This window comes from Clostridium sp. CS001 (assembly GCF_020443565.1).
In the GTDB taxonomy this organism is placed as follows: domain Bacteria; phylum Bacillota; class Clostridia; order Clostridiales; family Clostridiaceae; genus Clostridium_AD.
This window is the reverse complement of sequence record NZ_JAIZZN010000007.1, coordinates 1-171,807: the sequence shown is the minus strand read 5'-3', so window position 1 is coordinate 171,807 and position 171,807 is coordinate 1. Positions and strand designations below refer to the sequence as shown.

Here is a 171,807-nt window from a genome sequence, read left to right as displayed (position 1 = left end):
AGTAATATTTGCATGGAAGAAGTGCCTATGAAATATCACTGGTACAACCAAGGCTTAAAACTATCATAAGATAGAATAAGTGCGAATTATCTAATTGAGTACATTTGTACACATTTTTAGAACCAGATATAGTTTCAAAAGAACAGGCAGTTACGTTAGCGAAGCAAGGAAGTATCGGTGGAGTTTCTATTTCAACTTCAAAAAAAGGCGAAGAATTCTTAAGAAGTCTACCTGATGGAGATAAAAGGAATAACCTAGACAATCTACCCGTTATAGATGATGATGAAATCTATTAATAAAAGCACTAATGGTTAAATAAATACTAAACTTTCTCTAAATTTAGAACAAGGGCATTTTGTTGTCCTTGTTTTTTGTGTTAAAATTAAATAATAAATTAAATCCACAGGGGGAAAACAAATGGAACTTTTTATAAATACCGTAAAGTGCATTCAGCCAATAAATACAGAAGCTATGAAAAAGGCTTGGAATAGAATTGATAGTTTAACAAAACCCATAGGAAGTCTTGGTGAAATAGAAAACATAATAGCAAAGGTAGCAGGAATTACTGGAAAGACTCATAATAAGATTAACAAAAAAAATGTGGTTATAATGTGTGGAGATAATGGAGTTGTAGAAGAGGGCGTATCTAACTGTCCTAAAAGCGTAACGGCTACAGTTACTAATAATTTCACTAGAGAGATTACAGGGGTATATGTTTTATCAAAGTTTGCTTGTAGTGACATTACAATTGTAGATGTTGGAGTTGATGCGGAATTTAATAATCCCAAAATTATAAATAGAAAAATTGCATATGGCACTAAAAACATGATGAAAGGGCCAGCAATGACTAGGGAGGAAGCAATTAAAGCTATAGAAATTGGAATAGAAACTATTGATGATTTAGTAACTAAGGGTTATGATTTATTTGGTACAGGAGAAATGGGTGTAGGGAATACTGCTACTAGTGCAGCGATTCTAAGTGTTTTTTCAGGGCTTGAGGTAGACATGTCAGTAGGTAGGGGGTCAGGAATTACCCAGGAGCAATTTAGTATTAAAAAGGCAGTAGTTAAAAAAGCCATTGAAGTAAATAATCCAGATAAAGAAGATGTTATTGATGTGCTTTCAAAGGTTGGCGGATTTGACATTGCTGCACTATGTGGTTGCTTTCTATCTGCAGCGAAAAATAGAGTGCCAATTGTTATTGATGGATTTATATCAGGAGTAGCCGCACTGTGTGCTTATAAGCTAAATCCATTAGTTAAGGGATATATATTTGCATCGCATTTATCCGCAGAACCAGGAGCAGCTTTTGCCATGAAGGAAATAGGATTAGAGCCTATGCTGAATTTGAACATGAGACTAGGAGAAGGATCAGGATGCCCGCTTGCCTTTAATATAATTGAAGCGGCCCTATTTACAATGGATAACATGGGAACATTTGAAGAAGCAGCCCTTGATAGACGAGAGTACATAGACATAAGGGGAAACTAATGAATATTTACTTATTAAGACATGGACAAACTGAGGAAAATAGAAAAGGCACTTACTATGGCAATTTGGATGTGGGTCTAAATGAAATTGGGATAAGCCAAGGCAATAAAGCTAAGAAGTTCTTTAATAATATAAAATTAGACAAGGTATATATTAGCGATAAAAAAAGAACTTTAGAAATGGCAACCTTAGTTTTAGGTCAAGAGAAAATAGAAGGGGAAATAAAAATTATACAAGACAATAGAATAAGCGAAACAAACTTTGGAGATTTTGAAGGTAAAACCTACGAGGAAATTCAAAAACACTATCCAAAAGAATGTATGTGTTGGCAAAATAATTGGAAAGAGTTTGTACCTCCAAATGGGGAAAGTTATATTAATCTATATGAAAGAGTTAAGAGTTTTATGGAAGATATTAAAAAGATTCAATATGACAATGTTTTAATATGCACTCACTCAGGAGTCATAAGAGCCATGTATTGTTACATTATGAATGAAAACATAGATTTATTTTGGAAGTTTGGCAGTAAAAATGGTGATATCAGCCTTATAAAATATGAATATGGTAATTTATATATAGATTCGATTACACATGTTTAAAAATAAGCGGGGACGGTTCACAACTATTTTCCCTAAATTCGATGAAAAGGAGCGCACACATGAGTAAGATAACCTTAGTAACAGGTGGAAGTCGAAGTGGTAAGAGTACTTTTGCTGAAAATCTACTTAAAGATAATGATGATGTTTTGTATATTGCCACGGCAATAATTACAGATAAGGAAATGGAACATAGGATAAAAAAACATGTAGATAGTAGAAATTCAAAATGGACAACCTATGAAGGGTTCTTTGATTTAGATAAGGCAATAGAACAATATGATATGGATAATATAATGCTAGATTGTGTTACTATTATGACGACTAACCTAATGTTTAAGCATGAATTAGATTTTGATAATATGTCTATGGAAGAAGTTGATAATTTATTAAGTAATATAAAAGTTGAGTTTCAAAAACTTATATTAAAAGCTAAAGCTAGTGACAAGAATTTAATTATGGTAACTAATGAAGTGGGACTTGGACTTGTTCCAGAGAGCAAGCTTAGTAGAATATTTCGTGATATAGCAGGATTTGTAAATCAATACATAGCAAGCTTAAGTGATGAGGTATATTTAGTTTGTTGTGGATTACCTTTAAAGCTCAAATAATTATTATAATTTAAGAAAGAGGTGAGGTTTGCAAAGATGAGTCTTTGCAAGCAAATAAGATGAGAGAATATTTAAATGACTTTTTACTGTTTTTTCAGTTTTTCACGCGAATACCTATAAATAAAAGTTTGAATTGTGACAAAGAAAACTTTAGACGTGGATCAGTTTTCTTTCCCATAGTAGGATTATTTGTAGGATTCATGCAGTGGTTAATTTACTATATATTGATAAAGGTACTGCCAGTAAATATTACGGCGCTGTTTGTAGTTATTATACCAGTGATTGTCACTGGAGGCTTACATGTGGATGGACTGGGAGATACCTGTGATGGGTTCTTCTCCTTTAAAGGTAATAAAGATAAAATAATAGAAATAATGAAGGATAGTACAGTGGGGACTTATGCCAGCATTGCTATAGTCTTTGATATGTTAGCAAGGTATGCAGCAGTGAGTACTATAATAGAAATGAATACACCACTTATATTAATCGCAACGCCAATAATTGCAAGGTTTACTGTGGTATTCATAAGTTATATTGGAAAGAATGCTAAAGCAACAGGATCAGGTAATATATTTATAGGTAATATTCATAATAAACAAGTAGTGATAGTAGCAGTAATAACAGTTATTCTTTCAAGCTTATTAATTGGAGTAAATAAAAGCAGTATACTTATAGTTGCAGCCTTAGCCTTTACTTTCTTATTCAATAAGTTTTGTGAAAGCAAAATCACAGGACTTACAGGGGACACATTAGGGGCTAATAATGAATTAGTAGAAATTTTGACTATGATTTTATTTATTGCATTAAAGTAGTGAGAAGTTTGATATAATACTATTATTAGAATTGATTTGCATTAAAGGGAGAGGAATGATTTTATGTTACCGGAAGCAAAACATATAACCTATGACGAGTTTGTAAGTATAGATAAAAATACGAATGAATTATTAGAGTATATTGATGGAATAGTATATAATCAAGCGTCACCATCTAAAACACACCAAATGGTAGCACTTAATATAGCTACTGAATTTAATGTTTTTTTTAGAAATAAATCGTGTAAGCCTTTTATAGCGCCATTTGATATTATACTAAAGAATGAAAATCATAAGTATCCTAAAAAAGTTATTCCGGATATAAGTATTATTTGTGATAAAACGGGTCTAAGTGATGCAAACTATACTGGGGTACCTACTTTAATTGTAGAAATATTAAGTCCATCAAATGAGTCTCATGATTTAGTTACAAAGATGAATTTATATCAACACTTTGGAGTAAATGAATACTGGATAGTAAATCCTAAAATTAAATCAGTATCAATATATAAAATTAATGAAGAGGGTTTCTATGAGCAATTTGGAGTTTATAAAAATGGAGAGGAGTTTGAATCTGCTACATTTAAAGAACTTAAGATAAATTTGAGTGAAGTTTTTGAGCTTTAGATATAGGCAACTACTAGAACTGAGAATAGTGAATTTACTGCGAAACTCTTAGGATGTCATTCTAAACATTGACACCATGATATAATTATAATAAACTAATGTTAAAATAGAATAGAATTTTAGGTGCCTTTTAATAGGTGAAAAGGGAATGCGGTTTGAGTCCGCAGCAGCCCCCGCTACTGTAATTGAGAAATCAAGAGCCAGGAGACCTGCCTAAATGTTGTTAACAAGCTTTCGGAGGGAAAGAACTTTTTAATAAAGTTAATTTAATTATGAATTAATTAAAAAGTAGTCACTTTCTCAGGTGAACTACTTTTTTTATATTTAACAACATTTTGGAAGCTTTAAGTCTACCATCGTCTATAAGTGGCAGTGGCTCAGCCTAGAAAGGTTGCTTTGGTGGCAGTCCAAATCTGCTTCCAAAGTTGTTAATATTGCAGCATCGCAGATGATGATTAAAAGGTGGCACACAAATAAATGGTGTAGAATTTTACAAAAAAATTAGTAAGGCGGATGAAAATGATGAAGAAAGCAATTTTAGTTGTAAGTTTTGGGACGACACATGAGGATACAAGGAAAGTAACCATTGATGCAATAGAGGAAAAGATAAAAAATACCTTTGAGGATTATGAAATAAGAAAAGCATTCACCTCGCATATTATTCTTAAAGTTCTTAAGAATAGGGATAATCTTCATGTAGATACACCAGAGGAAGCACTTCAAAAGTTGAAAAATGAAGGGTATGAGGAAGTAATTGTTCAACCTTTACATGTTATTCCAGGGGTAGAATTTGATTATATAAATAATGTGGTTGATTCGTATAAAGATAGTAATACATTTAAGAAAATTGTAGTGGGACGACCTCTAATATGTTTTAAGGGAGAAGAGGATCATGTTCCAGATGACTATACAATTATGGTTGATGCTCTCTCAACACAGCTTACACAAATGTCTAAAGAGGGAACAGTAATTTTAATGGGGCATGGTACAAACCATATTGCAAATGCTGTATATTGCTGCTTTGAAAGTGTTCTAAGAGATAGAGGGTTTAAAAATGTACATGTTGCAACGGTGGAGGGATATCCAACTTTGGATAGAGTAATTCCGAACATTATGGAGGACATAGAAGAAGATATTATATTAATGCCTTTAATGCTAGTGGCAGGAGATCATGCCAAAAATGATATGGCAGGTGATGATGAAGATTCCTGGAAGAGCATATTAGAAGATAAAGGATTTAGAGTAAAAACCCATCTACACGGACTCGGAGAAATTAGTGATATTCAAGATATTTATATACAGCATATAAAGGACGTAATCAATGGAAACTTTAAAAATGTAGGGAAAACGCATAAGGGTAATTAATATTTTTAGAATTTACCTGTAGAAAGGATGGTTTTCAGTGATACATGGTGGTGATGTTTATACTGATGGAATACTAAAAGGACAAGAATTAATAGATTATAGTTCAAATATAAACCCATTAGGGGTTCCTAGTAGCTTTATTGATAATATAAGTGAAGCAGTAGATGCATTAACAAGATATCCGGATATTCAATATAGAAGCTTATTAAAAGCCTTAAAAGATTACACTGATTGTCCAGAGGAATATTTTGTTTTAGGAAATGGAGCTGCGGAGATAATTGACTTAGTTATAGCTTGTCATAAAAGTTTGTTAATCGCAGTGCCTTCTTTTGTAGAATACGAGATAGATGCTAAAAGGTGGAGCTGCGATATAGAGTATTCATACTTGAAAAAACAGTCACATTTAAATGAATGCCAAAGCCTAAAAGTGTGTTTAAATTTAAAATATAAAAATAATAATAATAACTTATTGAACCAGGAATACGCTGAATTCTCCTACGATTATGAAGATATACTAAATAAATTGCAGAATGTTCAAGGAGTGATTTTAGGGAACCCTAATAATCCTAATGGAAATATCATTGATAAAGCAAAGTTTAAAAAGATCCTTGAATACTGTGAAAGTAATAATAAAATCATAATAATAGATGAGGCATTTATTGAGTTTACGGGAGAAGAGCAACATAGTTTTGTGGAAGAGGTTAAAATCTACAAATGCTTGTTTATAATAAGAGCTTTAACTAAGTTTTTTGCAGTGCCAGGCATAAGATTTGGATATGGAATAAGTAGTAATAATTATTTACTAAAGAAAATCAGAGAACGTCAGAACCCATGGAACATAAACTGTTTTGCAGAAGCTGCTGCTAAATATGTGTTAAAGGATAATCTATACATTGAAAAAAGTAAAGCGTGGATAACAGAAGAAAGGCCAAGATTTCTAAAGGCTTTGAAGAATATTTCCTTTATAGATGAAGTCTTTTTAACTTACGGGAATTACGTATTATGCAAATTGAATAAATTAGAAGTTGAAAAACCAATAACTGGTGCAAAAGGTACAACATCAGAATCAGAGGAACTTTATAAGTTATGCATAGCTAAAGGATATGTTATAAGAAAATGTGATAACTATAGGGGACTTGACGGACAATATATAAGGCTAGCAATTAAGGACAAATTCAGTAATGAAAAGATAATAGCTATGTTTGAAAAGCTTAACTTTAACCAGTAGAAATAGCGAAATAGTGGGGACGGTTCTCAACTAATAGTACTTTGTCAAAAACAAAAGTTGGGGACGGTTCATAACTAATTGAAACTTTGGCTATAAGATTACCAGTAAAAGGATGTGAAATTGGCAAATGAAGAGTATGGTTATATCTTCAAATTCCAGTGGTGGTGGGAAAACCACAGTAACCCTAGGGATTATGAAAGCATTAAAAAGTAGAGGATTTAAAGTACAGGGATATAAAGTAGGACCGGATTACATAGATCCTGCTTTTCATACGAAGATAACCGGAAGTGATTCAAGAAACTTGGATTTATATCTTATGGGTGAGGCGGGAGTAAAGGCTAGTTTTTCTAGAGGATGTGGAGACCTAGGAGTAGTTGAAGGCGTAATGGGATTATACGACGGAAAAGGCACTGATACAGACTATTCTACTTATCACGTGTCAAAGGTTTTAGATTTGCCAATTATACTTGTGTTGTCACCAAAAGCTCAGGTAGCAACTTTATGTGCAGAAATTAATGGAATTGTAAATTTTGAAAATGCAAATATAAAGGGAATAATACTAAACAATGTAACAGAAAGCTACTATAATCTACTTAAAGCTACTATTAATAAAAACTGCAAAGTGAAGGTTCTAGGGTATCTCCCCAAAGATGAAAGATTGCAACTCAAAAGCAGGCATTTAGGGCTAATTCAAAGTAGTGAAATAGAGGATTTACAAGAGAAGATAGGAATTTGTGCAGAACTTTTAGAAAAGCATGTAGATATGGATTCACTGCTAGAAATCTTTAAGGAAAACCAAAAGTATGAAGATAACTTTCATGTGGAGAACAGAAACAAAAAAATAGCAGTAGCTTATGACAAAGCCTTTAGTTTTTATTACAAAGAAAATTTAGAGCTTCTACAGGAAATGGGGGAAGTTATTTATTTTAGCCCAATTAGTGATAAGGAGCTACCACCTAACATAGATTTTCTTTATATAGGGGGAGGCTACCCAGAAGTATTTAAAAAGGAGCTATCTGAGAATACATCAATGCTAAGTAGTATAAAAAAAGCTCTTGATGGTGGACTTCGTTGCTATGCCGAATGCGGAGGGTTAATGTATCTTACATTAGGAGAAAGTCTTTTAGAGGGAGAACCTCAAGATGAAAAAGTCAAAAATGTGGAAGATACATCATGCAAGACTGTAGGATTTTTCAATGGTTACTATACCTTATCCAAAAGACTTCAGAATTTTGGATATGCGCAAATTAATGTAGATGTAGAAAATGATATTTTGCCTGAAAACATGAGCATAAATTGTCATGAGTTTCACAAATCTTTTGTAAGTTTAGATGATGAAAGGATATTTAAGCTTTCTAAAAATGTTTATGATGGCAGCGTGAAGAATTGGCAATGCGGATATGTTAAGAAAAATACTCTAGCGGCTTATGGACATGTTCATTTTTTTGGAAACTTACAATGGCTTAAGAAAATTATCGAATAATTGACTAAGACAAGCATTTGTTGAGAACCGTCCCCAACTATTAGTAGAATTCAGTTTTAGAAAAAACGGTAAAATTAAAAACAACGAAAATAAAAAACTTCAAAAATAAAAACAAGGGTAAGGGGGAAAATGTCAATTAGTTGAGAACCGTCCCCGCCTTTTATAAGGAGACTAAAACATGGATTATATAAAAGTACCTATGGATATCGAGAAAAGAAGCTTTGAGATTATTGGGGAAGAAATGGGAGACCATAATTTTTCAGACAGGGAGCTTACAATAATTAAAAGGGTGATACATACTACTGCGGATTTTGATTATAAGAATATAGTGTATATAAGAGATGGAGCAATTGATGCGGCTAATGAATTACTTAAAAAGGGAATCACTATATATACTGATACAAAGATGGCGTTAGCAGGTATAAATAAAAAAGCTCTTAAAGATTTAAATTGTGAAGTAGTTTGTTATGTAAGTGATGAGAAAGTGGCAGAAATAGCAAAAGCGAGGAAAATAACTAGGTCTATGGCTGCAGTAGAGAAAGCAGTGGAGGACGGAGTTGAATTCTTTATATTTGGTAATGCGCCTACAGCATTATTTAGATTAAAGGAATTAATTGAGGCGGGAAAATGTAATGCAAAATTTGTATTAGCGGCGCCAATAGGTTTTGTTGGAGCAGCAGAATCTAAGGAAGAGATTGAAAAACTGGACCTTCCCATGATTACAGTAAGAGGACGAAAAGGTGGTAGCACCGTTGCTGCATCTATTTTAAATGCTCTAATGTATATGAATGTAAATAGGGACTAGAAAAATCAAAAACTCTAAGTAAGTAAGTAAGTAAGTAAGTAAGTAAGTAAGTAAGTAAGTAAGTAAAAAATAAGGTGTTGAGAGTATGCTGAATTTATATGTTAATAGTAATGGTAAAAGACTAAGATGTGGCTATACTACAGGCTCTTGCGCAGCAGGGGCAGCAAAGGCAGCTACTCAAATGTTGTTTTATGGCACTGAAAGCAAGGAAATAGATGAAATTAGAATTGATACTCCAAGAGGAATAGAGTTATTGCTACCTATAGCAAAGGTGAACAGGGGAGAAGATTTTGTGGAGTGCTGCATTATAAAAGATGCAGGAGATGATCCTGATGCAACTAATGGTATGGAAATCTGGGCAAGAGCGCAAAAGAAAGATCATGGATATACCTTAAAAGGTGGCATTGGCGTTGGAATAGTTATGGGTGAAGGCCTTTATGTACCCAAAGGGGAATGGGCAATAAACCCTGTACCTAGAAAAATGATAGAAAAAGAAGTAAAAGAAGTTCTCCCTAAAGATGTAGGAGTTGAAATAACTATATTTGTGCCTAAAGGTGAAGAAGTTGCAAAGAAAACCTTTAATCCAAGACTTAATATCTTGGGCGGAATATCCATCCTTGGAACTACAGGAATTGTAACACCAATGTCTGAGGAAGCTCTCACAGAATCCATTCATATAGAGATATGTCAAAAGGTAGCTGCAGGACATAAAGATCTTACCTTAGTTTTTGGAAATATGGGCGAGGATATGGCAGCAAAGCTAGAACTTAGATCGGACAATATAGTCATGGTTTCTAATTTTATAGGATTTGCTTTGAATAGTTGTATGGAAAAGAAGATAGAAAGTATAGTTTTAGTGGGACATATAGGAAAGGCAAGTAAAATTGCAGCAGGATGCTTTCAAACTCACAGCAGGGTATGTGATGTAAGGCTGGAGGTACTAGCTTTAGAGCTAGCATTAGTTGGGGCACCTACAGAAACTATAAGGCAGGTATATGCTGAAAGAACCACTGAAGGAGCAATAAAGCTATTAGGCAAGGACTACAACATAATATATAGAAATATTGGTGAGAAGATAAAACAAAGATTGTTCCAGTATACATATGAAACTATCCCAGCGGAGGTTATTATGTTTTCTATGGATAAAGGAATTTTGTGTGACACAAGAAATAAGGGAGAAAACATATGATTTATATAGTGGGCATTGGTCCGGGAAATCCTAAGTATATAATTCCCTTGGCAGTTGAGGTTATGGAAAAGGTAGATATAATTATAGGATTTGAGAGAGCCATAGAGAGTGCACCTAATATTAATGTAGAAAAAGTAGTGGTTAAAACATTAAAAGAAATTATGGATTATATTTCGAAAAATATGGACAAGAATATTGCTATAATAGCATCAGGAGATCCTTGTTTTTATGGAATATCAAATTATATAAAGAATAATTTTTCAGGTGAAATAGAAATAGTACCTGGGATAAGCTCTTTTCAATATTTGATGTGCAAACTTCAAAAACCATGGCAAAATGCTTATTTAGGAAGTATGCATGGTAGGCAGGAAGAATTTATAGAAATAGTAGGTCAAAACAAAACATCAGTATGGCTTACGGATAAAAGTAATTCGCCACAAGCGCTATGTAAAAGGCTTTATGAAAATAACATTAAAGTTAGCGTATATGTAGGAGAAGAGCTATCATATCCACAGGAGAGAATAGTAAAAGGAACTGTGGAGCAAATTATGAATGAGAATTTTAATGATCTTAGCGTGGTTGTTATAGAAAATACATCAGATTTATAAAATGTATAAATGCTAAAAACATAAATATGGAGGCAAAAGATATGGCAAAACTATATGGAGTCGGGGTAGGACCCGGAGACCCGGAACTACTAACAATAAAAGCAATAAAAACTATTCAAAAATGTGATGTTATAGTAGTTCCAAGTGCTATGAATGGCGGAAAAAGCATAGCTTATGAGGTGGCAGAAGAATATATTAGCAAGGATTCAGAGGTCTTAGTGCAGCATTTTCCTATGGGAACTGAGGAGCAGGAAGAAAAAATATACGAGGCATTTATTGCTATTGAAGAGAAACTAAAAGCTGGAAAAGATGTGGCTTTCTTAACTATAGGAGATCCTTTTGTTTACAGCACATATATCTATCTTTTAAATCACATAAGAGATAAAGGCTACGAAATTGAGACGGTTCCTGGCATAACATCATTTTGCGCTTGTGCCAGCATTGCTAATGAACATTTAGTAATTGGAAATGAACCACTTTTAATACTTCCAGCAACTAGGCTTGATAGTATAAAGGATGAAAAATTCATAGTAATTATGAAAGTTTATAAAATTGAAGAAAAAGTTTTAAATCATTTAGAAGCACTAGGCTTTAGCTATGTATATGTTAAAAAGGCAGGCAGAGAAGGACAAGAAGTTCTAAGAAACCGTGAAGATATATTAAAAAACAAAGAATACATGAGTCTAATAATTGCAAGAAGGGAATAGGTGAAACATATGGTTTATTTTATAGGAGCAGGTCCAGGGGATGTGGATTTAATAACAGTTAAAGGTAGAAATATATTATCTAATGCAGATGTGGTTATATATGCAGGATCACTTGTAAGCCCAGAACATATGAGCTTTTGTAAAGAAGGAGTAGTGATTCACAACTCGGCATCAATGACACTAGAAGATGTTATTGAAGTTATGAGAAAAGCTCATAGCGAAAATAAAGATGTAGTAAGACTACACACAGGTGACCCAGCTATATATGGAGCTATAAAAGAGCAAATGGATGAACTAGACAAGCTTAATATAAACTATTCAGTAGTGCCAGGAGTAAGCTCTTTTTCAGCAGCAGCTTCTGTTATAAAAAAAGAATTCACACTGCCAAGCATAACTCAAACTGTAATTTTAACAAGAGTAGAGGGAAGAACTCCTGTACCTGAAACAGAGGATTTGGAAAGGCTAGCATCAATCGGAGCATCTATGGCTATTTTCTTATCCATAAGCATGATAGACAAGGTAGTTGCAAAACTTCGTGCAGGTTACGGAAGGAACGTTCCGATAGCTGTTATTGAAAGAGCAACTTGGGCAGATGAAAGAGCTATAATTGGGACTCTAGATGATATAGCAGATAAGGTAAAAGAAGCTAAAATAACAAAATGTGCTCAAATTCTTGTAGGTGATTTTATAGATTGCGAATATGAAAAGAGCCTTTTGTATGACAAGACTTTTACTCACATGTTTAGAGATGCAAAAGAATCTAGCAGCAAAGGAGATAATTAAGTGGGAAAATTATATGTAATTGGAATTGGCCCTGGTGGACTTAAGCATATGACAATAAGAGCTAAGGAAGCCATTGAAGAAAGTAACATAGTTGTAGGTTATAACAAATATATAGATATGATAAAACCATTATTAGACGGAAAAGAATTATTTTCAACAGGTATGATGGGAGAAGAGGAAAGATGTAAAAAGGCCCTTGAGCTATGCGGTGATAATATAGTAAGCGTTGTAAGTACAGGAGATTCAGGGATTTATGGCATGGCAGGCTTAATTCTTCAATTACGCGAAGATGAAGAAGTTGAGGTTATTCCAGGCGTTACAGCATCATCGGCTGCAGCATCAGTGCTTGGAGCACCACTAATGCATGATAATTGTAACATAAGTCTAAGCGACTTAATGACGCCTTATGAATTAATTAAAAAAAGAGTGGATCTCGCAGCCCAAGGGGATTTTATAATTTCATTATACAATCCTAAAAGCAAAGGCAGACCGAATTATTTAAGAGAAAATATAGATATAATAAGAAAGCATAGAGCGGGAACTGTTCCCATAGCTGTAGTTAAAAATGCACTTAGAGATGGACAAGAAGTAAACATATCTACACTAGACACTTTTGATGAAAACATAGTGGACATGATGTCAATTGTTATAATAGGGAACAGTCAAAGCTATATCGCGGACGGTAAATTCATAACACCACGGGGATACAAAGTATGATAGGATTAATTCTAGGTACCTCAGAAGGAAAGAATATTCTTTCTAAATTGAATGAATTTACAGAGGATATCTTCGTATCAACAGCCACTGCTTATGGTGCGGAGCTTTTAAAGGATTATAAATACAAAGTTTTAAATGAGAAACCATTAGATTTGAATGGACTTATGGAAGTTATTAAAGAAAATAATATAAAAATACTAATTGACGCCTCACACCCTTATGCACTTGAGATTACCAAAAATGCAATGGAGAGTTGTAAAGCTAAAGGCATACAATATATTAGATATGATCGTCCAAAGGTTACAGAGGAATTTAAAGAAAATAAGAATGTTGTTATGGTTGAGGATTATGATAGCCTACAAAGGCACCTTGAAAATATAGAAGGAACCATTCTAAACACAACAGGCAGCAGAAATATTGATAAAATAATAGGTTTTAATTTAAAAAATAGAATAATACATAGAGTACTGCCTTCTGTTAAAGTTTTAGAACAGATTTTAAATCAAGGGATAAAAACTGAAGATATCGTTGCAATGAAGGGACCAGTAGGTTATGAATTAAATTGTGGATTTATTAAGGAATATCAGGCTAAAGCTATAATAATGAAGGATAGCGGGGTTCAAGGTGGAACTGATCATAAAATAAAAGCGGCGATAGATAACAATATACCAGCCTTTATAATAGGAAGAAAAGAAGTTGAGTACTCAGAAGTTTTCGGCAGTGAGCTAGAACTTGTAGAATATATTAAAACTATAATTTGAACTATTATTAAAAAAATATAGATTTCTCTATTTCTTTTATAAGGATTATTTGATAGAATGAATTTGAAAAAAATATATTTTATATGCAGCAACAGATGAAGGAAGAGGAGATTATAAAATGAAAATTAGTTTTTGTCAGCACAATGAAGGAATAGAAGAAACCGTTGAGGCGGTTAGAACTGAGTACCCAGAATGTACAGTTACCTTAAATAAATGTATAGGTGCCTGCGATAAGTGTGGAACTACTTTAATTGCAAGAATAAATGGAGAATTAGTTGAGGCAGAAGTATGTGAAGATCTATTAGATATCATAGGAGAGTACATGGAGCGAGAATAGAAATAGCTAATAATAACCCTTTTAGCAGAAATATTGCTAAAAGGGTTTATTTTTATGTATCATTTATAGCTACTCGGATAAAATAATTATAAATGAATATGTATCACTATTGATACATACATATTAAGATGATACAATGGTAATATAATGTAATATAGGAGGAATTAATTTGAATAAGATAGCGCTAATAACAGACACTACAAGCGATTTAAATAAGGAATTCATAGAGAAATACAACATACATGTATTACCCTTTAGAATTATCTATTCTGATAGAGAATACTCAGACAATGTAGACATTACATCACAAGAGGTTTATGATAACATGACTAAAGAAGTGCCTACATCCTCATTGCCATCAATGAAGGATATGGAGGATCTCTTTTTAAAATTAGAAGAGGAAGGATACACTCATGCTATAGCAGTAACATTATCCACCGGATTATCGGGTATATTTAATGCTATAAAGCTTACAAGTGAAAATCATCCAAGCATCATTACTCATGTATGTGATTCACAATCTATAGCACTAGGTGAAGGATTAATAGTAACTGAATGTGGCAAGCTAATAGAAGAAGGTAAGAGTTTTGAAGAAATTGTTGCTGCTATTCCATCTATTAAAAAGAGAATCCATCTTTATTTTGTAGTAGGTACGCTAGAGTACTTAAAAAGAGGTGGAAGAATAGGAAAAGTTGCAGGCACAATAGCAGAAATGCTAAACATAAAGCCTATAATTACAGTAGATACTGACGGTAAGTACGTTACAAGTGAGAAGGTAAGAGGTAGAAAACAATCTCTTAATAAACTTGTAGAACTTACAAACGATATTTTAGATAAAAAGAAATGTAGAGTATATATAGTGCATGGTGATGCCTTAGAGGAATCTAAAAAAGTAATGGAAATTATACGCCCTCATCCAAATGTTATTTCCATAGAGTTTGGAGGATGTATAAGTCCTGTATCGGGAGTTCATAGTGGACCGGGCCTTGTAGGAATGGTTTGTATAGAGGAAGCTTAAATAGAAATGGATGATATTACAAGTAAAGAAAGTGAGATAAACATTAGGGACGAAGAAAAAAAGCTATACATTGAATATAAGAAAAAACTTTCTGAGCTTCGAAAAGTTCAAAAGGAAAAAGAGGCAGTGGGTCAAGTATTTACAAAAGGGTTACTGCCTTTGTACGTACTATATATTCTAAGTTTAGGTGAAACTAATGGAAATGATATATCTCATAAAATTGGTGATAGAACAAATGGTCTTTGGATTCCTAGTACAGGCGGAATATATCCTCTTTTAAAAAAGTTAGAAAAAGAAAAATTGGTTATTGGTGAGTGGAGCAGCGGGAAGAAGGCACAGAAGATTTACAAACTTACAGTAGAAGGTAAAGTTCAATTAGAAAATAAAAAGTATCTATTACAAGATAAAATTGAAGAAGCTTTAGAAGTTTTTAAAATAATCTATAAAGATTTATATAAGTAAGACGGGTAACAAAAGTAGCTGCAGGTGAGAATTCACTTGTAGCTATTTTTGTTACTTAGCTTAAGAAAATTTTCATAAATAAAAAGGAATTTTAATATAAATATAGAAGATACTACATGGAAAATTAATTAGGGGGTCTAAACATAAATGATAGCAGTGCCACCCACGTGGAAAGTGCAAGTGTAAACTTGCCACTTGCCACGTGGGTGGCACTAAAGGGGGATAAGATGAAAAAGTTAAAGGCATTATTCAAGTACACTTATGATTACAGGAAAAGGTATTTATTTGGAATTATTTTTCTGATAATAGTTGATATTTGTCAGCTAGTACCACCAAAACTAATAGGGTTTATAACAGATAATATTTCTAAGGGGACAGCAACAAAAGCTTTGTTATTAAAATATATAGTTCTTATAATTATGTTTGCTGCATTAATGGCAATAGGGAGGTATGTGTGGAGAATATTTATTGTAGGTAGCTCTAGATATGTGGAATACGATATAAGGAACAAGTTTTTCACTCATTTGCAAAGCTTATCTACAAATTTTTATGATGAAAACAAAACAGGAGATCTTATGGCCCTTGCCACTAATGATCTTAATGCAGTGAGAATGGCACTAGGACAAGGGGTAATTATGATAATAGATGCAGTGTTTTTATCACTCCTAACTATTACAATTATGCTTAGCATAAATGTTAGATTGACGTTATTATCACTACTGCCTCTTCCATTTGTAAGTTTAGTATCCTTGAAGTTTGGCAAAATGATGCATAAAAAGTTTACCAAAGTTCAAGAAGCCTTCTCAAAACTTACGGATCTTGTACAAGAAAATTTCTCAGGCATAAGAATTATTAAATCCTTTGTACAAGAAGAAAAGGAGTTTCAAAAGTTCCATGTAGAGAATACCAATAATCTTAAAGCAAACATGTCCTTTATTAGAATATGGGGAATGTTTTCGCCACTAGTTGAATTTATTGCATCCTTAGGTCTTGTAATGCTTGTAGGCTATGGCGGAGTTTATGTAATTTACGGATATATATCTTTGGGAGACTTTATAGCTTTTAACATGTATCTTGGAAATTTAATTTGGCCAATGATGGCTATAGGTTGGGTAATTAATCTTATTCAAAGAGGGTTTGCTTCCCTTGAAAGGATTGAAGAAATCTTAAAACAAAAACCTGAAATTTTTGATATGAACGTAAGCGGAACTGCAACCCTAAAAGGAGATATTGTAATTAAAGATTTGACCTTTAGTTATAAGACAATGGAAAGACCTGCCTTAGCCAATATTAATTTAACTGTAAAAGAGGGTCAAACTCTGGGTATTGTTGGACGTACAGGCAGCAGCAAAAGTACTTTAGTGAATCTGCTTTTAAGACTTTACAACGTAGAGGAAGGTAAAATTTTTATAAATAATGAGGATATAAATAGGATTCCTCTAAATACACTTAGAGAAAATATAGGCTTTGTATCTCAAGATTCTTTCCTATTCTCAAACATCCTATCAGAGAATATAAATTTAGCCTTTGAAAAGCTGGATATGGATAAAATAATTCAAAGCACAAAGGATGCAGATGTTTATGACAATATAATGGAATTCCCTATGGGATTTGAAACTATGGTAGGAGAAAGAGGAGTTACCCTATCAGGTGGACAAAAGCAAAGGACCTCTATAGCAAGAGCTCTTATTAAAAATCCAGATATATTAATATTAGATGACTGCTTATCTGCAGTAGATGCTAAGACGGAGGTTAAGATTCTTGCAAATTTAAAAAGAATAATGCAGGAAAAGACCTCTATTATAATATCACATAGAATTTCTGCGGTAAAAGAAGCAGATACCATAATTGTACTAGAAGAAGGGGAAATAATTCAAAGAGGAACTCACGAGGAACTTATACGTGAAGTTGGCATATACAAGGATATATATGAAAAACAACTTATAGAAGCACAAATTCAATCAGAAGAGCAAATTAAGTCAGAGGAGGAGACAGCAAGCAATGGAGAACTATAATAACGAAGAAGAAAGCATAAGTAAAGAATATGACTCAAAGATCATGAAAAGGCTATTAACCTTTGCCAAACCTTATGGCTGGTATATACTTTTAGTCATAGTTATTATGCTATTGGTAACGGCCATGGATTTAGCTCGTCCTTTATTAATAAAAAATGCTATAGACAATAATCTAATGGGCTATAATAAAGCCTACACTATTGTCGGTGAACCTTTGGAGAACAGCATTAGCTTAGGTGATAAATATTTAGTTCAAGGAGACATTAAAAATGGTGAAGATTGTTCTATGGTTTATCTTAATAATAGCTACTATATAATTCATGGAAAAGTGCAAGAAAACAAAGAATTCAATATAAACGTTAACAGATTTGTGCAAGAAGGTAAAAACTACAAGGCAGATAAATTGAAAAGTGAGGACTTGAAAATACTCAGAAAAACCGATGCTCAGCAAGTAATAAAAACAGCCTTTTATATTGTAATAATAGCTGTACTTATGTTTCTTCTTAATTATATTCAGATATACATTTTGCAATATACAGGGCAAAAGATTGTATTTAATATTAGGGAAGCGGTATTTAAGAAGGTAGAAGGACTATCTTTATCCTTTTTTGATAAAAACCCTGTGGGAAGACTTGTAACTAGGGTAACAAATGATGTGGAAACCTTAAATGAGATGTACACAGCTGTAATAGTTAATTTATTTAAGGACTTTTTCCTGCTAGTGGGAATAGTTATCGCCATGTTCATTCTAGATGTTAAATTAGCACTAATTGCTGTAGGGTCATTACCATTTGTAATGCTAACTGCATATATCTTTAAAAAATATGACAGAGAAGCTTACAGAAAAGTAAGGGCAAGGCTTGCAAGAATAAATTCATCAATGTCAGAGAATATATCTGGAATGAAAACTGTTCAAGTATTTGGAAAACAAAAGAAAAAGTATGATGAGTTTGAAAAGGTAAATAACGATTATAAGAAAGCTAGCATGGAACAAATAAAAGTATTTGCAATTTTTAGACCTACCATGGACCTTCTATCTTCTTTAACCTTAGCAGTACTTTTATGGTTTGGTGGAGTTGGGGCAATAGATGGAGGTATAAAACTAGGAGTATTATTTGCTTTTATAAGTTACTTAATGCAATTCTTCCAGCCTATATTTGACCTAACAGAGAAATATGACATACTTCAATCTTCCATGGCATCTGCAGAAAGAATTTTCATGCTTATGGATAATGAGGAAAAAATCAATAACATTAAAGAACCAATAGAAGCGGGAAGGCTTCATGGGGATATTGAGTTTAAAAATGTTTGGTTTGCCTATAATGACGAAGATTGGATTTTAAAAGATGTAAGCTTTAATATAAAAAAAGGTGAAAAGATAGCCTTTGTTGGAGCTACAGGTGCTGGTAAAACCTCTATTATAAACCTTATAACAAGGTTATATGATATTCAAAAGGGTGAAATACTGGTGGATGGACACAACATTAAGCATATGAAGAAAGAAGAACTTAGGGAAAATATAGCTACAGTGCTGCAAGATGTATTTCTCTTTGCTGGGGATATAAAAGGCAATGTACGCTTAAGCAATGAAACTATATCTGATGAGGACATAATAAAAGCATGTAGATATGTTAACGCTGATAAGTTCATTGAAAAGTTACCACTAAAGTACAGCGCACCAGTTAATGAAAGAGGATCAACTTTTTCACAAGGTCAAAGGCAGTTAATAGCATTTGCTAGAGCAATAGCTTTTGATCCACCAATTCTTGTGCTTGACGAAGCTACTTCAAATATAGATACAGAAACGGAGAGCTTAATCCAAGATGCATTAAATAAGCTTACAATAAATAGAACTACAATTATCGTGGCGCATAGACTATCCACTATAAGAAATGCAGATAAGATAATAGTGCTACATAAGGGTAAGGTACGAGAAATAGGAAACCATGGGGAACTTTTAGAAAAACAAGGGTTGTATAGTAATTTATACAAACTTCAATATATGGAGGGGAAGAGTTAAGGATTCAAAGGGTATAAGAGTATTAACTTTCTCCTGGGTTCCTTGCAATAAGAGCTTGAAACGTGAAATTCCATTAAGAAATTCTAATCTTTTGCGAATATAAAATTCTCTAACGTTCACATTCGCCTTCCTGGCTCAGGTTCACTAGCCTGTCGTCCTGACAGGCTTACGAGAATTTTATATTAGCAAAAGAAGAATTTCTAAATGGAATTTCAATGTTTCTGCACTTCTTATTGCAAGGAACTACGGAGAAAGTTAATACTAATTTTATACTTATGTAAATTTTGGGGTTGAGTGAGGGGGTGATGTGGCATTTTAGTAATGATTATATTTGAGGGAGGGGTAGAAAAGAGTAGGAAAGAATAAGAAAGAATAGGAAATAACAGGAAAGAGTTGGAAAGAAGGGAGACACTGAGGTGTCTTTTTTAGTGGGAATTAGGAGGTGTAGGGGGAAAATATGAGGTGGTTGGAAGTTAGAGGCTGGCGCCTAAGGGAGTTTGGATGGAGAGGTTAAGTTGGGAGGCTACCGCCTAAGGGAGTTTGGGGCAGGTAGGGCAGAAGAAATACAAATAAAAGCATCCCTAAAAACAAATTTAGGGATGCTGAAGCATATTTGTGGAGTATAACTTATGAAATAATATTATTTGTTTTTTATAGCTTTGTCTAATATAGTTTCAAAATCCTCTATGGTTGAAACTCTAATGGATTTCCTGAATAATTCAGTTAATATAACTATATCATTTATTTGTGCAATATTTTCTCTAGTTTTCTTTGGAACTATATCAAATCTTTCTGCTAAAGATTCAATTATAAATTTTTGTGAAGTAGCAGTAGCAGTTTCTTTTCTTTCTTCTTCCATCCATTCGTTATAAAGTGGAGATCCCATAAGTATTTCCATAGGTAGTATCATTTGTTTTTCACCTCATAATTACATTTTATTAGTAACTTCATCATCTAACACAGATAATCGCTCTATAATTTCTTCTGGTGTTGGCAATAAATTTTTCATATCATCAGGTAAAGTATTTCTAAGATTATAAGTTGAAATCCCTATAGGGTTACTTACACTTTTCAATGCATATTCTACAACGGTTCTATTTTTATCTTTGCAAATAATAATACCAACAGATGGATTTTCTTCTGGTAACTTAACTTTATCATCAAGAACTGTTAAATAAAATTGCATTTTTCCTGCATATTCAGGCTTAAAATCCCCTATTTTAAGTTCGATTGCGATTAAGCTTTTAAGCTTTCTATGAAATAGCAAAAGATCAATATAAAAATCATCTCCACCCACATTAAGGTGATATTGATTGCCTACAAATGTAAAAGTTCCGCCCATTTCTGATAAAAAGGCTTTAACATTATTGATTAATCCTCTCTCTAATTCCTGCTCTGAATGATCGATGCCCATTTCTAGAAAATCAAAGGTATACTCATCTTTTACTGCAAGCTTAGCTTGAAGTCTATATTTTTCAGGCACGGTTTCATCAAAATTTGTTTGATTGAGTAAATATTTTTCATACGCTTTATTTCCTAAATTATTGATAAGTACATTTTTTGTCCAGCCATACCGTTTTGTCATTTTTATATAAAATTCCCGTTCTAAATTATCTTTGCACTTTTCCATAATTACAATGTTCTTACTCCAACTAATTTCTCGCACCAATGGTGCGAGATTTGTTTTATCAAAATAAGATAGGTAAAAGTTCCTCATCCTCCATAAGTTTGCTGTTGAAAAACCCTTTACTTTTGGAAATTCCTTTTGCAATTCCTTTGAAAGCACCTCAACAATAGATTTTCCCCAGCCTTTTTCATTTTGTTGATTAAAAATTTCTTCACCAATCTCCCAATAAAGAGTTATGAGCGCTTTATTGAGTGTCTTTAAAGCTTCATATTGCGTACTATATATTTTTTCTTTTATTTCTTTAATAAAAAAATTATATTCTTTTAGCGTTAAGTCGTCCATTACGATTCACTCCTTATGCATTTTTAACTAAAAGATCTGAAAATTTGTAACTTGCTAGTACAAACATAGATGACATAAGACCCATTTTTAAGGTTATATCTTCAACAGTATCTATAGATATATATATATTATCATATTTAGTTTTAAATAAAACACTCAAATGAAAGAATTAATTTCTAAGAAATTGAATTATATAATTATATTATTTATTATACCTATATTAAGTTATTTCTAATCTCACAGGATTCTTCCTATAACCTATATGCAAATAAATATCGCATATAGGTTATAGGGAATAAAACTTTACCTTAGAAAAAATAAAAGCCCTACAATACATTTATGTATTATAGAAGCCTATTTTAACTTAAATATGGCACTTGCACGCGGGTGGAGAGAATATTAGGAAAGCGTAGAAACACTGAGGTGTCATTTTTTTAGTGGGAATTAATAGGTATAGGGTTTAAATATTATGTGGTTGGAAGTTAGAGGCTGGCGCCTAAGGGATTTTGGATGAGGGAGGAATTTGGAATGTTGCCGCTAGAAAGATAATTATTGTGCAAAATTAAAAGATTTAACGTTGAGAAAAACTTTCAACAAAATCAAACAGTATAGTGGTTAAATTCGAAAATATCTAAAAATAATATAAAATAATCATTAAATATCAATAAATTACAGTTAATCAATTAATAATCTTAGAAAAAAACGAAATAAGGTTGTAACAAAGTGGTAATACTTATATAATATAAAGTATTATATAATAATAATAATAATAATAATAAAGAGGAGGATGTAAAATGCTAATTATGTTTAGAGCTAAGAACTTTAATTCTTTTAAGAATGATGTAATCTTAGATTTAAGGAAAACAAGATATAGAGAGCATCTTGGCCATACATTTAAATCCGATGAATTTGAACTGTTAAAAACAGTTGCAATTTATGGAGCAAATGCAAGTGGTAAATCAAACTTAATAAGTGCATTATCGAGTTTTGAATTGTTTTTAAGTAAGCAATTTTTTGATAGTGAAAATACTAAAGATGATAATAACTTAGAAAATGACTCTGAAAGTAAAATAAGCAAAGTAAGTATAAGACCATTTTTGCTGTCAGATTCTGTGGACCAAGAGATAGAATTTGAAATTATTTTTAAGCATAAAGATCTTTTATTTCAATATGGATACTCATTTGAAGATTCTAAGATATGTTCTGAATGGCTATTAATCAATAATGAACAAGTTTTTGAAAGAAAAAAAGACAGTTTGGAAATTGAGTTTGGAAATAAATATAAGGATATTCTTAAAGATTATACCAAGTTAAGAGAAGATAGATTATATATATCTATTCTTGATTATTTTGCAACCAATGATGAAATAAGAGAAAAGATAGATATCTTCAAAGAATATTTTAACACTAAATTCAATATTTATTTTGAATTAATATTTGAATCAACTATAAAGGGTAGAGTAGGTTTTTTATCATTAACAAATGAATTTATAAAAAATGATGAATTAAGAAAAAAAGTTTCTGAATATGTTAGAAGAATTGATATTGGCATTAAAGAATTCATTATTGACAAAGAAATTGCAATTAGCAATCGAACAGGAGAACAAAAAGAAAAGCTTGTTCCAAAAGCAGTGCACAATGTGTACGACTTAGAAGGAAGTATCATTAGTGAGAAGACTTTCGAGTTAGAATATGAGTCCGCAGGCACATTGAGGTTTTTATCAGTTATTCAGCAAGTTCTAAAAATGCTTGATAACGGTGGCGTTTTTATAGTGGATGAATTATCAGCAAGGTTGCACCCACTGGTGTCAAAATTTATAGTAGATATTTTTCAGTCGAAATTAAATGTTAATAACGCTCAGTTAATATTTACTACTCACGATATATCGTTGATGAATAAGGAACAATTCAGAAGAGATGAGGTAGTATTGGTAGATAAGAATATAAAGGGTGAATCTTCCATTTATACTCTTGCAGATTTAGGAGTAAGATCAGATGCTACTTTTGATAAAGATTATTTTAAAGGTAAGTTTGGCGCAATTCCAATTGTAAAAGATGTATTAGATCCAAAAGAGGAGCATTAACATGGCAAGAGTGCGATTGAATCCTTATTTACAAAGAAGTGTAGAAACAAAAAAATTATACTTAGGAAAAACAATACTGTTTTGTGAAGGTAAAACTGAATATAATTATTTTGATTATTTTGCTGATATTATAAAAGCAAGCGGTGATAAATACTCACATATTGAGTTGAAGCTGATCACTGCAGATGGCAATGCACAAACAGTAATGAACCATGCTAATGATTTTCTGGGAAATGAAGATAATAGTTTGAAATATATTAACTATGATAATTATGTGAAGCACAAATCATCACCAGGAATGATTAGGCAAATAATAGGGAATTGTGATAGTGTAAGAAATGCCATTAAAAATGCTAAAGAATTAGAGAAGACATATGGTGACCGAAATTACAATTACGAGGAGTGTATTGATAGTATGAACCCATATACCACAGTTCATCAATTGGTAGAAAAATTAATTGAATAAGTGTTAAGATTACTATTGTAATATTAGTAACTTATGTGAAATAGTGAGGTGATATAATTGGATAACGAAGTTAAAGATATGCTGGTTAAAATATTAGAAGGTCAATCAAGGCTTGAAGATAAAGTTAATGCATTAATTGAGGGGAAAATGGACTTATTAGAAACTAATTTAAAAAGTGTTTGTAAAAATGGTAGAGAGCTTAATGAAAGTGTTGATGTTATGAAAGATATACTAGGTAGACATGAAATGGATATTGAAATTTTGAAACGTAGAACAGTTTAAAAAAATTAATGTTTTGTTGATAGAGGGCAGCCATTCGTAGTGGTTACCTTTTAGTGGCATTAATAGGTAGAATGGTTTAAATGTGGTGTGAGTGAATGTTAGAGGCTTACGCCAAATGGATTTTGCATGATGAGGATAAGTAGGAAGGCTACCGCCTTAGAGAATTTGGGTCAGGTAGGGTAGAAGAAATGCAAATAAAAACATCCCTAAAAATAAATTTAGGGATGTGAAATAGATTTTTAGAGTATAACTTGCCACTTGCCACGTGGGTGGCACTAAAGGGGGGTGACTAAAGCTCTAGCTTTAGGTCTCCTTCGCTTATCCATCCTTTTTTTCTCATAATCTCTGAGAAAACTAAGGTTAAAACTGCAGGGGCTACAAAGTGTAGGAATATTATTTTTAATACTATTACAGAAGTAGGCTCACTGCCTTGCATGGATGCAAGGGTACCGAATTGACCTACAAGGCCGCTTGTACCCATACCTGCACCTAGTGAGTTGTTTTTCATGGAGAAAACGGTGGTGGCAAAAGGTCCTAGGATTGCACCTGCTAGTGTAGGTGGTATCCAAACTTGAGGACGTTTTAGGATGTTGGGTACTTGTAGCATGGAGGTACCTAGTCCTTGGGATACTAAGCCACTTAGTTTGTTTTCGCTGTAACTAGAAACGGCAAAGCCAATCATTTGGGCACTGCAACCCACTGTTGCAGCACCTGCTGCAAGGCCGGACATGTTTAGTGAAATTGCAATGGCGGCACTACTAATTGGAGCGGTAAGAGCAAGTCCCATTAAAGTAGATACTGCAATACCCATAGGGATAGGCATAAGAGTTGTAGCTGAGTTTATTACTGCGCCTAAGTCAGTCATAAAAACTGAGATGTAAGGACCTACAAATTTACCAGCTATACTTCCAGTAATAATAGTAACAATAGGAACTATAACAATATCAAGTTTTGTTTTTCCAGATACTAAGTTTCCAAGTTCTGCACCAATTACTGCAGCAATAAATGCTCCTACAGGACCACCACCCATATACATATATCCAAAGGCACCAGTGGCAGCAGATGAGAACATTGTAAGTGGGGTAACCTTTAAACCCCAAGCTACGGCAACACCAATAGCTGATCCAACTACGGGAGATTTAGATGAGATTATGGCTGTGAATTCCTTTAAGAATGCTAGCCCAGGAACTTTTGATAATTGACTTAGTATTAGTCCGATTATTAGTGATGCAAATAGACCTAAGGCCATGGCGCTTAAAGCATCTAAAAAATATCTTTTGAAACCTTTCTTTAAAACGGTTTTAAATTTTTCCATGAGTTATCCTCCTAATATAAATGTAATAGTAGATATTAATGTATAAGTTCAACCGTGTGCATACTAGTACGCCATAGTGTATACTAATGTATATACATACAGATGACAATATTATAACATCTTATTATGAACACATCAATAAGAGTATAAAAAACATAATGCACTTATGAGTATAAAAAAAGATAAAGCACTAGGAAATACTCCAAGTACTTTATCTTTTTTTATATTAAGTTAAGGCACGTGACGATATTTAAAAGTTTAAGTTATAGTGGTATAAAATGATAACTAGTCTTCGCGCAAATCTAAATAAGAACTTCCATCAAGAGGAATTAAAGCTTGGAGACCTGGATGATCGTTAGTTAGGCCAATTACATAAACTGTGTAAAAACGCTCTGACTTAAGATTTATATTAGGAATATATAAAACTGTGGTTTCGGTTCCAGTAGGTCTGGCCTCTAGGGTATAGGTTCCCGCAGGAACTTCTATATAATCTGTAAATTCTTTGTAACTAATATTTTTAAATAGAATTTTGCCATTTGGCAATGCAACATCTACAGCTCCGGTGTTAGGAGATAGATGAGCAAATTTTATATAAGCCTTATCAAGGGGCTGAATGATTTTAGGTTCTGGAATAGCTAGTATATCAATATTAGGTAATAAACCAATAGCTGCAACAGTATAAATCTTTTCAGGTGGAACAAAAATATTTTTACTAAGTACAGGAGATGTTTTAGTACCAGTAGCATAGATCTTAATATTGTAATTACCAGGTATAACCTCTATATAGTCTGTAAAGGAACTATAAGCAAGGTTTCTAAACTTTAACATATCATTAATGTACACATCAACAGCTGGGGATTTAGGTGAGGCGTGAAGAACTCTCAAATAAGAAGTCATAGGGGCTACTCTATAGATAGGCGTTTCTCTATATAAAGAGTAAGGGTAATTAATATTTTTTGGACAATAGAACATAAAAGGCTCCCTTCAAATATCTCTACTAAGTTAATATATGAATAAAGTTCTTAAAAGGTTAATAAAATTAGTTGTAATAAATTATTGATTTCACAGTAAATATATTAAGAAATAAAAATATATTGAAGTTTATTTTAATTTTTAATACTTTAAATAAAAACTTTAATAAAAAAACTTTAAAAAAAGTGAAACTATATTGTAGGGATGAACGTTATATAAGTGTTGTGTGAAAATATATCTAATGCAGGTTAACATTATATGTTAATGAATATTAAACCAACTAGATAAAAAAGTTTTTAAAGATTGCAACTAAAATATAATGATAAACGTTATATTAATGTATGTTGTGAAAATAAATGAAATACAGGAAAGATTTAAAAATATATTGAATCTTAATCATCAATGGTATATAATAGTTAAATGACATGAATATTATGGTATATTGAAACCTTTAATTACTAGGTTACTATTAAAACAGGTTTGAAATGTTTTGTAGTAACAAAAAAATAGCTCCTTAGGGGGTGTAGTTAAAGGAAAAATTGTATTCCTTCAAAAGGAGTGCAATCATAAATAAGTTTTTATTTTTAACAAAATAAAAAATATATATTAATGGGAGGGACAAACCATATGAGACAAATCAAAAAAACACTAAGTATATTCATGGCAGCATTATTTGTAATGGCTGGAGTTTTAGGCAATATTACAGTAAAAGCTGCAACGGTAGTAGTTCCAGAGATAACATATGTTGGAATAAGCCATTCACCACTAGTAGTAGGAGATACTGAAACATTTACAGTAGCTTCAAAATTTGAAGGTAAAGTACAATACAGAGCGTTCCTTTATAACGGTACAGAGTGGAACGAACTTACAAAAGGATATGGAGAAGCAGTAGATGCTAAAACACCATATGTATTACCAGAAACAGCAGCATTTAAATTAGGAGCAGCAAAATTATCAGTTTGGGTAAAAAGAGCTGGTGAAACAGGAATTCAATCAAACGCAAATGGAGACTTCGATAAGTACTATGTAGCAAACCTTAACTGCGTAAGTAAAGATGATGCAAACAGAGTATATGCAAATGGAGACGCTAAAGTTGAAACTAACGGTTTAACAGTTAAATTCAACGGAATTGAAAACATAGGTGGAATCGCAGGACCTTACCTATACAGAATGCACATATACAATCCAACAACTGGAGTATGGACAAACAGAGTAACAGATTACACTGCAACTCCATCATATACATTTGAAAAAGCAGGTACTTACATGGTAGTTGTACATGCTAACACAGCAAATTCAACAACTTGGAAGAAATACCAAGCAGAAACAGACAAAACTGTTAAAAACCAAAGCAACGTTTATGGAACATATGAAGCTTGGAAAACAGTAATGGTAACTGTTAGTGATTCAACAGTTAAAGTATTTGACACTACTGTTAAAGCAGCTACATTTGGAGCAACAGTAAATGTAACTATGACAGCGGAAGGCGTTAAAAACTTCACTACAGCAGCAAAATATCAAATACTTGATGGAACTAAAGCTGTATCAGCTATAACTAACTTAGCTACACCAACAACAGTTTTCCCAGCTAAAGTAGAAGGCGATAAAGTTAATGTTAAATTATTTGATATAACTGATAAAGAAATTACTACTATAGCAGTAGCTTTAGGACAATCAGGAACAATTACAGTTACAGCACCAGTAGATCCTTCTAAAGTAGATGTTAAAGCAACAGTAAAAGCTGCTACATTCGGAGCAACAGTAACTGTTACTTCAACTGAAAAAACTATGGTTAAATACCAAGTACTTGATGGTACAAAAGCTATATCAGCTATAACTGAAATAGGAGCACCTACAACAGTTTTCCCAGGAAAATCAGTTGGAGATAAAGTTAATGTTAAATTAATGGATGCTGCTGGAAAAGAAACAATAAAAGAAGTAGCTTTAGTAGCTGCACAATAATTTTTAAAAGAAGCTTAATTTATAATCAATACTTGATTATAAATAGTTAATAAAAAAATTCAACCAAAAAAATGGAGGTAGAAATATATGAACAAGAAAATTACAAGTTCAGCTCTTGCTGCATTAATGATAGCAGGATCAACATCTTTCTCAGCTTTAGCTGCAATGGCTAACGGTACAGTTGTAATAGGAACTAAAGCATATGATATGGCTTATGCTAATGATCCCAAAAATGCTGGTGAAATCGGAGATGCAATAGTTGCAGGTGGAAACCAAGTTTACATTAAAGATTTCGAAGGAAATTGGATAGATAATGCTACAACTAAAAAAGTAGAAGCTAGTGTTATACCAGCTGTAGTTTATAAAGATGCTGCTGGAAAAGAAAGTAACTTTAATGCTGGAGATGATGCAGTAAATGCAACATTAAAAGTAAAAACAATAACTGCTATTAGCAATACAAAAGTGCTTGTAACATTAGAAAACGATACAAACCTTTCAGCATCAGACCTTACAATAGTTAAAAAAGGTTCAACAACAGCAGTAGCAATTAAATCTGTTACTAAAGAATCTGCTAAGATGTTCGTAGTGGAAACAGAAGCTTTAGTAGGAGGACAATCATATACTGTTACAGCAAACAAAGTAGAAACTAACTTTACTGGAATAGCTGCAGATACTACAGCTCCTACAGTTGTAAAAGTATCTTCAACAGATACTAATACTATTACTATGGAATTCTCTGATAGAATGGACTTCGCTTCTTTAACAAATATAGCAAATTACAAATTAAATAAAGATGCTAAGGTTGTAAAAGCTGAAATTGATTCTACTAGAACAAAAGTAATACTTACAACAGAAAATCTTAATAGAAATATAGTTTATACACTTGAAACTCAAAATGTGTTAAATGCTGATGGAAAAGTTATGACTAAGACAACTAGAACTATAACAGGTGTTGAAGATAGAATTGCTCCAAAAGTAACTACACTTCAAGTACAAAATAATCATATGATAGTTGTTAAATTCAATGATGCTAATGGTATGAACAAAGAATCTCTTGAGAATATTGGTAACTATGCAATAAATGATCTTGCAGTTTCTAAGGTAGTAGCATATGATCTTGATAAAGATGGTTTATACGAAACAGTGGTTGTTACCACTGCAACTCAAGTTACAAATAAAGCTTATAATTTAACAATGAGTAACATTACTGATAATTCAACACTTAAGAATGCTCTTGGGACAACAATTAGACCATTTAGAGGTTCTTCAGAAGATAAAACTGGTCCAACTGTTGTTGTAGGAAGTGTTACTTCAAATAATAATAACACAGTAGATATCGAATTTGCAGATACAAATGCACTTGATAAAGCTAGCGTTGAGGATCTTTCAAACTATGAAATCACATTCGACAATGGGCAAGTATTACCAATAACGGCTGCGGAAGTATGGTATGATTCTTATCCTGAAAATTATGGTTCAGGCACTAAGGGTGTTACATTAACAACATCACAACAAGAACTTGGTAAAAACTATAGATTAACAGTTAAAGCTGTTAAGGATGAGTTTGGTAATGAATTAAAAGCAATTAGTGGAACAAACTACACTAAATATAATTTCCAAGGTAGTCCGATTGATGTAACAGCTCCATATGTAACAAAGGTTGAATTTGTAAACGCAACAAAGGTTAGATTAACTTTTAATGAAGTTGTAGCTAAAGCTGGAGCAGAAGACCCTACTAACTATGTAATTAATGGTAGTTTGGGATCAGCAGTTAAAGCAGTTAGAAATCCTAATAAACTTGGAAATAAAGTTGTAGAATTAACAACTCAAGCTCAAACAGGAAATAAATCTTACTCAATAACTATGAATAACATTCAAGATTCTTATGGCAACATTTTAGTTGATGCAAAAGCTTCATTTGTTTCAACATCAGATACTCTAGATGTTGTAGCTCCTTCAATTTCTTATATAACAGTTATGAATGAGCAAGAAGTACATGTTTATTTTGATGAATCACTTGATACATCACTTACTCCTTCTGCAATTGATATTAGAGAGTGGGATGCATCAACTGGAACATTTAAAGTTGGAGCTTCACCAATAACTTTAGGCTACCAAGGAATGCTTGAAGAAGGACAAACAATTGTTTATAAAACAGCAACTAAACTTCAAAATGTAAGTTATAAAATTCAGACAATAGCTACAAGCTTTAAAGACCCAGCTAAGAATGTTCTAAATACTGATGGATTACCTGTTATAGCAGAACGTTATTTATTTGCAGGAACAACAGCTCCAAATACTCCAGCAGAAGTAGAATGGGTTGAACAAATAGATGCTAGAACAATTAGAGCTCACTTTACAGAACCAGTATTAATGACAATTCCAACGGGTTATACAGGAGTATCAATTGCCGATAAGTTTACAGAAGATACTTATTCAAATTCTTGGGATATCAAGAAAGGAAGTAACTTTGAAGCAGGAAAAGAACTTAAAATTAACTTCAGTAGTTGTGCTACAGATTTAGTGGGGTTAGCTGTTCATGATGCAACAGATACATCAACTTCAACTGCTGGCATGACATCATTCACTCCAAATATTGATGATGTATCTAAACCAGTTATAACTGGAGTTGTAGCAACAAATAAAGATAAAGTTACAATTACTTATGATAAAGCGTTAAGTAATGGTGGAACTTATAAAATATACTATTTAGATGATAAGAACAATAAGATATATGTTTATTCAGGTGCTGGTTCTATAGGTGATGTAAATTATGAACAAAATAATTTAGTTACATTAAAACCAACAACTTCTTTAGAAGGTAGCAAAATTTACTATATTGAGTCAATGTCTGCTGCCATTGATATAGCAGGTAATCGTGCCGAAATAACAGGCGTTAAAAATGATTTCCCAGGTTCAGATGTTTCTGTAACATCATATGTTAATGGTATTGCAATTATTAGTGCAAATACAATTAATGTAAAGGCAGGTAAAGATATTCTAGCGGTATCTGTTTATGAATATGATACTAATACTAAGACTGATAGAGTTAATTTAGATGCTACGCTTGAAGTAGTTACTAGTAATACTGCTAAGAGCAAACAATATACATTAAGTGTTCCGGTTCTTCAAGGTAGTACTTATCGTGCAGAGGTATCATTCGTAGATGGTTCAGCTCCAGAAAGTGCTTACTTTGTGGGAAACACACCTGATATTGGAATCTATATTGATAAAGATTCAACAGTACCAGGAAGCTTTGCAAAATTTGGTTATTCAGCTTTAGATTCTAAAGCCTTTAACATTGAAGTAATGGAAGTGCCTAGTGCGTTTGGATCAGTAACAGCATATGCAAGTAATGTGTATAATCTGGCAGATGATACAGATGCAGATGATACAGTAGCTGTAACATTTACTGGCAATAAAATGACGGTTGATGAAAAAGGAACTTTTAAAAGAACTGATGGAATAAACGACGTTATTACATTTACAGATTCAAAAGCAGCTATAGTAGGAAAACAATTCTACGTAGTGCTTAAAGATGTAGTTGATACAAACCGTATAGTATATGCTAATAAAGTTACTGTTGGATTCCCAAATGCTAGTTCTACTACTATAGATACAGCATTAGCAACAGCAGAGACAGCAGTAGTAGGATATGTGGCAGGAACACCTGGAGCTACAGAAGTAGCAGCAAGAACAGCTATAACAGCAGCTATAGCAGCAGGAGCGAATATTTCAGATACAGATGCTTTAACTGCAAGAGTAGACGTTAAAGCGGCAGCAGATGCATTAACAAGTGCAAAATCAGCAGCAGCTATAGAGATTGCAAAAGTAGTAGGAGCACAAACAGCTTATACAACTGCAACAGGATTACCAGCAGCAGCAGTTTATACAGAGGTAACAGCAGCTAAAAATGCAGTAGATGCAGCAGTAACTTCAAATGTTACAGCTGATATACTTTCAACTACAGCAACATTAACAAGTAAACTTACAGCATTAACAAATGCAACTGGTGTACTTGTAGATGCAGCAGAACAAGCAGCTGTAGATCTAGCAGCAGCAAACCTTGCAGCTACATTTGCTCCAACAGCTGCAGCAGCAGGAACAGTAGCATTACCTACAGTAGCAGGATATACTGTAACAGTTGTATCATCTAGTGTAGACACTGTATATGGTTTAGATGGTAAGATTCTACTTGATGGATCAAGTAACGTAGTATTTAAATTAACTAGTACAACAACAACAAAAACTGCAAACACAGGAACAATAGCTGTAACTGTGGATGTACTTTAATAACAAGCTCACTTCGCTCACAAAGACCCCCAAGGGTAACCCAAAAGGTGTCGAAACGAGAGAAATGTAGTAAACAATAAGCTTAAACTCTTCTGGAAAAACCTAACGGGCATGATCAAAGTGCGAAGGAAGAAAGAAAAGTAAATTGGGAAAAGAGAGAATCGTCAGAAATGATGGTTCTCTCTTTCTGTTTAATGGTAGACGAAAGCAAAGTGAAGATGTGACAGGGCAGGCGGAAGCTAGGCAAAAATGGAACATTTGATGCTGATTTAGAGTGAAGAAGTTGGAATGAAAAGTTAGGAAGACTAGAAAAGAAACAAAAAAACTTGGAAGCAAGCTCACTTCGCTCGCAAAGACCCCCAGGGGTAACCCAAAAGGTGTCGAAACGAGAGAACTGAATTAAACAATAAGGCTTAATTACTTCCGGAAAAACCTAACGGGCATGATCAAAGTGCGAAGGAAGAAAGAAAAGTAAATTGAGAAAAGAGAGAATCGTCAGAAATGATGGTTCTCTTTTTCTGTGAACTGTCAGGCGAAAGCAAGGCGAAGATGGGACATCTGATGCGGATTAATTAGATGAAAAGTCTGATTGAAAAGTAGAGGAAATGGGAAAAGAATAGAAACAAAAAAACTTGGCGATAGTCAGGGATGGAGCTACCCAAATATATTTAAATATATTTGGGTAGCTTTTTCGTCGTGAAGGTATGGTTTAATGGCATTTTCAGAAAAACTTTTATATTAACACATAGAATAAACTAGTCATATTACTATTTATAAATATTGAAATTAGAATTAATTAATGCTACAATCAAATTAGTAATAATTGATGATATATATATTTATACGTAAAAGATTATTGGTGTTTATAATAGATGTAACAATGTAGAGTTTTAAATATTATACTGGTGCAATTTAAAAAGCAAATTGAAAGGAGCGGATATAATTGGAGAATAAGATATTAGAAGTACTAAACCAATTATTAGATGGTCAGAATAATACAAATGAGAGACTTGAAAGAATTGAAAAAAAAATGGATTCAGTAGTGGAGCAAACTGCTGATTTAACAGAATTTAGAACTGAAACTAAGGAACAATTGATTAGTATTAATAATGAGGTTAATGGAATTAGACAAGATTTAAACACTGTAGAAATAGTTACATCAAAAAATTGGAATGAAATTTCAAAATTAAAAGCGGTAAAAAGGAGCTAACATCATAGGAACTAGCAGTCAGAAAACACCCAGAAAGAGGAGCTACCCAAATATATTTGGGTAGTTTTATCGTCGTTAAAGTAGAATTTAACGACATTAGCAGGATGTAGAATGTAGAATTTATAGGTTGATAAAGAAGTTTGGAGATGTTATAATTATTTTACTTGGAAATTAAAATAGTGGCGGTGATTTAGAATGGATAATGAAACAAAGAAAATGTTTGAAATGTTGATGACTAAATTAGACAATATTGAAGAAAGCCAAAAGGAAATGAAAGAAAGACAAAAAAACATGGAAATAAGGCAAGATGAAATATTTTCTGTTGTAAAGGCTATTGAACACAATAATATTACGCATAAAGCAGAGATTGATAATATTAATTATAAAGTTGCACATACAGAAGGAACAATTAATAAGATAGGTAATGTAATTAATGAAAATAGAGCAATAAAATAACAAGTTAACTTCGTTCAGAAAACAGAAACTTATTAGCAAGCTCACTTCCCTCGCAAGGCCCACGGGGGCAACCCTAAAGGTGTCAAAATGAGAAAACTTAAAAAAAGCAATATGATATAAAGCCTTTAACAACATTTTGGAAGCTTTAAGTCCGCCATATTCTGTAAGTGACAGTTGCCTATCTCAGAAAAGAACACCCAATAAATCACCATCTAGGAATCATCCTTAGGGTGATTTTTTATTTTTTGAAGTATAAAGAAGAAAAAGTTGTCAAGAATTAAACTATACAATATACACATATGATGGAAGGAAGAAATATCATGACAAATCCTGCACGCATTTGGTATCCAAACACAAGCTATCACATAACAGCTAGAGGTAATAGAAGAAATGATATATTTAAAGATGACGAAGACTTTCAGGTATACCTAGAAATTATTGAAGAAGCTATAGAGCACTTTAAAAATGAATATGAAATAGTTTGCTACTGCTTAATGGATAATCATATACACCTACTTTTGAAAACAAAGGAAAGACATATGAAAGATTTTATGGCTAGAATAAATAGTATTTATGCTAAGTTTTTTAATGATAAGTATAATTATATAGGTCATTTATATCAAGATAGATATTTTGCAGAACTAATAGAAACGAGCTCGCAAATGCTTGATACTAGTAGATATATTCATCTAAATCCTGTAAAAGCAAACATGGTAAAAAAACCAGAAGAGTACAGATGTTATGTTAGGAAAAACGTTATGTGAAGTTATATGCTAAAAAGCCTTTAAAATAAGCTATTTAGCACATAATTTCTTTACATAACTCTTTACATCTTTTGCTTTCCGAAATTCTCTAGCCAAGTTAACAGGTCGGTATTTGTATTCCATTCTTGCGGATTAGAAGGCGAAACCTCTGAAAGTGTTTCAAGTGCTTTACGTTTCATTTCAAGGTCAGCCCTTGCATAAACTTCGGTAGTAGAAATATCAACATGTCCTAAAATATCTTTAATATAGATTATGCTAACCCCGGCTTGAAGTAAATGCATTGCCTTTGTATGGCGCAATACGTGAGGTGTTATAGGAGTATTATTCATTGTCATCACTTGGCTTGAATACTTGCTTAAAATATATGCAATACCAGCTCTTGTGAGTTTTTCACGTTTTCGATTAAAAAACAGCGGGTAATCAAGCTTATCTGCTGAGATAAGTCGTTGCTCCTTTAAATAGCTTTCTAACATTGCTACCGTTCTTGATAATATAGGAACATCACGATATTTCCTACCCTTGCCAAAAAGCTTAATTTTTGCAGGTGTCTCAAGGCGAACATCCCTGACTGTAAGATTGACAATTTCAGAAACTCTTGCCCCGGTATCATACATTACACTTAATAATGTTAAATCTCTTCTGCCAAATATATTTGAAGTATCAGGGGTGTGCAGCACTTTTCTCATATCGTGCTCGTTAATGTAACTAACAATTGGTTTTGTTTGTCTTCTTGCAGGAATATTAAGCACCATTTTAAAAGTCAGCAGATTTTCTGGACTTTCACACTGTGCATATCTTACAAAAGAATGTATAGCATGCAATCTTTGATTGATTGTAGAATTTGAACAGTTTCTCTCCTTTTCCAACCAATCAAGAAATGAATAAACGAGGGTATCATCAATGTCTGTTAAGGATATTTTTTCAACAGACATTTTTAAATTATCCCGGCAAAACCGTAAAAGTAACTTGAAAGTATCGCAATATGATGAAATTGTATTACTACTTAACTCAGCCCGGCAGGGCAAAAATTCACTTAAATAATCTGTGAGCAGCTTCGAGAAACTAAGTGGTTTCATTAGTATCACCTCCAAATGATGGAATAATGTCTCCATAGCGGTTCTCAAGCATGGTATTAATCGTTGGAAATAAATCTGAGGTCAACCTTAAGTATTTCTGACTGCTCTGCAGCCCTGTGTGCCCCAAAAAGGCTGAGAGATAAGGCAAACTAACTGTAATATCAACACCTTTTTCAACCCACTGCCTAAGACAATGAACTGCAAATGTGTGCCTGAAGTCATGTATACGAGGTCCCTTGCCGGTACCACCGTGAGAAATGCCTGCTTTCTGTAATATTTCACGAAAGATATAATACATTCTTGTCATACTGAAAGCCTGATTTCTTGCGCTAGGGAAATATACGGCATCATCATTTGATAATTGGTGCAAGTGTTTAGAGTATTCTCTGCATCTTTGTAGTACCGAATTTGATAATGGAACCAATCTTCCTTTATCAAATTTTGTTCCCTCAATAGTTAAAACGCCTCTTTCAAGATCAACATCTTTTACTGTTAGATGTAGCATTTCTGAAACTCGTAGTCTACAAGTGTAAAGAATACGAAACATAAGTGGTATAACCAAATGATAGTTTGTGTGTTGAGGACTTGCCTTGGTTTCGTCGGCTGCAATAAATATTTTTTTAAGCTCATGATAACTGTAGATATAGGGTATATATTGAGTTTGGGATTTTTTAATATTGATTTTTGGTTGGTAGTATGCCTCATAGCCACAACGTTGCATATACAATGCCAATCTGTTAACCAAATTAAAACGATAAATGTGATTGTTACTGCTTTCGTTAATGGTTTTCGTGGTATAAGCAATAACAAGCTCTTTTGATAGTATATTGGTTTCGCAATCAAACTTCATTGTAAACCTATCAAGATGTGCAAGTTTTTGGGATTCGCTATTGAACTGTATACCCATTCCACGTTTTTCAGCGATGTATTTAATTAGTTACTACTCAGGCATTCCCAATAAGGAATGCCTGTGCTAATATAAAAACATGGTCGTAGACCTCATGTCTAAAAATAGGTATTACAAATTAAAGGGAGCCGAGAGGCGTCCCCATAATATAAAATTTAATAGAGTTATATATTCTCAGGGATAAATGGTTCACCTTTTATTGCATTCTTCAGTGATTCCATTATATCTTGCCCATTCTTATTGCAGGTAGAAATATAGCTTCTTATTCTACAGAACAGACTGCCACCATCATCACTTCTAAAGCAGCCAGATATTTTTTGTCTGAGCTTTACCATTCTAATATCTCGCTCCGCCAAATTATTATCGAAGGGGATATTGAAGTCATACATATACGAAAGTGTTTCCACATCATATTCTTCTAACTTTCGTAAAAGTTTCAAAGCATCGCTCTTTGCAGGCTTACCTGTTTTCGTAGATAGTATAACAGAAGATTTTTCTGCATCTTCTATTTTACCTTGAGCTATGATAGTTTTGTACTTTTCATCATAAGCTTTGATATCACTTTCAGGCATAAAAGTTACTCCTTTAGATTTAAGAGAATCAACTTCTCTTTTTATATCAATTAAAAGGCTCCCCATGCTAGTAGCCCATACATGGCCAAAGTTTTCATGTATGCCTTTTAAAATTCTCATATTATGAGCATTACATTCAGCATGAGTACAGCTTGTGAATGTATAATATGGTTTCCAATGATCATGAATCATGGTTCCTTCAAAATTTGGAAGTATGCCTATCTCATTGGTAGCAATTGCTCCTCTTTTTTTATGTATAGCATAATGCGTAATGCTACTTGTGGAAGCAACATGAACCCAATTTATTTTACCTTTTAAACGTAGTCCTGATTCATCAGTATGAAGCACTTCAACCTTGATAAGTTGTTCTTTAATAGCCGCTTCGAACTTATCAAGGCTATCATAAAGACGTTTATTTGCATTCACAATAGTTCCTTGGCTAATATTTTTACCAGTAAGGTTTTTAATGATTTCGGTTGTTCTAGCAAGAGGTACAAGTTGATAGTTTGAAAGGTATACCATTAAAGCCTGCAAGTTTTCACCATACTGTACAGGTTGAGTTACGGTTACTGGGAAATCAGTTTTATGAATTTCTTTGCAATCTGGACATACCACTTCGTGGATTCTATACTCGGTAACATTCATAACAATCTGAGGTAAATCAACTACTTGTCTAGTTTGGATTTTACCTTCAAGACCAGATAAATTACAGCCACAATTACAAGTTTTTTTCCTTATATCTATAATATTATCAGGATTATCAATTTTCAAAAGAGTCTTTCCACTATGACCAACTTGCCCTCCTGAGGACCTATCGGTCTTTGTTCGGCTATTTGATGGCTTTTTATTGTTATTTGTTGACGGTGGCTTGCTACTGTTATTACTATTTTTATTATGCATGGTTTCTAACTCTATATTTCGTGCAATAAGCATGTTATTATCATCCCTAAGTGAGCTTATTAGATGATTTAAGTTAATCACTTCAATATTAAGATCACTAATTTGATTTATTAATCCACTATTCATTTCTTTCAGTAAAGTAATAATTTCAGTGATACCATTATTATAGTTATCAACAATTGTCTCATCCATCCAACATTCACCACCAATCAAATAATATTATTAATCTCTCTGGTAGTATATTCGACATCGGATGGCCAATATCCTTTTTGCCAATATAAGTATTTTATTAATTTACAATGGCTGAGTAGTAACTTTAATTATAACCTCTGAAAGTGTTCCAACATAGGTATATTCTTTTATCTCAGTTCTTTTACTCATAGCATTCACCCAATTCAATAGCACACTTTCGAAGGTTTTCAATGTCAATATGCATATATTCCTTTGCAGAGTTTATTGAAATATGCCCCAATATGCCAGAAATAATATCAAGAGGTACTTCTTTTTCAAGTAGCCTGCTCGCAAGAGTGTGTCTTAGTGTATGAATCCCATGACTTTTTGTTTTATCAATAGGTATTTTTGCTATTTTTAAATATTTGATTACTATATTACCTGTTTTATGAAAGTTACTATATGGTGCGGTATGTTTTATGAATATATGTTGTGAATCAGAATTGGGTCTGCCATATTTTAGATAGTCAATTATTGCATCACCAATTTCAGGTAATAAGGGTAAGCACAGAAATTGGGAGGTTTTTGATTGAACAAGTTCAATTCTATTCATTCTCCATTTTATGTCTTCAAGCTTCAATTTTTTGATGTCGCAGTCACGAAGACCTAATTTTACTACTAGCAATAATATGGCATAGTCCCTTTTACCAAGAGGACTTCCTCTATCAACGGCCTCAAGTAATTTTTCTACATTGTAAGATTCCCATATAATAGGCACTTTATCTCCCTTAGGAAACTTAAGCTTGGGTATTAAGTTTGATAAATCTATCGTACTAAGTCCGGAAAAATAAATTGAACGGAAGAATAATCTTAAAGTATAAATCTCACCTTTAACAGTTCCTCTTGAATAACCTGATAGTGAACTCATATAACCAGAAATATGCATAGCCTTGATTTCTGATGGCTTAGTAACTCTTATCGTTGAAAGGTATTCGAAAAAATTATTTAGCCTTCTTAAGTTGCGGTCATTGGAATTTTCAGCAATGTTTCTTTTTTTACAGTACACTATAAATTCATCAATAGCTGGTTGAAAATCATTAGTGATGAATACAAATTTCTTTTTTTCTCTACTCAAAAATCTCCCATGCAGTTGTAAATCACCTAGCTTCCTTATTGCACTGGCAATTGCATTTACATATGTAGTGTGGCACTTGGCTTCTTTGTCAGGGTAGTTATAATGTTCTTGTAAAAAAGTCATTGCAAGCTCCTGAGTAAAATATAATGAGGCATGTTTATTTGCATACACCTCAAATATTCGCCACGCAGACTTTGCAATAGAAATGGACGATTTGCTATAATTCAGTTTTACTAATTCGTTTTCGGCTGTTTCAATAAGCTCGGATAATGTGCGGTTTGGATTTAACATTTCACTGGCCTCCATAAAATAAATTAGGGTTCTTAAACCCTAATTTAGTATATCCAAAGAGAATTATGTTAAGCATATTTCAAAAACCACTAGTATTAATAAGCTTCTCAACGATTAACTTTGCATTATTACTTTCTCTACATAACATCTGTTATGCGAAGCTTCGCATAATCAGTGGAGTAGCTACTCAATGTACATAGGGAACCAAAAGGAAAAATTGATAAATTCCCGAGAAATTTTATCTTATTTTAGTAATGCAAAAGAGAGAATCTTATACAAGATTTTTGTGGAACAGGGTATAAAGAGTAAATATGAATAGAAAGAAGATGAAATAGATGGCCTCCGTTGTTAATAGTTTTTCACTTTCAGGTATAGATGCATATGCAGTTAAAATTGAAACAGACATTATATATGGGAAACCTAGTATAAATATTGTTGGATTAGGAGATACGGCAATAAAGGAAGCTAAAGAACGTTTAGAAGCTGCAATAAATTATGCAAAATATGAATTTCCAAAAATGAAAATAGTAATAAACTTGTCTCCAAGTGATATGAAGAAAAGTGGTTCCCACTTTGATTTAGGGATGGCAATTGGTCTTTTGTTACGCACAAAACAAATTAGTATAGATTAAATAGATACCTTTGGATTTATTGGTGAACTTTCTTTAAATGCAGATTTAAGGCCTTGTAGTGGAATTTTGCCTATGGTTATAGCTTCAAAAAACAAAGGTATAAAAAATATAGTTGTGCCAAAAGAAAACATAGAAGAAGCATCATTAGTTAAGGATGTTAATATTTTTGGATTTGAAAGATTAAAGGATGAGGTTGAATTTTTAGAGGGAATTAACCCATATGAAACCCTAGTAAGCAATAATAATTCTCAAATAATTACAAGACAAAATCTCTTAGATTTTGAAGATGTCAAAGGACAAGATGGGATTATAGAGTTTGTACTTGTAGCAGCGGCAGGAGGACATAATATGATAATGACTGGAACTCCAGGCTGTGGCAAATCTATGATTGCAAAAAGAATTCCCACCATACTTCCAAGCATGAGTGAAGAAGAGGCATTAGAAGTAACAAAGATATATAGTGTAGCTGGAATTTTAAAAAGTAAAGGTATATTAATAACTGAACGGCCCTTTAGGGCCCCGCATCATAATGCGTCAATGAACTCACTTATAGGTGGAGGTAATAATGCTATGCCGGGTGAAATATCATTAGCACATAATGGTGTTTTATTTTTGGATGAAATAGCTGAATTCAATAAACTCGCTTTGGATTCGCTAAGGCAACCCTTAGAAGATGGGAATGTAACTATAGCAAGAGTAAGGTATAAACATACATATCCATCAAGGTTTATGTTGATTGCAGCAATGAATCCATGCCCCTGTGGTTATCATGGAACCAGTAAATGCCGCTGTACGGACTATGAAATACTTAGATATAGAGAGAAAATTTCAGGCCCAATATTAGATAGGATAGATATTCAAAAATATGTTCAACCTGTAGATTTTATAGATATATCAAGTAGTAAATATGGTGTCTCATCTCAAGAATTAAGAGAAAAAGTAGAAAAGGCAAGAGGAATACAGCAAAAGAGATTTGAGGATATAGAAAAAGTAAATTGTAACGCACAAATGTCAACTTCGCACATTAAAGAATTTTGCATATTAGATAAAGAGTGTATAGAACTATTTAAAAAAGCCTTTGATAGATTTAAATTTAGTGCTAGAAGCTATCATAAGTTTCTAAAATTAGCGCGTACTTTTGCAGATATGGATAACTCTAAAGATATAAGAAAACCACACGTTGCAAAAGCACTAATGTGTAGAGATTTGGAGAAAGAACAATCAAGAATGATTGCTGTTATTTAAATTAAAATTAAAGGAGAATTTGATGGAAGTATATTGGTTATGGCTAAGTTTAATAAAGGGAATAGGACCGATTACAGCTAAAAAACTTTTACTACATTATAAAGATGCCTATTGTATTTACAATGCAACTAAAGATGAATTAGAGAATATTAGTATATTAAGTAAAAAACAACTTGAAGAATTAATTACTTCAAAATCTTTAAAAAGTGCACAGAATATAATTAATGAATGTAAAAAAAGAGAAATAAAAGTCCTTACTTATGATGATGAGTTATATAAAGAAAAAGCAAAGTTATGCTTTAAATCACCAATTGTGTTATTTTACAGAGGCAATATTATAAAAGACAATTTAAGCGTTGGAATTGTAGGCGCAAGAAGATGCAGTGACTACGGCAAAAAAGTTGCAGTAGAAGTAGCAGAATATTTAGCTCAAAACAATGTAACTGTAATAAGTGGCATGGCAAAAGGCATCGATAGTTACGCTCATACAGCTTGCATAAAAAGTGGAGCATTAACAACTGCTAAATTTGCGAAAGAAAATAAAACAGAAGTTTATGCAGTTCCAAATAATATTTATGCAAAAGAGAGTAAAGGAACTAATATGCTGATTGAAACAGGAGCTAAAATATATTTAACACCAAATCAATTAGTGGATAATAAAAATAATGTTCATATAAATACAGACCAATATATAGATTATTATAAGCGATCACCATTACAAAATCAAATATTGAGCTTATTAAAAAATAAGCCTAAAAATTTAGAAGAGATTTTATTTATCATAAAAGAAAAAAAGGAAATCATAATAGAAACACTATCTATTATGGAAGTTGAAGGTATGATTGAATGGAGCCCGCGCGGGGTGAGGATACTTTATTGATATGTTGAAACTTAGCAACAAATGGTATATAATAGTAAAATAGCATGAATAATATAGAAAATTAGTTATTAAGGTCTTTAAAGATAATGCAATTATAACTAGATTTTTATTTTTAGCAAAATAAAAGATATATATTAATGGGAGGGACAAATCATATGAGACAAGTTAAAAAGACACTAAGTATATTTATGACAGCACTATTTGTAATGGCTACATTATTAGGAAACGTTACAGCAAAAGCTACAGCAACAGAGGTAGTTTATCCAACAGTAACTTATGTTGGAGTAAGCCATATGCCACTAGTAGTAGGAGATACTGAAGTATTTACAGTAACTTCAAAATTTGAAGGCAAGGTGCAATACAGAGCTTTCCTTTATAACGGTACATCATGGAAGGAACTTACACAAGGTTATGGAGAAGCAGTAGATGCTAAAACGCCGTACGTATTACCAGAAACACCGGCATTTAAATTAGGACAACAAAAACTTTCAATTTGGGTAAAAAGAGCTGATGAGAAAGGAATTAAATCAAATAGCAACGGAGATTTTGATAATTACTATGTAGCAGAACTTAACTGTATAAGCGAAGATGATGCTAGTATTATACATACAAATGGAGCAGCTAAAGTTGAGATTGATGGCTTAACAGTTAAACTAAACGGAATTGAAAATGTAGATGGCATTAAAGAGCCATACTTATACAGATTGCACATATACAATCCAATAACGGATACATGGACAAACAGAGTTACAGAGTATACACAAACTCCATTCTACACCTTTGAACAACCAGGTACTTATATGGTTGTTGCACATGTAAATACATTAAATTCAAAGACTTGGGAGGAGTATCAGGCAGAAACAGATAAGTCTGTTGCTAACCAAGGTAAAACAAATGGAACCTATGAAGCGTGGAAAACAATAATGGTAGAAGGTAAAGTAAAACCAATAGTAAAAGTATATACTACTGCCGTTAAACCTGCTGAATTTGGAGAAACAGTAAATGTAACTTTAACAACTGACGGAGTTAAAGAATTTCCTACAGCTAAACAATATCAAATATTTGATGGTGTAAAAGCTATATCAGTTATAGCTGATATAGGAACAGATACAACAGTTTTACTAGCTAAGGCTGAAGGTTATAAAGTAAACATTAAATTATTTGATGCAATTGGAAAGGAAATTAAAGTTACTGAAGTCGTTTTAGCACAATCAGAAAGAATTATAGATACAACACCAGTAGAGCCATCAACTGCAGAAGCTAAAGTGATAGTAGAACCTGCTTTATTTGGATCATTAGTAACTGTTACCTCAACACTAGAAAGTGCGGTTAAATACCAAGTATTTCATGGTGTAAAAGCTATATCAGCTGTAACTGAAATAGGAAAAACTACAACAGTTTCTCCATCTAAAGTTGCAGGAGATAAAGTTAACATTAAATTAATAGATGCAGCTGGAGCAGTGTTTGCAACAAAGGAAGTAGTTCTAGTAGATGCTGAGTAATCAATTTTCATCTTATTTGACGCTTTTTACCTAAAATATGTTATAATTATTATATCAAAAGAAAAAAGTGTAAATATTAGGGGGGATTTTAGATGAAAATAAGTAAGAAGATAAAAATATTAGTTTTTTTATGTGCGTTTATAACATTATTTGCTATAAACGAAAAAGTAGCCTTTGCAACTAACAATGCAGATTGGGTTTTGGATAAAAAAGAGGAACTTCAATTACCAAACAAGATATGGTCTATTTCTTTTACAACACAATTAGACAATAAGACAATCAACTCAAAAAATATTTATGTTTTAGACTCAGAAGGAAAAAAGTTAGATAACATTGAGTTGAAATATGAAAAAGATATAAATACAGTAAAAGTAATCCCTACTAAGGAATATATGCAGGGAAAAACCTATTTCTTGTGTATCGAAAAAGGCCTAAAGTCAATACAAGATCGACCAATATCAAATTTACATAAGGTAGAGTTTAAAATTAAAGTTATTGATTCTGACTTTTTTAAGATAAGGAATATAGATTGCATCAGTAGCAAAATGATCAATGTATATTTTACTCAGCCAATTAATAAAGAAGCCGAACTTCCTCTATATTATGAAATATCTAGAGGTAAGGAAATTATTGTAAAGGGTAGTTATCCAACATTGCAAATTAAAACTATGGATGGTGTTAATAATGGTGTAACTATATATTTGAAGGATCAAAGACTAGACAGTAATGGTCAGTATTCTCTAAAAATATATGGAGATTTAATGAGTGATTTTGGTTCTAGATTACTTAATGGTACTGGTGAACAAGTTGATTTTTCAGGAAGTGATAAAGACAATGAGGAAATAAAAGTAGTAGAAGCACAGGCAATTAATGATACAACGCTTAAAATTACTTTTAATAAGCCAGCGGACAAAGAAACCTTAAGTAGATTAGAAAACTACTCTTTAAAGGAAATCAATGGTATCATAAAAGTCATAAATAAGGTTACTGTTAATAAAGATTCTAAATCTGTAACTGTAAACACAGCTACAAAGCTAAAAGAAGCTTATGAGTACGAGCTAAGTGTAAAAGGGATAAAAGACAACTTTAATCTTAGTACAATAAAAGTAGACAAGTACAAAGTAATGTGGGATGGTTCTCAAGGTGAAGGACTACATGTAGTTGATGTAGTGGCAGTAGATAATAAAACTTTAAATGTATACTTTAACAGTAATCTTAATAAAGATACTGCAACTAATGTGGGACTTTATAAAATACAGGGAGTAAGCATTTCTAGTTTTGCAGATACACCTAGAAAAGTATACTACAATCAGGAACAAACACCTAATATGGTAAAGCTTTATCTAAATAAAGAGTTAAAAGGAAATAATGAATATAAGATTACTATTTCACCTTATCTAAAGGATGAACTAGGAAATTCTGTGCCAACAAATGATTATTATCAATTTGTTGGTAGCGATGAGAAGCATTTGAACACCTATATTGATAATGCAGTTATAATTGGTAATGATACTGTCAAGGTTACCTTTAATGGAGAAATACTAAAGGGTGGAACTAATCTAAATGCTAATAACTACGTTTTAGAATGTAATCAAGGGGATAGTAGAAAAATTATTATAACCTGTAGTGGTGTAAATCTTGTAAATGATAATACTTTAATATTAAAGTTCGAAAATTTAAACTTTGATGAAAGCTATTCTCTAAAGATAAATTCTATAATGAATATAACAGGAGAAAATGATACTACTTATGCTAATGGCATAGGAGTAACTATGGGAAAAGAATAAAATAGCACTTAGGATAGAAAAGTAATTGGTAATGTTCTGTAAAAAAAGGCTCGATGTTGGGCCTTTTTTTATTTTTAAATATATTAAAGCACCACTTAATTGAAAAAATAAAGTTTAAAGAAACAATTTCAAAACCTCTGCATACAATAATAAAAGAGACTAGTATAGTAAAGGATGTGGGAGGTTGAAATTTGTGGGCAAAAAAATTATAAGTACAATAATTATAGCTTTAATGATAGTAGGGTTAACATCCCCTAAGGTTCTTGCAGAAATGGATAAGGGTACGGTTGTCATAGGCAATAAAGCTTTTGATTTAGCTTATGCTAATGACCCAGCGCATAGTAAAGAAATCATTAATGCAATAGTTGCTGGAGGTAAAGTTTATGTTAAGGATTTCCAAGGTAATTGGATAGAAAATATAAGTGGAGTAATGGTTCCTCCAAGAACCATTCCAGCAGTAACATATAAAAATGTCAAAGGTGCAGAAACAAAGTTTGATAGTGGTGATTGTGATGCTGTGGTAATAGATAAAAGCATAAAGATTATAGCGGCAAAGGCCATTTCTAATACCAGAGTGCAGGTCGATTTACAAGAGGCTACAAGCCACAACCTAATAAATGACTTTAAAATAACTGAAAAGAGTTCCGGGAAAGCTTTAGAAATTAAAGATTTTGTTATAGAGTCAAACAAAGTGATAGTATTAGAAACTGAAGCAATGGTTGCTGGTAAAGCATACAAATTAATAGCTGATAGGGAAATTAATTTTACAGGTATTGCAGTAGAAAAAACAGCACCAAAGCCAGTAAGTGTAAAATGTTCTGATACAAATGAAGTTAAAATTGAGTTTGATAAAGCACTAGATTACATTTCAGCTATAAATATTGATAATTATAAAATAGAGAGTGCTGTTACCGTAGTAAAATCTAGCTTGGATAATTTAAGAAAGGTAATAACACTAAGAACAGAAGGTATTTCAAAAAACAAAATGTATAAGATTAATATAAAAAATATTATGGGTATTGATGGTGCTAAGATTACTAACTTTGCAAGAGATTTTGTAGGCAAGGAAGATAAGCTCCCTCCTACTGCAGGGACGGTAGTATCTATAGCAACTACAAATAATAGAATTAAACTTAGCTTTAATGATGAACATGGAGTAGAGAAGAAATCAGCAGAAAATAAAGAGAATTATCTTATTAAAACAGGAACAACAGAGCTTGATATTATTTCTATAAAAGCCTTAGATGAAAATAATGATGGATACTATGATGCTGTAGAAGTGTTAACGGAAACTCAAAATCCAGGAAAAAAATATGAAGTATCACTTTCTAATTTGATGGATGATTCTATACTTAGAAATGTTATTAAGAAACCACTTGTTTTTAGTTTTTATGGTAAAGCAACAGATAGGCAAGCGCCAGAAGTTGACAGAGCCTCAGTAAAATCACTAAATGATACTATAGTAACATTAACCTTCAATGAATCTAATGCTTTAGATTTAGATACTGTGTTGGATACATCAAACTATGAGTTTAATGGTGATTTAGAAGCTACATCTATAAAGTTAATCAATGATAAAGATTTATATTCATCTGATGCTAAAACTGCATTAATTACAACAACAGAGCAAACTAAGGGTAGAAGTTATACCTTAACAGTTAAGAATATTGCAGATGAATATGGTAATTATATAAAGCCAATTATAAATAATAATTATCCGAAATATTATTTTAACGCACTTGGAGCAGATACAATAGCACCTTATGTTATTTCTATAGTTTCAGTGAATAGTACAACAGTCAATATTATCTTTAATGAGGATATTGTAAAACTATCAGCACAGGACCCCACAAATTATACAATTGCAAGCAGCATAAGTGATTTAGGAACAGCTGTAAAAGCAGAGCTTCAAGCTGATAGAAGAACAGTTAAATTAACAACTTTGCTGCAGGAAGCCAATGAAAGATATACCATTACTATTACTGGAATAGCAGATATTCTTGGAAATACTGCAGAAGGTGCTACGGCAAAATTTATGGCTAAGAAGATAACTGCAGATACAGAAAAACCAACAATTATCTATGCTTCGTTGGTTAATAAGGATGAAATATGGGTATATTTTAGCGAAGCTGTAATATACAATAGTTCGCTAAGTACCAATGTATTAAAGGCAAGTGCAAATGGAATTGATAATACTAACTTTGTTAAATTATCATATGTTGATTCCATTGAAGGTGGGACTATATTAGTATTCAAACCAAGCGTTACCTTACCTTCTGCAGTTAAAGAAGGAACCACTGTTTATTTAAATGATTTTACAGCGAACCTTATAAGAGATTACTCTGGAAATGTTGTAGATTACAGGGGTCAATCATCTAATATATATAACAGGGTACAATTTATATACTATAATGTAGCACCTAATGATGCTCCAGAAGTAGTAGATTGCCAGCAAGTAAATGCTAAGACTATAAGAGTAACCTTTAATGAAAGAATAAAGGTTGTTGGAAATGTACCAACAATTTTGGGAACTGCTCATGTTTCTTCAGATAATACTTTTATAGATTTTGTATCTAGCAGTAATTATAATAATACATTTAAAGTTAACTTTCATGGTGTAGTTACAGATATGACAGGAATGAAGGCTAAAGATATCTATACAGAAGTATACCCATGGATATCTGATGCAGATAAACCAGAGATATTAAATGTATATGCAGTAGACAATAGTACTGTGAGAATAGAGACTAGTGAAGAATTAGGAAGTAAGTGGATTGCTCCTCAAGTAGGTAGCTATAGGTTATATAGAATAGATGGCTACGGAAGAAAAGTATATTTAGTAGGATTATCAAAAACTTGTGGTGAAGAGGCTTATCAGCATGTTAATTTTATAGTAACTTCAGAATTATTAAGAGGGGATACCACATACTATTTAGAAGTGATAGGTGGTGCTCGTGACATAGCAGGAAATTATATGGAGTTGCGTGGACTTGAGCCATATATTTTACAAGGATCAGATAAGGTTGATAATAAAGTTGAAGATGGTATTGCGATAATAAATTCTAGTACCTTTAGATTAGTTGATGAAACTATATCCTCTGCGACTCTTAGAGTAAGGGATTCCAATGCTCCTAGCGGATGGATAAATGTTGGAACATTAAAAGGGGTACCACAAGCTGGAAGTTCAAATGCATTAGAATTCAAATCACCAATTGCATTGGTTGAAGCATCAAGTTATGAAGTTTCTTACAAAAATTCTGTAGGGAAATTATGCTCATATGAGTTTAGTGGAATTGCCATTAATCCAGTAGTTAGAGTATTAATAGACTCAAATAAACTTGCTAAAATTGATTATAGTGGGGTTAATACACAAATCCAAACTATAAAAGCATATAAGCTTATTAAAGAATTTAATGGCTCGGATTCTAAGTTTATGTCTGTAAGTATTTTAGGCGCTGACACAGAAAAACAGTATACCAATGGACTTAATTTAGGAGATATAGTTTATGTTGTAATAGAGGATAAGATTGGTGCCAATGTAATTTATGCTGGAAGTGCGGAGGTATATAGTACTTCAGAAAAGTATAATATTCCAGGTAAGGAGTTACCTGATACTATTTCACCAAAAGCTAGCGTAAAATCGGCTACACTAATTGTGGGTGAAGTAATAACCACAGCTCGAAGTAGCGAAATAGGAGCAATATATCTAGTAAACACTGCAACTAAACCTAAGTCTTTAAGTGAACTGGAAGTCTTAGTAAGTACGGGCTTTGCAAAGAAGGTAACTGTAACAAAAGCAGACCAATCTACAAAGATAGCAACTAAAGATTTGGTACCAGGAATCTATGTTGTGTATGCAGTGGATATGGCAGAAAATATGTCTTTGCCTTCAGAAGGACAGATTAAGCTACAAAAAAACCGTTATAATAAGTGAAAGTAAGGTAGTTTTGTATAGGGTAGTATAGGAGGATATAGATAGTTTAGAATTAATAAAATAGACAAAAGGAGAAGGATAGCTGCAGAGTTGTCCTTTTCTTTTTGTCGTTATTGTTGCAGCGCCGAGGGTAATGATTTTAAGGTAATGTTTAGCAATGAAAATGGAAATTATATGTGGTTGAAACTTTAAAAAAAACATCGTATAATTAAAAAATAAAGCGAATATTGTAGAGTGAATAGATAAAAAATACATATATTCTGCAAAATAGCGAATTAAATTAAAGAAGTGCAAATTGTATTCTTTGAAAAAGATTACAATTAATTAGGTTTTTATTTTTATAAAAATAAAAAACATCTATTAAAGGGAGGGACAAACCATATGAGACAAATGAAAAAAGTATTAAGCATTTTTATGGTAGCACTATTTGTAACGGTTGGAAGCTTAGGCAATATTGCAGCTAAAGCAGCAACAGTAATTGTTCCAACAATAAATTATGTTGGAGTAAATCATTCACCGCTAGTAGTAGGGGATACTGAAGTATTTACAGTAACTTCATCAAAATTTGAAGGACAAGTACAATACAGAGCATTCTTATTCGATGGTAAGCAGTGGAGCGAATTAACAAAAGGATATGGTAGTGCAGTAGATGCTAAAACACCATATGCGTTACCAGAAACAAAAGCATTTAAATTAGGACAACAAAAGCTTTCAGTTTGGGTAAAAAGAGCTGGAACAATAGGAATTAAATCAAACAGCAATGGAGACTATGACACCAACTATGTAGCAGCACTCAACTGCGTATCTAGAGATGATGCTAACAGAGTATATGCTAATGGAGACGCTAAGGTTGAAACTAACGGTTTAACAGTTAAGTTCAATGGAATAGAAGGAATAAGTGGAATCTCAGGGCCATACCTTTATAGATTACACATATACAATCCAACAACTGGAGTATGGACAAACAGAGTAACAGATTATACGGAAGTTCCATCATACAAGTTTGAAAAAGCAGGCACTTATATGGTAGTTGCTCATGCAATTACTAAGAACTCAACACTATGGAAAAACTACCAAGCAGAAGCAGATAAGTCTGTTAAAAACCAAAGCAAAACATACGGAACATATGAATCTTGGAAAACAGTAATGGTAACAGTTAAAGAAGATGCAGCAACAAAAATATTTGACACTACAGTTAAATCAGCTACATTTGGATCAACAGTAAATGTAACTATGACAGCAGATGGCGTTAAAAACTTTGCTAACGCTTCAAAATATCAAATACTTGATGGAACAAAGGCTATATCAGCTATAACTAACTTAGCAACAGCTACAACAGTTTTCCCAGCTAAAGTTTTAGGAGATAAAGTTAATGTTAAATTATTTGATGCAACTTCAAAAGAAATTACTTCAATAGAAGTTCTTTTAGGACAAGCAGGAACAATTACAATTAAAGCACCAGTAGATCCATCTACAGTAGAAGTTAAAGCTACAGTAAAAGCTGCTACATTTGGAGCATCAGTAACTGTTACTTCAACTCAAGAAGGAGCAGCTAAATACCAAGTGCTTGATGGCACAAAAGCTATATCAGCTATAACTGACTTACAAGCGACTACAACAGTTTTCCCAGGTAAAGTTGCTGGAGATAAAGTAAATGTTAAATTAATAGATATTGCTGGATTAGTAATTTCAACAACAGAAGTAACTTTAGTAGCTGCTAACTAGTAGAGTCTAAAGAAGTTAACCATAATTAAAACTTGATTAACAGTAGTTAATAAAAAACACTAAAAACAAACTAAAAAAAACGGAGGTAGAAATGTATGAACAAAAAAATCACAAGTTCAGCTCTTGCTGCTTTAATGATAGCAGGATCAACATCTTTCACGGCGATTGCTTCAATGGCTAATGGTACTGTTGTAATAGGAAATAAGGCTTACGATTTATCTTATGCTAATGATCCTCAAAATATTGAAGAAATAACCAATGCAATAGTTGCAGGTGGAGAAGTTTATGTTAAGGATTTCGAAGGAAATTGGATTAACAATACTACAGGATTAAAAGTAGAAGCAAGTCTTATCCCAGCTGTAGTTTATAAAGGTATAGATGGCAAAGAAGTTAAATTTGATGCGGCTGATAAAGATGCAGTGGCAAAAGAATTAACGGTAGAGGTTGCTACAGGTGCAAAGGCATTAGTAATTTCATTAAAAGAAAAAGTGAATATGTCTAGTCAAGCAACATTAGCTGTAGAAGTAAAGCAAGATGATACTTTAATTGATTTTGGTACACCAGTTTTAAGTGAAGATGGATTAAAGATTACAGTACCAGTTAAGGATGGCAAGACACCACTAACTGATGCAAAATATGACGTTAAAATAAGTGGCTTAATAGATTTAGCAGGAAAAGAAATTGTTGAAGTAAGTACTGCAACAGTTACAAAAAAATCAGTAGCATCAGATATTGGAATAACAACAACAGGACTTGCACCAACAACAGGACAAGCTATAAGCTATAAACTAACTGATAACTATGGACAAGTATACACAGATGCGACTACAATTGCGAAAGGTAAAATTACCGCTGCGTCTGCTAAAGTACAAGCAACAGGATTACCAATTGCTGTTACAATAGCTGGAGATAACAAAACAGCTACTTTTGATGCAACAGGATTAAAGAAAGATGTTGTGGTTGTTGTAAGTGTAACTTACACTGCTGGCAGCGTTAGCTTGACTTCAACTAAAGAATTAACAGTAGGTGAAGTTGCTATAGCATCAGTTATAAAAGATATCACTATATCAGCACAAAAAGATGCTAATGCTGTTGCTGTAGACACAACAAAAGATGGATTTATATTAGGTAAAGTGGCTAACTTTGATTTAACAGCAAATTTATTAGATCAATATGGAAATCCTAATAATACTGATAATGTTGTTACTTGGGCTACATCAGATAAGAGTGTATTGGCATTTAACTTAGATGCTACAAAAACTGTATTAAATAATGCAGCAAAAGTTCAAACAATCAAAGTTGTAGGACAAGGTACAGCAGTTATATCAGCATACCTTGCAAGTGGTTCAAAAGTAGATTACTTAGTAACTGTAACATTAGCAGGAGTGAAATCGGTAGCGGCTACAAATGTTTCAGGTGCAGTGAACTATGAAGATAAAGAAGTTATAACAGGATTTACATTTACTGATTTAAATGATAAAAATGATACATTAAAGCCTCTAGCTAAAGATGTAACTTTCGCCTTTAAGTCAGGTGATAAATTAACAGCTGCTGATATGGTTATTACAACTGTTGAAAACACTGATGGTACATTCAAAGGAGTAAAGTTTAACGCTAAAAAATCAGGTGCATATACTGTTACAATGTCATACGCTGGTAAGACAGCTGACTTTACAGTAACTTCTGCTACTAAAACAGAGTTTGCAAAACTACAAGATATTGCAGATTTTACAGCTAAAGCTGGTGCTCCAGAAAGTAAGCTTACAGTTAAAGCTTCAAATAAATATGATGAAGAATTAGATGTGAAATTATCAGATTTAGAATTAACATGGTATGCTGCTGATGGAAAATTAATAAGTTCTACAGATGCTAGTGCATTTGTAACTGTGAAATATTACAAAGCAGATGGAGTGGCAACTACAACTGGAACTGATATTATTAAATCAATTGGTGTTACTTATACAGGAGCAGTGGCTTCTAGCTATACACTAAAAGTAGGAATAAGCGGCACTATAGTAGCAGATACTGCTAAAGTTACAACTTCAGTAGCAACACTTAAAACAATACAAATTAATAAAAGTGTAGTTGCTAGTGATAAATTAGTTTTAGGGGATGATAAATCTCAGTATGTTGATTTAACATTAAAAGATAATGACGGAGATGCATTAGTTAATACAACTGGTATCAATATGTTTATCAAAAACACTGCTGGTGTAGATGTAAATGCATTTACCTCTCTAGTTTACAAGCATGTTGATAAGGATGGTATCGCAACATATAATACAGAATTATCGGGAGCAGTAGGTGTGGCATTAAAGCTTGACCCAAGTACTTCAGGCTTAGTAGATGGAACTTACAGCATATTTGTTGATAAAGGAATTTCTACTCAAGAGGGATATATAAAATCAAATACAGTTACTGTAGTTGTTAATAAGACTAGAGTTCTTGATACCGCTACAACTGCTACAAATTTAGTTACATCAACTTTAGGAACAGATTCAAAAATGTTAATAGTGCCAAAAGATCAATATGGTGATATTATAAAAATAAATACTGCTGATGTTACATTAAAGGATGGTGCAACAACAGTTAAGATTGCAACTTCAAATGGAGTGGTTGAAAAGGTTGACAAAGATGGAAATTTACTTGGATATGAAGTTACTCTTACTTCAATAGCTAAGGGAACAGAAATATTAACATTAAATGTTAAGTTCAGTGATACTGTTACAAAAGCAATTAATGTTACATCAACAGTTAAAACATCAGGAGATATAACATCAATTAAATTCGGTGGAGACCTTGATAACAATGGAATTCTTGATGCAGTACTTCATGATACTGTAATTGGTGATACTGATACTTATAATACTATCACACTTAATTTATCTGGATATGATACAAATGGAAATGTTGTTACAATAAAAGCTTCAGATTTTACATGGGATGAATCAGCACTACCAAATACAATAGTATTTGATGAAGCAACTGGAATATTTACAGTTGATACGAGTAAATTATTAGCTGATAAATCCAATGATGCAACTGGAACAGTTAAGGCATACCAAGCTGGTAAGCTACTTGGAACAATCTCTGTTAAATTAACAGATGCTGAGCCAACAATTGCTTCAATTGACTTCAATAAAACTGATAAAGTTAAGGAAGTTATAGTAGGTGATACGCTTAACTTAGCAGCAATAACATTAGAAGCAACAACTAATTTTGGTGATGTATCAAGCCTAGTTATAAAAGCTAGTGATATAGCTAACTGGAATACAAGTGATGCATCAATAGCAACTGTAACAGGGTCTGTAGTTACAGTATCAGGCAACGCAAAAGTTGGAGATTCAGTAGTGATTACTGGTTCATACCAAGGCAAGCTATTAACATTTACTGTTAAAGCAAAATAAGACCCTCAGGGGTTACCACAATTTTGCAAAATAAGAGAAAAGGACAGCTGTGCTATCAGCTGTCCCTTTCTCCTTTTCTGCTTAGGTAAGATTTTTTAAAAGAGATATTAAGGGGATTTTCCTACAAAGTGCAACCATTTTCAAGGATTAACGTAATTTATAGTGGGTAAATTAAATGAAAGTTTACTATTTGTTTAGCAGTTATATGATATAATAAAATGTAATTGTAACAATGAATATTAGAATTTGAACCTATTAGGAGGAATTTATTATGACAAACAATGATAATTCAATGGAAAGTAATAATGAAATAGTGCCAGAAAAAGTGGTAGCAGATATAAAGTTGCATCTTAATGAATACGATAAAGGGGTTATGTCAGATTTTCAAAAGGAATTTTTAGAAGAAGAGTTAGCGGAGCTACCAACAATAGAAAATGGACAGGTGTCTATTAGTGGTACATATATCTTTCATATGGTAGATAAGATAGAGGTTAGTGTTTATTTAAGAAATGGCTTGTCAACGCAAATTAACTTTGATAAAGTACCGCTAGTAATTGTAAATAAAAATGGGGATGTGCTTGCAAAGCAAATTATGGATATGGGTGACTTTGGCATATTACCTCCTTTTTCAGCAAGACCATATAAAGTTTATTTTGATAAAGCAAACCTTCTAGTTGATACAATTTCAAATGATGACTTTCAAATACAATTTGAAAGTTCCATTAGTGCTATAAATACAGTAAAGGTTGAACTTGAGGACATTCCAGAGAATATGGATTATGATTTAAAAAGTAGCTTCACAAACTTTTTAGCTAAGTTACCTTTAATAAAAGCAGGCGATGTTAATATTGAGGTGTTCAAAACATTGAGAGGTATGGATAATTCCATTTCTATAGTGTTCATGATTCGTAATGGCTGCGATAAAGTTATAAAATTAGAAAGATTACCTATAATGATTAAGGATGAGCAAGAGGAAGTTGTTGCTAAGGGGATGTTTGATATTGAAAATGTAAGTGTAAATCCTCATAAGGCAAAGGTTTATGATTTTACAATAACAGAAGATTATATTGTTAATAAAGATTTTGACATAAGTACTTGCAAAGTATACTTCAAATCCGAATAAAGAAGGGAATATGAGTATGAGCAATAATAGAAAGATATCTAAAAAGGCAGCGGGCTTATTTGCAGTAATTGTACTAATAGTGCTTTTATTTTTCTTTCTTCAAAAGTTTAATGACAACACTAATAGTAAAAGTAAAAATGATGTAAACACCGAAGAGTTAAAAAGTAAGGAATTAGATAAAAAGGCAGGAGAAACTGCTTCAAAGGATGCTGAAACTGGTATAGATAAATCTAAAGAAAATGAAGCAAGTGCAGATACTAAAAGATCAGAAAAAGATGAAGCTGCAAAAACCATAAGTGATGAATATGGTATTTCGGTTTTAGTTAAGGCTGCAAATTTTGGGTCTACAGCAGAAATTGTTACTGATAGCAGCAAATTCAATAATAGTTATAAACACTATCAGTTTTTCTTTGAAAGCAAGCCTATATCAAATATTGAAAGTATTACAAAAGCTGAAACCACAATATTTCCTGCAATGAAAGTTGGTAGCGAAGTAGTACTAAAGCTATTAGATGCAAATAAAAAGGTTCTAAAGGAATTAAAACTAAAGTTAAATGAGAAAAAATAAAATTAATTATATACAGTAAAATGGGAGTGAGGACAACATGAAAAAAGATAATAAAAAAGTGATTGGTATATCTATTATTCTAGTAATTATTCTGGCAATCGCAGGCACAGTTTATATGAACAATAAACCTAGCAAAACTACTAAAGGTGATCCTAGTGTAGAAGTTACAGTTAATGCTACAGTAAGAGAGGCAGCATTTGGATCTGTAGTAAATGTATCGCTTTCAGAGTCAGGGAAAAAGAAATACACAGATGTTTTAAAATACCAAGTTTACTACGAAGGTAAACCTGTAACGCAAAAGGAAATCTTAGGTAAGCCTACCACAGCATACCCTGTTAGAAAAGAAAAAGATAAGGTTACAATTAAGCTTATAAATGCAAAAGATAAAGATGTATATTCAGTGGATGTAAATTTGCAAAAGGAGAACATAGCAAAGTAAAGTTAAGGTAGATTAATTCATAAATAAAAGAGGAGAGATAGTCTTAAAAACTACCTCTCCTCTTTTATGTAAAAAATTACTCTATGCTAATTACTTCTAATTCTTCTGTAGCAACCACAGAATTATCTCCAGCTGCATACTTTACTTCAACACCAGTTGTATTTTTATAGGTTACACTAGGAATGGTGCTAGATGCTACAACTGCATTAGTAGAGTTGTTAATCCAAGTTGCATCAAACCCTTTAACATACACTTCGCTACTAGCCACTATGGCCGCAGTAATCTCAGCTAGGTTTTTAGTATCATTGGCATAGGTTATGTCAAAGGCTTTATTTCCAATAACTACAGTACCATTTGGCATCTGAACTGAGGCTGCGGAAGCTTTCCATACAGACGCAGTAGAAAGTGCTGTTATAACAAGTGCTGCATATAGAATCTTTTTCTTTTTCATAGGTAAATCCCCCTTTCAATAAAAGTTTAAATACAATATATTTAATAACTATATTGTATCATATTATACTACGATTTAAAAATCAATTTAGTTTCAATTGTCTAAAACATATCTTTTTTATTAAGAAAATAAATAACAAATATTCCTATAAGGCCAATTAGCGCAACCACATACCAAAAGCCTACAGTGCTAGCGGCGAAAGGTATCCCGGCTACATTCATACCAAATAACCCAGAAACCATATTAGGTATAGCCATTACTATAGTTATTGCAGCTAGGAACTTCATTACTATGTTAAGGTTATTTGATATAACAGAAGCGTAGGCATCCATGGTGCCACTTAGGATATTACTATATATAGTACACATCTCTATAGCTTGCCTATTTTCAATTATAACATCTTCAAGTACGTCTTTATCTTCTTCATATTTTTGAAGTATATCTAGCTTAAGCATTTTTTCTAAGGTGATTTCATTTCCCTTTAAGGAAGTAGAAAAGTATACAAGAGATTTTTCTAAGGCTAGCAATTGAATAAGCTCCTTATTTCTTAAAGACTTATGTAACTGCTTTTCAACTATGTAGCTTTTCTTATCAATTTGCCTTAGATATATTAGATAATAGTTGGCAATTCTATATAAGATTTGTAGCATGAATCTTGAACGTTTAAAGGTAAAGAAAGAGCTGATTTTCCCCTCGCTAAAGTCAGATAATACCTTACTGTTTTTCAAACAAACTGTAATTATTACCTTATCAGTATGTATTAGGGATAAGGGGTAAGTGTCGTAGGTTAATGAGTTATCATCCATATCTGTAAAGGGAATATCCAGAATAATTAATGTGCAATTCTCTACATCAATACGAGAAGTTTCCTCTTCGTCTAAAGCAGCTTTTAAAAAATCTATAGGGACGTTAGTATTTTTTGATACGAAGACCAATTCTTCAGCAGAAGGGTCTATCATATTAACCCAACAACCTGGCTCAATACTTTCTAGCTTTGATAATTGACCATTTTCTGCACTTTTATATATTGAAAGCATTTTTGCACCTCCTAGTGTAAGTTCATCTATATTATAGTCCATAAAATGCAATAAGCACAACTAATAATTAATTATATGATTTTTATGAAAGGTCGTAGATATTAGTGTATTTGGGAGAAATACGGTATAAAACTAAGATTTTAGGATGCGGAAGTAGTGTTGACAAAAAACGCTAATTAATTCATAATAGTATAGTAAGGTTCTATACATGATAGATAAAAAAATTGGAATAATAATAAAGAAGTTTGACTAATATATTGTAGAGGGTTATGTTATATCATGAGGTTTGTGTTGTAGCATACAGTATTATTATGGGAGGAAAATTCATGGATTTATACCCATTACTTACAATAGGGTTAGCACTATCTTTAGATGCTTTTGGAGTGGCTTTATGTATAGGTTTAAATAACCAAACTAGGGCTAGAAATAAGCTAGGCTTTATAATCTCCTTTGGGATATTTCAATTTTTATTTTCATACATAGGTGCTTATGCCGGATTCCTTTTCAATACATATGTAGCGGCCATGCCAACTATAATTGGCGGTATGATTATTGCTGCAGTTGGTGTACTTATGATTAAGAACGGCTTTGAAAGTAAAGGTGAGTGTCCGCTACTTAAACCTAAGATGTATTTTATTTTAGGAGCGTCAGTAAGCATTGATGCAATGGTGGTAGGTTTTACGGTATTAAATAATATAACGAAAGTTACATTATTAAATAATACATTATTCATTGGGGGTATAACTCTAGTAATGTCAACTATAGCTTTTATAATTTCTAAATATTTAAAAAGGGTAGAATTTGTAGGGGAGTATGCTGACTATATTGGAGGTATAATACTAATAATTTTCGGGCTAAAAATGATTTTTTTTTAAAGAAAGGATGATTAATATGTTAGAAAAGTTAAAAGATTTAAGCTCATTTGAGGCATTCAAGTATTTTAAAGCTATGAACGAGATTCCAAGGGGTTCTGGCAATGAAAAAGCAATAAGTGATTGGTTAGTAAGCTTTGCTAAAGAGCATAGTTTAGAAGTTATTCAAGATAAAGCATTAAATGTTATAATAAAAAAGCCTGCTACTAAAGGATATGAAAAAGCTCCAATTATAATAATTCAAGGTCATATGGACATGGTTTGTGAAAAAAACACAGATACAAAGCATGATTTCTTGAAAGATGCTATTGAGTTTATTGTAGAAGGTGATATTTTAAGAGCTAATGGAACTACTTTAGGTGCTGATAATGGTATTGCAGTGGCATTTGGTCTTGCAGTTCTTGCATCAAAAGATATGTCTCATCCAGCAATTGAACTATTAGTAACTACTGAAGAAGAAACAGGTATGGGTGGAGCTCAAGCATTAAACCCTAAGGATTTAGATGGAAGAATATTAATTAATATAGATTCAGAAGAAGAAGGAAAATTTTTAGTAAGCTGTTCTGGCGGAGTACGCGAGAAGATAAAGCTTCCAATAACATGGGAAGAAGCAGATAATAGTTTTACAAATGCTACAGTTAGCATAAAAGGATTATTTGGCGGACACTCTGGAATGGAGATCAACAAAGAAAGAGGAAATGCTATAAAGCTTATGGGACGTTTCCTTATGGATTTAAAATCAGTTATAGACTTTAAAATAAACTCAATCAATGGAGGAGCTAAAAATAACGCAATTCCTCGTGAAGCTGATGCTATTATATTGTTTAGAGAAAGCGATAAAAAGATAGTTCTTGAAAAAGTGGCACAATGGAACACTACTATAAAAGATGAGTTAAATGGCATTGATCCAGATGTAGCTTTGACAATTGAAGTATTAAATGAAAAAGTAAAAAAAGCATTTTCTGATGACACTGCTACAAAAGCACTTCAATTACTTTTCTTAATTCCAAATGGAGTTAAAAACATGAGTATGGCTATTGAAGGCTTAGTGCAAAGTTCAACTAATATAGGAGTTCTTACAACTTCTGAGGAAAACTTAGAATTTGATTCTGCAGTGAGAAGTTCTGTAAAGACTTTAAAGAAAGCAATATGTGATGAAACTATAGTTCTTGCAGAAATGGTAGGAGCAGCTATTGAATTTGAATCTGATTATCCTGAGTGGCAATATAATCCACAATCAGAAATAAGAAGCGTATTCCAAAAGGTATATAAAGATATAAATGGAAAAGATGTTGAAATATCAGCTATACATGCTGGACTTGAGTGTGGATTAATCAGCGATAAATTTGGAGGAAAAATTGATCAAATATCTTTTGGACCTAATATTTATGATGTTCATACACCTAAAGAACACTTAAGTATATCATCAACAAATAGAATGTGGGATTTCTTAGTAGCAGTATTAAAGGAAATAAAATAATCAAACGAGTTTAGTGGATAAATCAACATTAGTGAGGTAAGTTACACTAATGAATATCTAAAGGTTTCTACTTTTGTAGAAGCCTTTTTTATTCTAGCTTACTTGTATTAAATAATATATTGATGTATATTATAATTGATATAATAATTTAGTAAGGTGATATAAATGGATGTAATTTCATATTTAAAAGAAAATAATATTAAGATTACTGCGGCAAGGAAAAGCATACTAGAAATTATACTTTGTAGAAAAGAAGCTATAAATGCAAATCTCATATATGAAGACCTTAAAGAAAATCACATAAAAATAGATTTATCTACTGTGTATAGAACACTGGAGCTTTTAGAGAGTAAAAAGATTTTAAACAAATTTGATTTAGGGAACAATATGTATAACTATACTATAAGCAATAATGCCCATAAACATATAATTCAGTGTGATTTATGTCATAAGAAAATGGTTATAGATTGCCCTATACCTCAAATAGAAGAGCAAATAAAAGCAAAGACAGGAATAACCCTTACAGAAAGTCATGTTTATTTAAAAGGAATCTGCAGGGAATGTAAAGAATAAGAGGAGATGAATTTAATGCAATTTTCATCATTAGTACTAATGGAGAGAGATAAAGAAACTAATCAATTTGTCAGAGAACTAGGAAGTTATGAGACTTCTGAAGGTGCAGAATATGTAACGAAACTGTATTACGATGGAGGATTAATCAACTTGTTTTTTGATACTCATGAGGATGTAGAAGAATGGCAGTTTACGGCGATTTATGATTATTTTAATGAGGATATATTTAGAACTAAAGGTTATTCTATTGACGCTGTGGATGATGAATATAATCCAACTTGGGTAGTTAAGTTTGAATATGACAAAGAACATATGGTGGTTCGCGAAGCATTAATTGAGGTTTGCGAATTAATAAAACAGGAACTTAAAGAAGTTTTTGAAAAGATTAAAGGCAAACAAGAGGAATATAAATAATAATATGAATTTTTAGAGGTGTGCATGAGACTTGAGTTTATAAATAGGGTAAAAGCCGATGAGGTTTTAGGGCGAAATATTTTTACAGAAGACGGAAACGTACTTCTAAGGTCAGGAGTAAAGTTAACTAATAAGTACATAACAAAACTTAAGGAATTGGGGGTTTTCTACGTATATGTAGAAGATTCCAGATTAGATGATATATCAGTAGAAGATGAAAAGCTAAGTGATTTAAAAGCAGCAACCATGAAAAATATGGCTAACATAATGAAAAATGTAACGTCAGGAGATAAGAAGGGAACCAAAGATGCCTTATCCGTTGTGGAAGATTTGGTTGACCACATTATTGAAATGGGCGATGTAAATAAAAGCTTGTACGATATACAAACCTATGATAACTATACATATCTTCATTCTATAGATACTGGGATTATGGCAACTTTTCTTGGCTTGTCTATGAATCTTAAAGAGAGCGAATTAAAAGAGCTGAGCATTGGAGCAATTCTTCATGACATAGGAAAGACCAAAATTGATTCGGATATTATAACTAAGCCAGGCAAGCTAACAGAGGAAGAATTTCAAGAAATAAGGCAACATCCAACCTATGGAAGAAGTATTCTAGAAAAGAATTTTTCCATATCTAGTGAAGTTCTAAGGGCTGTGGAACATCACCACGAAAAAGTTGATGGTAGTGGATATCCTTATGGACTTAAATTACATCAAATTTCTAAATTTGCAAGAATTATTTCTGTTTGTGACGTTTATGATGCCGTAAGCAATGATAGAAGTTACAGACAAAAATTTAATCCTATAGATGCTTATGAATTAATTTTAGCAGGTTGTGGAAATGCCTTTGATGAAGAAATTATAAAAAACTTTAAAAAAACTTTTTCAGTATTTCCATTAGGTGTATGTTTAAAGCTATCCAACGGAATTGAAGGATACGTAATTAAACAAAACAAGAACTTTCCTGATAGACCAGTACTTAGAGTGCTTTATGAAAGTGAAACTAGAAAGCCTATCAAGTTTTATGAAATAGATTTATTGCAATGTCGTAATCTTGTGGTTCAAGCAATAATATAAAGTTAGTGCCACCCACGTGGCAAGTGGCAAGTCTAGCTTGCCACTTGCCACGTGGGTGGCACCCTAGGAGAAATATATGAGAGATAAAAATATAGAAGTTATTATAAAGGGATTTACAAATCAATATGGATATTTATTAGAGGATATAAAAAGTAAGAATAATAATTCTGAGCTATGGACAGTTGTAAAAGACATGAATGGGGTAATGCATCGACTAATATTTATAAGGGACACTAACCTAAGCGAACTTTTACAATATAACATTCCGGATGATAAAGGTAACATATATATATTAATTTCTGAAGATGATTTTCATAGTGATAGTAACTTAGAATTTCTTTCAACAAACAATTTGTCAGGAATACCTTTGATTAAAGTTCAGATTAAAGAGAGAAAAGTAACATATTCTGAAAATGTAAATTTGGAAGTAGTACAGCACTTAGCAGCAGTTATGAATAATAATAGCTTACGTAGTAATAATGAAAAGGTAAGTATAAGTGAATTGCCCTTTATTACTATTGGAATCATTGCTATAAATGTTATTCTATATATAGTTACAGCTTATTTGAGCTACACTTATGCAAAAGGCAGTGTATTTGATAGTGATACTAGAGTTTTAGTTTTGCTTGGTGCCAAGGTTAATGAGTTAATTGCACAGGGTCAGTATTTTAGACTTGTTTCTTGTATGTTTTTACATGGAGGTATTGTGCATTTAGGCGTGAACATGTATTCACTTTATGCTATCGGACCAATGGTTGAAAGGGTTTATGGTAGAGTAAAGTATCTTGCCATTTACTTTGCTTCGGGGATATGTTCTTCAATGCTCAGCTATATTTACTCACCGAGTATTTCCATTGGAGCCTCTGGTGCCATATTTGGACTTTTAGGAGCGGTGCTTGTTTTTGCAATTAAGTCCAAAGGTAAGACTGGAAGTTCTTTTATAAGAAGTATTTTATCAGTGATATTTGTAAATATATTTATAGGTATGACATTGCCAAACATTGATAATTTCGGACATATCGGCGGGCTTGTTGGGGGAATGATTATAGCATTTTTGCTTACAGTTAGGGAAAAAGATTAGTTAGACAAATACAGCCTCAGGGAGAACCCTGAGGCTTAGATATTACCCCGGAAAAATGTCTGTCTGATACTCTAGGGGATAGCTTTATGCAACAATACTTTCTTTATTTGCAATTATTTTAACTAAATCTTCATGGTTTACAGTTTCATTTTCCATTAATAAAGCTGTAATAGCCTCTAAAGAATGTTTTTCATCTGTGAGGATACTCTTAACTTCTTCATATAATTCTGCCATTAAGTTTTTACATTCTGAGAAGGCTGCTTCTTGGTTTGTAAGACCTGCGTCGTTTAGTTTATCCATAGTAAGTAGCCCTAGTGAATCACCCATACCGTACTGCGTAATTATAGTGGTTACTAGCTCTGTACTTCTTTGTAAATCATTATATGCGCCAGTGGTTACGTTATTTTGTCCAAAAATAATTTCTTCAGCAGCTCTACCACCAAGGAGTACCATTATCCTTTTCTTTAAATAGGCCTTGTTTTGATATAGTTTATCTTCAGGAATGCTTAAAGTATAACCACCTGCACCCTTGGTAGTTGGAATTATAGTTACCTTTGAGACTTTATCATTTGGCAATACCTTGAATGAAATTATGGCATGTCCCGCTTCGTGGAAGGCGGTGATTTTTCTATCCTCATCTTTAATATAATCTCTATGAACTTTTTCATAACCAGCCAGCATTATAGAATAAGCTTTATCTAAATGTTCATTTTCAATAAATGAAGAATTATCCTTACAAGCAAGAATAGCAGCTTCATTTGCTAAGCTCTCCAGCTTTGCACCTGAAAAGTAGGAGGTTTTATGTGCCCACTGAGAATACTCTATATCCTTAATAGGTTTATTTTTAAGATGAAGTTTTAAAATTTTCTCTCTAGCAGCCACATCAGGTAATGTAACTTCAATATGTCTATCAAAACGACCAGGTCTTAAAAGAGCTTCATCCAACATATCAAGTCTGTTAGTTGCAGCAATTATCATAATTCCTTCTGTTTCATTAAAACCAGACATTTCTGTTAAAAGGGCGTTTAGTGTTTGATCTTTTTCATCAGAACCGCCACCTCGTCCATTATCCCTTTTCTTACCAATAGCATCAATCTCGTCAATAAAAATAACTGCCTTGCCGTGGCTTCTTGCTTTTTTAAATAAGCTTCTAATTCTACCAGCACCCACACCTACATAGACTTGAACAAAATCAGAACCAGACACTGCATAAAAAGGAACATTAGCTTCGCCAGCTACAGCTTTTGCAAGCAAGGTCTTACCCGTTCCAGGGTCCCCATATAAAATTATTCCTCTGGGCATTCTAGCTCCATAGGTGGAATACTTCTCAGGATTTTTAAGGAAATCAACTACATCCTTAACACTATCCTTAGCCTCTTCGTTACCAGCTACACTATCAAAGTTAAACCCTATGTCTTCTACAGCGGTTACATCAAGATTTGTAGCTGAGAACATGCCTTTGGATTTTACCTTTGAAGATTTAAAGGCAAAAATCCCAAGTGCTATAAGTGAAATTAAAAGACCTGAAATAGAAGCTATTTCAAAAGGATTTGTAAGAGTTTGCTCAGAAACATTTATTCCACTTTTTAATAAGTTTTCTTTAAAATTATCGGTTCTTGGATTATCAGTTTCATAAATAGTGCCATCTTTAAGTTTAACTTGAATCTTTGGTGAAGTTGTTACGTAGACAGTAGAAATGTTACTTCCGGAAGCATCTTTAAGAAAGTCAATATATAATTTATCTTTAGGTATTTTAAAGGCATTACTAAAAAAGATGAGGAATACTAATGAAAAAACTGCAGTAATCACAGGAAGTATAATATATTTGTTTTTAATTTTATTCATAAGCTTAAAGCAGTAACCACTATTCCTTTAGAGGATTGTGGAAACGCTTCATTCACCATCCCTTCTCGTACTATATTTTTATTGATATGGCAAGATAAAAATTCTTGAGTCATATTAAATCCAATTGACGTTACATCAACTATAAGGGCAATTATAATATGTTTTAAAGGTCTTGTCCAACGAACCTAATAGATTTTGGTAATGTAAATTCTGTTAAAGTTATAATTGATAAATTTATGATTTGTTGTATACTTTATTTATGAAATAGAAACAAGATGAGGAGAACAGATAAAATGGGAAAGAAAGTTTATGCAATAAAAGAAGGATTCAATTTTAGTGCTAATGAAAAAATAGAAAATAAGATAGTTGACACTTGGGCGGAGTGCTTAAAATATGTAAAGGGTGTAAAAGGTGCTAAGTACAAGAGCTTTGAGGATATAAATGAAGCTAAGAAATTCTTGAATGCTACAGAAGATTCATTAAAAAAAGAAGATAATAGTTATCCTAGTGAATGTCTTCATGTTTATGTTGATGGTAGCTATAATTCTTTTACAGAGGAGTATTCCTATGGAATGGTAGCTGTAAAAAACAATATAGTTTTATACATAGAAAGTGGTGCAGGAAAGAATGAGTCATTAAGGAATATAAGGCAAATAGCAGGAGAACTAGAGGGTGCAGTAAAAGGCGTTCAGTATGCTATAAATAAAGGTGAGAAAAAAGTCGTGATATTTCATGATTATATAGGGATTTGTTATCATGCTACGGGGTTCTGGGAAAGGCGCGAAGAGTCGTCGAAAGAATATTACAAAAAAATGCAAGAACTAATGAGTAGTGGTATTGAAGTAATATTTGTTAAGGTGGATAGCCATACGGGAGATTTATTTAATGAACTTGTTGATGAAAAGTGCAAAGAAAAGTTGTCAATAAAGTCTGATAAATCAGTTGAAAAATGGCTACTTAAAAACATTATTAGTGTTAGTAGCGTAGCTGTAAAACAGGAGATTGTAAAAATAGTAAGTAAAGGGCAAGAAAATATAATTGTTATAGATTCTAAAAATTAAACAATACTCTTAAAAAAAGTAGGTTAATTATCTTAAAATTGCACATCCTATAAGGACTAAGTAATTAAAGAAAGGATGTGTAACTTATGCATAGAAAATTTATATCACCGATGGCAGCAGGTGCTGTAATTGGAGTAGTGGCAGCTACAATGTTAATGCCAAATATGGATAGAGGTACAAAAAGAAGAGTTAAAAAAACAGGTAAAAGAGTAATGAGCATGGCAGGAGATATGTATGATAACATGAAGGATTATATTTTATAGTCTCACGAAAGTAATTAGCTGTGTCGTCTTTGACTTGTTATTTATTTGAATTTGTAAAAGTATAATTAAAGCCTTTAAACTATATCGGTTGATATAGTTTAAAGGCTTTTAACATTGTTACTGAAAATTCTAAATTTTATTCAAGTATTTTGCAGTTTAAAGGTAAACTATGTTATAATTAAATTAAAATTGTCTAACAGTCCTTTTATTTGACATTAATTTACATATACTACCATGCAGTAAAGGAAGAGTGATTATGGAGATATTATCTTTAGGAGAAAAAATAAAGAGAAAAAGAAAAGAATTTAATATGACGTTAAAAGACCTTGCAGGAGAAAGAATAACCCCAGGACAAATTAGTCTAGTTGAATCAGGTAAATCTAATCCTAGCATGGATTTATTAGATTATTTGGCAAATACTCTAAATACGTCCTCTGAATATCTAATGGAATCAGAGGAATCTCAGGCTGAAAAAATATGTTTATTTTATGAAAATATTGCTGAAGCACTTATTTTAAATGGTGATTTAATACAGGCTGAGCAAAATATCGAAAAGTCTTTATATTATTGTGAAAAGTACAAGCTTGAATATAGAAAAGCCAAAAATCTATACTTAAGAGGTGAAATATACATAAAGAGGAAAGAGATTTCTGCAGCTCAACAAGTCTTTCTTTCTTCAAATGTTATTTTCATAAAAACAAACTCTTATGAAGAAGTAATTAGAACCTTTTTAAAGCTTGGAATAATAGCACTAGAATTGAAGGGGTACCATTCTGCGGCAAGTTATTTCGGACAAGCTGAAAAAGTTTTTATGGACAATGAAGTTGCAAATGATTTTCTATTAGGCGAAATATTTTACTACATAGGTTACACTTATTTTAAGCTAGATGATATAGAAAGTGCTATAAAATATTCATATTTAGCACAAAAAAAGTTTGCACAAATAGATAGTAAGAAAGAATATGCCAACTCACTTATGGTATTATCAAACGAATATAATGAAAAAGGTGATATTGTAAACGCTATAAAGTATTCAAAAATTACTTTAGAAGTATTTTATGAAATTGACAATTTAAATTATATATCTGAGATTGAAAATAACTTAGGTAGGTTATTTTACGAGTTTGAAAATATAGAAGAATCCTTTATACATTTGAATAAAGCCAAGGTAATAAGACAAACAAGTAATGATTCAAAGTTAATAGATACATTAGCTAATATATGTGATAATTATATTAAACTTAAGCTAATAGATAAAGCGAAAGAAGCTTTAGAGGATATATTAGGATATGTAGAAGAGGGTAATTATAAAGCTTTAAGTAGGTATTACTTATTAAAATATAGAGTTGATTTGCTAGAAGGAAATGCCATTGAAGCGGAAAACACTTTATTACAAGCACTTAATTTTGTAAAAGAGCAGGAACAAACAAAAGAAGCAGCTGAAATATCTATAATGCTTGGAAAGTTTTATATGGATGGTGGTAAAGATAAAGATGCCGCTAAATACCTAAATGAGGGTGTAGAATTATTCAATAAATTAGGAATAATTAAGTAATTTAAGTTAAACTATTTTGTGTTTAGATGCATAAGATAGTTATTTAATCTGTGGATAGGTGATGAATATGGAGATATTATCAACGGGAGAAAAGATAAAAAGGACTAGAATATATAAAGGCTATACCTTAAAGGATATATGTGATGGAAGAGTATCAGTATCTAAAATGAGTTGTATAGAAAATAACAAGGTCATGGCAGAACCTTGGATAGTAGAACTTATTAGTAAAAAGTTGGACGTTGATGTTGCGTATTTGAATGAAAATATAAAAGAACAAATTGAGGAAAACATTAAGGATTTGAATGACTATGGCAATGGCGTAAAGGATGACGATTACGAAGTTAAAGTATCCTATAACTTGGAATTTGCCCAGAAGTATAATTATTATGATTTAGCCATTGAACTAACACATATGCTATTTAACTTTTATTTAGATAGAAAAGACTTCCCGAAGGTGCAATCAATTAGTTCTATATATTATGATTTATACTTAAAAACATCTTTAGAAGATAGTAAGTTAACTTACTATATAGACATGGCAAGGCACTTATATATAAAAGAGGACTATCTGCAAGCAGCAAGTTATTATTGTAATGTTAGAAGAGGATTAAATGAGAGCAAAATCAATAATTATAAAAAGCTAATAATAGTAACTTATAATGAAGCTGCCTGTAGTATTATGCTAAAAAACTATGAGCGTGCATATGAAGTGGGCATTAGATTATTAGATTTGCTAGAACACGTAGATACTGAATTTAAAGCCGCTGAGATATACCACATGTTAGCAGTGTTGTCTATAAGGGTAGGAAATGGAAAGTTTAAAGAATATGAAAAAAAATCATATGAATTATATAAAGATAATGATACTAGTAAAGCAAAGGCTATTTACAATTATGCGTCTACAATGTTTGACTGCAATATGAAAGATAAGGCTGTAGAATATATAAATAATGGTTTAAACTGCTACCCTAGATCAGACAAGGCAGGTCTAGTTAACTTTATGCTAGATAGTATTGAGGAACTTATTGAAAATGACATGCTAAGCCTTGCACAATCTATTTCTGATGAAGTTTTAAATTATGCAATAAATTTAGATAACATTCAGTTTGTTGAAAAAAGCTATTATTATAAAGCTACTATACTCGATAAACAAGGACAATCAGCTAGTGCTGAGATGTATATGAACTTATCTTTAGATTCGCTTTTAAAATTTGGAACTAAGCAAGATATATATTCAAGATATTTAGAAATGGGGAATATGTACCACAAGCTAGGACATATAGCTGATTCTATAAAGTATTTTAGCTTTGCTATTCAATTAGAAAAAAAGATGTAGATTTGGGATTTACCTAAATCTACATCTTTTTTTATTTTAAACATGTGATGCATTCAACAAGCGGGATAAGTTTCCACTTATTATTTTCCTAAATTAGCATATCATAATGATATGTTAATTATTAACCACAATAAACACAAGGAAGGAGGGAAGGTTATGAAACCATGGAGAGAAAGAAATGTGCTAATAATTTTGATTAGTACCTGTTTTGCATGCTTTACATGTTTTATATGTTCGGGTTTTTCTAAAGCTACATCAATTTATCCTAAAGAAGTTTTTCTAACATTTGACGACGGTCCATCTATTAATAATACTTTAGGCATAATAGATATTTTAAATCATAATGGTGTTAAGGCAACATTCTTTGTAATTGGACAAAGGGCACAAATGTATCCGGAAATTATTAAGAAAGTGAATGATAGTGGAATGTGTATAGCACCCCATACATATACTCACAATTATAGCGACATTTATAAAAGTACTGAAGCTTATTTTAAAGATATGGAAAAGTGTAACAATGTCATTAAAAATATTATAAATAAAAGCAATTTTTCATACATAAGAATGCCTGGGGGTTCAGATAATTTAGTTTCTAATTCAGAAACTTTACAAAACATTAAAACCACACTTAAAAAGAGAAACATAAACTATGTGGATTGGAATGTATCTTCAGATGATGCACTTGGCCAAAATATTCAAGCCTTTAAGCTTAAAGATAATGTTATAGCTCAATCTAGAGGAGTAAGTATGGCGGTAGTTCTAATGCACGATTCTTATTATAAAAGAACTACGGTAGATTCACTTCAAGAAGTTATAAGTTATTTTAAAAACCAAGGATATGTATTTAGGACATTTAATGATTTAACCCAAGAGGAAAAAGAAAAGATGACAAGAATGGAGGTATTAAATAGATGAAACCCCAGAAGGTTGACCTTCCAGGGTTTCATCTATTTAGAAGCTTCTCTGCTAATTATAAATTCTTTAGCTTTAATTTCGAAACTATCATCTAAGGAAGTTAAAGCTACCTCATCATACTTATTTTTTAAGGCTAGTGTAAGTATTCTATCAGCTAACTCAGGATTTTTTGACAAAAGGGAGCCATGAAAATAAGTACAAAAAGTATTTTTATAAATACAACCTTCGTAACCGTCTTCGCCATTATTACCATAGCCCGATTTAACAATGCCAAGTGGTGTTAAGCCATTTATATAAGTTCTTCCAGAATGGTTTTCAAAGCCTACATAGGTTTCATTAAAGGCTTCATTATGAATAATTGTATTGCCTATGAACCTTTTATCCCCACCTTCTGTGTAGATATCTAAAATATCAAGACCTTGAAGCTTTTCACCTTCCGGAGTGGTATAGTATTTCCCAAGCAATTGATATCCACCGCAAATAGCCAAGAATACTTTACCACTTTGTATGTAATCATCTATAGCTAATTTCTTTGAATTTATTAAGTCAGGGGAAACTATTGCCTGCTCATAATCTTGTCCTCCACCGAAAAATACAATATCATAGTACTCTGCTTTAAAAGTATCACCTATGGATATGTTAATGATGTTTACTTTGATGCATCTACTCTCAGCTCTATGTTTTAATATTAAAATATTTCCTACATCCCCGTATACATTAAGTAAGTCAGGATATAAGTGACAAATGTTAATTTCCATATTATCCATCATGTAATTCACCTTCTAACTAAAATTTTAAGTTTTAATATATTCTTAATTTTTATTTGAGTTATTATATGCTACCAGATTTTATCTATGTATCCTTTAGCATGCAAAAACTTTCGTAAGTTTATCATTGCGGTATAAGTAGCCAGAACATAAACAACATCACCATCACAAGCTTTTATTTCTTTTAGTAATGCTTCTTCCTCTGCGCATAATAGGAAAGAGGAAGGATCAAAACCAGCTACCTTAAGTCGTATTGCCATATCATATAACCGTATGCCAGATATCATAACTTTGTTAATATTAAGGCTAGTTAAAGCTTCGAAATTTACATCCCAAATCCAAGAAACATCTTTTCCATCAGCATAATTATCATTTAAAAGAAGGGATAAGTTTATTTTTCTTGTGTCTAATTTAATGGTGTTTACAGCCTCATCATAGCCAGCAGGATTTTTAACTAATACTATCTTAACTTCCATACCATCAATACTTAATGTTTCTTGCCTACCAAAGCTACTAGCTACGGTTTTAAGACAGTGCTCTATGATATTATCTTGAACATGTAGCTCCTTGGCTACAGAGTATGCACATAGGGCATTATAAATATTATAAGTTCCAGGTTGGTTTATATAATATTGCTTATTATTAATGTAGACTGTGGACCCATTAGGATTTAAATCAACAATTTCATCTACATGATAATTAAGAGAAGGGCGTTTGTAGCTGCACTTTGAGCAGTAGAAATCCCCTAAATGGTTATATGTAATAAAATTATATTCATAAGGTGCCTTGCATACTGTGCAAAATTTAGCATCTGCGTTTGTATCTACAGTTTTATTTTCATTAATTTTAGTACCAAAACCATAATATACTATTGGATTTTTAAGATTTAAGTTTCCAAATAAAGATTCATCTCCGTTAAGTATAAGAGTGGAGTTTGGTGTCTTTTCTATGCCTTCTAATATCTTTTTTAAAGTAGTGTATACCTCGCCATAGCGGTCTAATTGATCTCTGAATAGATTTGTAATAGTGATTATACTTGGAGATATATATTCAGTTATAAATTTAACGTTGGCTTCATCGACTTCTATGACAGCAATCTTTTCTTCTTTAGATTTTTTAAAAGAATAATTAGAAATAAAACAGGCTACTATTCCCGTATACATATTTGCACCAGTATTGTTAGTTATAACTTGCTTATTACTTTCCTTTATAATACTATAAATCATGCTTGTAGTAGTGGTTTTACCATTAGTACCGGTTATAAGTATAACCTCATAATTGGCCGCTATGGTTTTTAATATATCCTTATCAAGTTTTAAGGCAATTTTTCCCGGGAAATTTGTGCCACCTTTAAATAAGAATTTTGATAATTTCATAATAAATTTTGAAACTAATATACTGAGCAACGACTGAATTTTAATTTTGAACACATCCTTTAACTGTAGTTAATTATTATTGATATTTATATAGAAGAAATCATCGCTTATTTTAAAACCAGCATGCTCTGAGAGGTTATTTAATTTAGTCAGTAGGTTTATCTTAGCATCACCTTTAAGGGGAGTTGGGCAATAATCATTTCTATAATCCACTGAAGATATACTACATGGAATAACGCGGATACCTATAGAAGTTAAACTATTATTTACGAACTTAAAATTACTTTGAAAAATAAAGGTGGTTTTGTCCGATGGATTAGAATTACCTCCAAAGCAGAAATTCCCCAAGCTATAAGCTATAATTCTATTTTTATATTGTTCAATCCCCTGAATTACATGAGGGTGATGTCCAAGAATTATATCTGCTCCATTATCAATGGCAAAATGAGCTAGTTCCTTTTGTGCATCTATAGGATAGTACTGGTTTTCATTTCCCCAGTGAAAGTTTATAATTACAACTGAATTAGTCTTTTTTAATTCTGCAATATCTTCTTTCAATTTATTTAGAAAACTTTTATCTAAGGACCAACCTCTATAACCTAAAAATCCAAAGGGCTGCTCTTTAATTTTGGTTATCCATTTTGAACCTTCTCCAAAGTAGGCTACTTTTTCCTTTTCAAGGGCAAGCTTTGTATCTTGAAATCCCTTTTGATTATAATCGTAAATATGGTTGTTGGAAAGATTAACTCCTTCAATGGAGCCCAGTGGTAGACTTTTAGCATAATCACTAGAGGCTTTGAAGTTAAATTGCTTATCTGCCTTGTCTGTAGAATCCGTAAAGGTTGTTTCTAAGTTGGCGATGGTAACATCGTCGGCGCTAAAAATACTAGACACATTTTTAAACAAGTAAGAAAAATCATTATCATGGTTTACTACCATGGCAGGTAGACTAGTTTCATAGTTGAATTTATTGTCAGTTCCAATAGTACAGTCGCCTACAGCAGACATCAGGACCTCTGTATTCTTGTCCTCTACTTTAGGAGGGATAATAACTTCATTTGAAGTATTAGATGCACCATTGGTGATAGAAGCATCATCTTTATTGGGCTTTGATTGACCTTGTTCAGAAATAGCTTTATTTCCACTAAACTTATTCAAAGAAAAGGAAATAGTTTTAATGGTAACGAAGATTAAGGCTATAGAAAAAAATAGTAATAAACATAACCTTGATATTATTTTTTTTCTATTGTATTTACGCCTTCGTGATTTTTTCAAAATAACCCTCCTGTGGTACTCCTCGGTACCTAATAATTATATGGTTTAATCATTATAATTTTATATCATAGTTGCATAAATGTCTAATATATAATATAACTTATAATTATTGTGGCTTTTTAGTTTGGTATTTGTTAGAATATTACTATAAAGAGGTGATATTATGTTGAAGTTAGACAACTTAAAGTCTGTGTTACAATTAAGTAAACCAAGGGAGATAAAAGGTAAAACAAAAGCACTATATTTAGGAATATTATTTGTTGCAATTATAGGTATTGTTATTTTAACTATAACACAAAAAAACAGGTATTTGAGTGAATTAGAAATACAAGCGGAAAAACATTACTTTGCACAGGAATATGATTTGGCTATTGAAAAATACGGTAAACTTGCAAAGGAGCATTCTGATTCTCCAATATGGAATGTTAAAATAGCTGAGGTTTATTCTGTTAAGAGAGATTTAAGTAGCTCGTCAAAATATATTGATATTGCAAAGAAATATGAAAAGATAGACGTAAATACCTATAACTACATAATCTTTACAGAGTTTATGAATGGAAAACATGAAGAGGCCTTAAAAGATGGGGAGATTGCATTAAGCAAATATCCTAAAGATAAAGGACTTATAAAAACCATGTTTACAATTTACATGGGGAATAACAAGATTAATGAAGCAAAAGAGATTATCCTAAGTTATCCTGTGGATGAGAAGTCTTCCTATGATATTGCAGAATATTCTAGAATGTTAATGCTTGTGGATAAAGTGGAAGAAGGGTATAGCCAGTTAAGACGTGCATGGGAACTTAATAAGGATGAATACAAGGTATATGATGTGTTAGCACAAATATCCTTATATAATAAAGATGCTCTTTTGCAAAATGTAACGGCTCTTTCACAAAAACACCCTAATGACTTAGTTTATAAAATATGGTTAGCTAAGATATATTCATTAAGCGCTGACACTGTAGATGAGGCAAATAAATTATTAAGTGAGATTTCTAATAAGGATGTAGGGACTATACAAATTAAACTAATAAGTGCTAATGTTTACAAGAATATGAATGAGATTGAAAAGTCTGATAAGCTTATCCAAGATGTAATCCTGCAGCATCCAGATGACTATAGAGCATATCATAGTGCGGGGTGGTATTATCTTTACAAGAAAGATTACGAAAAGGCTAAAGAATATTGCAATAAATCTATAGAACTTAATAAGGATTATCCAGATAATTATGGATTCTTAATGCCAGAAATATTAAAACAAGAAGCTAAAAAGCTTACTGCAGAGCCCTATTTTAGAACTGCATTAATTAAGGAACCTTATAATTATAATATAATGCTTAACTTTGCAAATTATTATTGGTACACCTCCAATGATAGTGCTAAGGCACTAGAATGCTTTAATTTAGCAGCAGTTATCAAACCACAGGATGCAGATATAAAGTATAATATGGCTTTAATAAAGTTATCTGATAATAAAATAGAGGATGCCATAGAAATTTTAAAGGTATGTAGTAAACTAAATGAGTTAGATCCTAAGTATCACAGAACATTGGCTACTATATACATGACAGAAAATAAGCCAGAGCTAGCTAAAGTGGAAATTAAAAGTGCTTATAGTGCAGATCAGAAAGATATTTTAACTTTAAATAATGCTGGTTGTTATTACATTACTTTTGAACAAAATTTAGAAAAAGGGTTTTATAATATATCAAAGGCCTATGAAGGCTTAGATGCTTCTCATGATGATTACACTAAAAAAACCATTTTAGAGAATTATGATAAGGCTCAAAAGCTTAAAGAAAGTTACACTAAGGGTAAAGATAATCAAGTGTTAAAAATCCCTGATTTTATTTTATTTTATTAAGAAAGGCGTGTTTCTTTGAAAAAAGGATATATTTACTCAATTCTCTCGGCTATATTATTTGGAAGTGCAGGTCTTTTTGTAAAGATGGCTTATGTAGGAGGAATTGACTCTATAAGTTTATTAACGTTGCAATATATGATAGCTGTACCATTAATGTTTCTTCTTATGTATGTTTTTGATAAAAAGTCTTTTAAAATTACAAGGCTACAGTTATTAAGGTTAGCCATACTTGGCATAGTTGGAAATACATTTATGACTGTTCTTTATTATATATCCTTTAACTACCTGCCCATGGAAGTAGTGGCTATATTGTTATACACTTATCCTTTAATAGTGTTTGTATATTCAGCTGTTTTTAAGAAAAGTCATTTAGGATATAAAAAGCTTTTTGCTGTGCTCCTAGCATTTTTCGGTTGTGTTTTAACTTTAGATATACTATCGGGGCAGCTTAAATATTCTATTATAGGAGTTGCAGTTGCATTAATGTGTGCAATGTTTTACGCCTTCATGAATATTTATAGTGAAGAAAAGTTGCAAGGATTAGAACCCCTAACAATTAATGCATATTCAACGCTATTCTCGTTATTATCTCTTATGATATACAAGTTTCCTATATTTGTTTTTAGTGGTGAAGTGAATACAAGTTTACTTTTATATACGACTATTCTTGCTGTGTTTTGTGAGATTATACCACTAACTTTATTATATGCAGCCATAAAGCGCATAGGGTCACTAAAGGTATCTATAATTGGGAATATCGAAATACCAACGGCGATGATTATATCGTTTTTTATATTACATGAGAATATTGGAATTATGCAAATAGTGGGGATTGTTATAGTAGTAGGTGCAGTATATATGATAAGAGAATAAATTATATGATAATGGATACTTAAAGTATGATTTTTAGTTTTATAATATAAATAGCTTCAGGGAAGGGTTAAACTTTCCCTGAAGTTTTTTTATTGCATGATTTTTAAAGAAGTATATCAATCTTTTTGATAAAGGTTTAACAATGATTTTATATGATAAACTAAATTTTATTATATTAGAATTAAACTAAATATAATTTAGTTTATGCTCATAACCTTGATATAAAGCCAATTATGCAATTATTAGGTGGTATAAATCTTAGATGAAATAATACATCATGAAAACATATTAGAGTATGCTATAAATGCAATAAGTAATCATAATGAAAGTAACTATTCAAAAAAACATTAAATTAATATATTTATAATTTTTTTCTTGCATTTTTAATTAAATGTTGTAATATATTAGTATAGTAACAAAACTTAATAGGTATTGAAGATATATTATTATGTAACTAATTATTAAATAACATTAAATATAAAAAAATAAAAAATTTAGTAACGGGGGGTAACATTATGAATTGCTTAGAAAACTTAGATTACTTAAACATTTTCACATCAAAAAAAATATACAGGAATTTATCAGTACCTAACTTAGTAAGTTTTGCTTTAATTAGAGAAGAAGGTACTTTATCAGAAACAGGTGCATTGGTTGTAAATACAGGGAAGTATACAGGAAGATCCCCTAAGGATAGATTCATAGTGTCACAAGACAGCGTTAATGAATTAATAAATTGGGGTAGCGTAAATTTACCAATTGAAGAAAAAATATTTGAAAATTTATATAGTCAAGTATGTGAGTACCTAGGAGATAAAGATTTATTTGTTTTTGATGGTTATGTTGGTGCTATGGAAGAATATAAACTACCTATACGAGTTGTAAATGAACTTGCATCAGAGGCTTTACTTTCAAATCAATTATTTAGAAGACCAGATAAAGATATGCTTTCAACACATGAAGCTGAATTTACAGTAATAGCAGCACCAGGCTTTAAGGCTAAAGGCGCAAGTGATGGAGTAAATTCTGAGGCTTTCATTATAATTAACTTTGATAAAAAAATTGTATTAATTGGTGGAACTCAATATGCAGGAGAAATCAAGAAATCTATTTTTTCAATAATGAATTTCCTATTACCTCTAAGAGGTGTATTCCCAATGCACTGCTCTGCTAATATAGGTAAAGATGGTGATACTGCAGTATTCTTCGGTCTATCAGGAACGGGAAAAACAACATTGTCAGCAGATGCAAGTAGAAAGCTTATTGGTGATGATGAACATGGTTGGTGTGACAAGGGTGTGTTTAACTTTGAAGGTGGATGTTATGCTAAAGCTATAAAGCTTAATAAAGAAAATGAAAAAGAAATTTTTTCAGCATTAAAATTTGGTGCTTTACTTGAAAATGTTGTACTTGATCACAATAATGTACCTAATTATGATGATGATAGTTTAACAGAAAATACTAGAGGGGGATATCCTTTAGAGTACATAGAGAATGCTGAGCTAAGTGGAATAGGTGGACATCCTAATACAATAATATTCCTAACAGCAGATGCTTTTGGAGTTATTCCACCAATTTCAAAGCTTTCAAAAGAAGCTGCAATGTATCATTTCATTTCGGGATATACAAGTAAGCTTGCAGGTACAGAACGTGGAATTACAGAGCCAACAGCAACTTTTTCATCTTGCTTTGGAGAACCATTCATGCTTATGAAACCTTCAGTTTATGCTAAACTTTTAGGGGAAAGAATAGATAAACACAATACAGAAGTGTTTTTAGTAAATACAGGTTGGACTGGTGGCCAGTATGGAGAAGGTTCAAGAATGAAACTTTCATACACAAGAGCTATGGTAAAGGCAGCGCTAGAAGGATCACTTAAAGATGTGGAGTATACACATCATCCAATATTTAAAGTAGCAGTGCCAAACTCTGTTCCAAATGTTCCATCTGAAATATTAAATCCAGAAAACACATGGGATAATAAAGAAAAGTATACTAAAAAAGCTAATGAATTAGCATTTAAATTTAGTGAAAACTTTAAAAAATTCAATGGAATTTCAGAAGGCATAAAAGAGGCTGGTCCAATAGCTAAATAATACAAAGACCGACGGTTAAAAAGTTTATAATCCGTCGGTCTTTTTTTATGTAATTTTGCCATGATTATGTTATACTCATTAATAAATATGAATTTATTAATGAGTATAACATAATTTAGATTTGTGCCTAAATTAGATGGCAAGAGGAGGAGTTATGAAAAGAAAGAGTTTTATTATTAGGGTAGTAATTTTTATGCTTATAACAGCAGCAGTAGTTTTTTGGAATTATAAAACTAGAACCAATCTTAGCAATAATCAAAAGGGATTAAATGTTACGAAATGGGACAATATTTATGGTGGAGATAATATTCACTTTTACTACCTGAATTCTCAGAATGACAATTTATTAAAACTTAAAACTAAGTATGGATTAGCTAAACTTATAGATAGTAAGGCTGATCAACTTGATAATTCTATAAAAATAATGGAATTTATTAATAAAAACGTAAAAGCACAAAGTAAATCTATGACCAGTGATAAAAATGCCATTGATATAATGGAAGCAGCCTTCAATGGAAGTGGCATATCAGATAGTGATTATGCATCTATGTATGAAGAATGTTTAGCTTCGGTTGGTATAAATGTGAGACATGGTTTACTAAGGAGCACGGATAAAAGCAATAAGAGCAAATCATTTTTTAGCGTATGTGAAATATGGAGTGATAAATATAAAAAATGGGTAATGATAGATGGTGTAAATGGATGTTATATGAAAGAGAAAGAGATCCCATTAAGTGCTGTTGAAATAATAAACAAGGGAATAGCAAAAGTTAAAGTTGAGCATTTAAAAGATACTAATAAATATATAAAAAACATGTCAATCTATTACGAAAGTTATAGTATATCTGTAGATAACAATAAATATGGGGAGCTAAAAAGTAACTCTGAAATTACTTTTTTAAAAGAAAAACAGCTTCCTACTATAGAAACAAAGGAAGGATTTGTTAAACCAAGTATATTTGTTAATAGTACAGAGGTTTTTAACAAATCTCCTAAGATAGAGTACGTAAATACTGATAATGATAAAATACCTACATTAATATTTGCAAAGAAAGATTTGAAGAATGATGAAAAAGGAGTAGAGAACTTTACTGGAGGAGCATTTCTAAATAGTTATATGATTTCAAAATATTTCATAAGCGTTAACGGCAGCGATTATATAAAAGTAGAAACTTTTTTTGATTTAAAAATTATTAAAGGTGTAAATACTATTAAGTTGTCACAAGATGGTAAAAATTTGGATAGAGAAGTGGTAATCCAAAAGTAAATAGTTTCAAAATTTAAATTATATTATTATAGGATGTTGAAAAGGTGAAAATATTTCATTAATTGCATTATATCATTTATATTTTGCTTCCTATGGTGTATAATATAGCAAATAGAGTTTTTGGGATTTATATGCCACAGAAAACAAGGGAAATCAGGAGGAGATCATGAAAGTAATAAAAAAGTACTTAGACACAAGGGAAGGTAAATACAGTTTCTATTTTGAAGAAATAGAAAGTGGATATCTTTATGGAATGCATGAGAATAAACAAATGGTGTCAGCTGGATGCATAAAGCTACCACTGGCAATGGTTTTACTTAAAGAAGTGGAAAATGGTAAAGTGCAATTAGAGTCTAAAATTAAAATAGAATTAGAAGATAAAGTCCATGGCACAAATGGAATAATTCATGAGTTTTCTGGAAAAGAATACACGCTATTTGATTTATTTATAGCAATGCTTATACAAAGTGATAATACTGCAGCAAATAAGATTATTGAAGTTTTAGGCATGGAGAGAATAAATCAATTGTTTAAAGAAATGGGCATAAGAAACACAAATTTGAAAAGGGTTACAACAGAAATCAAATTAGAGCAAGAAGAATTAGAAAATACTACTAGTAGCTATGATCTGAGTAAATGCTTTAAGTTACTGTATCTAAAGCAATACTTAAGTGAAGAAAATAGTGACCTAATTATAAATATATTAAAAAAACAACAAGTTACTAACAAAATACCTTTTTATGTGCCTAGGCAAATCCAAGCTAATATTGCAAGTAAGGGAGGTAGCCTTGAAACTGTTGAAAATGATACAGTATTAATTATGATCCCAAAGGGAAAGTTCCTTTTTACAGTAATGGCTAGTAACTTACCTAACAATGTTTATGGGATAACTACTATATCTAGAGTGGGAAAGATGGTATGGGATATTATAGATAAGGATTGGAAATAAAAAAGACTCAATTTGTGATTAGTCTATTTATAGCTACACCATCGCTTATGAGTATAATATTTTTATCTAAATCGGTTCTATATACAGTACAATTTACTTTCTTTAGTTTATCTAGAGTTTCTTTGGTTGGATGACCGTAAATATTTGCGACGCCACAACTTATTACTGCAATTTGTGGAGAGACTTTGTTTAGAAATTGTTGTGAGGTTGATGAGTTACTACCATGATGGGCAACTTTAAGTACATCAGATTTTAAGTCATAGCCTTTATTTAAAAGTTCTTGTTCAATTAGATTTTCCATATCACCCGTAAATAAGTAAGTAGAGTTTTTGTAAGATACCTTTATGACGCAGGAGTAGTTATTTGTATCTTTATAGCTCAACTTATTGGGGGATAGCATAATACAGCTTGTATCAGGGCCTAAATCTAGTTTTATATTGGATTTGGCTACTTTTATTTTAAGGCCTTTATTTTTCAAGGACCCAATCATGGATTCAAAGGATTCTGTAGAAGCGGTAACTTTGGGAGCATAAAATTCACCTACTACAAAGTTTTTGATTATGCTATCCATACCACCTATGTGGTCGTCATGAGGATGAGTTGCAATTACATAATCAAGATTTTTGATATTATTATTTTTTAGATACCTGATTACACTCTCTTTTGAATCTGGAGTACCACTATCAATTAATAGATTTTTATTATTTACTTGAATTAGTGTACAATCACCTTGGCCTACATCTATGAAATGAGTAACTATGTTATTTTCTAAATTTAAGTTGGTTTTTATAGTGGAACTGCAACCTGTAGTTATAATTACAAATAATAAAAGACCATAGAATAAGGTGTACTTTAAATAGTTTCTATTTTTCATAGCTTAATCTCCTATATATAATTTATTTATAAATACCTTTACAAAAGTAATTTATATACTTACATAAATAGTTTTACCAATCTTTATAAAAAGATATCAATATCTAAAAGAAATTGATATAAGATTTATTAACTAGTATAATTATAGTTGTAACTAAATCGAGGATACATGAAAGGATATAGATATGAGAACTATATATTTTTATTTTTGTTTCATTATTAATCTAATTTGGATAAATACTAAGAAAGTAAAGCTTAAGAGTATAATAAAGCATAAAGGTAAAAAAGAGACAGATGCTTATCTAGCTAATACAGTTAGAACGTGGTCTAACTTTGTGCTTAAAATTGCAGGGTTAAGTTTGACGGTAACAGGAAGAGAAAACATACCAAAAGAACCTTGTGTTTTTGTTGGAAATCATCAAAGTAATCTTGATATACCAGCAATACTCGCTAATACGGACAGGCTTACAGGTGCAATTGCTAAAAAAGACATGGAAAAGATACCAATAGTGAATTATTGGATGAGGCAAATCCATTGTGTGTTTTTGGATAGAGAGAACCCAAGAGAGGCTTTAAAAGCAATTACGGAGGGTGTAGAAAATTTGAAAAATGGATATTCTATGATTATCTTTCCGGAAGGGACTAGAAGTAGAAGCAACGTTATGGGAGAATTTAAGAAGGGCAGCATGAGACTAGCAATAAAAGCTGGAGTTCCTATTGTTCCTATAACTATTTATGATACTAATAAAGCCATGGAAGGCAACAATGGAAAAGTTAAGAAAGCAAATGCCAAGCTTATAATAGGCAAGCCTATATATCTTGAGGGTATGTCAAAAGAAGAAAAAGCTGATATTTCAGAAGTAGTAAGAAATATAATCCAAGGTAATTTGGATGATTTAAATAGTAAAAGAAGCAGTTTATAAAACCTGCTTCTTTTACTATTTATTGTTGAATTATTAATTATATTATGGATTTATGAGTAAAACTATTGCTTTAGGTCTAGTCATAGCTTCAATACTATATCTTATACCTTGAGTACCCATACCAGAGGATTTTGTTCCAGAGAAAGGAAAATGGTCAGGGCCTCTTTCGGTTTTATTATTAATTTGAACAGTGCCTACTTCTAATCGGTTTGCAATATTAAAGGCATCATCTATATTTTTAGTATAAACAGAAGATTGAAGCCCATACACAGATTTGTTAGCTATCTCAATGGCTTCATTAATATCTTTAACCCTAATAACAGGGAGTACAGGTCCAAAGGGTTCCTCCCAAGCTAGCCGCATATTTGTAGTAATGTTATCAAATAAAGTTGGGTAAACTAAATTTCCCTTTCGCTTGTTTCCAAACAATAAAGTAGCGCCCTGAGCAATTGCATCATCTATAAGTTCTTGGATGTAGTCTGCACTGCGATTGTCTATAAGGGGAGTTATCTCGCAGCCATCTTCTGGGTTACCTACCCTTAGCAATTTAATATTTTTCATCAACTCGTCAATAAGGATATCTGCAACATCCTCTATAACTAAAACTCTTTTTACTGCAGTACATCTTTGACCAGAATAGCTAAAGGCACCAGTAACAATATCTTTTGCGGCACCTTGAATATCAGCATCGCTTAATATTATGGCAGCATCTTTTCCGCCAAGTTCCATAATCATAGGTACCATGCCAGCAATTAAGGCTATATGGAGACCTACCTCAGTGCTTCCAGTAAAGTTTATAAAGTTAATGTCCTTGTGGGTAACTAAGTAATCACCTATTTCAGAGCCTCTTCCCGTTATCGTGTTTATAACTCCGCGAGGAACACCTGCTTCGTGAAAAATGCAAGCAAGATGAAGTGCACTAATAGAGCCTTGAGTAGGGGGCTTTAAAATTACACTATTTCCACCAATAAGGGCTGGTGCAATTTTAGAAGCAGAAAGATTAATAGGATAATTGAAAGGGGAAATGGCAAGAACAGTGCCAACAGGTACTCTAGTTACAAAGGAAATTTTATTTTTCTTGAAACCAGGAAAATTATCAGCACCAATAGTCTCCCCTTCCAAATGTTTACCAGCATCTGCGGTAAATCTTATAAAATCAGCAGTTCTTTTTATTTCAGCGATGCAGGAATGATTATCTTTTGCAATTTCCTTTTGCATGATTTGCGATAGGTAATCAACATTTTCATCAATTAAGTTAGCACATTTGTGGAGAATTGCAGCTCTTGCGCTAATGGCCATAGCAGCCCATTCCTTTTGGGAGGACTTTGAATTTTCAATAACTACACTGGCCTCATCTTTGCTCATAGCTGGAATTCTACCTACCAAGCTATTGTCAACGGTAGAAAAAATATCTATAGTATTAATAGAGCTAACCCATTCACCATTAAATAAATTTTTATATGTTTTATCTTCGGATATACTATCAAACAATAAGAAACACCTCGCTTTTAGATTGTTATTTTAGGCACATTCAAATAAGTAACAAGAGTTCATGCTAGCTTATTTGAATATGTCTTGATATAGTATTAACCAAAGGCAAATATATTATTGACTTGGTGCCAAAAATGATAATTAGTCGTGTCTTTTGGTTAGAAGATTTTGGATTATAGATATTTTATTTTCTAGTAATACATTTTTCTCTTGCAAATTTAATATAATCTTTTCAGCTTCTTTATTTTTGTTGTCAATATCCCTTAATTTTTGTTTTAAATTCTTATTTATGGCGACTTTCTCTTCAATAATTGGTTTATATATTTTATTTAAAGTGAAATTTTTATTGATTAAAAAGCGTGTTTTATTATAAAATGAAATTATATGTAGTTTATTTTTTTTAGTAATATAGCTTAGGGTTTCAATAAGCCAATCTATAAATTTATTCATTTAATCACCTCAATAACATTCTACCTAATTAATACTAAGAAAGGCAAGGTAATAATAGTGAATGAGAATAATAACAATTATTATTTAAATAATATTAATAATAAAATCAGTGCACTTGATCTTAAAAAACAACAATTTGAAGAACAAATAAATGAGAAAAGCAAAGTTTTTCAGCAAAATAATTCTGTTATAGAAAAGTTGAAATTTACAAGAGATATGTTAAATGAGCAATATAATAGTCTAATAAGGTTACTTTCGCAACAAGGAATAGTTTTTGAGATAACTTTTAGTGAATATAAACCACAACAGTGGGAAAATCTATTTATAGAAAAGGCTTTAAAGGGATATGAAATTAAGAGTAAAACAGGAAACACCTTGATGATGTTAGATGATGATATTTCAAGTATTATAAAAGATATAGGAAAAAAAGATTCTTATAGTTTGATTGTTATAAGGATTATGCATAAAACTGCCTTGGTTCAGTTAAGATTTACTTAAAGTAGTTTAAAAAAGAGAAGGATATCCATTTTTTAAATTACATAAATATAAAAAAAGCTGAATTTGAAATTTCAGCTTTTTTTATGTTCATAAAATTTTATGGACTATTTAACTTTAGTTGTATCTCTGTCGTTGTCTCTGCCAGAATCTCTTCCTAGTAAAGATAGGGAATATAAGCCAGCTAAACCTACTAGAGCAAAGATGATTCTAGTGAGCGCTGTACCAGTTCCGAATAAGCTTGATACTAGATCAAATCGGAAAAAACCAATTAATCCCCAATTTATAGCTCCTATAATAACTAACACGAGTGCAGTATTATCTAATGCTTTCAATATATACATCTCCTTTTTAATAAAGTCTTCAGCATTATTGTTAGCAAATTTTCGAAAATTATTACTTTATCATAAAAAAATTATTTAATTTCTCCATGAATCTCCTTTTGAGCTATTTCTATTACATTATTGGCCTCGTCAACAAATACAACAGTAGGTTTAAAATCTTTTGCTTCTTTTTGATCGATTTGGCAATAAGTCATAATTATTATTTTATCAGAAGGTTGGACACATCTTGCAGCAGCTCCATTTACACACATTACACCACTACCAGGTTCCCCTGCAATGACATAGGTTTCAAATCTGTTTCCATTGTCTATATCAACAATTTGAACTTTTTCATATTCTAGAATATTTGCAGTGTCCATTAGTGACTTATCTATAGTTATGCTTCCCACATAATTTAATTTAGCTTCCGTAATAACAGCTCTGTGTATTTTAGATTTTAACATAGTTAGTAACATATTAATTGTTATCCCCCCATACGAAGTTATCTATTAATCTTGTTTTGCCAATAAACACGGCTATGGCAACTAGAATTGGTTTATTCACAAATTCTATATCATTTAAGGACAAAGCATCCACCACTTCTATATAATCAATTTTAGCTAAAACTTCACTTTCTAGCTCTTTTTTTATAATTTCCTTTAAAGAGTTGCTAGACTTTTCACCAGATGATAACATGTCTTTAGCTTTATTTAAACTTTTACTTAGGACTAGGGCTGCTTGTCTTTCACTAGAGGATAAATAAGTATTACGTGAACTTTTTGCAAGACCATCATCTTCTCGTACAATAGGACAACCAACAATTTCAATATCAAAGTTTAAGTCTCTAACCATTCGTTTTATTACAGCTAACTGCTGAGCATCTTTTTCACCGAAATAAGCTTTATCAGCAGGGATTATGTTAAAGAGTTTTGAAACTACAGTGCATACACCATCAAAGTGTCCAGGTCTTTTAGCTCCACAGAGTCCAGTTGTAAGCTCTTTCACACTGACAGCAGTTACAGCATCCGAGGCATACATTTCCATGGCCTCTGGAGCAAAAATTAGATGAGCTCCTGCATTTTCACATAAGATTTTATCCTTAGCTAAATCTCTTGGGTAAGAAGCTAAATCTTCACTTGGTCCAAATTGAATAGGGTTTACAAATATACTTACAATAACTTTTTCATTTTCCTTTGCAGCACGTGTTATGAGACTGGCATGACCTTCATGCAAATATCCCATAGTTGGAACTAAGGCAATGCTGTAACCTTCTTTTTTCCAAGCTTTTACTTGGTTACGAGCTTCCGTAATAGTTTTTACAATATTCATTATCTGTAGACAATATAAAGTGCAATTAATACACCTTATTAATGTCATCTTCACTTCCTTTCTTATTTGAATTGTAATTGTATTAGTATAGCTTATTTAAAACCTCATCATCTATTTTAAAACAATGCTCAGCACCGGGAAAAGTACCTTCGTTAACTTCTCTAATATAGGATTTGAATGCATCTCTCATAAGATCCCCAACATTTGAAAAGGTTTTTGAAAATTTAGGTTTAAAATCTGAAAACATATTTAACATGTCTTGGTATACTAAAATTTGACCGTCACAGCCAGCACCGGCTCCAATTCCAATAGTAGGTATAGATATCTCTTTTGATATAATGTCGGCTAGTCTTGCGGGAATACATTCAAGTACAATGGCAAAGGCACCTGCTGCTTCTATTTTTTTAGCATCCTCAATAAGTTTTTTAGCATCAATGCTGTTTTTGCCTTGAACTTTAAAACCTCCAAACATATTAATAGATTGAGGAGTAAGTCCAATATGAGCCATTACAGGTATTTGAGCATTGACTATAGCTTCAATTTGTGGGCAAACTAAGGCACCGCCCTCAAGCTTAATAGCAGCTGCACCGGCCTCTTGTATAAATCTACCTGCATTTTTCACTGCATCATACACAGAGGCTTGATAAGACATAAAGGGCATATCTGCCACCACAAGAGCATTAGTACTTCCCCTTACAACAGCCTTAGTATGGTGAAGCATATCCTCCATAGTAACACTTAAGGTATCTTTATAGCCAAGACAAACCATACCTAAAGAATCTCCTACTAAAATTCCATTGACGTTACATTCATCAATAAGTTTGGCCATGGAATAATCGTAGGCAGTGAGCATTGTTAACTTTTCACCAGATTGTTTTGCGGACATAAAGGTTGAAATAGAATTTTTCAATTATTAACCCCCCTCTTGAAGTTCTAAATATTCTTTAAGCTTATTATAGTCTCTATTCTTGTGTTTTCTTTCTGATAAATGTAGTAGCCTTAGTGATAAATCTTTATATAATGGAGCATCACCTTTAGGAATAGCAGTTATGTGATGTTTTACTGTGCCTAAGTCATTTCTTTCAACAGGACCAGTTAAAGCGCCCAGTAAACCCTTAGTTTTTACATTATCAATGTTATTTTGGATCAAGGGTAACAATGCCTCTAGAGCATTATCTTCACTAAGTCCACATTTACTTAGGTAACTGCATCCTGTATTAATTAAGGATAAAACTAAATTTGACGCAGTTACACTAGCTAAGTGATAAAGTGCCTTATCTTCTTTATTAATAACAAAAGCATTATTACCCAAAGACTCAATAAAATCTTTAAGTTCATGTATATGGATTTCAGGTCCTTCTATAGAAAAATAAGCACTTTGTAAATTTTTATAGGAGTTATATTTATCAGAAAACGGGAAAATAGGGTGAATTGAGTATGCGACTGCATCTGAATTGTTTATATTTGAAAGAATGCTAGAGGTTAAGGAACCACTAGTATGACATATTATTTTATTAGTTAAGTTTAAGTTTGATAAATTCTGCGAAACTTCATGAATGGAGTCATCAGGAGTAGTAATAAAAATTATTGAACTATCCTCAACCAATTCATTAATGTTTTCATAAGCTTTTGAATTAGTAAATTTCGATGCCTCTTTTGCATCTGTGTAAGATTTACTATAGTAGCCAGATAACGTTATTCCTTTTATAGAAAAATACTTTCCTAAAGAAAAACCTACCTTTCCACATCCAATAAAGCCAATAACCATAATATCGCCTCCAATTTGATACATTGCAAAAACACCTCAAATATTGAGGGTGGGAGACTCCTGTATAGCTGTCTCATTCATAAAGATATGAGCAGAAAAACCAAAAAAATAATATGTTAAACAATTAGGTGCAGTTCTTATTCGATACTACCCAAAAATATTTTAGCATAAACTTTTTTGAAATACAAATATAAAAAGATAAATTAGTGCATAAGCTATTGATATATATTAAGAAATGTTTGATAATAGATAGTATACATTTATTAAGGCATAATGAATAAGAATGTCTTATAGAAAAGAGGGATAAAGTGGATATATTAATAACAATACTTAGCATTGTGGCATTTTCAATTATTGTTCTTGTAATATACAATGTGTTAAAAGCTTATGTGTTAGAAAAGGTAAAGGTTAACAAATGGGCAGTACTTGCATTAGCTGTGGTATTATTTATAGTTCCTATGGTAATATGGCCAAACATGCCTAAATATGTATCTAACTATATAATACCAGGAATTTTTGTTGTCTTATTTTTGTGGTTTATGGATTTGTCTGGTTTTATGAAAAATAAAAACACTTCAAAACAAAACTCTAAAACAAACATTATAAGTTCTAACAGTAAAAAGGATAAGAAAAAAGATGTAGTAATTAGACCTAAGGCTAAACCAAATAGAGTTAAAAACAATCAAAAAAAATAGGTAAGAATTTTTTTCTTAGATTATGCTATAACTAAAAGTATATGTTGATGGAATGCTTTCACTGCGCTAAGTAATTCTAAAATTTATTTTATTTTCGGCTGCTAAAAAATGCTAACTCGCTTCGCTCAGACAAGCATTTTTCTTTACGCATCTGAAAATAAAATAAATTAAGAATTACTAAAGCTTGTTCAAATGCATTCTTATCAACATATACTTTTGTTAGCATAATATAAGAAAAAAAATTATCTAAATATTTTAATTTAAAAAAGAGCGGTAGATCAAATACGACTTAATTGATCTAGTCTGCAAGTACATGTAATAAATTATTTAATACATCTTAACACCACCGACATAGGTTTCTAAAACTTTTATGTCTTTTATTTTATCCTTTTGAATTTGAAGAATATTCTCTGACAATACTACAAAGTCAGCTAGTTTTCCGAGGGATATACTACCTTTAATAGTTTCTTCGAAACTCATAAAAGCAGAACCTAGGGTATAAGCTTTTAAAGCTTCAAGAACAGTTAGGTTTTGATCACTGTGCCAGCCGTCTTTAGGTAGGCCAAGTAAGCTTTTTCTAGTAACTGCTGCATAAATGCCTTCTATAGGGTTAAAGCTCTCAATGGGAGCATCAGAGCTGAAAGCAACTGGGATATTTGAGCTTAGCATATCTTTCCAAGCGTAACTTGTGTCCGCACGGTTTTTGCCAACTGCGGTTTCTACAATGGGATAGTCAGTCATAACGAATGAGGGCTGAACATTAGCTACAACCTTTAGTTTTTCAAATCTGTTAAGTAATTCATCATTAGTGAATTGACAATGAACTATAGTTAATCGTAAATCTTTATTTTCAGAAGCAGTAATTATACCTTCATAGGAATTCAAAATAGTTTCTACTGCATTATCACCTATTGCATGAATAGTTACTTGAAATCCAGCGTTATGTGCAAGTTTAGTAATATTATCTAAAAAAGCTTGGTTATATATTAGCACTCCTGTAGTATCTGCGTCACAGTAGGGGTCTTTCATGGCAGCGGTTCTACCACCTAAAGAGCCATCTTGAAATAGCTTTACAGGTCCAATTTTTAATAAGTCACTGCCTAAATTTGATTTTAGTCCGAGTGAAACTGCTTCTGATAAGCTTTTCTCATTAGGTAAATTTAATTGAAGGATAAATCTTATAGGAAGGGACCCTTCAGCTTCTAATTCCCTATAGGCGCAAAGCAAGTTATCTAAAGACCCACAGTGTGTTAAATCTTCAGTTTGGATAGTAGTAATACCTACCTTTAAAGCATCTATAAATGCAGATTTCAGCAATGTTTTAATTTGATCTTTGGGCATTACAGGAAGAGAATTTGAAACTAAGTTCAAAGCGTTTTCTCTAAGGATTCCAGTGGGAACTCCATTTTCTTTATCAATAATGCCACCCTCTGGATTTTCAGTAGAGGAGGTTATGTTTAGCAGTTCTAGTGCCTTAGAATTTGCAACGCCAATATGTCCACATATCCTAGCAAAGTATATGGGATGTGAACTGCTTATTTTGTCAAGATCATATCTAGTAGGAAGTCTTTTTTCTGAAAATAAATCATGATTCCACCCTCTTGAAAGTATCCACTCACCATTTGGAATACTGTGAGTTTTTATATAATCCTTAGTTGAATTTATAAGCTCATCAATAGAAGGCACATTTACTAAGTTAACGTTATGTTTTTGAACAGCATAGTTTAAGAAATGCATGTGGGCATCATTAAAACCTGGAACAACGGTATTACCTTTGAGATCAACTATATCTTCCTGCGATTTAATTAAGCTTAATATTTCTTCATTGGTACCTATAGCTTTAAAAACACCCTTATCTACATAAAAAGCTTCACAAACCTTGTCTTTGTCTAAAGTTATTATGTTTCCATTAATAAATGCGGTCATTTTAACATCTCCTCTTAATATCTAATCTTAGTAATAATTTTTTTCTTAGATTATGCTGTAACTAAAAGAATATGTTGCTGGAATGCTTTCACTGAGCAATATATACTTTTGTTAGCATAATCTAAGAAAAAAGAGTTTATAGAAAATACAAACACGATTAGAGTAATTTTATTAAGTGTATCATAAGAATATATTACACCTGGTTTAATTATAAGTATATGGAAAATAGGAATTATTGTTAAGAGAAATTATTGATTCTAAAAAAGTATTATTTAGCTCCGGATGTGATTAAAGATACTTGCAATGAAATACTATATATGGTAAAGTAAAGTAGTAAAAATAAAATATTAGATAAATAGGTTCAACAAATTAAAATTATTTGTTGATTAAAAGGGAAGAGAGTCTAAATCTCTCGCGGTCCCGCCACTGTGAATAGAGGAGTCTTTGTAAAGATGATGATACTTAAGCCAGAAAATCTGCCTATTTTGATGCACGACAGCTCTACGAGAGATAGATGGTGTTTAAAAACGTATTTTTGCGTAATTTTGACTATATTATCCTTCTGGCTTATTGACAGAAGGATTTTTATTGTATAACGAATACCACAGGTTATACCTGTGGTTCTAAAAAGCTTTTAGCTATGAGTAGAAAAAATAAAACCTCCGATGTAAAATGAAAGTGGGTTTGCCAACCACAACAAAATACAAAGGAGGAGTATCCAAATGGATAACAACAGTTTAGCACATAGTAAATGGAATTGTAAATATCACATAGTATTTGCACCAAAATACAGGCGACAGATAATATACGGGAGCATAAAAGCAGATATAGGTCAGATATTAAGGAAATTGTGTGAGCATAAGGGGGTAGAAATAATAGAAGCAAATGCATGTGTAGATCATATACATATGCTTGTAAGTATACCACCGAAATTGAGTGTTTCATCATTTATGGGATATCTGAAAGGTAAGAGTTCATTGATGATATTTGACAGACATGCAAACTTGAAATATAGGTATGGCAATAGGCAATTTTGGTGCAAAGGTTATTATGTGGACACAGTAGGGAGAAATAAAAAGATCATTGAAGAGTATATAAAAAATCAAATACAAGAAGACATAGTAGCAGAACAAATTAGTATTAAGGAATATATGGACCCGTTCACGGGTGAGCCAGTAATAAAGGTCAAAAAATAAAACCCCTTTAGGGGTAGACTGTAAAAATTTGCGGTTGGCACACCGTTCAGAATGTCTTTAGACATAAGCCAGTAATATGCCCTTATAGGGCTAGAGCAAACCACCCGTTTTACGGGTGGTCCTGATTTATTATGTTTATAACCATAGTGCCATTATGGTATACTTTGCGAAAAATATCATTAATTTTGAAATAATAATGTACTTGCCATATATTATTGAAGTTCATAAAAAGAAAATAAATTTATAAAATATTAACCTTTAATTAGATTACAATTAAACATTATTAATTGTACATATAAATTTTTATATTAAAGTCTTAACAATTTGAAGCTGAGGCCAATTTCCAGTATCAATTAGTTCTTTTGAAAATCCAGGACAATCATAATTTAATATGCACCTCTTGCATTTTTTAGATTTATAAATATTAGAAAAATCTTCTAGCATATTCTCTTCTTTTCCCTTAACAGAAACTGAATCAATCAGTTTCCTGTTATCCCAATCAAATCCCATTTTAATAATTGATCTATACGAATCAATTAAATTAGAGATATGGTTATCAAGGTAACATAATGGCAACCCATTAGTAACAACATTCATTTTATTATTTATCGACTTTTCAATAGCTGGATATAGCTGAACTTTTAATTCACTTAATGAATTTACAATGATTTTATCTTTATTATTTTCAACCCAACCAGCTAAAAAAGGAAAAGTTATCATCCATCCACTCACACATATATTAGAAAGATAACATGAAATATCGATAAGTTCATTAAGATTATCTTTCGTAATCACAGTATTAATCAAAGTAAAACTGCCAAGTGAAACGCAATTTTCAATTCCCTTCAGCTGCAATTTAAGCATATTATCAACTCCAGAGATTGATTTATGCGTGTATTCATTCAATGTATGTAATGAAATAAACACATGAGTTACTATTGAAAGAATATCTTTGGCATATTCTATATCTGCCAACATAACAGCATTTGTATGTAGTATAATGTTTTTTATAGGTCTTTTTTTAATTTCTTTTAATAGCTCAAACAGCTCCTTATATAAAGTCGGTTCTCCCCCTGATATATGAATAGTATTAATCTGATTTTCGAGCATAATTTCATCTAAATATTCAATCATTTCTATAGGAACTAGTCTTCTTCTATCATTTCTTCTATCACCCACAATACAAAACATACATTTGAAGTTACATGAATATGTTATTTTAAACTCAACAACATTAAAACTCAATAGTAAATACCTCCGTAAATATAAATTGTTAATATTTATAAATTTCAATTTTGAAATAATTATCTATTCAAATCTTCCTTATAATTAAAATATAGTTTTCTTTAGTTTAATAGTAGCATTTAAGATAATGAGGGTTTTTTTCTTCAATGTTATTATTAAACAAATAGCTTACTGCCTTACATCCCCCGCCTTTACATATATGTCTAGTTTCACAGTTATTGCAAGGAGTAATATTATTAGTGGACATCTTGTCCTGTAAGTTTCTAAAATTATCATTTTTCTCACTAACAAGATGCATTATCGACTTATTGTAAGTAGACCCCATACTAAAAATAGAATCTCTTAATAATAGGCACGGCACATAATAACCTGATGAAGTTATAGCAATATTTCTTGTGCCACAATCTACATACTTTTTTATTTTTGAAGGGACATTAACATAATGTTCGTCGGAGTATATGCTTCTGCCTGGATTAAAATCGAAATCATGACAATTACTAAGTATATCTTGATAATCTTTTGTAACTAAAAGTTCCCAATTCTTCTTAGCCTCTCCAATTGGAAAGATTGGACCTTTTTCAAAATCTAAATCTAGGTTATCAGCTATATCCTGAATTTGTTCAATTTCATTTTTGTTTAATTCCATAACTGTAGTTGTAATCGTTAAATTAATACTATTATTTTTTAATTTATTTATATTATTAAAGCATTTCTTATACGCTCCTGACACTCCTGTTATTCTATCATGGGTTTTCTCTAATCCTAAAAGAGGAATCCTTGTAATAACATTATATTGCCTAAATTTCGTTATCATTTCATCACTAATATTCAACCCATTAGTAAGAATAATAATTTTAAAATTAAATTCATTTAGTATGTCCAATATTTCAAGAAAATTAGGATGCAAAGTCGGCTCTCCGCCTGTCAATGCTACTTTTTTTACTCCCATTTCGGATAAATCTTTAGCAATAATCCTTATAGAATTAATATCTAATTTATTTTTATTTAATTCATTTCCCATAAAACAATGTATACATTTTTGATTGCAGTAAGATGTAATCTCAAGCCAACAAAAAACAACGTCTATATCGTTATCTATAAAATTATTAATATTATCATTAAATGAATCACTAGTAAGAAAGTTTTCTTCACTAGTTTCTAATAGTCCAATATCCAAACAATCCTTAACAATATTAAAAGTCTTTTCATCTAGTAATTCTATATTTAAACTATTTCCAGATTCTAATTGTTTAAAGAAATGCTTTACTTCAGAGCCTACTCTATAAAGTCTCCTAGTATTAAAATCATATATTGCTATAGCTTCTTTTCCATCAACAATACAAACTTTTTCTTTTTTTCTTACATACATTAATGTCACCTCTCATTATATCTAGTGTTAATATTCCTTAAACCCTTAAACCACATTATTTTCACTTTACATTTCAATATACTACCGTATTCAATATAGGGCAAAAAACGCGTACTATATTCCATTTGATCCCATTATAGTTGCTTTACTTACTAGAACTATATTTCAAAAATCAATTTATTGTTTTTATTATTATCATGTAAGCAATATTAAACTGTTAACTTTAATGAAAATCTATTTAATCCCAATATATAAAGCAAGATTAATTATATCTAATCTTGCTTTATATATTGTTCTGTATTTAGTCTAATATTATAAACAGCTAAATTAGAATTGAATTTGTATTAGTTTGCTACTGGTCCAAAAACAACTTCATCTTGAATTGCACAATCAGTTGGTAATTCATTAACAACTAAAAATTTCATATTTTCACCCCCATGAAATATTTATGCGTTTTATCTTTATTTAAAAATGCTTAAATTAATATTATTGTTCTAAAAATATAGATAAATATAATTTAAGGATTTAACACATACAAATTCTAAATTTAAGTAGCTAAGAGTTAGATATATAATACATCGATTTCTTCAGATAATGTATATTCTCCTAACCTATCTATGTTATATGCCCCAGCATTTAAAAAACAAAAGTAGTCTCCGATTTTAATTTGATTTGGAAGACCATTCTTTAAGTTTTCTTCTTTAATATAATCCATATCAGTAGGCCAAATCCCACATATCTTCCAGTTTCGCTTTTCTATAAATTCCATATTATCAGGTAATAAGTAAATAAAATTACTGTATGTATTTAAAAAATATGGTGCGACTGCAATGTTTAATATTATTGTGTTTTCAGAATCCCTAACATCATGTACTTTGGCAAATAATATTCCAGCATCACTTACTAAAAATCTACCTGGTTCTAATATAAAGGTTATATTAGGATCACTATCAAACATTTTAAAAAGATTTGTCAAAGTTTCTTCTAAATTATCTTTTGCTATTATTTTTTCAGCCAAGCCACCACCAAAATCAACAATCTTAATATTAAATCCTTTTTCTTTTAATACGATATATGCTTCTTTTAATTTCTTATAATGAGCATTTAATCTGTTCTTGTCTGTTACATTTGAACCGGGATGCGTATGAACTCCAATTAAATTTACATTCTTCAATTTCTTTATCGAATCAATTTCTTTCAATAATGATTCAATATTAATGCCCATCTTTGATTCTTTTGAGTATTTTACTCTAATTCCAATATTTTGATTTTTGTTAAGCTTTTGAGCAATTTCATTGATTAAATATATTTCTCTAATACTATCAGCATTAATCAAGAAAACTTCATTTTCAACTGATTTGAATAAAAATTCCTTTGGCTTATACATTCCATCAACTACAATTGGCTGTATGCTCTGTTCAATCGCCATATCTAATTCTTTTTCACAATAGACCTCTACACCTACACCACATTCTTTAATACTCTTTAACACTTCAGTACTAGGAGCAACTTTAAGTGCATAACAAATTAAAGAATTATTATCTGTAACTTTATGAAGAATGTTTTTTAAATAATTGCAATTACTGCTAATTCTACTACGATTCATTAAGAGAACTGCTTCAGTTGAGTCCTTAATAACATCTCTATAGTAAATATTATTAACATATAATACACTATCTTTACTTTTAAGAAATTCCAAATCCGAATAATGTGTTTCTTCCATATTCATAATTTGACTAACCCCCTATTTTTATCAGTTTAATTTGAAATTATTTTAATTGAATAATGATTACAATTAATTTTCCATAAAAAGTTCTGTGATTTTCACTAATAATATATGGCATTAGTCAATATTATTTCATCAAAAGATGTAACTTTTATATGAAAAGTTTTATTATTAGACTAGTAACTTCAAATGTTATAATTACGCAACTAATTTTATATATAATTGTTGCATGTCTTTATACTAACATATGATATCAAATATGTAAATGCGTTACTTAGTTTCATACTTCGACAAATATAAATATCATAATTTTCTTGCAATTGATTAACTTATTTAAGTGTAAGGCTTTCTAAAAAATACTTCACGTAATAAATTGTTATATTTTGTAGAAATATTGTCAATAACTTCTCAGAATAATTAGTGATCCTGCTGGCTAGACCCCATAATAAGTATTTTTATGAAAAATATAGTTTTGAAATCGGGGGTTGTGTAGTAATAGGGGTAGCGCCAACATTTCCGAAGAAACCTACGTTAAAGAATTAAATGGATAAAAAGTTGACTTTTTATCCACTCTAAGCCATTCTATGGATTATTAATATTCAACGGTCTCAATTCATCCGATTCAAGAACATTTTTAACATCAAAATTATATTCACCAAGTAAATTGATATGTACCCATCCTAATGGGGATATATGTTTAAGTAAACTTTCATCAAAGGTGTAATTCTGTTTTGAATGATCTATAGCCTTTTGGAAATAAGTTGTATTCCAAATGCTTATCGCATTAATTAAAATATTCAAAGCACTTGATCTTTGAAGTTAATCCTGTAACTCTCTTTCTCTAAATTCTCCACGTTTACCAAAGAATATAGCTCTAGCAAATGCATTCATAGCTTCTCCTTTATTAAGGCCTCTCTGGATACACCTTCTATGTGATTTATTATTTATATAGCCTAATATGAAAATAGTTTTTTCAATTCCTCCCATTTCTCGTAATGAAGTAGCTAAAGCATTTTGCCTTGAATAAGAACCTATTTTTCCCATTATGGGGGAGCCTGTTACATTTCATTCTCTTATAGAGTGCGTTATTCCTAACACGTCGTCAAAGTTTTCCTCAATTATTTTAGTATTTATTCAACCATTCAAAATGCTCTTAATTTTAGGATACACATTAGCCTTTCCAGTACAATATAGTTTAATCTCTGATATATCCCTAATTCTAGGTGCAAAGCGAAAGCCTAGTAAATGGCTTAATCCAAATAGGAGTACGGCAACTGGTTTTGAGCAAAAAAATAAGGGTTTTATCCTTTAGTGATTAAACCCTAGATATATCAATGCTTTACACTGATGTTATATACTTTTTCGAGTTAGAACTATTTAGCATTAATTCTAAGTCAGAATGTTTTGATAAAACATACTTTTGGTAATAACTGTCTTGATGTATATTTCCTGCGTTTTGCGAGCACTGTTCTTTAATCCTTACTTTAGCAAAACTATTTTCAAAGTCATGGACTTCATCGAATATATGGGCTACAATCTTAGTACCTTCTTTACTTATAAATCCCCATTTGTATATGTATTTATCATTTACTTTAATCTTCTTAGCAACAGCTGCAAAACCTTCCTTAAATTCCTTAATGTTATCAAATATATTTTCTGATATTACTGTTCCCTCCGTATCTACGAAACCATATTTATAAAATGTAAATGCCTTCTCTTCTTTAAAAACTCCATAATCTAGTTTTCCAGAAAAGTTCATGTACTCTCCCTCATAAAGTTTGTACATATCATATGAATCTCGATAAGTATAAATATTCTCTTTTAATCCCAATCTTTAAGTCTCAGCTTTTCTAGGCTCATATGTTTCATTATCAGAAAAGTAATATCAATCGTTATTATTTATGTTATCCATTTTTTCGCCTTCTCTCTTTTGTATAGTATTTCACTATCTTCATTTTCAAATATTCTATCTTGGGGTAGTAACCTCTAAACGCGGGTTTTATACTTGAATACATATATTCCAAATTAACGATGTATTCATAGAAAGTATTAAATATATCACCGTTAATTTAGTACTTTTTCAAATATTTTATAGTAGCTAATAAATATTTCAGGTAAAGTTATCAATACTATTAGCATAGTTATACCTAGACCAGTACTCAAATCGAACTATAAAGGTAGTTATACGTCCACTGAGACTAATTTTCCATTTTCGTTCTAAGTCCATATACAACATAGTAAAACACCTATAGATAACCCTAAAGAAGAAAAAAGGAGCAGGTTACACCCATAATCTTATCGGAATGATTCATGATACCAAACTATTTTGGGCATGTAAATAATTTTGTGTATTCTCTCTATGAAGAACCAGCCTGAATTTATTTATTATCTTCAATAGGGCCAGTAACATTTTTAGCCTTTGGAATACTTCTTTCCTTTTCAAGTTCTTCTAGTAGCATTTTATATTTTGATTGATATTCTTCTATATCCTTATTATGTTTTGCTTGCTCTTGGTTAAACCTATTATTTAAATCTTCTTTTATATCTGCTATTGCTAGCTTAGTGTTTAATTCACTTTCTTTTTTCAATTGTTCCAGTTCCCTTTGGCTTTCTTGCTTTAGGTCCACTATGTTCTTATTTAACGAATTAATATTATAATCTTTTTCCTTAATAATATTATCCTTATCTTTAATGATATTACCATTATCAATATCTCTTGCTTGCGCCTGTGCAAGTAACTTCTTATACTGATCTACCTCTTCTTTATATTGCTTATATTCACTTACAATGCTCATTAAGTCATCATTTTTTTGCTTATATTCTGTAATTAAACTTGATTTATCTGCTAAATTACTTTCCATCTGCGAAAGCTTTTTATTATATTCGATGCCAATATTTAATAATTCATTTGTATTATTATCATTTTGATTTTGTAATACATTTAAATTAGCGTAAACCTCTTGTAATTCTTTCTTTTGCTCTGTAATACAAATTTCTTTATCTAATAACATATCTTTATATTTTATCTTTGCTACTTCAATCTCTGCATCCTTATTGCTTATTAAATTATTGCTGCTATCTGCAATACTTATAAATGCATTCAGTATTGCATCTAAGTTACTTTGTATAACTGTTGTATCTTTAATTAAAAAACTATTTTGTTTCACATTCTCCAGTTCCATGGCACTTACTGCTTTATTGAAATACTGTTCCTGTGTCATGCCAAGATCCTTCAACTGTTGTTGCAGTTTATCTTTTGTATCTTGGCTTAATCTGTAACTTGTAACTATACTTTTATTTTCTTTTATCTCTTCCATGTTATCACCTCATAATATATTTTGTATTTGTAATACAGTCTAATATATGTAAACATGTTGTAATTACTATGTTTTAATTGTAATATTAAATTTATAAATAGTCAATGATCATTTGCATGTATTTCTATATAATCCTTGGGTATTTTCCAATGAAAAAATACCTCAATACAAGAGCAAGACAGAGAGAGTTATAAGCGGAATGCAAATACAGCAACAAAATTAAATTAAAAAATAGAGAATCAGTTAATCCTGATTCTCTATTTTTTAATTGTTCAAGGTAAAATGTAGTGTGAGTAATTAGAATAACGCCGCCATGGACTATGATGAACATATTCAACTTAAATATAAATTTTCAATTCTTATTAATCTTGATAATCTTGAAAAATACAAAAGTGATTATGTATCCTATTGGTGCGATTCAGAGAAATGTCGGTGAGGCTCCATGTAACTGAGTTATATATTGCATTGCAGTCCCAATAACGTATTTGTGTCCATTCGCGGTAACGTGTACGTGCCCGTGAATGGACACAAAACATTGTAAGCAATTGCTCTTCTTAGCTTATTTTTTTACAGCATCCATAAGCATGTCCATAGCCATTCTAAATATTTCTGATTCTTTTATTCTTTTACCTTTGTTTTTCTTAGTCAATTGTTTTGAAAGGTCCTTTACAAAATCAGATTGATCTTTTCTTAAATAAGCCACACATCGTACAAACTGCTCATTACTGCCTAGCAGAGAATCTAGCACAGAATCGGTACTCGTAATCATATCCGTGCTTGTTGACGTGCCCGTGTACGTGTCTGTATCCGTATCTATGTTCGTAGAATTACTTTTATTTTCAACACTTTCTACCTCTATAGTGCTTTTAAAAAATGAATCTGCACCTTGTCCTTTTTTTACTCCTTGTGATTGCATTTCATTTACTTTTTTCATTTTATCAGCCAGACTTACTTTGTTACTTGCCATGCTATAACCTCCTTAGCTAAATCTTGATAAGAAACAGATCCTTCAAATTTTCTATCAAAGGTCATAATTGGTTGCCCGGCCAGCACTGCATCTGGAAATTTTATTGACTTTTTTATCATGGAATCAAAAACAGGATAACTCTTTCTAAGCTCTTCAACTACATCTTTGTGGTGTGTTGTTCTGTTATCATATAAAGTTACTAATATCCCCATTAAGGTAAGTTTTTTGTTGAGTTTTTTTACTTTAGCCATAGTTTTTTCAAGCAAATTAAATCCACGTAATGCAAGGTATTCAGGTGCCATAGGTACAATTACAACATCACAGGCAACTAATGCATTAATAGTCAGTAATCCAAGGGAAGGGGGGCAATCAATTAATATATAGTCAAAATCTTCTTTCACTGGGTCTAGAGCATCTCTTAACTTGAATTCGCGGCCAACTTCAGATACTAGCTCCATTTCTGCTGCAGAAAGGTCTATGGTGGATGGTACGAAGTAGAGTAGTTCATTAAATAAAATAAGTTTCTTTATATCTACATCGTCAATAAGTGCATTATAAATTGTTTTTTCTAAATTCTCCGGTTCAAGGCCTATTGAAATTGTTAAACTTGCTTGAGGGTCCAGGTCTATCATTAATACCTTCATGCCAAGTTCAGTAAGAGCTACTCCTAGGTTTAACGTGGAGGTAGTCTTACCAACGCCACCCTTTTGATTGCTCACTGCAATTATTTGTGCCATTATATATCCCCTCTTCCTATTTCCTTTTTTATACCTTCTTTAATATATGTAATAACTTGTGCGGATCTGCTCCGTTCACTTTGTTTTGCCAGCTCCTTTAGTTGTTTCTCCATTTCTATACTCATAACAACAGGTACTATAACATGAGTTTCTTTATTAATTGCCATGGGAACACCTCCAATTAGCGTTAGTATATCATGGTTATTAACTGTTAACAACTATAATTTAAAAACAAAAGTAATCAGTCTATTCTTTGAATTAGATCTACTTATTTATTTTTTTGCTAATTGAAATACAGTAAGAAATACCGTTGATTTTTATGTATAAGCATGTGTAATGAGATAAATTAAACCAGCTCAATATTTGCTCTCATAGGTATTCCTCTGTGTCCTTGCAAAAATTCAGCTGTTCTAATTTTTATAAACTCCCCCACCCGGCCCCAAAGGTGAGGCTCTAGGGTATTCCTCTGTGGTCAAAGAAACAAGGAAACTTTAGACAACCTTACTCACTGCCTACAAGTAAAACAATCTATTAAGATACCGTAACTTCTACTTTTCTATTTAATCTCATCAGCAGTCAGTAAACTAGCCTAAAGTAAATAGAGCACCCAACCCTCAAGGGCGTCTGGGTAGTTCTTCGAGGTCCTTTTCCGGGTATTCCTCACAAGGAGGAGCAGTCAAAGGCGTGTCCACATTTAAAATTCTCCTTCATTCTTCATACGAATTCCAAATGTGCTACAAGCTCTTTCACTGCTCCTATACTAAAAGGAAGCTTTAGACAATCTTACTCACTGTTCAAAGGTACAACACTCTATTAAGGTACCGCACATATATGTTTCTATTTAAGCTCATCAGCAGTCAGTAACCTTGTCCAAAGCAAAAAAAATAACTCCCCCTTCCCCCAGGGGTAACAATTCCTACTGCTGGCGCAGCAGGAATTGTTTTTTTCTTCTTAATATTATTATTTCAAAAAATTCTATCCATTTTAAAGATACATTGGTGCTAGTTATGTTTTATAGTAATTTTAGATTTAGATTTAGTTTTTAAAAACTATTGCATGCTTACTTTAGTTCTATAGCTAGTATACCTATTATACTTAGTTTTCATAGTGCAACTAGTTTTGCTTCCTTTTGATATAAAGATGGTTTAGTGGCGTTCTTAAGTGTTTAAGTTTCATGCACCAGCTAACGGTTTTCTCATAAAACAGCTGCTCGTAGGTTTTTGACTAATGATTTAGTTTTAAATTCGCTATTTTAATGAAAACGCGAGCTTTATTATGTGAATAGATCTAAGGTTTTTACCACAAGTGATTATGCTTGGGTAGTGCTCCGGAGTCCTCAATGAAAGGACAAGCAACCGAAGTGTACTAACCGTCCTTGGTTGTTCCACTTCACTAGCTAGTCCTTTCATTGAGGGGGGACGGGTGGACAAGCTTCTAGCTCAAGGAAATTAACAAGCCGTCCTTGGCTAGTCCATTTCCTTGGCCACAAGCTAGTCCACCCGTCATTAAGTATCCGCATTTAAATTCAAATGCGGATACTTATTTACATTTTGATATCAGTATATAAAATAATTAATGATTTAACTATGCTAAGTTATACTGCAAATGTTTTTGTTTCTAATAGGATTCTATTTCTTGATAAATCATCAACAATATCATAATAAAGTGTATCAATTTCCACCTTTAATATCTTTAAACCACTAACTTTACTTGAATCATCAAATATTTTCCTCGATCTATCAGGTACATAAAGTGTATCTCTATATACTGATGATTCTAATACATACTTAATATATTCTTTAATATTTTTTAGCAACAATAAGTGCTTATCATAAACTGCAAATTTTGAATTATCCATAGAATAGACTATTGCAGCTATATCATAACTACTAAAGTTAATTTCACTATTAGCATCTGCTTTTAATGTTTTCAGAAGTCTAACAACTTTCTTGTAGTTAAATAAGCAAGCTTTGTCCTTTTCATTAAGCAAATAATTGTGATAAAATGGGGTGTTTTTAATTTGTACTCTTTTGTATTTATCTAACACCTGGACACCTCTATGAATCTTATTCAGGCTTTTAGAGTACTCATTTGTATTAACCCAGTTTGAAGGAACAACATCAATTTTTCTTTTCAAAGAGCCTCCTGACAAACCAATAGCTTTAGCACCACTACAGTCTACATCAGCTGCATAAAAAGCTGATGTTAAATGTTTTTCGCATTTCATCCTAAGTTCCATGAGATCTTCTACAGGATCACCTGTATAGGGATACATAGGAACTTGTGGATGTTCAACAGTATAAAACTTTTCAATAAGCACAAGTATATCTATATCACTATGTGCTCTAATATGTGTATTATTTGATACAGAGCCTTGATATTCATATTTAAAATTTAAATTACTATCCTTTATTTTATCTAGCTGATTTTGAACTCTTTCAGCTTCCTTATAAGTATTATTGGTGTAAATTTTGTCAACGCCCTCCATTGAACCAATAAAATACTTATAAACATCATTCTCTTTTAATCCTTCGTAAGCTTCAGTTAAATAACTGGCATATGAAAATTTTTCAGTGGCTGATTTTTGTATTATGAAATCAATATCTGTTCTTCTTTCCTTCATTGATTTAAGTCTTTCACTATATGTTTTTTTAAGCATTAGCACTCCTCCTTAATTTCATTTTTCCATGTGATGGCCGTTCCTTACCGTTGTTATAATATTCCGCATTTCCAGATAGAATATCTTCAGTAAACATTATTTTACAAGTTCCATCATGGGAATAGAGATCGCCTTCGCTAATGTCAGGTCTATTATTATAGTTATAACTTAGCTTATATCCATTCCTAGGAATATGTTCAATACTCCCTTGAACACTCAAAGAACTAGAACTTGAGGTGCTGGTTCTTAAAGCAATCAATATTTCATTCCAATCTTGTTCTATAGTTAAAAATCCCGTCCAAGGTATTTCCACTCCAGTTGGATTTTTTAATGATAATCCCTCAATTTCATATTCACCATTTAAATTAGGGAATTTAAAAATCTCTCCGAATATTCTAATTTTCCATAACCATTTTGAAAATATGAAATATATCACTGAGAATACTATAGGGGTAGAAATTCCAAAGTTTACACCAAAATGAAACTTTTGATTAAATAAATACTCTATGGCTTTGGTTATTATAGTAGCGATAATACCTGAAATTACAGTTAAGTAAAAAATAAATTTTACTTTTGGATGTCCATTTACACTATAGTCATGCATTTTATTCATAAAACCTCTCCTTTCATATAGATTAGCGAACTTATTAGTAGCTCGCTATCTATTTTTATTTGACTGGCTTAAAACAGTACCAGCAAGTGATTTAGTTGTATCGTTATATTTGTCACTATTTAAAACTTTTGAAGCTACGTGTTCCATTTTACTACCAGTCTGATTGCCAGTACCCTTTTGAGATAAAGCAGATCCTGCAAGTGATTTTTGGATTTTTGATGCATTTGGATTTCTTAATACATCCGATGCTAATGTAGACATTTTATTACTTGTTTGTTTTTTGTTAGGCATGATATCACTCCTTTCTATTTATTAAGCTAAGACACTATTTTCATAATACAATGCCTCCTGTAAATACTGTATTTTATTATTTAAATGCGTGTTTTCGCTTTTTTTTCACAAATATTAAATTTATAATGCCATATTTCATATATTTGTTATATTCTCACTATATCACCATTGAAAATGTTTGTCTACATATTTAAAAATAAATTTGGTTATTTTAATGATTAAAAGTTATTTTTTGTGGATTTTTCACATAGTTATGGGTATACTGTATTTATAAGCAGTATTATATGTAGAATATACTATGTAGCAACTGACTATAAATTATTGGAGGTTCATTATGTTAATGGAATTTAGTATAGAAAATTATATGTCTATAAAAGACAAAGTAACTTTAAGTATGGTGGCATCAAAAGATATATCTCATGAAAATAATCTTATAAAAAATGCAGATAAAGGGATGCACATTTTAAATACAGCTGTAATATATGGAGCAAATGCTTCTGGTAAAACAACCGTATTACGTGGTATAGGATTTTTAGCTAGACTTTTAAATATGTCTCATGAAATGCAAAAGGGAAGAAAAATAAATGTAAAACCATTTAAGCTTGATAGAGCATGGCTTGATAAGCCTAGTAGTTTTGAAATTATTTTTAAAACAGAAGGTGTAAAATATGCCTATGGCTTTTCAGCCACTGAGGATAAAATTATTGATGAATATCTTTACTACTATCCAAAGGGAAGACAAAGTATAATTTTTGAAAGAGAAAATACCACTGAGTATAAGTTTACAAGTGATATAGAATTACAAACTCAAATAAAAAACAAATTTGATTCGCCAAATAAGCTATATCTTTCCACTGCAAGTTTGTGGGAATATGAAAATGCTCAAATCCCATTTAAGTGGCTAACTAGCAGCGTGCAAATTATTATTTCTCACGAAAGATTAGAAGAATTTACTGCTAATCTAATGAAAGAAAGTGAAATCATTAATAAAAGAGTGAAATCATTAATGAAAAATGCTATAAAAGATATAGAAGATATAACTTTTACAGAAATTGAATTTGATAAAAAAGATAATCCTCTGTTTAAATATTTAACGGAAGAGGCAAAATCAAACCTTTTAAGCAATAATGATAATAACCTTTTAAGTGTTAATACAGCGCATAGGATTAATAATTCGCAGGAATTAGTAGAATTTGATTTAGGGGAAGAATCTGATGGAACACAAAAGCTTTTTGGGCTTTTAGGACCTTGGGTTGATGTTTTAGAACAAGGAAGCTCTCTTGTTATTGATGAACTTGATATACGACTGCATCCTCATTTAACAAGATTTTTAGTAGAACTTTTTCAAAATCCTGAAATCAACAAAAATAATGCTCAGCTTATTTTTTCAACCCATGATACCAATCTCTTAGATCAAGATCTTTTTAGAAGAGATCAAATATGGTTTACAGAAAAGAAAGAAGATAATAGTACTGATTTGTATTCCTTAGATGATTTCACTGTAAGAAAAGATGCCGCTATTGAAAAAGGATATCTGCAAGGTAAATATGGGGCAATTCCTTATATGAAAGGTGATTGTCTATGGGAGTAAAAAGGACTATTGGAGACTTATCAAGAGATAAAAGACGCAAACGCACGGTTAAACCAACAATTTTAATTATATCTGAAGGTAAGGATACAGAGGTTAATTACTTTAAAGAGTTCAACCTGAAATATGTTAATGTTGATATAAAGATTGCAGATAAAAACTCTGCTGGTAAAAATAAAAGTAGAAAAACGGATCCTTCTCATCTTGTAGATAAAGCAATTGATTATATAGAGCATAAGTATGACATAAACGAATGTGACGGTGACAGTGTTTGGTGTTTAATTGATGTAGATTTAAACTACCAGAATCCAGACCCTATAAATCAAAGGGTAGAGGAATTAGAAAGAGCTTATAAAAAAACAAAGGACTATGAGAAGGAAAGAAAGACGCTTATAAATCTAGGAATCTCAAACCCTTGCTTTGAGATTTGGTATTTACTTCATTACATTTATACAACTGCTAACCTTAAGAATTATGATGCAGTAAAAAATAAACTGGTGAAAGAAACACCTCTTAAAGATTATGAAAAAAACAAGTGCATCAATATTCTTCTACAGGATAAAATAGCAGAAGCAATTAAAAATTCAGTTAAACTTAAAGCTTATCACGAAAGCCTTGGAAGATCATTATTGAATTCTGAAAAAAACTCATCAATATTAAGTTTAAAAGATATTATTGAAAGTAATCCCTATACAAATGTATGGGAACTTGTACGATATATTGAGGAGCTTAATTTGAAGCAGCCACAACAGTAGTTGTATAGCAATGGGAAAAAACCGGCAATAGGAACCAGATGTCTTTCCTATTGCCTAAAACATAACCGGTAACATGCATGTACCCATGCACGGCACCGTGAACGTGCCCGTGTGTATATTTATTTATATACATTTATCAGCATTTTCAATGCTTTCACAGTAAATATTCCTCTTAAATTATCACCTAATGTGCTGTAATATTAACGACTTTAGAAGTATATTTACCTTGTAGATAAATGGGACTTTATATAAAAAAATAACGCCTCTAAATTTCTAAGATAATCTTACCCATAGACCACGTCGCAAATCTCCTAATTTGCAACATTCCGTAATAGGTAGTTCTCTAGGTGTAGTGTAGAACTTCGTCTAAGGGCCTCTTAGACGAAATTCTTAAGGGGTTATGTGCTTTTAGTAGAAGAATGTTTCTCTTAAATGGGTACGGCAACGATTCGCATAAGTTGTTACCATCATCCTTTTTGGTTCTGCACTTGCTATAGCCAAAATTTCCGAGCTTTGTGCTGAATTAAAAATTCCAGTGGATATATTCCGGTGTCCGCCATTCCAGTAGAAAGGTTGCTAACACTTTCTAAGATAGCAACTGAATATATTGAATAATTAGAAATATATATTATTACCTAAAAACAAGAGTGGTATCTTGTTTTTATTTTTATCATTGTTCCATAAGTGATCATTTTAGGTAACGAATGCTCAATTTAAATTAAACGTGTTTCATTTTATATTCGGAATCGTATTTCATATATATCAATACCAATCCAATGATAACTGTTGCAATTATAAATAAAGTAGTTCCTTTTAATAAGTAATAGCTACACGCGATTATCCATGGAATTAGCATAAATATTAAAATGTATTTATCATATTTCTTGTTTTTTATTGAACTAATTGCTATATATGCTAGAGTTCCAATTAAATAAAATCCCATTATCCAAAACAAATTTCCTATTGAAGCCACAGCAATCGCATCAATTATTGTACTTTTATTGTTATATAAAGTGAGTGCTCTGTTATTAAAAACTATAGATAAAGTCAGTAATATACCTGATATAAAAGTAAATCGATATTTAACACTGTTATATTGTTGCTCCAAATTAGTTCTTTTCTGGGATCTTTTTTTATTTCCAATGATTTGCAAACTTAGGCATTGGTTTTCATTTAATGCGGATTCAATTCGCTTCCACTCATTAGAAATTCCTACTTTATTATATTTTTTTATATAAAACAAATTACGATCAAATCCAATTTTATAAATTTGATCAATTGTACCATTCCTATTTATTAAGTATCTATAATTTATTGTGTTGATAGTCTTCTCTTTCCATAATTTTAATTTTTTATACTTGAAAAATAAGATTGCACACGCAGTAAGTTTGGCTACAAAGATTGGGAGTATCCCAGGGTAGTAAAACAGCAAAACTCCATTTGTCAGCAATGAAAAGCTTAGTGCATAAATTAGTGCCTTGATAGTTTTATTTGTATACTTTTTATAAGAAAATATACAAAGTGGTAAGTATATTTTCTTAATAAATCCAAATAATGGGATTGTAGAATTTATAGCAATTATTGCATTTTCATTAGTAAATTGTTGTAAATGAATGGATACACTACTCAATGCTGATAAAGTAAAACTAAATAATTCACCAAAAGAAACAAGCGCTACTAAAAGCAAAAATAAGATTCCATACTGGATGGGATTTGCCTTGCTAAACTTATCTAGAGTATATTCAAAAATAAACTTGAAAAGAATCCATAAAAAAATGAAAATGGTGGCAAAACTATATAATTTATATTTATCTAGATTTAATCCAGATAATATCTGCACTAAGATAGAAATTATACCAACCAATATAAAACAACCTTTTTTAATGTCAAATAACAGATTTCCAATATAGCCTGTCAAATCTTTAAACTTATCTGAAATCAATAGTAAAGCATTTTTGTCCATGTATATCATCCTTTCTTTTGTTAAATTTTGTAGTCTGAATTAGCATACTTTATATTTCAATTATACTGCGGGAAAATCGCAGCTTAGGTCTGCTTAGTTTTGGAATTTTTCGTAATCACTCATTATAAAAAATTTCAAAAACAAGCAAGATCATTATATCTTACTATCCACCATGGATTTTAAAGCATTTTTATTTTTTCTTGAAATATAAAATTTCTTCAATATCTGTGCTTAAACTTAATACCTGCGCCTTCCTTTCCCGCTATCGCTTAGCAAAACTATAGCGATAATTCCAATAATTAAAATTGATACTATTAAAAGTATAAAATAACTAAAAAAATAAAAACTACTCGCAATTATACTAACACCAATAATTATAATAAGAACCCTTATTGCAATATGAAGGTCTTCAATACACGCTCCATGCAATATGGTAGATGCTCCTAAAGATATAGAAACAAAGAATGCACCAAATGTTAGAATCGTTGTTTTAAAATATGTATTTGGTGATTGAAAATAATATTTTATAAATTCAGGAATTGTGCCAGGCTTTGGCAAAGTATGAATCATATTATAAGCAAAGTAACCAAGTACACCTGTAAGTATTAATAATGCTACATATACAAATCTATTTTTTAAAAAATCAAATCTATCTATTTCTAAACACCTCCACTTAAATTTAATTATATTCATAATGTAATCTACATTGAAATAATTATAAATATATAAAGTTTATATATTTAAGATCTCTCTATTCTTATAATGGTGAACTATATTTTTCTTATCTAATTTTATTTTTGATTTCCCCAACTCCCAAAGAAGTTGGGGAGACATTTTACTAATATCTATATCTAACTACAACTTGTGGATCATACTGCCAATATTGTGAAAGAGTAATTCTCTCCCCTATTGTAGTTCTAATCAATTCTTGAGGTTGTCCATTAGGAGCTGTCCACCTTGCGTCCACTATCTTGCTCATGTCAGTAGCCATTTCAAAAGGCATTAATATAATAATATTTGCTTTTGCACCTGGTGTATTGTTTAGAGTAAAACTAGAAAGTGGTACGATTGTTTCCAATGTGTATGTACCATCGTCATTTCTTGGAATGAATTTACTATAGCTGAAGGTGATGTATTGCTGACCTGCAGGAATAGTAATAGTTTGACTGTTTTGTTTATATTCAGAGTACATGGACATAATACTTACTGCTTCATTCATGGCATCTAAAGTTGGTGTCTCTATATAGGTATTTAAAGCCTGCTGCATCATACTTGGAATTTGTGCTATATCTGCCTCGGCAGTAGGTTCAAAAGAATCAATATTCAGTGGTGTTCCATTGGGAAGGTATATTTTAGGTGGTTTTATCCCTTCACAAACCGGTAATATGAACTTTGTATCTTCTATCATGGGGCCCTCTAATTTAATGTTAGCAGTAATTTTTGCAATATCCTCTGCATGTCCATATAGTGAAAGTGGCGTTACATCAATTGTTACAGACTCTGTTAAAATTGGTAAGTTTTTAATACTTTGAAGAATCATCTATGATCCTCCTCCTTCTTTTTTAAATTTTAGTTTATATCTTCAGGTCTCTTTTAAAGAAGGAATCTTTATACTTTTGTAGAATATAAAAGTATAGTAATATAGGTTAAATATACATCCTTATTCAAGAGCCTTAGGTAGCTGATACAAATTGCCGTTTGTATTAGCTATATTTTTTTGCTTTTCATGATAGTAATTTTACCTCCTTTTTTTATTTAAGATTTTCTGCAATAACGTTATGATTTTTAATAACATTATATTAAGCTTATTATAGCATAACTAGAAAATCATTGTCAATAACAAATGTAATCAATATTTATAACCTTCGTTATAAATATTGTTATTCACCTCTGTATATGTTATTATTTATTATAATTATTGTTATAATAAATATTATTGACTCTTATTTATACACTTTTATATTAAGTGTATTTTAGAATTTTAAAGCTTTCCTGATATAAATAAATTTTAAGTAACTGGTTTTTATTGTAAATGTAGTTTTATTACTAACGAATACTTAATTTGTATGTGAAAGCTGATATAGCAGTAGCCTTTCAATTTAGAGAGGAAATTACTGCTAGAATTCTATAGTCAAGTATAAGGAGGAATATATTATGTCTATATCAGAAAGAATTGTTAAAAGAAGAGAGGAGCTTGGCTTTACACAAACTGATCTTGCAAAGAGAGCTGGTTTAAAACCACCTGGAATCAGTCAGTACGAATCCGGAACTCGAAATCCATCTTATGAAGCTCTTATAAAATTATCGAATGCACTAGATGTTACCACCGATTATTTAATATCTGGTAATGAAATGGGCTTTAGCAATATAAATGATCAAACACTTAAAATGCTTTTAAAAATAGTTGATAATTTATCTGTAGCAAACAAAAATAAACTCTTAGAATATGCTATTTTTCTAACACAAGGGTATTATGATAGTAGTATACCCGTACTAAATGAAGGTTCAAATTATGCTGATTATATCTTGAAAGACTTAGATATGAATAAACTTCCTATCGATGTCTATGAAATTGCAAAATCACTTAATATAGTTATTTACAAAGAAGAGATTGAAAATGAATTTGAAGGGTTACTTATCAACGGTAAAGAAAAAATAATTATCATTAATGAGAAAATAACGAATGTACAAAGGAAAAAATTCACCATAGCTGCTTTAATTGGTCATGCAATTATACCTTGGCATACAAAAGGTCAATATAGTATTAGAAAATCTGGCTCTTCTACATTACATACAGAAGATGTTCATGAAATAGAAGCACAGAATTTTGCAGCTAGTTTAATTGTGCCAAAGCTTCATTTAGAAAATAGTATCAAAAATGAAGTATCGATAGAAAGTTTAAAAGATCTTGCTACTAAAAAATATGATGTATCATTATTTGTCTTATTAAATAAAATTGTTCAATACTCCAAAGATAAATATGCGGTAGTTCAGTCTAAAAATCACGAAATTATTAAGACATTCCAAGGGAATAGACCACTAGTAGATAGGATTCCTCAAAATAGTGAGGCTGCATCCTTCTTTCAAAATCCAAGTATCGTAGAAGAAATTCGAAAAGGTACACTACCAGCTAAATGTTGGCTTGAAGATGCCGCACCTGGTGAAACTGTTTATGAGGAATCTATATATAATCCGGCTTTTGGAGCAGTTTTAACTTTACTGACCATTAAGTAGGCCCTTGCATATTTAATCTTACATGGGGTTCTACACCTTAACTCCCGAAATTTTTGTAAATTTATTTCAAAATTAAATCTGAAATTATTTTATCCAAATCAATTGGATTCTTATTTCTAAAGAATATAATGGCCTAGCAAGTGTATATGTTGCCATGCTATTGGTGAAATTCGGAGAATAGGTTGTATGGAGTATGGCAACAATTTATACAAAGAATCACAGTATGAGTAAACGACTTAATCATAAACTAATGTATCTTAGGGTGTTCAATGGATAAATGATACAATTTACAGTTTTTTTATTTATACTATGGTTTTTACACGAATCGTGGACATACCCCCTCAAAATTTTCGGAGTTTTAGGCGTATAACCCCTATATCTAAACCAATAAAATTTAATATCAATTCAAAACCAATCAGATTAACTTTTCTCTTAACCTGACTGATAAGAATATCATTATTATCCCTTGGGAGGATACGGATCATTTCCATAGGAATCTTTCTCTCTAATTTGACCATTTTTCCTATGTATAATTAATTCAGTATTTTGATTTCTAGCAATATCTCGAGCAACATTTATAGCTTCTTTTTGGGTATCTGTTTTAACTGTTGCCTTTAAATTACCAGCTCCTTTTACTTGCCACCCACCACCTGGATGAGGTGTTACGTGTTGATTCTTATTCATACTGTTTTCCTCCTTGTATAATTTTAGTCATCTATATGACGTTCCCAGTCATCTGCTATATCTTTTACTTCATTCCAACTAAAACCGTCTTTTCTTAGGCCATCTGTAAAAGATTCTCTATCATATGTGTGATTTTCATCATTGATGTCGGGTAAATTTTTGTTTCTAATATCCATCAGTTCACCTCCTTGGTATATTATTTCTATATATACACAATACGCATATATATATAACTCAATATTTACATTATATGTTGATTTTATAGATTAAGGAAAGTAATAAGCTTGTTTTTATTGCTTATTACATATAATACACCATTGTTTTAATAAAATCAATAGATGAAATTATAAAAAGCGTTTAATATTTGCGTTTTAATCAATAAGTTTATGCAATAAGGAAATACTGTTTTAAATAAGAAATTTTTTATTGCGTTTAATATTAAAATCAAAAGCCATCATACGGAAATATGATGGCTTTTGATTTTGTTTAGTTATTTCTCTGAAAACAGACAGTTCACCAGAGTTTTTAATTCTTCTTTCAATTCAGTATATAATAATTCGAAATTTAAATTATCAATAAATTTATGTACATTATGACCTTTTTGATATACTCTTGCATTTTTTAAAAACAAATATTTTATTTTCTTTTCACCAGTATTTCCTTGCAATTCTCTTAATTTAGGGATCTTTTTTGCTTTTAAATAAGTGCATAGGCCGGTGATATCCTTTAAAAACCAATCCTCAATACTGTCATGTGCTTTTATCTCATAAATGGCTATTACATTTTTTTGTTTTTTTAAATCATTTTTTACTTTTTTCCATTCCACAGGTGGCTTCAATTGATATGGATTTTTAAACACATCATAATCGTAAGAACAAATTATCAAAAATTTATCATCTTTTGAAACATTGCCTTTCTTCAGTATGTCATTTTGAAAAATACTTGCTGCTTTATTGTAATTAGTTACGCCTTGCAAATTTTTATAAATAACAGGTATAGATCTTTTATCTGGATATTTAGATTTTAAGTATTCTACCATCTTTTTATAAAATTCTTTATCTGTCTGTCCTTCAACAAAAATTACTAAACCCAGACCTTGAGTTTCTGACATAATACTAATCACACTCCAATAAAGAACATAGATTAGATTCTTCTTCATCCTCATAATAATTAATTAGCATTTCAAATATATAGCTTCCTGTAGAAATATTTAAATTAGCAGCTCTATTTTCTATAGTTTTTTGCTTTAACTTTTTTATCTTTCTAAATATAGCAATACCATCATCTGATGGAACACTTATATATATCTTTTTTAAATCTAAATATTGTATTAAAAATGGAGAATGACTTGTAATAATTATTCTACAATTTTGAATTACTTGGGTCAAAATCATTATCAATTGTTGAAATAATTTAGGATGGATACAGTCTTCTAATTCTTCAAAAGCAATTAAAGGTACTTTATCTTTATCAGCTAAAATTGCAGCAGTTAAGAGTATAAATATTCTCTTAGTACCATTTGATAAGTTCTCAAAGTTCATATATTGATTATTGGTATGCTCCTTTACCCTTATAGTGTAGAATTTCTCAACTATAGTAAAGGGTGCATCCTCAGGTATTTCAAACCTGTTTTCATCTGAAATATTCAAAGAATGTGACATAACTTCTACATTGGTGATATTCGGAAATAGATCAAGAAATGAATTTATTAGAAGTTCATATCTATAATTATCATCCCTTCTTAAATGATCTACAATTTCAGCAATATTATTACCTGTCCTTTTATCTAACTTATATATTGGATTTCCCTTCATCCGGATGGGAGTTATGCCAAAAGCATCTACTGTATCTAAAAATAAGTTTATTTCAAACCTTAAGTTAGTTAGCTCTTTGATTACCTCTACATAAAATAAATCATCATAATTGGTCAATTTATTAACTATTAAATTATCATCTTCAATTAGTATGTTTTTATCGCATCTTCCTGTTTCTGATGATTTGTAAAATGATTTCCCTTTATGTCTGCTTATATGAGTATTAAATTTCTGTCCTTTTACATTATCCTTGATTTTTAAAGTTTCCCCTATTATTTTGGCCCCAGTACCATTATTTTTAGGCCATTCAAATTCAAATTCATAATTTATGCATATATCTTTTTTTTCAAACTCAGTAGTATATTCTATTTCAAAAACAAAGTTTTTATCAGCTGTTTTAATATTTAAGGGGATGGCATTTACAAATTGCATCATCTCTAACTTACCATTTGGAGTTTCTTTTATAAATTTATGTGCAAAATCTATTGATTCTATAATATTTGATTTACCATAATTATTAAGTCCTACAAGTGCTATTAAATCTTGAAGTTCAATCATAGTATTGGATATATTCTTATATCCATCTATTCGAATTTTTTCAATTAACATTTTAGACCTCCTATACTTTTTGGGGTTATATAAATATGTATTACGCAATAGTTTATAACCTATTGCAAACTCTTCTTATATATTTTATACCATTCCATATAGTAATATGCAAGTTTTATTACATAATATCAAATTTAACATTTTGTTTGGGATAATATTTTATAATAGGTTATAGTTTTTAATATTTTAGTTATAATTATAATATTAAACCGAAAAACTGGAGTAGACTATGTAACATTTACAAGGATATTTCCAATTATCTAAACAAATAACAAAACAGGAGAGATGATATCTCCTCTCTCCTGTTTTGTTATTAATAAAATAATTTTAATTTATTTTACATTGTACTAACCTGAGCATAATCGTTCATCATTAATTTTATCTAATTTTATAATTAATCCTAATGCCACTACATACTTAATGAAATTATCCAATGTTGGTGAATTATCTAATTTCTCTATTCTAGATATCATTTGTTGAGTCAACCCACTCTTTTTGGAAACTTCGCTTTGAGTTAATCCTATATCTTTTCTAAATTCAACTAACCGTTTAATTAATTCATACTGTGCATCCGCTTCTTTAATATGAGCGTCTAACTCACTGTTATTGTCTATGGCCTTTTGTATTTCATCATTTGGATTAACTTTATGAAATCCCATTTAGAACACCTCCTTATAATTTTTTTTGAAACATGCCTGATGTTTATTTTGTTTATTACTACATGAAAGATATTTTGAGTGCACTTTATACTTTTTAATAAGGGGATTGTTTTGTATAAGGAGGGGCATCCTTATACAAAACTTTTATTTAAATCTTCACCAAGTTTTTTTGCTCTTTTTATCGCCTTACTTAGTTCAAACTGTTCTGCTTTTCCCTTTTGCTTTTTACAAGCATGAAGGATATACATACTGTTTTCATCAGCAATTACATACATTAACCTATTTTGACTAAACTTAATCTCCCATAGTTTATTTTTTAATTGCCTTGTATTTAAAATCTCTAACGCCCCGTGTCCATCTCTTTCTATTTTAGCGATTATATTTAATGCAACAGCTTGACCTTCCATAGGTAAGTTATTGATATAATCGTAAATCAGATCTTTATCCCCTTTTGTGGTATAAGTATAAACGTCCATCGTACCTTCCTTTCTTTATATTATTATCTTATTAATATAATGATATACATCAAATTTAGTGTATATCATTACATTAAAATATTACATCAAATATGATGTAATGTCAATTTTAAATTTAAAACCATATAAAAATATAAAAAGTCTTCAACCCATTTAAAACCTTTTAAGGATTGAAGACTTTTCATGCTAAATACCATTTGTTTTATAAGTAGTTCATTTATGTACTGTGTTATTAACTAATATTTCATACCAATTAATTGGAAATCCTATTAAACTTAAATTTATTATTTCGTATTGATCTATCAATGCTTTTAAATTTATCAAAAAACTATCCCATTCATTTTTATTCTGTATACTATGTTTTATGACTAAAATGAACGCAAATATTCTTTCATTATCTATTTGATATTCCTCATACTTCTTAGGAATTACGGGTTTAATATTAAATCTTTTATTATAAACTCTATTATAATGAGCACATACATTTCTAATATGAGATAATGACTTTAGCCAACTTGTAAGTAATGAATAATGTATATCGCCACACATTAAACCTATTGCTTTTTTATCCTCAATTTTTAAATTATTAAAAAACATTGAGAGTGTGCCAAAGGTAGTAATCTCCATTACTACCCAAACCGGGACCTGTCCATTATATTTAGTCTTGTGATGTATTACAAATAGATCTTCTCTATTTCTATCAATTTCACTTTCTATTGTACTAACATATTTCTCATGAAAATGGGCTTTAATAAAATTATTATAATCTAAGTGACCTAGAGCTCCATATTTATGCGCTATATGATATGCAATATGTGTCCTAAATTCAATTTCTATACTTTCTAATACCCCAACCAACAAATTTCTAAATTTTTTATCAAAGCAATAAGTATTATATATATTTTCTATTGTAGTATCATTAAAAAACATATCTTCTGACTTAAATGTTAACATATAAGCACTTAGCCTATAATAATTAACTCTACTTAATATATCAATTGCACTATTTTCATCATTAATAATGAGATTTCTACTTCTTAATATCTTTATCTGCTCTTCAAAAGTTGTAGGGGTCTTGCTATAAATTATATTATTCATTATATCACCCACAAATAAAATGTCCCACCTGGTGCGCATTGTAAAGAGGCGTGGTGGGTTCTATTAATATTAGTATACGCAAAAAATAAAGAAATTACACCCTTATGTTTGGTTAAATTCATTCATATCTGTTCATATAATGAATTTAACTCCCAAATTCTATTATTATCATACTTTTTAGTTTATATTTTTAAATTGTTAATATCAATTCTATACTGTTAGCAATTCACCTTATAATAAGTATCAGTGTTATTTTTGTACCAACCATATGTATATAACCAAAAAGACCCTGAGAGGATCCCACAGAAAAAATAAAAAAGGGAGCCAGGTTACACCCATAATTTTATAGGACGTTTCGTGATACCAAACTATTTTGAAAATCTTCCTTTATTTCCTTGTAATATCTCTTAACTGTAGAAATCCCTATATTTAGCATTCTAGCAATTTCATTTTGACTTAATCCTTTATCTTTAAGTTCTTTTACTTCTCTTATATTCTCTAACTTTTCTAGTTGTCTTTTAGTTAGCCCCTCCTCATCTCTTCTTTTAACCTTATGACTATTATTATTTCTTCTCTTAATCTCATTCTTATTAATAATAGTCTTAAGATGCCTCATTTCTTCTTCAAGAATATTTAAAAGGCCTATAAGTGTTGTATTTTTATAGTTATAACCCTTATATTTATATCCAGACCTGTTTTTCTTTTTATCATAGCCCTGTCCAATTTCAATTTTTAATTGCTCTACAACATCTTCTTTTTCTTTATTCTCGAATACATTCTCCATCCACGCCTTATATGCTTTTTCTGCCTGGTTAGTTTGGCTTCTAACCTCACTTTCAGGTAATGAGCATATAAATCCCTTATTAAACTCTAAAGTGTCCTCTAAAGCCTTATTAAGGTCACTACTAAAGCAACATGCCCAGTATCTATATAAAAAACACATTAGCTCTCTTTGGCCTTTTTCTACTAAGTTTCCTTTTTCATCCCTGCAGTATCCTTTTCTAAAGGTCTGAAGCTCTACAAGATCCATTAGCCTTGCGTGGTGAAGACTATAAAGATTATATAATTTTACAACCTTTGATTTTTTTCCAGGTTTCTTTACACCTGGATTTTTGACATAACCATTTAGCTCGGGAAGATAATTCTCTTGAATATCACGAAGATCATATCTTTCTTCATTAAAAACTAATATTTTAGCTGCTTGTCCATTCTTTTGATTAATAGTTCCTGAGAGCCTGGATACTCTAGCTGCATCAATTGATTTAGCATCAGCGCCTATTTCTTTTAATCTCTGCAAAAAGAATTTCTGCGTTGCGTTCCAAAGAGAAAGTGCCATATGCGGCACCGGATTTATAAGCCAATAAATAACCATTCCTTGCCCTGAGATAACTATAAAACTAGGTGGTGGAACAGATCTTTTAAAATAATCTTTCTCAAGTAGCCATATAATCTGATCTGCTGTTAAACCTTTATACTCTTCAAGTGTGTAATAGTCTAAATCTATAAATAGTGAATTTAATTTTCTTATATTTTCTATTCGCCTCGTAGGCTTATAAAAAGAATTGGGACTTAAATATATATTTGCATTGTCTATGCTTATAACCTTGTCTATGTTTTCTTTAAGCTCGTCCACTTTGTAGTGATGCTGCCTCCAGGTATTATCTTTTTTAAGGGCTATAGTTATATATCCATCATCATTTTCATGTAAAAGATCTATTTGCATTTGTGCCTGCGATACTTGCGCAATATCAATCACGGCTTCTACTGGCACTATAGTTAAATTTCTTATGATCTCGCTTAGATCATCAATCTGTCTTTTTTCTGCCAGCATAAAAAAGCCCTCCTGTTTTTTATTAACCCAAATAAAGAGTGCTGCATTATACCTATTAAATACTTTATTTAATCTACACGCATATTGACTATTATCAATAACTATATTAAACTAAATATAATATTTAAAAGATATAATTCTCTTATTTGTAGAAGAAATTCTCCTATTTGGGGAATATATCCGGTTTTATGAAACTCTTGAATGAAGTCTTCCAAACTTTGTACATTCAAGAGTTGTTTTATTTTTTGGATATATATAAAACCTGATTATTTTTTATATGTAAATATTTGTAATTTTATTTTGTTTATTGTAATTTTATCTGTTTTAATATTACTATGTATTGCCTAATATTTCAAGTTTTTATAATATCTAGCCATGTTTTTTATTTCTTATGAAATTATCTTTTGTATTTATTTACAAATTCTACTAAAGCAAGTGCTATAAGATCCTTCTGTGTTTCTTTTCTACTCTTACAGAATTCAACGAATTCATCAAGTGCAGCTTTATAAGTTTTAATACTTCTGCTTATAACTTCACCTTTAAGCATGGAATTATTAAGATCTACTTCTGGAACTTCTATTATATTTTCATCAGCTTTCTGAGTCCTATACCATTTAATCATATCTTCAATTTCAGGATACTCCATTTTTATAGTAGCTTTAACTGCATCTACTACTTCTGTTTTAAGTACCATTGTAGTGTTATTGCTATGCTCTTCAACCGGTGTTACTTTAGTGCTACTTTGTAGTTTATCAATAAATGTTTCTTGATAATTAATTGGTAACAGTTGCTCAACATCTTTATTTTTAATAAGTGTTATCTGATCTTTTTCCTCTTTTATTTCAATAATATCATATAAGAAAGTAGACTTATTATATCCTATACCTGTACCCTTAGTTGTTTCTATATAATCTTTTCTATTTATATCAAACCTATCTTTTATAAATTTATCTGTTGAAACTTTCTCTTCTTTACCCCTGCTTTTATTGGCTATAATATTTTTATTAAGAGCCTTTGCTATTTCTATTAATTTTTCAATAGGTAAATCTAATTTTTTGGATTTGCTCACAGTCCTACCCCTCCCTATATGTAACACCTTATAAACACTTTATAATTACTCACAATGATATCATAAAATTTAGAATTAAAACATTATGTATTCTTATTATATTTTTTAAATTTGAAATTTAATTTTTTATAGTATTTTATTAGTGTTACTTAGGTGTTGTTTTGTAGTTGCTAAATTAATACTATTAAATAGTGTTTATTTATAGTTACTCATCAACACCTCATAAACCCTGTGTTTATAGAGTATACTGCTTCGTGTTAGTTTGTTAGCCATTGCCCGAAGCGTAGTGAAGGGCGCGGTTATTAATTATAAAATTTATACTTGCCGTTGATAAAAATAACTAAACTTCCCTTATTATAAAAAAGTATTGATCTATCTTCATATGAAATATCATAAACATTTACTTGTCCGACCCGATAGGCGAGGGCGCTAGAGAAGATTCAAATTCAATAAAATATAAAACTTAATACATATATGAAACTTACGCATTACAAAAGACTCCAGAGCCCCACCCCGATATGGAATGTCGAAAACTTTAGCTTAACTGATCGTTTCAATGTCAGTTAAGCTTATGGTTTGCGACGTTCCACAGGCCCCGTGAGGAATGACCCTACCAACTAACATTTGTAGAATGTGCAGCATATATGAAATGCTACGTACGTATATTTTAAGACCCAGCCACCTTGTGCAAGTTGTAGGTTCATCACAACTTGTTCAAGGTGGACTAGCCCTGGGCTTGTCCACCGGCGATGTGCGTTTTTAGATTCGACTATTTGCTTAAACTATATATGCGTACTTAGACCTCCCGAGGACCCCAGCGTCCTCCCCTAGCAAGACCACTTATGGTAAAAACCTACGACTATGCACATAATAAAGCTCGAGTTTTCATTAAAATAGCGAATCTAAAACTAAATCATTAGTCAAAACCTAAGAGCAGCTATTTTATGAGAAAACCGTTAGCTGCTGCATGAAACTTAAACACTCAAAACAACTACTACACTGTCTTTATTTCCCAAACAATAAAAACCGGTTATCCTATGGAAAATCAGTATACTAGAAGTAATCCCAAAGTAAATTCTTCATTATTAAAAACTAAATCTAAACTTACTTTAACAACATTTTGGAAGCTTCAAGTCTGCCATCTTCTATAAGTGGAAGTTGCCCAGCCTAGAATAATTACTTTGGTAGCAGTCTAAATCTGCTTCCAAAGTTGTTAATATTGCAGCATCGCAGGTGATGATTTAATATATTATCTAATAAAAATGCCAGATTAAATATTTATAAGTAACTACTTAACTTTAAAATATAACTAATACCACAGTACCTGCAAACATGTTGATTTCTTTAATATTGATAAAGGAAAGAAGAAAACAAGTGCTGCTGCATTGCAGTAGCACTTGTTACCCCTGGGGGAAGGGGGAGTTATTTTTTTGCTTTGGACAAGTTTACTGACTGCTGATGAGATTAAATAGAAAGATATATGTGCTGTACCTAAATAGATTACTTTACCTTTGAGCAGTGAGTAAGATTGTCCAAATCTTCCTTTTGAACCAGGAGCAGTGAAAGAGCTTGTATCACATTTGAAATTCGTATGAAGAATGAGGGATGAAGGATGAAGGAGAATTTCAAATGTGGACATGCCTTTGACTGCGACTCCTTGTGAGGAATACCCGGAAAAAGACCCCAGAGAATTTCCCTGACGCCATTGAGGGTTGGGTGATTTATTTACTTTAGACTAGTTTACTGACTGCTGAGGAGACTTAATAGAAAAGGTGATGTTACGGTATCTTAATAGATTATTTGACTTGTAAACAGTGAGTAAGGTTGTCTAAAGTTTCTTTTTCATTTACTAAAATTAGATAATTTTAAAAAACTTATACCATTAGCAATATGTATTATATTTTTTTATACTAATTGTTCCAATAGGGGTCTCGCCAACATAAGTCTGAATCACACTAGTAGGAACCTTAAAACATCTACATAAAGGTATATGTACTTTATACTTTACAAACGCAATTTCATAGGGTTTTTAACTCTACGTAAAGTCCTACCTTTGCGTAGAGTTATTTGGTTTAAGATTAAAACAAATATATATTAGAATTGTAGAAGTGTTGATATTGCTTGATTTAAAGTTGTTTTTATTGCTGTTGGTGTTATTCAGAGAAATGTTGGCTAGACCCCATATAGGTTGGTAAATTGAAATGTTGGATCATTTACATTTAATGGTTTTGTTAGGTTGATGGCTATGGGGTCTTTGCGAGGGCGCTAGCCTGAGCCTGCTTCCACAACTTCATAGGGGATAACTAGAGATATATCCTTGCTAATAACATTTAGATAAACTTAAGCTGGTAGTATTACTATAGTAATTATTAAATGTACCAGTTTAGTTAATTTCAATATAGAAAAGATTTGTCATATAAAACATAACTATAATGATTTTAAATAAGTTATATATCACTTATTTATTTGTTTCTTTTTTCTTTATTTAATTATTATTAATAACATGTTATTATATAGATAATAAACTTACATTATTTGCTTGCTTAACTATTTAATTTAGCAAAAGTTATTTTAGGAAAATTAACTTTTAGATAAGTACTAATTAAAGATACTATAATTGTTATTATCCTTTTTATGAATCAATGCGAATAGATCCAGAGTTAAACTAATTTTCCCTAAATAAATTTAGAATGGAGGTTTTATTAAAGTATGAAAATTAAGTTTTCAAAGAAAAATATAGTACTATATATTCTTATTTTATCTACAATTTTAAATTTTTTATTATTTAACAATTATATTTCAAATAAAAAGTATTTAAATGCTTTTGTTAAAAATGAGCTAGGTCTGAATACTGTATATCTTGATCAGGCTACAAACTTATTAAAAATTAAAAGACTAGATTATGAAAATTTATCCCAAAACTATTATCATTGCTTTGAAATATCAATATATCTAAACAATATAATTAACTCTTATAGTAAAGTTTCGAAGACTATGATTAGTAATGATGAAGCTAGATTATATTTTGACAAAATAAAAACAATTCTAGATATTTATGCTCGTGAAATAAAAGGAGTTGGAGTTACAACTCAAACTGGTGATGGATATGTAAGTAAAGAAGATTTTGAACAATTAACAAAAGAATTAATGGAATTCTCTGAAGTATTAAAAGTTCATAATGAAGATTACAAATCTAATAGGATTAATAAGGTTGATTATACTAAATTAAATAAAGAAGTTATAGCATATATTAAAACATCAAAAGTATTAAGTAACAATTCTATTTTTAAACATTTATTATAGAAAAAACAGTAGTATATATGAATATATGCTACTGTTTTCTTATTATCTAATAAGTTACTTTACATGAAATATTATATTTGGAAAAATCAAATTTCAAAGGTTACTGCTCATTAAAGGATATAGATAAATTTCTAGCATAACTTCTTGAAATACCATTAGAATTGCAATAAACATTAAATATATATTGAGAACCAATTTGGTTACCAGTGTGAACTGCACTATCAAAGTCGGTTACTGCAAAATTAGTTACGAAATGATGATCAATATCTCTCAATTCAAATTTTTGTGCGAATACATTTGAACTCAATTTTGTGAATTTGTTTGTAGACACACTATTATAATAACTTGTGAAATTTTCATCAATATCTATATTGCCGCCAGGTGTAAGTGTTAATGTAAAATTTAATGGTGTATTTGGTACTGATATACCATATGAAACATCACATGATACATCAACGAACCAAGGTTCATATGCGGAACCATCTATTTTAGAAGAAACAAATCCTTCATAATTATTACCACCTAATGCTACTTTTAATGTTGTATCTTTAGTTCTACCTATAGATAAACTACAGTCATTATAAAAGCTACCTGATCCATCAAGATATTCAGTCTTTTTTGATAAAACTTGTATTCTTGATGAGCCCCATCCAGTACTCTGAAGTGGTGTATCAAAGGTTAATTGAAATGATACATCTAGTTTTTCTCTATACTGTTTACCTGAATAAGTATAATCATTTGTATAAGTAATAATCTCCTCTTTCTGCTGAGCATAGCTTGCCATCAATGTGTTGATTTTACTTGGTTGATTTTCAATTGAATCTATATTACCAGGTACTTTTAATAATTTTGAGTGCCAAAGTATATCTTCTGTATCAGCTTTTTCTAAAGAATCTATTTTATTAAATAATTCATTACTATTAAAAAAGCTTGGGTTAATAATTTCTATAGAAGTATAATTTCTAGTTGATTTTTCAAGTAAGTATATTGTTAATATAGAATCAATAGAATTTTTAGTTTTTAGTTTTTCTTTATCAAATAAGTTTGAAGTTTTAAGTGGCTTAGAGATACTGCAATTAATTACTTCAAAATTATTATATTCATCAACCAAATCACCAATGATGATTTTATCTTCGTCTATACCTCTATTTTCAAAGTTACCTTCCAATTTAAAAGGGGTTGATTCTTTACTTTTCAAATAGTCTATTTCACCTTCTATAGTAGTGTTTGGAAACTCATAAGAAACATCTTTAATTATCATTTTAGATTCAACTACCTTATCTTTGAGTTGAGATTTATCATATTGTAGCATCGAACCCATTGCATCTAAATGCATTATAGTATCACCGTTAAAACTTAAATTACTCTTATTTGATTGTGCATGAGCTACTGTAGTAAGTGAACCTAAAGTTAACATACCACACGTTAATAATGTTAATAATTTTTTCTTCATAATAATCTCCTTTAGATGGTTAATTAACCATTTATTTTATTTCTAAATAATATATTCTACATAAAAATAAAAACTCCTTTCAAATTATAACAATCTTATATTTTATTTGTTACTTTTACATAAGGTCCTTGTAATAAATACAAAAAAATAATCATTTAAACAAAATAAACATTAATCTGTTGATATTTATTTGGTTTTTATTTTATGATTTACGCAACTTTTATTAAATTTTATTTATTTATTTATTTAAATGAAATAAGCCTATGTTAATATCGATAGTTCATAAAATCATACTTAATTAGAGTAACTTGTAAGTATAAATAACTATTTTAAATATATTTTTTAATAAACATATTTATATGTGAAGGTATAAAAACAAATATATGTTTATTTTTGTTTTTATATTTGTTATACTAAATAAAAAGTAAAAGAAGCAATAAAAAGACTAATATAGGTAGAAGAGGTTGGTATATGTGGAATTTTCTAATTCAGCACAGAGATTAAAAAAATTAAGAATACAATTAAATATGAAACAGCAGGATTTTCAGGACGATGATATGACAAGTAGTTACTATAGCATGCTTGAAAATAACAAAAGAAATTTAGGGTTTGATACAGCATCAAAAATACTTGTAAAATTCAAAAAAAAAGCAGGACAATTAGGTATAGACCTTGATATTGATGCAAATTATTTAATGATGACTCCAATAGAAGAGGCAAGAAATTATTGCTTGGGTAATTTAGAAGAACAAATAAATAAGGAAAAATCTATAGAACTTATTGATATAACTAGAAGATATGAATTAGAAGAAGTAGAGGCTGAAATATATAAGACTTTAGCAGACACCAACTACAATAATCGAGACTACCATAATGCATTTTTAAATTATAGTGTTTCTGTAGACCTTTTTAAAAACTCTACTAATATAAATTATATATCATACCTATATAATAGACTTGGAATGTGTAAATTTTCAATGCTTGAATATAGTGATTCAGCTATGTACTTTAATAGAGCACTTTATTATTCAAGGATATATGATGATAAAGTTACGACTAATCATTCTACATATAATATTGCAAAATGTTATAAAAAACTAAAAAGATATGATGAAGCAATTCCATATATAGATGCATTTATATCTGAATGTAATCAGAGTGAAAGAGCTGATGATTATATTTATGCACAGAGCTTGAAAGCAAATTGTTTAGATGAAATGGGAAATATTGATGATGCTATTCTGATATATAATGAACTACTCCTGAAAATTCCTGAAATAACAGCTCATTCAAAGGCGTATGTCTATAATAATTTAGGCTCACTTTATCTTAAAAAAGATGAGCATATTGAGAGCTTAAATTATTTTAATAAATCGCAAAGAATAAGAAGTAAAGTAGATAAGATTAATTTATCGCACACGCTTATAGATAAATCTGAAGTCTATATAAAACAAAAACTATATGATGAAGCAATTATGCTTATAAATCTCGGTATTGATATGGCTAACATATACAATGATAATGAATATTTACTAAGAGCATATTATCTTTTAGTTAATATATATACGTTAAATGAGGATTTCGGTAATGTTGAGGAAAACTATAATAATATTATTAGTATTTTGAAAGATAAAAAAGATAATAATAGTTTACTGAAAATATACATGAATCTAATGGAGTTTAATTTTGAAAGAAATAACTATAATAAAGCTTATGAATACTTAAAACTGTCACAAAATATATAATAAATATCAATAACATATTTGTTATAATTTTCAAATGCTAGAAATGGAGGACTATAATATGAATAAAAAATATTTTAAGAACTTATGCATAACGCTTACGGTAACTATGTTTTTATTTATTCTAGGATTAGCTACCCCTAACAATGAAGATCCACCACTATTAGGAAAAACCATAAGCACAGAATATCATATTTAATAAGTAAAGGGGCCGTCTCAAAATAGAAATTACTTTCTATTTTGAGATAGTCTTTTTTATTTTAAAATAAAAAACGGATTCCGAGGAATCCGCTTTTCGTATATAATTTATATATGATTTATTACAAAATTACACATAAGAATTATAACAATAATTGCAACTTTTATCAACTAGTTTTACCTGTTGATACAGGAGTTTTAATACCGGAAAATGATTCAGTGAGACTGCTAAGCCAAATAAAACTATATCTATGTCAGTCTGCATAATGGAATTGATTTATGCCTATTTAAAGAAATCAAATCTATATTAATAAGGGTCAATACTGTATATACTACATTACTTAATATAAACATTAAGAATAACAATTTGTAAAAAGGTATCTCCAACACTTCTCTTAATTTCACAATCAGAAAATATTCACGAATATATCTATTACGATCACAACTACTCTAAGATTGATTGTCTTAATAACATTCCCTACCCTAAATAAAATAATCCCCTCCAAATCTAAAAAACCTCCCTCTTCCTCCATATATATAAGTTAAAACCCCAAAGGAGGAATCATCCCATGAACAAAACCCAAATAATAAAATCCCTAATCCCTGGAGCCTTACTATCCTATAAAAAATACAACATTCTCCCTTCACTCACCATCGCTCAAGCCATTTTAGAGACCGGCTGGCTACAGCATGTTAAAGGTAATAATATCTTTGGCATCAAATGGACAACAGGCTGCGGCTATGAAGTTCAAGAACTTAACACCCATGAATTTATTAATGGAGTCAAAACCCCCATGGTATGCAAATTTAGAAAGTATGGCTCCTTAGATGCTAGCTTACTAGACCATGGAAAGCTTTTAAGATTTAGTAGGTACAAATCTGTAATAACATCTAAAAACTACAAAGAGGCCTGCCAAAACGTTTATACATCGGGTTATTGCACTGACCATGAGTACCCTAAAAAACTTATAGCCATAATTGAAGAAAATAAGCTTTACATTTATGATGCTGCTCCTAAATCTGAAATCTCTAAAAATACATCGGCAGAAGATATTAAATATCTACAAAAGTGCTTAAACCTTATGAAAATAAGAGACATAAATAATAATGACTTAGTTATTGATGGAGTAAGTGGTCCACTAACCATCAGCGCAATTAAAAAGCTCCAGGATATACTTAACCTTTCTATGTATGGCATATGTGGACCAGAGATATTATCTGAAATTAAAAGCATTATGGAAAAGCCACTATGTAGCCTTAATAGTACAATCTATAAAACAGCTATAAGATACATCCAATGGAGAACTGGAAGCGCTATCGATGGAATTTATGGAAATGAAACTGCCCGCCTTGTTAAGGCCTATCAGAAAAATAACAAATTAGCAGCGAATGGAATTGTAGGCAAGGATACCTGGCAATATTTACTCTCTTGAATTTATGGTAATATCTGTAAAAATCCTTTATACTATTACTGTGTTACATAATTAAATCATCTTATTCCAGGCTTTAATGTTAATTTATTATATACATCTGTGTCAGATAGAAATTATAACTTCCTATTCTTAGGCTGAAATTAATTATTTATTATGGCATGAACCTTCAATTTATATACCTAGGATGCTTTCCTTCTGAAATGTTGTTAACTTAACTATCTATAAGCTTATTTTATGTAACACACAAATATTAAGAGGTGATATTATGGCCCGTGGAAGAAAAAAAACTGAAAACTCTAAAAGTGAATTAATTCATATAAGAATAAGTGAGGAACTATCTAAATCCTTAGAGAGCTTCTGCACTGCAAGCAATATAACTAAGAGTGAAGCGGTGAGGCTTCTACTCGAGAATCTTCTTAAATAAAAAAACAAGGATAAGATATATATAATATCTACCCTTGTTTTTATTCTGCTAACGACTCGCAATCCCACCCTAAAAGCTTTTTCTCTAAATCCTCAAAATCATAGGTTCTTTGATCATAGTCATTAAATGTAGATTGCTTTGTTTGTATTAAATAATTATCTTTAATAGCTTTAATTACCCAGCCTACAATATTATTTATTTTACCTTGGCTACTTGCAATTTTATATTTTTCTTTTATAAGCTTCATGTCCCCACTTGCAACATCTAAAATTTTTCTTGCCTCTAGTGGCGTAATATCATTTGTGAATATGTTTTGCACAGCTATAATATCTGAATCATCATCAATACCTATAGCTATCTCCGCGCTTCTTGCTGACTTAATTGAAAATCTAAGAGCGGTAACTTTATTTCCAGTCTTAACTTCCTCATATTTAAAACTAATATCCGAATTACTATTTATCTCTTCATATGCTGGCTCTAATGCAAATCGCCTAAAGTCAGAGTATTTTTTATAACTCTTAGGACATTGAAGTTTTTCTCTAAGAGCATCAAGGTTGTCTATTCTCCAACCAGTATCTTCAAAGCTTTTTAAATAATAATAAAATCTTTTACTATAAATACAATTAAAATTTAATGTGTACTTGATATGATAATAAATTCTTTTTTTAACTTCAAGAAACATATTTTTAAGTTCACTATCAATTTTCAGTACAATTTTTCCTTCTCTATTTTTATAATGTATTTTAGAGAACCATGGATAATATATTTCTTCACTTCTTTCTTTATCTACTATTAAAAATCCTTTACCCTCAAAGGATTTTACTGCTTTCTTTAAGTCACCGTAAATATTGTTTTTATCTTTAATATTATATAGCATTTTATATTTATTAATATCAATACTGTATTCTACGTTATCATCATCCTGAATTTGAGTAAAAAGCATATCTAAAATATCATTTTGACGTGATGTTAAAGCAAATCTAGCCTCTATAACCTTTTCAGGCCTTACTGCTATCAGTTCACCCTTTTTATTCATATGTATCCCCCAATGCAACTCTAATAACAATATTTTACCAAACAACAAGGTGAAATGCAAACACTTAATTCACCTTAAAAACAACGGTCATTTTCTCACCTTTTAACGGTCAATCTCTCACCTCACTACAGTCATTTACTCACCCCTAAACGGTCAATCTCTCACCTTTCTACAGTCATTTACTCACCTTTTGTCGGCTGTAGCCCTTGGTATCAGTTACGTTGAAGCACCCCTACTATACATACTATACTGTTACTATACTATTACTATACAACAACTGTTGTTGTTTTAACGGTCATTTACTCACCTTTCTATTTTAAATAAAAAAATATTCCACCAAGATCTCCTTAGTGGAATATTTTCACTATGCTACTTCAATATTATTAGTATCAGTATAAACTGTCTTAGCATCTTTCTTGCCGGTTAAGTTACCATTAATTGATTCAAAAATATTCTTTGCAATGACTAAATTCATAAGAGTATTAACTTCGGCTTCTGTTATAGTTGCTCCGGTTTCATTTGCTTTGATGTCATCTACAGTTAAAGTAAAATATTTACCTTCTACAGATGTCAAAAATCTCATAACTAATTTATGCATATAATTTTTCCTCCTTTTAATTATTTAGCTCAAATGTAGTAGACTATGATTTAGATAAGCTGTACTGATCTTCTTTGCTTAGTCCAACCAATGGATATGTTTTAATGTTAGATATTGCTTCGCCTACAGCGAAAATATCTTCATCCAATGCAGTAACCTTTAAATTACTTAGTGTTTTTGTAGCCACCTTATCCTTGCCTTTTTCGTCAACTCCTACTTTCATAGTAAGCTTTAATGCACTTGCTACCTTTGTAGATTCTACTGCCATAATGAATCACTCCTTTCTTTTTTTCTTTTCACTGAATATATATGCTCTTCTAAAAGTTTTTGCGGATTTTTTGAAAATAAAAATAAAAACAAAAAAGGTATAGTTAATGAACTACGCCTTTGCCTTCTCTAAACTGCTTATGTGATGTTAATTTATTCCAAACCCTGTAAATAATAATATCATTCTTTAACTCTTATTAATGATTTATACCTTAATATATAAAATAGTCACAAAAGTATTTATCTAGTATGTGCTTATTAACATACAAAATAATGTCTTTGGTTTTTTTATCTAAACTTATTCCTGAAATCAAGTTAGCATAGCAAAAACCTTTGCTAATCCTTTTTGGACTAATAATATAAGTATTTATTTCCAAACTAAAATTATATCGTTCAGAATTGGTGAACATATCCTCTCTATCATTAAAAATAAAATTATATTCATTATCTATTAATTCACATTGTCCTTTTTTAATATCTTCTAAAAGTCCTCTGAAAAATATATTATTACCTTTTATCTGAAAAAAATTAAGTTCTGTTTTTGATGAATTACTCCAATGATATAAAGCTTTTGATGAATTTAAAAAATCTACCTTATCACCTTGATTTATTTCGATAGATTCTTTTAACAGTTCTTCTATTTCATATTTACGTTTTTCGTTAACACCAATAGATCGTTTAACTTCTGATTCTTTAGGCTTACCGATATCAAGAAATTTTGTTAATTCAAACTTTTTGAAACTTAATTCCTTAATCTCAAATGTAGGTGACTCATTATAAACAATGGCTTTATTATATTTAGGGTTCAATTTATTAATATAATATATTTCATAGATATCCATATCTATTTTGTTTTTACATTCAGCAATTGCAATATGAGTTATTTCATTTTTCCATGGCTGTAGCGCCATGTGATTTCTTAATCTTGTATGAAAATTATTTGTCTTTCCAACATAAAGTAAGTTGTTATTATTATAAATGTTATATATACCATACATTTTAAATCACCTCTAAATATATTATAAACTCAAAATGAGTAATTATAATGTAAACTCACTTTTAAAAGTGAAAAACTTTGATGTGAATAGCTTTAAACAATCTATAAAAAATAAGGATACCTAATCAGGTACCCCTATTTCTCAGATTTTCCTATAACGGTGGATATAGCTGCTGTTAACTCAGAGATAGACTTATTGAGATCCTCAATTTTCTTTTCAAATCGAACCAGCAAAAACACACTCACACCTATAGGGAAGCCAACTGTATTAACCAGTTTGATAAATGCATCATACATGAAACATTCCTCCCCTCACCGTCATAACTAATATATATGCCTTTTCTAGTTGTTTTCTATAAGTTTTCTAAATATATTTTTTAAGCTTCTCCAGTGCCTTATTTTTAATCTTCATATAGTCATAATAACTATACTCACCTTCGCAGGCTATTTCCTTTAAACTATCCTGGATAAGGTAGAATCTTTCTACAACTGCCCTTTCAAGAGGAGCTAGTTTTTCCAGGGCTGCATATAACCTCTTAGCTTCGTCATATGCAATAATTTCATCTTCTAAGGTAAAACTATAAGGGTCCGATACATTTGGTCCTATAGGCTCCGAGTTTGGAACTTCTCGATAGTGTTTAATTTTTCCCTTTAACAATGCTTTGAAATTAGTTCTAATAGAATGTATACAGTATCCATCAAAAGTATTGCTGCCCAGGTTATAAAGACTTACTGCTTTTATAACAGAAAGATAACCCTGCTGGACCAGATCATCAAATTCGTAGGAGGGTATGTGATACTGACCAGCTAACCTGATTATCAAAAACTTATATCTTTCAATAATATTCATAAGGGATCCTCTGTCTCCGTTCTTTGCTTTTTCAACTAAACTCTCCAGAATAAACACCACCCTTTTATTTTATATATCTATTATACATATTTTACAATAGTTGTTAAATAACTTTTTTAATATAATTAAAGGCAATGTATAAAAAATAACAATGGGTAAAAAACAGCCTGCTAATAATTATTACAAATTTTGTAATGACATATATTGTAATTGTAATAATCTCTAAGTGGTACTTTTCCAATCTGACACAAGCACCTTGTGTCAGATTAAGAATGGCTTAAATACTGGTGTTGTATATTTATGTAAATACCCATATTTTTTTAATCTGACATATTGATTATTATTATAAACTTGTGTAATATATAATGTATAATGTTTAAATTGTGACAGAATAATATAAAATAATTACATATTATTTTGAATATTCGACTATATTTACCAATATTGTGTATGGATTAACTTATTGTTAAACAATTAACGAAAGGTGGAAACAAATGAAGGCAGTTGAACCTATAAGAGACATAAAGATTATAAAGATTATGAGAACATATTTAAGAGGTCAAAGTACTAGAAATGAACTTCTTTTTATATTAGGAATAAATGTAGGACTTAGAATAAGTGATATTTTAAAATTAACATTTGAAGATCTTATCAACTTTAATACTATGAATATTAAAGAATACGTAGTTATAACAGAAAAGAAAACTTCAAAAACAAAAAAGTTTTACATCGGCCCTATAGTAAAAAAATTAATTGAAATATATATAGCAGAGATTCAGAATATAAACCAAGATACATATGTTTTCAAAAGTAAGAAGTATGAAAACAAACCAATATCTCGCCAGCATGCCTGGTATATTTTAAACTATGCTGCTGAAATGATCGGGATAGTTCAAAGAGATATAAAAGGTAATATAATATCAGGTGAAATCGGAACCCATACCATGAGAAAAACCTTTGGATATCATGCATATAATAATGGAACTTCTCTGGAGCTTCTAATGGATATATTTAATCACTCATCCAAGAGTCAAACATTAAGATATATAGGGATAACGGAGGATCAGAAGAAGGAAGTTTATCTGCAGAGTAATTTGGGATAATTGTTTAGCGTATATACGTTTCAATTTTTAAGTTACATTTAACCCATTGAAAAGTATTATTAAAAGAGTATATATTAGTACCAATATTCCTATTTTTTTTAGTCGCTATTATGTTTTATATTTATCTATATAAAATTCATGGCCAATCAATTCCACATATAATATAAGTTATAATGATGAATTAGTTATAAGCATAAATAAATTTATACCCTACGTTGATTTGAATTGATATCAAAAATCAATTCAATCAGATTAAAAAGGTAGAGAAGTATGTCTACAAATGCATATCTACCAAACAATTGCCATAAATTTATTTATTATTTTCAACCACTTCATTAACATTTTTAGCCTTTGGAATACTTCCATCCTTCTCCAATTCTTCCAATAGCATTTTATATTTTAATTGATATTTTCCTATGTCCTTATTATGATTCAGCTGCTCCTGTTTCAATCTACTAGTTAACTCCTGTTAATATTGCATCTAAAACATATGATTTTAGTATGTTTTTGTATAACTCAATTTTGCAATTAAACTAATAAAAAAGATCTAAGGGTACAAAGTAATCCTTAGATCTTTTTTATTAGTTCAACTTAATTACGATAGTGTTCATCTGATTTATATAAGATTATTCAATCTATGTACTAACCCCATGGACCATCCTGACAAGGACTTATGATAATATCTACTTGAGTTGATATTAATGGTTTGGAATTGATTTTTTCTGTAATTACGGTTAATAGTAAAGTTAATGTTAAACAAGCAATACATAAACTTAACGGTTTTACCAATTTATTTCTCATATTGCATTCACCTCCTGTGTATGTATATATTATACATGCGAAACGCAACATTTACTACTTATTTCTAGTGACATTGTTAAATATTTTTTAGTTTCCTCAATATTATTTTGGTCTAAGAATAGGATAGATAATTTATTATATACTGAAACTAATTCACTATATTTATTTAATATCTTTAAAAAGTAAACAATGTTTAAATAAACCCTTTTTAAGTTTGAATAATCGTTTAGTAGTTCATATATATATATAAGTTCGTAATTGCCTTTTATTAAGCACTCATAATCCATAATAGAGTAAGCTTTTTCCAACCCTTTTTCTATTAATGTTATAGCGTCATTATAAAGACCTTTCTTAATAAAGATACCCGATTTTTCTATGATAGTATGACAAAGATTATCTGGATCAATCCTAATTCTAAGTTGCTCAGCCTTATCAAAATACTCCAAACTATTATTAAAATCATCTTTATTTAAATATGCTAATCCTAAATTATTATAAATATATCCGAGTATTGGATTATTACAATTTATGTTTTTACTTAGTAGTGAATCATATATATCGATAGCAGTATTAAATTCTTTCTTAACCTCATAACAATTTGCCTTAAGAATATTTATATTAATATATTTTTCAAAATCTTCTTCTTTGCTAAATAAGGTTAAAAATTTTCTAATAGTTTCTAAAGCTAAGTCTATTTTATTTAATTTAATATAGCATTTAGCTATATTATACTTAGCTCTTTTTTCTATTAATTTATCCTTATACATTATTGAATAACGCTCAGATAGATAAAAAAAGGACAATGCTTCTGTATATTGTAGTAGCATAGCTTTGCAAAGTGCGATATTCAAATAAAGATAAGGTATTGTTTCACTTTGATTAATGTTTTTAAAAATATCGATAGAATTATTATAATTAAAAAAAGCTTCATCATAATCTTTTTTATTAAAGTAATACTCACCTAAGCTACTATAGCCCATAGCTTTAATCTTTGATAAATCAAATTTATCAGCTATTTCAAGGACTTCTTTAATTTCTTTATCGTTATTTACTTCTTTAAGTTTTTTTAAACAGTATAACTCAGCATCTTCACTTGGAGAACGTAACAAAAAGGCAGCATCTATTTTTAATTCAATATCAAGTTCCTTAGCCCTTTGTTGAAATCTTTCAACAAGTTTTGAAGCAACATTGGAGCTTATTTCTCTTTGTCCTATTTCAATCATACTAATAAGTCCTCTAGTAAGGTTCTCATCTACTAAATCTCCTTGCTTCATTTTCAAGTACATTCTTGTTGACTTAAGCTTTTCTGCATTAGTCGAAAATTTCATTCATATCACCTTTCATTCAGTTTTTATCATTAATTATAACATAAGATATTTGACTAAATATTAAAACAATCTTTATATATATGTTTCAACTTTAAAACTACATTTAAATTACTGATAAATGTTCGTTCAGAACGTAAAGTAATTGTACAAATATTATTGAAACATATATATTAAAAAACTAAGTGCAACAATTTTCAATAATATATGATAAACCAGATCCTTCTATACCGTACTATAAATATATAAATTTGGTTATAGAGTGTAAGTATAACATTTGGTGTATTAATCAAACAGTTATTCCTCTTGAAATGATTGATTCCCACATTCCCTTAATAATATTTTCTTGTGAATGCTCTTACACAAATCGTTGCCTCATCCTATATAGATAACCTTTCAATTATATCTAAGGTTCATTAAGTTTTGGGAACATGAATTTCAAGCGCAATTTCAAAAATCAAGTTGTTTAAATATTATTTTAAATGCAATAGTAATTTGGAATACAAAATATCTTACAAAATCTTGGAATCATTATGTTAAGGAAAATTCTGAAACCGATGAAACACTATTAAAACATATATCTCCTCTTAACTGGGAACATATCAACTTCCTAGGTGAATATTCTTTTGATGTCAATGTACAGTTTGAGACAGATAATTTAAGAAAACTTAATTTATAATGGGATAACTCGTCAATATTTCCTGTTGGTGTGATTCAGAGAAATGTTGGCGAGACCCCTTGTATATTTAATTCGAATTCTAAGTTTTTATGCTAAACAAATATAATCACCAATATAAAAAACAAAACACGAGCGTAAAAACCCGTGTTTTGTTTTTTATATTAAGAGTTCTATGAAATTTTCAGTAATGTTTAACTGTAATCACTATAATCATAATAGAAACAATGAGAATATACCATTCTACTAACTAAATAAAAACTATAAATTATTTGGTTAACATTTTAAGGACTTTGTTAAACAAAGGATCTGCACTCCATACTTGAGCTATTCTCGATTTTGGATTTTCTAAAGCATCAAATAACGCTATGATAATCTCAGGTATTGAAGTTCCATGAATTTCTTCCCATTGATTAAATATTTTCTTTAACCCTTCACTATTTATTTTTTCTTTTTCATTGCTGGAAGCATAACAAATAATAAATTCCATTATCTTCTCATTTGTTTTGTTTTCATCAGAATAAAGCAAAGATAAAATATCCAGGAAGTACCGTGAGCATATTAAGAAGTCTTTTTCTGGTGATTGATTATTTAAACGCAATATAGTTTCTCCTAGAAAATAAAAATATAATTGTTTAAGTTCTTCCTGTGGTTTTAATACCTTTAATTCCTCTAATATACTTGCAAATATAATTTCTATACCATTGAATTTGTTTAAGCTTATAAGATTGGTAATCGCTTCTATTTTTTCATTTAGCGTTGATGACGCATTTATTAATGTGGCTACTGCATCTTTTTCATTGAAAATATTAGTGGCCATATTTTTTATAGTATTTAATACACGTATATCTTTTGCAGAATATTTTTCTTTACAAGATATATATAAATTTAAATAGTAATATGATTTATCAAAGTTTTTTAATTTTTTGTATGAAGTTCCAATTCCAAAGTAAATAGATTCATCAGCACATTGTTTTTTTACTGCCTCCTCTCCGTAAAGAACAGCTTCTTCATACTCCTTCAGTGCAATTAAATTTGATATGATACCCTTATATATTGACTTTTGTCCAGATAAAGACGGACTTAATCCAAGGGCTTTTTTTAAATATATCAATGATTTATTATATTCTTTTAATTCACGATAATTTATACCAATTATTGTATGGAATCTACATTCATACTTTTTATCTTTTAATATTTTTTCACAGCATTTTATTGAGTCTTCATATTTTTCTAATGAAAAATAACACAATGCTATAATCATATATATATAACCATCATTTCTACCTAATTTTATAGCTTCATCGCAAGCTACTATACATCTTTCATAATCCTTTGACTTAAAGTAAATATCTACTAATCTAACAAAGGCATTTACATCGTTTTTATTAATATCTATAGCTTTAGTTATGGTTTCTATAGCTATACTATATCTACCCATTTTGCAATAAACAGTTGATAACTCAATAAGTAATTTAGCTAATGTATCAGAATCATCTGGTTCTAATGCTATTAATTCCATAAAATCTTTTTCTGATTCTTTATATTTACCAATATATGAATATGCACAGGCTCTTCCAAAATACAAAACAAATGCAGAATCATGATTTTTTAGTTCTAATTCATTTGAAGTTTTAACTATTACCTCTTCCCAATTTTCTTCATCAAATAATTTTGATATTTCATCAGTTATATCATTATGCCTATCATTATTATTAATAAGCGCTAATAAATTTTTATTATGAAATTCATCTTGCTTAAGTAATAATGCTTTTTCATAAAGAGGCTTAAACTCTTCATTAGAATTATCTATCTTTTCCTTTAAGTCATTCTCACTAAATATTAGAACCGCAAGCTCTGATATCCACCTTATGCCATCTTCTCTGCATGTAGCCTGCCTTACTTGAAACCATATACGAAAATAATAATCTGATACAATATAAAACTTCTCACTTTTTTTAATCTCTTTATTAGGTTCCATTTCTAATACTCTTATCATTCCATCATCTACAAGTCGTTTAATATTTTCATTAACTATACCTACTGGCTCATTGAGATGTGATGATATCTCTGAAACTGTTTGAGCTGGATTACCGGTGCAAAGGGTAGAGAGTATCATTTGCTTTGTACCACTTAAACTATCCATTTCTGATTTGAAATATGGTGTTAACTCTGTAATTTGAGATAATATATTAGTAACTCCTAAATTTTCATTTTCTAGTATTAAGTCGTATAAAAATAGAATTAGTCTTGGACTTCCATTGGTCATAATATTATATAATTTTATTTGACTTTTAGATTTTTCTATACGGTCATCTAAATTAATGCAATTATCTGGATTGTTTTTATTCCTTATTAAACACTCATTTCTAAGAAGTTCAAAAACTTCGTCATCAGTTAGTCCATCCAATCTTCTTATTTTAAAGAAATTATAGAAAGGCTCTCCATACTTTTGAACTTTATCAAATAGTGTAACAGCACTACCTATTAAAAGTAATGGACTTGAGCTCTCTATTAAAAATGCCCTTAAGGTTTTTAAATCTTCAGCTGCAAATTTAGTACCTAATAAATCTTGAAGGTTTTCTACAATAAAAACAATTTTGCAATTGGTTATTTTATATATTTCTCTAATAATAACAAAAAACTTTTTCTGCTGATCTGACCTTTCTATAAGTTGCTCTGATTTAGATGTCCTTACTAATGGTTTGTTTATTTCTTTAAAGCCTTTTTCAAGTTTTTTAAGTTGCTGATACGTATCGTCTTTCTCCCCAAAGATTTTGCTATCATTAATTTCATTGAATATTCTTAAAATGCCATCCCTCAAGAAATGATACATAGAAGTTACATATAAATCTTCTGAGAATATGATAGGTATATAATTTTCCCTCAAAATCTCATTTTCTTTTATACTATAATACATCATTTTCATAAAATGAGATTTACCACTTCCTCTTGGACCAACAACAAGAAAGCTTTGAGATGTTAACTTATTGCTTTTAGGTTTTAAATCTCCCATTAAATCTTCTAAATATTTTTTTCCACTAATAAAAGTACTTTTTAAATCATTTGCATCCTTCATGTGCGGATCAAATTTATACACAGATATCCTCTCCTTTATCATATCTGAAATGCTTATGCCAGTAATCTGCTAAAATCCTTGATATAAAAGTGTACTTATCATCATCATTAATAATATAACCTTCCTCTTCAAGCCTGATTAACAAATCTAAAAGCTTTTGTTTCGTTTGAAGCCTAGCGCCAGTAAGTGCATATATATCCTCAAAATCAAGTACAGCAGCATATAGATGTGCTAATATAATTTTTGCACAGTCACCATCTGTAGCATTAAAATGTTCCATTAGCCTTGAATGATAATCTTCAAGGGCCTCACTTGTTTTACTTGTAAGCTCATGGTAAATCTCTTTTATCTCCTCGGCCTCTTCAATTATCTGACCTGTACTACAATTTTCAACAATACAGTCTGCAAATAGTTGTATAAAGTAATGAGCTTCTTTGATCAATTTTTCTTCACAAAACTTTAAAGCGTCCCCTTTTATCTCTATTTCCTTACTTTTTAATAAACATTTAAAAAACAGCTGACTATCTTTCTTATTTAATGGCTTTAATTCTATCTCCTTCATATCGTTTATAAGGTCCTGAACCTGAAGTTCCCTTAACACTGACTTAATGCTTATGGACCCCGTTATAACCATTTGAATTTTCTGATGATTTCTTAAAGTTCTTAACCATCTTAAAAACTCTATGGCGTCATTTTTACCATATTTATTTTGAATATCCATAACAAAATCTGAAATTTCATCTAGGATTAATATAATATTTTTGTCGCGAAGTTTTATTAATATGCTCATTAAATTTTCCATCATATCATGGTTGCTTTTATCAGATAATCTGCCTATTGAAATTTCTGCTTCACAAATAGATACCTTGTTAATTATTTCTGATCCTTTATTAATGATGTTTTTAAATAGATCTTCAACTTTCATAGAAAAAAATTCTATACTACTATGTTCTTTTTGTTTCATAATCAAGTCATAAAACTCTTTAAGAGAATGTACTCTATGTAAGTCAATATAAATAGCAGTTAATTCTGATTCATATCTTCTCATACACTCCCTTACATAACTTGATTTACCCCATCGTCTAGGTCCAGGTATTAAAACACTAACCCCTGGTTTTAACAAAGTGTCCTTTAAAATTTCTAACTCTTTTTTACGTCCAAAGAAATTTTCACCCTCAACTGGTGCCCCTGGAATAATCTCTATAGGTTTTATCTCTTCATTTTCTACTATTTTATCCATATTCCCCACCCCTTAAACACGTTTCAATATTTTACTATATAATAATTATATATATTATAACTAACATAGTCAACAAAATTGTTTAGTAAATATCTGTGTTGAGTAATATATATTAGTTGTTATGCTATTGAATTTACTTTAACATTCATTAACTCACCAAAGCACTTAAGTATTCTATGATATTCGTTAATGACCCTTTAACCACATTCGACCGTGGCTTAATTCAAAAACATAACGCTTCTAAGTTCCTAAGATAATCTGGTCCAATAGTCCACGTCGCAAATGAGAGATTTGCAACATTCCGTAATAGGTGCTGGGCTAGGTGTAGTGGAGAATTTCGTCTAAGGGCCCTTAGACGAAATTCTTAAAGATTTTGTAGTTTTAATCTAACATACTCAAATAAATCCTCTAAATACACCTAAGTTCAAGTTCCAAAATAAAATTCGGAACTTGCCTATTGCTTCTGATTTCAGCTATGTTATTCATACCCATTTACGATAATTATTTTGATAACGGAATATTTACAACAATAATTTGTAAAAGTTCTAGCTCTCAAAAGTATATAATATTAGTTTAAATCATTCAAATACGTAGGTTTTAATCACTAAATAATAAAGTTTTTGTTGATTCTCTGAAAATAACTTAGTAAAACGGACATATATTACGCATTTAAAAATATTTTCATGTTTCTTAAAAGATGATATATGCAAAGTTAGTAGATTATATGTAAAAATGTTTATATATATATAGACAAAAACCTAATTTATGTGTAAAATTATTAAAGGGATCTATTAAAGTGTAGATGTGCAAAAAAAATTTAAACAGTATTAAAGTAATAATTAAAAGGAATTAGGCTTATTATTTTTTTAGCATGCATTATAGAGAATATAGTGAATCAAGTAGCTATGATATAAAATAATGGCATATTTGTACTATTATAAATTGGTATCTAATTATTTTAGTCAATATCATGAATATAACAACTCAAGTAAAAGGGTGCCTTGTGATTATGCTAATTGTCTACAATGATTTACAGGTGGTTTGTAGAAAATATAGAAGACTTATCAAATAAGTTAGAAGAGGTGTTTTATGGATATAAAAGAGAATGAAGTATTTTGGGGTGCAACAATAGCGGAGGTAGAAAAGGGCTTTGTAGAAAATAATGGGGAGTATAAATGTATAATTTGTGAAGAAACCTTTGAAAAGGGGCGTATTTATGAAATAAAGTCAGAATTGTATGATGCTAGAATGGCAACAGAGCTTCATATAGAAGAAAAACATGGTTCTATGTTGGAGTATTTATTGGGGCTTAATTCAGCTTTTACAGGAGTGTCGGAGGTTCAAGGAGCGATAATCACCTTAATTTCACAAGGCTTATCTGATAAAGATGTAGCAATAAAGGTTGGGGTGGCTCAGTCAACCATTAGAAATCATCGGTATAAGCTAAGAGAAAAAGAAAAGCAAGCAAAACTATTTTTGGCTATGATGGAGTTACTTTCAAAAAATACAAATAAAAAAATTAACAAGCTAGAGGATGCAGTTATATGTGATGCATCTATGACTGCGACTAGTTTAGATGACAGATATAATATAACAGACAAAGAAAAGAAAGATACTATTCATAACTGCATTGATGACAGTGGAGCATTGAAAAATTATCCAGCTAAAGAAAAAAAGAAGATTATAGTATTAGAAGCGATTGTTAAAACCTTTTCTAGGGGAAGACATTATTCAGAAAAAGAGGTTAATAGAGTTTTGAAAAGAATGTATGAGGATTATGCAACTTTGAGAAGAGACTTAATAGGGTATGGATTTATTGAAAGAACAAATGACGGTAGCAGCTATTGGGTAAAGGAGTAAGATATGAAAAACAATAATTTGAGAATGTTTATAGGCGGTAGATTTGTATCGATTTTAGGAAGTGGGATTCAAATGATTGTATTGCCACTTTATATACTTGACATAACGGGTTCGGGAGCCTTAATGGGTATTTTCTCAGTAGTAACAATTGTGCCAGCACTTATAATGGCACCTTTTTCAGGAATATTGGGTGATAGAAAAAACAGAAAAAATATAATGATAGTTATGGATTTGGGAAGAGGTGCACTTATTTGTCTACTTGGAATTCTTGCCATGACAGGACTATTCAATATCTATAGTTTGTTTATCGTACAGATTTTTATATCTATAATGGATAGTTTATTTAATTCCTCCTCGGCGGCATTGATGCCAGAATTGGTGTCCAAAACTGAACTTATAGAAGCTAATTCTGCCAAGAGTGGATTTGATGCAGCTTCTACGATTTTAGGACCTGCCTTAGGAGGTGCGATTTACGGGATATGGGGTATAAAAATGGTTTTTTATATCAATAGTATTTCCTTTATAATTTCAGCAATCCTCTCTATGTTTATCACTTACAATAAGAAATTAGTACAGAAAGAAGAAATAACTATGAAGTTACTTTTCAAAGAAAATTCCGAAGTCTTAAAATTTATTGTAAATAAAAAAGGGCTACTTCAGCTATTCTCTTTTGCTATGTTTGCAAATTTTTTGCTTGCGCCTTTATTTGATATAATACTGCCTTATGCACTAAAAAAGGGAATTGGATTTACTTCACAGCAATACGGCTTTATAATGGGCTTTTTAGCATTAGGTATACTATTGGGTAATATTGGAATATCTGTATATTTTAAAAAGTTAGGGTTGAGAAAACTTATGAAATATGGACTTGTTATTGAGACTAGTTTAAGAGTATTAGTTTGCGGCTTACTTCTGCCCAAAATAGCAGGACTTTATGGAGGCGCAACCTGGGGACTATTTATTACTATATCAGTTTGTTGTATTGCTATGGAGTTTTTCAACGCTTTTCTGAATACTCCAATTTCCACAAATCTTCAAAACTTGGTTCCAGATGAAATGCGTTCTAGATTTTTTTCTATACTTGGAATGTTTTCTCAAGGTGCCATGCCCCTAGGAGCCTTGGTATTTGGTACTTTACTTGATTATATGAAATATTATAATGTTTTGATTATTGTAAATACCTTATCAGTTTTAGTGGCTTTAGTATTTTTAATAAAGGCTTGTGATGAAGCTTTTGAAGCAAAATCTTGTGATGAAGCTTTTGATGAAGCCTTTGAAGAAAAAGCTTAAAGGTGAGAAATAGTAGATAGCTCTGCAAGTTTATATACATCGTGTTGAGCCGACATAAGTGCAAAAACGAGCCACACACCTGAAATTACATCCAATATGCGGCTCTATACTGTTTTATCGATGTTGCATCAAGCTTATTTGAGCTTGATGCATTTTATTGTATAACGAATACCACAGGTTATACCTGTGGTTCTAAAAAGCTTTTAGCTATGAGTAGAAAAAATAAAACCTCCGATGTAAAATGAAAGTGGGTTTGCCAACCACAACAAAATACAAAGGAGGAGTATCCAAATGGATAACAACAGTTTAGCACATAGTAAATGGAATTGTAAATATCACATAGTATTTGCACCAAAATACAGGCGACAGATAATATACGGGAGCATAAAAGCAGATATAGGTCAGATATTAAGGAAATTGTGTGAGCATAAGGGGGTAGAAATAATAGAAGCAAATGCATGTGTAGATCATATACATATGCTTGTAAGTATACCACCGAAATTGAGTGTTTCATCATTTATGGGATATCTGAAAGGTAAGAGTTCATTGATGATATTTGATAGACATGCAAACTTGAAATATAGGTATGGCAATAGGCAATTTTGGTGCAAAGGTTATTATGTGGACACGGTTGGGAGAAATAAAAAGATTATTGAACAGTATATAAAAAATCAAATACAAGAAGATATAGTAGCAGAACAAATTAGTATTAAGGAATATATGGACCCGTTCACGGGTGAGCCAGTAATAAAGGTCAAGAAATAAAACCCCTTTAGGGGTAGACTGTAAAAATTTGCGGTTGGCAGACCGTTCAGAATGTCTTTAGACATAAGCCAGTAACATGCCCTTATAGGGCTAGAGCAAACCACCCGTTTTACGGGTGGTCCTGATTTTGGTAAATTTCAAAGTTATGTGAAATTGTGGGTATGTTTTAAGACTTCAGTCATCGTAAGTTGGCGTGAAGTCTTTTATTTTTAAAATAATAATAAAGCGAGGATTATATTATGAAAACAATTTCAAGAAAACTAACAACGGGTATTTTAACAGCTATTATGACTATTTTTTTATTGACAGGAGCGGTTTTTGCTGCAGAGCCTCTTAAAAATGGAGAGTACACAATTGATGTACAAGCGTTAACTGATACTGGAGAAGTTTCAAAATTAGCTGATGCTGCAATAACAAAGCCAGTTAAACTAAATGTTATTGATGGAAAGATGTATGTAACGTTAACAATGAAGGAATCAATGTCTGGATTTTCTACTGGAAAAACTGCTAGTACCTTTGAAAAAGCTACTGTAGTTTCTCAAAATACTGATGCAAAGACTATAACTTATAAATTTCTTGCTACTAGCATAGACGAACCTATACTTACTAAAGTTACTGTGGCAGCTATGGGAAGGGATGTTAATTTCAAAATAAGTTTTGACAGGGCAACAATAAAAGATATTACACCAAAGCCTGCAACACCGGTAGCACCTGCAGCGCCAGTAACACCAGTAGTACCTGGTACTGTTAAAGATACTACAAAACCAGTTACGGCTCCAGTTGCAAATGGAAATACAACTACACCAGTGCAAGTTTCAAATCCTAAAACAGCTGATAACAGCTTTTCTGGTTTGGCAATGATTATAGCAATGGCGTCAATTATGTCAATTACCGTAATTGGATCACAAAAGATTAAGAATATGAAAAGTTCAGCTAACTAATAAAGGATATAAAGGAGGTTTTTATAACCTCCTTTATTCTTACAAATAAAATTATACCAATGCAAGTCAAATAATATAAGGGTGATTAATTATGAGAAAAAAGTTAACTTTAATTTGGATTGCAGTCTTTATATTCGCAGCATATACATTAATTAATTATAAGATAGAGAGTAATAGGAATCATGTGATATATAAAAATATTAGTATTACAAGGGATTCTACTTTAAATGAAGTAAATTTGAATTTTAATAAAATATTATTAAAAGATTTTTTAGCAAAAGAAGAAAATAAAATTTCAGAAAAATATAAACCTTTTATAACGTTAAATAAGGACGTTATAGGTTGGATTAAAATACCTAATACGGAAATAGATTATCCAGTATTCAAAGGGGATAATAATGAATTTTATTTAGATCATGATCCATATAAAAAGTCTAATAATCATGGAAGTATATTTATGGATTTTAGAAATAAAGGTGTAGCAGAGGAGCTTCATACAATACTCTATGGACATAACATGAAGGATGGCTCGATGTTTGCTGATCTTAATAAATATAAAGATTTAGACTTCTTAGATAAGAATCCAATAATTGAGTTTAGCACCCTTTATGAGGACATTAGGTGGGAGATATTTTCAGTTTACATTACAGATACAACTTTTGATTATATTAGAACTAATTTTGACAAAACAGAGGATCGCACAATCTTCTTGCAGCATATAAAGGAAAAATCCAAATTTCATAGAGATATTGCGGTTTCCGAAAAGGACACTATATTAACCCTTTCCACTTGTAGTTATGAATTTATCAATGCTAGACTTGTAATCCACGCTAAAAGAATTTAAGTCTATAGATATAATGTTCACACTGTATTATATGATTAACCATGAACCTAAAGCTTTATAAAGGTTCAAGAAAGGATGAATCACATGAAAAAAATACTGAAAGTCATACTAGTGTCAATGATAATACTGTGCCTTGTAGGGTGCAATAAAGATTCAGGAACTAGTACAAAAGTAAGCCCTAAAAATGATAATAATACAAAAAAGATATCCTCAATAGAAGTTGTTGGAGATAAGTATCCTTTGACTGTAAAAGATTATCTTAAAGATGAAACAATACTTAATAAGAAGCCTGAAAAGGTAGCGGTACTATCTGGAACACCACTTAATATTTGGTATGACTTAGGTGGTAAGTCAATTGGAACTTCGAATATTTCAGATAACCTTAAGCTTATTCCTGAATATAAAAATGAAATATTAAAGCTTCCTACGGTTGGAGTGGTTTATTCTATAGATATGGAAGCTGTTGTGGCTTTAAAACCAGACTTAATTATAGCTCAAGTAGGAACTCAGGGTACTCAAGCAAAAAAACTTAGAGAAATGGGCTTCAATGTAATAAGCACATATATTAGAGGTTTTGATGATGTACTTTCAACTTATAAAGCTTTTGGTCAAATATTAGGTCAGCAAGAAAAGGCGGAGGAACGTATAAACGAACTTAAGACTACTAAAGAAAATATAGTATCAAAGTTACCTTCAGAAGAAAAATCTGTGGCTATATTATATGTTACAGCAAAATCTGTTTCTGTAAAGCTTGACATTAGTATAGCAGGAGATGTAGCAAGAATTCTTAAACTTAAAAATATAGCTTCAGATTTGCCGCCAGACACTATTGGGTCCGAAACCACCCCTTTAGATATTGAGTATATAGTGGGTAAAAATCCTGACTATATATTGGTTGCAAGCATGGTTTCTGATGATAAAGAGGCGAAGAGAACAATGGAAGAGCAGTTTGAAAAGAATCCGGTTTGGAAGGGTGTGAAGGCAATCACAGAAGGTCGGGTAATTTATTTGCCGCAGCAATATTTTCTATATAATTCTGGTCCCTACTATGGTGAGGCAATTGAGTATGTGGCACGAAGCATATATCCAAGCATATATGGTAAGGTGGAAGATTTTTATGGAAAATAAGATTAATTTAAAGGATAGCAGGAAGTTTAAAGTTACAGTAATTCTAATTCTTGTTGCTATGGTAGTAATAGGTTTTATAATAGGAAATGCTATGGGAACCCTTAAAATATCGCCACAGCGTATATTTCATCTAATGATGAATGATGATGGAAGTGCTGAAAGAATGGTAATTTGGAACATTAGGCTTCCAAGAGTGATACTTGCAGCGTTAGTTGGAGTTAATCTTGCATTATCAGGTGCTATTTTACAAGGGGTTATGAACAATCCACTTGCTGACCCTGGAATTATAGGCATAAGCAGTGGAGCAGGGCTTTTTGCAATAATAATATTGGTTATATTTCCTCAGCATCAAGGTCTTGCACCAGCTGCAGCCTTTTGTGGAGCTATGCTTTCAGCCAGCATTATATATATGATGGCTTGGAAGGGTGGAATACAACCAATTAGAATAGTGCTTGCCGGGGTTGCAGTATCTGCAATATTTGGAGCAGGAATTTCTGCAGTGCTTGTGTTTTACAGCGATCGTATTCATGGAGCACTTACATTTATGAATGGAAGTCTATCTGCTAGAAGTTGGCCAGAGGTAAGGCTTATAATTCCTTATACGCTTATGGGACTTATTTTAGTAAATGTATTTTCAGAAAAGTTAAATATTCTTGTTATTGGTGATGATACAGCAAGGGGACTCGGGTTAAATGTTGAAGTAACTAGGCTTGCATTTACAGCTCTAGCGGCTATCCTTGCTGCAAGTGCAGTATGCGTTGTAGGCCTTTTAGGTTTTGTAGGACTTATTGTTCCTCATAGTATAAGACTTATTATGGGAAATGATTATAAATACATGTTTCCCGCTTCAGCTCTACTGGGTTCCGTTTTAGTGATATTTAGCGATACCTTTGCAAGAACTATATTAAGCCCTGTGGAAATTCCAGTAGGAATAGTTATGGCAGCACTAGGTGCACCTTTCTTCCTATATTTATTAAGAAGGTAGGGATGAGTATGAGTGAAAATATAATACTAAAGGTTGAAAATCTAACCGTAAGTTATAATGACCATAAAGTAATTGATAGTATAAATCTTTCCATTGAAAAAGAAAAAATCTATTCAATAATTGGACCTAATGGCTGTGGAAAAACTACATTACTCCGTGCCATGAGCAGAAATGCAAAGGTTAAATCAGGAAGAGTCCTCTTAGAAGGCAAGGATATATTTAAAACACCAACAAAATATGTAGCGAAAAAGATGGCTGTTTTGTGCCAGCGAAATGATACTTTATTAGAGGTTACAGTAAGAGATTTAGTTCAGTATGGAAGATATGCCCATAAAAAGTGGTGGAAGGGTAAAGAGGATGAAGATGAAACCATTGTGAATTGGGCAATAAACAAAACAGGGCTTGAGAATTTACAACATAGAAAGATAACTACACTATCCGGAGGGGAAAGGCAGAGAGCTTGGATTGCTATGGCTATAGCCCAAAAACCACAGATACTATTACTTGATGAGCCCACAACCTATCTTGACATAAGCCATCAGTTAGAAATAATGGAGCTAATATTAAAACTAAACAAGGAAGAAAAAATAACTATTGTAATGGTGCTGCATGATATAAGCCATGCAGCTAGGTACTCAGATGAGATTATTCTAATACATAATCAAAACATATTTAAGCAAGGAGATTCTTTCAGTATGCTAGAAAGTGGTGTGTTAGAAGAAGTATTTGGAGTTGAGGCTGAAATAATTCAAGATAAAGAAATGGGCAAACCAATATTTTATGCAAAAAGAGTACTGGGGAGATGAGTTTAATGAAAATTGCATTTGTAACGGTGTCGTCTACGGCTGTGAAACACTTAATGGAATCAGGAAGATACATATCGGAAACCTATAAAGATGTGTTAAGTCTTAAGTTATTCTATGCAACAATGGAAATGAATCATGAAAAAATTGAAAGTATGATAGAAGATATTGAAAGCAGTGATTTGGTATTTGTTGACCTTATGGGAAGTAAGCCCGGCATTGCAAAGGCTGTTTATGGTGCGCTAAGCAATTGTAAAGGAAACATAATTCCCTACGGTAATTCTGCTAGAGAATATTTGAAATTAGGCGGCTTTACTGCAGAAACTAAGGTTTCTAAAGCTGAAGGTAAGGGTATGGATATGTCTGCCATGGCAAGAATGAAATCTAAGATGCAGAGCATGGGAAGTGCAATGCCAGAAAAAATGCGAGACATGAAGAATTATTCTTCTATAATAAAATACTTTAAGTTAGCTAATAAAGAAAATGTTACAAACATGCTACTACTGCTACTTAGGGACTATGGTGGGTTTGCCAATTTGCCAGAGCCAAAGGAGCCTTCAGAGTTTTCTGGTGTAAGTATTTGTAACCCAGAATCTAAGGAGTTTTATGATGACTTTACAGATTATGAAATTGAGTTTCCTTTTAATAAAGATAAGCCTACTGTAGCTTTATTGTTTTATGGACATACTTATCCTACAGATGCTTTTAATTGTGTGGCAACTATTAAGAATAAAATCGGAAAATTTGCTAATGTTCTTCCTATTGCAGTGTCAGGTTCTTTTTCGGAAAATAAACATAAATTTGAAGAATATATTTTACACAATGAGAAATACAAATTGGATTTAATAGTTAATTTCATGTCCTTTAGGCTTGGAGCTGGTCCTATGGGTGGAGACGCTGATGCAGCAGTTGAATTTTTAGAAAAAGTCAATGTTCCATATTTTCATCCGTTTTTTATGACGAGAAGAACTTCTAATGAATGGAAAGAATCTATTCAAGGTTGTAGCTCCTCAGAGGTTATGATATCTGTTATGCTTCCAGAACTTGATGGATGCATAGAAACATACCCTATAGCAGCTATGTGTGAGCCTAAATATGACAAAGAATTCGATATCTCTATTGAAGAATTAGAAATTATAGAGGAAAGAGCTGACAGGTTAGCTTCAAGGATAAAAAGACAGCTAGTGCTTAAAAATAAGAAAAATGAAGAAAAGAAAGTTGCTATCATATGCTACAACTATCCGCCAGGGGAAGGTAATCTATTTGGAGGAGCATTTTTAGATACCTTTGCCTCAGTGGAAAATATACTAAAAGCATTAAAAAATGAAGGTTACAATGTGGATGCTCTTAAAAAGGAAGAGCTAATGAACATATTTACAGCAGGCAAGGCTGTAAACTCCGGAAAGTATGGTGATGAATGGGAAGATTTAATAAAATACAGTGACAAAAAATACATAGATGAGTTTAAAGGTACTCTTGAGTTCAAGGAAATCCAGGAGCAGTGGGGAGAATCCCCAGGTAGAATAATGGCTAATGAAAACCATGAGTTCCTTATTCCAGGAACTATATTAGAGAATGTATTTATAGGCCTTCAGCCTACTCGTGGAATTCATGAGGAACCAGATAAAACTTACCATGATAAAACATTGTCTCCACATCATCAATATTTAGGATTTTATAAATGGCTTAGAGAAGAATTTAAGGCTGATGCGATAATTCACGTAGGAACTCACGGAACTTTAGAATTTTTAAAGGGAAAAGAATGTGGAATTAGTGAAGATTGCTATGGAGATAGGCTACTACAAGATATTCCACATATGTACTTATATTATTGTGGAAATCCTTCGGAGTCTGTTATGGCAAAAAGAAGGTCTTATGCTAATATTATAAGTTATCAACCACCAGTGTTTATACCTGGTGAACTTTATGGAGACTACTCAAAGCTTATGTCTATGGTGGATAATTATCACCAGGCATTAGGAATTGCGCCTCAAATCAGTAGCACTGTACTTAAAGACATTATGGCCATGGCAGAGCAATTAAATATGCCAAAAGAGCTTGAAAAGATTGAGAGTGAATTATACAGAATGAACACTAGCCTTATTTCTAAAGGACTACACGTGTTTGGGAATGGATTTGATGAAGAGGAGTCAAAAGAGTATGCAAGAGGCTTATTGAGTTATAACAGAAATGGAATAATCTCTCTAAGATATCTTGTTGCTAAATCAAATGGCTACGATGTGGAAGAGCTTTTTCAAAAGGAAGACTTTCAGAAGCTAAAGGAGCTAGATAACTTAGCAGATGAGGTTTTTAATTATTACATGAATAATGGTAACATTGACTTCTTTGAATGGATTCACAAGGATGCGAAGAAAGATTTTATTATAACTTTAGAATACGGGAAAAAGACTTGCGTAGAGGTGCAAGAGAATTTTGAACTTCGAGGATTATTAAAGTCATTATCTGCAGAATATAATAAAAGTAAGCTAGCAGGAGATATTTACAGGCATCCGGGAATACTTCCTACAGGATATAATCTACATCAATTTGACTCAAGGCTTATACCCACATGTTCAGCTTATATTAGAGGCTCAAAAGCCAGTGAAAATGTACTCAAGGCTTATAAAGATGAAAATGAAAGATTTCCATTGTCTACTGCAATTATTTTATGGGGCCTTGAAACTTCAAGAACTCAGGGTGAAACATTTTCACAAATTTTATGCTTCTTAGGTGTAAGAATATGTGATAAAAGAAGCAGTTGGGAGCCCAAATATGAGATTATACCTATAGAGGAATTGGGAAGACCTAGAATAGATGTGACAATAAATATATGTGGATTTTTTAGGGATATGTTTCCTAATCTTATTGAAAATCTTAGTGATATATTTGAGCTTATATATGAACTTGAGGAAAGTGATGAAGAAAACTATTTTAAGGCAAACTCCAAAGTGATTTATAATAAGCTGCTTGGAGAAGGATATGATGAGAAGAAGGCAAAGCAGCTTGCCATATCAAGAGTTTTTGGACCAGCGGAAGGTCAATATGGTACAGGTATAACCGGTATAATAGAGACAAAAAACTGGGAGAAAGAAGAGCAGATAGGCAGTGTGTTTATAAACAAGCTACAACATATTTATAATAGAAGCATGAGGGGTGTGAAAGTTAATGGCCTTTACGAAGAAAATTTAAAGGCTGTAGAACTTGTATCGCAGATAAGAAGCAATCATGAGTATCAGGTTACAGACTTAGACCACTATTATGAATTCTTTGGTGGCCTTGCAAAGTCTGTAGAGATGGTAAGAGGCAAAGGGGCAAAGCTTTATATAACTGATACCACCGAAGATAGAATCTTTACAGAAACCTTAGACAAATCTATAAATAGAGGCATAAGAACAAGGGTTTTAAATCCTAAGTGGATTGATGGAATGCTAGAACATAAATATCATGGTGGTCAAAAAATTGCGGATAGATTTGAAAATGTTTTAGGATTCGCAGCCACTACAAACAGTGTAGATGAATGGATTTATAATGATATGCACAGTTCATATGTGGATGATGATGCCCTGAGTAAAAGAATGAAGGAAAACAACCCTTATGCTTATATGGATATACTAGAAAAAATGATGGAATATTATAACAGAGGTTATTGGAAGGCTACGCAAGAGCAGCTTGAAAAAATCAAAGAAAGATATTTAGAAATTGAAGACGATATTGAAGAAAGGCTATAGGATGAAACTATCAGTAGTCTAAACACATTAGGAGGTATAAACGTGGATAATTCAACTCATTTGTATCCATTTTGCGCCATAGTTGGGCAAGAGGATATGAAGAAAGCACTTATACTAAATATTATAAATCCTCTTATAGGCGGAGTGCTTATAAGAGGTGAGAAGGGAACTGCAAAATCTACAGCAGTTAGGGCTCTTACTGATGTTATGCCTCTTAGAAATCAGGTGGAGAGTTGCAAATTTTCTTGTGACCCTGAAGATAGCAGTTTTTGGTGCCAAGATTGCAGGGAAGATCTTGAAGTTAATAATAAAAAAATAGTTAAAAGAAAAATGAGAGTTATAAACCTTCCTGTTAGTGCAACTGAGGATAGAGTAATAGGAACTATAGACATAGAACATGCTATTAAAAGTGGGGAAAAGAAATTTGAACCAGGAATTTTAGCAGAGGCCAATAGGAACATACTGTACTTAGATGAGATAAATCTATTAGATGACCATGTGGTAGATATTTTACTAGATGCAGCGGCTATGGGAGTTAATTCCGTAGAAAGAGAAGGCATATCCTATTCACACCCCGCTAGATTTGTACTTGTGGGTACTATGAACCCAGAAGAAGGAGATCTAAGACCGCAGCTTATAGATAGGTTTGGGCTTGTAGTGGATGTGAGTGGAGAAAAAGATGAGGATTTAAGAGTTGAGCTTATTACAAGAAGACTTGAATTTGAAGACAACCCTTATGAATTTATAGAAAAGTATAAGAAAGAGCAAGAAGAGCTTGGATATCAAATTCAAAAGGCTAGGGAAATCTTGAAACAAGTAAAGTATTCATCTCAGTGCCTAAAATTAGTGGCTAGGATTTCAATTATGCTTGGAGTAGATGGACACAGAGCTGATATAACCTTTATTAAAACAGCAGTTACCCATGCAGCCTATAGGGGTAGTTATAAGGTGGAAAAAGAAGATTTGTTTGCTGCTGCAAAATTTTCACTGCCTCATAGGATGAGAAAGAAACCGTTTGAAGATGGGGTTGTAGATTTTGAAAATGTGTATAAAATCATTGAAGATGAAAATTTATAAGTAAAGTATAGGGTGATGACAATGAATGAAAAAATCTATTTTCCTTTTTCTGCTGTAGTTGGACAAGATAAAATGAAAAAAGCATTAATATTAAACGTGATTAATCCTAATATTGGTGGGGTACTTGTAAGTGGAGAAAAGGGAAGTGCTAAGTCAACAATTATAAGAGCATTAGCAAATGTTATGGAAAATATGTCTGTAATCAATCTTCCCTTAAATGCTACTGAAGATAGAGTTGTAGGAAGTATAGATATAAAAAAGGCTCTTAAGGAAGGTAGAAAGAGTTTAGAAGCTGGTCTCCTAAAAAGTGCCCATAATAATTTTTTATATATAGACGAAGTGAATCTTTTAAGTGAGCACATTGTGAACATACTTCTTGAGGTTTCATCTAAAGGAGTAAATGTTATTGAAAGGGAAGGGATTTCTTATAGCCATCCTTCTAAATTTGTGCTTGTAGGTTCTATGAATCCTGAAGAAGGGGTGCTAAGATCTCAGTTCATAGATAGGTTTGGTCTATATGTAGAGGTTAAAGGTGAGACAGACATTGATCTAAGAACAGAAATTATGGATAGATGTCTTAGATACGAGAGAAATCCAAAAGAATTCTGCAATGAATGGATTAGTAGAGATAAAGTTGTTAAAAAGTCCATTGAAAAGGCTAGAAAGCTCATTGATAAAACAACAGTGTCCAAGGAAAATATGTATTTTGCAGCGTCCCTTTCAATGGAAGGAAAATGCTCAGGAAATAGGTCGGAAATAAAGCTTATACAAACTTCAAAGGCTATAGCAGCATTAGACGAAAGAACCATTGTAGAGCTTGAGGATATAAAAGAGGCTGCATTTTATGTATTGCCTCATAGAATCCGTGAAGCGGTATCCTTTGAAGAAGAGGATCAATATAGTGAGGAAAGCAATGGAGATGTAGAACAGGTGGATGGCCAACTAGAGAATGAAAAAGATAATGGGAACTCAGATCCACAGCAGGATAGTTATGAAAATATGAGTTCGGGATTAGATGGAGAAAGTGGTACCAGCGAGAAGGAGACTTTAAGCAATGAAAAAGTTGAAGCTGTTAATGATTATTCTGAAAAATTGTCGATAAAGGTAGTATTTGAAGGGAAATCTCAGCTAAAGGGACTAGGCAAGAGAAGTAAGGTAAAAACCAATAGTAAAAGTGGAAGATATGTGAAGTATAAATTTCCAAAGGGAAAATTAAAGGATATAGCCTTTGATGCAACCTTTAGAATAGCTGCATGTAATCAGCAAAACAGGGATAGAAGTTCAGGGCTTATATGCATAAAACCAGAGGATTTTAGGGAAAAGGTTAGGGAAAGACGTACTGGTGCAACTATTTTATTTATAGTAGATGCTAGTGGTTCTATGGGAGCCAGAAAGAGAATGGGAATCGTGAAGGGTGCAGTGCTTTCACTTTTAAATGATGCATACCAAAAGAGGGATAAAGTAGGAGTAATAGCCTTTAGAAAGCAAGAGGCAGAGGTCCTCTTAAATGTTACTAGAAGTGTAGACTTAGCGGAAAAGTGTCTTAAGTATTTGCCAACAGGAGGGAAAACTCCTTTGGCACTTGGACTTCATAGAGCTGATGAGCTTCTTAAAGCCGAAAGGATTAGAAATCCAGATTCACTACAATTTATTATTCTTGTATCTGATGGAAAGGCTAATGTGCCTCTAATGAGCAATAATGCTTTTGAGGATGCACTTAATATAGGTGAGAAATTCAATAGCAAGGGCATAAAAAGCATGATTATCGATACAGAAGATAGTTATATTCAATATGGGTTTGCAGAAAAGCTTTCAAAGGTCATGGACAGTCAATATATAAAGATAAGCAATAACTCAAAAGCACAAATTAACTCAAATATAAAAAATCTTATAAACATATAATGAAAGGGGATATAAAAGTGAAAAAAGTAATAAATGTTTTTTTAGTATTAACTTTGGTTTTTAGTATATTAACAGGGTGTGGAAATAGTGCTACTAAGTCAAGTTCACAATTAAAGGGTTTTAGCGAGGAAAATGGTCTTCTTGTCTATACTGATAAAATCAATAGTCCCTTTGAAAATAGCGGATTAAGCATTAGCATAAAGCAAGGCACGGATGGATATGCTAAATTTATAAAAACAGATAAAGAAGGTAAGGAAACAGTTGATTATTATAATTTTAGCTATGAAAAAAATCAAGTTGAAAAATATTATTATGTTTCTGCTATGGGAACAGGGTTTTACTACCATTATGACTTAGCTAGCAATACTTTATTAAAAGTAGAAGATATAGACCATAAGGATACAACGAAGAGCGTAAAGGATTCAGGTAGATGGGATAATGCGGTATTAAAGGTGGATGATGAGATAAAGAGTTTAGAAAAATACTTTATGGACCAATACAAAATGTCAATAAAGGATTCCGTTGTGAAATAAAAATAATATTATAAACAATAAAATTTAATAATAAATATAGGTTTAATCAATATTGATTAATTAAAAGGGAATCAGGTTAGAATCCTGGACTATCCCGTAGCTGTATTAGATGAGTTTATGTGCAATATGCCACTTGGTAACAGGGAAGGCGCACTTAAATGATGAGTCTTAAGTCAGAAGACCTGCCTATATTTTGCACCATAGCTCTACGAGTGATAGGGAGGTTAATTTAATTATGAGTATTAAAGAGAAAGGCATATTGAGAGTTTTAATGATTATTATGGGTAGTATGATATATTCTATGGGAGTAAATGTATTTATAATACCTAATAGATTGCTAAGTGGAGGAGTTGCAGGTATAGCAATAATTCTACAGTATTTAACGAAGTTTCCCTCTGGTTATTGGGTAATACTTATTAATATACCAATATTCTTAATAGGAATAAAAGTGGTTGATAGAGAGTTTGGTATTTTTAGTTTTATAGGAATGATATCTATGTCTTTATCCTTAATCATTACTAGAAACTTTCATAGTTTAAATTATATATCAGATCCATTAATAGCTTCTTTATGTGGAGGGGCATTAACTGGAATAGGTGCTGCAATAATATTTAAAAATAGAGCATCACAAGGTGGTACAGATATTATAGCTGTGGTAGTTAAGAAAAAGTATGGAATATCTATAGGTAGAATAGCATTTATGATTAATTCAGTTATAGTTGCTATGGGCATGTTTATTGGAAGCTTGGAAACAGCAGTATATACTTTAATTGCAATGTATATTAGTGCTGCCATGGTAGATAAAGTTATTCAAGGATTTAATCAAGAAAAAGTAGTTTTAATCGTAACTGGAAAATGCGATAAAGCCAAACAAGCTATTTTAGAAAACTTAGGTAGAGGAGTAACTTATCTTTACGGAGAGGGTGCTTATACAGGAGAAAAAAAGAAGATTATTTACTGTATTTTATCACCTAGGGAAATTGAAGAAGTTAAAAACTTAATGGAAAATATAGATACTTCAGCAGTGATATCAATTATGGATACAACTGAGGTAAGAGGTAAGGGGTTTAAGGCAAGAGCATTTTAGGATAGTTTAACAACATTTTGGAAGATTCAAGTCTACCATCTTCTATAACTGGCAGTAGCCTAGCCTAGAAAAATTAATTTTAAATATATGAAAATACATAAAAAACCACTATTTATTTTTTAATTATAAATAGTGGTTTCTTATTTTTTTATTATATAGGAAATAGCTTGCGGAAGTGGATAGCATCTACATGCTAGAGCTTGCCACTTTTGAGTAGACGTACAACTATAAGGTGTACTGAAAATATCAATAAATGTTGATTTTAGGTAACCTAAAAAATGTAATTAACACAACTCCACCTGTACTGAGCATACAGGTGGGTTTTGCTGCATACAACTTGATGTGTACTGAAACATGTATAAAATGAAGGAATATGCATAATTAACTTATAACGTGCAACATTAAATCTTTATTAATCAGTTGGTAAGCATTATTAAAAATGTGTCTTGTGTTACATTTTACTTGATTTTGTGTAATATAAGTACTTACAAATAAACAACAAGAGTAATTTTAAAATTTTAATAATATAGTCAACTTTGTTTTACTAGATTTGATGAGGAGAAGGTTCAATAAGTATTGTATTAGTATTTGTGATAATTTGATTGGGTGAATTATAAGAATATTAATATTTTACACCTAGCATAAGTATAAGTATACAAAATTCAGAAATTGGCTTTATAATAATTTTACAAATTTAATTTATATCTTTTCACATTAGATAGATGACTATTGGGATAAATGGAAATAATATAAGTGTAATATATCGTATTTTTTTACTTTTTTCTACAAGCAATGAAGGAGAATTAGGGGAGTTTGTTGAATTATGTTAATGGAATACTTTATAGCTGTTAATACAGTGATATTACATAAAGTCTTTAATTAGTGTGTTTATAATGTAGGATTGAAAAAGACCATATATTTTTGTTTAAAAGATATAAGTACAAGTAATAGAAAAATGAAATAAAAGGGGACACAAAATGGGGGATTCATTAGTAAAACAAGAATTTTATAAATGGATAATTTCACTCGATCAATTAACGCTTTCAGACACAGATAAGAAGTTTTTAAATCTCCTCATAACCAACTTTGACGACATTGTTCCGTTGGGAACTGCTGGAGGGTCAAGGGCAAAGAAGATTGGACAATTAATTGTAAAACATAAAACAGATCTTTCTTCTATGTTGATTGATCTAGCAAGTACAAGTACAGCAGATACTGAAATAGTTAATTACATTTCCGAATTAAAAATCGGACCATTCAGGGGATTTTCTGTGGAAGAGACTTTTACTTTCGATAAAAAGTACACATTTATGTATGGACCAAACGGTTCTGGTAAGTCTAGTTTTTGTGAAGGTCTTGAATATGCACTTTTAGGTAGCATTTCAGAAGCAGAATCAAAGCGAATTGATGTTGCATTATATACAAAAAATGCAAAAGTTGGAACGGGTAAAAATCCAACGATCTATGGGATTAAAAAAGATAAGCAAAAGGTCATGATTGCTCAGAATCCAACAGCATATCGTTTCAGCTTTATTGAAAAGAATCGTATTGACAACTTTGCGAGAATATCTTCTGCCACAGCCAAAAACCAACAAGATCGCATTGCAACATTATTTGGTCTTGATGATTTTAATGAATTTGTCAATAATTTCACGGAAAATTTTGATGGCAAGTATTTGACATTAGTCAATCAGAAGGAACTTGATTTTGCTGTAGAAATTCAGGAAAATGCAGTATCTAAGGCGCGAATTGTTGAAATTAATAAAGGACTAAGTAATCAAGCAGAGAAAGTCACGACCCTATTAAATGAAGTAGGTCAAGAAAAGATAAAGACACTTGAAGAATTAAATTTATATTTGATAGGAGATAATGGTACAAAAGGAGTAGTAAATTCACTCCAAGAGAAGAAGGCTGAGAGCGTACCTATTGATATAAATAAATTAATTATTGGAAATCTTAGTACTAGTGTGAGAAAACTTGGAGAAAGATTTGCTTTATTGAAGTTAAAAATATTAGATTTAGAAAATTTATCTTCAGAAGTGAATTTTAAGGATTTGTATATGGCAATAGAATTAATCTCTAAAGATATTGACTCCGATAAGTCTGTATGTCCAGCTTGTAAAACACCAATAGATAAGGCAGTCATTGATCCATTTACTAATGCAGTTTCTGAACTTGGCAAAGTGGGACATCTTGCGACAATACAGTCTGATATTGAATCGATTGCAATATCAATATCAAAAGAAATACGAGATTTAAATAATACTATTAAAGAATTGAATAAAATTAAAGAAGTGGTTGCTAATAAAGAGCCAGTTTTTTCATTGCTTACCGAATTTGTTTATACTGGTATCGTATCAATAGGCGTATGGAAGAATACATTTACAATTGAATTGAATCAAGTACAAATAACAGCTGCTGAGAATACCATGGTTTCAAGGGATATTCAATCCTATAACACTACTTTACAACAAAAAAGAGATGAAAAAGCGAAAATAAATAAAGAGCTTTTAAAATATCAAAACTTTAAGCAACATCTTGATGAAACAAATGCATTGAGAACAACATGGTCTAACGAAAAAACTAATTTAGAAAAAAAAGTCATAGATTTTAAAATTAAAAATATAGAAAAACTAAAAGAAATAGAAAAACTCAAAGATGCGATTGATGTTCATAAAGAATATGTTAGCTCTTATCAGTCACTTATTGGAAAACTCAAGGAATATCGAAATGCTCTACCGTTGATATTAGCTGCGGGTCTTGCGGATAGGACAAAAGAGTTTTTTAATATAATAAATGATCATGATTCTGATTTTGAAAAATTGGAATATCTAAAACTACCTACGGGACCAGGTGAAAAAATATTTATACGATTCTATGGTGATACAAAAGAATACGATGCTCTATTGATTCTCAGTGAAGGACATATAAAGATTCTTGGATTGTCACTATTACTTTCTAAAGTAGTTAATGGGGATTTAGGTTTCATTATTTTTGATGACATTGTAAACGCTATAGATGATGAGCATCGGGATGGAATAGCAGAACTATTGCTCAAGAATCCTGATTTGAAGGACAGACAACATATTCTTACTTGTCATGGAGCACAGTTTATCTCAAAGCTAGAACATAAGATTGGAGCATCTACTGCAAGTAAAGAAATTAAAAGTTATAGATTTGTACCTTCGGATGTTATTGAAGAACGAGGAGTTAAGATATCTAACGGTAGCTCTAAGCATTATTTGTTACTAGCAAAAAAATCTTTTGAAGAAGATGATCGAAAAGATGTCGCTTCTCGTTGTCGTCAAGCTATAGAAAGTATCTCAGAACAATTATGGAATAAGTTATGCAAAAAATTAAATATGAATTTAAAAGTAACGATGCGTAGTCCAGGATCTAGACCAGATTTATCGTCGGTGGTTGATAGTTTAATCAAAGAACTTCAAGGCATTTCAAGTCTAAATGAATTGCAATCTGAGTTGAAGCAACTTAAAGAAAAATATCCTTGGAGTCTCTTGAACAAAGGAACTCATGAACAGGGCGATTTACCTGAGTTAGAACGAAAAGATCTTGCTGATTTGTTAACTCTTATTGAAAAAATTGAAGCAAAAGTATGTGAAGTAAAACTTGAAGTTTCAAGTGTATAAGGAAAGAATAAGACTCTTATATACCGCCTATATTCGTTGGTTGATGGGGAAGTAAAAATGGAAATAGCAGTAAAGATATTGAATAAAACAAATCATTTAGTATATTTTGTAATGAGCAAGTGTTGATATACCTAAAATAATAGATTGTTGAACACATAGTTTATTTATGGATGTGTTCAACAAACTGTTTTTAAAGATAGATGGATTGTAAATCAACTCTGCATTTGAGAAAACACATTAATTCTTATTAGTATAAATTTTAAAGCATTAAGGATTACATAGATTTTATATAATTAGTGGTTAATATTTTTCCTATTAGTAGTAGGAATATTTAATAATTCCATGATTTAATTATCTAGAAAAAATTAAAAAAGATAGAGGGTATTTTGATGGAAAAAATGTGTCCATGTTGTAATGGTAAGCTATTAGAAATGAACAATATGTTATTTTGCTCATCTAATTCAAATGTGTGTAATTTTAAATGTTTAATTAATGAACATAATACTTTAATTTTGCCGTGGAATCTTCAAAAATGCAAACAAGAATCTCTATGGAATACAAAAGTATTTACAAAATTTCCATTCATCATTTCTGAGCAATATAAGAGAGTGTTTAAATTGTTAGAGCAAGATAAACGCTATGGGGTACTACTACAGATAAAAGATTTATTCGAGGTAATGATAAAATTTCCAACACTACTCATACTTAGTAAGTATGATACGGTTGGAAAAAGAGATAAAGAGATAAATAAAATAATAGAATATCTTTTGAATAATAATATGTCATTGGGACATTGGTTTGAAATAGCCTCAAAATGTCTAAAGATTAATGATACGAGCGATGTTATGGAAATTTTATCAGACATAGTTAATATAGAAAAAACTGAACATATTGTAAAGTGGAGAAATGATACTATTGGTCATGGTGCACTTCAACTTGATGATACTGAGGATTTTAGAAATGATATTGAAAAAAAATTACAAATAATAAAAGAACACTTTGATAGGTATGAAGAAAGGTATTCTAATTTAACATTTGAATTAATAAAAGAAAATCAGATATTTAAATTACAGGGTGTAAATGTAGATGTAAAAATATTTACCAATTGTTCGAAACTATGTTTTTATAGTGAAGGAAAAGAAATAGTACTAAAAAATTATATAACAGTAAGAGATGATGGAATTTATTTTTTTGACTCTTACTTAAAATGCAAGAAAAAAGTAAAAATTTTAAACTATATTGATGCAAAAATATTAATTGAGGAAACACCATATTTTGAAGAACTTTCGAAAGTAGTATCAAAAGATTTACAGGTTAACATTCAAAATGTAACATATTTAGATAATGAAATATATAAAACCAGTGAGGAAGAGTTAATAAATAACATAGATATACCAGAAACTGTTCAAATACCACTTTATTTGCAAAAATGGTTGCAAAGTAATATTAACAAAGATAATAAAGGAATATATTTACTTCAAATGCAATCAGGTATGGGCAAGACAACTTTTTCAAAAATGCTTGATCAACATTCAATATGTAAGATTAAATTTCCTGAAATTGCAGTAAGATCATATTATATCAATGATGCATATTCTTACAAGGTAGATATATTTAAAAATAATATTGTTGATTCACTTAAGTATGATGATGATAAAGTTGATTCTATAAAAGGAAATATACAAGATGGTGTACATAGATTTTTTGAGAAGGATGTATACAATAAAAAAGAATTTGCAAATGTGCTTAAATTTTTCCAAAATATTTATAAAAATAATTGCTGGAATAATAAGTTATTAATTATTATTGATGGGCTTGATGAGATACCGGTACAAGATAGCGGGACAATATTTGATATAATACCAAATATTGAAGATCTTAATGATGGAATATATATTTTGCTAACTTGTAGAACAAGTGATGAAAATTCCGATTTCGTTAATTCTAAATTAAAAGAATTACAATTAAGCGATAGATTAATTGTTCGTTGTGAGAATAAAGAGTATATTGACACAATGGCTAAATTTATAAGTAAAATTAGCAATATTGAGAATAAAGATAAAATAAACCAAATTATAAAACTTGCAGAGAATAAATTTTTATATATTAGACTTATACAATATATAATAAAATTTAAGGGTGACAATTTCATTAATGATGGAATAAATATTTTTGGCGAATTTCTTAATTTATTACATAATCTATACAGTGATAAATATTTTATGGAAATATTGAAGATTTTATTGATTTTAGCAAGTTCTCGAAAGGCAGTTACAATAAAAGAAATATGTTATTTATTAGATGGGCAACAGATAAATTTCAGATTTCTTGCATATTTTGCAGATATTAGTTTGATGCTACAAAAGGAAAGAACATATAGAGGAAATGCAATAATGGTTGCACATTCAGACTTGAGAAGATATCTTTTACAAAATTATGATATTCTTATAAAAGATATGAGCAGAATTTGGGTCACAAATGTAATAAATATAACAATAGATGTATTAGAAAAAGATGCGGAAAAAGATTATTTGTTTTTTCATTCTATATATTATGCAATGCATTTTAATCCAGACCTTATAGAAAAGCTAATTAACAGCAAAAATTTTAGCGATCACAACATCTATAATATTATAGAAAGAAAAAATATTAAGCATTATGAATTGGAGAGAATTGATGAGTTTTTAACGGATTATATATATTTGATTGAAAAATTTAACGGGAGTGAATGGATAAGTAACAATGTCTTAATTTTATTAAGAGCTTATTTTGTAAAGGCGCAAATCTATTTAGAGAATGGGTTTGGCTCAAATTTAGGATACAATAATGATTTGGATAAAGCCATTAGAATTATTGAAGACCATAATATTAAAGAAATAGTAGCCGCAAACTTCTATAATTTAAGAAGTGAATACTTTAGAAAAATTGGTAACATAACTAAATCAATGAACGATAATGAAAAGTTATGTAAGTTGTTATTGCAAATTGGTGTTAACTTGGATAAGTCTAGTCAGAATAAATATATATTATCAAATATTAATTTGCAAAATGCAATTAATTATAAAAATATAGATAATATAGATAGTTCACTTGGGTTAAGTAAAAAAGCATTAGAATTATTGCCGGGTTCTGAAGATTATGATGAAGTTGAAGTGATTTTGAAGGCTAACATTTATAATAATATGGGATTATGTTATATAAAAAAGGATAATCTTCAAAAGGCAGAATATTATTTATCTAAGACTATTGAATTAAAAGAAGGTTTAAACAGTAAGGAGCTTACTATCTTAAATGCTATTCCTATGCATTATGCGAATATGGGACAAGTTTTAAGGCGAAAAGGCGAATACACAAAAGCACAACAAAAATACACAGAAGGAATCCAAAAGTTGTTATACATTGAACAACAAGGATTCAAAGTAAACTATAACACAATGGCTATGTTATATAATGGGAGGGCAAATGTTTTTTTGAATTTAGGGTCAATCGATAATGATAGAAAATGTTTTATTGATGCATTGACTAATTACGAGGTAGCTTTAGAGTCTATTAATAAGATTGATAAAAATAATCAGGACATTAGGTTATTGGCTAAATTATATGAGAATATTGCAATAATATATGGTGAACCACTGGGAAATGATTCTGAAAGACAAAAATATATTGATAAGTATAATGATACAATTAGAATTTTGGCTAAAAATTAGCGATATTAAGAAGATACAAATATTAATAAACTTAATTCTATAAAATTTCATTTATAGGTCTACATAGGCTATAAAAATAGTTGAGTCTGTGAAAGTACTTAAATATACATTGATAAACTAATTTAAGTTGACTGAAAAGTTAAATTAAGACTCAAAACAATATACACATCTAGAAACAAATTTGATTTTAGGTTATTAAATATATCATTTCATTTAATTTTGTCTGCGGTGAACTAATTGAGAAGTAGGTAAGATTTGTATAAAACAAACAAAAATGCATTAAGTAAAAAATATTGGAGGCGAGAATATATATGAAAAAATTTGAACTTTGGCTGGATGAAAGTGGTGATTTTTCAACAAATGATATGGAACTTAAGAATAATCCATCATTGGTTGGAGGAGTATTAAGTGAAAAGGGAGCAATAACAATTGAAGAATTGAAAGAACTTTATATCTCGAAGAGTGGCTCAACTACTATTCATTTAAATGAAATGAAGGAGAATGTAGGATGCTTCGTATGTGATGTTCTAAATGATCTAACAGATAAAGTAGAGGCTTTTGTTATATTTGAAAATACTGAAAGACTTTTAAACATAAACGAAGATGATACATACCTTAATGTTTTATCTCAGGGTGTAGTAAAGCTTTATGAAGAATTGGTGATAAAATACGAAGATATAGAATTAGAAGTGTTAATTGCAGTTAGATCATCAAATAAATTTAACTATGTAGAAATAATAGGGCAAAGTGAGTATGAAAAACATGTTAAGAAAAAAATACTATATGGGGATTTAGACAGCATTATAAATGGAAATAGGCTTAATCTAACCCTAGGATCAGCAAGAAAAAACCAAAAACTCATGCTAGCTGATATAGTATGTAATTCCTATTTAACTATGGGCGCCAAAAAATTTAATGGGTATGAGGATAAAATTATTAAAATAATGGAGGAGAAAATCTATAAGTTTTCTCTTACTGAACGCTTAGCAGAGACTTTAATTAACAAATATATCTTTGAGGAAAATTTCAGTAATGCAATCCTGTTGATATTAACTTCAAAAAGCTTAAACGGTAACATCAATAGAAAAAAGCTTATTTTGGACAGATTTGCTTCTTTGGAGAATGGAACAATTAACCTTCATCTAATTAACATAGTTAATTACTTAAATTGTCTCATTATAAATAGAAAGTTTACAGAAGGAAAAGAATATCTTTTAAATGTAGAGAGCTTTTTATTACATGAACTAGAAAACCGAGGGATTGAAAATAAACTTAATGGCGATTACCATAAATTTAAATTTGATATAAAACTTCTACTACTGACTATTTATACACATGAAGGAGATACATTAGCGAGTCGAAAGATTATTTTGGAATGCAATGATAAAATAGGTACCTATATTACGAACTTTGAAAACTTAAATCAGTACCTAATATTCAAAATAAGGGAAGGTATTCACCTACAAAACATTTTCGATTTTTATGGTTCTGTAAAAAAAATGGAAAAGTTAATTTTAATGATAAATGATATTCTAGAGGTATTACCAATGGCAACTGGTTTTAATGACATCGGTGAAAATATCAAATCAGAGCTTCTTATGGAAGCAAGGGGAACAAAACTTTTAGCAAATATTCTTAGAATAAGACAAGTTAAACTAAAAGAGAGAGGAAGCTTTCTTAAGGAATTAAGAAAGGAGTCAGACGAAATTATAGAAGGTTTTGACTCTTCTTATGATAAAAGCATTCAGTATCAGTTTAGAAGTAATTTGGAATGTGAAGTGGGTAATTATACAGAAGCAATAAATTATCTGGGTAAAGCAATGGATGATGAGGGCAATGGTATTAGATTTCTAGCTAAGGCGGTAATTAATAGCACGTCTCCATATCCGATGATGCACTACACGAAGATTATGAGCGAAGCAAGTATGGATAAACAAAAAATAGCCAAGGAACTTTATGAGGCGTTGGTTTATGAAAGGTTTGAGGATAGCAGGTGGATTGGTTTAAGGGAAGCGGAGTGCAATTACCCATCATTTGTTACTTATTGGAGAATAGGAAATTACCTTATCGAAGACAATTCTATAAGTGCTGCACTTAAATATATAAATAAAGCTATTGCTATCGGTAATCGCCATTCAAAAAATCTGACTTTAAGAGGAATAAATCTAGGTGCTATGGCTTCTAAACTTTTAGCTTTAAAAAAAGGAGTTAGCAATCAAGTGAAAGATAATGAGGTCATTGCTTTTCAAAAGAAATTTATAAGAGAGGTAGAGGAATTTCAGGGATTGGATTTACCTTTAAAGATGCAAAAATATTTCAAGGATTTTATTGAAATTAATTTAGTTAACGATGAAGAAAGCATTAAGAAACTTGTAAGGAAGATTTCTTTTTAGAAAGAGTATAAGAAAAATGAGGAAATACAATTTAGAAAGATACACCGCTTAATAGATTTATGTGAGGTTTTGATAAAGACTGATACAAGTTATATATTATCAGGTTACTTTTGCATAAAGGAGATATCTCAGGACATAAAAGAATTATTAGCATCTACGATTATAGTTCCGATGTTAGATCAATGGCATCGTATAGGTAGGAGTGATGTCAATAAATTAGCAATGCTTGAATAAGTAAAAAAAATGAATTCATTGAGTTGGAACATTTGTTAGTAAGAAAGCAAAACAAACTATGTTGAATACAGTAAAAAGTATTTATAATTTAGTTGGAGAAGATTACTTGTTAAAGAATAAGTTAATTTTAGCATAAAAAATGAGTTGAGAAAAAATTGTTTTAATCTTAATAGATATGAGTATAGTACTTCATTGTTAGTAGAAGATTTCTATAAAACATATAAATGGTGGGATGAAAAGGTAGAAATTAATAAGTTGGTATAAATTAGAAATAGATATGCTCGTGGGGCTACTCCGTTGGAAGATGGTAGGTATGATAGACTATCCACTACGAGCCCTTATTTATAAGCATTCTTAGGGGAGTATAGTATACACATAGAGACTCAATGTTAATAGCAACCTTTTACTACTGGTAAAAATTCAGAAAATATAGTTGACGTAATTTCATCATATAACTTTGTCGGTAACAATTATCCATATAATCACAGAAAGGAGAACTGTCAATGAATGAATTATATGATATTAATTTATTTCAAGAAAAAGTCTCATTTCAGAATAAGCAATGTTCTGTAATGCTTCAATTTTACATTCAGATTTCATCTGATTCTAATTTTAGACTTATACTTTTTAAAACAGGTGAGAAAAAAGAAATTAGGTCAACAGATATTTATTATTTGGTTGGAGCTGACACGGACCATCATACATTTACACCAATTAATATCAAGTGTATAAGTGAGATATTAGATATTATTAAAAAATTAAATATTAATGAAAAAATCAAGGAGGTATTTCGTGATATAAATACAGATATAAAGACAAATGATGTATCCACTACTCTACTATTAATTACCACCCATCTATTTGTTTTTATAGGTAATTCAGATTATTTGTCGGACAAAAACAGCATTGTTATTTCGTGTTTAGATGACAATAAAGTTACACCAACTATATTCTGTTCCTATGCTTCTGATGGTATAAATTTAAAAGTTTACGCTGAATTATCACAACTTCCATTCAAACCTTATTCAACATATCACTTATTAGATGGCCTTAAGGTATTTAAAAACTCTAAATTTATTGGAGACTATTATCCAGATACTTTAACAAATGATAATGGAAAAACACAGTTAATGTGTAGAGTCTTTAATAATACATTACTTCAAGATACAAACTTATCAAAATTTCATTTTGATAAGCTTAGTGTATTTGACATGATGTATTTCACGACACGAATGGCAGGCTTAAAAGATGATTCTATAAAACTCCCAGCTGAATACATACAAAATAATAACTGGTATACAGTTATTATACCAATTAGCAATATTTCAGCATTATCAGAATTTGGAATAGGCAATGTGCGTTTCTTAAAGCATAGCAATTTGGAATTGAATGAATTTGAAAATCACATAAACGATTCTGTTATAACACGAAAATGCTATGCCAAAGTATACATTAATGAATACAATTTTTATAATGCATATATTAAAGCAAAAAAGCAGATTGAACAAGGAATAGATGTGCTTGTTAATATTGCAAGAGATGATAGTATATACAGTAATCATTCGGTTGCAACTCAAATAATAGAAAAAGATTTAACTTACTTAGCTGCAAAGCCTATAATTGATACTTGGTGTTATATTGAAAATTCATTTTATGAACAAAAAATAATATTTAACTCTAATTCCATTGCTATAAAGCCTGAATTAATCATAAGCAACAGTACTGTATATGTTAATCTAAAAGTACCCCACCATTCTAATTGAAAACTCCCCCACTTTAATGTAAACTTTCTTATGATAGAACATCATAAGAGGGGGAATGGAGATGATCAAATTGAGTGAAAAACAGCACATCATAATATCGGCATATCTAAACGGAAAGTCTCAAAGGTGCATAGCAAGAGAGACTGGAATTGATAGAAAAACTATTAGAAAATATGTTAAAGAATATGAATTGACAAAACAAGAGATTTTAAACTTTGAAGGACAAATTGAAGATATAAGGGAACTTCAGAGTATTATTGTTGAGAGACCTAAATATAAGTGTTTAA

General features: G+C 31.0%; 144 protein-coding genes, 3 pseudogenes and 3 riboswitches. Of the genes and pseudogenes, 88 read left to right on the top strand and 59 right to left on the bottom strand.

Annotation, left to right across the window (positions count from 1 at the left end; all coding sequences use genetic code 11):
* Positions 1-104 precede the first annotated feature (104 nt).
* From LGK97_RS07185 to LGK97_RS07085, 21 genes are all read left to right on the top strand, one after another.
* Positions 105-296 (top strand): DUF3892 domain-containing protein, encoded by a 192-nt coding sequence (locus LGK97_RS07185; protein WP_226259072.1) that lies wholly within the window; start codon positions 105-107, stop codon positions 294-296.
* 121 nt (positions 297-417) lie between these two features.
* The gene (gene cobT / locus LGK97_RS07180) at positions 418-1,491 is read left to right on the top strand and encodes a nicotinate-nucleotide--dimethylbenzimidazole phosphoribosyltransferase (protein ID WP_226259071.1); all 1,074 of its coding nucleotides are present in this window, start codon (positions 418-420) and stop codon (positions 1,489-1,491) included.
* The gene (gene cobC, locus LGK97_RS07175; protein ID WP_226259070.1) at positions 1,491-2,090 is read left to right on the top strand and encodes an alpha-ribazole phosphatase; all 600 of its coding nucleotides are present in this window, start codon (positions 1,491-1,493) and stop codon (positions 2,088-2,090) included. Before cobT ends, cobC begins: the two co-directional genes overlap by 1 nt.
* A 59-nt stretch (positions 2,091-2,149) precedes the next feature.
* Positions 2,150-2,698, top strand: coding sequence for a bifunctional adenosylcobinamide kinase/adenosylcobinamide-phosphate guanylyltransferase (gene cobU / locus LGK97_RS07170; protein ID WP_226259069.1), 549 nt, complete (start codon positions 2,150-2,152; stop codon positions 2,696-2,698).
* Positions 2,699-2,757: 59 nt separating this feature from the next.
* A complete protein-coding gene (cobS, locus tag LGK97_RS07165; RefSeq protein ID WP_226259068.1) occupies positions 2,758-3,510 on the top strand; it encodes an adenosylcobinamide-GDP ribazoletransferase in 753 nt (250 codons plus the stop codon).
* A 63-nt stretch (positions 3,511-3,573) separates the two neighbouring features.
* Positions 3,574-4,137 (top strand): Uma2 family endonuclease, encoded by a 564-nt coding sequence (locus LGK97_RS07160; protein ID WP_226259067.1) that lies wholly within the window; start codon positions 3,574-3,576, stop codon positions 4,135-4,137.
* A 104-nt stretch (positions 4,138-4,241) separates the two neighbouring features.
* Positions 4,242-4,369: riboswitch (cobalamin riboswitch) on the top strand.
* 287 nt (positions 4,370-4,656) lie between these two features.
* Complete coding sequence (locus LGK97_RS07155) at positions 4,657-5,502, top strand: sirohydrochlorin cobaltochelatase (RefSeq protein ID WP_319001552.1); 846 nt, start codon at positions 4,657-4,659, stop codon at positions 5,500-5,502.
* Positions 5,503-5,542: 40 nt separating this feature from the next.
* Entirely contained in the window at positions 5,543-6,730 is a 1,188-nt protein-coding gene (locus tag LGK97_RS07150; RefSeq protein WP_226259078.1) for a pyridoxal phosphate-dependent aminotransferase, read from the top strand.
* A gap of 127 nt (positions 6,731-6,857) precedes the next feature.
* A complete protein-coding gene (locus tag LGK97_RS07145; RefSeq protein WP_226259066.1) occupies positions 6,858-8,213 on the top strand; it encodes a cobyrinate a,c-diamide synthase in 1,356 nt (451 codons plus the stop codon).
* Positions 8,214-8,391: 178 nt separating this feature from the next.
* The gene (locus LGK97_RS07140; RefSeq protein ID WP_226259065.1) at positions 8,392-9,018 is read left to right on the top strand and encodes a precorrin-8X methylmutase; all 627 of its coding nucleotides are present in this window, start codon (positions 8,392-8,394) and stop codon (positions 9,016-9,018) included.
* Positions 9,019-9,103: 85 nt separating this feature from the next.
* The gene (cbiD, locus tag LGK97_RS07135; RefSeq protein ID WP_226259064.1) at positions 9,104-10,207 is read left to right on the top strand and encodes a cobalt-precorrin-5B (C(1))-methyltransferase CbiD; all 1,104 of its coding nucleotides are present in this window, start codon (positions 9,104-9,106) and stop codon (positions 10,205-10,207) included.
* On the top strand, positions 10,204-10,815 hold the full coding sequence (gene cbiE / locus LGK97_RS07130) for a precorrin-6y C5,15-methyltransferase (decarboxylating) subunit CbiE (RefSeq protein ID WP_226259063.1): 612 nt from the start codon (positions 10,204-10,206) through the stop codon (positions 10,813-10,815). Before cbiD ends, cbiE begins: the two co-directional genes overlap by 4 nt.
* Before the next feature lie 41 nt (positions 10,816-10,856).
* Positions 10,857-11,522 carry a cobalt-factor II C(20)-methyltransferase gene (locus tag LGK97_RS07125; protein ID WP_226259062.1) on the top strand — a complete coding sequence of 222 codons (666 nt, stop codon included), beginning with the start codon at positions 10,857-10,859 and terminating at the stop codon, positions 11,520-11,522.
* A gap of 9 nt (positions 11,523-11,531) precedes the next feature.
* The gene (gene cobM, locus LGK97_RS07120) at positions 11,532-12,305 is read left to right on the top strand and encodes a precorrin-4 C(11)-methyltransferase (RefSeq protein WP_226259077.1); all 774 of its coding nucleotides are present in this window, start codon (positions 11,532-11,534) and stop codon (positions 12,303-12,305) included.
* On the top strand, positions 12,306-13,022 hold the full coding sequence (cobJ, locus tag LGK97_RS07115) for a precorrin-3B C(17)-methyltransferase (RefSeq protein WP_226259061.1): 717 nt from the start codon (positions 12,306-12,308) through the stop codon (positions 13,020-13,022).
* Positions 13,019-13,783, top strand: a complete 765-nt coding sequence (locus tag LGK97_RS07110) for a cobalt-precorrin-6A reductase (RefSeq protein WP_226259060.1) — start codon at positions 13,019-13,021, stop codon at positions 13,781-13,783. Before cobJ ends, LGK97_RS07110 begins: the two co-directional genes overlap by 4 nt.
* Positions 13,784-13,901: 118 nt before the next feature.
* Complete coding sequence (locus tag LGK97_RS07105; protein ID WP_226259059.1) at positions 13,902-14,120, top strand: DUF1450 domain-containing protein; 219 nt, start codon at positions 13,902-13,904, stop codon at positions 14,118-14,120.
* A 169-nt stretch (positions 14,121-14,289) separates the two neighbouring features.
* Entirely contained in the window at positions 14,290-15,138 is an 849-nt protein-coding gene (locus LGK97_RS07100; RefSeq protein ID WP_226259058.1) for a DegV family protein, read from the top strand.
* 6 nt (positions 15,139-15,144) lie between these two features.
* Positions 15,145-15,600: a PadR family transcriptional regulator gene (locus LGK97_RS07095; protein ID WP_226259057.1), complete on the top strand. Its 456-nt coding sequence runs from the start codon at positions 15,145-15,147 to the stop codon at positions 15,598-15,600.
* Positions 15,601-15,827: 227 nt separating this feature from the next.
* Positions 15,828-17,615 carry an ABC transporter ATP-binding protein gene (locus tag LGK97_RS07090; protein ID WP_226259056.1) on the top strand — a complete coding sequence of 596 codons (1,788 nt, stop codon included), beginning with the start codon at positions 15,828-15,830 and terminating at the stop codon, positions 17,613-17,615.
* Complete coding sequence (locus tag LGK97_RS07085) at positions 17,602-19,635, top strand: ABC transporter ATP-binding protein (RefSeq protein ID WP_226259055.1); 2,034 nt, start codon at positions 17,602-17,604, stop codon at positions 19,633-19,635. The genes LGK97_RS07090 and LGK97_RS07085 overlap by 14 nt, the downstream gene beginning before the upstream one ends.
* A gap of 640 nt (positions 19,636-20,275) precedes the next feature.
* Here the strand turns inward: LGK97_RS07085 and LGK97_RS07080 are convergent.
* Both LGK97_RS07080 and LGK97_RS07075 read right to left on the bottom strand, forming a co-directional pair.
* Positions 20,276-20,545 (bottom strand): hypothetical protein, encoded by a 270-nt coding sequence (locus LGK97_RS07080; RefSeq protein WP_226259054.1) that lies wholly within the window; start codon positions 20,543-20,545, stop codon positions 20,276-20,278.
* 18 nt (positions 20,546-20,563) lie between these two features.
* A complete protein-coding gene (locus LGK97_RS07075) occupies positions 20,564-21,604 on the bottom strand; it encodes a PDDEXK nuclease domain-containing protein (RefSeq protein ID WP_226259053.1) in 1,041 nt (346 codons plus the stop codon).
* A 794-nt stretch (positions 21,605-22,398) separates the two neighbouring features.
* On the opposite strand from LGK97_RS07075, the gene LGK97_RS07070 reads away from it, so the two are divergent.
* The 3 genes from LGK97_RS07070 to LGK97_RS07060 are packed head-to-tail and all read left to right on the top strand — an operon-like array spanning position 22,399 to position 24,436.
* Positions 22,399-23,688 carry an AAA family ATPase gene (locus LGK97_RS07070; protein WP_226259052.1) on the top strand — a complete coding sequence of 430 codons (1,290 nt, stop codon included), beginning with the start codon at positions 22,399-22,401 and terminating at the stop codon, positions 23,686-23,688.
* A gap of 1 nt (position 23,689) precedes the next feature.
* Positions 23,690-24,154 (top strand): RloB family protein, encoded by a 465-nt coding sequence (locus LGK97_RS07065; protein WP_226259051.1) that lies wholly within the window; start codon positions 23,690-23,692, stop codon positions 24,152-24,154.
* A gap of 57 nt (positions 24,155-24,211) precedes the next feature.
* Entirely contained in the window at positions 24,212-24,436 is a 225-nt protein-coding gene (locus tag LGK97_RS07060) for a hypothetical protein (RefSeq protein ID WP_226259050.1), read from the top strand.
* A 289-nt stretch (positions 24,437-24,725) separates the two neighbouring features.
* On the opposite strand, the gene LGK97_RS07055 is transcribed toward LGK97_RS07060, so the two are convergent.
* A complete protein-coding gene (locus LGK97_RS07055) occupies positions 24,726-25,751 on the bottom strand; it encodes a PTS transporter subunit IIC (protein ID WP_226259049.1) in 1,026 nt (341 codons plus the stop codon).
* A 285-nt stretch (positions 25,752-26,036) separates the two neighbouring features.
* Positions 26,037-26,648 carry a DUF4397 domain-containing protein gene (locus LGK97_RS07050; RefSeq protein WP_226259048.1) on the bottom strand — a complete coding sequence of 204 codons (612 nt, stop codon included), beginning with the start codon at positions 26,646-26,648 and terminating at the stop codon, positions 26,037-26,039.
* A gap of 702 nt (positions 26,649-27,350) precedes the next feature.
* Here LGK97_RS07050 and LGK97_RS07045 point away from each other — a divergent pair.
* From LGK97_RS07045 to LGK97_RS07025, 5 genes are all read left to right on the top strand, one after another.
* Positions 27,351-28,685, top strand: coding sequence for a hypothetical protein (locus LGK97_RS07045; protein ID WP_226259047.1), 1,335 nt, complete (start codon positions 27,351-27,353; stop codon positions 28,683-28,685).
* An 87-nt stretch (positions 28,686-28,772) separates the two neighbouring features.
* Positions 28,773-32,978 carry a hypothetical protein gene (locus LGK97_RS07040; protein WP_226259046.1) on the top strand — a complete coding sequence of 1,402 codons (4,206 nt, stop codon included), beginning with the start codon at positions 28,773-28,775 and terminating at the stop codon, positions 32,976-32,978.
* A gap of 943 nt (positions 32,979-33,921) precedes the next feature.
* Positions 33,922-34,188 carry a hypothetical protein gene (locus LGK97_RS07035; RefSeq protein WP_226259045.1) on the top strand — a complete coding sequence of 89 codons (267 nt, stop codon included), beginning with the start codon at positions 33,922-33,924 and terminating at the stop codon, positions 34,186-34,188.
* A gap of 195 nt (positions 34,189-34,383) precedes the next feature.
* Positions 34,384-34,644, top strand: coding sequence for a M domain protein (locus LGK97_RS07030; protein ID WP_226259044.1), 261 nt, complete (start codon positions 34,384-34,386; stop codon positions 34,642-34,644).
* A 320-nt stretch (positions 34,645-34,964) separates the two neighbouring features.
* Positions 34,965-35,408, top strand: coding sequence for a transposase (locus LGK97_RS07025; protein WP_226259043.1), 444 nt, complete (start codon positions 34,965-34,967; stop codon positions 35,406-35,408).
* A 62-nt stretch (positions 35,409-35,470) separates the two neighbouring features.
* Here the strand turns inward: LGK97_RS07025 and LGK97_RS07020 are convergent, their stop codons facing one another.
* The 4 genes from LGK97_RS07020 to LGK97_RS07005 form a co-directional block, all read right to left on the bottom strand.
* Entirely contained in the window at positions 35,471-36,484 is a 1,014-nt protein-coding gene (locus LGK97_RS07020; RefSeq protein ID WP_226259042.1) for a site-specific integrase, read from the bottom strand.
* Positions 36,471-37,391 carry a tyrosine-type recombinase/integrase gene (locus tag LGK97_RS07015; RefSeq protein ID WP_226259041.1) on the bottom strand — a complete coding sequence of 307 codons (921 nt, stop codon included), beginning with the start codon at positions 37,389-37,391 and terminating at the stop codon, positions 36,471-36,473. The genes LGK97_RS07020 and LGK97_RS07015 overlap by 14 nt, the downstream gene beginning before the upstream one ends.
* Before the next feature lie 164 nt (positions 37,392-37,555).
* On the bottom strand, positions 37,556-39,055 hold the full coding sequence (gene tnpC, locus LGK97_RS07010; protein WP_226259040.1) for an IS66 family transposase: 1,500 nt from the start codon (positions 39,053-39,055) through the stop codon (positions 37,556-37,558).
* A 181-nt stretch (positions 39,056-39,236) separates the two neighbouring features.
* Entirely contained in the window at positions 39,237-40,460 is a 1,224-nt protein-coding gene (locus LGK97_RS07005) for a site-specific integrase (protein ID WP_226259039.1), read from the bottom strand.
* A 335-nt stretch (positions 40,461-40,795) separates the two neighbouring features.
* Here LGK97_RS07005 and LGK97_RS07000 point away from each other — a divergent pair.
* The 10 genes and pseudogenes from LGK97_RS07000 (at position 40,796) to LGK97_RS06955 (ending at position 57,702) form a co-directional block, all read left to right on the top strand.
* Positions 40,796-42,337, top strand: a pseudogene (locus LGK97_RS07000) (YifB family Mg chelatase-like AAA ATPase).
* 22 nt (positions 42,338-42,359) lie between these two features.
* Positions 42,360-43,217 carry a DNA-processing protein DprA gene (locus LGK97_RS06995; protein WP_226259038.1) on the top strand — a complete coding sequence of 286 codons (858 nt, stop codon included), beginning with the start codon at positions 42,360-42,362 and terminating at the stop codon, positions 43,215-43,217.
* Positions 43,218-43,372: 155 nt separating this feature from the next.
* Positions 43,373-44,719 carry a hypothetical protein gene (locus LGK97_RS06990; RefSeq protein ID WP_226259037.1) on the top strand — a complete coding sequence of 449 codons (1,347 nt, stop codon included), beginning with the start codon at positions 43,373-43,375 and terminating at the stop codon, positions 44,717-44,719.
* A 92-nt stretch (positions 44,720-44,811) separates the two neighbouring features.
* Positions 44,812-46,506: a hypothetical protein gene (locus LGK97_RS06985; protein WP_226259036.1), complete on the top strand. Its 1,695-nt coding sequence runs from the start codon at positions 44,812-44,814 to the stop codon at positions 46,504-46,506.
* Between the two features lie 193 nt (positions 46,507-46,699).
* The gene (locus LGK97_RS06980; protein ID WP_226259035.1) at positions 46,700-50,440 is read left to right on the top strand and encodes an Ig-like domain-containing protein; all 3,741 of its coding nucleotides are present in this window, start codon (positions 46,700-46,702) and stop codon (positions 50,438-50,440) included.
* A gap of 381 nt (positions 50,441-50,821) precedes the next feature.
* Positions 50,822-52,165, top strand: a complete 1,344-nt coding sequence (locus LGK97_RS06975) for a hypothetical protein (RefSeq protein WP_226259034.1) — start codon at positions 50,822-50,824, stop codon at positions 52,163-52,165.
* Positions 52,166-52,260: 95 nt separating this feature from the next.
* A complete protein-coding gene (locus tag LGK97_RS06970; RefSeq protein WP_226259033.1) occupies positions 52,261-55,572 on the top strand; it encodes a bacterial Ig-like domain-containing protein in 3,312 nt (1,103 codons plus the stop codon).
* A 271-nt stretch (positions 55,573-55,843) separates the two neighbouring features.
* A complete protein-coding gene (locus LGK97_RS06965; RefSeq protein ID WP_226259032.1) occupies positions 55,844-56,695 on the top strand; it encodes an SLAP domain-containing protein in 852 nt (283 codons plus the stop codon).
* Between the two features lie 16 nt (positions 56,696-56,711).
* Positions 56,712-57,263: a hypothetical protein gene (locus LGK97_RS06960; RefSeq protein WP_226259031.1), complete on the top strand. Its 552-nt coding sequence runs from the start codon at positions 56,712-56,714 to the stop codon at positions 57,261-57,263.
* A gap of 37 nt (positions 57,264-57,300) precedes the next feature.
* Positions 57,301-57,702: a hypothetical protein gene (locus LGK97_RS06955; protein WP_226259030.1), complete on the top strand. Its 402-nt coding sequence runs from the start codon at positions 57,301-57,303 to the stop codon at positions 57,700-57,702.
* A gap of 76 nt (positions 57,703-57,778) precedes the next feature.
* Here the strand turns inward: LGK97_RS06955 and LGK97_RS06950 are convergent, their stop codons facing one another.
* Both LGK97_RS06950 and LGK97_RS06945 read right to left on the bottom strand, forming a co-directional pair.
* Positions 57,779-58,153 (bottom strand): hypothetical protein, encoded by a 375-nt coding sequence (locus tag LGK97_RS06950; protein ID WP_226259029.1) that lies wholly within the window; start codon positions 58,151-58,153, stop codon positions 57,779-57,781.
* A 101-nt stretch (positions 58,154-58,254) separates the two neighbouring features.
* The gene (locus tag LGK97_RS06945) at positions 58,255-59,190 is read right to left on the bottom strand and encodes a magnesium transporter CorA family protein (RefSeq protein WP_226259028.1); all 936 of its coding nucleotides are present in this window, start codon (positions 59,188-59,190) and stop codon (positions 58,255-58,257) included.
* Positions 59,191-59,516: 326 nt separating this feature from the next.
* Here LGK97_RS06945 and LGK97_RS06940 point away from each other — a divergent pair, with 326 nt between their 5' ends.
* The 6 genes from LGK97_RS06940 to LGK97_RS06915 all read left to right on the top strand — a co-directional run bounded on the left by LGK97_RS06940 (position 59,517) and on the right by LGK97_RS06915 (position 64,693).
* On the top strand, positions 59,517-60,065 hold the full coding sequence (locus LGK97_RS06940; protein WP_226259027.1) for a manganese efflux pump MntP family protein: 549 nt from the start codon (positions 59,517-59,519) through the stop codon (positions 60,063-60,065).
* Positions 60,066-60,081: 16 nt separating this feature from the next.
* Positions 60,082-61,542, top strand: coding sequence for an aminoacyl-histidine dipeptidase (locus LGK97_RS06935; protein ID WP_226259026.1), 1,461 nt, complete (start codon positions 60,082-60,084; stop codon positions 61,540-61,542).
* A gap of 165 nt (positions 61,543-61,707) precedes the next feature.
* A complete protein-coding gene (locus LGK97_RS06930; RefSeq protein WP_226259025.1) occupies positions 61,708-62,115 on the top strand; it encodes a Fur family transcriptional regulator in 408 nt (135 codons plus the stop codon).
* A 15-nt stretch (positions 62,116-62,130) separates the two neighbouring features.
* On the top strand, positions 62,131-62,529 hold the full coding sequence (locus LGK97_RS06925) for a DUF6762 family protein (RefSeq protein ID WP_226259024.1): 399 nt from the start codon (positions 62,131-62,133) through the stop codon (positions 62,527-62,529).
* Between the two features lie 24 nt (positions 62,530-62,553).
* Entirely contained in the window at positions 62,554-63,612 is a 1,059-nt protein-coding gene (locus tag LGK97_RS06920; RefSeq protein ID WP_226259023.1) for an HD-GYP domain-containing protein, read from the top strand.
* A gap of 76 nt (positions 63,613-63,688) precedes the next feature.
* Complete coding sequence (locus LGK97_RS06915) at positions 63,689-64,693, top strand: rhomboid family intramembrane serine protease (protein WP_226259022.1); 1,005 nt, start codon at positions 63,689-63,691, stop codon at positions 64,691-64,693.
* 84 nt (positions 64,694-64,777) lie between these two features.
* Here LGK97_RS06915 and LGK97_RS06910 read toward each other — a convergent pair whose 3' ends face one another.
* Positions 64,778-66,538: an ATP-dependent metallopeptidase FtsH/Yme1/Tma family protein gene (locus LGK97_RS06910; protein WP_226259021.1), complete on the bottom strand. Its 1,761-nt coding sequence runs from the start codon at positions 66,536-66,538 to the stop codon at positions 64,778-64,780.
* Positions 66,539-66,831: 293 nt separating this feature from the next.
* Between LGK97_RS06910 and LGK97_RS06905 the strand changes: the two are divergent.
* From LGK97_RS06905 to LGK97_RS06885, 5 genes and pseudogenes are all read left to right on the top strand, one after another.
* A pseudogene (locus LGK97_RS06905) lies at positions 66,832-67,587 on the top strand (viroplasmin family protein); the annotation flags it as partial.
* 98 nt (positions 67,588-67,685) lie between these two features.
* Complete coding sequence (locus LGK97_RS06900) at positions 67,686-67,862, top strand: YtxH domain-containing protein (protein ID WP_226259020.1); 177 nt, start codon at positions 67,686-67,688, stop codon at positions 67,860-67,862.
* A 256-nt stretch (positions 67,863-68,118) separates the two neighbouring features.
* Entirely contained in the window at positions 68,119-69,417 is a 1,299-nt protein-coding gene (locus tag LGK97_RS06895) for a helix-turn-helix domain-containing protein (protein ID WP_226259019.1), read from the top strand.
* 67 nt (positions 69,418-69,484) lie between these two features.
* On the top strand, positions 69,485-70,753 hold the full coding sequence (locus LGK97_RS06890) for a helix-turn-helix domain-containing protein (protein WP_226259018.1): 1,269 nt from the start codon (positions 69,485-69,487) through the stop codon (positions 70,751-70,753).
* A 156-nt stretch (positions 70,754-70,909) separates the two neighbouring features.
* Positions 70,910-71,668, top strand: a complete 759-nt coding sequence (locus LGK97_RS06885) for a polysaccharide deacetylase family protein (RefSeq protein ID WP_226259017.1) — start codon at positions 70,910-70,912, stop codon at positions 71,666-71,668.
* Between the two features lie 32 nt (positions 71,669-71,700).
* On the opposite strand, the gene LGK97_RS06880 is transcribed toward LGK97_RS06885, so the two are convergent.
* The 3 genes from LGK97_RS06880 to LGK97_RS06870 all read right to left on the bottom strand — a co-directional run bounded on the left by LGK97_RS06880 (position 71,701) and on the right by LGK97_RS06870 (position 75,086).
* Positions 71,701-72,426, bottom strand: a complete 726-nt coding sequence (locus LGK97_RS06880) for a type 1 glutamine amidotransferase (protein WP_226259076.1) — start codon at positions 72,424-72,426, stop codon at positions 71,701-71,703.
* A gap of 80 nt (positions 72,427-72,506) precedes the next feature.
* Complete coding sequence (locus LGK97_RS06875) at positions 72,507-73,865, bottom strand: MurT ligase domain-containing protein (RefSeq protein ID WP_226259016.1); 1,359 nt, start codon at positions 73,863-73,865, stop codon at positions 72,507-72,509.
* 15 nt (positions 73,866-73,880) lie between these two features.
* Positions 73,881-75,086, bottom strand: coding sequence for a CapA family protein (locus LGK97_RS06870; protein ID WP_226259015.1), 1,206 nt, complete (start codon positions 75,084-75,086; stop codon positions 73,881-73,883).
* A 163-nt stretch (positions 75,087-75,249) separates the two neighbouring features.
* Here LGK97_RS06870 and LGK97_RS06865 point away from each other — a divergent pair, with 163 nt between their 5' ends.
* From LGK97_RS06865 to LGK97_RS06845, 5 genes are all read left to right on the top strand, one after another.
* On the top strand, positions 75,250-76,953 hold the full coding sequence (locus tag LGK97_RS06865; RefSeq protein ID WP_226259014.1) for a tetratricopeptide repeat protein: 1,704 nt from the start codon (positions 75,250-75,252) through the stop codon (positions 76,951-76,953).
* Between the two features lie 15 nt (positions 76,954-76,968).
* On the top strand, positions 76,969-77,826 hold the full coding sequence (locus LGK97_RS06860) for a DMT family transporter (protein WP_226259013.1): 858 nt from the start codon (positions 76,969-76,971) through the stop codon (positions 77,824-77,826).
* 515 nt (positions 77,827-78,341) lie between these two features.
* A complete protein-coding gene (gene pckA, locus LGK97_RS06855) occupies positions 78,342-79,919 on the top strand; it encodes a phosphoenolpyruvate carboxykinase (ATP) (protein WP_226259012.1) in 1,578 nt (525 codons plus the stop codon).
* A 154-nt stretch (positions 79,920-80,073) separates the two neighbouring features.
* A complete protein-coding gene (locus LGK97_RS06850; protein ID WP_226259011.1) occupies positions 80,074-81,186 on the top strand; it encodes a hypothetical protein in 1,113 nt (370 codons plus the stop codon).
* Between the two features lie 166 nt (positions 81,187-81,352).
* Positions 81,353-82,135 (top strand): serine hydrolase, encoded by a 783-nt coding sequence (locus tag LGK97_RS06845; protein WP_226259010.1) that lies wholly within the window; start codon positions 81,353-81,355, stop codon positions 82,133-82,135.
* 7 nt (positions 82,136-82,142) lie between these two features.
* Here the strand turns inward: LGK97_RS06845 and LGK97_RS06840 are convergent, their stop codons facing one another.
* On the bottom strand, positions 82,143-83,009 hold the full coding sequence (locus LGK97_RS06840) for a ComEC/Rec2 family competence protein (protein ID WP_226259009.1): 867 nt from the start codon (positions 83,007-83,009) through the stop codon (positions 82,143-82,145).
* Between the two features lie 184 nt (positions 83,010-83,193).
* Here LGK97_RS06840 and LGK97_RS06835 point away from each other — a divergent pair, with 184 nt between their 5' ends.
* On the top strand, positions 83,194-83,931 hold the full coding sequence (locus LGK97_RS06835) for a lysophospholipid acyltransferase family protein (RefSeq protein ID WP_226259008.1): 738 nt from the start codon (positions 83,194-83,196) through the stop codon (positions 83,929-83,931).
* Positions 83,932-83,973: 42 nt separating this feature from the next.
* On the opposite strand, the gene LGK97_RS06830 is transcribed toward LGK97_RS06835, so the two are convergent.
* Entirely contained in the window at positions 83,974-85,422 is a 1,449-nt protein-coding gene (locus tag LGK97_RS06830; RefSeq protein WP_264174983.1) for an NADP-dependent glyceraldehyde-3-phosphate dehydrogenase, read from the bottom strand.
* A 141-nt stretch (positions 85,423-85,563) separates the two neighbouring features.
* Positions 85,564-85,872 carry a hypothetical protein gene (locus LGK97_RS06825; RefSeq protein ID WP_226259007.1) on the bottom strand — a complete coding sequence of 103 codons (309 nt, stop codon included), beginning with the start codon at positions 85,870-85,872 and terminating at the stop codon, positions 85,564-85,566.
* Between the two features lie 57 nt (positions 85,873-85,929).
* Between LGK97_RS06825 and LGK97_RS06820 the strand changes: the two genes are divergently transcribed.
* On the top strand, positions 85,930-86,370 hold the full coding sequence (locus tag LGK97_RS06820) for a hypothetical protein (protein ID WP_226259006.1): 441 nt from the start codon (positions 85,930-85,932) through the stop codon (positions 86,368-86,370).
* A gap of 104 nt (positions 86,371-86,474) precedes the next feature.
* Here LGK97_RS06820 and LGK97_RS06815 read toward each other — a convergent pair whose 3' ends face one another.
* The 5 genes from LGK97_RS06815 to LGK97_RS06795 all read right to left on the bottom strand — a co-directional run bounded on the left by LGK97_RS06815 (position 86,475) and on the right by LGK97_RS06795 (position 89,787).
* Positions 86,475-86,702: a DUF378 domain-containing protein gene (locus tag LGK97_RS06815; RefSeq protein ID WP_226259005.1), complete on the bottom strand. Its 228-nt coding sequence runs from the start codon at positions 86,700-86,702 to the stop codon at positions 86,475-86,477.
* An 80-nt stretch (positions 86,703-86,782) separates the two neighbouring features.
* Complete coding sequence (panD, locus tag LGK97_RS06810; protein WP_226259004.1) at positions 86,783-87,166, bottom strand: aspartate 1-decarboxylase; 384 nt, start codon at positions 87,164-87,166, stop codon at positions 86,783-86,785.
* Position 87,167: 1 nt separating this feature from the next.
* Positions 87,168-88,019: a pantoate--beta-alanine ligase gene (panC, locus tag LGK97_RS06805; protein ID WP_226259074.1), complete on the bottom strand. Its 852-nt coding sequence runs from the start codon at positions 88,017-88,019 to the stop codon at positions 87,168-87,170.
* A gap of 82 nt (positions 88,020-88,101) precedes the next feature.
* Entirely contained in the window at positions 88,102-88,929 is an 828-nt protein-coding gene (gene panB, locus LGK97_RS06800; protein ID WP_226259003.1) for a 3-methyl-2-oxobutanoate hydroxymethyltransferase, read from the bottom strand.
* Between the two features lie 3 nt (positions 88,930-88,932).
* Positions 88,933-89,787, bottom strand: a complete 855-nt coding sequence (locus tag LGK97_RS06795) for a Rossmann-like and DUF2520 domain-containing protein (protein ID WP_319001553.1) — start codon at positions 89,785-89,787, stop codon at positions 88,933-88,935.
* Between the two features lie 308 nt (positions 89,788-90,095).
* Here LGK97_RS06795 and LGK97_RS06790 point away from each other — a divergent pair, with 308 nt between their 5' ends.
* Positions 90,096-90,482, top strand: a complete 387-nt coding sequence (locus tag LGK97_RS06790; protein ID WP_226259001.1) for a hypothetical protein — start codon at positions 90,096-90,098, stop codon at positions 90,480-90,482.
* A 327-nt stretch (positions 90,483-90,809) separates the two neighbouring features.
* Here LGK97_RS06790 and LGK97_RS06785 read toward each other — a convergent pair whose 3' ends face one another.
* Entirely contained in the window at positions 90,810-92,408 is a 1,599-nt protein-coding gene (locus LGK97_RS06785) for an amidohydrolase (protein ID WP_226259000.1), read from the bottom strand.
* Between the two features lie 340 nt (positions 92,409-92,748).
* Positions 92,749-92,907, top strand: a riboswitch (cobalamin riboswitch).
* A gap of 223 nt (positions 92,908-93,130) precedes the next feature.
* Here LGK97_RS06785 and tnpA (LGK97_RS06780) point away from each other — a divergent pair.
* A complete protein-coding gene (gene tnpA, locus LGK97_RS06780; RefSeq protein ID WP_226258999.1) occupies positions 93,131-93,604 on the top strand; it encodes an IS200/IS605 family transposase in 474 nt (157 codons plus the stop codon).
* A 303-nt stretch (positions 93,605-93,907) separates the two neighbouring features.
* Here the strand turns inward: tnpA (LGK97_RS06780) and LGK97_RS06775 are convergent, their stop codons facing one another.
* The 12 genes and pseudogenes from LGK97_RS06775 to LGK97_RS06720 all read right to left on the bottom strand — a co-directional run bounded on the left by LGK97_RS06775 (position 93,908) and on the right by LGK97_RS06720 (position 106,528).
* A complete protein-coding gene (locus LGK97_RS06775) occupies positions 93,908-94,849 on the bottom strand; it encodes a radical SAM protein (protein WP_226258998.1) in 942 nt (313 codons plus the stop codon).
* Positions 94,850-94,955: 106 nt separating this feature from the next.
* On the bottom strand, positions 94,956-96,218 hold the full coding sequence (locus LGK97_RS06770; protein ID WP_226258997.1) for a radical SAM/SPASM domain-containing protein: 1,263 nt from the start codon (positions 96,216-96,218) through the stop codon (positions 94,956-94,958).
* A gap of 562 nt (positions 96,219-96,780) precedes the next feature.
* Positions 96,781-97,947 (bottom strand): diaminopimelate decarboxylase family protein, encoded by a 1,167-nt coding sequence (locus LGK97_RS06765; protein ID WP_226258996.1) that lies wholly within the window; start codon positions 97,945-97,947, stop codon positions 96,781-96,783.
* Between the two features lie 579 nt (positions 97,948-98,526).
* A pseudogene (locus LGK97_RS06760) lies at positions 98,527-99,207 on the bottom strand (Tn3 family transposase); the annotation flags it as partial.
* A 76-nt stretch (positions 99,208-99,283) separates the two neighbouring features.
* Positions 99,284-99,703, bottom strand: a complete 420-nt coding sequence (locus LGK97_RS06755; protein ID WP_226258995.1) for a WG repeat-containing protein — start codon at positions 99,701-99,703, stop codon at positions 99,284-99,286.
* 619 nt (positions 99,704-100,322) lie between these two features.
* Positions 100,323-101,261 carry a hypothetical protein gene (locus LGK97_RS06750; protein ID WP_226258994.1) on the bottom strand — a complete coding sequence of 313 codons (939 nt, stop codon included), beginning with the start codon at positions 101,259-101,261 and terminating at the stop codon, positions 100,323-100,325.
* Between the two features lie 559 nt (positions 101,262-101,820).
* Entirely contained in the window at positions 101,821-102,228 is a 408-nt protein-coding gene (locus LGK97_RS06745; RefSeq protein ID WP_226258993.1) for a hypothetical protein, read from the bottom strand.
* On the bottom strand, positions 102,210-102,965 hold the full coding sequence (locus LGK97_RS06740; RefSeq protein ID WP_226258992.1) for a ParA family protein: 756 nt from the start codon (positions 102,963-102,965) through the stop codon (positions 102,210-102,212). The genes LGK97_RS06745 and LGK97_RS06740 overlap by 19 nt, the downstream gene beginning before the upstream one ends.
* Entirely contained in the window at positions 102,965-103,132 is a 168-nt protein-coding gene (locus LGK97_RS06735) for a hypothetical protein (protein ID WP_226258991.1), read from the bottom strand. Before LGK97_RS06735 ends, LGK97_RS06740 begins: the two co-directional genes overlap by 1 nt.
* 1,427 nt (positions 103,133-104,559) lie before the next feature.
* Complete coding sequence (locus tag LGK97_RS06730) at positions 104,560-105,624, bottom strand: hypothetical protein (protein ID WP_226258990.1); 1,065 nt, start codon at positions 105,622-105,624, stop codon at positions 104,560-104,562.
* Positions 105,617-106,237, bottom strand: a complete 621-nt coding sequence (locus LGK97_RS06725) for a hypothetical protein (RefSeq protein ID WP_226258989.1) — start codon at positions 106,235-106,237, stop codon at positions 105,617-105,619. Before LGK97_RS06725 ends, LGK97_RS06730 begins: the two co-directional genes overlap by 8 nt.
* Before the next feature lie 45 nt (positions 106,238-106,282).
* The gene (locus LGK97_RS06720; protein WP_226258988.1) at positions 106,283-106,528 is read right to left on the bottom strand and encodes a hypothetical protein; all 246 of its coding nucleotides are present in this window, start codon (positions 106,526-106,528) and stop codon (positions 106,283-106,285) included.
* A 334-nt stretch (positions 106,529-106,862) separates the two neighbouring features.
* On the opposite strand from LGK97_RS06720, the gene LGK97_RS06715 reads away from it, so the two are divergent.
* Entirely contained in the window at positions 106,863-108,119 is a 1,257-nt protein-coding gene (locus tag LGK97_RS06715) for an AAA family ATPase (RefSeq protein WP_226258987.1), read from the top strand.
* Positions 108,110-108,871, top strand: a complete 762-nt coding sequence (locus tag LGK97_RS06710) for an RloB family protein (RefSeq protein WP_226258986.1) — start codon at positions 108,110-108,112, stop codon at positions 108,869-108,871. Before LGK97_RS06715 ends, LGK97_RS06710 begins: the two co-directional genes overlap by 10 nt.
* Before the next feature lie 718 nt (positions 108,872-109,589).
* Here the strand turns inward: LGK97_RS06710 and LGK97_RS06705 are convergent.
* The 3 genes from LGK97_RS06705 to LGK97_RS06695 form a co-directional block, all read right to left on the bottom strand.
* On the bottom strand, positions 109,590-110,834 hold the full coding sequence (locus tag LGK97_RS06705; protein ID WP_226258985.1) for a hypothetical protein: 1,245 nt from the start codon (positions 110,832-110,834) through the stop codon (positions 109,590-109,592).
* A 237-nt stretch (positions 110,835-111,071) separates the two neighbouring features.
* The gene (locus LGK97_RS06700) at positions 111,072-111,527 is read right to left on the bottom strand and encodes a hypothetical protein (protein WP_226258984.1); all 456 of its coding nucleotides are present in this window, start codon (positions 111,525-111,527) and stop codon (positions 111,072-111,074) included.
* A 145-nt stretch (positions 111,528-111,672) separates the two neighbouring features.
* Positions 111,673-112,374 carry a hypothetical protein gene (locus tag LGK97_RS06695; protein WP_226258983.1) on the bottom strand — a complete coding sequence of 234 codons (702 nt, stop codon included), beginning with the start codon at positions 112,372-112,374 and terminating at the stop codon, positions 111,673-111,675.
* A gap of 614 nt (positions 112,375-112,988) precedes the next feature.
* On the opposite strand from LGK97_RS06695, the gene LGK97_RS06690 reads away from it, so the two are divergent.
* Positions 112,989-114,068, top strand: coding sequence for a helix-turn-helix domain-containing protein (locus LGK97_RS06690; RefSeq protein ID WP_226258982.1), 1,080 nt, complete (start codon positions 112,989-112,991; stop codon positions 114,066-114,068).
* 459 nt (positions 114,069-114,527) lie between these two features.
* Here the strand turns inward: LGK97_RS06690 and LGK97_RS06685 are convergent, their stop codons facing one another.
* The 9 genes from LGK97_RS06685 to LGK97_RS06645 all read right to left on the bottom strand — a co-directional run bounded on the left by LGK97_RS06685 (position 114,528) and on the right by LGK97_RS06645 (position 122,308).
* Positions 114,528-114,752, bottom strand: a complete 225-nt coding sequence (locus tag LGK97_RS06685; RefSeq protein ID WP_226258981.1) for a DUF2188 domain-containing protein — start codon at positions 114,750-114,752, stop codon at positions 114,528-114,530.
* Between the two features lie 23 nt (positions 114,753-114,775).
* Positions 114,776-114,928, bottom strand: a complete 153-nt coding sequence (locus tag LGK97_RS06680; RefSeq protein ID WP_226258980.1) for a hypothetical protein — start codon at positions 114,926-114,928, stop codon at positions 114,776-114,778.
* Positions 114,929-115,242: 314 nt separating this feature from the next.
* Entirely contained in the window at positions 115,243-115,863 is a 621-nt protein-coding gene (locus tag LGK97_RS06675; protein WP_226258979.1) for a DUF4276 family protein, read from the bottom strand.
* Positions 115,864-115,867: 4 nt separating this feature from the next.
* Complete coding sequence (locus LGK97_RS06670; RefSeq protein ID WP_226258978.1) at positions 115,868-117,175, bottom strand: AAA family ATPase; 1,308 nt, start codon at positions 117,173-117,175, stop codon at positions 115,868-115,870.
* A 347-nt stretch (positions 117,176-117,522) separates the two neighbouring features.
* Complete coding sequence (locus LGK97_RS06665; protein WP_226258977.1) at positions 117,523-117,834, bottom strand: helix-turn-helix domain-containing protein; 312 nt, start codon at positions 117,832-117,834, stop codon at positions 117,523-117,525.
* Positions 117,835-117,965: 131 nt separating this feature from the next.
* Positions 117,966-118,310 carry a type II toxin-antitoxin system RelE/ParE family toxin gene (locus LGK97_RS06660; protein ID WP_226258976.1) on the bottom strand — a complete coding sequence of 115 codons (345 nt, stop codon included), beginning with the start codon at positions 118,308-118,310 and terminating at the stop codon, positions 117,966-117,968.
* Between the two features lie 213 nt (positions 118,311-118,523).
* Positions 118,524-119,408 carry an Abi family protein gene (locus LGK97_RS06655; protein ID WP_226258975.1) on the bottom strand — a complete coding sequence of 295 codons (885 nt, stop codon included), beginning with the start codon at positions 119,406-119,408 and terminating at the stop codon, positions 118,524-118,526.
* Positions 119,409-119,751: 343 nt separating this feature from the next.
* Positions 119,752-121,239 (bottom strand): DNA-binding response regulator, encoded by a 1,488-nt coding sequence (locus LGK97_RS06650; protein ID WP_226258974.1) that lies wholly within the window; start codon positions 121,237-121,239, stop codon positions 119,752-119,754.
* Positions 121,240-121,636: 397 nt separating this feature from the next.
* Positions 121,637-122,308: a hypothetical protein gene (locus LGK97_RS06645; protein WP_226258973.1), complete on the bottom strand. Its 672-nt coding sequence runs from the start codon at positions 122,306-122,308 to the stop codon at positions 121,637-121,639.
* 2,709 nt (positions 122,309-125,017) lie between these two features.
* On the opposite strand from LGK97_RS06645, the gene LGK97_RS06640 reads away from it, so the two are divergent.
* Complete coding sequence (locus LGK97_RS06640) at positions 125,018-125,611, top strand: hypothetical protein (RefSeq protein WP_226258972.1); 594 nt, start codon at positions 125,018-125,020, stop codon at positions 125,609-125,611.
* A 100-nt stretch (positions 125,612-125,711) separates the two neighbouring features.
* Here LGK97_RS06640 and LGK97_RS06635 read toward each other — a convergent pair whose 3' ends face one another.
* Entirely contained in the window at positions 125,712-127,064 is a 1,353-nt protein-coding gene (locus LGK97_RS06635; RefSeq protein WP_226258971.1) for a hypothetical protein, read from the bottom strand.
* Between the two features lie 473 nt (positions 127,065-127,537).
* Here LGK97_RS06635 and LGK97_RS06630 point away from each other — a divergent pair, with 473 nt between their 5' ends.
* From LGK97_RS06630 to LGK97_RS06615, 4 genes are all read left to right on the top strand, one after another.
* Positions 127,538-128,809: a tetratricopeptide repeat protein gene (locus tag LGK97_RS06630; RefSeq protein WP_226258970.1), complete on the top strand. Its 1,272-nt coding sequence runs from the start codon at positions 127,538-127,540 to the stop codon at positions 128,807-128,809.
* A gap of 58 nt (positions 128,810-128,867) precedes the next feature.
* Entirely contained in the window at positions 128,868-129,005 is a 138-nt protein-coding gene (locus LGK97_RS06625; protein WP_226258969.1) for a hypothetical protein, read from the top strand.
* A 568-nt stretch (positions 129,006-129,573) separates the two neighbouring features.
* Positions 129,574-130,437, top strand: coding sequence for a glucosaminidase domain-containing protein (locus tag LGK97_RS06620; RefSeq protein WP_226258968.1), 864 nt, complete (start codon positions 129,574-129,576; stop codon positions 130,435-130,437).
* Positions 130,438-130,702: 265 nt separating this feature from the next.
* On the top strand, positions 130,703-130,861 hold the full coding sequence (locus LGK97_RS06615) for a CopG family transcriptional regulator (protein ID WP_226258967.1): 159 nt from the start codon (positions 130,703-130,705) through the stop codon (positions 130,859-130,861).
* 40 nt (positions 130,862-130,901) lie between these two features.
* Here the strand turns inward: LGK97_RS06615 and LGK97_RS06610 are convergent, their stop codons facing one another.
* From LGK97_RS06610 to LGK97_RS06585, 6 genes are all read right to left on the bottom strand, one after another.
* A complete protein-coding gene (locus tag LGK97_RS06610; RefSeq protein WP_226258966.1) occupies positions 130,902-131,897 on the bottom strand; it encodes a replication initiation protein in 996 nt (331 codons plus the stop codon).
* A 364-nt stretch (positions 131,898-132,261) separates the two neighbouring features.
* Positions 132,262-132,495 (bottom strand): DUF2922 domain-containing protein, encoded by a 234-nt coding sequence (locus LGK97_RS06605; RefSeq protein WP_226258965.1) that lies wholly within the window; start codon positions 132,493-132,495, stop codon positions 132,262-132,264.
* 43 nt (positions 132,496-132,538) lie between these two features.
* A complete protein-coding gene (locus LGK97_RS06600) occupies positions 132,539-132,763 on the bottom strand; it encodes a DUF1659 domain-containing protein (protein ID WP_226258964.1) in 225 nt (74 codons plus the stop codon).
* Positions 132,764-132,974: 211 nt separating this feature from the next.
* Positions 132,975-133,760: a GIY-YIG nuclease family protein gene (locus LGK97_RS06595; RefSeq protein ID WP_226258963.1), complete on the bottom strand. Its 786-nt coding sequence runs from the start codon at positions 133,758-133,760 to the stop codon at positions 132,975-132,977.
* A gap of 134 nt (positions 133,761-133,894) precedes the next feature.
* Positions 133,895-134,056: a YvrJ family protein gene (locus LGK97_RS06590; protein ID WP_226258962.1), complete on the bottom strand. Its 162-nt coding sequence runs from the start codon at positions 134,054-134,056 to the stop codon at positions 133,895-133,897.
* A 67-nt stretch (positions 134,057-134,123) separates the two neighbouring features.
* A complete protein-coding gene (locus tag LGK97_RS06585) occupies positions 134,124-134,609 on the bottom strand; it encodes a sigma-70 family RNA polymerase sigma factor (protein ID WP_226258961.1) in 486 nt (161 codons plus the stop codon).
* A gap of 494 nt (positions 134,610-135,103) precedes the next feature.
* On the opposite strand from LGK97_RS06585, the gene LGK97_RS06580 reads away from it, so the two are divergent.
* Positions 135,104-135,712: a tyrosine-type recombinase/integrase gene (locus LGK97_RS06580; RefSeq protein ID WP_226258960.1), complete on the top strand. Its 609-nt coding sequence runs from the start codon at positions 135,104-135,106 to the stop codon at positions 135,710-135,712.
* A 310-nt stretch (positions 135,713-136,022) separates the two neighbouring features.
* Here the strand turns inward: LGK97_RS06580 and LGK97_RS06575 are convergent, their stop codons facing one another.
* The 3 genes from LGK97_RS06575 to LGK97_RS06565 form a co-directional block, all read right to left on the bottom strand.
* Positions 136,023-136,163, bottom strand: coding sequence for a hypothetical protein (locus LGK97_RS06575; RefSeq protein WP_226258959.1), 141 nt, complete (start codon positions 136,161-136,163; stop codon positions 136,023-136,025).
* 191 nt (positions 136,164-136,354) lie between these two features.
* Positions 136,355-136,513, bottom strand: coding sequence for a hypothetical protein (locus LGK97_RS06570; protein ID WP_226258958.1), 159 nt, complete (start codon positions 136,511-136,513; stop codon positions 136,355-136,357).
* A 29-nt stretch (positions 136,514-136,542) separates the two neighbouring features.
* The gene (locus LGK97_RS06565; protein ID WP_226258957.1) at positions 136,543-137,841 is read right to left on the bottom strand and encodes a tetratricopeptide repeat protein; all 1,299 of its coding nucleotides are present in this window, start codon (positions 137,839-137,841) and stop codon (positions 136,543-136,545) included.
* 385 nt (positions 137,842-138,226) lie between these two features.
* Here LGK97_RS06565 and LGK97_RS20035 point away from each other — a divergent pair, with 385 nt between their 5' ends.
* Positions 138,227-138,517 carry a Tn3 family transposase gene (locus tag LGK97_RS20035; RefSeq protein ID WP_413228423.1) on the top strand — a complete coding sequence of 97 codons (291 nt, stop codon included), beginning with the start codon at positions 138,227-138,229 and terminating at the stop codon, positions 138,515-138,517.
* Positions 138,518-138,782: 265 nt separating this feature from the next.
* Here LGK97_RS20035 and LGK97_RS19930 read toward each other — a convergent pair whose 3' ends face one another.
* Together LGK97_RS19930 and LGK97_RS06550 are read right to left on the bottom strand one after the other, a co-directional pair.
* Positions 138,783-141,614, bottom strand: coding sequence for a CDC27 family protein (locus tag LGK97_RS19930; RefSeq protein WP_226258956.1), 2,832 nt, complete (start codon positions 141,612-141,614; stop codon positions 138,783-138,785).
* Positions 141,607-142,833: an ATP-binding protein gene (locus LGK97_RS06550; RefSeq protein WP_226258955.1), complete on the bottom strand. Its 1,227-nt coding sequence runs from the start codon at positions 142,831-142,833 to the stop codon at positions 141,607-141,609. The genes LGK97_RS19930 and LGK97_RS06550 overlap by 8 nt, the downstream gene beginning before the upstream one ends.
* Positions 142,834-143,922: 1,089 nt before the next feature.
* On the opposite strand from LGK97_RS06550, the gene LGK97_RS06545 reads away from it, so the two are divergent.
* From LGK97_RS06545 to LGK97_RS06455, 19 genes are all read left to right on the top strand, one after another.
* A complete protein-coding gene (locus LGK97_RS06545) occupies positions 143,923-144,693 on the top strand; it encodes a DUF2087 domain-containing protein (protein ID WP_226258954.1) in 771 nt (256 codons plus the stop codon).
* 3 nt (positions 144,694-144,696) lie between these two features.
* Complete coding sequence (locus tag LGK97_RS06540) at positions 144,697-145,983, top strand: MFS transporter (RefSeq protein ID WP_226258953.1); 1,287 nt, start codon at positions 144,697-144,699, stop codon at positions 145,981-145,983.
* A gap of 291 nt (positions 145,984-146,274) precedes the next feature.
* Positions 146,275-146,748, top strand: a complete 474-nt coding sequence (tnpA, locus tag LGK97_RS06535; RefSeq protein WP_226258952.1) for an IS200/IS605 family transposase — start codon at positions 146,275-146,277, stop codon at positions 146,746-146,748.
* A gap of 239 nt (positions 146,749-146,987) precedes the next feature.
* Positions 146,988-147,689: an NEAT domain-containing protein gene (locus tag LGK97_RS06530; protein ID WP_226258951.1), complete on the top strand. Its 702-nt coding sequence runs from the start codon at positions 146,988-146,990 to the stop codon at positions 147,687-147,689.
* Positions 147,690-147,780: 91 nt separating this feature from the next.
* Complete coding sequence (srtB, locus tag LGK97_RS06525; protein ID WP_226258950.1) at positions 147,781-148,533, top strand: class B sortase; 753 nt, start codon at positions 147,781-147,783, stop codon at positions 148,531-148,533.
* 84 nt (positions 148,534-148,617) lie between these two features.
* Complete coding sequence (locus LGK97_RS06520; protein WP_226258949.1) at positions 148,618-149,661, top strand: ABC transporter substrate-binding protein; 1,044 nt, start codon at positions 148,618-148,620, stop codon at positions 149,659-149,661.
* Complete coding sequence (locus LGK97_RS06515; protein ID WP_226258948.1) at positions 149,651-150,646, top strand: FecCD family ABC transporter permease; 996 nt, start codon at positions 149,651-149,653, stop codon at positions 150,644-150,646. Before LGK97_RS06520 ends, LGK97_RS06515 begins: the two co-directional genes overlap by 11 nt.
* 8 nt (positions 150,647-150,654) lie before the next feature.
* Entirely contained in the window at positions 150,655-151,452 is a 798-nt protein-coding gene (locus LGK97_RS06510; protein WP_226258947.1) for an ABC transporter ATP-binding protein, read from the top strand.
* A 5-nt stretch (positions 151,453-151,457) separates the two neighbouring features.
* Positions 151,458-155,177, top strand: coding sequence for a cobaltochelatase subunit CobN (locus tag LGK97_RS06505; RefSeq protein WP_226258946.1), 3,720 nt, complete (start codon positions 151,458-151,460; stop codon positions 155,175-155,177).
* 42 nt (positions 155,178-155,219) lie between these two features.
* Positions 155,220-156,254: an ATP-binding protein gene (locus tag LGK97_RS06500; protein ID WP_226258945.1), complete on the top strand. Its 1,035-nt coding sequence runs from the start codon at positions 155,220-155,222 to the stop codon at positions 156,252-156,254.
* 21 nt (positions 156,255-156,275) lie between these two features.
* Entirely contained in the window at positions 156,276-158,156 is a 1,881-nt protein-coding gene (locus tag LGK97_RS06495; protein WP_226258944.1) for a magnesium chelatase subunit D family protein, read from the top strand.
* 17 nt (positions 158,157-158,173) lie between these two features.
* Positions 158,174-158,689, top strand: a complete 516-nt coding sequence (locus tag LGK97_RS06490; RefSeq protein WP_226258943.1) for a hypothetical protein — start codon at positions 158,174-158,176, stop codon at positions 158,687-158,689.
* A 21-nt stretch (positions 158,690-158,710) separates the two neighbouring features.
* Positions 158,711-158,894: riboswitch (cobalamin riboswitch) on the top strand.
* A 30-nt stretch (positions 158,895-158,924) separates the two neighbouring features.
* A complete protein-coding gene (locus LGK97_RS06485) occupies positions 158,925-159,776 on the top strand; it encodes a YitT family protein (RefSeq protein ID WP_226258942.1) in 852 nt (283 codons plus the stop codon).
* A gap of 977 nt (positions 159,777-160,753) precedes the next feature.
* The gene (locus LGK97_RS06480; protein ID WP_226258941.1) at positions 160,754-163,423 is read left to right on the top strand and encodes an AAA family ATPase; all 2,670 of its coding nucleotides are present in this window, start codon (positions 160,754-160,756) and stop codon (positions 163,421-163,423) included.
* Positions 163,424-163,812: 389 nt separating this feature from the next.
* Complete coding sequence (locus tag LGK97_RS06475) at positions 163,813-167,130, top strand: tetratricopeptide repeat protein (RefSeq protein ID WP_226258940.1); 3,318 nt, start codon at positions 163,813-163,815, stop codon at positions 167,128-167,130.
* A gap of 311 nt (positions 167,131-167,441) precedes the next feature.
* A complete protein-coding gene (locus LGK97_RS06470; protein ID WP_226258939.1) occupies positions 167,442-169,523 on the top strand; it encodes a hypothetical protein in 2,082 nt (693 codons plus the stop codon).
* Between the two features lie 69 nt (positions 169,524-169,592).
* The gene (locus LGK97_RS06465) at positions 169,593-169,757 is read left to right on the top strand and encodes a hypothetical protein (RefSeq protein ID WP_226258938.1); all 165 of its coding nucleotides are present in this window, start codon (positions 169,593-169,595) and stop codon (positions 169,755-169,757) included.
* A 503-nt stretch (positions 169,758-170,260) separates the two neighbouring features.
* Entirely contained in the window at positions 170,261-171,520 is a 1,260-nt protein-coding gene (locus tag LGK97_RS06460; RefSeq protein ID WP_226258937.1) for a hypothetical protein, read from the top strand.
* A gap of 61 nt (positions 171,521-171,581) precedes the next feature.
* On the top strand, positions 171,582-171,807 hold a 226-nt coding region (locus LGK97_RS06455), incomplete at its 3' end, for a helix-turn-helix domain-containing protein (protein ID WP_226258936.1).

Bases quoted from the DNA above. Each gene is read 5' to 3' on its own strand.
- cobT (WP_226259071.1), top strand. From the start codon at position 418: ATGGAACTTTTTATAAATACCGTAAAGTGCATTCAGCCAATAAATACA.
- cobC (WP_226259070.1), top strand. From the start codon at position 1,491: ATGAATATTTACTTATTAAGACATGGACAAACTGAGGAAAATAGAAAA.
- cobU (WP_226259069.1), top strand. From the start codon at position 2,150: ATGAGTAAGATAACCTTAGTAACAGGTGGAAGTCGAAGTGGTAAGAGT.
- cobS (WP_226259068.1), top strand. From the start codon at position 2,758: ATGAGAGAATATTTAAATGACTTTTTACTGTTTTTTCAGTTTTTCACG.
- LGK97_RS07160 (WP_226259067.1), top strand. From the start codon at position 3,574: ATGTTACCGGAAGCAAAACATATAACCTATGACGAGTTTGTAAGTATA.
- LGK97_RS07155 (WP_319001552.1), top strand. From the start codon at position 4,657: ATGATGAAGAAAGCAATTTTAGTTGTAAGTTTTGGGACGACACATGAG.
- LGK97_RS07145 (WP_226259066.1), top strand. From the start codon at position 6,858: ATGAAGAGTATGGTTATATCTTCAAATTCCAGTGGTGGTGGGAAAACC.
- LGK97_RS07140 (WP_226259065.1), top strand. From the start codon at position 8,392: ATGGATTATATAAAAGTACCTATGGATATCGAGAAAAGAAGCTTTGAG.
- cbiD (WP_226259064.1), top strand. From the start codon at position 9,104: ATGCTGAATTTATATGTTAATAGTAATGGTAAAAGACTAAGATGTGGC.
- cbiE (WP_226259063.1), top strand. From the start codon at position 10,204: ATGATTTATATAGTGGGCATTGGTCCGGGAAATCCTAAGTATATAATT.
- LGK97_RS07125 (WP_226259062.1), top strand. From the start codon at position 10,857: ATGGCAAAACTATATGGAGTCGGGGTAGGACCCGGAGACCCGGAACTA.
- cobM (WP_226259077.1), top strand. From the start codon at position 11,532: ATGGTTTATTTTATAGGAGCAGGTCCAGGGGATGTGGATTTAATAACA.
- LGK97_RS07110 (WP_226259060.1), top strand. From the start codon at position 13,019: ATGATAGGATTAATTCTAGGTACCTCAGAAGGAAAGAATATTCTTTCT.
- LGK97_RS07105 (WP_226259059.1), top strand. From the start codon at position 13,902: ATGAAAATTAGTTTTTGTCAGCACAATGAAGGAATAGAAGAAACCGTT.
- LGK97_RS07095 (WP_226259057.1), top strand. From the start codon at position 15,145: ATGGATGATATTACAAGTAAAGAAAGTGAGATAAACATTAGGGACGAA.
- LGK97_RS07090 (WP_226259056.1), top strand. From the start codon at position 15,828: ATGAAAAAGTTAAAGGCATTATTCAAGTACACTTATGATTACAGGAAA.
- LGK97_RS07085 (WP_226259055.1), top strand. From the start codon at position 17,602: ATGGAGAACTATAATAACGAAGAAGAAAGCATAAGTAAAGAATATGAC.
- LGK97_RS07080 (WP_226259054.1), bottom strand. From the start codon at position 20,545: ATGATACTACCTATGGAAATACTTATGGGATCTCCACTTTATAACGAA.
- LGK97_RS07075 (WP_226259053.1), bottom strand. From the start codon at position 21,604: ATGGACGACTTAACGCTAAAAGAATATAATTTTTTTATTAAAGAAATA.
- LGK97_RS07070 (WP_226259052.1), top strand. From the start codon at position 22,399: ATGCTAATTATGTTTAGAGCTAAGAACTTTAATTCTTTTAAGAATGAT.
- LGK97_RS07065 (WP_226259051.1), top strand. From the start codon at position 23,690: ATGGCAAGAGTGCGATTGAATCCTTATTTACAAAGAAGTGTAGAAACA.
- LGK97_RS07055 (WP_226259049.1), bottom strand. From the start codon at position 25,751: ATGGAAAAATTTAAAACCGTTTTAAAGAAAGGTTTCAAAAGATATTTT.
- LGK97_RS07050 (WP_226259048.1), bottom strand. From the start codon at position 26,648: ATGACTTCTTATTTGAGAGTTCTTCACGCCTCACCTAAATCCCCAGCT.
- LGK97_RS07045 (WP_226259047.1), top strand. From the start codon at position 27,351: ATGAGACAAATCAAAAAAACACTAAGTATATTCATGGCAGCATTATTT.
- LGK97_RS07040 (WP_226259046.1), top strand. From the start codon at position 28,773: ATGAACAAGAAAATTACAAGTTCAGCTCTTGCTGCATTAATGATAGCA.
- LGK97_RS07030 (WP_226259044.1), top strand. From the start codon at position 34,384: ATGGATAATGAAACAAAGAAAATGTTTGAAATGTTGATGACTAAATTA.
- LGK97_RS07025 (WP_226259043.1), top strand. From the start codon at position 34,965: ATGACAAATCCTGCACGCATTTGGTATCCAAACACAAGCTATCACATA.
- LGK97_RS07020 (WP_226259042.1), bottom strand. From the start codon at position 36,484: ATGAAACCACTTAGTTTCTCGAAGCTGCTCACAGATTATTTAAGTGAA.
- LGK97_RS07015 (WP_226259041.1), bottom strand. From the start codon at position 37,391: ATGGGTATACAGTTCAATAGCGAATCCCAAAAACTTGCACATCTTGAT.
- tnpC (WP_226259040.1), bottom strand. From the start codon at position 39,055: ATGGATGAGACAATTGTTGATAACTATAATAATGGTATCACTGAAATT.
- LGK97_RS07005 (WP_226259039.1), bottom strand. From the start codon at position 40,460: ATGTTAAATCCAAACCGCACATTATCCGAGCTTATTGAAACAGCCGAA.
- LGK97_RS06995 (WP_226259038.1), top strand. From the start codon at position 42,360: ATGGAAGTATATTGGTTATGGCTAAGTTTAATAAAGGGAATAGGACCG.
- LGK97_RS06990 (WP_226259037.1), top strand. From the start codon at position 43,373: ATGAGACAAGTTAAAAAGACACTAAGTATATTTATGACAGCACTATTT.
- LGK97_RS06985 (WP_226259036.1), top strand. From the start codon at position 44,812: ATGAAAATAAGTAAGAAGATAAAAATATTAGTTTTTTTATGTGCGTTT.
- LGK97_RS06975 (WP_226259034.1), top strand. From the start codon at position 50,822: ATGAGACAAATGAAAAAAGTATTAAGCATTTTTATGGTAGCACTATTT.
- LGK97_RS06970 (WP_226259033.1), top strand. From the start codon at position 52,261: ATGAACAAAAAAATCACAAGTTCAGCTCTTGCTGCTTTAATGATAGCA.
- LGK97_RS06965 (WP_226259032.1), top strand. From the start codon at position 55,844: ATGACAAACAATGATAATTCAATGGAAAGTAATAATGAAATAGTGCCA.
- LGK97_RS06960 (WP_226259031.1), top strand. From the start codon at position 56,712: ATGAGCAATAATAGAAAGATATCTAAAAAGGCAGCGGGCTTATTTGCA.
- LGK97_RS06955 (WP_226259030.1), top strand. From the start codon at position 57,301: ATGAAAAAAGATAATAAAAAAGTGATTGGTATATCTATTATTCTAGTA.
- LGK97_RS06950 (WP_226259029.1), bottom strand. From the start codon at position 58,153: ATGAAAAAGAAAAAGATTCTATATGCAGCACTTGTTATAACAGCACTT.
- LGK97_RS06945 (WP_226259028.1), bottom strand. From the start codon at position 59,190: ATGCTTTCAATATATAAAAGTGCAGAAAATGGTCAATTATCAAAGCTA.
- LGK97_RS06940 (WP_226259027.1), top strand. From the start codon at position 59,517: ATGGATTTATACCCATTACTTACAATAGGGTTAGCACTATCTTTAGAT.
- LGK97_RS06935 (WP_226259026.1), top strand. From the start codon at position 60,082: ATGTTAGAAAAGTTAAAAGATTTAAGCTCATTTGAGGCATTCAAGTAT.
- LGK97_RS06930 (WP_226259025.1), top strand. From the start codon at position 61,708: ATGGATGTAATTTCATATTTAAAAGAAAATAATATTAAGATTACTGCG.
- LGK97_RS06925 (WP_226259024.1), top strand. From the start codon at position 62,131: ATGCAATTTTCATCATTAGTACTAATGGAGAGAGATAAAGAAACTAAT.
- LGK97_RS06920 (WP_226259023.1), top strand. From the start codon at position 62,554: ATGAGACTTGAGTTTATAAATAGGGTAAAAGCCGATGAGGTTTTAGGG.
- LGK97_RS06915 (WP_226259022.1), top strand. From the start codon at position 63,689: ATGAGAGATAAAAATATAGAAGTTATTATAAAGGGATTTACAAATCAA.
- LGK97_RS06910 (WP_226259021.1), bottom strand. From the start codon at position 66,538: ATGAATAAAATTAAAAACAAATATATTATACTTCCTGTGATTACTGCA.
- LGK97_RS06900 (WP_226259020.1), top strand. From the start codon at position 67,686: ATGCATAGAAAATTTATATCACCGATGGCAGCAGGTGCTGTAATTGGA.
- LGK97_RS06895 (WP_226259019.1), top strand. From the start codon at position 68,119: ATGGAGATATTATCTTTAGGAGAAAAAATAAAGAGAAAAAGAAAAGAA.
- LGK97_RS06890 (WP_226259018.1), top strand. From the start codon at position 69,485: ATGGAGATATTATCAACGGGAGAAAAGATAAAAAGGACTAGAATATAT.
- LGK97_RS06885 (WP_226259017.1), top strand. From the start codon at position 70,910: ATGAAACCATGGAGAGAAAGAAATGTGCTAATAATTTTGATTAGTACC.
- LGK97_RS06880 (WP_226259076.1), bottom strand. From the start codon at position 72,426: ATGGAAATTAACATTTGTCACTTATATCCTGACTTACTTAATGTATAC.
- LGK97_RS06865 (WP_226259014.1), top strand. From the start codon at position 75,250: ATGTTGAAGTTAGACAACTTAAAGTCTGTGTTACAATTAAGTAAACCA.
- pckA (WP_226259012.1), top strand. From the start codon at position 78,342: ATGAATTGCTTAGAAAACTTAGATTACTTAAACATTTTCACATCAAAA.
- LGK97_RS06850 (WP_226259011.1), top strand. From the start codon at position 80,074: ATGAAAAGAAAGAGTTTTATTATTAGGGTAGTAATTTTTATGCTTATA.
- LGK97_RS06845 (WP_226259010.1), top strand. From the start codon at position 81,353: ATGAAAGTAATAAAAAAGTACTTAGACACAAGGGAAGGTAAATACAGT.
- LGK97_RS06840 (WP_226259009.1), bottom strand. From the start codon at position 83,009: ATGAAAAATAGAAACTATTTAAAGTACACCTTATTCTATGGTCTTTTA.
- LGK97_RS06835 (WP_226259008.1), top strand. From the start codon at position 83,194: ATGAGAACTATATATTTTTATTTTTGTTTCATTATTAATCTAATTTGG.
- LGK97_RS06825 (WP_226259007.1), bottom strand. From the start codon at position 85,872: ATGAATAAATTTATAGATTGGCTTATTGAAACCCTAAGCTATATTACT.
- panD (WP_226259004.1), bottom strand. From the start codon at position 87,166: ATGTTACTAACTATGTTAAAATCTAAAATACACAGAGCTGTTATTACG.
- panC (WP_226259074.1), bottom strand. From the start codon at position 88,019: ATGAATATTGTAAAAACTATTACGGAAGCTCGTAACCAAGTAAAAGCT.
- LGK97_RS06795 (WP_319001553.1), bottom strand. From the start codon at position 89,787: ATGGTTATTGGCTTTATTGGATGTGGAAAGGTAGGTTTTTCTTTAGGA.
- LGK97_RS06785 (WP_226259000.1), bottom strand. From the start codon at position 92,408: ATGACCGCATTTATTAATGGAAACATAATAACTTTAGACAAAGACAAG.
- tnpA (WP_226258999.1), top strand. From the start codon at position 93,131: ATGGATAACAACAGTTTAGCACATAGTAAATGGAATTGTAAATATCAC.
- LGK97_RS06770 (WP_226258997.1), bottom strand. From the start codon at position 96,218: ATGTATGTAAGAAAAAAAGAAAAAGTTTGTATTGTTGATGGAAAAGAA.
- LGK97_RS06765 (WP_226258996.1), bottom strand. From the start codon at position 97,947: ATGAATATGGAAGAAACACATTATTCGGATTTGGAATTTCTTAAAAGT.
- LGK97_RS06755 (WP_226258995.1), bottom strand. From the start codon at position 99,703: ATGAACTTTTCTGGAAAACTAGATTATGGAGTTTTTAAAGAAGAGAAG.
- LGK97_RS06750 (WP_226258994.1), bottom strand. From the start codon at position 101,261: ATGGAAGAGATAAAAGAAAATAAAAGTATAGTTACAAGTTACAGATTA.
- LGK97_RS06745 (WP_226258993.1), bottom strand. From the start codon at position 102,228: ATGGCAAGTAACAAAGTAAGTCTGGCTGATAAAATGAAAAAAGTAAAT.
- LGK97_RS06740 (WP_226258992.1), bottom strand. From the start codon at position 102,965: ATGGCACAAATAATTGCAGTGAGCAATCAAAAGGGTGGCGTTGGTAAG.
- LGK97_RS06735 (WP_226258991.1), bottom strand. From the start codon at position 103,132: ATGGCAATTAATAAAGAAACTCATGTTATAGTACCTGTTGTTATGAGT.
- LGK97_RS06730 (WP_226258990.1), bottom strand. From the start codon at position 105,624: ATGCTTAAAAAAACATATAGTGAAAGACTTAAATCAATGAAGGAAAGA.
- LGK97_RS06725 (WP_226258989.1), bottom strand. From the start codon at position 106,237: ATGAATAAAATGCATGACTATAGTGTAAATGGACATCCAAAAGTAAAA.
- LGK97_RS06720 (WP_226258988.1), bottom strand. From the start codon at position 106,528: ATGCCTAACAAAAAACAAACAAGTAATAAAATGTCTACATTAGCATCG.
- LGK97_RS06715 (WP_226258987.1), top strand. From the start codon at position 106,863: ATGTTAATGGAATTTAGTATAGAAAATTATATGTCTATAAAAGACAAA.
- LGK97_RS06710 (WP_226258986.1), top strand. From the start codon at position 108,110: ATGGGAGTAAAAAGGACTATTGGAGACTTATCAAGAGATAAAAGACGC.
- LGK97_RS06705 (WP_226258985.1), bottom strand. From the start codon at position 110,834: ATGGACAAAAATGCTTTACTATTGATTTCAGATAAGTTTAAAGATTTG.
- LGK97_RS06700 (WP_226258984.1), bottom strand. From the start codon at position 111,527: ATGAATATAATTAAATTTAAGTGGAGGTGTTTAGAAATAGATAGATTT.
- LGK97_RS06695 (WP_226258983.1), bottom strand. From the start codon at position 112,374: ATGATTCTTCAAAGTATTAAAAACTTACCAATTTTAACAGAGTCTGTA.
- LGK97_RS06690 (WP_226258982.1), top strand. From the start codon at position 112,989: ATGTCTATATCAGAAAGAATTGTTAAAAGAAGAGAGGAGCTTGGCTTT.
- LGK97_RS06685 (WP_226258981.1), bottom strand. From the start codon at position 114,752: ATGAATAAGAATCAACACGTAACACCTCATCCAGGTGGTGGGTGGCAA.
- LGK97_RS06680 (WP_226258980.1), bottom strand. From the start codon at position 114,928: ATGGATATTAGAAACAAAAATTTACCCGACATCAATGATGAAAATCAC.
- LGK97_RS06675 (WP_226258979.1), bottom strand. From the start codon at position 115,863: ATGTCAGAAACTCAAGGTCTGGGTTTAGTAATTTTTGTTGAAGGACAG.
- LGK97_RS06670 (WP_226258978.1), bottom strand. From the start codon at position 117,175: ATGTTAATTGAAAAAATTCGAATAGATGGATATAAGAATATATCCAAT.
- LGK97_RS06665 (WP_226258977.1), bottom strand. From the start codon at position 117,834: ATGGGATTTCATAAAGTTAATCCAAATGATGAAATACAAAAGGCCATA.
- LGK97_RS06660 (WP_226258976.1), bottom strand. From the start codon at position 118,310: ATGGACGTTTATACTTATACCACAAAAGGGGATAAAGATCTGATTTAC.
- LGK97_RS06655 (WP_226258975.1), bottom strand. From the start codon at position 119,408: ATGAATAATATAATTTATAGCAAGACCCCTACAACTTTTGAAGAGCAG.
- LGK97_RS06650 (WP_226258974.1), bottom strand. From the start codon at position 121,239: ATGCTGGCAGAAAAAAGACAGATTGATGATCTAAGCGAGATCATAAGA.
- LGK97_RS06640 (WP_226258972.1), top strand. From the start codon at position 125,018: ATGAAAATTAAGTTTTCAAAGAAAAATATAGTACTATATATTCTTATT.
- LGK97_RS06635 (WP_226258971.1), bottom strand. From the start codon at position 127,064: ATGAAGAAAAAATTATTAACATTATTAACGTGTGGTATGTTAACTTTA.
- LGK97_RS06625 (WP_226258969.1), top strand. From the start codon at position 128,868: ATGAATAAAAAATATTTTAAGAACTTATGCATAACGCTTACGGTAACT.
- LGK97_RS06620 (WP_226258968.1), top strand. From the start codon at position 129,574: ATGAACAAAACCCAAATAATAAAATCCCTAATCCCTGGAGCCTTACTA.
- LGK97_RS06615 (WP_226258967.1), top strand. From the start codon at position 130,703: ATGGCCCGTGGAAGAAAAAAAACTGAAAACTCTAAAAGTGAATTAATT.
- LGK97_RS06610 (WP_226258966.1), bottom strand. From the start codon at position 131,897: ATGAATAAAAAGGGTGAACTGATAGCAGTAAGGCCTGAAAAGGTTATA.
- LGK97_RS06605 (WP_226258965.1), bottom strand. From the start codon at position 132,495: ATGCATAAATTAGTTATGAGATTTTTGACATCTGTAGAAGGTAAATAT.
- LGK97_RS06600 (WP_226258964.1), bottom strand. From the start codon at position 132,763: ATGGCAGTAGAATCTACAAAGGTAGCAAGTGCATTAAAGCTTACTATG.
- LGK97_RS06595 (WP_226258963.1), bottom strand. From the start codon at position 133,760: ATGTATGGTATATATAACATTTATAATAATAACAACTTACTTTATGTT.
- LGK97_RS06590 (WP_226258962.1), bottom strand. From the start codon at position 134,056: ATGTATGATGCATTTATCAAACTGGTTAATACAGTTGGCTTCCCTATA.
- LGK97_RS06585 (WP_226258961.1), bottom strand. From the start codon at position 134,609: ATGAATATTATTGAAAGATATAAGTTTTTGATAATCAGGTTAGCTGGT.
- LGK97_RS06580 (WP_226258960.1), top strand. From the start codon at position 135,104: ATGAAGGCAGTTGAACCTATAAGAGACATAAAGATTATAAAGATTATG.
- LGK97_RS06570 (WP_226258958.1), bottom strand. From the start codon at position 136,513: ATGAGAAATAAATTGGTAAAACCGTTAAGTTTATGTATTGCTTGTTTA.
- LGK97_RS06565 (WP_226258957.1), bottom strand. From the start codon at position 137,841: ATGAAATTTTCGACTAATGCAGAAAAGCTTAAGTCAACAAGAATGTAC.
- LGK97_RS06550 (WP_226258955.1), bottom strand. From the start codon at position 142,833: ATGGATAAAATAGTAGAAAATGAAGAGATAAAACCTATAGAGATTATT.
- LGK97_RS06545 (WP_226258954.1), top strand. From the start codon at position 143,923: ATGGATATAAAAGAGAATGAAGTATTTTGGGGTGCAACAATAGCGGAG.
- LGK97_RS06540 (WP_226258953.1), top strand. From the start codon at position 144,697: ATGAAAAACAATAATTTGAGAATGTTTATAGGCGGTAGATTTGTATCG.
- tnpA (WP_226258952.1), top strand. From the start codon at position 146,275: ATGGATAACAACAGTTTAGCACATAGTAAATGGAATTGTAAATATCAC.
- LGK97_RS06530 (WP_226258951.1), top strand. From the start codon at position 146,988: ATGAAAACAATTTCAAGAAAACTAACAACGGGTATTTTAACAGCTATT.
- srtB (WP_226258950.1), top strand. From the start codon at position 147,781: ATGAGAAAAAAGTTAACTTTAATTTGGATTGCAGTCTTTATATTCGCA.
- LGK97_RS06520 (WP_226258949.1), top strand. From the start codon at position 148,618: ATGAAAAAAATACTGAAAGTCATACTAGTGTCAATGATAATACTGTGC.
- LGK97_RS06515 (WP_226258948.1), top strand. From the start codon at position 149,651: ATGGAAAATAAGATTAATTTAAAGGATAGCAGGAAGTTTAAAGTTACA.
- LGK97_RS06510 (WP_226258947.1), top strand. From the start codon at position 150,655: ATGAGTGAAAATATAATACTAAAGGTTGAAAATCTAACCGTAAGTTAT.
- LGK97_RS06505 (WP_226258946.1), top strand. From the start codon at position 151,458: ATGAAAATTGCATTTGTAACGGTGTCGTCTACGGCTGTGAAACACTTA.
- LGK97_RS06495 (WP_226258944.1), top strand. From the start codon at position 156,276: ATGAATGAAAAAATCTATTTTCCTTTTTCTGCTGTAGTTGGACAAGAT.
- LGK97_RS06485 (WP_226258942.1), top strand. From the start codon at position 158,925: ATGAGTATTAAAGAGAAAGGCATATTGAGAGTTTTAATGATTATTATG.
- LGK97_RS06480 (WP_226258941.1), top strand. From the start codon at position 160,754: ATGGGGGATTCATTAGTAAAACAAGAATTTTATAAATGGATAATTTCA.
- LGK97_RS06475 (WP_226258940.1), top strand. From the start codon at position 163,813: ATGGAAAAAATGTGTCCATGTTGTAATGGTAAGCTATTAGAAATGAAC.
- LGK97_RS06470 (WP_226258939.1), top strand. From the start codon at position 167,442: ATGAAAAAATTTGAACTTTGGCTGGATGAAAGTGGTGATTTTTCAACA.
- LGK97_RS06460 (WP_226258937.1), top strand. From the start codon at position 170,261: ATGAATGAATTATATGATATTAATTTATTTCAAGAAAAAGTCTCATTT.